This is a genomic window from Hymenobacter ginkgonis (genome assembly GCF_009755225.1).
In the GTDB taxonomy this organism is placed as follows: domain Bacteria; phylum Bacteroidota; class Bacteroidia; order Cytophagales; family Hymenobacteraceae; genus Hymenobacter; species Hymenobacter ginkgonis.
In genome coordinates this window covers 916,433-1,147,118 of sequence record NZ_WQKZ01000002.1, presented here as the reverse complement: position 1 = coordinate 1,147,118, position 230,686 = coordinate 916,433, and the positions used below count along the sequence as shown (strand labels likewise).

The 230,686-nt window shown below is 58.1% G+C and carries 198 protein-coding genes, 4 tRNA genes and 1 riboswitch (2 of these 203 cut by a window edge); of the genes, 76 read left to right on the top strand and 126 right to left on the bottom strand.

The features are described from left to right. From ruvB to GO988_RS10645, 3 genes are all read right to left on the bottom strand, one after another. Positions 1-743, bottom strand: partial view of a Holliday junction branch migration DNA helicase RuvB gene (gene ruvB, locus GO988_RS10655; protein WP_157565014.1) — the 5' portion only. The gene continues 310 nt to the left of window position 1, outside the view; 743 of the gene's 1,053 nt are visible here — the first part of the coding sequence; its start codon is at positions 741-743; its stop codon lies beyond the left edge, outside the window. Between the two features lie 104 nt (positions 744-847). Next, on the bottom strand, positions 848-1,186 hold the full coding sequence (locus GO988_RS10650) for an HIRAN domain-containing protein (protein ID WP_157565013.1): 339 nt from the start codon (positions 1,184-1,186) through the stop codon (positions 848-850). Positions 1,187-1,290: 104 nt separating this feature from the next. Next, positions 1,291-1,632 (bottom strand): hypothetical protein, encoded by a 342-nt coding sequence (locus tag GO988_RS10645; protein ID WP_157565012.1) that lies wholly within the window; start codon positions 1,630-1,632, stop codon positions 1,291-1,293. Between the two features lie 81 nt (positions 1,633-1,713). Here GO988_RS10645 and GO988_RS24750 point away from each other — a divergent pair, with 81 nt between their 5' ends. From GO988_RS24750 to GO988_RS10635, 3 genes are all read left to right on the top strand, one after another. Beyond that, on the top strand, positions 1,714-1,959 hold the full coding sequence (locus GO988_RS24750) for a DUF433 domain-containing protein (protein ID WP_394351223.1): 246 nt from the start codon (positions 1,714-1,716) through the stop codon (positions 1,957-1,959). Continuing rightward, positions 1,943-2,077 carry a hypothetical protein gene (locus GO988_RS24410; RefSeq protein WP_262885664.1) on the top strand — a complete coding sequence of 45 codons (135 nt, stop codon included), beginning with the start codon at positions 1,943-1,945 and terminating at the stop codon, positions 2,075-2,077. The genes GO988_RS24750 and GO988_RS24410 overlap by 17 nt, the downstream gene beginning before the upstream one ends. A gap of 191 nt (positions 2,078-2,268) precedes the next feature. Further along, the gene (locus GO988_RS10635) at positions 2,269-2,640 is read left to right on the top strand and encodes a hypothetical protein (RefSeq protein WP_157565011.1); all 372 of its coding nucleotides are present in this window, start codon (positions 2,269-2,271) and stop codon (positions 2,638-2,640) included. Positions 2,641-2,704: 64 nt separating this feature from the next. Here GO988_RS10635 and GO988_RS10630 read toward each other — a convergent pair whose 3' ends face one another. From GO988_RS10630 to GO988_RS10610, 5 genes are all read right to left on the bottom strand, one after another. Beyond that, a complete protein-coding gene (locus GO988_RS10630; protein WP_157565010.1) occupies positions 2,705-3,940 on the bottom strand; it encodes an acyl-CoA dehydrogenase family protein in 1,236 nt (411 codons plus the stop codon). A gap of 50 nt (positions 3,941-3,990) precedes the next feature. Continuing rightward, positions 3,991-4,836 carry an ATP-binding cassette domain-containing protein gene (locus GO988_RS10625; RefSeq protein WP_317164838.1) on the bottom strand — a complete coding sequence of 282 codons (846 nt, stop codon included), beginning with the start codon at positions 4,834-4,836 and terminating at the stop codon, positions 3,991-3,993. Between the two features lie 6 nt (positions 4,837-4,842). Then, a complete protein-coding gene (modB, locus tag GO988_RS10620; RefSeq protein WP_317164837.1) occupies positions 4,843-5,523 on the bottom strand; it encodes a molybdate ABC transporter permease subunit in 681 nt (226 codons plus the stop codon). Positions 5,524-5,676: 153 nt separating this feature from the next. Continuing rightward, entirely contained in the window at positions 5,677-6,447 is a 771-nt protein-coding gene (gene modA / locus GO988_RS10615; protein WP_157565008.1) for a molybdate ABC transporter substrate-binding protein, read from the bottom strand. Between the two features lie 152 nt (positions 6,448-6,599). Continuing rightward, entirely contained in the window at positions 6,600-9,089 is a 2,490-nt protein-coding gene (locus tag GO988_RS10610; protein WP_157565007.1) for a TonB-dependent receptor, read from the bottom strand. Positions 9,090-9,148: 59 nt separating this feature from the next. Beyond that, positions 9,149-9,255, bottom strand: a riboswitch (TPP riboswitch). A 222-nt stretch (positions 9,256-9,477) separates the two neighbouring features. Between GO988_RS10610 and GO988_RS10605 the strand changes: the two genes are divergently transcribed. Beyond that, a complete protein-coding gene (locus GO988_RS10605) occupies positions 9,478-9,702 on the top strand; it encodes a hypothetical protein (protein WP_157565005.1) in 225 nt (74 codons plus the stop codon). A gap of 165 nt (positions 9,703-9,867) precedes the next feature. On the opposite strand, the gene GO988_RS10600 is transcribed toward GO988_RS10605, so the two are convergent. From GO988_RS10600 to pnuC, 3 genes are read right to left on the bottom strand one after another with little or no spacing between them, the layout of a single operon-like run. Then, the gene (locus tag GO988_RS10600; protein ID WP_157565003.1) at positions 9,868-10,752 is read right to left on the bottom strand and encodes an aldose 1-epimerase family protein; all 885 of its coding nucleotides are present in this window, start codon (positions 10,750-10,752) and stop codon (positions 9,868-9,870) included. Between the two features lie 57 nt (positions 10,753-10,809). Further along, the gene (locus GO988_RS10595; RefSeq protein WP_157565001.1) at positions 10,810-11,343 is read right to left on the bottom strand and encodes an AAA family ATPase; all 534 of its coding nucleotides are present in this window, start codon (positions 11,341-11,343) and stop codon (positions 10,810-10,812) included. Positions 11,344-11,367: 24 nt separating this feature from the next. Further along, positions 11,368-12,027 (bottom strand): nicotinamide riboside transporter PnuC, encoded by a 660-nt coding sequence (gene pnuC, locus GO988_RS10590; protein WP_157564999.1) that lies wholly within the window; start codon positions 12,025-12,027, stop codon positions 11,368-11,370. 51 nt (positions 12,028-12,078) lie between these two features. Here pnuC and GO988_RS10585 point away from each other — a divergent pair, with 51 nt between their 5' ends. The 3 genes from GO988_RS10585 (at position 12,079) to hrpB (ending at position 15,978) form a co-directional block, all read left to right on the top strand. Further along, positions 12,079-12,402: a rhodanese-like domain-containing protein gene (locus GO988_RS10585; protein ID WP_157564997.1), complete on the top strand. Its 324-nt coding sequence runs from the start codon at positions 12,079-12,081 to the stop codon at positions 12,400-12,402. Between the two features lie 141 nt (positions 12,403-12,543). Then, positions 12,544-13,308: a YqjF family protein gene (locus GO988_RS10580; RefSeq protein WP_157564995.1), complete on the top strand. Its 765-nt coding sequence runs from the start codon at positions 12,544-12,546 to the stop codon at positions 13,306-13,308. Between the two features lie 9 nt (positions 13,309-13,317). Beyond that, entirely contained in the window at positions 13,318-15,978 is a 2,661-nt protein-coding gene (hrpB, locus tag GO988_RS10575) for an ATP-dependent helicase HrpB (RefSeq protein ID WP_317164836.1), read from the top strand. 271 nt (positions 15,979-16,249) lie between these two features. On the opposite strand, the gene GO988_RS10570 is transcribed toward hrpB, so the two are convergent. Continuing rightward, on the bottom strand, positions 16,250-17,104 hold the full coding sequence (locus GO988_RS10570) for an FRG domain-containing protein (RefSeq protein ID WP_157564993.1): 855 nt from the start codon (positions 17,102-17,104) through the stop codon (positions 16,250-16,252). A 151-nt stretch (positions 17,105-17,255) separates the two neighbouring features. Further along, positions 17,256-18,089, bottom strand: a complete 834-nt coding sequence (locus tag GO988_RS10565) for an oxidoreductase (RefSeq protein WP_157564990.1) — start codon at positions 18,087-18,089, stop codon at positions 17,256-17,258. A gap of 812 nt (positions 18,090-18,901) precedes the next feature. Between GO988_RS10565 and guaB the strand changes: the two genes are divergently transcribed. The 10 genes from guaB (at position 18,902) to GO988_RS10515 (ending at position 30,328) form a co-directional block, all read left to right on the top strand. Next, a complete protein-coding gene (gene guaB / locus GO988_RS10560; protein ID WP_157564988.1) occupies positions 18,902-20,380 on the top strand; it encodes an IMP dehydrogenase in 1,479 nt (492 codons plus the stop codon). Between the two features lie 146 nt (positions 20,381-20,526). Beyond that, positions 20,527-22,632, top strand: coding sequence for a PP2C family protein-serine/threonine phosphatase (locus GO988_RS10555; protein WP_157564986.1), 2,106 nt, complete (start codon positions 20,527-20,529; stop codon positions 22,630-22,632). Positions 22,633-22,653: 21 nt separating this feature from the next. Continuing rightward, positions 22,654-22,983 (top strand): STAS domain-containing protein, encoded by a 330-nt coding sequence (locus GO988_RS10550; protein ID WP_157564984.1) that lies wholly within the window; start codon positions 22,654-22,656, stop codon positions 22,981-22,983. A gap of 83 nt (positions 22,984-23,066) precedes the next feature. Further along, positions 23,067-23,483, top strand: coding sequence for an ATP-binding protein (locus tag GO988_RS10545; RefSeq protein WP_157564982.1), 417 nt, complete (start codon positions 23,067-23,069; stop codon positions 23,481-23,483). Positions 23,484-23,678: 195 nt separating this feature from the next. Next, positions 23,679-26,063 (top strand): peptidylprolyl isomerase, encoded by a 2,385-nt coding sequence (locus tag GO988_RS10540; protein ID WP_157564980.1) that lies wholly within the window; start codon positions 23,679-23,681, stop codon positions 26,061-26,063. A 100-nt stretch (positions 26,064-26,163) separates the two neighbouring features. Beyond that, positions 26,164-27,558, top strand: coding sequence for a peptidylprolyl isomerase (locus GO988_RS10535; protein WP_157564978.1), 1,395 nt, complete (start codon positions 26,164-26,166; stop codon positions 27,556-27,558). A gap of 142 nt (positions 27,559-27,700) precedes the next feature. Further along, positions 27,701-28,666: an AAA family ATPase gene (locus GO988_RS10530; protein WP_157564976.1), complete on the top strand. Its 966-nt coding sequence runs from the start codon at positions 27,701-27,703 to the stop codon at positions 28,664-28,666. 103 nt (positions 28,667-28,769) lie between these two features. Then, positions 28,770-29,186 (top strand): hypothetical protein, encoded by a 417-nt coding sequence (locus tag GO988_RS10525; protein ID WP_157564974.1) that lies wholly within the window; start codon positions 28,770-28,772, stop codon positions 29,184-29,186. 115 nt (positions 29,187-29,301) lie between these two features. After that, positions 29,302-29,871, top strand: coding sequence for a GNAT family N-acetyltransferase (locus tag GO988_RS10520; RefSeq protein ID WP_157564972.1), 570 nt, complete (start codon positions 29,302-29,304; stop codon positions 29,869-29,871). 85 nt (positions 29,872-29,956) lie between these two features. After that, entirely contained in the window at positions 29,957-30,328 is a 372-nt protein-coding gene (locus GO988_RS10515; protein ID WP_157564969.1) for a DUF6799 domain-containing protein, read from the top strand. A 41-nt stretch (positions 30,329-30,369) separates the two neighbouring features. Here GO988_RS10515 and GO988_RS10510 read toward each other — a convergent pair whose 3' ends face one another. Continuing rightward, a complete protein-coding gene (locus GO988_RS10510) occupies positions 30,370-31,461 on the bottom strand; it encodes a hypothetical protein (RefSeq protein WP_157564966.1) in 1,092 nt (363 codons plus the stop codon). Positions 31,462-31,857: 396 nt separating this feature from the next. On the opposite strand from GO988_RS10510, the gene recA reads away from it, so the two are divergent. From recA to tsf, 10 genes are all read left to right on the top strand, one after another. Beyond that, the gene (gene recA / locus GO988_RS10505; protein ID WP_232341491.1) at positions 31,858-32,868 is read left to right on the top strand and encodes a recombinase RecA; all 1,011 of its coding nucleotides are present in this window, start codon (positions 31,858-31,860) and stop codon (positions 32,866-32,868) included. 194 nt (positions 32,869-33,062) lie between these two features. Then, a complete protein-coding gene (locus GO988_RS10500; RefSeq protein WP_157564961.1) occupies positions 33,063-33,878 on the top strand; it encodes a DUF3108 domain-containing protein in 816 nt (271 codons plus the stop codon). A 94-nt stretch (positions 33,879-33,972) separates the two neighbouring features. Continuing rightward, on the top strand, positions 33,973-34,692 hold the full coding sequence (locus GO988_RS10495; RefSeq protein ID WP_317164835.1) for a response regulator transcription factor: 720 nt from the start codon (positions 33,973-33,975) through the stop codon (positions 34,690-34,692). Positions 34,693-34,815: 123 nt separating this feature from the next. Then, positions 34,816-35,919, top strand: coding sequence for a sensor histidine kinase (locus GO988_RS10490; RefSeq protein ID WP_232341456.1), 1,104 nt, complete (start codon positions 34,816-34,818; stop codon positions 35,917-35,919). Positions 35,920-36,041: 122 nt separating this feature from the next. Beyond that, positions 36,042-36,755: an RluA family pseudouridine synthase gene (locus GO988_RS10485; protein WP_157564957.1), complete on the top strand. Its 714-nt coding sequence runs from the start codon at positions 36,042-36,044 to the stop codon at positions 36,753-36,755. A gap of 28 nt (positions 36,756-36,783) precedes the next feature. Then, on the top strand, positions 36,784-37,353 hold the full coding sequence (locus GO988_RS10480; protein WP_157564955.1) for an SMI1/KNR4 family protein: 570 nt from the start codon (positions 36,784-36,786) through the stop codon (positions 37,351-37,353). 153 nt (positions 37,354-37,506) lie between these two features. Continuing rightward, the gene (rplM, locus tag GO988_RS10475) at positions 37,507-37,959 is read left to right on the top strand and encodes a 50S ribosomal protein L13 (RefSeq protein WP_157564952.1); all 453 of its coding nucleotides are present in this window, start codon (positions 37,507-37,509) and stop codon (positions 37,957-37,959) included. A gap of 44 nt (positions 37,960-38,003) precedes the next feature. Then, positions 38,004-38,390, top strand: a complete 387-nt coding sequence (gene rpsI, locus GO988_RS10470) for a 30S ribosomal protein S9 (RefSeq protein ID WP_157564950.1) — start codon at positions 38,004-38,006, stop codon at positions 38,388-38,390. Positions 38,391-38,408: 18 nt separating this feature from the next. Then, positions 38,409-39,182, top strand: coding sequence for a 30S ribosomal protein S2 (gene rpsB, locus GO988_RS10465; protein WP_157564947.1), 774 nt, complete (start codon positions 38,409-38,411; stop codon positions 39,180-39,182). Positions 39,183-39,347: 165 nt separating this feature from the next. Next, complete coding sequence (gene tsf, locus GO988_RS10460) at positions 39,348-40,184, top strand: translation elongation factor Ts (protein WP_157564945.1); 837 nt, start codon at positions 39,348-39,350, stop codon at positions 40,182-40,184. A gap of 567 nt (positions 40,185-40,751) precedes the next feature. On the opposite strand, the gene GO988_RS10455 is transcribed toward tsf, so the two are convergent. Genes GO988_RS10455 through GO988_RS10445 form a run of 3 tightly spaced genes read right to left on the bottom strand, consistent with a single transcriptional unit; the run spans position 40,752 to position 42,512 of the window. Beyond that, a complete protein-coding gene (locus GO988_RS10455; RefSeq protein WP_157564942.1) occupies positions 40,752-41,474 on the bottom strand; it encodes an SHOCT domain-containing protein in 723 nt (240 codons plus the stop codon). A gap of 13 nt (positions 41,475-41,487) precedes the next feature. Next, a complete protein-coding gene (locus GO988_RS10450) occupies positions 41,488-42,222 on the bottom strand; it encodes a hypothetical protein (protein WP_157564939.1) in 735 nt (244 codons plus the stop codon). A 29-nt stretch (positions 42,223-42,251) separates the two neighbouring features. Further along, positions 42,252-42,512 (bottom strand): hypothetical protein, encoded by a 261-nt coding sequence (locus GO988_RS10445; protein WP_157564937.1) that lies wholly within the window; start codon positions 42,510-42,512, stop codon positions 42,252-42,254. A gap of 159 nt (positions 42,513-42,671) precedes the next feature. Between GO988_RS10445 and GO988_RS10440 the strand changes: the two genes are divergently transcribed. Beyond that, positions 42,672-42,854, top strand: coding sequence for a hypothetical protein (locus GO988_RS10440; RefSeq protein ID WP_157564935.1), 183 nt, complete (start codon positions 42,672-42,674; stop codon positions 42,852-42,854). A gap of 1 nt (position 42,855) precedes the next feature. Here the strand turns inward: GO988_RS10440 and GO988_RS10435 are convergent, their stop codons facing one another. From GO988_RS10435 to uxuA, 20 genes are all read right to left on the bottom strand, one after another. Next, entirely contained in the window at positions 42,856-44,151 is a 1,296-nt protein-coding gene (locus GO988_RS10435; protein WP_317164834.1) for an MFS transporter, read from the bottom strand. A gap of 153 nt (positions 44,152-44,304) precedes the next feature. Further along, positions 44,305-46,494, bottom strand: coding sequence for an FUSC family protein (locus tag GO988_RS10430; RefSeq protein ID WP_157564933.1), 2,190 nt, complete (start codon positions 46,492-46,494; stop codon positions 44,305-44,307). 267 nt (positions 46,495-46,761) lie between these two features. Next, a complete protein-coding gene (locus GO988_RS10425; RefSeq protein WP_157564931.1) occupies positions 46,762-48,339 on the bottom strand; it encodes an FAD-dependent oxidoreductase in 1,578 nt (525 codons plus the stop codon). A 111-nt stretch (positions 48,340-48,450) separates the two neighbouring features. Further along, complete coding sequence (locus tag GO988_RS10420; RefSeq protein ID WP_232341455.1) at positions 48,451-49,140, bottom strand: MlaE family ABC transporter permease; 690 nt, start codon at positions 49,138-49,140, stop codon at positions 48,451-48,453. Between the two features lie 205 nt (positions 49,141-49,345). Continuing rightward, positions 49,346-50,311, bottom strand: coding sequence for a bestrophin family protein (locus GO988_RS10415; protein ID WP_157564925.1), 966 nt, complete (start codon positions 50,309-50,311; stop codon positions 49,346-49,348). Between the two features lie 56 nt (positions 50,312-50,367). Beyond that, the gene (locus GO988_RS10410) at positions 50,368-50,676 is read right to left on the bottom strand and encodes a hypothetical protein (RefSeq protein WP_198172621.1); all 309 of its coding nucleotides are present in this window, start codon (positions 50,674-50,676) and stop codon (positions 50,368-50,370) included. A 173-nt stretch (positions 50,677-50,849) separates the two neighbouring features. Beyond that, positions 50,850-53,450, bottom strand: coding sequence for a glycosyl hydrolase 115 family protein (locus tag GO988_RS10405; protein ID WP_157564919.1), 2,601 nt, complete (start codon positions 53,448-53,450; stop codon positions 50,850-50,852). 182 nt (positions 53,451-53,632) lie between these two features. Then, positions 53,633-54,721 (bottom strand): endo-1,4-beta-xylanase, encoded by a 1,089-nt coding sequence (locus GO988_RS10400; protein ID WP_157564916.1) that lies wholly within the window; start codon positions 54,719-54,721, stop codon positions 53,633-53,635. Between the two features lie 29 nt (positions 54,722-54,750). Further along, on the bottom strand, positions 54,751-54,888 hold the full coding sequence (locus GO988_RS10395) for a hypothetical protein (protein ID WP_157564914.1): 138 nt from the start codon (positions 54,886-54,888) through the stop codon (positions 54,751-54,753). A gap of 178 nt (positions 54,889-55,066) precedes the next feature. Further along, complete coding sequence (gene tkt / locus GO988_RS10390; protein WP_157564912.1) at positions 55,067-57,142, bottom strand: transketolase; 2,076 nt, start codon at positions 57,140-57,142, stop codon at positions 55,067-55,069. Positions 57,143-57,313: 171 nt separating this feature from the next. Next, the gene (xylA, locus tag GO988_RS10385; protein ID WP_157564910.1) at positions 57,314-58,630 is read right to left on the bottom strand and encodes a xylose isomerase; all 1,317 of its coding nucleotides are present in this window, start codon (positions 58,628-58,630) and stop codon (positions 57,314-57,316) included. Between the two features lie 113 nt (positions 58,631-58,743). Next, on the bottom strand, positions 58,744-60,249 hold the full coding sequence (locus GO988_RS10380) for a xylulokinase (protein ID WP_157564908.1): 1,506 nt from the start codon (positions 60,247-60,249) through the stop codon (positions 58,744-58,746). Between the two features lie 9 nt (positions 60,250-60,258). Continuing rightward, positions 60,259-62,457 (bottom strand): glycoside hydrolase family 3 N-terminal domain-containing protein, encoded by a 2,199-nt coding sequence (locus GO988_RS10375; RefSeq protein ID WP_157564906.1) that lies wholly within the window; start codon positions 62,455-62,457, stop codon positions 60,259-60,261. Then, on the bottom strand, positions 62,447-64,402 hold the full coding sequence (locus GO988_RS10370) for a sialate O-acetylesterase (protein ID WP_157564904.1): 1,956 nt from the start codon (positions 64,400-64,402) through the stop codon (positions 62,447-62,449). Before GO988_RS10370 ends, GO988_RS10375 begins: the two co-directional genes overlap by 11 nt. Further along, a complete protein-coding gene (locus GO988_RS10365; protein ID WP_157564902.1) occupies positions 64,380-66,011 on the bottom strand; it encodes a GH35 family beta-galactosidase in 1,632 nt (543 codons plus the stop codon). Before GO988_RS10365 ends, GO988_RS10370 begins: the two co-directional genes overlap by 23 nt. 105 nt (positions 66,012-66,116) lie before the next feature. Continuing rightward, positions 66,117-67,898: a RagB/SusD family nutrient uptake outer membrane protein gene (locus GO988_RS10360; protein ID WP_157564900.1), complete on the bottom strand. Its 1,782-nt coding sequence runs from the start codon at positions 67,896-67,898 to the stop codon at positions 66,117-66,119. Positions 67,899-68,027: 129 nt separating this feature from the next. Beyond that, positions 68,028-71,201, bottom strand: coding sequence for a SusC/RagA family TonB-linked outer membrane protein (locus GO988_RS10355; RefSeq protein WP_157564898.1), 3,174 nt, complete (start codon positions 71,199-71,201; stop codon positions 68,028-68,030). Between the two features lie 53 nt (positions 71,202-71,254). Beyond that, complete coding sequence (locus tag GO988_RS10350) at positions 71,255-72,091, bottom strand: SDR family NAD(P)-dependent oxidoreductase (protein ID WP_157564896.1); 837 nt, start codon at positions 72,089-72,091, stop codon at positions 71,255-71,257. Positions 72,092-72,127: 36 nt separating this feature from the next. After that, entirely contained in the window at positions 72,128-74,251 is a 2,124-nt protein-coding gene (locus tag GO988_RS10345; protein WP_157564894.1) for an alpha-glucuronidase family glycosyl hydrolase, read from the bottom strand. Between the two features lie 65 nt (positions 74,252-74,316). Next, positions 74,317-75,549 (bottom strand): mannonate dehydratase, encoded by a 1,233-nt coding sequence (gene uxuA / locus GO988_RS10340; RefSeq protein ID WP_198172619.1) that lies wholly within the window; start codon positions 75,547-75,549, stop codon positions 74,317-74,319. Between the two features lie 318 nt (positions 75,550-75,867). On the opposite strand from uxuA, the gene GO988_RS10335 reads away from it, so the two are divergent. From GO988_RS10335 to GO988_RS10325, 3 genes are all read left to right on the top strand, one after another. Next, the gene (locus tag GO988_RS10335; protein ID WP_157564892.1) at positions 75,868-77,046 is read left to right on the top strand and encodes a LacI family DNA-binding transcriptional regulator; all 1,179 of its coding nucleotides are present in this window, start codon (positions 75,868-75,870) and stop codon (positions 77,044-77,046) included. A gap of 145 nt (positions 77,047-77,191) precedes the next feature. Further along, positions 77,192-78,040 (top strand): energy transducer TonB, encoded by an 849-nt coding sequence (locus GO988_RS10330; protein WP_157564890.1) that lies wholly within the window; start codon positions 77,192-77,194, stop codon positions 78,038-78,040. A gap of 15 nt (positions 78,041-78,055) precedes the next feature. Further along, positions 78,056-79,588 (top strand): diadenylate cyclase, encoded by a 1,533-nt coding sequence (locus tag GO988_RS10325; protein ID WP_157564888.1) that lies wholly within the window; start codon positions 78,056-78,058, stop codon positions 79,586-79,588. A 109-nt stretch (positions 79,589-79,697) separates the two neighbouring features. Here GO988_RS10325 and GO988_RS10320 read toward each other — a convergent pair whose 3' ends face one another. The 55 genes from GO988_RS10320 to GO988_RS10050 form a co-directional block, all read right to left on the bottom strand. After that, a complete protein-coding gene (locus tag GO988_RS10320; RefSeq protein WP_317164833.1) occupies positions 79,698-80,213 on the bottom strand; it encodes a DUF4442 domain-containing protein in 516 nt (171 codons plus the stop codon). Between the two features lie 48 nt (positions 80,214-80,261). Next, positions 80,262-80,765, bottom strand: a complete 504-nt coding sequence (locus GO988_RS10315) for a PPC domain-containing DNA-binding protein (RefSeq protein WP_317164832.1) — start codon at positions 80,763-80,765, stop codon at positions 80,262-80,264. 50 nt (positions 80,766-80,815) lie between these two features. Further along, the gene (locus GO988_RS10310; RefSeq protein WP_157564885.1) at positions 80,816-82,051 is read right to left on the bottom strand and encodes a hypothetical protein; all 1,236 of its coding nucleotides are present in this window, start codon (positions 82,049-82,051) and stop codon (positions 80,816-80,818) included. Then, a complete protein-coding gene (locus GO988_RS10305; RefSeq protein WP_157564883.1) occupies positions 82,041-82,832 on the bottom strand; it encodes a hypothetical protein in 792 nt (263 codons plus the stop codon). Before GO988_RS10305 ends, GO988_RS10310 begins: the two co-directional genes overlap by 11 nt. Before the next feature lie 135 nt (positions 82,833-82,967). Beyond that, entirely contained in the window at positions 82,968-83,543 is a 576-nt protein-coding gene (locus tag GO988_RS10300; RefSeq protein ID WP_157564881.1) for an RNA polymerase sigma factor, read from the bottom strand. A gap of 119 nt (positions 83,544-83,662) precedes the next feature. Beyond that, positions 83,663-86,290 (bottom strand): MGH1-like glycoside hydrolase domain-containing protein, encoded by a 2,628-nt coding sequence (locus tag GO988_RS10295; protein WP_198172617.1) that lies wholly within the window; start codon positions 86,288-86,290, stop codon positions 83,663-83,665. Positions 86,291-86,545: 255 nt separating this feature from the next. Then, entirely contained in the window at positions 86,546-87,130 is a 585-nt protein-coding gene (gene rplQ / locus GO988_RS10290; RefSeq protein WP_157564877.1) for a 50S ribosomal protein L17, read from the bottom strand. Positions 87,131-87,303: 173 nt separating this feature from the next. Then, positions 87,304-88,293, bottom strand: a complete 990-nt coding sequence (locus tag GO988_RS10285) for a DNA-directed RNA polymerase subunit alpha (protein ID WP_157564875.1) — start codon at positions 88,291-88,293, stop codon at positions 87,304-87,306. Positions 88,294-88,486: 193 nt separating this feature from the next. Then, entirely contained in the window at positions 88,487-89,092 is a 606-nt protein-coding gene (gene rpsD / locus GO988_RS10280; protein WP_157564873.1) for a 30S ribosomal protein S4, read from the bottom strand. Between the two features lie 26 nt (positions 89,093-89,118). Further along, positions 89,119-89,511, bottom strand: a complete 393-nt coding sequence (gene rpsK / locus GO988_RS10275; protein WP_068340513.1) for a 30S ribosomal protein S11 — start codon at positions 89,509-89,511, stop codon at positions 89,119-89,121. Positions 89,512-89,599: 88 nt separating this feature from the next. Further along, complete coding sequence (gene rpsM, locus GO988_RS10270; protein ID WP_157564870.1) at positions 89,600-89,977, bottom strand: 30S ribosomal protein S13; 378 nt, start codon at positions 89,975-89,977, stop codon at positions 89,600-89,602. 113 nt (positions 89,978-90,090) lie between these two features. Next, positions 90,091-90,207, bottom strand: coding sequence for a 50S ribosomal protein L36 (gene rpmJ / locus GO988_RS10265; RefSeq protein ID WP_068340511.1), 117 nt, complete (start codon positions 90,205-90,207; stop codon positions 90,091-90,093). A gap of 23 nt (positions 90,208-90,230) precedes the next feature. Next, on the bottom strand, positions 90,231-90,449 hold the full coding sequence (gene infA, locus GO988_RS10260; RefSeq protein WP_035567874.1) for a translation initiation factor IF-1: 219 nt from the start codon (positions 90,447-90,449) through the stop codon (positions 90,231-90,233). 5 nt (positions 90,450-90,454) lie between these two features. Beyond that, a complete protein-coding gene (map, locus tag GO988_RS10255; protein ID WP_157564867.1) occupies positions 90,455-91,237 on the bottom strand; it encodes a type I methionyl aminopeptidase in 783 nt (260 codons plus the stop codon). A 9-nt stretch (positions 91,238-91,246) separates the two neighbouring features. Then, positions 91,247-92,563 (bottom strand): preprotein translocase subunit SecY, encoded by a 1,317-nt coding sequence (gene secY, locus GO988_RS10250; RefSeq protein WP_157564864.1) that lies wholly within the window; start codon positions 92,561-92,563, stop codon positions 91,247-91,249. A 16-nt stretch (positions 92,564-92,579) separates the two neighbouring features. Beyond that, on the bottom strand, positions 92,580-93,026 hold the full coding sequence (gene rplO, locus GO988_RS10245; RefSeq protein ID WP_157564862.1) for a 50S ribosomal protein L15: 447 nt from the start codon (positions 93,024-93,026) through the stop codon (positions 92,580-92,582). Between the two features lie 15 nt (positions 93,027-93,041). Then, positions 93,042-93,221 carry a 50S ribosomal protein L30 gene (gene rpmD, locus GO988_RS10240; protein WP_157564859.1) on the bottom strand — a complete coding sequence of 60 codons (180 nt, stop codon included), beginning with the start codon at positions 93,219-93,221 and terminating at the stop codon, positions 93,042-93,044. A gap of 7 nt (positions 93,222-93,228) precedes the next feature. After that, positions 93,229-93,843, bottom strand: coding sequence for a 30S ribosomal protein S5 (rpsE, locus tag GO988_RS10235; RefSeq protein ID WP_133656913.1), 615 nt, complete (start codon positions 93,841-93,843; stop codon positions 93,229-93,231). A gap of 6 nt (positions 93,844-93,849) precedes the next feature. Continuing rightward, complete coding sequence (gene rplR, locus GO988_RS10230) at positions 93,850-94,200, bottom strand: 50S ribosomal protein L18 (RefSeq protein ID WP_133656912.1); 351 nt, start codon at positions 94,198-94,200, stop codon at positions 93,850-93,852. Positions 94,201-94,209: 9 nt separating this feature from the next. After that, positions 94,210-94,767 (bottom strand): 50S ribosomal protein L6, encoded by a 558-nt coding sequence (gene rplF, locus GO988_RS10225; RefSeq protein ID WP_157564856.1) that lies wholly within the window; start codon positions 94,765-94,767, stop codon positions 94,210-94,212. A 21-nt stretch (positions 94,768-94,788) separates the two neighbouring features. Next, complete coding sequence (gene rpsH / locus GO988_RS10220) at positions 94,789-95,187, bottom strand: 30S ribosomal protein S8 (protein WP_157564854.1); 399 nt, start codon at positions 95,185-95,187, stop codon at positions 94,789-94,791. 327 nt (positions 95,188-95,514) lie between these two features. After that, positions 95,515-95,784, bottom strand: coding sequence for a 30S ribosomal protein S14 (rpsN, locus tag GO988_RS10215; protein ID WP_157564852.1), 270 nt, complete (start codon positions 95,782-95,784; stop codon positions 95,515-95,517). Further along, complete coding sequence (rplE, locus tag GO988_RS10210; RefSeq protein WP_133656908.1) at positions 95,784-96,341, bottom strand: 50S ribosomal protein L5; 558 nt, start codon at positions 96,339-96,341, stop codon at positions 95,784-95,786. Before rplE ends, rpsN begins: the two co-directional genes overlap by 1 nt. 12 nt (positions 96,342-96,353) lie before the next feature. Next, entirely contained in the window at positions 96,354-96,617 is a 264-nt protein-coding gene (rplX, locus tag GO988_RS10205; protein WP_157564850.1) for a 50S ribosomal protein L24, read from the bottom strand. Positions 96,618-96,620: 3 nt separating this feature from the next. Then, the gene (rplN, locus tag GO988_RS10200) at positions 96,621-96,989 is read right to left on the bottom strand and encodes a 50S ribosomal protein L14 (protein ID WP_068340463.1); all 369 of its coding nucleotides are present in this window, start codon (positions 96,987-96,989) and stop codon (positions 96,621-96,623) included. Positions 96,990-96,998: 9 nt separating this feature from the next. Beyond that, positions 96,999-97,298 (bottom strand): 30S ribosomal protein S17, encoded by a 300-nt coding sequence (gene rpsQ / locus GO988_RS10195; RefSeq protein WP_133656906.1) that lies wholly within the window; start codon positions 97,296-97,298, stop codon positions 96,999-97,001. 2 nt (positions 97,299-97,300) lie between these two features. Then, the gene (gene rpmC / locus GO988_RS10190) at positions 97,301-97,510 is read right to left on the bottom strand and encodes a 50S ribosomal protein L29 (RefSeq protein ID WP_157564848.1); all 210 of its coding nucleotides are present in this window, start codon (positions 97,508-97,510) and stop codon (positions 97,301-97,303) included. 4 nt (positions 97,511-97,514) lie between these two features. After that, positions 97,515-97,943, bottom strand: a complete 429-nt coding sequence (rplP, locus tag GO988_RS10185; protein WP_157564846.1) for a 50S ribosomal protein L16 — start codon at positions 97,941-97,943, stop codon at positions 97,515-97,517. A 91-nt stretch (positions 97,944-98,034) separates the two neighbouring features. Then, complete coding sequence (rpsC, locus tag GO988_RS10180; RefSeq protein WP_157564844.1) at positions 98,035-98,937, bottom strand: 30S ribosomal protein S3; 903 nt, start codon at positions 98,935-98,937, stop codon at positions 98,035-98,037. Positions 98,938-98,943: 6 nt separating this feature from the next. Then, a complete protein-coding gene (rplV, locus tag GO988_RS10175; RefSeq protein WP_157564841.1) occupies positions 98,944-99,369 on the bottom strand; it encodes a 50S ribosomal protein L22 in 426 nt (141 codons plus the stop codon). A gap of 1 nt (position 99,370) precedes the next feature. Then, a complete protein-coding gene (gene rpsS / locus GO988_RS10170) occupies positions 99,371-99,649 on the bottom strand; it encodes a 30S ribosomal protein S19 (RefSeq protein WP_068340444.1) in 279 nt (92 codons plus the stop codon). A 3-nt stretch (positions 99,650-99,652) separates the two neighbouring features. Continuing rightward, on the bottom strand, positions 99,653-100,480 hold the full coding sequence (gene rplB, locus GO988_RS10165) for a 50S ribosomal protein L2 (protein ID WP_133656901.1): 828 nt from the start codon (positions 100,478-100,480) through the stop codon (positions 99,653-99,655). A 33-nt stretch (positions 100,481-100,513) separates the two neighbouring features. Further along, complete coding sequence (rplW, locus tag GO988_RS10160; protein ID WP_157564839.1) at positions 100,514-100,801, bottom strand: 50S ribosomal protein L23; 288 nt, start codon at positions 100,799-100,801, stop codon at positions 100,514-100,516. Next, positions 100,801-101,457, bottom strand: a complete 657-nt coding sequence (gene rplD, locus GO988_RS10155) for a 50S ribosomal protein L4 (protein ID WP_157564837.1) — start codon at positions 101,455-101,457, stop codon at positions 100,801-100,803. The genes rplW and rplD overlap by 1 nt, the downstream gene beginning before the upstream one ends. Before the next feature lie 19 nt (positions 101,458-101,476). Then, complete coding sequence (rplC, locus tag GO988_RS10150) at positions 101,477-102,097, bottom strand: 50S ribosomal protein L3 (protein WP_157564835.1); 621 nt, start codon at positions 102,095-102,097, stop codon at positions 101,477-101,479. Between the two features lie 225 nt (positions 102,098-102,322). Further along, positions 102,323-103,585 (bottom strand): O-antigen ligase family protein, encoded by a 1,263-nt coding sequence (locus tag GO988_RS10145; RefSeq protein ID WP_157564833.1) that lies wholly within the window; start codon positions 103,583-103,585, stop codon positions 102,323-102,325. Positions 103,586-103,786: 201 nt separating this feature from the next. After that, a complete protein-coding gene (gene rpsJ / locus GO988_RS10140) occupies positions 103,787-104,092 on the bottom strand; it encodes a 30S ribosomal protein S10 (RefSeq protein WP_068340426.1) in 306 nt (101 codons plus the stop codon). 48 nt (positions 104,093-104,140) lie between these two features. Continuing rightward, on the bottom strand, positions 104,141-106,279 hold the full coding sequence (gene fusA / locus GO988_RS10135) for an elongation factor G (protein ID WP_157564831.1): 2,139 nt from the start codon (positions 106,277-106,279) through the stop codon (positions 104,141-104,143). 111 nt (positions 106,280-106,390) lie between these two features. Then, on the bottom strand, positions 106,391-106,858 hold the full coding sequence (gene rpsG / locus GO988_RS10130; protein ID WP_157564829.1) for a 30S ribosomal protein S7: 468 nt from the start codon (positions 106,856-106,858) through the stop codon (positions 106,391-106,393). Between the two features lie 99 nt (positions 106,859-106,957). Then, entirely contained in the window at positions 106,958-107,389 is a 432-nt protein-coding gene (gene rpsL / locus GO988_RS10125) for a 30S ribosomal protein S12 (RefSeq protein WP_068340417.1), read from the bottom strand. Between the two features lie 132 nt (positions 107,390-107,521). Next, the gene (locus GO988_RS10120; RefSeq protein ID WP_157564826.1) at positions 107,522-107,848 is read right to left on the bottom strand and encodes a DUF3467 domain-containing protein; all 327 of its coding nucleotides are present in this window, start codon (positions 107,846-107,848) and stop codon (positions 107,522-107,524) included. 132 nt (positions 107,849-107,980) lie between these two features. Continuing rightward, positions 107,981-112,336, bottom strand: a complete 4,356-nt coding sequence (rpoC, locus tag GO988_RS10115) for a DNA-directed RNA polymerase subunit beta' (protein WP_157564824.1) — start codon at positions 112,334-112,336, stop codon at positions 107,981-107,983. A gap of 280 nt (positions 112,337-112,616) precedes the next feature. Beyond that, positions 112,617-116,483 (bottom strand): DNA-directed RNA polymerase subunit beta, encoded by a 3,867-nt coding sequence (gene rpoB, locus GO988_RS10110; protein WP_157565440.1) that lies wholly within the window; start codon positions 116,481-116,483, stop codon positions 112,617-112,619. 424 nt (positions 116,484-116,907) lie between these two features. After that, positions 116,908-117,288, bottom strand: coding sequence for a 50S ribosomal protein L7/L12 (gene rplL / locus GO988_RS10105; RefSeq protein WP_157564822.1), 381 nt, complete (start codon positions 117,286-117,288; stop codon positions 116,908-116,910). A gap of 62 nt (positions 117,289-117,350) precedes the next feature. Continuing rightward, positions 117,351-117,905, bottom strand: coding sequence for a 50S ribosomal protein L10 (gene rplJ, locus GO988_RS10100; protein WP_157564820.1), 555 nt, complete (start codon positions 117,903-117,905; stop codon positions 117,351-117,353). 15 nt (positions 117,906-117,920) lie between these two features. Continuing rightward, positions 117,921-118,619: a 50S ribosomal protein L1 gene (gene rplA, locus GO988_RS10095; protein ID WP_157564818.1), complete on the bottom strand. Its 699-nt coding sequence runs from the start codon at positions 118,617-118,619 to the stop codon at positions 117,921-117,923. 20 nt (positions 118,620-118,639) lie between these two features. Continuing rightward, positions 118,640-119,083 carry a 50S ribosomal protein L11 gene (gene rplK / locus GO988_RS10090; RefSeq protein WP_068340394.1) on the bottom strand — a complete coding sequence of 148 codons (444 nt, stop codon included), beginning with the start codon at positions 119,081-119,083 and terminating at the stop codon, positions 118,640-118,642. 118 nt (positions 119,084-119,201) lie between these two features. Then, positions 119,202-119,759 (bottom strand): transcription termination/antitermination protein NusG, encoded by a 558-nt coding sequence (gene nusG / locus GO988_RS10085; RefSeq protein ID WP_157564816.1) that lies wholly within the window; start codon positions 119,757-119,759, stop codon positions 119,202-119,204. Positions 119,760-119,769: 10 nt separating this feature from the next. Beyond that, entirely contained in the window at positions 119,770-119,967 is a 198-nt protein-coding gene (gene secE, locus GO988_RS10080; RefSeq protein WP_157564814.1) for a preprotein translocase subunit SecE, read from the bottom strand. A gap of 53 nt (positions 119,968-120,020) precedes the next feature. After that, positions 120,021-120,094, bottom strand: a tRNA-Trp gene (locus GO988_RS10075). 126 nt (positions 120,095-120,220) lie between these two features. Then, a complete protein-coding gene (gene tuf / locus GO988_RS10070) occupies positions 120,221-121,408 on the bottom strand; it encodes an elongation factor Tu (RefSeq protein WP_157564811.1) in 1,188 nt (395 codons plus the stop codon). Between the two features lie 176 nt (positions 121,409-121,584). After that, a tRNA-Thr gene (locus tag GO988_RS10065) sits at positions 121,585-121,656 on the bottom strand. A gap of 30 nt (positions 121,657-121,686) precedes the next feature. Beyond that, a tRNA-Gly gene (locus GO988_RS10060) sits at positions 121,687-121,759 on the bottom strand. 25 nt (positions 121,760-121,784) lie between these two features. After that, a tRNA-Tyr gene (locus GO988_RS10055) sits at positions 121,785-121,864 on the bottom strand. A 169-nt stretch (positions 121,865-122,033) separates the two neighbouring features. Beyond that, a complete protein-coding gene (locus GO988_RS10050) occupies positions 122,034-124,598 on the bottom strand; it encodes a M1 family metallopeptidase (RefSeq protein WP_157564809.1) in 2,565 nt (854 codons plus the stop codon). Positions 124,599-124,696: 98 nt separating this feature from the next. Here GO988_RS10050 and GO988_RS10045 point away from each other — a divergent pair, with 98 nt between their 5' ends. From GO988_RS10045 to frr, 3 genes are all read left to right on the top strand, one after another. Beyond that, positions 124,697-125,200 carry an acetyl-CoA carboxylase biotin carboxyl carrier protein subunit gene (locus GO988_RS10045; protein WP_157564807.1) on the top strand — a complete coding sequence of 168 codons (504 nt, stop codon included), beginning with the start codon at positions 124,697-124,699 and terminating at the stop codon, positions 125,198-125,200. Positions 125,201-125,232: 32 nt separating this feature from the next. Next, positions 125,233-126,039 carry a UMP kinase gene (gene pyrH, locus GO988_RS10040; protein ID WP_157564805.1) on the top strand — a complete coding sequence of 269 codons (807 nt, stop codon included), beginning with the start codon at positions 125,233-125,235 and terminating at the stop codon, positions 126,037-126,039. A gap of 105 nt (positions 126,040-126,144) precedes the next feature. Continuing rightward, positions 126,145-126,708: a ribosome recycling factor gene (gene frr, locus GO988_RS10035; RefSeq protein WP_157564802.1), complete on the top strand. Its 564-nt coding sequence runs from the start codon at positions 126,145-126,147 to the stop codon at positions 126,706-126,708. Positions 126,709-126,794: 86 nt separating this feature from the next. Here frr and nadD read toward each other — a convergent pair whose 3' ends face one another. The 6 genes from nadD to GO988_RS10005 form a co-directional block, all read right to left on the bottom strand. Next, positions 126,795-127,424 (bottom strand): nicotinate (nicotinamide) nucleotide adenylyltransferase, encoded by a 630-nt coding sequence (gene nadD / locus GO988_RS10030; RefSeq protein ID WP_157564800.1) that lies wholly within the window; start codon positions 127,422-127,424, stop codon positions 126,795-126,797. After that, entirely contained in the window at positions 127,421-128,005 is a 585-nt protein-coding gene (gene gmk / locus GO988_RS10025) for a guanylate kinase (protein WP_157564798.1), read from the bottom strand. Before gmk ends, nadD begins: the two co-directional genes overlap by 4 nt. 12 nt (positions 128,006-128,017) lie before the next feature. Further along, positions 128,018-128,314 (bottom strand): hypothetical protein, encoded by a 297-nt coding sequence (locus GO988_RS10020; RefSeq protein ID WP_157564796.1) that lies wholly within the window; start codon positions 128,312-128,314, stop codon positions 128,018-128,020. Positions 128,315-128,357: 43 nt separating this feature from the next. After that, positions 128,358-129,008, bottom strand: coding sequence for a sigma-70 family RNA polymerase sigma factor (locus GO988_RS10015; RefSeq protein ID WP_157564794.1), 651 nt, complete (start codon positions 129,006-129,008; stop codon positions 128,358-128,360). Between the two features lie 184 nt (positions 129,009-129,192). Continuing rightward, the gene (locus GO988_RS10010; protein ID WP_157564791.1) at positions 129,193-130,242 is read right to left on the bottom strand and encodes a glycosyltransferase family 9 protein; all 1,050 of its coding nucleotides are present in this window, start codon (positions 130,240-130,242) and stop codon (positions 129,193-129,195) included. Beyond that, positions 130,239-131,009: a glycosyltransferase family 2 protein gene (locus tag GO988_RS10005; protein ID WP_157564788.1), complete on the bottom strand. Its 771-nt coding sequence runs from the start codon at positions 131,007-131,009 to the stop codon at positions 130,239-130,241. The genes GO988_RS10010 and GO988_RS10005 overlap by 4 nt, the downstream gene beginning before the upstream one ends. A gap of 131 nt (positions 131,010-131,140) precedes the next feature. Here GO988_RS10005 and GO988_RS10000 point away from each other — a divergent pair, with 131 nt between their 5' ends. Together GO988_RS10000 and GO988_RS09995 are read left to right on the top strand one after the other, a co-directional pair. Further along, positions 131,141-132,010, top strand: a complete 870-nt coding sequence (locus GO988_RS10000) for an SDR family oxidoreductase (RefSeq protein ID WP_157564785.1) — start codon at positions 131,141-131,143, stop codon at positions 132,008-132,010. Positions 132,011-132,083: 73 nt separating this feature from the next. Then, positions 132,084-133,145 carry an LLM class flavin-dependent oxidoreductase gene (locus GO988_RS09995; RefSeq protein ID WP_157564782.1) on the top strand — a complete coding sequence of 354 codons (1,062 nt, stop codon included), beginning with the start codon at positions 132,084-132,086 and terminating at the stop codon, positions 133,143-133,145. Positions 133,146-133,273: 128 nt separating this feature from the next. Here the strand turns inward: GO988_RS09995 and ahcY are convergent, their stop codons facing one another. Further along, positions 133,274-134,593 (bottom strand): adenosylhomocysteinase, encoded by a 1,320-nt coding sequence (ahcY, locus tag GO988_RS09990; RefSeq protein ID WP_157564780.1) that lies wholly within the window; start codon positions 134,591-134,593, stop codon positions 133,274-133,276. Between the two features lie 84 nt (positions 134,594-134,677). Here ahcY and GO988_RS09985 point away from each other — a divergent pair, with 84 nt between their 5' ends. The 3 genes from GO988_RS09985 to metK all read left to right on the top strand — a co-directional run bounded on the left by GO988_RS09985 (position 134,678) and on the right by metK (position 137,988). Beyond that, positions 134,678-135,307 carry a hypothetical protein gene (locus tag GO988_RS09985; RefSeq protein WP_157564778.1) on the top strand — a complete coding sequence of 210 codons (630 nt, stop codon included), beginning with the start codon at positions 134,678-134,680 and terminating at the stop codon, positions 135,305-135,307. Between the two features lie 47 nt (positions 135,308-135,354). Beyond that, positions 135,355-136,551: a class I SAM-dependent methyltransferase gene (locus GO988_RS09980; protein WP_157564776.1), complete on the top strand. Its 1,197-nt coding sequence runs from the start codon at positions 135,355-135,357 to the stop codon at positions 136,549-136,551. Between the two features lie 174 nt (positions 136,552-136,725). Further along, on the top strand, positions 136,726-137,988 hold the full coding sequence (metK, locus tag GO988_RS09975) for a methionine adenosyltransferase (protein WP_157564774.1): 1,263 nt from the start codon (positions 136,726-136,728) through the stop codon (positions 137,986-137,988). 115 nt (positions 137,989-138,103) lie between these two features. On the opposite strand, the gene hpf is transcribed toward metK, so the two are convergent. The 4 genes from hpf to GO988_RS09955 all read right to left on the bottom strand — a co-directional run bounded on the left by hpf (position 138,104) and on the right by GO988_RS09955 (position 140,974). Then, on the bottom strand, positions 138,104-138,403 hold the full coding sequence (gene hpf, locus GO988_RS09970) for a ribosome hibernation-promoting factor, HPF/YfiA family (protein ID WP_157564772.1): 300 nt from the start codon (positions 138,401-138,403) through the stop codon (positions 138,104-138,106). A gap of 32 nt (positions 138,404-138,435) precedes the next feature. Next, complete coding sequence (locus tag GO988_RS09965; protein ID WP_157564770.1) at positions 138,436-139,320, bottom strand: tyrosine-type recombinase/integrase; 885 nt, start codon at positions 139,318-139,320, stop codon at positions 138,436-138,438. A 155-nt stretch (positions 139,321-139,475) separates the two neighbouring features. After that, on the bottom strand, positions 139,476-139,670 hold the full coding sequence (gene rpsU, locus GO988_RS09960) for a 30S ribosomal protein S21 (protein ID WP_144846743.1): 195 nt from the start codon (positions 139,668-139,670) through the stop codon (positions 139,476-139,478). A gap of 155 nt (positions 139,671-139,825) precedes the next feature. Further along, entirely contained in the window at positions 139,826-140,974 is a 1,149-nt protein-coding gene (locus GO988_RS09955; RefSeq protein ID WP_157564767.1) for an acyl-CoA dehydrogenase family protein, read from the bottom strand. A gap of 232 nt (positions 140,975-141,206) precedes the next feature. Between GO988_RS09955 and GO988_RS09950 the strand changes: the two genes are divergently transcribed. The 6 genes from GO988_RS09950 to GO988_RS09925 all read left to right on the top strand — a co-directional run bounded on the left by GO988_RS09950 (position 141,207) and on the right by GO988_RS09925 (position 149,092). Beyond that, the gene (locus GO988_RS09950) at positions 141,207-142,151 is read left to right on the top strand and encodes a polysaccharide biosynthesis/export family protein (protein ID WP_157564765.1); all 945 of its coding nucleotides are present in this window, start codon (positions 141,207-141,209) and stop codon (positions 142,149-142,151) included. Positions 142,152-142,231: 80 nt separating this feature from the next. Beyond that, positions 142,232-144,751: a GumC family protein gene (locus GO988_RS09945; RefSeq protein ID WP_157564763.1), complete on the top strand. Its 2,520-nt coding sequence runs from the start codon at positions 142,232-142,234 to the stop codon at positions 144,749-144,751. 98 nt (positions 144,752-144,849) lie between these two features. After that, positions 144,850-145,536 (top strand): tyrosine-protein phosphatase, encoded by a 687-nt coding sequence (locus tag GO988_RS09940; RefSeq protein ID WP_232341454.1) that lies wholly within the window; start codon positions 144,850-144,852, stop codon positions 145,534-145,536. 37 nt (positions 145,537-145,573) lie between these two features. After that, complete coding sequence (locus GO988_RS09935) at positions 145,574-146,593, top strand: NAD-dependent epimerase/dehydratase family protein (protein ID WP_157564758.1); 1,020 nt, start codon at positions 145,574-145,576, stop codon at positions 146,591-146,593. Between the two features lie 152 nt (positions 146,594-146,745). Further along, positions 146,746-148,143 (top strand): tetratricopeptide repeat protein, encoded by a 1,398-nt coding sequence (locus tag GO988_RS09930; RefSeq protein WP_157564756.1) that lies wholly within the window; start codon positions 146,746-146,748, stop codon positions 148,141-148,143. A 118-nt stretch (positions 148,144-148,261) separates the two neighbouring features. Next, on the top strand, positions 148,262-149,092 hold the full coding sequence (locus GO988_RS09925; protein ID WP_157564754.1) for a phosphosulfolactate synthase: 831 nt from the start codon (positions 148,262-148,264) through the stop codon (positions 149,090-149,092). Positions 149,093-149,174: 82 nt separating this feature from the next. On the opposite strand, the gene GO988_RS09920 is transcribed toward GO988_RS09925, so the two are convergent. Continuing rightward, complete coding sequence (locus GO988_RS09920) at positions 149,175-151,511, bottom strand: T9SS type A sorting domain-containing protein (protein ID WP_157564752.1); 2,337 nt, start codon at positions 151,509-151,511, stop codon at positions 149,175-149,177. Between the two features lie 1,002 nt (positions 151,512-152,513). Between GO988_RS09920 and GO988_RS09915 the strand changes: the two genes are divergently transcribed. Further along, positions 152,514-153,179 carry a DedA family protein gene (locus tag GO988_RS09915; RefSeq protein ID WP_157564750.1) on the top strand — a complete coding sequence of 222 codons (666 nt, stop codon included), beginning with the start codon at positions 152,514-152,516 and terminating at the stop codon, positions 153,177-153,179. Between the two features lie 57 nt (positions 153,180-153,236). Continuing rightward, the gene (locus GO988_RS09910) at positions 153,237-153,992 is read left to right on the top strand and encodes a shikimate dehydrogenase family protein (protein WP_157564748.1); all 756 of its coding nucleotides are present in this window, start codon (positions 153,237-153,239) and stop codon (positions 153,990-153,992) included. Between the two features lie 96 nt (positions 153,993-154,088). On the opposite strand, the gene wrbA is transcribed toward GO988_RS09910, so the two are convergent. After that, positions 154,089-154,703: an NAD(P)H:quinone oxidoreductase gene (gene wrbA / locus GO988_RS09905; RefSeq protein ID WP_157564746.1), complete on the bottom strand. Its 615-nt coding sequence runs from the start codon at positions 154,701-154,703 to the stop codon at positions 154,089-154,091. Positions 154,704-155,038: 335 nt separating this feature from the next. Here wrbA and GO988_RS09900 point away from each other — a divergent pair, with 335 nt between their 5' ends. The 5 genes from GO988_RS09900 to GO988_RS09880 all read left to right on the top strand — a co-directional run bounded on the left by GO988_RS09900 (position 155,039) and on the right by GO988_RS09880 (position 160,589). Further along, positions 155,039-155,650 (top strand): RNA polymerase sigma factor, encoded by a 612-nt coding sequence (locus GO988_RS09900; RefSeq protein WP_157564744.1) that lies wholly within the window; start codon positions 155,039-155,041, stop codon positions 155,648-155,650. Between the two features lie 35 nt (positions 155,651-155,685). Beyond that, a complete protein-coding gene (locus tag GO988_RS09895; RefSeq protein ID WP_157564742.1) occupies positions 155,686-157,407 on the top strand; it encodes an outer membrane beta-barrel protein in 1,722 nt (573 codons plus the stop codon). A gap of 68 nt (positions 157,408-157,475) precedes the next feature. Beyond that, positions 157,476-157,907, top strand: a complete 432-nt coding sequence (locus GO988_RS09890) for a hypothetical protein (RefSeq protein ID WP_157564740.1) — start codon at positions 157,476-157,478, stop codon at positions 157,905-157,907. Between the two features lie 92 nt (positions 157,908-157,999). After that, positions 158,000-160,045, top strand: coding sequence for an excinuclease ABC subunit UvrB (gene uvrB, locus GO988_RS09885; RefSeq protein WP_157564738.1), 2,046 nt, complete (start codon positions 158,000-158,002; stop codon positions 160,043-160,045). 310 nt (positions 160,046-160,355) lie between these two features. Then, a complete protein-coding gene (locus GO988_RS09880; protein WP_198172615.1) occupies positions 160,356-160,589 on the top strand; it encodes a hypothetical protein in 234 nt (77 codons plus the stop codon). Positions 160,590-160,727: 138 nt separating this feature from the next. On the opposite strand, the gene GO988_RS09875 is transcribed toward GO988_RS09880, so the two are convergent. Together GO988_RS09875 and GO988_RS09870 are read right to left on the bottom strand one after the other, a co-directional pair. Continuing rightward, entirely contained in the window at positions 160,728-161,771 is a 1,044-nt protein-coding gene (locus GO988_RS09875; protein ID WP_157564736.1) for an aldose epimerase family protein, read from the bottom strand. Between the two features lie 78 nt (positions 161,772-161,849). Continuing rightward, entirely contained in the window at positions 161,850-162,335 is a 486-nt protein-coding gene (locus GO988_RS09870) for a hypothetical protein (RefSeq protein ID WP_157564734.1), read from the bottom strand. Between the two features lie 245 nt (positions 162,336-162,580). Here GO988_RS09870 and GO988_RS09865 point away from each other — a divergent pair, with 245 nt between their 5' ends. After that, positions 162,581-164,893 (top strand): patatin-like phospholipase family protein, encoded by a 2,313-nt coding sequence (locus GO988_RS09865; RefSeq protein ID WP_157564732.1) that lies wholly within the window; start codon positions 162,581-162,583, stop codon positions 164,891-164,893. Positions 164,894-165,042: 149 nt separating this feature from the next. Here the strand turns inward: GO988_RS09865 and GO988_RS09860 are convergent, their stop codons facing one another. Together GO988_RS09860 and GO988_RS09855 are read right to left on the bottom strand one after the other, a co-directional pair. Continuing rightward, on the bottom strand, positions 165,043-165,996 hold the full coding sequence (locus tag GO988_RS09860) for a glycoside hydrolase family 43 protein (protein WP_198172614.1): 954 nt from the start codon (positions 165,994-165,996) through the stop codon (positions 165,043-165,045). Between the two features lie 236 nt (positions 165,997-166,232). After that, positions 166,233-166,949: an alpha/beta fold hydrolase gene (locus GO988_RS09855; protein WP_157564728.1), complete on the bottom strand. Its 717-nt coding sequence runs from the start codon at positions 166,947-166,949 to the stop codon at positions 166,233-166,235. 344 nt (positions 166,950-167,293) lie between these two features. On the opposite strand from GO988_RS09855, the gene GO988_RS09850 reads away from it, so the two are divergent. From GO988_RS09850 to nth, 3 genes are all read left to right on the top strand, one after another. Then, positions 167,294-167,929, top strand: a complete 636-nt coding sequence (locus GO988_RS09850; protein ID WP_157564725.1) for an RNA polymerase sigma factor — start codon at positions 167,294-167,296, stop codon at positions 167,927-167,929. Next, the gene (locus tag GO988_RS09845; RefSeq protein ID WP_317164831.1) at positions 167,907-168,092 is read left to right on the top strand and encodes a hypothetical protein; all 186 of its coding nucleotides are present in this window, start codon (positions 167,907-167,909) and stop codon (positions 168,090-168,092) included. Before GO988_RS09850 ends, GO988_RS09845 begins: the two co-directional genes overlap by 23 nt. Positions 168,093-168,271: 179 nt before the next feature. Further along, positions 168,272-168,970: an endonuclease III gene (gene nth / locus GO988_RS09840; RefSeq protein WP_157564721.1), complete on the top strand. Its 699-nt coding sequence runs from the start codon at positions 168,272-168,274 to the stop codon at positions 168,968-168,970. Here nth and GO988_RS09835 read toward each other — a convergent pair. After that, a complete protein-coding gene (locus GO988_RS09835; RefSeq protein ID WP_157564720.1) occupies positions 168,895-170,112 on the bottom strand; it encodes an alpha/beta hydrolase-fold protein in 1,218 nt (405 codons plus the stop codon). The genes nth and GO988_RS09835 overlap by 76 nt on opposite strands. A 262-nt stretch (positions 170,113-170,374) precedes the next feature. Here GO988_RS09835 and GO988_RS09830 point away from each other — a divergent pair, with 262 nt between their 5' ends. The 4 genes from GO988_RS09830 to GO988_RS09815 are packed head-to-tail and all read left to right on the top strand — an operon-like array spanning position 170,375 to position 177,588. Continuing rightward, positions 170,375-171,112: a hypothetical protein gene (locus GO988_RS09830; protein ID WP_157564718.1), complete on the top strand. Its 738-nt coding sequence runs from the start codon at positions 170,375-170,377 to the stop codon at positions 171,110-171,112. 46 nt (positions 171,113-171,158) lie between these two features. Then, positions 171,159-173,912, top strand: coding sequence for a TonB-dependent receptor (locus GO988_RS09825; protein ID WP_157564716.1), 2,754 nt, complete (start codon positions 171,159-171,161; stop codon positions 173,910-173,912). Next, positions 173,913-175,121: a DUF4249 domain-containing protein gene (locus GO988_RS09820; RefSeq protein WP_157564713.1), complete on the top strand. Its 1,209-nt coding sequence runs from the start codon at positions 173,913-173,915 to the stop codon at positions 175,119-175,121. Between the two features lie 58 nt (positions 175,122-175,179). Next, a complete protein-coding gene (locus GO988_RS09815; RefSeq protein ID WP_157564711.1) occupies positions 175,180-177,588 on the top strand; it encodes a hypothetical protein in 2,409 nt (802 codons plus the stop codon). 29 nt (positions 177,589-177,617) lie between these two features. Here the strand turns inward: GO988_RS09815 and GO988_RS09810 are convergent, their stop codons facing one another. Both GO988_RS09810 and glgP read right to left on the bottom strand, forming a co-directional pair. Next, complete coding sequence (locus tag GO988_RS09810; protein ID WP_157564709.1) at positions 177,618-178,280, bottom strand: SOS response-associated peptidase; 663 nt, start codon at positions 178,278-178,280, stop codon at positions 177,618-177,620. Between the two features lie 195 nt (positions 178,281-178,475). After that, positions 178,476-180,122: an alpha-glucan family phosphorylase gene (glgP, locus tag GO988_RS09805; RefSeq protein ID WP_157564707.1), complete on the bottom strand. Its 1,647-nt coding sequence runs from the start codon at positions 180,120-180,122 to the stop codon at positions 178,476-178,478. A 237-nt stretch (positions 180,123-180,359) separates the two neighbouring features. On the opposite strand from glgP, the gene GO988_RS09800 reads away from it, so the two are divergent. The 3 genes from GO988_RS09800 (at position 180,360) to GO988_RS09790 (ending at position 185,735) form a co-directional block, all read left to right on the top strand. Beyond that, positions 180,360-182,222 (top strand): alpha-amylase family glycosyl hydrolase, encoded by a 1,863-nt coding sequence (locus GO988_RS09800; protein WP_157564705.1) that lies wholly within the window; start codon positions 180,360-180,362, stop codon positions 182,220-182,222. Between the two features lie 79 nt (positions 182,223-182,301). Next, entirely contained in the window at positions 182,302-184,098 is a 1,797-nt protein-coding gene (locus GO988_RS09795; protein ID WP_157564703.1) for an alpha-amylase family glycosyl hydrolase, read from the top strand. Between the two features lie 158 nt (positions 184,099-184,256). Next, positions 184,257-185,735 carry an MFS transporter gene (locus GO988_RS09790; protein WP_198172612.1) on the top strand — a complete coding sequence of 493 codons (1,479 nt, stop codon included), beginning with the start codon at positions 184,257-184,259 and terminating at the stop codon, positions 185,733-185,735. 132 nt (positions 185,736-185,867) lie between these two features. Here GO988_RS09790 and GO988_RS09785 read toward each other — a convergent pair whose 3' ends face one another. The 3 genes from GO988_RS09785 to ruvX all read right to left on the bottom strand — a co-directional run bounded on the left by GO988_RS09785 (position 185,868) and on the right by ruvX (position 188,188). Next, positions 185,868-186,860: a zinc dependent phospholipase C family protein gene (locus GO988_RS09785; RefSeq protein ID WP_317164830.1), complete on the bottom strand. Its 993-nt coding sequence runs from the start codon at positions 186,858-186,860 to the stop codon at positions 185,868-185,870. Positions 186,861-187,127: 267 nt separating this feature from the next. After that, a complete protein-coding gene (locus tag GO988_RS09780) occupies positions 187,128-187,757 on the bottom strand; it encodes a peptide deformylase (protein WP_157564701.1) in 630 nt (209 codons plus the stop codon). Continuing rightward, a complete protein-coding gene (gene ruvX, locus GO988_RS09775; protein WP_157564699.1) occupies positions 187,757-188,188 on the bottom strand; it encodes a Holliday junction resolvase RuvX in 432 nt (143 codons plus the stop codon). Before ruvX ends, GO988_RS09780 begins: the two co-directional genes overlap by 1 nt. 316 nt (positions 188,189-188,504) lie before the next feature. On the opposite strand from ruvX, the gene GO988_RS09770 reads away from it, so the two are divergent. After that, positions 188,505-190,196: a S41 family peptidase gene (locus tag GO988_RS09770; RefSeq protein WP_157564697.1), complete on the top strand. Its 1,692-nt coding sequence runs from the start codon at positions 188,505-188,507 to the stop codon at positions 190,194-190,196. On the opposite strand, the gene GO988_RS09765 is transcribed toward GO988_RS09770, so the two are convergent. The 3 genes from GO988_RS09765 to GO988_RS09755 form a co-directional block, all read right to left on the bottom strand. Further along, the gene (locus tag GO988_RS09765) at positions 190,193-190,438 is read right to left on the bottom strand and encodes a helix-turn-helix domain-containing protein (RefSeq protein ID WP_157564695.1); all 246 of its coding nucleotides are present in this window, start codon (positions 190,436-190,438) and stop codon (positions 190,193-190,195) included. The two genes, GO988_RS09770 and GO988_RS09765, sit on opposite strands and share 4 nt — an antisense overlap. Then, positions 190,438-191,163, bottom strand: coding sequence for a DUF2975 domain-containing protein (locus tag GO988_RS09760; RefSeq protein WP_157564693.1), 726 nt, complete (start codon positions 191,161-191,163; stop codon positions 190,438-190,440). The genes GO988_RS09765 and GO988_RS09760 overlap by 1 nt, the downstream gene beginning before the upstream one ends. Before the next feature lie 111 nt (positions 191,164-191,274). Further along, entirely contained in the window at positions 191,275-192,813 is a 1,539-nt protein-coding gene (locus tag GO988_RS09755) for a hydroxymethylglutaryl-CoA reductase (protein ID WP_232341453.1), read from the bottom strand. Between the two features lie 333 nt (positions 192,814-193,146). On the opposite strand from GO988_RS09755, the gene GO988_RS09750 reads away from it, so the two are divergent. The 5 genes from GO988_RS09750 (at position 193,147) to GO988_RS09730 (ending at position 199,351) form a co-directional block, all read left to right on the top strand. Then, entirely contained in the window at positions 193,147-193,962 is an 816-nt protein-coding gene (locus tag GO988_RS09750; protein WP_157564689.1) for a phytanoyl-CoA dioxygenase family protein, read from the top strand. Positions 193,963-194,131: 169 nt separating this feature from the next. Next, on the top strand, positions 194,132-194,917 hold the full coding sequence (locus GO988_RS09745; protein ID WP_157564687.1) for an SDR family NAD(P)-dependent oxidoreductase: 786 nt from the start codon (positions 194,132-194,134) through the stop codon (positions 194,915-194,917). Positions 194,918-195,635: 718 nt separating this feature from the next. After that, on the top strand, positions 195,636-196,169 hold the full coding sequence (locus tag GO988_RS09740; RefSeq protein WP_157564685.1) for a TetR/AcrR family transcriptional regulator: 534 nt from the start codon (positions 195,636-195,638) through the stop codon (positions 196,167-196,169). A gap of 69 nt (positions 196,170-196,238) precedes the next feature. Beyond that, complete coding sequence (purU, locus tag GO988_RS09735; protein ID WP_157564683.1) at positions 196,239-197,081, top strand: formyltetrahydrofolate deformylase; 843 nt, start codon at positions 196,239-196,241, stop codon at positions 197,079-197,081. Positions 197,082-197,173: 92 nt separating this feature from the next. After that, on the top strand, positions 197,174-199,351 hold the full coding sequence (locus tag GO988_RS09730) for a bifunctional alpha,alpha-trehalose-phosphate synthase (UDP-forming)/trehalose-phosphatase (RefSeq protein ID WP_157564681.1): 2,178 nt from the start codon (positions 197,174-197,176) through the stop codon (positions 199,349-199,351). An 8-nt stretch (positions 199,352-199,359) separates the two neighbouring features. Here the strand turns inward: GO988_RS09730 and GO988_RS09725 are convergent, their stop codons facing one another. The 3 genes from GO988_RS09725 to GO988_RS09715 form a co-directional block, all read right to left on the bottom strand. Beyond that, positions 199,360-200,391 (bottom strand): nucleoside hydrolase, encoded by a 1,032-nt coding sequence (locus GO988_RS09725; protein ID WP_157564679.1) that lies wholly within the window; start codon positions 200,389-200,391, stop codon positions 199,360-199,362. Positions 200,392-200,474: 83 nt separating this feature from the next. After that, positions 200,475-202,259, bottom strand: a complete 1,785-nt coding sequence (locus GO988_RS09720; protein ID WP_157564677.1) for a glycoside hydrolase family 15 protein — start codon at positions 202,257-202,259, stop codon at positions 200,475-200,477. Positions 202,260-202,346: 87 nt separating this feature from the next. Next, positions 202,347-202,685 carry a winged helix-turn-helix transcriptional regulator gene (locus tag GO988_RS09715; RefSeq protein WP_157564675.1) on the bottom strand — a complete coding sequence of 113 codons (339 nt, stop codon included), beginning with the start codon at positions 202,683-202,685 and terminating at the stop codon, positions 202,347-202,349. Between the two features lie 147 nt (positions 202,686-202,832). Here GO988_RS09715 and GO988_RS09710 point away from each other — a divergent pair, with 147 nt between their 5' ends. Then, on the top strand, positions 202,833-203,591 hold the full coding sequence (locus tag GO988_RS09710) for a glucose 1-dehydrogenase (protein WP_157564673.1): 759 nt from the start codon (positions 202,833-202,835) through the stop codon (positions 203,589-203,591). Between the two features lie 108 nt (positions 203,592-203,699). On the opposite strand, the gene GO988_RS09705 is transcribed toward GO988_RS09710, so the two are convergent. Then, positions 203,700-204,206 carry a pyridoxamine 5'-phosphate oxidase family protein gene (locus GO988_RS09705; protein WP_157564670.1) on the bottom strand — a complete coding sequence of 169 codons (507 nt, stop codon included), beginning with the start codon at positions 204,204-204,206 and terminating at the stop codon, positions 203,700-203,702. A 218-nt stretch (positions 204,207-204,424) separates the two neighbouring features. On the opposite strand from GO988_RS09705, the gene GO988_RS09700 reads away from it, so the two are divergent. Further along, entirely contained in the window at positions 204,425-205,843 is a 1,419-nt protein-coding gene (locus GO988_RS09700) for an MATE family efflux transporter (protein WP_157564668.1), read from the top strand. A 141-nt stretch (positions 205,844-205,984) separates the two neighbouring features. Here GO988_RS09700 and GO988_RS09695 read toward each other — a convergent pair whose 3' ends face one another. Together GO988_RS09695 and GO988_RS09690 are read right to left on the bottom strand one after the other, a co-directional pair. Further along, positions 205,985-206,323, bottom strand: coding sequence for a hypothetical protein (locus GO988_RS09695; RefSeq protein WP_157564666.1), 339 nt, complete (start codon positions 206,321-206,323; stop codon positions 205,985-205,987). A gap of 720 nt (positions 206,324-207,043) precedes the next feature. Continuing rightward, entirely contained in the window at positions 207,044-207,772 is a 729-nt protein-coding gene (locus GO988_RS09690) for a phosphatase PAP2-related protein (protein ID WP_157564663.1), read from the bottom strand. Between the two features lie 196 nt (positions 207,773-207,968). Between GO988_RS09690 and GO988_RS09685 the strand changes: the two genes are divergently transcribed. Continuing rightward, on the top strand, positions 207,969-209,267 hold the full coding sequence (locus tag GO988_RS09685) for an amidohydrolase (RefSeq protein WP_157564661.1): 1,299 nt from the start codon (positions 207,969-207,971) through the stop codon (positions 209,265-209,267). Positions 209,268-209,389: 122 nt separating this feature from the next. On the opposite strand, the gene GO988_RS09680 is transcribed toward GO988_RS09685, so the two are convergent. Continuing rightward, positions 209,390-210,064 carry a hypothetical protein gene (locus tag GO988_RS09680; RefSeq protein WP_157564658.1) on the bottom strand — a complete coding sequence of 225 codons (675 nt, stop codon included), beginning with the start codon at positions 210,062-210,064 and terminating at the stop codon, positions 209,390-209,392. 211 nt (positions 210,065-210,275) lie between these two features. On the opposite strand from GO988_RS09680, the gene GO988_RS09675 reads away from it, so the two are divergent. Then, the gene (locus tag GO988_RS09675; protein ID WP_157564655.1) at positions 210,276-213,062 is read left to right on the top strand and encodes a 4-alpha-glucanotransferase; all 2,787 of its coding nucleotides are present in this window, start codon (positions 210,276-210,278) and stop codon (positions 213,060-213,062) included. An 83-nt stretch (positions 213,063-213,145) separates the two neighbouring features. Here GO988_RS09675 and GO988_RS09670 read toward each other — a convergent pair whose 3' ends face one another. Then, positions 213,146-213,337 (bottom strand): hypothetical protein, encoded by a 192-nt coding sequence (locus GO988_RS09670; RefSeq protein ID WP_157564653.1) that lies wholly within the window; start codon positions 213,335-213,337, stop codon positions 213,146-213,148. Between the two features lie 765 nt (positions 213,338-214,102). On the opposite strand from GO988_RS09670, the gene GO988_RS09665 reads away from it, so the two are divergent. From GO988_RS09665 to GO988_RS24405, 3 genes are all read left to right on the top strand, one after another. Further along, positions 214,103-222,295: a T9SS type A sorting domain-containing protein gene (locus tag GO988_RS09665; RefSeq protein WP_198172610.1), complete on the top strand. Its 8,193-nt coding sequence runs from the start codon at positions 214,103-214,105 to the stop codon at positions 222,293-222,295. 378 nt (positions 222,296-222,673) lie between these two features. Beyond that, positions 222,674-222,943, top strand: coding sequence for a hypothetical protein (locus tag GO988_RS09660; protein ID WP_157564649.1), 270 nt, complete (start codon positions 222,674-222,676; stop codon positions 222,941-222,943). After that, positions 222,918-230,686: the 5' portion of a DUF11 domain-containing protein gene (locus GO988_RS24405; RefSeq protein WP_157564646.1), read on the top strand. It continues 658 nt past the right edge of the window; 7,769 of the gene's 8,427 nt are visible here — the first part of the coding sequence; the start codon lies at positions 222,918-222,920; its stop codon lies off the right edge, out of view. The genes GO988_RS09660 and GO988_RS24405 overlap by 26 nt, the downstream gene beginning before the upstream one ends.

The window sequence follows — 230,686 nt, the reverse complement described above, 5'->3', positions numbered from 1 at the left end:
GCTATTTCGACTGTGATGGTGCCGTTGCCCTTGATTTGGGCAAAGTCACGGGTGCGGCGCAGCAAGTTGTTGGCGATACGGGGCGTGCCGCGCGAACGGCGGGCAATTTCGTAAGCCGCATCTTCGTGAATGGGCGTTTGCAGAATTTCGGCCGAGCGCTGCACAATGGTTGTCAGCAGCTTAGAGTCGTAATACTCTAGGCGTGCGGCAATACCGAAGCGTGCCCGCAGCGGCGCTGTGAGCATACCCGAGCGCGTAGTAGCCCCGATGAGCGTGAAAGGCGACAGCGAAATCTGCACCGAGCGGGCATTGGGGCCCGAGTCGAGCATGATGTCGATGCGGTAGTCTTCCATCGCCGAGTACAAGTACTCTTCCACCACGGGGTTGAGGCGGTGAATCTCGTCGATGAACAGCACGTCGTGCGGCTCCAGGTTGGTGAGGAGGCCGGCGAGGTCGCTGGGCTTGTCGAGTACCGGGCCGCTGGTCATTTTGATGCCCGCGCCCAGCTCGTTGGCGATGATGTGCGAGAGCGTGGTTTTGCCCAGGCCGGGAGGCCCGTGCAGCAACACGTGGTCGAGGGCGTCGCCGCGCTGCTTGGCGGCGGCCACGAATACCTTGAGGTTTTCCAGGATTTTGTCCTGGCCCGTGAAGTCGCTGAAGCTCAGCGGCCGCAGGGCCTTGTCGATATCCTTATCGGTGGCATCGAAGTGGTCGGTGCCGCCGGTGAGATAGGCTTCGCGCATGGCTGTTAGGTATCAGGTGAGGGGTACCGGCTACCCGTTCGAGGCCGGCTTTTAGCTAACCAATTTAGTTAGCAAAAAGCTCCCGAGCAGCGGCAAAAACAACGCTAATCGCGGGGCAGCAGCACTTCTATTTCGAGGTGCAACCAGTCGTCTTCCCAAGCTTTGTGGGCTAAGCGCGCCGTGAGGGGGTAGCCCGCGTCGAGCAGGCGGGCCACGGTTTCGTTGCGGGTTTCGGGCAGGTAGCCGAGCCAGATACTGGCCTTGTCGTCGGCTGCGCCCGAGTGTACTTTCACCGCCCAGTCGTCGTACTTGCTGTCGGCTTCGCGCTCGAGGCGCAGGGTCTGGCCGATTTTAAGCGACTTTTCTTGCTTGGGTAATTCGGGGCGGTGGGAAGTGCCGGCAACCAGGCATTCCAGCAAAACAAGGGGCGTAGCGGGCTTCATGCGGGCAAATTACGGCGAACGCGGGGAAAGCCCCGAAAACGCCACACTAAAAAAGCCCGACGTGCTGAACACGACGGGCTTTCCGGAATCAATTTTAGCGAAGGCTAGTCTTTCAAATCGCCGCCATCCACGTTGCGTTGGTCGAGGCGGTCGGGGGCTTTGTTGCTGTTTTGCTCGGTGTCGTGGCCGCGCTTGCTGGCGCCCTGGCCACTGCTGCCGATGTGGGCAGCTACGCCATCGCTGGTGCCATCTTCGGCCTGCACGTTGGGGTCGAAATTGCCATCGCCCGAGCGGGTGCGGAGGCGGTGGGCCAGGTCGGGGTCGGGGCCACCCTGGCGCATGTCATCGCCTTGCTCTTGGTAAGCTTCTTTATCGTGTTCGCGGCGCTCTTGGCGGCGGGTTTCGGCGTTTTCGTGGGGCTGGTATTCTTCTGCTGGGGTCGACATAGCTGAGGAGGGGAATTAGTACTGCTAGCTATACGGGGGGTAGGGACTTACCGTTGAGAATGGAGCTTCGTACATCTTGCTATATTACGCACCGACCTCATCATCATCAACCCGGAAATAGCGGACAGCACGCCAGCTTTTACGGGCACGTGGGTGTCTATAAGCCGTTTAGTCAGCTATTTGGGGGCGAGCCACCCGCTGATTGAATTTTTGCTGGATTATCCGACAGTGGAGAAAGGGCAGATTAAGCGCGTGCCTAATGCGGCACCAGCGGCCTTACTACCCATACATCTACGAGTTGAGTTGGCCCATGAAATTGCTGCTTGATGAAGCCCTGTCGCATAAGCTTCGCTACCGACTTCGGCTCGCGCACAAAGCTGTGCCGGCGCAGGGTATGGGTTGGCGTGGCAAGGAAAACGGTGATTTGCTGAAGCTGCTGGCATAATATCAGTTAGCGCTTTTCTCACAATTGTAGAACTTGCGCACAGGCATCTATCCTAATAATCATACTTATGAGGAAATGCGCTACGCGCAGAACTAGCAGTATTAAAATATAACCGCTATTTTTTTCTGATGTGGCAATTGCGCATTAGCTTGCAATCCTATTTTCCCTGCTTTTTTATCTGCACCCTAAAAATGAAAAAATCGCTACTTTTTCTTGGCCTGACCTTGGCCGCCGCCAGTTCCTGGGCTTTTTATCCGAAAGCTGCCGAACCCGCTGGCTATATGATGGTTGTCTGCAATTTTACATTGAACACCTTCTCAGCCGATGCCAACGTAACAACCGTTATGCCTAACGGCCAGCAATCTGAACAAGCAGTTGACGTTAAAATTCGAAGTGCTGAGAAGGTTACGACTGGCTATGTAGAAGTTCAAAAAGTGGCACTAGCCAAAGTAAACGAGCTGACCAAGACTGGCTGGCACGTAGTTAGTACCACACCATCTTCCTTTGCAAAAGGAGGAACAACCTTCGTCAATCAAACGGTATACCTGCTGGAGAAAAATTAAGACGTTGCTACCCAAAAAAGGCCGCTCACAAATTATGAGTGGCCTTTTTTGTGTAGTAATACAACTACTTAAACGCTTGAATACCCGTAATATCGGCGCCCGTAATGAGTAGGTGAATATCGTGCGTGCCCTCGTAAGTAATGACCGATTCGAGGTTCATCATGTGGCGCATAATGGGGTATTCGCCCGTGATGCCCATGCCGCCGTGAATCTGGCGGGCCTCGCGGGCCACGTGCAAAGCCATATCGACGGAGTTGCGCTTGGCCATCGATATTTGGGCGCTGGTGGCCTTGCCTTCGTTTTTGAGCACGCCCAGGCGCCAAGCCATCAGCTGGGCTTTAGTGATTTCGGTAATCATTTCGGCCAGCTTGCGCTGCTGGAGCTGGAAGCCAGCGATAGGCTTGCCGAACTGCTCGCGCTGCAAGCTGTACTTCAGGGCTGATTCGTAGCAGTCGATGGCCGCGCCGATGGCGCCCCACGCAATGCCAAAACGGGCTGAGTCGAGGCAGCTGAGCGGACCTTTCAGGCCCTCGACGTTGGGCAGGATATTCTCTTTCGGAATCTGTACGTTGTCGAACACCAGCTCGCCGGTGGTGCTGGCGCGCAGGCTCCACTTGTTGTGAATTTCGGGGGTAGTAAAGCCGGGCATGCCACGCTCCACGATGACGCCTTTGATGCGGCCCTGCTCGTTTTTGGCCCACACCACGGCTACCTGGCACTCGGGCGAGTTCGATATCCAGAGCTTAGCGCCATTGAGAATATAATGGTCGCCTTCCTCACGGATGTTGGTGGTCATGCCGCCGGGGTTCGAGCCGTGGTCGGGCTCGGTGAGGCCGAAGCAGCCCAGCCACTCGCCGCTGGCCAGCTTGGGCAGGTACTTGCGGCGCTGCTCCTCCGAGCCGTACTGGTAGATGGGAAACATTACGAGCGAGCCCTGCACCGACGCCGTAGAGCGCATGCCCGAGTCGCCGCGCTCAATCTCTTGCATAATAAGGCCGTAGCTGATGTAGTCGAGGCCCCCGCCGCCGTATCCCTGCGGGATAGTGGGGCCAAACGCACCTACCTCGCCAAACTTGCGCACGATTTCTGAGGGGAAATGTGCCTGCTGCGCCCACTTCTCAATGTTGGGCGAAATTTCCTTTTTAACAAAGTCGCGGATGCTCTGGCGGATGAGGATATGCTCCTCCGTAAGCAAGCCGTCGAGGTCAAAATAATCGGTGAAGCCGTTGGCGTTGGTGCTGCCTTTTTGGGCAGTGTGGGCTTTGGCTTCGGGCGAGAGCACGTCGGCAATGGAAGACATGGGCGGGTGGGCAATAAGGTTTCAGACAAATATAACCCAGTGGCTAGCGGCTAATCGCGGCGGGCAGGCACTACGGCCAAGCTCAGGGCTAGCTCGTCGCCGGGGGCGTAGGGTGGGCCCGTAGGCGCCGGCACTTCTACCAGCGTGGCGCTACCCCCCAGCTGCACGCGCAGGTGCCCGCCGGGCAGCACGGCCACTACCCTACCCCCTACCGTAGTGCCCAAGGCAGCCACCGGCACCGGCGGCCCCACGCGCACCACCTGGCCTAGGTCGAGCTCTACCACCCGGGTAGCGAGGCGGGCAATTTCGGCTGGGTCGTGGCTGATGAGCACGGTAGTAAGCTTGAACTCGCGGTGGATGTCGGCCAGGGCCTGCTGCAAACGCAGGCGGGTAGCCAGGTCGAGGGCCGAGAGCGGCTCGTCGAGCAGCAGCAGGCGCGGGCGGCGCGCCAGGGCGCGGGCCAGCGCCACGCGCTGCTGCTGCCCTCCGGAGAGTGCCGCCGGCCGGCGCGGAGCCAGCTCGGTTAGCTCCAGCAGCTCTAGTAGCCCGTCAATAATCTGGCGCGCTTGGGGCTGGCCTTCGGCGGCGAAGGCCAGGTTTTCGCGCACCGTCATGTTCGGAAATAGCGCGTAGTCTTGAAACACGAAGCCCAGCGGGCGGCGCTGCGGGGGCAGCCATTGGCCGCGCTCGTGGCTGTACCACACCTGGCCCTCTACTTGCAGAAACCCGCCATCGGGCCGGCTGAGGCCAGCCAGCAAGCGCAGCAGTGTGGTTTTGCCCGCCCCCGAGGGGCCACTGAGGGCCAGCACCTCACCGGGGGGTAGGGTGAGGCGCACGTCGAGGGTGCGCGGGCCAGCGGCGGTGTGCAGGGCTTTGATCAGGTGGAGGTCAATCACGGGCAGCTACAACAGGCGGCGGGTGGCGTCTTTTTTAGTAAACCAATACAGCCCCACCAAAATCACGAAAGCCAATACCAACAGCGTGAGCGCGTAAGCGTTAGCTTGGTCGTAGTGCAGGCTCTGCACCTCGTCGTAGATGGCGATGGAGGCCACCCGCGTGCGGCCGGGCAGGCTACCCCCTATCATCAGCACCACCCCAAATTCGCCCAGTGTGTGGGCAAACGTGAGCACCGCGCCATTGAGCAGCGCCGGTTTCATATTAGGCAGCAGCACCCGCCACAGCGTAGTGAGGCGCGACTTGCCCAGCGTGTAGGAGGCCTCCGTGAGCGAGCGCGGCACCTGCGCAAAACCTGCCTGCAAAGGCTGCACCATAAACGGCAGGCAGTACACCAGCGACCCTAGCAAGATGCCGGTAAACGTGAAGTTCAGGCTCAGCCCCAACTGATTGCTTAAAAACCGCCCGAGCGCCGTGCTGTCGCTAAAGGCCAGCAGCAGGTAAAACCCTATCACCGTGGGCGGTAGCACCAGCGGCAAGCTCACCACCGCCTCGGCCAGCGGGCGCAGCCGGCTGCGCGTGTGTGCCAGCGCATATGCCACCGGAATGCCCAGCCCCAGCAGCAGCACCGTGGTGCAGGCGGCCAGGGCCAGCGTCAGGCGCAGGGTTTGCCAGTAGTCGGGGGGCACTTTTTTAGGATTACGAATTAGAAATTAGGAATCAAACAGAACGTCCTGCTGCGCTTGTCGAAGCAGCTCGCTCGCATTGTTGAACCGCAAGCCCATCGGCGTGGTAGAACTGCTTCGGCCGGCGCAGCAGGACGTTCCTTTTTTGACCTGCCATCACAGCCCGAACCCATACTTTTTCAGTGCTTGCCGGGCTACCGGGCTCGCCATAAAGGCGGCGAAAGCAGTAGCGGTGGCATTGCCTTGGGCGCGCTTCAGCACCACGTAGCTCTGCTGCAAGGGCGCGTGCACGGTGGCCGGAATAAGGTAGAAGCGGCCAGCCCGGCGCAGCTCGGGGCTGAGCGCCAGCGAGTAAGCCAGCAGGCCCGCGTCGGCGGCGCCGGTGGCGGCGTACTGTGCCGTTTGAGCAATGTTTTCGCCCAGCACCAGCTTCGGTTTTACTTGGTCGTAGAGCTTGTAGTAGCGCAGGGTTTGTTCGGCGCTGCGGCCGTAGGGGGCGTGGGCGGGGTTGGCAATAGCCACGCGCTTCACCTGCGGGTCGAGCAAGGTATTGATGCCCTTGGTGCTGGGATTCAGCTTTTTGCTCCACAGCACCAGCCGCCCCATGGCATAAGGTTGCGGGGCGCTGGCCGTGAGGCCGGCCTGCTGCAAGCGCTTAGGGTACTCGCTGTCAGCCGAAAAAAACATATCGAACGGCGCGCCGTGGCTCAGTTGCTCGTAAAACTTGCCCGACGAGCCATACACCACGCTGGCCTTGGCCTGCGGGTGCTGGCGGTTATAAATCGTGACCAGCGAATCGAGCACATACTTCAGGTCGGCGGCGGCGGCGATGGTAATCGGCGCAGAGCCCGCGACGGGGGTAGGCGCCGCGGCCAGCGGACGCCAGCCAACGAGCACGGCCAGCAGGCAAAAAATGAATCGAGGCATGCGCAGAGTACGGCAACTACGCGCTACCGTTATATACGCAAAGATACTGCCCTAGCTAGCGCCGATGCTTGTGCCTGAATGAGTATCCCACTCCCTACCCCCTCATCACATGATGAGGGGGTAGGGAGTGGGATACTCATAGCTAACCCACCTTAGAACCGCAAGTTCACCGAGCCCAAGTAGTTGCGCGTGGCCTGCGGGTAATACCAGTTGAAGGTTTCTTGCTGGCCGCTCACGCCGATGTAGCCGTAGGTGTAGCCATTGGCCACGTACTCGCGGTTGAGCACGTTGCTGACGAGCAGCGCCAACTCGATTTCCTTCATAAACGACGGGTGCAGGGCGTAGCGCAGGCGCAAATCGAGCACCTGGTAGGGGTTGATGCTGCGGCCCTCGTTGGTCGAGTTGTCGAGGTACTGGCGGCTCACCGTTTTGTAGAGCGCCGCCACGCGTAAGCCCTTGAGCGGCTGGCCTTCGAGGGTATGCGCCGACACCACCGACGGCGAGTAGGAGATGGTAGTAGTACGGCCTTCGGCGGCTACTACGGGCGCGTAGTTAGCGTCATAGGTCACGTCGTGGTAGTCCAGAATGCGGTTGCGGCTGAGGGTGAGCGTGCTGCTGAGGCTGATTTTATCATCGGCCGCTACGAAGCCGGTCAGCTCTACCCCCCGCCGGTAGCTGCGGGCCACGTTGGTGCGCAGGGCGGTGCCCACATCGTTGAGCTGGCCGGTAGCCACGAGCTGGTTGCGATACGTCATGTCGAAGTAGTTGGCCTCGACGCGCACGGCCGTGCGCGGCCCCAGAAAGCCCAAGTCGGCGCGGGTGAAGCGGTAACCCGCCTCGAAGTCATTCAGGCGCTCGGCCTGGGCGGGCGGGTAGCCGGCCTGGCGGTCGGTGAAGTCGGCGCGCACTGGCTCGCGCTGGCCCACGGCAAAGCTGCCGTAAAGCTGCTGCCCGTGGCCGAGCGCAATAGTAGCGCCAGCTTTGGGGTTGAAAAATGTGTAGTTGGCGCGGGTGGTCACGTCGTTTTGCTCGTCCTCTACCCCATCGATTTTGTAGAGGATGCGGCGCACTTGCGCGTCGCCGTACAGGCCCAGCCAGGGTAGCACCTGCCAGGTGGCGCGGGCGTAGGCGTTGAAGTCGGTTTTGCGAGCCGTATTGAAGTAGTAGCGCTGGCCCAGCGTGCTGGTGGAGGCGTACTGCGCCCAAATAATTTCGCCGTAGTGGTCGTTGTCGAAGCGGTTCCAGCCGCCGCCCAGCGTGGCCTGAATCTTATCGTTGTCCTTGGGCTGGTAGTTGAGCGCGAAGGTGCCACCGTAGAAATAGTTATCCAGCCACTTACGGTCCACGAGGTTGGTTTTTGTGAGCGTATCGCCACCCAAAACCACGTTTTGCAAGCCGTAGTCCGCAAATTTGCGGTTAGCACGGTAGCTCTCGTAGTAGCCAAAGCCGCGCGTGAGGTGCAGCGCCGCCCCCAAGTTCCAATCTGAGCCCAGGCCTTGCGAGAGGTGCAGCTGGTAGTGGTTTTGCTGGTAGTTGTCGGTCTGGTTGTCGTAGGTGTAGTAGCTGTAGCGGCGGCCTTCCTGGCGCACGCGGGCCGCGTCGGCGGCGCTCAGCTCGCCGTTGTCAAGGTAGGTCTGAAGCTGGGCCTGGTTACCGGTGAGGGCGGGTTCGGGCACGCCGTTCCAGGCCTGGTAGGTTTTTTCGCGGCCCGAAAAGGTGATGAATTTGAGCAGCGTACTCTTGTTTTGATAGCCCGCGGCGAAATAATACGACTTCAAATCGGAAGCCGCCTTGTTCATATAGCCGTCGCTGGCAATGCGCGACAGGCGCCCGTCAAACGTGAAGTACTTGCCCACCAAGCCGGTACCAAACGACACGTTGTTTTTCCAGGTGTTGAAGGAGCCGTAGCTGTTTTGGGTTTCGGCGTAGGCCTCGCGGCGGTTGTCGAGGGTCGAGATGTTGATGCTGGCCCCGAAGGCAGCGCTGCCGTTCTGGCTAGTGCCTACCCCCCGCTGCACCTGCAAGCTGTTAACGGACGACGCCAAATCGGGCAAATTCACCAGAAACGAGCCGTGCGATTCGGGGTCGTTCAGGGGCACGCCGTTAATGGTGGTATTGATGCCCGTGCTGCTCGTGCCCCGAATGCGGATATCGGTGTACCCTACCCCCGCCCCGGCGTCGGAGGTGACCACGGCCGAGGGCGTTTGGTCGAGCAGATAAGGCAAGTCTTGGCCAAAATTGCGCTTGTTGAGGTCTTGCTTGCTGAGGTTAGTATACACCGTGGCGGTGCGGTCGCTGGCCCGCGAGGCCGTGATGAGCGCCTCGCCCGTGAGCACGCCGCCCGGCAACAATTGCGCATTAAATTGCTGCTCAGCACCTTGGCCGCGCACCTGCCGCACTAGCGGCTCGTAGCCCAGAAACGTGATGCGCAGCTCGTGGCTGCCAGCCGGCACTGCCGACAAATTGAACGCGCCCGCCGCGCTCGTGGTCCCGATGGCGGCGCCATCGAGCAAAATGGTAGCACCCGGCAGCGCCTCGCCCGTGCGGGCATCGGTGATGGTGCCGGACACGGGGCCTTGCGCCCACGCCGGCGCGGTAGCCAGCGCCAGCAGCGCCGCCCCCGCAAAGAGTACAGTTTTCAAAAATGAAAAAGGAATAAGTAGAACGCGCCCCGGCCCCAGGGGTCGGTGCAAGGGCGGAAACGCTCGCGGATTGTTTTTCCCGACGCCGGCATTACCCGGTTCCGGTTCAATGGGTGTAATCTCAGCCAGCGCAGGATAATCTGCGCTAGCACCCCTAAACAGGGTGCAAAGATACACCAAGCAAGCGGGAGCACGGCTTTTTTTACCTTAATGCGTTCCGTTGACCTTTTTCATTTGCTGAGCATCAGTTATCTTAGCACTTGTGCGGGCCGGGGCACAACGCTGGGCCGCCCGTTTACGTTGCCAATGCCGGCTGCTGCTGGCGGGCGGCTTTTTTGATGGCCTCTTCCCCGTTCTTCTGCTAGCTCCTATTCTACCGTCCTGCCTTATGCATCAGCTACTTTTTGCCATGGTTATGCTCGCGGTATTTACGCTTTTTATGGTGATACCGCGGCGGCGCGGCGTGCCGCCTACCCCCCCGCCATCTAGCGACGACGACGGCGGCGGCGAGCCCCACGAGCCCGGCCTGCCCGACCTCGATTTACCCCCCGGCATCTCGCGCCCCATCAACGACTGGGAGCCCGATTACAACCGCCGCCCGGTAGAGGTATAAACAGAAAATCAATTATTTAATACTAAAATATTCAGAAAAAAGGGACGTCATGCTGAGCTTGCCGAAGCATCTCTACTACACCGTTACGGCGTGGTAGAGATGCTTCGGCAAGCTCAGCATGACGTTCTTTAACTATTGTTCTGCTAGTTGCACTAATCCCGATTCTTACCCAATCTCAATCGAGTAGCTCGCCTCAAATTCCTGGCTGGGCGCCAGGGTGAGGATGCCTTCTTTGTCGCGCAGCTCCTGCGGTGGGCCCGCTGGGCTGGCTACCCCCTGCCAGGGCTCGATGCAGGCGAAGGCCGCGCCGGGGCCTTTGGTCCAGAGGCCGAGGTAGGGGAAGCCATCGAACTGCATGCGCACGAAAGGGCCGGTCTTGTCAGCTTTTTGCAGGGTGAGGCGGGTGAAGTCGAAGTGGTCGAATACCAGCGCATCGTCGGCAAATAGCTCGTAGGTGAGGGGTAGGGCCGCTTGCTGAGCGAGCACGGGCGCCGTTTCGCCGCTGCGCAAGCCGCCGCGCAGCAGCTGGCGCGCGAGCGTCACGGGGTGGTCGAAGTGAAAAGCGTAGTCGCTAAATTGCTCGCCTGCCCCGGGCTGCAATGGGCAATTGAAGGCCGGGTGCGCCCCGATGCTGAACAACAAATCGTGGCCCGAAGCCGCCGGGTTGCGCACGTGCCAGCCCACCGTGAGCATGGCGCCGCGCAGTTTGTAGCGCACTCGCAGCTCAAACTCGAACGGGTACACGGCGCGGCTGGCGGCGCTGGCCATCAGCTGAAACGTGAGGCTGGTAGCGTCGTGCTTGATGAGCATAAACTCTTGGTCGCGTGCGAAGCCGTGCTGGGGCAGCTTGTACGGCTGGCCCTCGTGCAGATAGGTGTCGTCGGGCAGGCGCCCCACAATCGGGAACAGCAGCGGCGCGTGGCGCGCCCACTGCGCCGGGTCGGCTTGCCACACGTATTCGAGGCCCGTGGCCAACGATTTGAAGCTGGTGAGCTCGGCCCCGTGGGCCGCTATTTCGACGTGGGCCGTGGCAGAAGTAAGCGTAGGCATATGGCTGATATAAAGTGAATGGTGGCTGGCCGCCGCAAGCACAAAGAGGACCGCGGCCTACCCTACCCCCTCTACGGCGGCGCAGGCTTGGGCAAAGCGTTGGGCCGGCGCCCCGCTGATTTCGGCAAAGGGCCAGCTGCGCCCTACAAGTTCGGCGCGGTACAAGTTGTAGAAATGCTTACGCTGGGCGGGGTCGGGGTGTTCGCGCAGGGGGTCGGGCGCCCAGGGCAGGTCGGAGGCTAGCAGCAGGGTAAGGACGTAGCGGGGCCGCGCCAGCTCGGCCAGTACCCAGGCCGGGCAAGTGCCGAAGGCATTCTCAGCCCAGATTTTAATCACCAGCAAGTCGGTATCGCAAAAGAGCCGGCTGGTAGCGTGGGCGGCAGCCTGGTCTTCGGCGGCCAGCTGGCCGCGGGCAATGGCTTCCAGGTCGGGCAGGGTGTAGGCGGGGCCGTGTGTTTCCAGATAAGCTCGGGCAAACTCGGGCACGAACGTGGTGCCGTAGTGCGCCGCCAACTGCGCGGCCAAGGTAGATTTCCCCGCCGATTCGGGGCCGGTGAGGGAGATGCGCTGAAGGGTTTCTTTTTCTGTCATGGCGAGGCAACACGACAACTGTTTTTAAGCCAAAACTTTCGCTCTTTTTACTTCGCGCAGCCACTCCCAGTAGCCGTAGGCGGCCAGGGCTAAATACACGGCGTAGAGCAGGCTGGTGAGCGCCAGGCCGCGGTGCCAATAAATGCCTACGTACACGACATCGACACTAATCCAGAGCAGCCAGTTTTCGATTTTGCGGCGCGAGAGCTGGTACTGCGCCACCAGGCTGATGGCCGTGGTGGTGCTGTCGTAGTAGGGTAGGGCTGCGTCGGTGTGGCGCGCAAACAAGTAGCCGGCCCCCAGGGCATAGGCGGCGCCTACCCCCACCAGTAGCGCCCAGAGCCCCGCCGATGTGCGCGTGATGGGCAGCGTTACGTCGGTGGACTCGGGGTGCGGGCCGGACGTACTGCTTTGGCGCTGGCGCCGCAGCCAAGCCCACCAGCCATACGCGGCCAACGCAATGAAAGCCAGCTGCAAACCAGCATCGGAGTACAGCCGCGCTCGCACAAACACCAGCAGGTAGAGCCCACAGCTGACGATGGCCACCGGAAAATTCCAGATGTTGCTGCGGGCCGCCAGCCACACGCAAATGATGCCCGTGACTACGCCAGCTACTTCGAGCGAATCGGTGGTGCGCACGGCGGCCAGGATTTCGGCGGGCAGGCTGGCAAGGTCGAGGAGCATAGCAGAAGCGTAAAAGCCGCGCAAGGTAGCCGGCGGGGGTACTTTTGCGCTATGCTGCCCGACCTTACCCCCGCCGCCCTGCACGCTCGCCTCGCCGCTGGCGAAGACATTCAGCTCGTGGATGTGCGCGAAGAAATGGAATTTGACTACTGCCGCATTGCGGGCAGTGTGCTTATTCCGCTGGGCGAAATTCCGCGCCGCGCCGCCGAAATCCGTACCCAGGGGCCAGTGGTGCTTATTTGCCACCACGGCGTGCGCTCGGCGCAGGCGCTGGCTTATTTGCAGCACCGGCTAGGCCACGAAAATTTGCTTAACTTAAGGGGTGGCATCGATGCCTGGAGCCTCAGCGTAGACCCCAACGTGCCGGTGTATTGAGCAAGTAAGATTACTAAAAAGAACGTCCTGCTGCGCCCCGCGCAGCATCTCGCTCACCTCCCTGAACGAGTTAATTATTGCTGCACGCAAGAGGCTGCGCGGGGCGCAGCAGGACGTTCTTTATGTTTTAAAGCCCACCCCATGCCCTCCTCCCCCACCCTAGCCGACCGCCTGGCCATGCGCGAGCGCCCCACCGGCTGGCCCCTCATGCACCAAGAGTGGGGCGACTTGCTTTTTATGCACTGGCCGGTGCCGGCCGAGCTGTTGCAACCCCACTTGCCCGCGCGCCTGCAAATAGACACCCACGATGGCTACGCCTGGCTGGGCGTGGTGCCCTTCCGAATGTGGAATGTACACAGCCGCATTACGCCGCCGGTGCCGGGCGTGCGCGAGTTTTTGGAGCTGAACGTGCGCACCTACGTGCACCTAGATGGCGTGCCGGGCGTGTGGTTTTTTTCGCTCGACGCCACCAACCCGCTGGCGGTATGGGCGGCGCGCACGTTTTTTTACCTGCCCTATTTTCGGGCCCATTTGCACCTCGAGCGGCCCACCGCCGAGCAGCTGCACTACACTGGCCACCGCGTGCACAACGGTGCGCCCGACGCGCACTTTAGCGCCACCTGGGCGCTGGGCGAGCTCCTACCCCCCACCGAACCCGGCTCGCTGGCTTTTTTTCTTACCGAGCGCTACGCCTTGTATGCAGCTAGTGGGCAGGGGGTAGGGCGCGGCGAGAAGCTGTACCGCGGCCGCATTGCGCACCAGCCGTGGCCTTTACGCGAGGCCGAACTCTTGGCCTACGACTCGACGCTGGTTGAAAGCCACGGCCTGCCTACCCCCCTCGGCGCGCCGGTGCTGCACGCGGGCGGCCCGCTGAAGGTGGACCTGTGGCACTTGCAGCGGGTGTAATTTTGGCGGGTGTCCGCTGCTTTCCGCCTTCCGCCCTTCCCCGATTTACCCGTTGTAGCTGCCCTGCCCGAGCTGCTGGCGGCTCTCGAAACCAACGCGCGTGCGGTGCTCGAAGCGCCGCCCGGCGCCGGCAAAACCACCGTGGTGCCGCTGGCCCTGCTGGCCGCCGACTGGCGCGCGCCGGCCCAAAAAATACTGGTCTTGGAACCGCGCCAGCTGGCCGCCCGCGCCGCCGCCGCCCGCCTGGCCCAGCTGCTGGGCGAGCCCGTGGGCCGCACCGTGGGCTACCGCGTGCGCCTCGACAGCAAAGTATCGAAAGACACGCGCATTGAGGTGATTACCGAAGGTATTTTGACCCGGATGCTGCAAGACGACCCCGCACTCGAAGAGGTGGCCTGCGTGGTATTTGACGAGTTTCACGAACGCAGCCTGAACGCCGACCTCGGCCTGGCGCTGGCCTTGGATGCGCAAGCCGTGCTGCGGCCCGAACTGCGCATTGTGCTGATGTCGGCCACCCTGGAGGCGCAGCGGCTGGGGCAGTGGCTACCCGCGCCGGTGGTGTCGTCGGCGGGCTTTTTATTTCCCATCGAAACGCAGTACCTCGACCCGCGCCGCGCCGCCGCGTTGCCCAATAAGCCCAGCGAACGGCTGGCCGAGCTGGTGCCCGCGCAAGTGCGCGAAGCCCTGGCCGCGCACGCCGGCGACGTGCTGGTGTTCTTGCCCGGCGTAGCCGATTTGCAGCGCGTAGGTAGAAAGCTCAGCGATTCCCTACCCCCCACCACCGACCTGCACCTGCTGCACGGCGAGCTGCCGCTCGACGCCCAGGACGCTGCCCTGCGCCCTGCCCCGGCTGGCCGGCGCAAGGTGATTTTGGCCACCAGCATCGCCGAAACCAGCCTCACCATCGAGGGGGTGCGGGTGGTGATTGACGGCGGCTTTGCGCGCGTGCCCCGCTTCGTGCCGCGCACTGGCTTCACCACGTTGGAGACGGTGCCCGTGGCCCGCGCCAGTGCCGACCAGCGCCGGGGCCGCGCCGGCCGCTTGGCGCCCGGCACCTGCTACCGCCTCTGGACGGAGGCCGAGCAGCACCAGCTACCGGCCCACCGCCCGCCCGAAATCCACACTGCCGACCTTAGCGGCCTGGTGCTGGAACTGGCGCTGTGGGGCGCCGCCGACCCCACGAGTTTGCGTTGGCTCGATGTGCCGCCCGCCGCGGCCGTGGCCCAGGCACGCGAGTTGCTGCTGCGACTGGGCGCGCTGAAAAATGAGGAAGCAGGCAGGAGGAATGAAGGAGTAGCGGCCGGCAACAATTTCTCCTTTCTCCTGCCTACTTCCTCCTTAAAACTAACTCCTACCCCCCACGGCCGCCAGCTGGCCAAGCTAGGCCTGCCGCCGCGCCTGGGCCACTTGGTAGTGCGCGGCACCGAGCTGGGCCACGGCCCCGCCGCGGCGGCGCTGGCGGCTTTGCTGGCCGAGCGCGACCTACTGCGCTGGGCCACCCCCAACGACCCGCGCCCCCTACCCCCCGACCTGCGCCTGCGGCTCGAAGCGCTGGCCAGCGGCCGGGCGCCGCTGCCGGGCCTGGCGCTGCACCATGCTACTTTGCAGCGCGTGCGCGACGTGGCCCGCCACCTGCAAAGCCGCCAGGGTTCCAGCAAGGACAACGCGCTAACGCAGTCGCTTGCTGCGGCGCCGGTGGGCTTGCTTACCGCGCTGGCCTACCCCGACCGGCTGGCTCAGCGCGAGGCGCCCGACCGCCTGCGCCTCGTCACGGGGCAGCGCGTGAGCTTGAAAACGGAAGACGTGGACCCGCAGGCAACCTTTTTTGCGGTGGCTTACCTGGCGGGCACCGCCGCCGCGCCCCGCGCCACCCTGGCCGCGCCGCTCGACCGTGAGGAGCTCGAAACGGCCTTTGTTGAGCAAATCCTGACTACCGATGAGGTGCGCTACGACCCCACTACCCAGCGCGTAGCCGGCCGCCGCGTGCGCCGCCTGGGGGCGCTGCTCCTCTCCGAAACAACCATTGGCCAGCCCAATGCGGCGCTGGTGGCCCAGGCCTTGCTGGGCTATTTGCAGGAGGCAGGTCTAAGTAAATTGAACTGGACCGCCGGGGCGCACCAACTGCGGCAGCGCCTAGAATTTTTGCACCAACTGGTGGGCGGCGAGCCGTGGCCTTCGTTTGGTGATGACGCGCTGCTGGCCGACTTGCCGACCTGGCTGGGGCCGCACCTAGCCGGCCTCAAAAGCCTCGACCAGGTGCAGCGCCTCGACCTCGTGGAGCCGCTGCTGGCGCGGCTGCCCGGCGGCTGGGCCCAGCGCCAAGAGCTCGACCGCTTGGCGCCCGCCGCCCTCGAAGTGCCCAGCGGCTCGCACGTCACCCTCGACTATGCCGACCCCACTACCCCCGTGCTGGCCGTGAAGCTGCAAGAACTATTTGGCCTCACTGAAACGCCTACCGTAGCCGCGGGCCGCGTACCGCTACTGCTGCATCTGCTGTCGCCGGGGGGTAGGCCGGCGCAAGTAACGCGCGACTTGCGTTCGTTTTGGGAGAAAGGTTACTTTGAGGTGCGTAAAGACCTGAAAGGCAGATACCCACGCCACCCGTGGCCCGATAAGCCGATGGAACACATACCAACCAAACTCACCAAAAAGCGCCTCGGAACGTCCTAGAACTTGGTGAGTCAGTACAAGAAGTTCATACGGTAGCACAAAAAAAGTTGTGCCGGTACAAAGCTTATCATTGTGTGTTGCTTTGACAATCAAGCTGTTGTTATTTAAAACAGCAGAAAAAGGAAGCCGATAGAGATTTGAAAAAATATTATCTGCGCGCAGCCGAAGCATCTCTCGCTTGCATCAAGAGGGCCGTTCAACTATGCAGGCTGCGCGCAGTCGAAGCATGACGTTCTGAAGAGGTGTGCCTACTTTTCCCTACCCCCTAACATCAGCCGGGCAGTTCGCTGCCTTCACCAGTAGCCGAGCGGCCACGGGCTGGCGAGTAGTGCCGGTGCAGCCAGCGGCTGAGGCCGCCAAGACCGGGCATCAGCACGCGCTCGGTGATGTTGGCTTGGTCGAGCTTATCGCGAATTTCCCACTTGAGGCGGGCCGGAATACGGATGCGGAAATACAGCTCGGGGCGCGCGGCCAGCCAGGTATGCAACATGGCCTGCGAGGTGCTCATGAGCGAAAACAGCGCGTACTGGTGCACAATGCGCGCATCGAGCGAAGGCGGCTCCAAAAACAGCACGAAGGGCTCGGGCTGCAAATCTTCGAGGGCCCGCAGGCTTGGCACGGCCGGCGCCAGCAGCTCTGAGGTGAACACATTGGAGCCCTCGCTGGCGAGCGCGCCGCGCAGGGCGGGCGGCAGGTGCTCGGCGGCTTTCACGTAGTTGAGCGCCCAAATAATACCGTCTTGGTGGTAAGCGTGCAGGTCGTCGGTGACGAAGTGCAGCGCCACGTAGGGCGAGTACGTCCAGTCGAGCAGGCGGGTGGGCAGGCCGTGGTGCTGGGCCAGGGCCAGCCAGTCCCATACCGTGGCACTGGGGGGGGTAGTCGTATCGCGGGCGTACTTGCGGAAATTGCGCAGCAAGTGGTGTTCCAGGTGCTGGTATTCGCCGCTCAAGCGCTGCAAACTGGTGCTGAGCTTATAGCCGAAGCTGCGCATGCCGCGGTACACAAACGGCGAGCGGTAGCGCCCCAGGCGGGCATCCCAGGTATCGTGAAACAACAGGTCTTGCAGGTGCTGCCAGCTCTGGGCTTCGAAGTCGGTGGAGGGGGTAGGCGGCTTGGCGTGGGACATACCACAAAGTACGCGCGACTGCGATAAAAGCGGTTTTACTCGCCAGCCAACCCACAGGCTAATTGGGGCAAAAAAACGGTTGTCACTGCTTCGCTAGGCGCGCAATGACAACCGTTTGCTGCTGTTTTGCTGCGTTATGCAGGCTTCGCTGCTAGCTCGGAAAATCGGCCCCGTTGCCAATGTGGGCGTACTGCTCCACTTCTTTGGTGATGGTAGCAAATTTATCGAGGGCACCCTTCACGGCTGCTTTGCCCAGGGGCAGGTGCAGGGGCGGGTTGTCCATGCGCACGAGGTCGAACATGGCCTGGGCGGCGCGCACTGGGTCGCCGGGCTGCTGGCCGCTGTAGCCCTGAATATCGGCCATGTTCTTGCCGGCCGTGGCGCGGTAGTCTTCAATAGCGGGCTCGGTGAAGGTAGCCGAGCGGCCCGCCCAGTCGGTGCGGAAGCCGCTGGGCTCGATGTTGGTGACGTGAATCCCGAGGGGTGCCACCTGCACGGCCAAGCTTTCACCAATGCCTTCGAGGGCGAATTTCGAGCCGTTGTAAATCCCTACCCCCGGAAAAGCCCGCAGGCCCCCGATGCTGGTAATGTTGAGGATGTGGCCGCTTTTGCGCGCCCGCAAGTGGGGCAGCACCGCCCGGATAACGCGCAGCGGGCCAAACACATTGATGTCGAACTGGCGCTGCACCTCGGCATCGTCAATCTCCTCAATGGGGCCCATCGAGCCGTAGCCGGCATTGTTCACGACCACGTCGAGGTGGCCGAGGGCGGCGATGGCGTCGGCCACGGCTTTTTTCACGGCGGCTTCGTCGGCCACATCGGCCACTAGGCCTTTGCCGTTGGCGCCCACTTTTTGGCTGAATTCGTCGGCTTGCGCCTGCTGGCGGAAAGTGGCGGCTACTTTGTCGCCCTTTTCGAGCACTAAATCGGCCAGCGCGGCCCCGAAACCGGTGCTGGCGCCGGTAATAAACCAGGTCTTAGACATAAAGGAAAAGGTTCTTGAATTTGAACGCGGGTAAGACGATGGCCACCCCGCAATTGTTTAGCAGCAATGCCCTAAGCGGCCATTTTTAACCGCTAAGCTGACCCGCCTGCCGACCAAACGCCTCGGTTCGTCGGCTAGAATGCTGACGCAAGCGGCTGGCCTGCGTATTTTTGCCTTACTTATCAGCGCTACCGTGCAGTTATTCTACGCCCGAAAAGCGGCGTAGCTAACTACAAGGCGAGTTATTTGTTAGTCAATAAATTATTTATTGCTGCGGCTAAGCCTACCCTTGGCCCGGCACTTGGCAAGGTAAAATCTTAAGGGAATCTCAATTGGAAAAGGAAACCCTGTTGAAAGGCCTGTCCCGCTTGGGACAGGTCTTTTTTTTGTACCTAGGCCAGCTGCCAACGGAGGGGGCAGGGAAATTATCAACACAAAAAAAGACGCCTTGGCAGGCGTCTTTTTGCAGGCAATAAAGCGGTTGGCTTAGAAGCGGCTAGGGCCTGGACCCGGGCCGGGGCGACCGCGGCCATGGCCGTGCCGCTCGCGAGGTGGGCCGCCTCTTTCGTGCACCACGCAAGAGCTAAGGGCGAGGCTGCCCAACACAAGCAGGGGCAGCACGCGGCGAAAAATGACAGTTACCATAATCGAATAGTTTTAAGGTGGCAGGAAGGCGTACGGCGTGTACAGGTTAGTTTAACGGGAGACTAGGTAAGGGGTTCAGATGCTCGTCGGCAGTTTGGGGGTGTTGGTCGGGCTTCGCCGCCGTATATTTGCCTGGCAATAGGCTTTTTTCAAAAACCCTCTTGCTCATGGCTGACTCTGCCGCCCCCAAAATCGCCTTCGAGGCTCTGACCTACGACGACGTTCTGCTGCTACCCGCCTACTCGGAGGTGCTTCCCCGCGACTGCGACCCCGGTACCCAGCTTACCCCCCGCATCCGGCTGCAAGTACCGCTGATATCGGCCGCCATGGACACCGTGACGGAGGCTGATATGGCCATTGCCCTTGCCCAGGAGGGCGGCCTCGGCATCATTCATAAAAACATGAGCATCGGCAAGCAGGCCGAGCAAGTGCGCCGCGTGAAGCGCTCGGAGTCGGCCCTCATCCAGGACCCCTTCACCCTACCCCCCACCGCCACGCTGGCCGACGCCCGCCACCTCATGCGCAAGCACGAAATTGGCGGTATTCCAATCGTGGACGCCGACCACCGCCTGCACGGCATCCTCACGAGCCGCGACTTGCGCTTCGAGCGCGACCTTACGCCGAGCGTAACCACCGTGATGGTGCCGCTGAGCCGCCTCGTAACCGCGCCCGCCGGCATTGCCCAGGCCGATGCCGAGGAACTGCTGCAAGACAGCAAGGTGGACAAGCTGCCCCTCGTGGACGGCGACGGCCGCCTCACCGGCCTCATGACGTATAAAGATATTCGCAAGCGCCGCCGCTCGCCCAATGCCAGCAAAGACCCGCAGGGCCGCCTGCGTGTGGGCGCCGCCGTGGGCGTAACGCCCGACCTGATGCAGCGCGTGGCGGCCCTGGCCGAAGCCGGCGTCGATATTATCAGCATCGATACGGCCCACGGCCACAGCCGCGGCGTGCTCGACGCGGTGCGCGGCATCAAGCAAGCCTACCCCGACCTCGACCTGATGGCCGGCAACGTGGCCACCGCTGCCGGCGCCCGCGCCCTGGCCGACGCCGGCGCCGACGTGGTGAAAGTGGGGGTAGGGCCGGGCTCTATCTGCACCACCCGCATTATTGCCGGCATTGGCGTGCCACAGCTCTCGGCGGTGCTCGAAGCGGCCAAGGGCCTCGAAGGCACCGGCGCCACGCTGGTGGCCGACGGCGGCATCAAGTACAGCGGCGATATTGTGAAGGCCCTGGCCGGCGGCGCCGCCGCCGTAATGGTGGGCTCGTTGCTGGCCGGCACCGAAGAAGCCCCCGGCGACCTCATTATTTACGAAGGCCGCCAGTTTAAAAGCTACCGCGGCATGGGCTCGGTCGAGGCCATGGAGGGCGGCTCGAAAGACCGTTACTTCCAAGACGCCGAAGACGATGTAAAGAAGCTCGTGCCCGAGGGCATCGTGGGCCGCGTACCCTTTAAGGGCAGCGTGGCCGATGTGCTGTACCAACTGGCCGGGGGCCTGCGCGCGGGCATGGGCTACGTGGGCGCCCCCGACCTGGCCGCCCTGCAAGCGGCCCAGTTTGTGCGCATCACCGGGGCCGGCCTGCGCGAAAGCCATCCGCACGACGTGCAGATTACCCGCGAGGCGCCTAACTATTCGAGCCGCTAAGCATTCACGCTTTTTTAGGGGGGTAGGGCGGTGGCCCTACCCCCCGCCAGGCGCTTCACTTTGGCGGGCCGTTGTATTTTTGTTTTTCAACGGCTGAGTGGCGATAGGTAAATGGGAATGCCAGCAGTTGTTTTTACCCTTTGCTCATGCCCACTATTTCCCGCTCTGCCTGGCTTTTGGTAGCTGCTGCTGCCTGCTGGGTAGTTCTGCTGCTGGGTACACTTAGCCAAAGCCATGCGCTGGCCAACCAAGCCGACGTGTGGCCGCGCTGGGTGCTACTACTGGCGCAGGCAGGCTTTGCAGCCTTCGTTTTTATGTATGCCCGCCTGCAGCCCGAAGGCCTGCGCGGGCACAATTTTGTGCCGCTACTGCGGCAGGTATTCTGGCGGAGCTTGCTCGCCACGGGCGGGCTAGTAGCGGCTATGCTCGTCGAGCGCCTCACGGCGGCCCATACCCTACCCCTGCCCGGCAACGTTACCTCGGCCGTGAGCTACACGGTAGTACTGGCGCTCTTTATTTTACTGCTGTCGCAAACGCTTTACACCTGGCGCTCGCTCGTGGGGTTTCGGGGTGGCCGCAAGCTGCGGCGCGAGTGGGTAGTTTTTGAGCTTACGCTGGGGATAGCCCTGCTCTTGCAGCTTTTTATTTGGAATGTGCCCTACACGCTGCGGGTCGTGCTCATTACCGGGCTAGCCCTGTTTGGGGTGTACCTCAGTGGGCACCAGCGCTGGGTAGCCTACCTCAGCCAAGGCCAGAAGGTGCAGGCCATTTTGCTGCAAATAGGCGTTTTGACGTGTTTGCTGCTGTTTTTGCGCTACCTCACGCAGGCCCAAACCGACCCGGCGCTGCTGGCGCCCGCTAGCCAGCAGGCCTTTCTGGTGTTGACATCCTTCTTCGCCGTTTTTTATGCCATAGCGGGGCTGTTAGTATCGTTTTTTAACTTGCCTACGGCCGACGTTTTTGAGCAGCGCCGCAACGAGATTCTGAGTTTGCAACAGCTTACCCAGATTATTCAGCGTGGCCAAACGGCTCCAGAAATCTACCAAGCGCTCTTCGACTCAGCCGTTAAAACGGTGCAGGCTGACGCCGCTTGGTTCGATACCCGCCCCCAGCCCACCGACCCGACCGGCAGCCAAATGATGCCCCTGCTCCACCACCTTACCCCGGCAGATGTAGACAAGCTGCGGGCCAACTTGGCGGGCTTGCTCATTGACGAGCGCCTGGAGGTAATTGACAACGACCTGGGCCGGTCGCAGCGCCTGGCGGGCCTTGGGTATCATTTCTGCTCGGTAGTGGTGCTTACGCTGCGCAGCCCCAGCTACGACTACGGCGTGATGGTCCTTTTTAAGGAGGAGCTTGAGGGCTTCGACCGCGAAGACAGCAGTATTCTAAATACCTTCACTAGCCAAACCGTTCTCAGCCTCGAAAACCTGCAGCTGGCCCACGAGGCGCGCGTAAACCAGCGGACCCAGGACGAGCTGCGCATTGCGGCCCTAGTGCAGGAGCGTCTCATTCCGAAGAAGCTGCCGACCGACGACTGGTTTGAAATCAGTACTTACGCCCAAGCAGCGAAGGAAGTAGGCGGTGACTTCTACGACTTCTTGCACCTGCCCGGCCAGAAGCTGGCTGTGCTCATCGGCGACGTATCGGGCAAGGGCGTAACGGCGGCCTTCCACACCGCGCAGATGAAGGGCATCTTCCACGCCCTGATGCAGGCCAACCCCCTGGCCAAGAATGAGCGCAACCGCTACCCCGACCCGCACCGCTTTATGGTGCAGGCCAACGAGGCCCTCACCCACTGCCTAGAGCGCTCGTCGTTTATCACAGCGGCTTTCTACTTGATTGATTACCAGGCTGGTGGTTTCAGCTTTGCGCGGGCCGGGCACTGCCACACGCTTTACTACCACTCCATTAAGGAGGAGGTGAGCTACTTCCGCACCGAAGGGCTGGGGCTAGGCATCATCCGCGATGCCAGCTACGAAAAGTACGTCAAGACCCAGTTTTGGGATTATAACCCCGGCGACGTCATGGTTATTTACACCGACGGCATTGTGGAGGCCCGCGATGGCGAAGGCAACGAATACGGCGAGGAGCGCCTGCGCGAAATGCTGAGCGCCTGCTTTTACCAGTCGGCCGAGGAAATAAACACCCATATCCGGCAAGATGTGCAGCAGTTTAGCCAGGGCCTACCCCTGCACGACGACCAAACACTGCTCGTCATCAAATTCAAATCGGCCCAACCCCAGGCCTAACCCCCGCGTATGGGGCCTATTATGAAAGTAACTGCTCAACCCGCCGCCGACACGCTCACTCTCGTCCTCGATGGCGAATTAGACGCGTCTTCAGCGGTCGTACTCGATACCGAGCTTAACAAGCCCGACCTCCTCACTTACCGCAAAGTTCTTATCGACTGCCAAAAGCTGAGCTACATTTCCTCGGCTGGCCTGGGCGTTTTTATCTCCCATTTGCAGCGCCTGCAGGACTCCGACGTGAAATTGGTTTTCTACAACATGCAGGAGAAGGTGTTCAACGTATTTGAGATTCTAGGCCTCGATTCGCTTATGAACATTGTGCCCACTGTCGAAGAAGCTCAGACCGTTTAACCACATGAAGAAGGAAAAGGGAAGAGTGAAGAATTATTGCCCCTGATTCTTTACTCCTCCTTTCTCCTTCTCCATTCCCTACCATGCAGGACCGTATCCGCATTAGTTGTTCGCGCCAGAACCTGCAACAGGTGCGCGACTTCGTGCGCGATTTTCTACTGGCCGGCAAACGTAGCGAAGTAATTGTTAACCAAGTAGTTTTGGCAGTTGATGAAGTCGTGGCCAACTTTATCATTCACGCCAACGAGGAAGATTCGAGCCAATTCTTAGACTTGATATTGGTTCTTGTTAACCACCGCCTCGAAATCGAGATTGAAGATCACGGCAGCAACCTGTTTCTGCCCCGCGGCGCTACCCCTACCCCCGACCTGCGCGAGTACATTCGGCAAGGCCGCAGGGGTGGCATGGGCATGGCGCTGGTTTCGCGCATCATGGACCGCGTCGAGTTTTTTGAGCGCAACTCGCACACCATCTGCCACCTCACCAAGGAATTGGCCTAAGTATAAACGGCCCCAGGCGCACTATGGCAGCTTTAGCTAGCTATAGTGCTAGTTTTAAGCCACGGCCCCTACCCTCCTGATTTCCGGATTTTGCCGCCCCCCGCGATTTTCTTCGTAAAATTGCACCAGCATTGTGCCTGATGCGGTGGGATTTGCTTCCCAAGGCTGCTTAGGCCGGTTCGCTTAATTCTCTCTATGCACTCACGCCTCCCGTTGGCCGGCGCTGCTGCCGCGGCCACCTTGTTGCAGCTGGCCGCCTGCCAGACTAGCAAGCCCACTACTACCACTACGTCGGCGAGTTCGGCCCTGGCTGCCGGGGCTACCCCAGTTGCCAGCGGCCCCGCCCTCGAAACGCTGGGCACTTACCAAGTGCCGGCCAGTGAGTTTGCCTACGTGTACCGGAAAAATAACGCCACGGCCGCCGACTACGGCACCCGCGCCGGTGTGAACGAGTACCTCACGCTCTATACCAACTTCCGCCTCAAGGTGCTCGATGCCGAGAAGCATGGCCTCGATACTACCCAGGCGTTTCGGCGCGAGCTCGACGGCTATAAGCAGCAGCTGGCCCAGCCCTATCTCACCGAGAAGGGCGTGACCGACCAACTGGTGCGCGAAGCTTACGCGCGCATGGGCCAGGAGGTAAACGCCTCGCACATCTTGGTGCGCGTAGCGCCCGATGCCAGCCCGGCCGACACGCTAGCCGCATACCAGAAAGTACAGGCCCTGCGCCAGCGCGTAACGGGCGGCGAGGATTTTGGCACCGTGGCCCGCACCACCAGCGAAGACCCCTCGGCCCAAGAAAATGGGGGTAAGCTCGGCTATTTCACGGCTATGCAGATGGTGTATCCGTTCGAAACGGCCGCTTACCTCACGCCCGTTGGCCAAGTGAGCCAGCCTATTCGCACGCGCTTCGGCTACCACCTCATCAAGGTGAATGACCGCCGCGCGGCCCAGGGCGAAATCAAAGTAGCTCACCTCATGGTGCGCGTGACGCCCCAGGCGCCCCGCGCCGACTCGGTGGCGGCTCACAAGAAAATTGCGGAGCTGTACGCCCGCTTGCGTAAGGGCGAAAGCTGGAACAAGCTAGTAGCTCAGTTTTCGGAAGATGCTGGCTCGGCCCCCAACGGCGGCGAGCTGCCGCCCTTCAGCACCGGCCGCATGATTCCGTCGTTCGAGGAAGTGGCCTTCAAGCTGCAAAAGCCCGGCGACATTTCGGCCCCGGTGCAAACGCCCTATGGCTGGCACATCATCAAGCTGATTGAGAAGCAGCCCCTACCCCCCTTCGCTACGCTAGAGCCCACGCTGAAAAGCAAGGTGGCCAAAGACTCGCGCTCGGAGCTGAACCGGGCCGCGTTCCTGAAGCGTATTCGTCAGGAAGACCAGTTTGTGGAGATTCCGGCCGCCAAGGCACTGGCATTTGCCCAGGCCGATACGGCGTTGGTGAAGGGCCGCTACAAGTTCAACCCCGCTACCATGACGGCTAGCGGCGCTAAGGCGTCGAAGAATACCAAGAAAATGGGCGGTGACAAGCTGCCGCTTTTCACCATTAAAGGCCAGCCCTACCCCGTTAGCAGCTTCCTGACCTACGTGCAGCAAAACCAGCGCCCGCGCCCCACGGCCGAGCCGGCATTTGCCATGCAGCAGCTCTACGACCAGTACGTGGACCAAAGCCTGACCGATTTTGAGAAGGCCAGCTTGCCCACCAAGTACGAAGACTACCGCATGCTCGTACAAGAATACCGCGACGGCATCCTGCTCTTCCAACTGATGGACGAGAAAGTATGGAGCAAGGCCATTGAGGATACGACGGGGCTACGTAAGTTTTTCATGGCCAACCAGGCCAACTACCAGTTTGGGCAGCGGGCCCGGGGCACTGTTATCTCGGCGGCTACCCCCCAATTATTGGCTCGGGCGCAGCGCGAGCTGGCTGCTGGCCGCTACGCCGTAGCGGGCAAGGCGGGCTCGGCCTTGGTGCATTTCAAAGCAGGCACCGCTACGCCGGCTAATGCTGGTGGCTCGGCCGTGCTCGACGATGCCGCCCGCCGCCTGGCGCAGGACACGGCCCTGGCCGTGACGGTAGCCGGCCACATTCGCAAGGGCGAGAGCCCAGCACTAGCTCGGCAGCGCGCCACGGCAGCTATCGACTATTTGGCTAAGGCTGGCAAAATTGAGCGCCGCCGCTTGACGCTAGCGCCGGCTTCGGCCGCTACTACGGCTACTGGCGATACGCGCTTGGCGTTCTTTAGCAACTCGCCGGCGGCCCTCGAAGCCATACTGAACCAGCAAAACCCCTTGGCGGTACAAATCCAGCAGCGCACTTTCCAGAAGGGCGATAACAAGGTGATGGACGACTACCTGACCCGGCCAGCCGGCACCTACACCACCCAGCGCGACGGCCGCTACTACGCCGTAGTGGTGAAGCAAAACTTGCCCGCCGGTCCTAAAATGCTGACCGACGCCCGCGGCCAAGCCACCAGCGACTACCAGAACTACCTCGAAAAACAGTGGATTGAGCAGCTGCGCCAGCAATACCCGGTGCAGGTGAACGACGCCGAAGTAAGCAAGCTCATTACAAAATAAGCGCGCGGTTTTGGCCGTTAGCACCGAATTTTCTGCCTCTCTTTTTGCGTTATCGCCCCGTGGGCGGCAACCCTTGGCCTTCTCCGCGACTCCCTATCCTATGCAGTTTATACCTCAGCGCTTGTCGGCGCTCCTCCTATTCGCCTTAGGCACGGCCCTGGCCCTGCCGCATACCAGCCAGGCCCAGTTGGGCATCACGCGTCCTCGTGGGCAGCAGTTGCTCGATGGTATTGCCGTGAAAGTAGACAACCAGATTGTGCTACGCTCGGAGATTGAGGGCATTGTGGCGCAGGAAGAAGCCCGTGCCCAAGGCAAGGGCCTACCCCCCGACCTGCGCTGTAAGATAGTGCAGAGCCTGGTGCTTAATAAGCTGATGCTGGCCCGCGCCGAAGTTGACTCTGTAACCGTGACCGATGCCCGCGTAAACAGCGAGCTCGACCGCCGCATGAACTACTTCGTGCAGCAGGTGGGCTCGGAAAAAAAGCTGGAGGAGATGTACAACAAGCCGCTGCGGGTACTCAAGGAAGACTTGCGCTCGCAGGTTCGCGACCAGTTGGTGCAGCAGGAAATGCAGGATAAAATCTCGGGCAAGGTGACCGTGACGCCCCGCGAGGTAAAAGAGTATTTCGACAAAGTGCCCAAGGACAGCATCCCGTATTTCTCGACGGAAGTAGAAATTGGGCAGATTGTCATTCCGGCGCAAGTGAATGACAAGGCCAAGCAGGCCGCCATCGCGCAGCTCAACGACTTGCGGGCACGCGTCTTGGCCGGTGAAAGCTTTGAAACCCTGGCCAAGCAGTATTCGCAAGACCCCGGCTCGGCGGTGCAGGGCGGCTACCTCGGCTTCTTCAAAAAGGGTGAGTTGGTGCCCGAATACGAAGCTGCCTCGCGCAAGCTAGAGCCCGGCCAAATGTCGCCGGTAGTGGAATCGCAGTTCGGCTTTCACCTGATTCAATTCATTGAGCGCAAGGGCGATTCGTATTCTACCCGCCACATTCTGCTGAAGCCCGCTACCGGCGCTGCCGATGCCAACGGCGCCGCCATCAAGCTGGCGCGCATTCGCACGCAGATTCTGAAAGACAGTATTTCCTTCGCGAAAGCCGCCAAGGATTTCAGCACCGATAAAGCTAGCAGCGGCAACGGTGGCCTGCTTGCCAACCGCCAAGATGGCGGCTCGCGCATGCCACTCGATAAGCTCGACCCGGCCATCTTCTTCACCATCGACACCATGAAGGTGGGCCACATTACCCCGCCCCTACCCTACCGCACCGACGATGGCAAGGACGCCATGCGCATCCTATACCTCAAGAGCAATACGCCGCCTCACCAGGCCAACCTGCTCGACGACTACCAGAAAATATCGCAGGCCGCACTGACGCAAAAGAAAAGCCGTGCCCTAGACGAGTGGTACGAGCAGAACCGCACCAGCGTCTACCTCGAAGTGGCCCCCGAATATGCCCAGTGCAAGATATTGACGGCAAGCACCGACCAATAAAATTGCTTTCTTAAAAACCCCAGAACGTCATGCTAAGCTTGCGAAGCATCTTGCTCGCATCGTTGGGCTTCAACCCAGCGACCCCGAGTAAGATGCTTCGCAAGCTTAGCATGACGTTCTTTGTTCGTATTCCTTTATTCTGATGGCTCCCTTTCAAAACGATAAAGAAGCGGCCGATTCGCTGACCCGTGCTTACCAGCAGCTGCGCCAGGAAATTGGCAAAGTCATTGTGGGCCAAGAGGATGTAGTGCGCTTGGTACTAACTGCCGTATTTGCGCAAGGCCACTGCCTACTGGTAGGCGTACCGGGCCTGGCTAAAACACTGCTCGTGCAAACCATCGCCGATTCGCTCGATTTGTCTTTCAACCGCATTCAGTTCACGCCCGACCTGATGCCATCCGACATTGTGGGCTCGGAGACGCTGACGCAGCAACGCGAGTTTCAGTTTGTGAAGGGGCCGATTTTCGCCAACATTATCCTGGCTGACGAAATCAACCGGACGCCGCCCAAAACCCAAGCTGCCCTGCTCGAAAGTATGCAGGAATACGCCGTGACGGTGGCCGGCCAGCGCTACCCCCTCGCGCGGCCGTTTTTTGTGCTGGCCACCCAAAACCCCATCGAGCAGGAAGGCACCTACCCCCTGCCCGAGGCGCAGCTCGACCGCTTCATGTTCAACATTGAGCTGGGCTACCCCAGCTACGAAGAAGAACTAAACATTGTCAAAAATACTACTTCCGATCGCCGTGCGGTGGCCGGCAAAGTACTCAGTGCCGCCGAGATACAGGCCTACCAAGCCTTGGTGCGCCGCGTACCGGTGGCCGATAATGTGGTAGAATACGCCGTGAGCCTCGTGCACAAAACCCGTCCCAATATGGGCCGCACGGCGCCCCGCGCCCAGCAGCTATTGGAGTGGGGCGCCGGGCCCCGGGCCAGCCAATACCTCATTGTGGCGGCCAAGTGCAACGCCCTGCTCACGGGCAAGTACTCGCCCGATATTGAAGACGTGCGCGCCGTAGCTTTGCCCATTCTGCGCCACCGCATTGTGCGCAACTTCAAAGCGGAGGCCGAAGGCGTGAGCGTGGAGCAGATTATCAAAGAACTCCTTTAATCCTACCTGAACGTCAGGCTGAGTTAAGCGAAGCCACTTTACTGCACACTAACCGTATTAGTAGGTACTCTGCTCAGCCTGCTATTCTTTTCGCATTTTATAGATGGAAGCCCAAGCTTACTACCAGCAATTTGAGCGCAACGTGCGCATTATTCTCGACGCGCTGGCCGCCGGCCTCGACTTGCGCACTACCTCTCTCGAAACCAGCCTGCCGCTCGAAGTGTACGTGCTGTGCGAGGTACTGAACCAAGGCGCTGGCGAGCACTTTCAGCTCACGGCGACGGGCGTGGCGCGGCTGGCCGAATTTCAGCAGCAATTTATGAAGCACGAAGACCAGACACTCGCCGCCATGCAGCGCGTGCTGGCCGACAAGCAGTCCATCATGCGCACGCCCGAAGGCCGCGTATTCACCAAGGAAATGTTGATTCGCCGCCTAGAGTTTTTCAACGAAGCGGCCCGGCAAGTGAACGTTATGCGCACGCAGCAAGCGCTGGGCAGCCCGCGCCAGTACGCGGTATAGCACGTTCTTACGTATGGGAGAGGCAGCAGACTTAACCAGACAGGTTGGGCTTGCTGCCTTCTTGTTTTTCTGACTACTTGGGCCTTGATTGCCCAGGCTTCCGCTTTGCGCTGCTATGCTGCCGCCTACCCCCCTGCTCACCAATCGCCTGCTGCTGCGCCCCTATGAGGCGGCCGATGCACCCGCTTTTTTTGCCGTGCTCGACCAAAACCGGGCGCGCCTCCAAGAGTCTTTCCCCGACCGCTTGCAGGCGGTGCCGACCCTAGCGGCGGCGGCCAGCCAGCTAGCAGCTTTCGCCGATGACTGGCGCACGGGGCGCTTCTACGTGCTAGGCATCTGGCTGCGCGAAACCCTAGCTTACTTAGGCGACATCTGCCTAATGCCGCAGCTTGATGGCCAAGCCGAAATTGGCTACTACCTCACGGCCGCCGCCGAGGGCCAGGGCTACGCCCGCGAGGCCTTGGCAGCCGTGTGCTCGTTCGGTTTTGAGGGGGTAGGGGCACGGCGGCTGCTCATCCGCTGCTTTGCCAGCAATACGCGCGGGCAAGCGGTGGCGCAGGCCCTGGGCTTTGCCCAAGAGTTGCCGGAGCCGGCACCCGCTAGTGTACCCTGGCTCCGGCGCAGCTTTTGGGCGCGTGAATTTCGGCAGCCCGATATTTTATACTTTATCCGCCAGCTTGCCTAGGGCTAACGGGCGCGCTAACAACTACTTCGGGGGCGGCTGCGTTGTAAAACCAGCCGCCAAGTCGTCGGCTTTCTATTCCCGCCCTATGAAAGTCTTCGCTACAATGCTACCCGCCCTAGTGCTGGCCGGCAGCTTTTCGCTTGCCCAAGCCCAGCAAGCTATGACCTTGGAAGGCGGCCGCCCGCCCAGAGCCGACCGGCCACCCAGCAGCCGGCGCTTTGAAAGCGGCGTGCTCATGAAGGAAGGCAAAATGCTAACCATGCAAAATGGCACCCTGCTGCCCATGACTCAAACCATGACCATGAGCGACGGCACCCAGGTGATGACCGATGGCAGCGTAAAAACGGCCGACGGCAAGAGTATGATGCTGCACAACGGCCAAATTGTGTTGCCCGATGGCCGCGTGCTCGACCGCAGCCAGCTTAAAGGCAACGGCAAGCTGAAGCGTAGCCTATAATGGCCATCAGGTGCTTCCTCATTTAAGCGGGGGGTAGGGCCCTATTGCCCTACCCGCACGCGCCGAGCTACGTTGCCCAGCAGCCACTCTTGCCGGAAGTTGAGGTACACGCCGAACGAGAAATCTAGCAGTTTGGCGCTGACATCGTACACCGGCTCGACGCGTACCGTAATGGCGGCCGCATCGGCGATGCGGAAGTCGCGCAGCAAGCGCGCCATTACTAGCTGGCGGCGGTCTTGCTTGTAGTCGGGCGTGCCGTAGCGCGAGGCCACCGATTGGTAGTAGGGCCCGCCCAGCGGGGAGTAGTACCCGTAGCCGTTCCAGTAGCTCAGCATGAGGTCGGCGTAGCGGGTTTCGAGGGTGGCGTTGGTGTAGAAGGCCGTGCCCATTTTGTAGGGTAGGCGGTATTGAAACGAGTTGTCGTTGTAGAGCAGGCCGTAGGTATTGAAGCGCACGGCGTGCAGCACCGCGCCGTGCAGCGGCAGCCGCGCCACTACCCCCGTCGCGCTGTTGAGCAGCGTTTGGATGGGCGCGTGCAGCGTGTCAATCTGCCCGCCCTCGTGCCGGGCCGTGAACTGAAACGGAATCGAGACAGCTATCCGGCTGTTGTCACCCGTCACCTGAAAGCTGCTGCTGATGCCGCCGGCAATTTGCTCCTGGTAGGCCACGCCAGGGTATTCCTGCTTCAGCCAATCGACCCATACGTCGAGCGATACGCGATTGGTATTCAGCCGGTACTGCAGGCCTTCCTCCAATGGCTTTAGTATTACGCGCTCAAAGTCGAATAGCGGCTCGATATAGCCGTGGTTGAGGTTGGCCTTGATGTTACCAAAAATAAACTGGCTGTGGCCGTGCGTCCAGGTGGCCCGAAAGGTGGGGCGCACCTGCCGCAGCGTAGGGTTGCCAAAATCTTTCCAGAGAAAAACGCCCGCTTCAAGTCGCAGCTCTTTAAGGGGGTAGTAAACCAACTGTGGGTTTAGCTGCGTGCCAAACAGCGTGTAGCCCTGCACGATGTCGTTGAAGTACTCGTTGTCTTTGAAGAAAGTGAAGGAGTTGAGCGCGATGCGCAGGTCGCCTTGCGAGGGGGCTACGGGAACGTCAGTACCTTCAGGATCTTCTGTAACTGGTAACACTTCAGCGCTCGTGCGGGCTTTACCCGGTTCTGGCGACGTAAATGCCCTATTATCCAGCTGCGCCCAGGCCGGCACGGCCGTAAATAACACAGCCCCAACGCTAACTAAAATTCTTAGAAATTTCCCCATTTATTTTGCTTACAACCGGCACAAAACCGGGGACCTTTGTGTTAGAAATAGCCGCCGAAAAACAGAACGGTAGCCGAGCTTACTCTCTGCTACGCTGCTTGAGTGCGGTAACCCAAAATAGCGTAGTTTTACAACCCTAAGTTTTTATCAACCCTACCCCCAATGGCCTTAGCAACTTCAAAAGCCGAAAAACCAGAAAAAGCTGAAAAAGAGCGCGGCTCCTCGTCTGACTCGGCCTCCGAGAAAGCAAAAGCCCTCGCGCTGACGATGGAGAAGCTCGACAAGGCTTTCGGCAAAGGTACCGTGATGAAGCTCTCGGACCAGAAAGCAGTCGATGTGGCCTCCATCAGCACGGGTTCGCTCTCGTTGGATATCGCCCTCGGCATCGGTGGGCTGCCCCGCGGCCGCGTCATTGAAATCTACGGCCCCGAATCGAGCGGTAAGACTACCCTGACGTTGCACGCCATTGCCGAAGCGCAAAAGGCGGGTGGCATGGCGGCTTTCATCGACGCCGAGCACGCCTTCGACCCCATCTATGCCCAGAAACTGGGTATCGACACTGCTAACCTCCTCATTGCCCAGCCCGACAACGGCGAGCAAGCCCTCGAAATCGCCGACCAGCTCATTAGCTCCGGTGCTATCGACATCATCGTAATTGACTCGGTGGCTGCCCTCGTGCCTAAGAGCGAATTGGAAGGCGACATGGGCGACTCGAAAGTCGGCCTGCACGCCCGCCTCATGAGCCAAGCCCTGCGTAAGCTTACGGGTACGATTAACAAGACCAACTGCTTGTGCATCTTCATTAACCAGCTGCGCGAGAAAATCGGTGTGATGTTCGGTACGCCCGAAACCACCACCGGTGGTAACGCCTTGAAATTCTACGCTTCGGTGCGCCTTGACATCCGTCGTATCGGCCAAATCAAGGAAGACAAGGACAACGTGACCGGTAACCGCACCAAGGTGAAAGTGGTGAAAAACAAGGTGGCGCCTCCCTTCAAAGTAGTTGAGTTCGATATCATCTACGGCCAAGGCATCTCTAAAGTAGGTGAGATTGTGGACCTGGGCGTTGACATGGGCATTATTGCCAAGTCGGGTTCGTGGTTTAGCTATGGCAGCAACAAAATTGGCCAAGGCCGCGAGGCGGTGAAGACTTTGCTCCTCGATAACCCCGAGCTGGCCGATGAAATCGAAGCTAAAATTCGGACCATGGCCAAGGGCGATACCGACATTATCCCCGTGGATATGAGCGGCCCCGACGACGGCGAAGACACGCTCTAAGCCCGTTGGCAGCAGCCAATGATAAGATACTGCAAGCCGGCCGGCATTTTTAGGCCCATGGTTTGCTTTTAGGAAAAGGCGCCTCACTTGTGGGGCGCCTTTTCTTTTGCCTTCATTTTCTCGGCCGTCGCGCTTATTTTCGGGTTGTGCCGGTAAGATGTGCGAAATTTGTGCCGCCTGCTACCCCCGCGATTATGCTGCGCCTTCGGCTATTGCTACCCCTACTGTTTTTCTTCTGTACCGCTTCGACGCAGTCGCTCGGCGTGGCCGAGCCGGTGCGGCTGTGGGCCAACCCCAGCTTTAAGGCTGGCGAAACTATTCGCTACAAGGTTCACTATGGGGTTATTAACGCGGCGGAGGCCGTCGTCGAAACCTCGGGCAGCCTGGAGCGCGTAGCCGACCGCCCCTGCTACAAAGCCACCGTGAGCGGCCACACTACGGGCTCGTTTGACTTCTTTTTGCACGTGCGCGACCAGTGGCGCGCCTACATCGACACGGCCAGCATCCTTCCCCTACGCTCGACCCGCGACATTGAGGAAGGCAGCTACCGCAAGAAAGAGGTAGTAGAATTTGACCAAGCGCACGACATTGTGAATGTGCTGCAAACCCAACACAAAGAGCCCATTCACTACACATTTAAGGTGCCCAACAACGTGCAGGAGCTGGTGAGCGGCTTCTACTACCTGCGCACGCTCAACTACGAGCACATGAAGCCGGGCGACATCATTCGGGTGGGCGGCTTTTTCGACGAATCGTCTTTCAACATGGACGTTATCTTCAAAGGACGCGAAGTAGTTCAGACCAAAGCCGGTGTTATTCATGTGCTGAAGCTGGTACCCAAAATGCCGACTAACAAGATTTTTCGGGGCGAAGAATCCATTAAGGTTTACCTCTCCGACGACCGCAATAAGATTCCGGTTTTATTTCAGGCCGAGATGTTTGTGGGCGCCATCAAAATCGACATGTACAAGTACGACGGTCTAAAAAGCCGCCTCAACATGGCGCAATGAGCCGGTAGGACGTCACACAAACGTAACATGCCCGCCAAGCCGAGCACTGGTACTTTTGCACCGCGAAAGTTCTTCCCCCTTTCGCATCGTTGCCGTGGCTACTTCTGCCAATCAAAGGTCGGCGTCGGCGAAAGCTGCCGTGTATAAGATTCTCGTCGTAGACGATGACCCCGATATTGTCGAGCTGCTCGAGTTCAACCTCAAAAAGGAGGGCTACCTCACTGCCTCGGCCGGCGACGGCCGCCAGGCCCTGGCTACGGCCGCCGAGTTCAGCCCCGATATTATCCTGCTTGATGTAATGATGCCCCACCTCGATGGCATCGCTACCTGCCGCTTGCTGCGCGAGCAACCCAAGTTTAAGGATACCTACATTCTGTTTCTCACGGCCCGCGCCGAAGAGTTTTCGGAGGTAGCTGCTTTCGAGGCAGGTGCCGACGACTTTCTGGCCAAGCCCATTAAGCCGCGGGCGCTGCTTAGCCGCTTGGCGGCCATCGTGCGCCGCGACCAAGACCCCCACGCCGGCGTCGAAGCCATCGATATCAACGGCCTGCGCATCGACCGCACGGGCTTTGCGGTGTACCAGGAGGGTAAGAAAATTACGCTGCCAAAAAAAGAATTTGAACTGCTGGCGTTTCTGGCCGCCGCGCCCCACAAGGTGTTCAGCCGCGACGAATTACTGCAAAACATCTGGGGCAACGACGTTTTTGTGCTGGCTCGCACCGTGGATGTGCACGTGCGCAAAGTGCGCGAAAAAGTAGGCGACCACCACATCCAGACCATTAAGGGGGTAGGGTACAAGTTTAACGCCGACTAAAACGCAGCTAAAAAATACAGAACGTCCTGCTGAGCTGGCCGAAGCATCTCGCTCGCCTCGTTGGATTTGCAATCCGATGAAGCGAGCGAGATGCTTCGGCCAGCTCAGCAGGACGTTCTATTTTTGCGCTACCCCTCTATTATTCGCCCAGTGTTTCGGAATTTTTCCTCGCGTACCGTTGCCGTAGTTATTGCGCTGCTGGTGGCGGGAGTGCTCACCACCTTCGCCTACTTGGCCCCTACCCTGCCCACCGACCAGGCCTTTTTGGCAGCGGGCATTACGGTAGCGGCGTGTTTTCTGCTGGTGTATTTGTCGTTTGAAGCCCTGATTTTTCGGGAGATTAACGGCATTTACTCGCGGCTGGAGCACATCAAGCGTAAGGAGTTTAAGAAACTGAGCAACAAGTTCTTGTTTCGCCCCGAACCTTTGCAGCGCATCGGTGACGAGATAGTGGAGATGGCCGAGCGCCGCCAGCAGGAGCTCGACGAGCTGAAGCGCCTGCAAGCCCTACGGCGCGAATTTCTGGCCGACGTATCGCACGAGCTGAAAACGCCGCTTTTTGCCGCCCAGGGCTTCGTGCACACCATTTTGGATGAGGAGGAAGATGCGCCCGAGCAGGGCATGGACCCCGCCACGCGCCGTAAGTTTTTGCAGCGGGCCGCCGCCAGCCTCGATGCGCTCGACACTTTGGTGCAAGATTTAGTCACGATTTCGCAGCTCGAGAAAGGCGTCATCCGCATGCGTCGTCAGCGCTTCGACCTAGTGGCCCTGGTGCACGAATTGTTTGAGTTGCTAGAACAGCAGGCAGCGCGGCGCGGCACTACCCTCGAAGTTTTCCCGCCCCACTTAGCTACGCAGGAGTTACTGGTTATTGCCGACCGCAACCGCATCCGCCAAGTACTTATCAACTTGATTGACAATGCCATTAAGTACGGGCGTGAACAAAATGGCCACGTGGTAGTGGCCCTCACGCCGGGCCGCAACGGGGTGCGCGTAGCCGTGCGCGACAACGGCGCCGGCATCGCCCCCGAGCACCAGGCGCGCATTTTTGAGCGCTTCTATCGCGTCGACAAAAGCCGCTCGCGCTCGGCGGGTGGCTCGGGGCTGGGGCTAGCCATCAGCAAGCACATTGTGGAAGGGCACAAGTCTACCATCCACATTAAAAGCGTGGTGGGCGAGGGCACCACTATGGAGTTTCGCCTACCCCGGCCCAAAGAGGTGAAGTAACTCCCTTGAAGGTTCGGCAAGGGGTAGGGCGCTGAAGAATTAGTGCTAATTCAAGGCCCTACCCCCTCCTTTGGGGCTAAGAGCTACTTGCCCAGGCCCCTCGCCGTACCTTTGTGGTACGCATGAAGCCACCCAAGTTCCAAGACCTTATCCTGTTTGAGAACGACGATTATATCGTCGTCAACAAGCCCCCGTTCCTCTCTACCCTCGACGAGCGCATCGGCGTGGCCGCCAGCTTGCTGCGCCTGGCCCGCGAGTACACCGACGATGCCCAGGTAGGCCACCGCCTCGACCGCGACACCAGCGGCGCGCTGGTGATTGCCAAGCACCCCGAGGCCTACCGCAGCATCTCGATGCAGTTTGAGAACCGCGAGGTGAATAAAATTTACCACGCCGTTACCTGGGGTGCCCCGCCCCTCGAACAGTTTGTGGTAGAGCGCAATATCGAAACTACTAAGAGCGGCAAGGCGCGCTTGGCCTTCAAGGGCAAGCCCGCCGAAACGCGCTTTACTACCCTCGAAACCTACGCCCGCCACGCCCTGGTGCAGTGCGAACCCGTGACGGGCCGCATGCACCAGATTCGCCTGCACCTGGCGTATGTGCAGACGCCCATCGTTGGCGACCACCTCTACGGCGGCGAGGATTTCTTTCTGTCGTCGCTCAAAAAGAAATTTAACCTTAAAGAAGGCGAAACCGAGCAGCCCTTCATCAAGCGCTTTGCCCTGCACGCCAAGGAGCTGGGCTTTACGGGCCTGGATGGGCAGCCTATCAAGGTGGACGCGCCCTACCCCAAGGATTTTCGAGTACTCGTTGAAACGCTAGCGCAGTACCGTTAAGCCTATTTTTATCTCGGCCCCCTGCCTGATGCAAAGTATTTGGGAACGCTTGGAAGCTTGGCTGCATGCTTACGCGCCGCAGCTTACAACTGAATTAAACCCAGGGGCCACGGACGCCGAATTGCAGCAGCTCGCCGCCACCATTGGCACCGAGCTACCGGCTGATTTTTTGGCGTTTTATTGCATTCACAACGGGCAGCGGAATGACGCCGGTGGCCTGCTCAATGGGGAGGAGTTGCTATCCGTGCCGCGCATGCTGACCGAGTGGACTATTTGGAATGACTTGCTTAAGGGAGGCGATTTTGAAGGCGCCACTTCAACTCCCGCCCCCGGCGTACGCACCGAATGGTGGCACCCCCACTGGCTGCCCCTTACTTACGATGGCGCGGGCAATCACTGCTGCCTCGACCTGTCGCCCGCGCCGGGTGGCACGCGCGGCCAAATAATTCGGATGTGGCACGACGATGCTGAGCGCACGTTGCTCGCGCCCTCCTTTGCCGACTGGATTACGCAGTATGTAGCGGCCCTAGAGGCCGGAGAATATGTGTTTAGCGCGGACTATGGCGGCCTTGTCTCAGTTGATGAAGTAGACGAGTAATTGCCCGCGCCGCCAGTTGATTCACTAGAAATCAGTCGGTCTCATTTGGTACTGTGGCAAAAAAAGAGTACCTTTGTGTCCGTTTTTCCCCAGCCCCGTCCGGGTTGGGGGTTATTGTCAATTGTTTAGCCGGTAATTTTCTTTACCATCCCCATGGACCACCTGAGCTTCAAGACGACCCACGTCAACAAGGCCAACGCCCAGAAAAACTGGGTTATCGTAGACGCCAGCGTCGCCCCCTTGGGCCGCGTTGCCAGCCAGATTGCCAATCTGCTGCGCGGTAAGCACAAGCCTTCGTTCACCCCCAACTCCGACTGCGGTGATAACGTTATCGTTATTAATGCCGACAAGCTGCGCGTGACGGGCAAGAAAATGGACGAGAAACTTTACATCTCGCACTCGGGCTACCCCGGCGGCCAGAAGCAGCGCACCCTGCGCGAGCAGATGAACCGTGACTCGCGCAAAGCCATTGAGCACGCTGTGAAAGGCATGCTGCAAGGCAACCGTCTGGGCGCTGCCCAGTACCGCAACATGTACGTATACGCTGGCACCGAGCACCCGCACGAAGCTCAGCAGCCCCAGCCATACGAGCTGAAGAATCTGTAAATCATCGCTTTACGGCCAACTTTGGCCGCATATTTTCCCACTAAATGGCAGCTACTAACACCTCTGGTAGAAGAAAAACCTCGGTGGCCCGCATTTACATGCAGGCCGGGCAAGGGAATATCACTATCAACAACCGGGACATGAAGTCCTACTTCGCCAACGAACTGTTGGAGAACATCGTAAACCAGCCCCTCGCTACGGTTGAGCAGGTTGGCCAGTACGACATCAAAGTGAACGTGAGCGGCGGCGGCATCGCCGGCCAGGCTGAGGCTATTCGCCTCGCCATCACCAAAGCTTTGGTTAGCGACAACGAGGAAGTACGGTCGGCTTTGAAGAAAGAAGGCTTTATGACCCGCGACCCCCGCATGGTTGAACGCAAGAAGTTCGGCAAGCGCAAGGCCCGTCGCTCGTTCCAGTTCTCTAAACGCTAATATTCGAAGCAGACTATCATGGCTCAGTCCACCACCTATAAAGAACTGCTTGACGCGGGTGCCCACTTTGGTCATCTTACGCGCAAGTGGGACCCGAAAATGGCGCCGTATATCTTCATGGAGAAGAACGGCATCCATATCATTGACCTGAACAAGACGCTGGCTTCGCTGGATTACGCTGCCTCGGCTATTCGCAACATTGCGAAAAGCGGCCGCAAAATCATGTTCGTTGCCACCAAAAAGCAGGCCCAGGAGATTGTGCAGACGGAGGCTCAGCGCCTCAAGATGCCTTTCGTGACGGACCGCTGGCTGGGCGGGATGCTGACGAACTTCGCCACCATCCGCAAGAGCTTGAAGAAAATGAGTTCCATCGATAAGATGGTAAAAGAAAACACGGCTTACGCTGCTCTTGCTAAGCGCGAGAAACTCATGATGAATCGTGAGCGCGAGAAGCTGGAGCGTGTAATGGGCGGCATTGCCGACCTGAGCCGCCTGCCCGCTGCCCTGTTTGTGGTAGACGTGAAGCGCGAGCACATTGCTGTGAAAGAAGCCCAGAAATTGGGCATCCCGGTATTCGCTATCTGCGATACCAACTCGAACCCTGACTTGGTGCAATTTCCAATTCCGGCTAACGACGACGCCTCGAAATCTATTCAACTCATCGTGAGCGTGATGGGCAAGGCTATCGAAGATGGCCTGTCGGAGCGCAAGGTTGACAAAGAAGATGCTGACCGCAAAGAAGCCGATGAGGCTGCTATTGCCGAGAAGACGGAAGCTGATAACGAAGGCTAAGCCACTCGTTTTCAACGCCTGATGAAGAAGGGAACGGTCGAGGCACATGCTTGGCAGTTCCCTTTTTCAATTTTCGCACAGCGCAGATTCTATAATCCGTGTTTGCGTATTTCAAGATTCAATTCACCCACCAACTCGCGGACTCTCAGAATCCGCGCTACTACTATGGCCGCTATCACCGCCGCAGACGTAAATAAGCTCCGCACCATGACTGGCGCGGGCATGATGGATTGCAAAAAAGCCCTGACCGAAGCCGATGGCGACTTCGAAGCTGCTCGCGACATTCTGCGTAAGCAGGGCCAGAAAATCGCCGACAAGCGCGCCGACAATGCTACGTCGGAAGGCTTGGTACTGGTGAACGTGAGCGCCGATGGCACTACCGGCAAACTGGTAGCCTTGGCTTGCGAAACCGAATCGGTAGCTAAAGTAGCTGACTTCCGCACGCTGGTGCAGCAAATCCTCGATACGGCTATCAAAACCAACGTGGGCACCAAGGAAGACCTGCTGGCTGCTACGGAGGCCGACGGCCGCACTGTACAGGAGCACATCACCGAGCTAACCGGCAAAATCGGTGAGAAGCTCGACCTGACTTATGCTACGCTGACCGCTGAAAAAGTAGCTTCGTACATCCACTCGGATAACAAGAAGGGCGTACTCGTAGGCCTGAAGAATGTAGGCGGCGCCGACACCAACGAAGTTGGCCGCGACGTAGCGATGCAAATCGTAGCTATGAAGCCCGTTGCCGTTGACAAAGACGGGGTGGACTCGGCTACGGTAGAACGCGAAATCGAAATCGGCAAAGAGCAGGCGCGTGCTGAAGGCAAGCCCGAGGCTATGCTGGAGAAAATCGCCCAAGGCAAGCTCAACAAATTCTACAAAGACAACACCCTGCTCAACCAGGAGTTTGTAAAGGATAACTCGCTGACCATCGCTCAATTGCTCGACAAAACGTCGAAAGGCATGACGGTTGAGTCGTTCAAGCGCGTAGCAATCGGCGCTTAGTTTCTAACCCGAAAATGCTTTAAAATAAAACCCCGCTGGCAATACGCCAGTGGGGTTTTTATTTGTGGTATGGATGCTCCTTCTAGCCCGCTACTACGAGTTGCGCATGTGTTAGCCATAACAATTGGCACCTTCTTATTAGATGGGTTAATAACAGCATATCTATGGGCTCAAGGAGTTAATCTTGCTACTATGGACAGAGTAGAGCCCGGAGAGTCCGGCTTTCTTATAGAACCGCTTCCTAGCAGCTTTAGATGGTTGCTATGCACATTGTTCCTTATGAATGCTTGGCTGTTGCTGTACTTACTAAAGAAAAGGCAGCAACGGTATGCGTTGGGCTTTGCGGTAGGAGCAGTAGTACCGATGGGATTTTCAATCGCCATCCTAACATCAGCGTGAGCGATATGGGGCCATGCGCACCCCTAGCTCACGCATTTTTGCGCAGATTGAGATAAAAGAAGTTATTATCGATAAGGTAGCAGGAAGTGCTTCAGTTCTTTTCGCCAGAGAAGAACTGAAGCACTTCCACCTCAGACTACGGAAGCTACCGAGCAAGCTACCCTAAAGTCATAGCTTGCTAGCTGCTGCCGAATCAGCCGCCACAGGTGGGGCAACAGGCGTAACCTTCACTGGTGCAGGCGGCGCAGAGATAGGTGCGGCTACCGAGTCGGCGCGAAACTTAGTAGCCGCTGCAGGAGCGATTGGCGGCGTAGCGGGCGCCACCCGAATAGTCTCGGGCGCGGTAGTCGGGGGTAGGGTTATCTGCTCAGCCTGAGGGCCTACCTCGGGGGCTACAGCGGTAGAGTCGGCAGCGGTTTGGCTGGCACTGGTCAAGTGCTCGCTATCGGGCTGATTTCCGAGGGCTAAGTACAGCACGATAGCGAGCAATACCAGCGCGCCGCCTACAGCAAATACCCATGTGAGTGGGTTGCGGCGCTCGGCTTCTGGGTCGCTGGGGGTTTCTGCAGAAAGCAGCATGGGCGCTGGGGCCGCTAGCCAGTCGGCCGCCGCAGGGGGGGTAGGCGTAGGCAGAAGCGTTTCGGCAGGAGGTGGCTCAGGGGCTGGCTCTAAAAAATCGGTGGGCGAAAGCAGGTCGGCTGCAGGCGCTGCCGCGGCGGGCACCAAGGGCATAGGCGGCACCGGCGTTTCAACCGGCCCTGTCCCCTCTTTACCAAAAATCAATTGTTGCTTGAGTGCCTCAAACTCGGCAGGCGTGAGGGTACCTGCATCAAGCATTTCCTTGAGCTGCCGCAGCGTATTGATGGGCGAGTGGGCATCGGAAGGATTCATGGGGGTAGGCGGACTATTTTTTAGGAGCTACGGAATTGAGACGGTCGCGGCGGCGCTCTAAGTTGAGGCGGGCAGCTTCGCGCAGTTGGGCATTCGAAATCAGCTGCACGCTGTCTTGGCGTATTTGCAGCACGTTGGCTTGGTTCTGGCGCAATAGCTCGTCGATGCGCTTGAGGTTGGAGGCAGTGTTGCTTTGGGCTGACTGCGTACTGCGTTCCAGCTTGGTTTTCTGCTTTTCGACGGCATCTACGCTGTTTTCAGCATCGGCTACTTGTTGGCGATAAGCGTTTACACGCGCCGCGGTGCTGTATTTGGCAAGAATATTACGTAGGCCTTTGATTTCGGGCACCGTGCGACCAGGTTCGAAGAAAGTTTTATCGCCAAAAGCTCCGAACAGTGCTACTTCGGTAGTCGAGTCGCTGGGGGCGCTCAGCGCGGCGTAGAGGTCTACGGCGCGGCTCGACACGCCAATGCCTGATACCTGCTGCGCCGAGAGCTCGTCTTTTTTGCCTACCCCCAGGCTGGCGAGTGCCCCACTTTTGAGGCGCACGTTGTAGGTATCCTTCATGAAATCCTGCAAAAAGCTACGGGTGTTAGCCACCGTGCCATCTACCTGCACCTTCACGGCAAATACCTCGCGGCGGTCGTGGGTAATGGTGCCATCTTGGATTTCGTAGAGCTGCGCCTGGGCGGGGGTAGCAACCAAAGCCAACGCACTAGCCAACAACGCAATGCAAATTTTAATCATGTCAAAAAGTAAGGGATAAACACGTAAACTTAGCGCAGCTCGTGGCGGGCAAAGGCGGCGCGCAGGTCTTGCTGCATGGCCTGGAAACGCGCTACGGCGGCGGTGAGAAACTCGTCGTCGAGAATTTGGCGGATTTCTACGTCGGGCGGCACCACCCCGTTCATGTCCAGTTCGGCCACCTTATACGTTTGTTCCAGCGGGCCCTGCTCCAATTTGAGCAGGTATTTGCCATTCCAGGCCAAAAGCGTGATTTTAACTTGGGGATACGGGATAATAGCAACCTGGCGCATGGGGTAGGGTAACGAGCTTGAACAGGCGAAGATAGGCGGCCCAGCCGTGGCGACGCTCCGATAAACTGAGCCTTAACCACCCAACGCTGGGCCGCGTAAACTAGTGTAGTCGGCTAACCTAACTCAGCCGTCATTTTTTCACTACTTATCCTTACTACTATGCCACAAGGAGATAAGTCGAAATACACCGACAAGCAGCAGCGCCAAGCCGAGCACATCGAGGAAAGCTACGAGAAAAAGGGGGTGCCCGCCGACGAGGCCGAAGCCCGCGCCTGGGCTACCGTGAATAAGCAGGACGGCGGCGGCAAAAAGCCTGGCGGCTCGGGCCGCAAGAAATCGTAAGTTAGCCGGCAGTTACCAGCTGGGGCGCGAGGCGGGAGCGGTACAGCGCCACCACGAGCCCCAGCAATAGCCCACCGCAGCACAAGCCGATGATGGGCGCGGTCGTGATTTCGAGCAGCCAGCCATTGAGGTAGCTGGCTGTGACGGTGCACAGGTTGACCAAGGCCATGTACGTTGTGAACTGCGAGCCCTCGATTTTGGGGCGGCAATAGGCCATCAGCAAGGGCATAGCGGCGATACTGAGCAATGGGTCAGCAATATTGACCATTACTAAACCGCTAAAACTGACTACTTTATTTATCCAAAAGGGTGACAGGCAATTAAATAGCAGCAGAAAACCGGCCATACCTACCAGGCCCCAGCGCTGGAGCCGCCCGGCCCCTAGCCGGTCAACCAGCACGCCGCCACCCATGAGCACGGCAAATGACAGTAGGCTGCCCCAAGTACCTTGCAGGATGGATACCTCGGCGTCGGGCCAGCGCAGGGTATGAATGAGGTGGAAGGCGTAGGCATTGCCAAAGAGCGACGCCGCTAGGTAGCTCAAAATGATGATGAGAAAGGCACGCAGGCTGTGCTTTTCGACCATGCTATGCCACAGCTCGCGAAAAAGCCAGCCTAGCGCGGGGTTTTCTTCGTCGGGATGGGTGCCGAGGGGCACCGGACGGCGGCCCTGGCCAATACGCGGCAGCAGTTGGTCGGTGCGCTCAAGCTTGATGAAAAACGTGAGGATAGTAAACACTAGCAAGGCCAGTGACTGCGCCAGCGCCGCTCGCCCAAAGCCGCCGTGGTGCAGCAGATACGCCAGCACGGCGCCGCCCATGGCCCAGCCCAGCAGCGAGCCTGCCCGCATAAAGGCATTGACGCGCCCCCGCTCGGCCACGGGCACTACCGAGATGGCGATGGCATCGACGCTGGCATCTTGGATGGAGGCGAACACGCTATGCACAAAAAACACCAGCCCCAACAGCGAAATCTGCCGTACTGGGTCGTGCACTAGCAGCAGCGACAACGACGCCAGCATGGCCACCAGTTGCGTAAGCACTACCCACTGCTTGCGGTGCCCGATGATGGAGTACTGGTACTTGTCGATGAGCGGCCCCCACACAAATTGGAACGTCCAGGGCAACCCTACAATGGCGGCAAACGACCCCACCGACTTCGCCGACAAGCCCTGCCCAATGAGGTAATTATACACCGCCGTGAGCGCAAACCCCGAGGGAATGCCCTGCATCACATACAGGTAAAAAAATGTGAAATAGCGCAGCCGGGCGCTATCGCGGAGGACGAGGTGTTTCACTAGCAGCTATTTGCGGTCCTAACGTTGGCGCACGGGTAGAGGTTAGCTAGTAACCAGCCCTATGTCGATGGCCTACGCGTATCTGACTAGTTATCTGCCTGGTTAGGTTTGTGCGGTCGAGTTTTGGTATAGTGCCGCTGGCCCCCTACCCTCCTACTTCAGCAGCAGGTCGGTTACTTTGCCCAGGTCGGCACTTACTTTTTGGAGGAAGGCTAGTTGCTCGGGCAGGGTGCGGTCGGTGGCCGTGGCGGTGGCGCTGTCGGCGCGCACCTCAGCAGCCAGGGCGGGGGTAGGGTCGTCGGCTGGCAGGGGGGTAGGCGTAGCAGCTAGCCGGGCCAGGCTTTTGCTGAGGGCTGCCTGGGCACTCACGAGTGCGCGGCGGCCCTCGGGCGGTACGGTGGGGGTAGCATCGGTGGCCTCTTGCCAGGTGGCGGTAAGGGCCGAAATATTGGACGATAAAATGTGGTTCAAGACCACAAACTGGTGAATTTCGGTGGGGTGGCGGCGGGTGCGGCGGGGCTCGGACAGCATCCGCTGGAAGGCCGCTGCCAGGTTAGCCGAGGCCACGTACACGTCTTTGCGCAGCAGGCGGTAGGTAGTAGCAGGCACCTCGCGGCCGGCCAAGCGGTCGGCTAGCTGGCGCAAGTAGGCCAAGTTGGCACGCAGTGTGGCGGTCAGCAAATCGGGCAGCTGGTCGCTTTCCCACCGCGGAAATAGCAGATAAGCCGTGCCGAACGCGATGGCGCAGCCAATAACCGTATCCGCAATACGCTCCTTGATGATACCTAGGTAGGCCTGCCCTAAAAAGGTAAACATGATGAGCAGATACGCCGTGAGGAAAATAACCGTCACCAAGTATTGGGTGCGTTGAAATGTATAGGCCACTACCATAAACACCAGCAGGAAGCCAAAACGCACGTCGCCATCGGGCACAGCCCACAGAATAAAGGCTCCCAGCACACCCCCCACCAGCGTACCGATAATACGCTGAATATTACGCTCGCGCGTGAGGCTAAAGCCAGGCTTGAGCATGATGGTGACCGTCATTAATATCCAGTAGTTGTGCTGGCCGTGCCAGAGCAGTTCGGCCAGCACAAACGCCACTACGCAGGCCACGCTCATGCGCACGGCGTGCCGAAACACCGAGGAGCTTAACGTTAGGTTTTGGCCGAAGGCGCTGAACTCCAGCTCCTGGTGCGACACGAAGCGGCCGTGGTTGGCCACGCGGCCAGGGTCGGGGCTGGTGGTCGCCAAGCTTTCGCTGAAATAGCGCTGAATGTTGCTCACCCGCCGGGCCAGGTCGCGCAGGTTCACCAATATTTTCTTGAGCACCAGCGTGCTGAGGCCGGTGTCGGCATCGGGGGGGGGTAGGGCGGCAATGCGGGTTTGCAAGCGGGCGAGCTCGGGGGTGCGGTCAGGCGGCGGGGTGCCGTAGGCGCGGTTGACCAGGATGGCGCTGCCCAGGTAGTCGAGGTCGGTGGCGAGGCGACTGAGCAGCGCTTCAATTTCGCTGAGAATACCGCTCGCCCCAAACGCCCGGCGCAGCACTGCGTAGTCGTAGTAGCTGGCCGTAATGTGGTCGTAGAGGTCCACGGCCTCGGTAAAGGTGAGCACCAGGCGGCGACCAGCGCTGGTGCTTTCGCTCACTATTTGGCGCGAGCGAAAAATTTGGTCGCGCACGGCCTCCTGCTTTTCATTCACCACCACTTGCTGGGCCACGAGGCGGCGGTAGTCGTCGTCGAGGTCGGTGGCACTGTTATAAAACGTCGCTTTTAGCTTGAGGAAGCCCGCCATGGCGTGCAGGCACTCGCCGAGCGCCTGCTGAGCGCCGCGATAGGGCAGCGCTTGCTGCTGCAACAGCGCCAGCAGCATATACCACAGCCCCCCCAGCAGTAGCAGGCCTACGTGGGGCAGTAGGTCGGGCAGGCTGGGCGGGTGGGCCAGCGTGAGGGCCATGGCCAGCAGCGCCGCCGAACCCACGGCGCCCGCCCGCGCGCCCCAGACCAGCAGCATCGTGAGCCCGAAGCTGAGCCCCGCAATGAGGGCACCCATCAGCACGGGGTGGCCTTCGACCAGCCCCATTAGCACGACTACCACGGCTACGGCCCCCAGCGCAGCCAAGTGGCCGTTGCGGCGATGGTTGGGCGGGCCTGGCGTGTCGGTTACGCTCAGGCACACCGCCCCGGTCGAGATGGTGATGCCCGCCGCAAACTGCCCCCATTGCGCCCCCAGCAACGCCGGCAACAAAATGGCCAGCGTCGTGCGCAGCCCATCGGAGAAGTGCTGGCTGAAGAAAAAATAAGACAAGTCGCGACGCGACAATCGGGGCAGAGAAAACGACATGAGTGCCCGAAAATACGCGGCTAGGCCCTGAATGATACAGCGCACCAGCTGCTGCACTTGCAACAATGGCCGCGAGTATCGCTAGTACAGCTGTTTTTGTCTTACGCGCATCTGATTGCCAAAAAGAACGTCCTGCGGAGCTTGTCGAAGCCGCTCGCTCGCGCCGTTAAGGAATAATCCAACGGCGCGAGCGAGCGGCTTCGACAAGCTCCGCAGGACGTTCTTATTAAACAGTTTCCTAAATGGTAATAGGGCAAGGCTCATTACCTACCCCTCCACTTTGGGCAAGTCCGAGTTGGCCGGGCCGGCCAGCAGCTCGCCCAGCGCCGTGAAGCGCGAGCCGTGGCAAGGGCAGTCCCAGCTGGTTTCGAGGGGGTTCCAGTGCACCACGCAGCCCAGGTGCGGGCAGATGGCCGAGCACTCGTGCAGCTGGCCAGCGGGGTCGCGGTAGGCGGCCACCTTGGTAAGGCCGCGGCGCAGCACCGCGCCCTGGCCGGCCGCGATTTCGTCGGCCGACGCCACATCGCCGCCCGTAAGCAAGTCGGTGTACTCGAAGGCCACGTTGAGGTTTTCGAGGGCAAACTCCTTCGCCGATTCGGCCTTGGCCGTAATGCGGCCGGGGTCGTAGAGGTTGGCCCAGGGATTGGGGCGGCCCTGCACCAGGTCGGTGATGAGCAAGGCGCCCAGCGTGGCGTGCGTCATGCCGTGGCCCGAGTCGCCGGTGATGATGAACACGTTGTCGCGGTCGAGCGGGTTGCGGCCGGCATAGCCCAGCGAGTCATTAGGCTCTAGCACCTGCCCACTCCAGCGGTAGTCTATCTGCTGCACTTTAGCGGCAAACTTCTCGCGCACCCAGTCTTCGAGGCAACGCAGGTGGCTTTCGGGGTCGGCTTCCTGGCCGGTTTTGTGGTCCTCGCCGCCTACCAGCAGCAAGTCGTAGTCAGCGCCTTCCACCGCTTGCAGCCGGATGTAGTGGTAGGGGTCGGCGGTATCCCAGAATAGCGCTGGGGCCACGCTGCCTTTGGGCACCCGCGCTGCCAGGGCGTAGGTGCGGTAGGAGCCCTGCTTGGTGTGCATTACTACTCGGTCGTTGAAGGGCGAATTAGTGGCTACTACAATGGCTTGGCGCACGGCGAGGGTGTGGCCGCTAGTCGTGCGCACTTCGGCAGCGCTACCCCCCTTCACTTCGTCGGCGCGGGTATGGCAGTAGATGCGCCCGCCCTGCCGGATGATAGCTTCGGCTAGCCCCGCTAAATACTTCAAAATATGAAATTGCCCCTGGCCCGGAAAGTGCAGGCACTCGCCCGTTTCGAAGCCTACGCTGCCGGGTCTGGGCAGCCACTCCACGTCGGTGAGGCCGGCGCGGTGGGCGGCTTCCAGCTCATCCATCAGCTCTTGGTGGGTGCCGCTGGCGGGCAGGAAAAGGTAGCCGGGCAGGCGCGCGAAGTCGCAGTCGATGTGTTCTTCCTGCACCAGCTGCTCGATGCGGGCAATGGCGGCGCGGTGGCTTTCGGCGGCCAGGCGGCTACCATCCAGACCAAACAGGTTTTCAAGGGTCGTAAACCGGTCATCGAGGGCGTAGGAAAGGTGCGCCGTGGTGCGGCCCGACTCGCCCGATGCCAGGGCGCCGTCTTCGAGCAGTACCACGGCGCGGCCTTCCTTGCTTAGCAGGTAAGCCGTGGTGAGGCCCGCGATGCCGCCGCCAATAACCACGACATCGGCGGTGGCGTCTTCGGCCAGGGCGGGGTAGTCGGGCAGCGCCGGGGCGGTGCCAAACCACGACGAGAGCGTAGTGCCAGACGTGTCCTCGGGGGGCAGCGGGTGGGAAGCGGGGGTAGCAGCCATGGGCGAAAGCAAGGAGCGCGAAAAGGTTAATTTCCCGAGCTTACGCCTTCCCCCGACCACTGGTTAAGGTCGAGTATTGATTAGCAGCGGCACCAGCTAGGCCACTGGCGCTTAAAGCAGCACGCTAGCCAGCACGTAGTCGGCTAGCAGGATGGAGATAATGGAGTTGGTGACGGCTGCGGTGCTGGCCTTACCTACTTCGAGGGCGCCGCCGCGCAGCGTGTAGCCTTTGTAGGCCGAAATAGCCGACACCAGAAACGCGAACACAATGGACTTGATGATGGCGAACAGCACCGTGTAGGGCTTGAACGCGTAGCGAATGCCCTCGATATAGTCGGCGCCCGGCATGGTACCCGACAGCTGGGTGGCCACGTAGCCGCCCAATATGCTCAGGTTCATGGCCAATATAACCAGCAGCGGAAACACAAAAAGCGCGGCCAGCACCCGCGGCAGCACCAGGTACGAGGCCGAGTTGATACCCATCGCGTCGATGGCCGAAATCTGCTCCGTAATGCGCATCGTGCCCAGCGAGCCGGCAATGGCCGAACCCACTTTGCCGGCCAGCACCACCGAAATGATGGTGGGCGCCAACTCTAGGATGGTCATTTCGCGCACCATGAAGCCCACCGTGCTCATCGGAATGAGCGGATTTATCATATTGTAGGCAATCTGCACGCAGGTAACGGCGCCGATAAACGTCGATACCAGCCCCACAATGAACACCGAGTCGGTGCCGATTTCTACGGCTTCTTCGAGCGTGCGCTGCCACAATACTTGCCGCCGCTCGGGTCGGGTCACCATGGCCTGCATCAACAGTACGAACCGGCCGAAAGCAGTTATCGGCCGGGGATAATTATATTTCACTCCACTTAGCATAACAAGGCAAAGGTACTGTCCACGGCCAGCAAGACGCGGCCAGTATCCTTTTGCTTTAAACAACCAAGTGGTGTGCTTTGCTTTTTGCCGCACGCCGCTCGGTTGCTTCTCTCCTACCTACCCCCCGCTTTTAGTACAGCACATCCTCAACGGGCTGCAAGGGTTTGGGCAGGTCGGTTTCGCCAAGCAGCTCGCGCAGGTCGATTTCGATGGAGCGGCAGATGGTGGTCATCGGCACGTCGTTCACTTCGTTGTCAAAGGGGTTTTCACTGTTGTGGCCCACTTTCTCGATGGTGTGAAATACCCAGCTGACCAAGGTCGCAAATGGCACCATCAGCCACACGTGGTAAGGCCCGAGGGCCAGCCGGCTGTCAAATTCCTCGACTAGGCCCAGCGGCAGCACCGCCGCAAATAGCCACACAAACACGAAACTGAAGTAAGCATACTGCCGCGGAAACGGCGTGTTCTTGATGCGCTCGCAGGCGCCCTGGGCGTTGAATAAATCCTGAATCGTGTCCATCATCGCCACGTGGCGATACTCGGTGAGCAAGCCGCGCTGGTGCAGCTCCAGCACCTCGCGGCTCTGGTGGCGCAGCAGGTGGGTAGGCGGGTTGGCGGTGCGGCTGAGGGCACGGTCGGCGGGGTCGGTGAGGTAGGGCGCCACTTCGGCATCCCAGCGCTCGGCGGTTTGGCGGCGCAGGTGCAGGCGCAGGGCGTTGCACCAGGCCAACTGGCGGTAGAGAAGGCGGCGGTGCAGCTCGTGCAGTTCTTGGCTGTCGGGTATGCGCTCGTTGGGGGTAGCCTGCACAAAGTCAAACACCCGCAAGGCCCACGTACGCGAGGTGTTCACGATAGAGCCCCAGAGCTGCCTACCCTCCCAAAAACGGGCGTAGGAGCCGTTGCTCTTAAAGCCGATGTAGAAGGCTACGGCCGTACCCAGCATGGCTACTGGCGCCCACGGAATGTCGAGCCAGTGCACGTTGAGCGGCCCGTAGAGAAGGCCCACTAGGGCATCGTAGGTAGCGAAGACAAGCAGCGGCCGCCAACCATAGTTTCGCCAAACGAAAAGCGGACGCAGACTTTTGCGGGTGTACATGTAGTGTTAATGAAGCTGAAAGGGCGTGTAAAGAAACGCCAGCCAGCCCCACCTAGTTAGCGTTGCCGGCGCGGGCGCAGAAGCACTACGTCGTTTTGGCGTAATACGAGGAGGCAGAAAAGCCGGCCATCGGCGCTAACGCGTAGCGCTTGCGCGGGCGCCGCAGCCGGCTGGGTGGCGGCCCACAATTGCGCTTCCTGCGCACGCCTGAGCTGGGCCGGGCGGCCCGCTTTTAAGTAAGCGGAGTAGGCATCGTAGCGCTCGTAGCCGGTGCGCTCTTGCGTGAGCGTAATAGGTGCCGGGCGGCAAGTGGCGCAGGACCAGGCGCACCGCACCAGCCGTGGCTGCGGGCTGCGGCCGCCCAAAATATTACTAGTCGGCCTCGGCGCCCTGGGCAGGGGTAGTAAAATTCCAGCGCAGCACCTGCACATTGCCCGCCGCGTCGGTGGTTACTTAGGCCTTACGCACAGCTACGTCGATAACGCGGGCAGCGGGGGTAGCAACCCAGAAACAAAACGCATACGCATTAGCCTGAGAACTATCGGCTTCCCAAGCTACCCAGCACAGCTTCGCCCTTGCCTTTGCCAGCGCCGTTTTCGGGTGGGCCCAGGTAGCTGGGGGGTAGGGCGCCGGGGCTAACCACTAGCTTTTCGAGCACCACGCCGGGGTCAACGCGCCAGAATTTGAGCGTGTGTGGGCCGGCGGCCGCCACGTGGTGCTGCGAGGTTTTGATGATGATGTTGTCGGCCACGGCCTGCTCCCAAGGGCGATTTCCATTGTCGGGGTTGAGGCCGGTGTGCAGGTTGATAATTTGCGGCGCTTCGTCGTCGAGCGACACGGCGTAGCGCAGGCCAGAAGTATTGGTGAAGTCCAGCGTCGGCGCGAGGTAGGCGCTCACCGCCACGGGGCCGGCCTGGGCTAGCGTGAAGCGGTAGTCGAGGTGTGGGCTGCTACCCCCCGGCGCGGCGGTAGGCGCGGCCGTAGCCGGAAAAGTGGTGACGGCGCCCAGCGTGCGGCCCAAATCGGGCAGGCGCTGCCAGGTGGTGGCTCCGGCATTTACAGCTTGGGTATAGTGCTCAGCCTCAAAGGACACGTAATCGGAGCGGGCGGGCGCGGCGGGGGTGGCGGGCGTCGGCGCGGCACCGGGGGGTAGGGTTAGCACCTCCGGCATTTTGTCCACGGGGGGCTGCTGCCAGTAGGTGTAGCCAATGTGGGTCTGGTCCATCATATGGTTCCACTTGCCCCCGGCCAGCGCGTGGTAGCGATTTTTAATCTCGGCGTCCTTCTCGAATAGCGCTTTCGCCTTAGCGGCTAGCTCGTTGGTGTTGGTCTGGCCGGTTTTAGCGGCCTCGCGGTTGAGGGCCACGGTGTAGTACAGCTCGTTGAGGTTGGCACAGGCCTGCACCGGGTGCAGCACCAGCTCGTAGTAGGCGTCGCGACCGGTAGCGGGCAGCTTTTGGTTGATGGCCTCAGCGCGCGCTAGCAGAGTGTTGTAGTCGGCTACCACGGTTTCGGCTTCGCGAAAATTACTGAGGCTGTACGTAGTAGCGTCGAGCAGCTCAGGCTTGCGCCGGGCGTTATACTTAGCATATCTGGCCAGGATGTCGGCGATGTCGGCCGCGTATTTAGGACCAAACTGCTGCGCCGCCCAGCGCTGGGTGTAGGCCCCTACCCCATCGGCGGGGATGGCGTCGGGGTTCCAAGCATAGTCGAGAAAGAACGAGATGGGGAGTTCCATCGGCTTCAAGTCGCCGACGTTCACAATCCAGACGCGGTCGGCGCCGTACGCGTGGGCCAGGTGCATCTGCTCCCAAACCCGGGGTAGCGGATTGGTGTTTAGCCATTTGTAGTTGCGCGGGCCACCCACGTAGTCGAAGTGGTAATAGATGCCGTAGCCGCCGCGCCGGGGCTTGTCGCCGAGTTTGGGCAGCTTGCGCAGGTTGCCCCAGTTATCGTCGCAAAGTAGCAGCGTCACATCGTCGGGCACGCGCATGCCCTTGTCGTAGTAATCCTGCACCTCCTTGTAGAGGGCCCACATTTGTGGGGTTTGGTCGGCTGGCTTATGCGTTTCTTCGGCCAAAATGCTGCGCTGGTCAGCCACTATTTTTTCGAGCAGGGCAATGTTGCTCCCCTCGCTCATGGGCTCGTCCCCGTCGCCGCGCATACCGATGGTCACGATGCTTTCGTGGGTGCCCATATTCTTGATGCCCTGGCGCCAGAATTCTTGCAGCACCGGCGCATTGGTCTGGTAGTTCCAGGCGCCTTTGCCGTAGCGCTTCCACTCCTGCTGGGCACGCAGCATGGGTTCGTGGTGCGAGGTGCCCATCACAATGCCGTAGGTATCGGCCAGCGCGGGGTCGGTTTTGTCGTCGTCATTAAAGGCATTGCCCCACATGGCGGGCCACAGGTAATTGCCTTTCAGCCGGAGAATTAGCTCGAACATGTGCTCGTATGCCTGGTGGTTGACGCCGCCAAATTTCTCCTTGGCCCAGCCCGCAAAAGCCGGCGCTTCATCGTTGATGAAAATGCCGCGGTACTTCACCTTGGGCTCGCCCAGCGTGTGGCGGCCGGCGGCCACGTAGAGGCTTTTTTGCGGCACTACGGGCACGTCGGCCCACCAGTACCAGGGCGACACGCCCATCTGCTGCGACAAGTCGTAGAGGCCGTAGATGGTGCCGCGCTTGTCGCTGCCCGCCACTACCAAGGCGCTAACCACGCCCGGCAAGGGGTTATCAACCGCCTGCACCACAAAGGTTTCCCAGCGGCCGGCCAGGTTGGCCACGTCGAGCTTACCGCTTTGCACCAACCCGTCAATCAGCGGGCTGTGGCCCACCGTGCCGATGAGCACCACTGGCTGCTTGCCCTTGGGCTGGTCGGTGAGGAAGGTGGGCTCGTGGCCCGTCACGCGGTTGATGTCGGCCTGCACATCGCGCACGGTGCGTAGCACGCCCGGCCAGTCGTTTTCGCTGGCGTAGAGCGTAGCGGCCCTACCCCCCGCTACCAGCGGGAAGCTGCCCGCGCTTTTTTTGGCCGAGATATAGTGGTCGGCCAGCGGCGGCAAGGCCGGTTGGGCAATGCCTAGCGCGGGAGCTAGCAAGAGCAACAGTGCAACGCGGCTGAAGTGGGAAAGGAAGGGCATGGAATAAGAAGAATGAGTAACAAAAAGCAGCACGGGCAGGTCAACCGGCGTTCAGCCCCCTACCCCCTCGCTTGATGCGCGATATCCTGTAAGCGAGGAGAGCCTAACGATTGCAAATCGCGCCGTCGTGGCTCCCCTCTCCCCAAGGAGAGGGGTAGGGGGTGAGGTCGAACGCCAGGCCGCTAGAATTTTACCACTTCGTAATAAGCCGGCTTTGGCTTAAAATTCTCGTCAAACAGCAAGGGGTGGTTTTTGCGGCCGGCTACGGGATAAGTATCGAGCCAGGAGTAGTGGTCGGAGATGTTCCAGAACGTGATGCCCGTCATGTATTTGGCTTCGTCGCGGAAGACCTTGAAAAACAGCTTATACTGCGCCGTTTGCTTCTGCTGCATCTCGGGCGTGTAGGCGTCCGACTCGTCGGGGCGCCTGGCGCGGCGGTCCTTCTCCCAGGGGTACACCGACACGTCGAGCTCGGTTACCTGCACCTTCAGGCCCAGCGAACCAAAGCGCTCAATGGTGGTGCGCAGTTCCTGCTCAGTAGGCTCTACCAGCGACCAATGTCCTTGCAAGCCCACGGCGTCGATGGGCACATGGGCATCCTTCAATTTCTTGAGCAGCTTGTAGATGCGCTCCATCTTCTCGGGTCGCTCGGTGTTGTAGTCGTTGTAGAATAGCACCGCCTGGGGGTCGGCGGCGTGGGCGTAGCGGAAGGCTTCGGCAATGAAATCCTCGCCGCAGATTTTATACCAGTCCGAATTGCGTAGAAACTCGTTTGGGTTGTCGGCAATGGCCTCGTTCACCACGTCCCAGGCGTAGATTTTGCCTTTGTAGCGCTTCACCACGGCGTCGATGTGGTCGTGCAAGCGCTTCAGCAATACCTCTTTACTAACCTGGCTGCCGTCAGCATTTTTAAACAGCCACTTGGGCGTTTGCTCATGCCAGCAGAGGTTATGGCCACGCACCCGCAACTTATGCCCCTGCGCAAAATCCACGATGGCATCGGCGGGGCCCCAGTTGTAGCGGTTTTCCTCGGGGTGAATCGGCCCCATCTTCATGTCGTTCTCCGGCGTCAGGCTATTGAACTGCTGTAAAATGAGGGCGGTTTCGGCCGGGTTTTTCAAGGCTTGCGTCGACACAGCTACCCCGATGGGGAAGTATTGCTGGTAGTAATCCTTGAGGCCTTTGTCGGCGGCGGGGCGCTGGGCAGTGAGGCCCGCCACCCCAATTAGCAGCAGGCCGGCCAGGCCAAAGTGGTGGAAATTTACTTTCATAGGGAGGAGGTTAGGTGTTTAGTAGCTTGTCATTTATCCTCGGCTTTGCCGGGGGGTAGGGCCTGCACTCGGCCGCGTGGCCCTACCCCAGCCCCCAGCAAAATGCCCGCCCCACTGCTCGCCAGCCGGCTCCGGGTAGAGCCAGTGGCGAGTAGCAGGGCGGGCAATTGGGGCTAAGGCTGGTCGTAGCGCAGGCAAGGGCCAGCCAATGGCGGCGGCCAGCTGGCCGCCGAGAAGGGGGGTAGTAAGCACGGGCTAAAGTGGTTGCGGGTGGTCAGTTATCGAAATGCAGGCTGCATCAGCGAGGCGCCCGGCAGCCGATAGTGGCCACCCGCAACGCGCCGCCTAGTTGCCTTTGGCTACTACTTGCTTCTTCTCTTCTTCCTGGCCTTCGTCTTCGGGCTGGCCGGCTAGCACGCCTTTGGCGCGCTTCACTACGTTGTCCACCGTGAAGCCAAATTTTTCGAACAGCAACTCGGCTGGGGCCGAAGCGCCGAAGCGGTTCATGGCAATAATGCCGCCTTCGTCGGTCGTGTATTTGTGCCAGCCAATGGGCGAGCCGGCCTCAATAGCCAGGCGCTTGCGCACCGTGGGCGGGAATACCGTTTCGCGGTATGCTTTATCCTGGTGCTCAAACAGTTCCCAGCTCGGCATACTCACTACGCGCGTGGGCGTGCCATCCTGCTCCAGTACTTTTTGGGCTTCCATAGCCAGGGCTACTTCAGAGCCGGTGGCAATGAGGATAAACTGCGGCTCGCCCCCCTGGGCTTCGCTCAGAATGTAAGCGCCCTTGGCCACACCTTCGCGCGCCGAACCCAATTTGGTTTGGTCGAGAATTGGCAATTTCTGGCGCGAGAAAATGAGCACAACCGGCGACTTAGGCGTGGTCATGGCGATGCGCCAGGCCTCGGTGCTTTCGTTGGCGTCGGCGGGGCGCAGCACCACAATGTTGGGGATGGTACGCAGAGCCAGCACCTGCTCGACTGGCTGGTGGGTAGGGCCATCTTCGCCCAGCCCGATGCTGTCGTGGGTGAATACGAACGTGGCCGTACTCTCGGCAAGCGCCGTGAGGCGAATAGCCGCCCGCATGTAGTCGCTGAACGTGAGGAAGGTACCGCCGTAGGTACGCAGGCCGCCGTGGTGGGCGATGCCGTTCATGGCCGCGCCCATGGCGTGCTCGCGCACACCCCACCACACGTTGCGGTTGGCCGGGTGCGCCGGCTGGAAGCTGTCGCTGCCCGCCTTGTCCATCTCGTTAGACGAGGCCAAATCGGCCGAGCCGCCAAACATGAATGGCACTGCTTTTTTGATGGCGTCCAGGGCTTTGCCCGAGGCTTGGCGGGTAGCCAGCTCGCCATCGGCGGGCGTGTACACGGGCAGGTTGGCATCCCAGCCTTCGGGCAATTCGCCTTTGAAGGAGAGTTGGAACATGTTGGCCTCGTCCTTGAAGGACTCGGCGTATTTGGCAAAATCAGCGTCCCACTGCTTTTGCAGTTCGGCGCCCTTTTGGCCGGGCTGCTTGAGGTGCTCGTACACTTCGGCGGGCACCTGGAACGACTGCTCAGGGTCGAAGCCGTAGAACTTCTTGGTGGCCTTCACGTTGTCAGCCCCCAGCGGCGAGCCGTGCGACTTGTTGGTGCCGGCCAGCGGCGAGCCGAAACCAATAATGGTTTTCACGGCGATAATCGAGGGCCGGTCCGTTACCGACTGCGCTACTTTGATAGCGTTCTCGATGGCGTCGAGGTCGTTGCCGTCCGTCACGTGCTGCGTATGCCAGTAGTAGGCATCGAAGCGCTTCATTGGGTTCTCAGTGTAGGTCAGGTTGGTAGGGCCGTCGAGCGAGATGTTGTTATCATCATAGAGATAAATCATCTTGTTCAGCTGCAAGTGGCCCGCCAGCGAGGCTGCCTCCGAGGCAATGCCTTCCATCAGGTCGCCGTCGCTCACCAGCACGTAGGTGTAGTGGTCCTGCACCGGCGCATGGCCCTCTTTGTTGTAGATGGCGGCGAGGTGTGCTTCGCTCATGGCCATACCCAGGCCGTTGGCAAAACCCTGACCCAAGGGCCCCGTGGTCACCTCAATACCGGGCGTGATGTGCGACTCGGGGTGGCCCGGCGTGCGCGAATCCAGCTGGCGGAAGTTTTTCAAATCCTCCAGGCTCAAATCGTAGCCATAGAGGTGCAATAGGCTGTACAGCAACGCCGAGCCGTGGCCGGCCGACAGGATAAACCGGTCACGGTTCGGCCACTTCGGGTCTTGCGGGTTGAAGCGCAGGAAACGCGACCACAGCACGTAGGCCATGGGAGCGGCGCCCAGTGGCAGGCCGGGGTGGCCCGAGTTGGCCTTCTGCACCATATCTACCGACAGCAGACGGATAGTATTGACGCTCAGCTCGTCAATTGAAACTTGGGGATTGCTCATATTTTTTTCAGGCGAAAGAATGACGCCGTAAAGGAAAGCAACGCGGAACGCCCGCGCCGTGTATTCCTTACGGATTTTTCGCAGCAACAGTAGCGCGAATGCTGGAAGCTAGCGCGTGGAACGCTGTACAAACGCCCCACGCGCCAACTCTCAGCGCCTAGGCTACTCTGGTTAGATGTACTGGTTGATGAGGCTCTCCAACCACTCCTGCTTGCCGCTGCGGGGGGTAGGCTCGCCGTGCTCATGCGCGATTTTGCGCAGGTCTTCCAGCGTGAGGCCGCCTTTGGCAAACTCAGCACCCTGGCCCGAGTCGAACGACGCGTAGCGCTCGGTGCGGAATTTCTTGTACGCCGACTTCGTCAGGATGGCATCAGCCGTCACCAAGGCGCGGGCAAACGTGTCCATGCCCGAGATGTGCGCCACGAAAATATCCTCCAAGTCGGTCGAGTTGCGGCGCGTTTTAGCGTCGAAGTTGATGCCGCCCTGCGTGATGCCGCCGTGCTCCAAGATGATGAGCATCGACTCGGTTAGCTCGTTCAAGTTGTTGGGGAACTGGTCGGTATCCCAGCCGTTCTGGTAGTCGCCGCGGTTGGCGTCCATGCTGCCCAGCATGCCGGCGTCGGCGGCCACTTGCAGCTCGTGCTGGAACGTGTGGCCGGCCAGCGTGGCGTGGTTCACTTCCAAGTTCAGCTGGAAATCCTGGTCTAGGCCGTGCTCTTTCAGGAAGCCGATTACTGTGGCCGCGTCGAAGTCGTACTGGTGCTTGGTAGGCTCGGCCGGCTTGGGCTCGATGAAGAACTTACCCGTGAAGCCCTGCTTGCGGGCGTAGTCGCGGGCGATGGTCAGGAACTGCGCCATGTTGGCCAGCTCGCGCTTCATATCGGTGTTGAGCAGGGTCATGTAACCTTCGCGGCCGCCCCAGAACACGTAGTTTTCGCCGCCCAGCGCGATGGTCGCGTCGATGGCGTTTTTCACTTGCGTGCCGGCGTGGGCCACCACCGCAAAGTCGGGGTTAGTGCTCGCGCCGTTCATGTAGCGCGGGTTCGAAAACACGTTGGCCGTGCCCCACAGCAGCTTCACGCCGCTCTCGGCCTGGTGCTGCTTCACGTAGTCCACGATGGTGCTCAAGTTGCTTTCGTACTCGCTCAGCGAGCTGCCCTCGTCCACTAGGTCAATGTCGTGGAAACAGTAGTACGGCGTACCGAGCTTGGTAAAAAACTCAAACGCCGCATCGGCCTTGTCCTTGGCGCGGCCCACGATGTCGCCCTTGGCATCCCAGCCAAACTTCTTGGTGCCGGGGCCAAATGGGTCGCCGCCGGTGCCCACGAAGGTGTGCCAGTAAGCCGTGGCAAAGCGCAGGTGGTCCTTCATGGTCTTGCCGGCTACCACGCGGTTTTCGTCGTACCACTTAAAGGCCAAATGATTGTCCGACTCGCGGCCCTCGTATTTAATCTTGTCGATGCCTTTGAAAAATTCCTGGTTAGCCATGAGCTGGGGAGGTTGAGGTAATTAAAGTAGAGGTTAGTTTAAAACGTCCTGCTTCAGTGCATTCAGCAAGACGTTCGAGGTTATTGTGGGGCTTTGGTTTCGGTGGCTTGGCTTTACGCCAGCAGCAATTCTGCCGGCTTGGTTTCGCGGGCTAGCAGTGTTTGCCAATCGCTATAGGCTTCCTGGTACTGCGCCTGTAGCGAGGGGGTAGGCTCGACGGTGCTGATGCGCGCTAAGCCCGTAAAAGCCTCGGTGGGGCTGGCGTACACGCCGGCGCCAATGCCGGCGCCGCGCGCCGCGCCCTGGGCCGCATCGGTGTCGTAGAGCTCAAGCGTCACGTTGCCACAATTCACAAATGCCTCGCGGAATACGGGGCTCAGAAACATATTGGCGTGGCCGGCGCGCACGTTGCGCACCTGCACGCCCGAGGCGCGCATGATGTCCATGCCGTAATTCAGCGCATACACAATGCCCTCTTGCGCCGCGCGAATGAGGTGCGGCTGGCTGTGGATATTGAACTGCAACCCGTGCAGCACCGCGGCCGACGGCCGGTTTTCGAGGATGCGCTCGGCGCCATTGCCGAAAGGCAGAAACCGCAAGCCCTCAGCGCCTACCGGGGCCTGGGCAGCCAGCGTATTCATCTGGTCGTAGGGCAGGTTGCCCACCATTTTGCGCAGCCAGCTATTGAGTATACCGGTGCCGTTGAGGCACATAAGCACGCCGTTTTTAGGCTGCTCGCGGGTGCTGTTTACGTGCACAAACGAGTTGACGCGGGAGCGGGCATCGGCCGTGGTGGTTTCGTTGATGCCGTAGACCACGCCGCTCGTGCCGCCGGTGGCGGCTACTTCGCCCGCGTTCAGCACGTTGAGCGAGAACGCGTTGTTGGGCTGGTCGCCGGCGCGGTAACTGATGGGCGTACCGGCCACCAGGCCCAGCGTTTGGGCGGCTTCGGCCGTGAGGCGCCCCTGGATGGCAAAAGTATCTACTACTTCGGGCAGCAAGTCGGCGCTGATACCGTAGTAGTCAAGCAGTTCCTGGGCGATGGCCTGGGTTTTGAAATTCCAAAACACGCCCTCCGACAAACCCGATACGGTAGTTTGCATCTGGCCCGTGAGCTGGTAGGCGAGGTAGTCGCCGGGTAGCTGAATCTTATGGATTTGGGCGTAAATCTCCGGCTCGTTTTCGCGCACCCACTTCAGCTTCGAAGCGGTAAAATTACCAGGCGAGTTCAGGAAATTTTGCAGGCAAAACTCCTCGCCTAAGTCAGCAAAAGCCTGGTTGCCGATTTCTACGGCGCGGCTATCGCACCAAATAATGGCGGGGCGCAGCACGTGGCCGTCCTTATCGAGCAGCACGAGGCCGTGCATTTGGTACGTGATGCCAATGCCCGCCAGCAACGACGCGTCGAAGCCGTACTCGGCCTTGAGCTGGTGGGTAGCGTTGATGACTTCCTGCCACCAGCGCTCGGGGCGCTGCTCGGCCCAGCCGGGTTGGGGCACGGCCATTTCCATCTCGGTTTTGGGCGAGGTAACGGCCGCCACGCACCGGCCCGTGGCGATGTCGAGCAAAGAAGCTTTAATGGAAGAGCTACCGATGTCGTAGCCGAGGAGGTATTTCATGCGGGAAAATTACTTAATCGTGAGCAGCGCCGAGGCGGGCTTGGCCGCGCCCAGCGCCAGGCTGCGGGCCGAGGGCAGCGAGCCCCCTACCCACACCGTAATGGGGCCACTGGGCGTGAAGGCGTTACCCCCCTTGTCGATGAGCGCCAGCTGCGCAGGCGTGAGCGTGAACTTAACAGTAGTGCTACCCCCCGGCTGGAGCGTGATGCGGTGGAAGCTTTTGAGGGCGAACAGCGGCGTTTGGGTGCCGGCCTTAGGCGGGTGCGTGAGGTAGAGCTGCACCACTTCATCGGCGGCTACGGGGCCGGTGTTGGTGACGGTAGCCGTGACGTCGGCCGATTCGTTTTTGCCGATTTTGGCCTTGGCAAATTTCAGGTTGCCGTAGGTGAATTTGCCGTAGCTCAGGCCGTAGCCGAAGGGGTACATGGGCTCGGCGGCGAGGTAGCGGTAGGTGCGGCCGGCCATATGGTAGTCCTCATACGCCGGCAGCTGGGCCAGCGACTTGGGAAAGGTGATGGGCAGCTTGCCCGAGGGCGACACCTTGCCAAATACCACGTCGGCCACGGCGTTGCCGCCTTCTTCGCCGGGGTACCAAGCCAGCACCACGGCATCGGCCAACTCGTGCACTTCGGCCAGGTTCATGGGGCTACCCCCCGTAATGATGGCGACGATGGGTTTGGTGTTTTTTTCGCGCAGCTTGCGCAGAAAGTCAATTTGGTTTTGAGGAATGTTGTAGTCGAGGCGGTCGCCGAAGCTGGGCGACGAAATCGACTCGCCCTCCTCCCCTTCTAGCAAACCGTTGATACCGAGCACCACAAACGTGGCATCGACGCCGCGGGCGGTGCTGCTTACCCAATCGATGCCGTTCTGGTTGGGGCGGTCGAGCAGCGCGCCGGGGCGGTACTGCACCTGGCTGGCCGGGCTGACGCCGCCCACCAGGCCTTCGAGAATGGTTTTCATCTCGGGGTTCACGCCGTAGTAGTTGCCAAAAAGCGCGTCGAGGTTAGCGGCGTTGGGGCCGGTCACGAAGTACTTGGCCAGGTCGTTGCGAAGGGGTAGCACGCCGTTGTTTTTGAGCAAAACAATCGACTTCTGGGCGGCTTCGCGGGCCAGTGCCCGGTGCGCGGGACTGTTAATGACCTCCGGCCCAAGCTTATCATACGGGCTGCTGCCCTGCGGGTCGAGCAGGCCGAGCTTAAACTTGGTGCGCAGCAGAATGGCGAGCGAGCTGTCGATGGCCGCCTCGGTGGTAAGGCCTTTTTTCACTGCCTCAGGCAGGTAGGGGTACACGCTGCCGCAATTCAAATTCACGCCGCGCTGGAGGGCTAGCGCGGCAGCTTCGGCCGGCGTTTTTACCACTTTGTGGCCTTCGTAAAAATCGACCAGCGCCCAACAGTCGCTCACGATGTGGCCTTTAAAGCCCCACTGCTGGCGCAGCACATCATGGAGCAGGTATTGGTTGCCGCAGCAGGGCTCGCCATTGGTGCTGTTGTAGGCGCACATTACGGCCTCTACCTTGGCATTAACCAACTGATGGAAAGCGGGCAGGTACGTCTCCTGCAAATCTTGGGGGGTAGCCTCGGCGTTGAAAACGTGGCGCAGCTTTTCGGGGCCGCTGTGCACGGCAAAGTGCTTGGCGCAGGCCGCCACTTTGAGGTGCTGCGGGTCGGGGCCCTGCAAGCCCTGCACGAAGGCCACGCCCATGCGCCCGGTCAGGGTAGGGTCTTCGCCGTAGGTTTCCTGGCCCCGGCCCCAGCGCGGGTCGCGGAAGATGTTGATGTTGGGCGTCCAGAACGTGAGGCCGCTGTACTGCTGGCGGTAGCCCTTGGCCACGGCGGCGTTGTACATGGCCCGCGCCTCGTCGCTGATGGCCGTGGATACGCGCAGGGCCAGCTCATCGTCAAACGTGGCGCCCAGCCCAATGGCCTGCGGAAATACCGTGGCTGCCCCGGCCCGGCCCACGCCGTGCAGCGCCTCGTTCCACCAGTTGTAGGCCGGAATACCCAGCCGGTCAATGGCCTTGCTGTTGTACATCATCTGGTCGGCCTTTTCTTCCAGCGTCAGCTTCGAGATAAGGTCGTTGACGCGCACACTCACCGGCTGCTTCGGGTCGCGAAAAACAGGGGTATTCTGTGCTTGGGCAACTGCAGCCAAGCTCAGGACTACCACGGTGAAGCAAGTGCGCAAGCGGGTCAGGTTAGAAGTCATCGGTGCGGAAAGTAGAGGCCGGCAAACCTTCTTTATTGTACAAATTGGCCCCTTCGGGGTTATCAGCCCAGGCGTAGCGCACGGCCACGGGCGCGACCACTTGGTCGCTCCACACCACTACCCTACCCCCCTCAATACGCGCCTGAGCGGCCACGAACTTATGGTCGGCCCCAGCCACGGTGAAGCCGGTCAGCGGGCCGCCGCCCTTCGCTACTAGCCCGGAGCCTACCCCCCCAAAAGTCAGTAAGGCCTGATTTCCGGTAGTTTTCACAGCTTGGTAAAGCGGGCCACTGGCAACTACTTTGGCGTCGCCGTAAGCCACTTTTTCGGCGGCCAGCGCCAAGCGGTGGCCCACCGTTGCTTTGTCTAGGGGGTGAATGTCGTTCCACTCGCCCACGTCCGTAATCACGGCCATGCCGGTGTGGGGCAGCGCCAGCAGGCGGCGCTGCGCGTCGCGCACCAGAGCTTGGTTGCTCTCGCCAGGTTCCTTTTTGGCGGCGTTTAGGTTAGCCAGCTGCACGTAGAGAAACGGCAAATTGGGCTGTTCAAAATGCTTGCGCCAATCAGCTACCAAGCTGGAGGTTAGAGCATAATAGTCAGCTGGCCGGCCCACGTTGCTCTCTCCCTGGTACCACAGCACACCTTTAATGGCGTAGGGCAGCGCCGGTGCCACGAGGCCATTGTACAGCCCGCCCGGCTGGTACTGAAACGTGGTGGTGCCCGGCGTGGGGGGTAGGGTAGCGCCCAGCTTGTATTGCCAAGGCCCGCGCAAGTCGAGGGTTTGGCCACCGGCCGTGAGCTGGTATTTCTTATCCGGCGTGAAGCCGCCGCGCCCACCGTTGCTGATGAGGCGCACCGTTACCACGTTCTTGCCTGCCTTCAGCACGCCGGGGCCAAAGTCGTATTTGCGCGGCGGATAGCGGTAGCCGGTGGTGCCCACCAACTGGCCGTTGATATAGGTCGAGTCAGCATCTACCAGCGTGCCCAGTTCTAGGCGGGCCGGCTGGCCGACCATCGCGGCGGGCACCTCCACTTCTTTGCGAAACCAGAGAACGCCGTTCACAGGGCCGAGCGGGGTTTGGTCGGCCCACTCGCCAGGCACCTGCATGGTGGCCCAGTTGCTGGCGTCGTAGCTGGGGGCCGACCACTTAGGCTGGCTGGGGGCCTCGCCTTGGTCGGCTTGGTGCAATTGCTTATACCAAGCTCCTACAGCCGCATTTTCTCGTTGCTTGGTGTTAGCTACCAAGGCACTGTCTTTGTACGGCACACTCTGTGCTTCGTATTTCGGAAACTGCTTGAGCGCGTCGGCGCTCAGCCAAGCTTCGGCCGGCGAGCCGCCCACGGCTACTTTAATCAGGCCAACGGGTACCTGGTATTTGGCGTTGATTTCCTTGGCAAAGAAGTAACCGACGGCCGTGAAGCCGAGCACCGTTTCGGGCGTAGCTGCTACCCAACTGCCGCCCGTCACGTCGGCCTTGGGGCCCCGAAAGTCGTAGCGCATCGGCACATCAAACTGCCGAATGCGGGGGTTAGTGGCGTTGGCTACTTCGGTGGGGTATTTGTCGCGCACGCGGCGCATAGGCAGCTCCATATTCGACTGCCCCGCGCAAAACCACACATCGCCCACCAAGATATCTTTCAAGCTCAGTTCATTGCTGGCCTTAATGTCTAAGGTGTAGGGGCCGCCCGCTTTCAGGGGGGGTAGGGTTACGCGCCACTGGCCGTCGGAGCCGGTGGTGGCGCGGTAGGCTTTGCCTTGGAAAGTCACCGCCACGGCTTCGCCGGCCTTGGCCCAGCCCCAAATGCGCACCGGCTGCTCGCGCTGGAGCACCATGCCGCTGCTCACTAAGCGCGGCAGGCGCACCTGCGCTTGGGCGGCGGGGATAGCCGCCAGCAGCAGCGCACCGGCAGCCAGCCCGCACCTAATACGTGTAGAGTTTAACATGCTGAATGTCATATTCCCCAAGCTCAATGCGGATGTGCCGGCCCTGGTGGTCCTGGTCGCCGTTGAGGCGGCGGCCGGGCGTCCAGACGCCGTTGATAAAGTGGCCTTCGTCGATGCGCAGGTAGCCAGCTTTTTTGCCGGCCGCCGTGGGCTCGCAGGTGATGACCAGGCCAGTGCCCACCACGTAAAACTCGTCGGGCGCGACGCCAATGATAAGACCACCCGTCTGGGGCCAGTCGGCTTTTTTCGAGGCGGCCGTCCAGCCCAGGGTATTGTCGTGCTTCACCGTGAGGCGGTAGTCGCCGAGCACGGTGTGGCCGGCAGCCGAATCTTTAGCTAGCAAAAAGCCACGTACCGAGCCCGTGGGCTGGTATTTGGTGAGCAGCGGCGTCACCTGCTGAAGCAGGTCGTAGGCTCGGCCGATGGGCTCCTGGGCAGGCTTGTCAGTCGATTCGATGGAGAAAGGCGAAAACGACAGGCAGTTGTAGTGGCCAAAGGCAAACAAGGCCTTGGCGTCGTCGCCGGGCTCAAAAGCGATTTCGGGGGTGAAGAGCGGCCGATTATTACGCGTGTATAGGTCTGACCAGTAGCGAAAATTGGGGTTGTAGTAATCGGGAGCCAAGATGTCGATGGCTGGGGCGCCAGCCTCCCACACGTCCAGCAGGTGGGGTAGCGGCCCAGCGCTGGGGTACTGGCCGGGCAGGCGGTCGGGCCGGTGGTTGAGGGCCGCGTTCACGTACATGGGCAGGGGGTAGGCGGCTTTGCCAGCCGCGGCCACTGCGTTGGTATACGTAGCGTAGTGCCAGGCCTGGAAGACCTCGTCGGTAGTGATGCCGGGGCCGAATACTTCCGTCCAGGTACCGTGGGCTTTGGAACCGTTGCGCTGCCATTGAGCAGCTAGCTCGGGCGTAAGGGTCGCGCTATGGCGCTGTAGGTGGGCGAGTAGCTGCTCGGGCACCGGCTGGCGAAAGGCGGCCTGAGCCAGCTCGTCGTAGCTGCGGGCCTCGGGCAGCATCGCAATTTCATTTTCTACCTGCACCAGCAGCACGGTATGGTTGCGGCTGTCGGTTTGTTTGAGGTGCGCCATCAGTTGCACAAAGGCGCGCTTATCAGCCTCTAAATTGGCAGGGCTGAACGGAGTCATGATTTCCTGCGGCCGGCCCTGCGCATCGGTGGCGCGCGGAAAGCGGGTAGGGTTGGTTTTTACCCACTCGGGGGCGTAGCACGACATGCTGTTTTTCCAGGCGCCGAACCACAGCAATACTACTTTGAGTTGGTTTTTGCGGGCGTCGCGCAGCAAATCATCTACTAGGGTAAAGTTGAACTTGCCTTCCTGGGGCTCCAGCAATTCCCAATAGACGGGCGCAATCACCGTGTTCAGGTGCATGGCCCGCAGTTTGGGCCAGATGGATTGCATGTAGGCCGTGTTCGAGCTGCTGGAGTTGCCTAGTTCGCCGCCCAGTATCAGGTAGGGTTTGCCCTCTACCAGTAGCTGCGTACTCGCGCCTACTTTTACTAACTGGGGTAGGCTACTGGCGGCCGGCTGCTGGGCCTGGGCTACGGCCACACCCAACGAGAACAGGAATAGCAGCAGGAACTTGATTTTCATTACTATCGCTAAAAAGGCTAGCAGCCGATGGCACCGCCGCCGGCTGGGTAGCCACTGAAGGGAGCGGCCAGCAATGCTGGCCGCTCCCGTAGGCAACTGGCAGGCTTAGTAGCCAGGGTTCTGGGTGATTTTACCGCTAGTGCGGTCAATCTCCGTCTGCGGAATAGGGCGCAGCACGTGGTAGTCTTTGATGTTGAGAGCCGCGTTGGAGCCGTACGTGCCAGCGAGGTTCTTGAAATAAATCGCTTCACTGGCCGCGATGACCACGGGCGTCAGCGGGGGCGAAATGTTGGGGTTCCGCACCCGTACCAGCAACTGGCCGGTACGCTTCAAGTCATACCAACGCGTCATTTCTCCTACCAGCTCGCGCATACGCTCGTCCAAGATAAAGTCGAGGGTTACCTGGCTCGACGTAATATCCATCTGGGCTTTTTTGCCCGTGGCACCGGCGCGCTCGCGCACCACATTGATGTAGGTAGCGGCCTGGGTCGAATTGCCGAGGTAGAAGTAGGCCTCCGCCGCTATCAGGTAAGTTTCGGCCAGGCGATAAACGATGTTCGGGCGCGTCGAGAAACCGTTGACCGACGTGCGATTGCGCGAGTCAAACTTGTTGAGCGTGGGAAAAAATTGCGTCGAGTACTTGCTGGGTGGAATAACCTGGTAGCCGACCGGCTTGCGGGCCGCAATTTGGGCTAGTTTCGCGGTGGGCAGCTCTCGGCCTGGGTACCAGGCGGCCGTATCGCCGATTACTGCCGCGCTGCTGCCGCTGTTGCCACCGGGTGAATTCACTAGGTATACCGTGGTAAACCACTTGCCGTAGCGCGTATCGGTAGTGCGCAGCTGCGCGCCCGTTTCCAGCGCTTTGCCGCTGGCATCGCGCAGAATGTAGGAGTCTTCTAGGTAGTGCGTGGGGCAGTGCCGGGCAAAGGGGCGCCCGTAGTTGATGTCGCGTGCCATATTGGGCAGCAAATCGTAGCGGCTGCGGAAGTTGAAGCCTGCCACGTTTTCCCCGCCAAAGGTGAAGCCGTCAATCCGGTTGAACGTTGCGTCACCGCTGAACTGCGCGTTGAAGATTACTTCTTTACCATTCTCGTTGCCTTCAACGAATACCGTAGCGGGGTCAGTTTCGAGGCCCAGACCGTAGCGGCCCTGGTTGTCAATCAGCTCCTTTGCATACTTGGCGGCGTTGGCGTAGTCGTCGGCCTGCTTGGCCGAGGAGGTAGCCCTGGTCAGATATACCTTAGCCAATAGGTGCAGCGCCGTGGCGCGGGTTACGCGGCCGGGCTGGGCGGGCTTGTCGGCTACAGTACCGAGCGCATCGGTCAGGTCCTTGATAATCTGCGTGTACACATCCGCCAGCGGCGCCCGCGTGATGTCTTTGGTCGGCGCGTCCACGAAATTCAGCATCAGTGGCACATCGCCAAAATCCTGCACGAGCACAAAGTAATATTGGGCTCGCAGCAGCTTGGTCTCAGCTACCAACTGCGCTACGCGGGCAGGCGTCAGGCCTTGCACATTGGTCGAGTACTGCAACACGCCATTGGCGGTGTTGATGGAGGAATAGCATACCGTCCAGATGAAGGAGTGCGAACCATCATTGACTGGGGTTAGGTCGTTGGGATTGTAGTCGCTGAGGCCGCTACTGGCCGAGATGCCGTTCGTGAACTGGTCGGTACCTGCTTCGGTAGTGAAGAATCCCGAGTCGTTGCCATACAGCTGGCGCAGGCCCGAGTACACGCCCGTTACCCCAGCCTCTACGCCCTGGGGCGTGCTCAGAAAACTGGGCGTTAGAATGGATTGCGGATTTTCATCCAGGATGTCCTTTTTGCAGCTGGCCGTGGCTAGCAGCAAGGACGCTCCAAAGGTGACTAATACTATCTTTTTCATATAAGATGGCGCGGGGCGCCGAAAAATTCTGAAGATTGACGAAATAGCTAAGCAAGTGGAAAGCTGCGGGTTGGCAACCTAGTAGGTAAAGCCGTTTGGCTGACCCGCAGCTTTTCCGGTTTGCTGCGATTAAAAACCCAGGTTGACGCCCACAATGAAGGCCCGCGTTACGGGGTAGTTCGTACCAGTGCCGGCCAGGCCAGCCGAGCCACTGTTGGGGTTGCCACCCGTGAACTCGATGCCACCGGGGTTGCCCGCATTCAGACGAGTGGAGTACGACAAGGCATCGGGGTCAATGGCTTTGTTATCCTTAAAGAAGGGGTCTTTGGCCCAGATGAGCGGGTTTTGCACCTGGATATAGATGCGCGTCGAGCTCATGAAGGCAGCTTTGGCCCAGGCAGCTGGCAACGTGTAACCCAAGTCAATGCTGCGGATTTTGATGAACGTACCGTTGCGGTAGCCCAGCGTTTGGCCGTAGGTGGGCCACTCGGTAGCGCGCACCGTCTGGTCGGGCTCGGGGTAGGTGTTACTAGGGTTGGTAGGCGTCCAGTAGTCGAGGTTCACCTGGTTGCGGCGGCCGGTATTGGTCGTGAAGTACGTCGGCCCAAACAGGGTCGGGTCAACTACCGTGGCGCCTACGCGGGTGAGGGCAACCGCCGTGAGGTCGAAGCCTTTGAAGCGGAAGCGGTTGGTGATACCCGCCTCAAACTTAGGTTGGCGCGAACCGATAACCTGGCGGTCGTTGGCGTTGATAACGCCGTTGCCATCGGTGTCTTCTACTTTAATCTGGCCGGGCTTCGAGTTGTACTTCTTGGCCTGGTCGGCCTCAGACGTCTGCCAGATACCAATGTTCTTGTAGTCGTAAATGACGTAGAGCGGTTGGCCAATAAAGCGCTGGTTGCCTACATCATTGAGTTTGTTGCCGTTGGCGTCGCTTAAACCCAAATCGAGCACTTTCTCCCGGTTCACGGTGAAGTTCCAGTCGGTACTCCATTCGAAGCCGTCCGGGTTTTTGGGCCGCACGTTCACCGTGGTCAGCGAAAGCTCAATACCGCGGTTCTGGGTCTGGCCCGCGTTGCGAACGAAGGAGCCGTAGCCGCTGGCCGTGGGTAGGGCATCGGGCAGCAGCAGGTCGCTGGTGCGTTGCTGGTACACCTCTACGCTACCCGTGATGCGGTTTTGGAGAATGCCAAAATCGAGGCCGAAGTTGGTGGTCGTCGTGTATTCCCAGCCCAGATTCGGGTTCGGGATGCTGGACGGCACTACCCCAATGGCCCCGGTCGAGCCGTAGTTGTAGTAACCCGCGCCGATACCGGCCGACAGGGCACCCAGTGTCTGGTAGGGATTGACGGCGGTGCTGCCCACACGGCCTAGGCTGGCGCGCAGCTTCAGGGTGTTGAGCCAGTCCTTACCCTGCATAAAGCTCTCGTTGGCAATGTTCCAGGCCACGGCGGCCGAGGGGAAGGCTTTGTACTTGTTGCCCGGTGCTAGGCGCGACGAGCCGTCGGAGCGGACAGTCACGGTAGCCGAGTAGCGGTTGTCGTAGGAGTAGTTTACGCGGGCCATGTAGGAAATAATATCCCACTGCTGCGAGGTGCTGGCCGCCGAGCTGGGCGTGCCCGACCCCAGGCTGTTGTCGAGCTGGTAGTTGGTGGGCAAGTTGCGTACGCCGGTGCTAAAGCCGTCGTAGTTGTACTGCTGGGCGCTATAGAGGCCCGTAAAGCCTACCGTATGCTTGCCAAAGGTGTTGTTGTAGAGCAGCAGGTTTTCGGCCAGCAGGTTGAAGGCCACGTTGGTCGAGCGCGAGGCCGTGCTCTGGCCGCCGCCGTTTTGGGGCGTGTTGGAGGCGTAGAACTGGCCGTTGTTTTCGGAGCGCGCATCCAGCCCGAGGTTCAGGCGGTAGTCCAGCCCCTTCAGGATGTTTACCTGGCCGTAGAGGCTGTTGAAGGTGCGCAAGCGGCGGTTCTGGTCCTTGTGCGCATCTTGGGTATACAGCGTCAGTGGGTTAGAGCCGGCCGTGTCCGTGTTCGGAAACAGCACGGGTAGGCCGTTGGCGTCGTAGGCCGAAGCTAGCGGGCTGGTGGTCAGAATCTGATACAGGATGTTGATATCCGGGTCGTCGGCCACCGTATAGGTATTAAGCGTGTTCACGCCCACCTTGATGCGCTTGCCAATCTGCTGGTCGAGGGTAGCGCGCAGCGAGTAGCGCTGAAAGCGCTGTACCGGCACGATGCCCGTCTCATCATAATAGCCCAGCGAGGCCGAGTACTGCGTCTGGTCAGTGCCGCCGCTCACGCCTAGCACGTGGTTTTGGGTGTGGCCGTGTTGGAAAAGCAGGCTCTGGTAATCGGTCGTTTTGCCGGCCGCGTAGTTGGCCCGCTCATCGGCCGTCAGGAAGGTAGGGGTAGCCGGGTCGTAGTTAGCGTTCTGGGCCCGGTAAGCCTCCAGCTTGTAGTTGTAGTACTGCTGGCCATCTTGCAGGTTGTAGCGACCATAAATTCGCTTCTGGCCCGCGTAGCCGCTGTACGTGGCGCGGGGCGCGCCGCTCTTGCCGTGGCGCGTGGTAATGAGGATAACGCCGTTGGCCCCCCGAGCGCCATAAATGGCCGTTGAGCTGGCATCCTTCAGCACTTCCAGCGAGGTAATATCGTCGGGGTTCAAGTCGTTGAGGCTACCGTCATACGGCACGCCGTCCACTACCAGCAGCGGGTCGTTGCTGCCCGAGATAGAGCGGTTGCCCCGGATGCGGATAACCGGCGCCTGGCCGGGGGTAGTGCTGGAGCTCGACACCGTGATGCCGGCGGCGCGGCCTTGCAGCGCCTGGCCCACGTTGGCCACCGGCACGTCGCGCAGTTGCTCGTCGCTTACCGTCGAGATGGCGCCCGTTACCTGGCTTTTCTTCTGGGTGCCGTAGCCTACCACCTGCACCTCGTTGAGGGCTTGGGTTTCGGGGGCTAGCGTCGGGCTCAGGCTGGTGCGCTTGCCCACCGCAATTTCTTGCTTGGCAAAGCCTACCGAACTGAATACCAAGATGCTGCTATCATCCGGCACGCTCACGGTGTAGTTGCCGTTTACGTCGGTGGTAGCACCCACGGTGGTGCCTTTCACTACGACCGTCACGCCAGGAATGCCCTCGCCGTTGTCGGAAGTTATTTTGCCCGTCACGGTGTGGGCGCCGGCCACTTGGGCATAAGCGGCTTGCGGCACCATAGGGGCTAGGCCGCCGCTGAGTAGAAGTAGCGGCACCAGCCGCGACCATTTCCAGCCCCGTAGTGGGCGGGAGGAGGGTATGCGTGTGTTCATGGGGTGGGAAACTTGAAAAGTGAAAAAGCTGAAGCATAAGTAGGCCGCAAAGCCTAGAAGCCAATAGAATTGCCGCCATCCACGGGCAGCGAAACGCCCGTGATGTAGCGGGCCCCGTCGGAGGCCAAAAACACGGCGGCGTGGCCGATATCCTCGGGCCGGCCGAAGGTGCCCATGGGCGTGCGGCGCATGGCGCGGTCGCGGCGGTCGGGGTCCGAGTTCATGGCCGTGCGGCTCATCTCGGTTTCGATAAAGCCGGGGGCAATGGCGTTTACGCGCACGCCGTGGGCCGAAAACTCGGAGGCCAGCACCTTCACCATGCCCTCGACCGCCGACTTGGAGGCCGCGTAGGCCACCACGCGGTCGATGCCGTAGTAGGCGGCCATCGACGAAATCATGAGAATCGTGCCGCTGCGGCGGGCCACCATGCGCTTGGCGGCGGCGCGCGTGAGCGAAAACACGGCGTTCAGATTAGTGTGAATGATGCGGTTAAAATCTTCATCGGTTACTTCCAGCGCTGGCTTCTTCATGTTGATGCCGGCGTTGTTCACCAAAATGTCGAGCGGGCCGTGCGTGGCCTCCAGTTCCTCCACTAGGCCATCGAGCGAAGCCAAGTCGCACACGTCGTTGACGAGGTAATGCCCCCCTACCCCTAGCTCGGCCGTCGAGGCTTTCAGCACCTCTTCGCGCCGGCCCGTGATGACCACCGTAGCCCCGGCTTGCACCATGCAACGGGCTATTTCGAAGCCAATGCCGGTGCCTCCCCCCGTAATGAGCGCCACCCGCCCAGCCAGCGAAAACACATTTGGCTGCGCGGCCGGCGTGGGGGTAGGGTTGCTAGTAGCCGGCGCGGGGTGGTGGCCGTTGGGCGCGAGTAGGGTAGGTGTCATAGTTGGCAGCAATAGAGGCGAGCGGGCTAACCCGAATTATTTGAGTTGATAGAGTTGAACCAGGTTTTTGACGTCGGCCAGCGACCGGGCAGGCGGCACGAGCGGCGCCGGAATGGGCTGGCGCGCCAAGGTTTGGAAGTAGAGCACGCAGGCATCGCGCCACCACAGGGCTTCCTTGCGCTGGGTTTGGAGGCGGGCCGCCACGTCGGCGTACAGGGCGGGGTCGAGGGCGGGCTTGGCAGCGGCCCACTGCTGCTGCATCCACAGCACCGAGTCGGCGCCTGTGTAGTAGCGCGTGCACAGCTCGTTCCAGAGGGTGCGGCCCGTGGGCAACGGCTGCCGCCAGCCCACGTGGTGAAACCACAGCAGGTAGTTCAACGGGCAGGTTTGGGCGTTGCCCCACTGCTTTTGCACCTCGGGTTTGTAGAGGGCCAGCGCGTTGCTACCCCCCGCCGTGCGGTCGAAGCCCAGACCAACAGAATCGGCCTTGTGGTAGTACACGGCCGTCCAATCGGGCCGGCCGGCCTTGGCTAGCCAGGGCTGCGGGCCGTAGTGAATGCTCTCGCCCATGATGTGGTGCAAGCCCAGCGGCGTGGTGTAGCGCACGTAAATGCTGCGCGACTGCTCCAGCAGATTGGTGAGCGTGCGCACGGCGGCCGGCTCGGTGGTCAAGGTCATTTTGGTCCACTCGGCCGCGATGGTTTCGGGGCTAAGCATATGGTCCCAGGCCAGGCGGCCAAAGGCGTACCAGTTGGCTTGGCCCACCGGGTGGCCAGTCCAGTTGCGGTCGGCGCCGATGTTGGCTACCCCCGCAATGCCGCTCAGCTCGTGGTGGTCCACGGTGCCATCCACCACTTTGGCCACCGTCGAGCCGGGGCCTTTGGCGTAGGTATCGGCTTCGAGGCACTCCTTGATGAGCGGCGCTAGGTACACGAGGTGAGTCGCAAAACCCAGGTATTCTTGTGTCAGCTGCACTTCCAGCAGCAGCGGCGTTTTGGGCATAGCCCCAAACAGCGGGTGAAACGGCTCACGGGCCTGAAAGTCAATCGGACCGTTTTTAACCTGCACCAGCACCTTGGGGTCGAATTTGCCGTCGAGCGGCTGAAACTCCTCGTAGGCCTCCTTGAAGCGGTCGCCGTTGCTGTTGGCTTTGTACACGAAGGCGCGCCACATCACTACCCCGTCGTGGCGGCCCAAGCTCTGGGCCAGCATGTTGGCACCGTCGGCGTGGTTGCGGCCGTAATCTTGCGGGCCGGGCTCGCCTTCAGAATTGGCTTTCACGAGGAAGCCGCCAAAGTCGGGGATGGCTTTGTAAATCTCGTCGCTCTTGGCGGCCCACCATTGCTTCACGGCCGGGTCGAGCGGGTCAGCCGTGTTCAGCCCGCCAATAACTTTGGGCGCGGCCCACATCACCGATAAATACACCCGGATGCCGTAGGGCCGCATGACGCCCGCCAGGGCCGCCACTTTGGCCAAGTACTCGGCCGACAGGTAGCGGGCGCTGGCATTTACATTGTTGATTACTACCCCATTGATACCAATTGAAGCATTGGCGCGGGCATAGTCGGTGTAGCGCGGGTCGAGGCGCTCGGGTAGCTCGTACCACTGCCAAATGCTGGACCCGGCGTAGCCCCGCTCCACCGTGCCGTTTGGGTTGTCCCAGTGGTTGAGCAGGCGGAAATTGATGCGCGGATTACTCGTTACGTTCAGGCCGGCCAGCGGCTGGCGCGTTTGCACCTGCCGCAGCAGCGCAAAAGCGCCGTAGAGCACTGCCCGGTCGGTGCGGCCCGTGATAACGAGGTTATTTTTCTCCGAAAAAATATGGTAGCCTTCGGGCTTGAGTGCCTGGCCGCCAGCGCTAGCCTGGGCATCGACGCGCAGCACAATACCGCCTGTGCGGCTGCCGGCTGCCGCCACTACCGGCACCGCCTGGCCCAGCAGCCCACTGAGGCCGCGCTGCAATTCGGCGGCAGCCGTACGCACGCCGGGCGTGGTGCCACTGCTGGCAATAAACTGCGCGGCCCGCTGGTACTGCTGGCGCGGCGCGGCGTCGGCTATGCGGTCGTATTTCAGCCACAGCCGATAGCCGTCGTCGGCTCGGCTGCTAGAAGCAGCGGCCACAACCAGCAGCAGAAGCAAAAACACATTGCGTAGCAACATGAGGGAGTGGGTGGGAATGGGATAATAAAAAAGAAAGCAACTGGCGCAACCGGGGCCGGAGAGCCCTAGCGGGCGTAGGCGACCTCGGCGGGCTGTGGTACCTCGGCTAGCGCGCGGCGTATGCCATACTCTAGGCCGCGCAACTCGGCCAAGCCACGGAGGCGGCCAATGGCCGAGTAGCCAGGGTAAGTCTTTTTGTGCAGGTCGTCGAGCATTTGGTGGCCATGGTCGGGGCGCAGGGGTAGGGCGGTGGTTGCCTCGCCAGCCGCCTCGCGGCGCAGCTCTTCCTGCACCAGTGCCTGCACCACGGCGTACATATCCACGTCGCCCGCCAGGTGGTCGGCTTCGTGGAAGTTGCGCGGGTTTGCTTCGCGCTTGGTAGCGCGCAGGTGCACAAAGTGGATGCGCGCACCGAAGCGGCGCACCATGGCCGGCAGGTCATTATCGGTGCGCACGCCTAGCGAGCCGGTGCAGAACGTGAGGCCATTGGCCGGCACGTCGCAGGCAGCTAGCAAGCCCGCCAGGTCGGCCTCGGTGCTCACTACCCTTGGTAGGCCCAGCAGGGGGTAGGGCGGGTCGTCGGGGTGAATGCACAGGCCAATCCCCAAGTCCTCGGCTACCGGAGCCACGGCCCGCAAAAAGTAGTACAGGTTTTCGCGCAGGGCCGCGGCGTCAATGGTTTTATACTCATCAAGCAGGCTCTGAAAACCAGCCAGCTCAAAGGCTTCTTCTGAGCCCGGCAAGCCCAGCAACACCACGTTACTTAGCTGAGCTACTGCCTCGGCGCTCATGGTGGCAAACTGCTGGCGGGCGGCGGCGGCCACTTCGGGCTCGTAGTCGGCTTCGGCACCGGGCCGCCGCAAGATGCAGAGGTCGAAGAGCGCAAAATCCTGCCACACAAAGCGCAGCGCCCGCGAACCGTCGGGCATCTCGTAGCTCAGGTTGGTGCGCGACCAATCCAGTACGGGCATAAAGTTGTAGCACACGGTGCGCACGCCGCAGGCGGCCAGGTGGCGCAACGACTGCTGGTAGTTGGCGATGTACTGGTCGCGGCTGGCTCGCCCCTTCTTAATGTCTTCGTGCACCGGCAGGCTCTCCACAACGGCCCAGTGCAGCGGCGAATGGGTCGCGTTATCGGCCTCAATAAGCTGCTGACGGGTCCGGATGTCGGCCTCCGTCCACACGGCCCCAACGGGCAACTGGTGCAGCGCCGTTACGACCCCGGCGCAGCCAGCCTGGCGAATGTCAAACAAGGAAACTGGGTCGTTAGGCCCAAACCAGCGCATCGTATGCAGCATGAGAGCTACTTGTTATAGTGCAATTATTTTTGAACCTTTCTCAGTACACCCTACTAAGCAGATTGGGCAGTTACTGAGTGAGTGGTTCCTCATCTCTTACCCAAATGTAAGAGCCGAAACATGCGTGTCAAGAGGCTAAAAACCTCTATCTCAATTAAATTTCGCAACAAACCTATCGGCAACGATTGCGGAATCGCTGCCGATAGCTATTTTCACCAAAAAATTATCGACATTTTTTTTAGCTAGCTCTTTGGCTTCGCAAAAAAGTCTTGCCGAAACATACCTTTACATTATCCATCTTTTCCCACCCTTGCTCTTATGGTTGAATGCGTTAAATGCCGAATGGCCGATGGTGTGATGAAAGCTGGCTTTGTGCGGGGCCGCCAGCGCTTCTTTTGCAAAAGCTGCGAGTACCATTTCACGGAGGCCAAGCCCACGGGCACTACCGAGCGCCGCCGCCACCAAGCCACGCTTAGCGACGTGGCGCGGGCGGTGGGGGTAGCCCCCTCCACGGTATCGCGGGCCATTAATGGGCATTCCGACATCAGCCCCGCCACCCGCCAGGCCATTCTGGAGGCGGCGCGGCAGCTTAGCTACCAACCCAATTTTTTGGCCCAAAGCCTCAAGAACCAGGCAACTTTCACCATTGGCGTAGTGATACCCGACATTGAGCGGCCGTTTTTCGCCACCGCCGTAAGCGGCATTCAGCAGGTGGCAGCTGAGGCGGGCTACCGCGTCATGATTTGCCAGTCGAAGGAGTCGTACCGCACCGAGGTAAGCAACGTGCAGGCGCTGGTAGCCAGCCAAGTAGATGGCCTACTCATTTGTCACTCGCGCGAAACCGAGAACTTCGACCACATGAGCCCAACGGCTTGCCGGGGCATTCCTATTGTGCACTTTGACCGGGTATATAACCAGGAAAATGTGTCGCGGGTGATGATTGACGACTGGAGCGGCGCCTTCGCCGTGACCGAGCATTTGGTGCTGGAGGGTTGCCGCCGCATTGCTATTTTAGCCGGGCCCGAATCGTTGCTCATCAGCCGGCAGCGGCAGGCGGGCTACCAGAGCGCGCTGCGCAAGCACGGCCTACCCGTCCTCGAAGAGCTGAGCGCCCACATCGACTTCAAATCGGCGGCGGCGGTGGCCTGCCTCGATGATTGGCTGGCCTTGCCCGAGCCGCCGGACGCCATTTTCGCCATCAATTACACCAACGCGTTTGACTTGATACTGGCCCTAAAAAAGCGCGGGCTGCGCGTGCCCGAAGACATGGCCATTGTGGGATTCGGCGACGAATTTCTGGCTAGTTTGATTGAGCCGGGCCTCACGACCGTTGACCTGCACCCCTACCGCATTGGGCAGCAGGCAGCTATTTTGTTCTTGGAGCAAATGGCGCAGAAAGAGCAGTTTCGGCCGCGTACCACTGTTATCTCCGGCGACCTTATCATCCGGCAATCGTCGTTGCGCGGCGAGGGCGAGTCGTTTAGATTGGGGATTTAACGGCGACGCTAGGCAGTGGTAACTAGCAAAAAGGCAGCCCAAATAGTAGCTTCGTAGCTGGCTGGACTGGGGCAGGCGCGAGTGCGCCGGTTCCTACCAGCGTCATTTCGGGAACTGGCGTCCGCCGCTTGCCCTTTGCTTTTATATGAAGCCCTACTTTCTGCTACCCCTGCTGCTGGCCGCCACCGCACCAGCTTTGGCCCAAAAGCCCGCCAAGCTCAAGTACACCGCCGACGACCCCAAGCACATTTACGATGCCGTGGAGCAGCCCGCCGTGCCCAAAGGCGGCCCCGCTGGCTACGCCGACTACTTAGCTACGCACCAGAAGTACCCCACCGCCGCCATGAAGGCCAACCAGGAAGGCACCGTGCTGGTAACCTTTGTGGTGGAGCGCAGCGGCAGCATTGGTGAGGTGGAAGTGCAGAAACCGGTGGCCCCGCTGCTCGACGCCGAGGCTATCCGCGTGATTAAATCGGCTCCGAAATGGACGCCCGCCCACAACCACGGCCAAACCGTGCGCCAACGCGTAACGGTGCCCGTGAGCTTCGTGCTGGCTGAAGGTTCGGGCGAAGTGGTGGAGGTGCCCGCCGCCGGCAGCACCGTAGCGGCCAAGCCCCTACCCCCTGGCGCCGTGGCCGCCGCGCCCGGCACCACGTCGGTTATTGGCACCACGGCCAGCGGCACCAACATCATACGGCCCGAGAAATCGGCCCAGCCGGTGGGTGGCAACGCCGCGTTTTTTAGCTGGATTGCGGCCAACCAGAAGTACCCCGACTTGGCTCGCAAGCGCCACATTCAGGGCAAAGTGCCGGTAGAATTTACGGTGCAGCCCGACGGCTCGCTCGCCGATGTGCGTGTGGTGCAGAAGCACGGCTCGGGGCTCGATGAGGAAGCCGTGCGCCTCATTAAAGCGGCGCCCAAGTGGGAGCCCGCCCTGTATCAAGGCAAACCAATAAAGCAAAAGATGACCTTGCCGGTTCTATTCCAGCTCTAGGTTACATTCTGGCTTATGTCTGTCTTATTCACTTCTACTCCTCCCAACCCACCACTTGCTGTTTGGCGACACCAAACGCGCTATCGCATAGCTGCTCAGCAAACTGCTCAGGCGCTATTCGATGCCCTCGACGATGACCTCCGGCCGCTGGTACTGGTGCTGGGCCTGCCCGCCGACCCCGCTGCCGACCTGCCCATTGTGGTAGAGCCCGCCGAGGCGGGCCTAGCACCCGAGCTGTTTGCCGAAGCCGTGGCGCACGGACGCCTTAAGGAACTGCGCGGCGGCCCGGCTTACAATGCCAGCATGGAAGACGGCATGAGCCCCGAAATACTGAAGCTACGCTTCGAGACGCGGGGCGTGCGCGCTGCTGTGCAGTACACGCTGGAGCAGTTTGATAAGGATAGCCCACACCTGCACTTTTCGTCGTGGCCGGTGCGGCTGGGCGACTACTACGTCATCACCATCTTGCAGATGGAGCGCAAGCCGCTGAAAGCCTACCCCTCGCTGCGGCCCGACCGCTACTACACCAACGGCCGGCCGCTGGCATCGTCGTTGGTGGAGGGCGCGCTGTTTCGTTTCAACGAGGAGTGCGTGAAGTCGCTGAACGAGCCCGAGCCCGGCGCGGGCCTGCTTTTCCGCCCCCGCGAAACCGACGAGCTGCTGCGCGCCGCCGGCAAAAGCCTGCTCGACACGCCCGCTCAAGCCCTGGGCGCCGACCCCACAGTGGCCGTGCTTTTTTACACCCTCAATACCATCTCTAGCCTGCGCTACGAGGGCGGGGCAGGGGTAGGGAGCCTGCTGCTGGCCCGGCGCGGCCACCCCAACATTGAGGAGGTATTTGCTCTCACCTGCCCTACCGAAATGAGCGACTACCGCGCCGTGCGCAAGCTGCTCGAAATGGCCAACGCCGATGTGCACCTGCTGGCTGATGGCGAGAAAGTGTATGCGCTGGGCCGCCAGGTGGGCAGCTACGATGCCAGCCGCGAAGATTTATTCGACATCAACTTCGTGACGCACTATACCTGGGAGCTAGCCCACGCCGGCCAGGTGCTAATGCGCGCCCGCTACGGCCTGCCCACCCTGCCGCGCCCACGCCTCAACCGTGCCCACTTCAAGCGCGACCTCAAGCGCACTTTCGGCATGAACAACCCCGAAAAAGGCAAGCGCCTGTGGGAGGTAGTGCTCGAAGCTAGCCGCCAGGCCAAGGGTACATTGCTGGTCATCACCACCGAAGCCCTGGCAGAGGCCGACCGCCTAAAGCTTCAGTGCACGCTCATCGAGCCGGTGCCGCTTACGCCCCTCATCACGCAGCTCGTGACGGCCATCGACGGCGCGGTGCTGCTCGACCCCGAGGGCTACTGCTATTCCATTGGGGTTATTTTGGATGGCAAGGCCAGCGGCCACGGCACTAGCACCCGCGGTGCCCGCTACAACTCGGCCGTGCGCTACGTCGAAAGCTCGCCCTACCCCTGCCTGGTAGTCGTAGTGAGCGAAGACGGCATGGTGGACGTGCTCACCAAAGAAAGCCTGGCCGAAGAGCGCGAGTAAGGTCGATAGTTATTATAAGCCTTACGCAGGTGTGGTACACCGGATTATCCGGAGGGCTTTGTAGTACCACACCTGCGTAAGCACGTAGGCTTTAAAGTAACTAAGCTCCTTATTTTCTGGCTCGAAACGACCACGTGATTTTAAACACCGCCACCACGTCGCCGGCCTCGTCGCGGCCGGTGCTGGTGCACACCACGGTGCGGCCCTCGCCAGTGGCCCGGCTTTCGGCCACGGCCTGGGCAATGGCTGCTCCGTCGGGGCACGTGAAAGCAATAGTACCCACGGCTTTCTTACTAAACTCGGCCGTGAGGCCTACTACGAGCATCGATACTGGCCCGCCACTTTGCACCTGCATCATGGCCTGAATACCGGATGCCAGCTCGGCTGCCATGCTTAGGCAAGCGAAATAAATGCTTCGGAAAGGATTTTGCGTCAAGTACTTGTAGGGTATCGTGACGGTGGCCTCTTCTGGCGTGAGGGCACGCAGGCGCAAGCCAGCCAGCGCCGCCATCGGCAGCTTGCGCAGCATAAATAACCGCAGCTTGAGGGGGCTCAGCACTTGGCGGCGAAAGGCGGCCGCCTGCGGTGTATCGCGGGGGGTAGGGGTAGCGGCGGCACTGGGCACGGCAAAGAAAGCCCGCCGGAAAGTAGCCGCCGTGGCCGGGCGAAGCTACTACTTTTTGGCTTTGCTTGGCTTACCCGCGGCGGGCGTGGCCGCGCGTATCACCAGTTCTTTGTAGCCAAACGTGGGGTCGGTTTCGCGGGTAAAAACCAGCTTGGGCAACGCGCCTAACACGATTTCGGCGGTGGTGTACACCCGGTTGCCATCCAGCAAATGCCCGCCGATGGTGCGGCCGGTGCTATCGCTCACGCTCAAGTGCAGGTGCGCGCCGCCCGACTTCGATACGGTACCCACGAGCGACACTATCTCGAAATGCCCGTGGTAGTGCGTTGCATTTTCCTGGTTGGCTAGCCGCAAGCTCACATCGGTGAGGCTGCCCACGCAAGTAATCAGCGTCCCAGCTTCGATGTGCTGCGCCACTACGAAAGCCAGAAGCTGCTGGCGCAAGTCGGCGCCGGGGGCCAGGCGCAGCGCGTAGGCGTTGAGGCTAGAAGCAGGGGTAGGCGACACAGGCAAGGCAGTTTGGGCCCGCGCGGAGCTGGCCAATAGAGTCAAGGCTAAAAACAGGGGTAGGGAGCGCAGCACGGCGCAAAGCTACCAGCCGCCTACTTGCTGAAGCGCACAGTGCCGTAGCGCACCTTGATGTTGACATTGCCGGCGCCGCGGGCGGGCACCCGGCCCCCGTACACGCCTAGCACGTCGGCAATGCCCTGGCTGCTTTCACCGGAGGACAGCACGCGCACCAGTTTTTTATCTACTAGCAGCTGGCCTTGCTCGGTGCTCACATCAAACTGAAAGCTGGGGGTAGCCTCCGCAAAACCCAGCCGGATGGTGCTGTGGCCACCATCCAGGTTTATCTGCCGGAAGTTGGCGCCCATATCGCGTACTTCAAAATCGGGGCAGTAGCGCACGGCCATATCGAGGCCTTCGCTGAGTTTATCCACACTAAAGCGTGAATAACCCGACGAGCCGCGCAGGTTGCGCACCGTGCCCAGGGCCACATCGCCGTACTTGCTGTGCACGGTTAGGTCCTGCACCGTGCCCATGTCCACGTCTGAGTAATTGGTGCGCAGCTCAATTTTATCGCCTACGTCGAGGCGCAGGCGGGCATAGTCGGCTTCGAGGCTGGCCTGCTTCACGTAGGGCAGGGTCGCATCGCCGTTGGCAATATGCACCACGTTTTGGGTGCCATTGAGGCGGGCGGTGTGCAGCGCGCCGTAGTTGACGGTAAGTTGGGCGGAGCCCTGCCAGTCGCCGGCCAGCGTCACATCCGCAAAGGAAGTAGTGAGGTGCAACGCTGTGGTAGCGGGCAACCACACGGTATAATTGACCTCGTAGCGGCAGCCAGCGCCGCTGCATTTGCCTTTCAGCCCCGGCCCAAACTGCGAGCTAACGGCCACGCCGCCTGTGCGGGCATCGTAGTCGAGCCACTGCACGCTCAGGCCATCTAGTAGCTGGGTGGCGCCAGCCGGCGTTTCGGCGCGGGCTATGAGCTCAGCTTCGACCTTCATTTCGGTCTTATTCCAAGTGTTTATTCGCACGCGGCCGTAGCGCGTGTCCAAGGAGAACGGCTGGCCGGTCTTTGCTACCTGAAAGCGACGGCTGTAGCGACGGCGCTGCTCAATGGGCGGCACGGTTTGCTCCTGGCTCGGCTGTGCAGCCGGCGCCTCTTGCAGTGCTGGCACTTGCGGAGCTTGCCCGCTACTAGTGCTTGGCGCTACGTAATAATTCAGTTGCCCCCGCTCGTCCTTGGTATCGGGCACAGCCTGTGCCTCTGCCAGGCGGCCAGTCAGGGCCATCCCTACCCCCAGCACGAACGTCAGGCAGGGCTTAGCGGTCATTGCGATGCACCATAATGTTGTCGGCTAAGACGCGGCTATCGGCCAGGACGTATTCGCCAGCATTGCCCGCCTCCGCTAGCGCCGATTGGTCGGCGCCGTGTAGCTCCAATTGCCGGTCCAAAATATCGAGTCTGATTTGCAGATTACGGTTCATGGCCGTCAGCACTACTTCGGGCTGCGGGTGGCGGGGCAGTTCACGCTTTAATTGCTGGTAACTCGAGTCGAGGCCCACCAGCTCGCGCGCCCATTCGGCCGTAGCCGCCGGAGCTAACTGGCCCAGCTGCGCCTTGCGGTCCGTGAGCTGGGCGATGTAGTAGCGTTCCATGCCATGCACTGCCGTGTCGAGGCGCGCATCCACGCCGGGGCCGCCTTGGCTAGCGGCCAGCACCGTAGCATCGGGGCCGAGGTACAGCGCCGCATCGGTGGCAGCACTGGGCTGCGCTGGCGTAGCCTGGTCGGCCACTACCAAAGCGTGCTTCGACTTCCACACCTCCCCTACCCCTGCCGCTACTACTAGCAGGGCCAGCGCCAGCGCGGCGCCGTAGCGTTGCCACCGGGCACCGCTGGTACGCTGCGCCCGCAGCACAGGGCGCGGCTTATCGCCTACCCCCGCTTCGGGGGCAGAGATGCTCATTACTGGCGTTTCTGCCTGGGTGGGCGTTTCGCCGTGCAATTGCTTTTCGAGCGCCGCCCACAACTCGGGACGCGGCTCGTGCAGGTCGAAGTCGGCTCGGTGCCGCTCCGCGTATTTTTCTAGCGAATAAGGATTGATAGGTTCCATAAATAAATAGCACCCCGTTGCTGCCCAGATTACTGCGAGGGCTGGGCTAATACGGTTACCCGGCTGCAAAAGCCGGCAGAAAAGGGTGGGGAAGGATGAGAAGATGAATGAGATATCACTAAGCCAGCTCGTTAGCTAGCTTAAGCCGCGCTGCAAAGCCAGTTCGCGCAGGCGGGTGCGAGCCCGGCTGTACTGCGACTTTGAGGTTGACTCCGTAATGCCGAGAATTCCGGCGATTTCGAGGTGGTCGTAGCCCTCTAGCAAATACAGTGACAATACCACGCGGTAGCCATCGGGCAGCTCCTGAATGCAGCGCCGCAGCACATCGGCGCGGTACTGTTGCTCGTCGGCCTCCTCGCCAGCGTGGGGGGTAGGGCCGTCGGCGGGGGTGTCTTCGTGGTGAAAATCTTCGAGCGGTACTAGCTGCAAGCGGCGCTGCCGCAGGCAATTGATGCTTTTATTAACAACTATCCGCTTGAGCCAGGCCCCAAACGACGAATCGCCCTTGTACCCGTTTAGCTCGCGAAAGGCACTCAGAAACGACTCTTGCAACACATCCTCCGCCTCGGCATAGTCGCCCGTGATGCGCAGTGCGGCATTGAACATGGCTTTCGAGTAGCGCCGGTACAGCTCGGCTTGCGCCTGGCGGTCATTTACGCGGCACCGCTCGACCAGCGGGGCATTGATATCGATATACGCAACGGCTTCCATAGGCAACTCTTAGCTGGGGATAGGCGTAAAGGTCGGGTACTTGCTGAATACTAGCTAACAGACAACAGCTTTCGGCGTGAGGTTGCACTTGCGGCCCCGAATGCATGATAGCCAAGCCGCTACATACTAGTTCGCTGCTGCAGTAGCCGCACGATGAGGCCCGTCCAGCCGGTTTGGTGGCTGGCACCCAGGCCGCGCCCACTATCTCCGTCAAAGTATTCGTGAAAGAGCAGGTAGTCCCGGAAGTGCGGGTCGTTTTGCAATGGCCCGGCGGGCCCAAAAGCTGGCCGGTGGCCATCGGCATTCTTAAGCAGCAACTTGGCCAAGCGCTCCGACAGCGCCGTGGCAATTTCGGCCAGCGTGTGCAGGTTGCCCGAGCCCGTGGGGTATTCTACCTTAAAACCGTCGCCGTAGTGCGAATGAAAGCGCTGCAACGATTCAATAATCAAGTAATTCACGGGAAACCAGACCGGACCGCGCCAATTAGAGTTGCCTCCAAACATATCAGAATCTGACTCGCCCGCCACGTAGGCCACTTCGAACCTATCTTCTTCGGTTTCGAATTCATACGGGTGGTCGAGGTGGTAGCGCGACAGCGACCGAATGCCGTGTTCGGAGAGAAATTCAGTTTCGTCTAGCATCCGGGTGAGCACGCTCTTAAGGCGGCTGCGGCGCATTAAGCCCAGCAAATGGCTGGTGCTTTTGCCCGGCTCCTGCCAGCGGCTCACTAGCTGGGCCAAATGGGGCCGGTGCTGCACCAGCCACTGCGCCCGCGCCGCAAACTGTGGCAAGGCTTCCAGCAGCTCATCATCCACTACCTCCACGGCAAACAATGGAATCAGCCCCACCATCGACCGGATGCGCATGTGCGTGCGCGAGTCATCGGGCGCGTGCAGCACATCGTAGTAGAACTGGTCCTGGTCATCCCAAAGGTTAAACCTGCCGCCGCCACTGCGCGTCATGGCGTAGGCAATGTACAGGAAGTGTTCGAAGAACTTGGTGGCCATTTCCTGGTACACCGGGTTGGTCTTGGCCAACTCCATTGCTATGCGCATTAAGTTGAGGGCAAACATGGCCATCCAACTAGTGCCGTCGCTCTGCTCAATTTTGCCACCCGTGGGCAGCGGTGCCGAGCGGTCAAAAACGCCAATATTGTCCATGCCCAAAAAGCCGCCCTCAAAAATGTTGCGCTCGTCGCGGTCCTTGCGGTTCACCCACCACGTAAACGTCATCACAAGCTTCTGAAAAACGGCCTCCAGGAATGCATTGTCGCCGTAGCCGCCGTTGAGCTTGCGGTCCATCTGGTACACGCGCCAAGTGGCCCAGGCGTGCACTGGCGCGTTCACATCTTCAAACTTCCATTCGTAGGCCGGCATTTGGCCATTAGGGTGCAAGTAGCCGTCCTGGCACAACAGGCGTAACTGCTGCTTAGCAAAATCGGCGTCTATCATCGCCAGCGGCAAGCAGTGAAACGCCAGGTCCCAAGCGGCATACCACGGGTACTCCCACTTATCGGGCATCGAGATGATGTCGGCGTTGTGCAAGTGCCGCCACGTCGAGTTGCGGCCATGCAGGCGCTCTGCCGGGGGGGTAGGGCGAGCCGGGTCGCCATCGAGCCACTGGCTGACATCGTAGTAATAATACTGCTTGCTCCACAGCATGCCCGCGAATGCCTGCCGCTGTACCAGGCGCGCGTCTGGCTCCGTCACAGCTTCCTGCACGCAGTCGTAAAACACCTCGGCTTCGTCCCGGCGGTCAGCAAATACTTGGTCAAAATCCGCAAAGGGCGCTTCGTGCACAGGCTGGCTCAAACGTACCCGCACTACTTGCGCCTGGCCGGGTGCTACTACCAGGGTATAGTGTGCCGCCGCCTTTGTACCCTCCTGGGCTGGGTTAATAGCCGCTTTGTCGCCCGCTATCACATAGTCGTTTATCCCGTCTTTGAAGTATTTGCCCTTTGCGGTCTCCTCCCCTAGCAAAACCGGATTCGTCTCGTTCTCGCAAAAAAGCAGGTCTGGGCGCTGGTCACAATAAAACTGATACTGCCCAAGGGCTTGGTGGCTGGCCACTATTGCATCAGTTGAAGCGCTGCATAGCTTGGGCTTGTGGTCGTCGTAGCCCAGTGTCCAAGTATTGCGAAACCATAGCTGGGGTAGCACATGCAGGGTAGCAACTTCCGCACCTCGGTTGTGCACTGAGATTTGGATGAGAATATCTTCCGGCCCAGCTTTCGCATATTCAATAAAGACATCGAAATACCGGTTTTCGGCAAAAATCCCCGTATCCAGCAGTTCATACTCAGGCTCTGACTTAGTACGCTTGGCGTTTTCTTCTAGTAGCTCCTCATATGGAAAAGCCTGCTGCGGGTACTTATACAGCATTTTCATATAAGAATGGGTCGGCGTACTGTCGAGGTAATAGTACAGCTCTTTCACGTCCTCACCGTGGTTGCCTTGCCCATTGGTAAGGCCAAATAGACGTTCTTTCAACTGGCCATCTACCCCATTCCAAAGCCCGACCCCAAAGCATAGCTGCTGTTGGTCGTCGCTGAGACCACCAATGCCTTCTTCTCCCCAGCGGTAGGCGTAGGCACGCGCCATATCATGCGCGATATATTCCCAGGCATTACCATCAGCACTATAATCTTCGCGCACGGTCCCCCACTGGCGCTCGGTGAGGTAGGGACCAAATTTTTTCCAAGCTACCAAGGAGTTATTGGCAGCGGCCAAGCGTCGTTGTTCTTCCATAAGGGGGTACATAGGGCTAGCGTTGCGCTAGCAGCTAGTAGAATTGGGTACTACATACTGCCTGCCCATGCACACAGTTGCTCTAGCAGCACCTCTAGCCCCGAAACAGGAGATTGTTCGGCTTGGGTAATAGACCCTCAGCGGTGTTAACTATCAATCGTTTCCCACCTCTATTAAGGAGCAGTTAGGAAAGTCCTAAAAACAAAGAAGGGACGCGCCTTGCGGCACGTCCCTTCTTTAAAACCTAATTTAAAACTACTCGGCCTTCTCAGCTTCCTCACGGGTTTCACCGTTAGTTAGCGTGTCGGTAGCCGTATCAGCCGGAGCCTCTTGGGTAGTAGCAGCTGGAGCATCGGTTACTACAGCGGCCGATGTGCCAGCTTCGTTGCCAGCCGCTTCAGCCTTACCACCACGACGGCGCGAACGGCGCGTAGTGGTCGATTTGGCTTCGGTAGCGTTTTTAGCTTCGAGCAGCGTCTCGTTGAAGTCGACCAGCTCGATGATGCACATATCAGCGTTGTCACCTTGGCGGGTAGCACTTAGCTTCAGGATGCGGGTATAGCCACCGGGACGGTTCGCGATTTTCTCAGCTACCGAACCGAACAGCTCTTTCAGCGTCTCTTTGCTTTGTAGGGTAGCAAACACGGTCCGGCGCGAGTGCGTCGTGTCGTCTTTTGCCTTAGTTAGTAGGGGCTCAATGTACTGGCGTAGAGCCTTAGCTTTAGCCACCGTAGTGGTTACGCGCTTGTGCATAATCAGCGCCGAAGCCATGTTCGACAACATCGCGTGGCGGTGGGCGGTAGTACGGCCCAAGTGGTTGATTTTTTTACCGTGTCTCATCGGACAAAATGGTTAAATGCTACGCTTGCGGAAAAGGACCACGGCGGGTGGCTAGAACCTCATTAGAACCCCAATCCCTAGGGCGCAGCGGGTAAATAAAAAATGGATATAAAAAATTGCTGGCTGCTAATCTCCTCACCCGAGGCAATCAGCAGCCAGCAATTCAGGCAATTCTAGTCTTCGTCGAGGCGATATTTGCCGAGGTCCATACCAAAGTGCAGACCTTTCTCCTCTACGAGGTTCTCTAATTCAGTTAAACTCTTCTTACCGAAGTTGCGGAACTTCATCATGTCAGCCATATCGAGCTGTACCAATTCGCCCAGCGTTTTGATATCAGCGGCTTTCAGGCAGTTGTAAGCGCGCACCGACAGGTCCATCTCGCCAAGCGAGGTTTTTAGCACCTTGCGCATCGCGAGGGTTTCCTCATCAATCGGCTCGGCAGCTGCCGGACGGTTGCCGCTCAGCTGAATCGTGCTGTCCGAGAACAACATGAAGTGTTGAATCAGGATATTAGCTGCACCTTTCAGCGCCTCCTCCGGATGAATCGAACCGTCAGTCTGGATTTCAATCAGCAAACGCTCGTAGTCAGTTTTCTGCTCTACACGCGTGTTTTCAATGCTGTATTTCACGTTCTTAATAGGCGTGTAAATAGCATCAATCGCAATCTGACCGAAAACCTGGTCGGCAGGCTTGTTTTCATCAGCCGGTACGTAGCCACGGCCACGCGCAATGGTCAACTCAAACTCTAACTCTTTAGCGGGGTCTAGGTTGCAGATAACCAGCTTTGGGTTCAGAATTTGGAAGCCCACAGCAAACTTGCCGATGTCGCCAGCGGTAAACGTATCCTGACCGCTCACGCGCACCGTAATCTTGTCCTCAATGGCGTCGCTGATTTTCTTGAAGCGCACCTGCTTGAGGTTCAAAATGATTTCGGACATGTCCTCAATCACTCCTTCAATCGTCGAAAACTCGTGCAGCACCGAAGTCGTACGCACCGACGTAATGGCGAAGCCCTCTAGCGACGACAGCAGAATGCGACGCAGCGCATTCCCAATCGTAACGCCGTAGCCCTTCTCCAGAGGCTTGAATTCAAACGAACCAGTGAAGTCGTCGGATTTCTCCATCACCACTTTCTCCGGCATCTGAAAAGCTAAGATTGACATATGTGGGGCAGTTAATTATGTAACAGGAAAAGCAAGCCTTGAGCTTGCCTTAGTACTTGGTAGCCAGCCATAACCGTAATCGGGTCATTTTGGTGCCGCCACAATTCAAATTCAACTTGGATTGTTAAGCGCAGCCCCAGCTTAGCACAAGTGCGGCCCGAACCAAGTCCGGGCCGCACCACTGTGCCAAATATTACTTCGAATACAGTTCGACGATGAGCTGCTCCGAGATTTTCTCGGGGATAAGCTCACGCGACGGCATGTTGGTGAATTTGCCCACCATCTCTTTGCCGTCCCACTCCAGCCACGAGAACTGACGCGAGTTGCGCACCGTCAGGCTAGTAGTGATAGCTTCAAGCGACTTCGATTTCTCGCGAACCCCAACTTGGTCGCCAGGACGCAGCTTGTACGAAGGAATGTTTACTACTTCACCATTTACCGTGATGTGCTTGTGCGACACCAATTGGCGAGCTGCACGGCGGGTGCTAGCGATGCCAAAACGATAAACCACGTTGTCCAAACGCGACTCCAACAAGCCAAGCAGGTTGTCGCCGGTAATGCCGGGCAGTACCGCTGCTTTGTGAAACAGGTTCTCGAAGTACTTCTCAAGTACGCCGTATAGGTATTTAACCTTTTGCTTCTCCATCAACTGGACAGCATATTCCGACTGCTTCTTGCGGCGGCCACGACCATGCTGGCCGGGGGGATAGTTCTTTTTGTTGAGCGCTTTGCTCGGACCGAAAATCGGCTCCGAAAAGCGACGGGCGATTTTGGCGGTAGGGCCAGTATAACGTGCCATGTGGTATTACTAACAGAAATGAAAAATCAAACGCGGCGACGCTTAGGCGGGCGGCAGCCGTTGTGCGGCAGCGGCGTCACGTCGCGGATGGTCGTCACTTCAATGCCCACGTTACCTAGTGCGCGGATAGCCGACTCACGGCCAGCACCCGGGCCTTTCACGAAGATTTCGGCTTTGCGCATACCTAAGTCATGGGCTACTTTGCCGCAATCCGTAGCTGCCATTTGAGCAGCATAGGGAGTGTTTTTCTTCGAGCCCCGGAAGCCCATTTTACCGGCCGAAGCCCAGGAAATAACCTGGCCATTCGAATTGGTAACCGAGATGATAATATTGTTAAAGGAGGCGCGGATGTGGACTTGGCCCACCTGCTCCACCACGACAAGCCGCTTTTTGGCTTTGTCTTTTCTTTTTTGTGCCATTTGGTTATCGCTAAAACACGGCAGGTGTTGTTCTCCCTACCCCTTTGCCCATAAGTAAGGGGGTAGGAAGGACGATTGCCGCTATGAATTATTTCGTTGCTTTCTTCTTACCAGCAACAGTCTTGCGCTTGCCCTTACGGGTACGCGAGTTGTTTTTGGTGTGCTGGCCACGAACTGGCAAGCCTTTGCGGTGACGCAGGCCGCGGTAGCAGCCGATATCCATCAGGCGCTTAATGTTGAGCTGAATTTCTGAGCGCAGAACGCCTTCGGTCTTATGCTCAGCCGCGATGATGGCGCGAACCTCGCCAGCTTCAGCCTCTGTCCAATCTTTCACTTTCTTGTTGGTGTCGATACCAGCTTTAGTTAGGATTTTAACCGAGTTGCTCCGGCCAATGCCGAAAATGTAAGTCAGGGCGATTTCGCCGCGCTTGTTGTCCGGGATGTCTACCCCTGCGATACGAGCCATAGTGGTTGTGAGATGTTTGCGGACCAGAAAGCCCGGCAGCGGCTTGGAAGGCGACCCAGCGATAAAAAGTTCACTGAGTCAGTACCCAAGGCTCCGGGTTTCTGAAAATTGATTTAGCCCTGACGCTGCTTAAAGCGAGGGTTCTTCTTGTTGATAACGTAGAGCTTGCCGTTGCGACGGATGATTTTGCAATCAACGCTACGTTTCTTCACCGAGGTTTTTACTTTCATGACCTTGAAAAGAACGAAAAAAATTACTTGTAACGATACTTAATGCGGCCTTTCGACAAGTCGTAAGGCGACATTTCGAGCTTTACCTTGTCGCCGGGCAGAATCTTGATGTAGTGCATCCGCATCTTGCCCGATATATGGGCAATCAGCTGGTGGCCATTTTCCAATTCCACGCGAAACATGGCGTTAGAAAGGGCTTCGAGGATGGTACCGTCCTGCTCGATGGAGGCTTGTTTTGCCATAAGGGCTATTGCAGTGCTTTTTCTATGTATTCAAACGAGGTCAGAATTTCTGCCTTGTCTTTCCTAACAACAACCGTGTGCTCAAAGTGCGCAGCTGGCTTTTTATCACGCGTCCGGATAGTCCAACCATCCTTCTCTTGCACCACGTCCTTCTTACCAAGTGTTACCATCGGTTCGATGGCGAGGGTCATGCCAGTTTGTAGAAGTGGTCCTGAGCCCCGCTTGCCATAGTTTGGCACCTCAGGCTTTTCGTGAAGCTTAGCCCCAACTCCATGTCCTACCAATTCGCGTACTACACCGTAGCCCTTGGTAGACACATAGTTTTGAATGGCATAGCTAATATCCCCAACACGGTTGCCAACCACAGCCTGCTCGATACCTTTATACAACGATGCTTCAGTTTCCTTTAGCAACTGTCGTACTTCCGGTGACACCTCCCCAATTGGATAAGTGTAGGCACTATCTGCGTGATAGCCATTGAGGAATACCCCGCAGTCTACCGTCAGGATGTCCCCGCTTTTCAGCGGTTCATCGGTAGCAAACCCGTGCACTACTACCGAGTTCGGGCTCAGGCAGCAGCTATATGGAAAACCATATAATCCTTTGAACGAAGGGGTAGCTCCGTGGTCGCGAATGAACTCTTCGGCACGGCGGTCTAACTGCCGCGTCGTGACTCCTTCGCGCACCAGCGTAGCTACCTCGCCGTGGGTACGCGCCAGTAGTTGCCCAGCAGCACGCATTAAGTCTATTTCTTCTTCAGTCTTAAACAGAATAACACCAGTTGCCATTTTGCTATCTTACGAGGCAATAGCTATCGGTTGCGAAGGCCGACCACGCAATTTGCCCGATTTCATCATGCCATCGTAGTGACGCATCAGCAGATAGCTTTCTACTTGGTTGAGCGTATCAAGTACCACGCCTACCATAATGATAAGCGAAGTCCCTCCGTAAAACAATGAAAGCGGACGCGTAACCCCTAATAGTAGGGCTAGAGTAGGAAAAATGGCAATGAGAGCCAGCGCCACGGCGCCCGGTAATGTCACCCGCGTCAGAATTTCGTCAATAAACTCCGATGTGTCGCGGCCCGGTTTTACGCCCGGCACGAAACCACCACTCCGCTTTAGGTCGTCCGCAATCTGATTTGGGTTAACGCTAATAGCAGTATAGAAGTAAGTGAAGATGACAATTAACAGCGCGAATACCGTATTGTACACCCAATGTTCAGGCGAGAAATACGCAGCAATTGTTGCAGCCAAGTCACTATTCTTATCCCAAGCCGAAGCAGCAATACTCGGCACGAACATCAGCGACTGAGCGAATATGATAGGCATAACGCCAGCGGCATTAACCTTTAACGGAATGAACTGACGTTGCGCGTCGAGTTGCGTAGCACCACCTACCTGCTTAGCATATTGCACTGGAATGCGGCGAACAGCTTGCGTCAGCACGATTACGGCCATTACTACTAAGAACAGAACCACTAGTTCTAGCAGGAAAATCAACGACTTATTGACGCCTTTAGCAGCAGCCTCGCCGATGAGAGCGCCGGGGAGGCGCGACACGATACCAATCATGATAATCATGGAAATACCGTTGCCGATGCCTTTATCGGTGATTTTCTCACCCAGCCACATGCAAAACAGCGTGCCCGCCGTGATGATGAGCATGGTCGAGATGGTGAAGAAGGTACCGGGAGTAATAATGGCCTCGGCATTAATCGTCGCCAAGAAACCCACAGACTGTGCCATCACAATCGGGATGGTAAGCACTCGGGTGTATTGGTTGATTTTTTTCCGGCCTGACTCGCCTTCTTTCTGAAGCTTTTGGAAATAAGGTACAGCTATTGTGAGCAACTGCAACACAATAGAAGCCGAGATATAAGGCATAATACCCAGCGCGAAAATCGACGCGTGGCTAAATGCTCCACCAAGCAGAGTATCCAGAATACCGAATACACCGCCTGTGCCTTGCTTCAAACGCGTAGGGTCCACGCCGGGCAATACTACGTAGCAGCCCAGCCGGTAGATAGCAATGAAAAACAGCGTATTGAGGATTCGCGTACGCAAATCCTCAATCGCAAAAATATTCTTTATCGTGTTGATAAACTTATTCATTGCTCGTGTTTAGCAGTTACAGCGTAACAACTTTGCCACCAGCCTTTTCGATAGCCTCAACGGCCGATTTCGAGAAAGCGTGAGCGTGTACTTCCAAAGCAGTGGTGAGTTCACCACGGCCGAGGATTTTGATTTTGGCGTTCTTCGACACCAGACCAGCGCCTACGAAGTAAGCTTGGTCCATCGAAGTTACGGCACCACCTTCGAGCAGACTCTGAAGCACGTCCAGGTTGATGCCTTTAAACTCCACGCGGTTGATGTTCGTGAAACCGAACTTCGGCACACGGCGCTGCAAAGGCATTTGACCGCCTTCAAAGCCCGACTTGCGCGAGTAGCCCGAGCGCGACTTGGCACCCTTGTGACCACGGGTAGCGGTACCGCCGCCGCCCGAGCCTTCACCACGACCGAGACGCTTGTTGTTGCGCGTTGCGCCAGCGGCGGGTTTTAGATTGGAAAGATTCATGACTGGGATAAACGCTTACAGTTCGGTTACTTCCAGCAGGTGCTGAATCGACTTTACCATGCCCAGGATGCTGGGATTGGCTTCGTGCGTAGCAGTGCTGTTCATTTTATTGAGGCCGAGGGCCTCCACGGTACGCTTCTGACGCTCGGGGCGGTCAATAGCGCTGCGCACGAGCTTTACTTGAATCTGTGGCATGGTCATACTAACCGTTAAATACGCGAGCGAGTGAAATACCACGAGCCTGAGCAATTTGCATTGGGTCGCGCATTTTAGCAAGAGCAGCAAAGGTAGCCTTTACCACGTTGTGGGGGTTCGACGAGCCTTTCGACTTAGCCAGTACGTCTTTGATACCAGCCGATTCGAATACGGCGCGCATGGCACCGCCAGCAATTACGCCCGTACCAGCCGCAGCGGGCTGCACGAGTACGAAACCTCCACCATAGCGGCCTTCCATTACGTGAGGAACGGTGTGCTTGTATAGCGGCACTTTCACCACGTTTTTGCGAGCGTCGTCAATGCCTTTGGCAATGGCGTCGGTTACCTCGTTGGCTTTGCCCAGGCCGTAGCCTACGTTGCCTTTGCCGTCGCCTACCACTACGATAGCCGAGAAGCTGAAGCGACGACCACCTTTCACCACTTTGGCTACACGGTTGATGGCTACTACTTTCTCTTTGAAATCCGAATCGCCCTGTACCGAGCTATCGTTGCCGCGGCCACCGCGGTCGTTGCCGCGACGGTCGTTGCCGCCCCGGTTGTTGCCACCGCGGTCGTTTCCACCAGGAGCGCCACCACGGTTGTTGTTGTTATACTCTGCCATGATGCCTTAGAAATTGAGGCCGCCTTCGCGGGCTCCTTCAGCTAGTGATTTAATACGACCGTGATACAGGTAGCCCGAGCGGTCGAACACCACTTTCGTGATGCCAGCCTCTTGCGCCTTGGCGGCGATTTCGCGGCCTACGGCGGCGGCCAGAGCCACTCCGTTACCACCTTCGGCGGTTACCTTTTTCGACGAAGCGGCAGCCAGCGTGCGGCCAGCCGTGTCGTCAATAATCTGGGCATAGATGCCCGTGTTGGAGCGGAACACCGACAGGCGCGGGCGCTCCGACGTACCGGACACTTTCGTGCGGATGATGCGCTGAATGCGCTTCCGGCGGGATGCTTTATCGAAAGCCATGATACTAGATTACTTTTTAGCGGCAGTCTTGCCGGCTTTACGACGAACAATCTCACCCACAAAGCGCACGCCTTTGCCTTTGTAAGGCTCTACTTTCCGCAACGAGCGGATTTTGGCGGCTACCTGACCGATAAGCTGCTTATCAATGCTATTCAGGGTAACAATGGGGTTTTTACCTTTTTCAGTAACGGCGGTAGCTGATACTTCAGGAGGCATAGCCAGATACACGTTGTGCGAGTAGCCAAGCGACAATTCCAATGATTTACCAGCGATGGTGGCTTTATAGCCTACACCTACCAACTCAAGCTTGTGCTCGTAGCCGGTGTTAACGCCAGTAATCATGTTGTTGATGAGCGAGCGGTACAGGCCATGCATAGCTTTGTGGCGCTTTTGCTCCGTAGGGCGGGTCACCACTACGTTACCATCTTCCATAGCTACCGCGATGTCGCGGTCTACAGCCTGGGTCAAGGTGCCTTTCGGGCCTTTCACCGTTACGGTGTTCTCGTTGTCGACCGATACCTGCACGCCAGCGGGCAGTGCAATCGGCAGTTTACCAATGCGGGACATATAGATACTAGGGCTTAGCGGTTAGTACACGTAGCACAGCACCTCGCCGCCCACGTTCTCGTTTTTAGCCTCCTTCTCGGTCATTACCCCTTTCGAGGTCGATAGGATGGCGATGCCCAAACCACTCAATACGCGGGGCAGGTTGTCGGCCGCGCGGTATTGGCGCAGGCCGGGCGTGCTCACGCGGTCCAGCTTAGTGATAGCGGGAGCCTTCGTAGTGGGGTTGTACTTCAGGGCGATTTTAATCACACCTTGGGCCGAAGTATCATCAAAACGGTAGCTCTGAATGTAGCCCTTGTGATAGAGCACTTTCGTGATTTCCTTTTTAATGTTGCTGGCCGGGATTTCCACTACCCGGTGGTTCGCCTTAAGGGCGTTACGCAACCGGGTGAGGTAATCGGCAATCGGGTCAGTATTCATTTAGTTTAAATAGGCCCTGGTTATGGGACCGCAAAGATAAGAAAATTTCGACGCACTAGCTACTGCCGTACAACGAAATTTCAGTTAAGACTACTGGGCTCGGCTGTCGGGGCCGGCCCATGGTTTCTTTCGGCAACCTGCCAAATGAGTGGGTGAACCCACGGTGTACCTTAAGCTTTTTCGGGGTGCAAAGGTAGCAGGAAGTCTGGCACTTATGCAAGGAGCTAGGCAAATTTTATTCCTTATCCCTCTCCTAGCCCAAAGAAAATTCCCAAGCCAAGGTCCAAAAACCTCAACTTGGGAATCAATTCTTAGCAGCTTACTAGACTACCAGCTCGACTTGGTCACGCCGGGAATCTTACCAGCCAGCGCCATTTCGCGGAAGCGAACGCGGCTGATGCCAAACTTACGCATGTAGCCACGGGGGCGGCCATCAATCATGTCGCGGTTGTGCAGACGTACGGGCGACGCGTTGCGGGGCAGCTTGTCGAGGCCAGCGTAGTCGCCGGCAGCTTTCAGTGCCTTACGCTTATCAGCGTAGCGGGCTACCAGGGCAACGCGCTTGCGGGCCCGGGCTTTGATGGATTCTTTAGCCATTATTCAGCTTCCTTTTTAGCGTTGGCGAAGGGCATACCGAAAGCACGGAGCAGCTCATAGCTCTGCTCGTCGTTTTCGGCCGTCGTTACGAAGGTGATATCCATACCAGAGATGCCTTTGATTTTATCAATCGAAATCTCGGGGAAGATAATCTGCTCCTTCACGCCAAGGGTATAGTTACCCCGGCCGTCGAAGCCCTTGTCGTTGATGCCTTTGAAGTCCCGTACACGGGGCAAGGCAACCGTCAAGAGACGGTCCAGGAATTCGTACATCCGCTCGCCGCGCAGCGTAACGCGCGCACCGATGGGCATACCTTCCCGGAGTTTGAAGTTCGAAACTGAGCGCTTAGCAATGGTTGGAACAGCTTTCTGACCAGTAATGGTCGTCAGCTCCTCTACCCCGTTGTCAACCAATTTCTTGTCAGCAACAGCGGCACCGATGCCCCGGTTGATGCAGATTTTGGTGATGCGCGGTACCTGCATGATGCTCTTGAACTGGAATTTCTCCTGGAGCGCGGGTACTACTTCTTTCTGATATTTATCTTTTAGTCGAGCCATTATCGTAACGAATTAAGCGTTGGCCGAATCAACCTTCTTCACGTTCGACACGTGCATGGGGCTCTCGATTTTGGTAATGCCACCCTGGGGGTTCTTGGCACTCGGCTTGTTGTGCTTCGTTACCAGGTTCAGGCCTTCTACGATAACGCGCTGCGTAGAGCGGTTTACCGATTTGATGGTGCCGGTTTTGCCGCGCTCGTCGCCGGCAATAACCTTCACGAGGTCGCCGGATTTCACGTGCAGTTGCACGACCGGGGCTTTTGCTTTGGTTGCCATTGGTTAGATTACTTCGGGGGCCAGCGATACGATTTTCATGAACTGCTTCTCGCGCAATTCGCGGGCTACTGGCCCGAAGATGCGCGTGCCGCGGGGCTCGTCGTTGTTGTTGAGCAGTACGGCCGCATTGTCATCGAAGCGGATGTAAGAACCATCTTTACGACGGATTTCTTTCTTCACGCGCACGATAACAGCCTTGCTAACAGTACCTTTCTTGGCATTGCCCGAAGGAATAGCCGACTTGATAGCTACCACGATTTTATCACCAACCGTAGCGTACTTCTTGCCCGTGCCACCCAGTACGCGGATGCAGAGCACTTCCTTGGCACCGCTATTGTCGGCTACCGTGAGGCGGGATTCTTGCTGTATCATCGTTCAGGATTATTTAGCACGTTCAACAATTTCAACCAAGCGCCAGCGCTTGGTCTTGCTCAGGGGGCGGGTGCTCATGATACGCACCAGGTCACCTTCGCCACACTCGTTTTTCTCGTCGTGGGCGTGGAACTTGGTGGTCTTGCTCACGAACTTGCCGTAAATCGGGTGCTGGTGTTTTGCAACTACCGCAACCGTGATGGACTTATCCATCTTGCTGCTGGTCACCTTGCCCACAATCTCCTTGCGCATGTTGCGGTCCGAAGCGTTGTCGTGAGCCGGCAACAGGTTTTCTTGAGTCGGTTCCATTACTAAGCTTTGTTAGAAGCCTGCTCATTGTTCCGACGCGAAACTTCCGTTTGCAGGCGAGCAACGGTTTTGCGGTTGGCCTTCAAGCGGCCGGGGTTTTCGAGCGGGCTGATAGCGTGCGCAAAGCGCATCTGCTGGCCGTTGGTTTGCTCGGTTTTTAGCTGAGTGCGCAGGTCTTCTACCGACAGGGCGCGGATTTCTTCGTTTTTCATCGGATTAAGCAACGTTCTCTACGTAGTCGCGACGAACTACAAATGAGGTACGAACCGGCAGCTTTTGAGCAGCCAGACGCAGCGACTCTTTTGCGGTTTCGAGGCTAACGCCGTCCGATTCAAACATGATTTGGCCAGGCTTCACGCAGGCTACCCAATACTCAGGCGAACCTTTACCCTTACCCATCCGCACTTCAGCAGGCTTTTTGGTAATTGGCTTATCTGGGAAAATGCGAATCCATACTTGCCCTTCGCGTTTCATGGCACGGGTCATGGCAATACGAGCAGCCTCAATCTGGCGAGCCGTAATCCAAGAGATTTCCAGTGACTTAAGCGCGAACGAACCGAAGTCTATGGAGCTGCCGCGGTAGGCTAGGCCTGTTACGCGACCCTTTTGCATCTTGCGATACTTGGTCCTTTTCGGTTGTAACATTTGAGTAAAAAAAGAAAACTTGAAAAATATTAGCAGTGAACCGTACCCTGAACGAAAAGATTCAGGATACGGCTCAGACTAGTTTAATTGCTTAGCGACGAGGACCGCCACCTTGGCCGCCGCGGTTGCCACCGCCAGCGGGGCCACCACCTTGACCACCACGGTTGCCACCGCCACCTTGGCCGCCTTGACCACCACGGGGGCCGCCAGCTGCGCCATCACGGCGCGGGCCACGGTCACCACCACGGTCGCCATCACGACGAGGGCCACGGTCGCGGTCACCATCGCGGCGCGGGCCACGGTCGTTGCCGCGTCCACCTTCGCCACCTTGCTGACCAGCAGGCACTTGGTTGGGCGAGAGGTCGGGCTTGCCGAATACTTCACCGCGCATTACCCACACCTTGATGCCGATTTTGCCGTACACCGTCTGGGCTTCCGACAGAGCATAGTCGATGTCGGCGCGCAACGTGTGCAGCGGGGTACGACCTTCTTTGTATTGCTCCGAGCGCGCAATCTCGGCACCACCTAAGCGGCCACCGCACTGAATTTTGATGCCTTCAGCACCAGCCCGCATAGCAGCCTGAATAGACATCTTCATGGCGCGACGGAACGAGATACGAGCAGCCAACTGCTGAGCGATGCTCTCACCTACTAGGCGAGCGTCCAGCTCAGGGCGCTTAATCTCGAAGATGTTGATTTGAACGTCCTTCTTGGTGATTTCCTTGAGTTCGTCCTTAATCTTATCAACCTCCTGGCCGCCTTTACCGATTACCACACCCGGACGAGCCGTGTTGATGGTGATGGTAATCCGCTTCAGGGTACGCTCGATAACGATGCGCGAGATACCGCCCTTTTGGATACGGGCGTTGATGTACTTGCGAATTTTCTCGTCTTCAACGAGTTTGTCGGCAAAATCCTTGCCGCCGTACCAGTTTGAGTCCCAGCCTTTAATAACGCCGAGTCGGAAACCAACGGGATTTACTTTCTGTCCCATGATAAATTAAGCGTTGGCGGGGGTTTCAGTGGGGGTAGCAGCTGCGAGGCGCGTCAGAGCATTCAGCTCTTTCTTCGACATCTGCGACTCACGCTGCGGACCAACCGTCAGCGTGATGTGGTTCGAGCGTTTGCGGATGCGATGACCACGGCCCTGGGGGGCGGGGCGCAGACGCTTCAACTGACGTCCTTCATCTACCGAAATCTCGGTTACACAAAGGTTGGCGTCTTCGATGCGCTCCTCGGGGTTCTTCTGCTGCCAGTTGGCCAAGGCCGACAAAAGCAACTTCTCAACCTTCTCGGCACCCGAGTTGGCTTCAAAGCGAAGCAGACCGAGGGCCTGGGTTACGCGCTTGCCGCGAACCAGATTGGCTACCAGGCGCATCTTGCGCGGCGAGGTAGGCACGTTACGGAGTTTGGCTACTGCTTCCATCTTAACGCTTGCCTTTATCTTTTTTGGCGACGTGACCACGGAAGTTGCGCGTGGGCGCAAACTCGCCGAGCTTGTGGCCGACCATGTTTTCAGTTACATAGACCGGGATGAACTTGTTCCCGTTGTGGACTGCGAAGGTGTGACCCACGAAGTCAGGCGAAATCATCGAGCGGCGCGACCAAGTCTTTACCACCGATTTTTTGCCAGCGCTTTCCAGCGCTTCTACCTTTTTCTCGAGCCGGAAGTCAATGTACGGCCCTTTTTTGAGTGAACGTGCCATATATTACTTCTTGCCTTTGCGGCTGACAATCAGGTTCTCAGAATACTTGTTCTTGTTGCGGGTCTTCTGACCCTTAGCGAAGATACCGTTACGGCTACGTGGGTGACCACCCGACGATTTACCTTCACCACCACCCATTGGGTGGTCAACAGGGTTCATGGCTACACCACGAACGCGGGGACGACGACCAGCCCAACGGTTGCGACCGGCTTTGCCCATCACCACGTTCATATGGTCACCGTTCGATACCGTACCAACCGTGGCGGTGCAGGTAACAAGTACCATGCGCATCTCGCCGGAAGGCAGCTTAAGGGTAGCGTAACGCTCCTCACGAGCTACGAGCTGGGCGTAGGTGCCAGCCGAGCGAGCGATAGCGGCACCCTGACCGGGCTGCAACTCGATGTTGTGGACGATAGTACCGAGGGGCATCTCGCGGAGCGGCAAAGCATTGCCAACTTCGGGAGCTACACCAGGGCCCGATACGATAACGGTGTCTACATTCAGGCCAGCGGGGGCGATGATGTAGCGCTTCTCGCCGTCGGCGTAGTGCAGCAAGGCAATACGAGCGGTACGGTTGGGGTCGTACTCGATGGTCTTAACCGTGGCCGGAACACCGGCTTTGTCACGCTTGAAGTCCACGATACGATACTGGGTCTTGTGTCCACCGCCGATGTAGCGGTTTGACATTTTACCCGAAGAGTTACGACCACCGCTCTTTTTGAGCGAGGTCAGCAACGACTTCTCCGGCGTCGACGTCGTTAGCTCGTCGAAGGCCGGGGCCACGCGGAAGCGTTGGCCTGGCGTGGTTGGTCTAAGTTTTTTAAGTGCCATTACTAGCTAATTGGGCTTTTGCGGCGAAGGCAATTAGATATTGCCGTAGAAATCGATGATGTCACCGTCCTTCAGGGTCACAACGGCTTTTTTGCCGTGGGCGCGACGACCCGAAACCTGGCCACCTTTGGTAGCCTTCGACTTGATTTTGCCAATCGTGCGCATCGTGTTGATGCTAATCACGCTGACGCCATAAAGCTGCTCGATGTCTTTTTTAATCTGCACCTTGTTAGCCGTGCGTTCCACTTCGAATACGTAGCGGCCGCTTTCGGTGAGGCTAGTAGCCTTCTCGGTGATAATGGGGCGTTTCAGCGTGCTCATTATTCGGCGGAGTTATTAGCGGTCTCGGTATACAGTTGCTCCAGCGAACGCAGGCCATCCTCGCTCAAGAGCAGGGTGTCGGTGTTCAGCAGGTCGTGGGTATTGAGGCCCACGGCGGTCGAAATCTTCACCTTCTGCACGTTGCGGGCGCTGAGGAGCAGGTTTTTGTCGGCAGCTTCGCCAGCCACGTACAAGGTCTTGCGACCGTTGTTGAGCTTCAGGCCATCCAAAACGGCCACGAAGTCCTTCGTGCGGGGCGCACTGAACGCTAGGTTCTCAACCAAAGCTACTTTGCCTTCGCGAGCCAGCACCGAAAGGGCCGACAGACGTGCAACACGCTTGGTCTTCTTGTTCAGTTTGAAGCTGTAGTCACGCGGACGTGGACCGAACATGCGGCCACCACCTACGAACACACCCGACTTCATCGAACCAGCACGGGCACCACCGGTGCCTTTCTGCTTCTTCAGTTTCTTGGTGGTGCGGGCGATTTCGGCGCGCTCCTTCGATTTGTGCGTACCCTGGCGCTGGTTGGCCAGGTACTGCTTCACGTCGAGGTACATGACGTGCTCGTTCGGCTCGTGGCCGAACACGGCGTCGGACAGCGTAACCTTGCGGCCGGTGTCTTCGCCTTTGCTATTGAATACGGACAGTTCCATCTCTAGTAAGCTTAGCAGGTTATTTCTCCAGGTACACGTAGCCATTCTTGGCACCGGGCACCGAGCCGCTCACCAGAATCAGGTTCTTGTCAGCTACAATACGCATCACTTTCAGGTTCTGAATCTTGACGCGGTCGGTGCCCATGCGGCCACCCATGCGCATTCCTTTGAATACGCGCGAAGGCCACGAGCACGCACCGATAGAACCGGGGTGACGCAGACGGTTGTGCTGACCGTGGGTTTGACCACCCACGCCTTGGAAGTTATAGCGTTTTACAACACCCTGGAAACCTTTACCTTTCGAGGTACCTACTACGTCAACAAACTCACCTTCTTCGAACAGCGAGGTTTCAACCGTGCTGCCTAGCGTGAAGGTGGCGATGTCGTCGGTGCGAAACTCAACGAGGCGTTTCTTGGGTGTGGTGCTGGCTTTGGTGAAGTGGCCAGCCAAGGCCTTAGTGGTACGTTTAGCCTTCTTCTCGCCATAAGCGAGCTGAACAGCGTTATAGCCGTCGTTTTCGACAGTTTTAACCTGCGTCACTACGCACGGACCCGCTTCGATGAGCGTGCAGGGAATGTTCTTCCCATCCGGAGTGAAGAGGCTTGTCATACCGATTTTTTTACCGATGATGCCAGGCATTCTAGTGGATATTAAATGACACAAAAAGAAAAGGCCTGAGTGGCCTTTTCGCTAAGGGAGTGCAAAGGTAAGAGTTTTTGTTGGAAAAACCCAAACTGTAGGAGAAATAATTTTCAGCCAAGCTGTTAGCCTTGTTTCGTTTATTAAATACGTAATTATTTATATGTTTAATAAGCAAAATTCTTAACCTCAATACCAACCTTATCGAACTTTTGTTCACTCAAATCAAACGCGATATTTTGTACTATCCCCCTCTTCGGGAGCTAATGAAAGAAGAGCGAAAAAGATACTAATCAAGAGGCCAATGTGACTCTCAAGCGTGTACTCAACTAAAAATGACAAGCTAACAATCAGGTAGATAAGCAAGAATAAAATCTTACCCCGACGCAATGCATACAAAACTGGATAATAAAAACTTATCAGAAAAATTATCAATCCGATTATCCCATAAGCAGCTAAGTTATAAATAAATTGATTATGAGGCAAAACGTAACGGTCAGATTCGATTTCAGGAAACATATAACTGTATTCAATCGCCATTTTATTTGCTAAGCCAATTTTTCCTACCCCTAGCCAAGGATGTTGTCTAATTATTACACTAGCTACCTCATATGAATAGACTCTGGCTGTTACAGAATAGTTATTAGCTGATTGAACTATTGCTATCTGCTCAGTATCTGAGCGCGTATTAATAATTTTATTCTGCAGAGTAGGGAAGAATAAGAGACTAATTCCTGCCAATAAAAAAGCTGAAGTTAATATGGTAAGAACAGCTTTCCAATATCGCATCTGAATTCCAAGCCATCCTATCCAAGCCATTCCTGCTACATACATGCTCACTAAACCACTTCGAACTGCCAGCAGATGTTGAAATAGAAAAAGCAGAATTATTGCAATAGGAATTAATACTCTTTTTAAAAAACTCAGGCTATCACCTTCTCTAATCAGCATTACTAAGCCGACTATCACAGCAATACTAATTAATAGACTAAATCGAATATGGTCAGGCTCAGTCGGCATCACTTTTGATTGCAAATAAATCTTTTCTATTTGTTGAGAATGTAGCAAATAATTAATAGTAGCTCCTAAAGCAGAAAATAAACAACATCCTATCAGTAATAACCAGAGGCATTGTTTATATCGTATTAGCCAATTAGGCAATAAAGAGAAAGCTATTGGCAATAGTAAAAATGGCGACTGAAGAACTAAGTCTTGCCGAACTAGACTATCAGAAAGACTACCCCTAGCAAGAGCACTAAAAATATGCAAGCCGAATACACCAGTTAAACTTAAATAAGGTAGGTATTGACGGTTACGTACTGCATCTGGATGTTTATAAGCATATATGGTACTGGTCAAAAAAAGGCCTGCCACCCCAACACTCGGCAATATCCTTACCCATTCGGCTACAAATAGTCCAATAATCAGCAGAACACACCAAAATGCGCTTACGCGTTGGAAGCTTGCTTCTGAAAAATATTCCTGCATTCAGAAAACACTACTAATTGTTCATTGCGGCACACTTAGTACCATATCCTTTCGCAAAGGTAACCATTATACAATCCCTACCCTTGGCTTAAAATAAGTAACTATTCTATTACTTTATAAGAAGCACTATAGCTTTTGGTTCTCTGCAAATAAAAAAGCCCCATCAGCAAGGGCTAATGGGGCTTTTATTAAGAACTAAGCTCAGACTTTGATTTCAACATCCACACCACTGGGCAATTCCAGTTTCATGAGCGCGTCCACTGTTTTGCTGCTGGTCGAGAAGATGTCAACCAAACGCTTATATGTGCAAAGCTGGAATTGCTCCCGGCTTTTCTTGTTCACGTGGGGCGAACGCAATACGGTATACTTCTCTTTCTCCGTAGGTAACGGAATAGGACCGCTTACAATAGCACCGGTTGCTTTAACCGCTTTTACGATTTTCTCAGCCGATTTATCAACTAAGTTGTGGTCGTAGCTTTTCAGCTTGATTCTGATTTTTTGGTTCATGGTTTTTAGAGGCCGATTGCCTCAGAAGTGTGACAAGCTGAAAGGAAATTATTTACCGCCTTTTATCTTGGCGATGATGGCATCTGCCATGTTTTGCGGCACTGTCTCGTAATGCGAGAAGGTAAGCGAAGCCGAGGCACGGCCCGACGAAAGTGTGCGCAGGTCGGTTACGTAGCCGAACAACTCTGACAAGGGTACATCAGCTTTAATAATCTGAGCACCACCTTTGGTGTCCATGCCTTTCATCAACCCACGACGGCGGTTCAGGTCACCTGTTACCGGACCAGTATACTCATCGGGGCAAACTACCTCTACGTTCATGATAGGCTCCAGCAATTTCGGACCAGCCTTACGAGCTGCCTCACGGAAACCACCGCGGGCGGCGAGCTCGAACGACAAGGCGTCTGAGTCAACGTCGTGGAACGAACCATGGTACAGACGCACCTTCATGCCCTCAATGGGGAAGCCAGCCAGGGGACCCTGACGCATAGCCTCTTCGAAGCCCTTTTGGATGGGCTGGATGAATTCGCGGGGGATGACACCACCTACAATGGCATTATCAAACTCGAAGCCAGGCTTTTCTGGCTCGGTCTCTTTAGGACCAAGTTCAAACACGATGTCGCCGAATTTACCACGGCCACCAGTCTGTTTCTTGTACGTCTCGCGGTGGTCAACTTTCTTGGTCAAAATCTCCTTGTAAGCTACCTGTGGGGCGCCCTGGTTGATTTCAACTTTGAATTCACGACGCATCCGGTCGATGATGATTTCCAAGTGGAGCTCACCCATACCGCGCAATACGGTCTGGCCAGTCTCTTCGTCGGTGTTCACACGTAGGGTCGGGTCTTCCTCAATGAGCTTGGCGATAGCCATACCCATCTTGTCAACGTCAGCCTGTGTCTTAGGCTCGATAGCATAGCCGATTACCGGCTCAGGGAACGACATCGACTCGAGAACGACAGGGTTCTTCTCATCGGTAAGCGTATCACCCGTTTTAATATCCTTGAAGCCTACCCCGGCTGCGATATCACCTGCTTGGATGCTGTCGATTTGGTTCTGCTTGTTAGAGTGCATCTGCATAAGGCGCGAAATACGCTCCTTCTTACCAGTGCGGTTGTTCAGCACGTACGAACCACCATTCAGTACACCCGAGTAGCAACGGAAGAAACACAGACGACCTACGTAAGGGTCAGTAGCAATTTTGAACGCCAAGGCGGTGAACGGCTCCGAGTTGTCGGGGTGACGCTCTACCTCAGCACCAGTATCGGGGTTGGTACCGATGATGGCGGGCATATCGAGGGGCGACGGCAGGTAAGCCATTACGGCATCCAGCATCGTCTGTACACCCTTGTTTTTGAAAGCTGAGCCACACAACACTGGCGAGAACTTCATGTCGATTACCGCTTTGCGGATAACGACCATCATTTCTTCGCGGGTAATGCTTTCTGGGTCCTCGAAGAATTTCTCCATCAAGGTGTCATCGTAGTCGGCTACGCTCTCTATGAGCTTTTCGCGCCACTCAGCTACTGTGTCCACGAGGTCTTCGGGAACCGGAACTTCGTTGTACGATTTGCCTTCGGTAGCGTCGTCCCACACAATGGCTTTGCCAGTGAGCAGGTCAACTACACCTTTGAAAGTATCTTCAGCACCAATCGGAATTTGCAGCGGCACGGGGTTAGCGCCAAGCTTGTCCTTGATTTCAGCTACAGCCTTAAAGAAGTCGGCGCCAGCACGGTCCATCTTGTTGACGAAGCAAATGCGCGGAACACTATACTTATCAGCCTGACGCCATACGGTTTCCGATTGCGGCTCTACGCCCGAAACGGCGCAGAAAAGAGCCACAGCACCATCGAGTACGCGCAACGAACGCTCTACCTCCACCGTAAAGTCAACGTGACCAGGGGTATCAATGAGGTTGATTTTATACTGGTGCGTATCCGGAATCGTGTTGCCCTGAGCATCAGTCGGGTAGTTCCAGAAGGTAGTAGTAGCAGCCGATGTGATGGTGATACCACGCTCCTGCTCTTGCTCCATCCAGTCCATCGTAGCGGCACCATCGTGCACTTCTCCGATTTTGTGGGTTTTGCCGGTGTAATACAGAATGCGCTCCGAAGTCGTCGTCTTGCCCGCGTCAATGTGGGCCATGATGCCGATGTTGCGCAGGTATTGGAGTTCTTTATTGACTGCCATTACGGATAGGTTAATTAGCGCGTTAGCGGGTTGTTGAGTTCAGAGGAGAAGACAACCAGAACTGGTTAAACATTCAATCTAAACTCAACAACCCGCTAAACGCCCGATAGATTAGAAACGGAAGTGCGAGAAAGCTTTGTTGGCTTCGGCCATTCGATGGGTGTCGTCCTTTTTCTTAACGGCAGCACCTTCACCTTTGGCAGCAGCAATGATTTCGCCAGCCAGCTTATCTTTCATGGTTTTCTCACCACGGCGACGAGCATACTGAATCAGCCACTTCGAACCAACTGCAATGCGGCGGTCGGCGCGCACTTCAATCGGCACTTGGAACGTAGCACCACCTACGCGGCGGCTTTTTACCTCTACGGTCGGCATTACGTTGTTCAACGCTTTGCGCCACAGCTCGAGGCCGTTCTCTTTGGTACGGGTTTCCACCTGCTCTACGGCATCGTAGAAAATGGTGTACGCCAGGTTTTTCTTCCCGTCATACATCATGTAATTGACGAAGCGGGTTACGAGCGTCTCCTTGAACTTCGGGTCCGGCAGGAGGATACGCTTTTTGGGTTTTGACTTACGCATGGTTTATATAGTTGTCAGTTGTTAGCTGCTAGCTAAGAGGGGGGTAGGGCTGTTTGGCATCCCTACCCCCTTCTCACCTAGCAACTGACAACTAATAAATTACTTCTTCTTAGCGGGTGCGCCTTTGCCACCTTTGCCTGCCGCTGCTGCGGGCTGACCGGGCTTCGGACGCTTGGCACCGTACTTAGAACGACGCTGCAAACGACCGCTTACGCCGGCAGTGTCGAGTGCACCACGGATGATATGGTAACGAACACCTGGCAGGTCTTTTACCCGGCCTCCACGAATAAGCACAATGCTGTGCTCCTGGAGGTTGTGGCCTTCACCGGGAATGTATGCATTTACTTCCTTACCGTTGGTAAGGCGCACACGGGCCACTTTGCGCATAGCCGAGTTCGGCTTCTTAGGCGTGGTGGTATACACGCGAGTGCATACGCCCCGACGCTGCGGGCACGAATCAAGAGCGGGCGACTTCGACTTGGTAGTCAAAGCCTCACGGCCTTTCCGTACTAGTTGGTTGATGGTTGGCATTTAGCGATTAGTTGAACGGAAGCCGTTTGCTCCCAAATTTTCAGGCCTGCAAAGGTAAGAAAATAGTTTGGCAATAGCAAACTCGCTGAAAAAGTTAATTTTCCATTTCTTTGCAGTAAGAGAAATGATAATCTACGCCTCTCCCACGGCACCCCCAAAATTCATCGGATAGCTCGGCATTTCTTGGTGTAGCTTGATTGGACCGTAGCTCTGTTCGAAGCGCTGAATGTTTTCCTCCAGAGCTGAAAGCAAACGCTTGGCGTGCTCGGGCGTGAGGATAATGCGCGACTTCACCTTTGCTTTGGGTATGCCTGGCATCATGCGGATAAAGTCTACCACAAACTCGCTCGTGCTATGCGCGATGAGGGCAAGGTTGGCGTATTCACCTTCGGCAATTTCCTCGCTTAGCTCAATGTTGAGCGCGTTGGGATCAGGGTTTTGGGGTTGGGACGGTTGCATAAAGACAATATATTAATGTCATGTACTGTGTCTCTCGGACTAGCATAGCGAAGCACAAACAACGGCATTTAAAACGAAAAAGCCGACCAGCTCTCACTGGTCGGCTTTTCATTTACAAACCTACGTCAATCGTTAGTCTTGAACGGTAGTCTCGCGTTTGGCGCGCGACGGACGCTTAGCGGGAATGCTAGCCTGCTCAGCAGCTTGGTTGGCCAGTTTAGTGGCTTGCTCTTCTTTCGAAGACACCTCAATACCCTGGTACTCGCGCAAGCCAGTACCGGCGGGGATAAGGTGACCGACAATTACGTTCTCTTTCAAGCCCAGCAGTTCGTCGGCCTTGCCACGGATAGCAGCTTCGCTCAGCACCTTGGTCGTCTCCTGGAAGGAAGCAGCCGAGATGAACGAGGCAGTACCCAGCGAGGCCTGCGTGATACCTTGCAGTGTGGGCCGCGAAACGGCAGGCTGCGCATCGCGCACTTCGGCAAGCTTGAGGTCGCGGCGGCGGAGCGACGAGTTTTCATCGCGCAGTTTGCGGGAAGAGATAATCTGACCAGGACGAAACTCCGAAGAATCGCCGGCATCGGTCACGACTTTCATATCGATAACGATGTCGTTCTCTTCCATCAGCGAGCCTTTGTCCACGAGTTGATTCTCGAGGAAGCTGGTATCGCCGGCGTCCATTACAAGCACTTTCTGCATCATCTGGCGGACGATAACTTCAATGTGTTTGTCGTTGATTTTCACACCCTGCAAACGGTATACTTCCTGAATCTCATTCACGAGGTATTCTTGCACCGCGCCCGGACCCTGAATATTCAGAATGTCGTTCGGGGTGATGGCACCATCGGAGAGAGGAGCGCCAGCGCGTACGAAGTCGTTGTCCTGCACGAGGATAAACTTCGACAGCGGCACCATGTACTTCCGCTTCACACCGTCTTTCGACTCCACGTAGATTTCGCGGTTACCACGCTTCACCGTACCGTAGGTTACTACGCCATCGATTTCCGACACAACGGCCGGGTTCGAGGGGTTACGCGCTTCGAACAGCTCCACTACACGGGGTAGGCCACCGGTGATATCACGGGTTTTGCCTACGGCACGTGGAATTTTTGCCAAGATGTGACCAGCTTTCACTTTAGTGCCGTTTTCGACGTTCAAGTGAGCGCCTACCGGCATGTTGTAAGCCCGAGCGGTATCAGCATCAGCGCCTTTAGCTGGGTTCAACAGTACCGAGGGGTTCTGGGCTTTGTCCTTCGATTCAACAATTACCTTCTCGCGGAAGCCCGTCTGTTCGTCGGTCTCCTCACGGTAAGTAACGCCTTCGGTTAAGGCATCATATTGGATGATACCATCGAACTCGGCCAAAATAACGGCATTGTACGGGTCCCAGTTAACGAGCTCCTGGCCTTTCTCTACTTCCTGGCCTTCTTTAGCCAAGAGGAACGAGCCGTACGGAACGTGATTCGAAATGAACACCTTACCAGTGCCTTTCTCCACAATCCGCACTTCGCCTGAACGACCCATCACTACGTTGGTTTCAGCGCCTTCCGAATTTACACCGGCTACGGTGCGAATATCTTCGAACTCCACAATACCAGCAAACTTAGCGCGGATGTTAGCCTCTACTGCAATGTTAGAAGCCGTACCACCTACGTGGAACGTGCGGAGCGTCAACTGCGTGCCGGGCTCACCAATCGACTGGGCAGCGATAACGCCAACGGCCTCACCTTTCTGCACCATACGGCCGGTAGCCAAGTTGCGGCCGTAGCACTTGCCACAAATACCACGCTTGCTTTCGCAAGTCAGTACCGAGCGAATCTCCACCGACTCAATGCTAGTAGCATCAATGCGGCGGGTGATTTCCTCCGTGATTTGCTCACCGGCGGCCAAAATCAGCTCGTCGGTCAGCGGGTCAATGATATCATGTACAGCCGTACGGCCGAGGATACGTTCGGACAGCGGCTCTACGATATCCTCGTTGTCTTTCAGCGCGAAGGTTTCGGTACCGCGTAGCGTGCCGCAATCGGGCTCGTTCACGATAACGTCCTGCGAAACGTCTACCAGACGACGGGTTAGGTAGCCAGCGTCTGCCGTCTTCATAGCTGTGTCAGCCAAACCTTTACGCGCACCGTGGGTCGAGATAAAGTACTCGATTACGTCTAGACCTTCTTTGAAGTTAGACAGAATCGGGTTTTCAATAATCTCGCCTACCGAGCCCTGCATCGACTTCTGGGGCTTGGCCATCAGGCCACGCATGCCGCCGAGCTGACGAATCTGCTCACGTGAACCGCGGGCCCCGGAGTGCATCATCATGTAGATGGAGTTGAAGCCTTGGTTCTCCTTTTCGAGGCGGCCCATCAGCGTCTCCGTAATCTGCGAGTTGATACGCGTCCAGATGTCAATTACCTGGTTGTAACGCTCGTTGTTGGTAATCAGACCCATCTGGTAGTTCTGCATTACGGCAGCTACGTCAGCTTGGGCCTGCTTTACAAGGATGTCTTTCTCTTTCGGAATCTGGATATCGCCCAGACCCATGCTCAAGCCGCCTTTGTAGGCCGACTGGAACCCAAGAGTCTTAATGTCATCTAGGAACTGAGCGGTGCGAGCCATGCCCGTACGCTTGAACACCATCGAAATGATTTGCTGCAACTTCTTCTTAGTCAGCAGTTCATCTACAAAACCTACTTCGGCTGGCACGAGTTGGTTGAATAGCACGCGGCCGGCTACGGTTTCGATGGTTTTTTGAACGAGGTTGTCATTCTCATCGCGAACCATCGTGCGCACCTTGATATAGGCGTGCTTCGACAGCTGCTTTTCGTTGATGGCGATAACAACTTCTTCGTCCGAATAGAAAGCGCGGCCTTCGCCCTGAATGGTTTCACCTTCAGTTGAGCGCTTGCCTTTGGTTACGTAGTACAGACCTAGAACCATGTCCTGCGACGGTACCGCGATGGGCGCGCCGTTGGCAGGGTTCAAGATGTTGTGCGACGCCAACATGAGCATAGAGGCTTCCAAGATAGCGGCCGGTCCGAGGGGCACGTGCACAGCCATCTGGTCACCGTCAAAGTCAGCATTAAATGCCGTACAAACGAGTGGGTGCAACTGGATAGCCTTACCCTCAATGAGGCGCGGTTGGAACGCCTGGATACCCAAGCGGTGAAGCGTTGGAGCCCGGTTTAGCAATACTGGGTGGCCTTTCAGCACGTTCTCCAGAATATCCCAAACTACAGCATCCTTGCGGTCCACAATTTTCTTGGCCGACTTCACCGTTTTCACAATACCGCGCTCGATGAGCTTACGGATAATGAACGGCTTAAACAGCTCAGCCGCCATGTTCTTGGGTAGGCCGCACTCGTGCAGCTTCAACTCAGGACCCACAACGATTACAGAACGACCCGAGTAGTCAACGCGCTTACCGAGCAGATTCTGACGAAAACGGCCCTGCTTGCCTTTTAGCATATCGGACAGCGACTTCAACGCACGGTTGCCTTCGGCACGCACAGCATTCACCTTACGCGAGTTGTCGAAGAGCGAATCAACTGCCTCTTGCAGCATACGCTTCTCGTTCCGCAGAATCACTTCAGGAGCCTTAATTTCAATCAGGCGCTTGAGGCGGTTGTTACGGATGATAACACGACGGTACAAGTCGTTCAAGTCGGAAGTCGCGAAGCGACCACCATCCAGCGGCACCAGCGGGCGCAGTTCCGGCGGGATAACTGGCACCATGCGGATTACCATCCACTCGGGGCGGTTCTCCACACGGGTAGCGGCATCACGGAAAGCCTCCACTACGCGTAGACGCTTCAAAGCCTCAGCCTTACGCTGCTGCGAAGTTTCGTGCGCCGCCGAGTCGCGGAGCGAATAGCTCAACTCATCAAGGTTGATACGTTCGAGCAGCATCTGCAGCGCGTCGGCACCCATCTTAGCGATGAATTTCTGAGGGTCTTCGTTCGGCAGCAATTGATTTTCGCGGGGTAGCTTGTCGATGATGTCCAAGTACTCGTCCTCCGTAAGGAAGTCTAGTTGCTGTACACCTTCTTCGGCTTGCACACCGGGCTGCACTACTACGTAGCGCTCGTAGTAAATAATCTGGTCGAGCTTTTTGGTGGGCAAGCCCAGCAGGTAGCCGATTTTGTTCGGCAGGCTCTTGAAATACCAGATGTGGGCTACGGGCACTACCAGCTCAATGTGACCCATGCGCTCACGACGCACTTTCTTCTCGGTCACCTCCACACCGCAACGGTCGCAGATAATGCCCTTGTAGCGAATGCGCTTGTATTTGCCACAGTGACATTCCCAGTCTTTTACCGGACCGAAAATCCGCTCGCAGAACAAGCCACCCATTTCGGGCTTGTACGTACGGTAGTTAATCGTTTCAGGCTTAACTACTTCGCCCGTGCTACGCTCTAGAATTCCTTCCGGCGAAGCTAGCGAAATAGTAACCTTGGAGAAGTCTTGAACTAACTTCTTATTTTTTGCGAAAGCCATTAGGTATGTGTTAAGCTTTTAGCTGTTTGGCTTTGAACTGCCAGAGTCTTCTCTAACAGTTTGACGCTACGAAAAGTGCTCTACGGGTCAGACAGGTACGCCGCGTAGTAGATTCTCGTCAGGTCTTATCTATTCATCTATAAACTATAAGTGGCTGGTTCCTTCACTACCCTGACCTGTCTCGGGACAGCTGTTTCGTACCAACCCCTTTTCAACTAAACTTTATAAAACTTGCTAAGAGTCGGCCGCATTAGCGACCAACTCTTAGCAAGCATATTTACTACTCTAGCGTGATTTCCAGCGCCAGACCGCGTAGCTCGTGAATCAACACGTTGAATGACTCGGGGATATTCGGCTTGGGCAATACATCACCTTTTACAATAGCTTCGTACGCTTTGGCACGGCCTACTACATCATCCGACTTCACAGTCAGGATTTCCTGGAGCACGTTGGAAGCACCAAAAGCCTCTAGCGCCCATACTTCCATCTCGCCAAAGCGCTGGCCACCGAACTGGGCCTTACCACCCAGCGGTTGCTGCGTGATGAGCGAATACGGTCCGATGGAACGAGCGTGCATTTTGTCGTCAACCAAGTGACCCAGTTTGAGCATGTAAATCACGCCTACGGTCACTGGCTGGTCGAAACGGTCGCCGCTCAAACCGTCGTAGAGATAAGCCCTACCCCAGTCTGGCAGGCCAGCCTCGGTTAGCTCATGAGCCACTTCGTCCTCAGTAGCACCGTCGAAAATCGGCGTCGCGTAAGTACGACCCATTTTCAGACCAGCCCATCCAAGTACAGTTTCATAAATCTGACCAATGTTCATTCGGCTTGGTACACCGAGCGGGTTTAGTACGATGTCCATTGGCGTACCATCGGGTAAGAAAGGCATATCCTCATCGCGCACGATGCGAGCTACTACCCCCTTGTTACCGTGGCGACCAGCCATTTTATCACCTACTTTCAGCTTACGCTTTTTAGCGATATAGACTTTGGCTAGCTGCACAATGCCGGCGGGCAATTCATCTCCTACTTCCAGTGTGAAGCGTTCACGTTTAAAGCGAGCCGTGATAGTGTTACGGCGCTTAGCATAGTTTTTCACTAAGCGCAGCAATAACTCATTCACGCGGGCATCGGCTGTCCAATGGTCCAGCTGCAAGTCCTTGAAGAGGTTAACCTCTTCTGGCACTGCATAGTTACTTTCGTCACGGTAGGCGTTCTTGTCGGGAAACAGCGCTTCGCTGATGTTCTTCCGGTTGAACTTCACACCTTTTGTTAGCACGTCGTCGCCAAAGCGGTGCTTAATACCCTGGCTCGTCTTGCCTTCTAGCAAGCCCACCAGTTTATCAATCATAATTGCTTTCACGCCACGCAATTCACGCGCGTAGCCTTCTTTCAGGTCTTCCACTTCTTTCTTCGACTTAGCGCGAAGATTCTTATCCTTTTTAGGACGCGAAAAAAGTTTGGTACCGATAACTACTCCGTTTAAAGAGGGCGGCGCCTTGAGCGAGGCATCCTTCACGTCGCCGGCTTTGTCACCAAAGATGGCGCGAAGTAATTTCTCCTCGGGAGTAGGGTCAGTTTCGCCCTTCGGCGTAATCTTACCGATAAGGATATCACCTTCCTTCACCTCCGCGCCGAGACGGATGATACCATTGTCGTCGAGGTTACGCACGGCTTCTTCACTCACGTTCGGAATCTCCGAGGTAAGCTCTTCTTCGCCACGCTTAGTCTCGCGTACTTCCAACTCAAACTCTTCGATGTGAATTGAAGTGAAGATGTCCTCGCGCACCACGCGCTCCGAGATGACAATGGCATCCTCGAAATTATAACCCTGCCAAGGCATAAAGGCTACCTGCATGTTGCGGCCCAAGGCTAATTCACCTTTGTTCGTGCCGTAGCCTTCACAAAGCACTTGACCTTTAGTCACCCGCTCTCCGTTTTTCACCAGCGGCGTGAGGTTGAGGCAAGTATCTTGGTTGGTACGACGAAACTTAATGAGGCTGTACGATTTACGCTCAGCGTCGAAGCTCACGGCTACGTCGTCTTCGCTCAAGTCATACTTGATAATGATGCGGTTAGCATCTACCGAGTCAACTATACCTTCGCCTTCAGCGATGATGAGCGAACGCGAGTCGATAGCCGTGCGGCCTTCTAGACCCGTACCTACAATTGGAGCTTCAGGACGGAGCAGCGGCACTGCTTGACGTTGCATGTTCGAGCCCATGAGCGCACGGTTGGCGTCATCATGCTCCAAGAACGGAATCAGTGAAGCAGCTACCGATACAATTTGGTTCGGAGCTACGTCCATGTACGTATACTCGCCCGGCTCAACAACAGGGAAGTCGCCTTCAAAGCGACCCTTCACCAGTGTCTGCGTCATTTGGCCGTCGTTGTTGAGCAACGAGTTAGCCTGCGCGATGTGGTGCGTATCTTCTTCCTCAGCAGTCAGAAACTTCACGTTAGAAGTCATATCTACTGTACCTGCTTTCACGTGGCGGTAGGGCGTCTCGATGAATCCCATCGAGTTCACACGAGCGTGTACGCAAAGCGACGAAATCAGACCAATGTTCGGACCTTCCGGCGTTTCAATGGTGCAAAGACGACCGTAATGCGTGTAGTGAACGTCACGTACTTCGAAACCAGCGCGCTCACGCGACAGACCTCCTGGCCCGAGTGCCGATACGCGACGCTTGTGCGTCACTTCGGCCAGCGGGTTAGTCTGGTCCATGAACTGCGACAGCTGGTTGGTACCGAAGAATGAGTTAATCACACTCGAAAGTGTGCGGGCGTTAATCAGGTCAACTGGCTTAAAGTCCTCGTTGTCGCGCACGTTCATACGCTCCTTGATGGTACGCGCCATGCGGGCCAGACCTACGCCGAACTGGGCGTAAAGCTGCTCGCCCACAGTGCGGACGCGGCGATTGCTCAAGTGGTCAATGTCATCGACAATGGCCTTTGAGTTAATCAAGCCAATCAGGTATTTCACAATCAGCACGATATCCTGATTTGTCAGTACCCGTGACTGCTGCTCCATACCAATCTGAAGCTTCTTGTTAATCCGGTAGCGGCCTACTTCACCAAGGTCATAGCGCTTGTCCGAGAAGAACAGCTTCTGGATAATATCGCGAGCAGTCTCTTCGTCAGGAGCTTCCGTGTTACGGAGTTGACGGTAAATCTGCTCAACGGCTTCTTTCTCCGAATTAGAATTGTCCTTCTGCAAGGTGTTGTAAATGATTGCGAAATCCGCAATGTTTACATTCTCCTTGTGCAGAATAACCGACTTGGCACCAGCTTCTACGATGGTGTCAATATCTTCCTCGTTGATTGTCGAGTCACGCTCCAAGAGTACTTCGTTCCGGTCGATGGAAACTACCTCACCGGTGTCCTCGTCCACGAAGTCTTCCGTCCAAGTGCGGAGCACCCGAGCGGCCAGCTTGCGGCCAACGGCCTTCTTGAGGCTCTTCTTGTCAGCCTTCACCTCTTCGCTCAGACCAAACAAGTCCAAGATGTCCTTGTCAGTGCCATAACCGATGGCGCGGAGCAGCGTAGTAACCGGGAATTTCTTCTTCCGGTCGATATAGGCGTACATTACGTTGTTCACGTCCGTGGCGAACTCAATCCACGAACCTTTGAACGGGATGATACGGGCTGAATACAGCTTCGTACCGTTGGTGTGCTTGCTCTGGGCAAAGAAAACGCCCGGCGAGCGGTGCAGTTGCGATACGATAACACGCTCGGCACCGTTGATAACGAAAGAGCCCTTTTCCGTCATGTACGGAATGTTGCCCAAGAAAACTTCCTGCTCAATAGTCTGGAAGTCCTCATTATCCTTATCGTTGCAAATGAGCTGCAACTTCGCTTTTAGCGGCACTGCGTAGGTCAGACCGCGATCGATGCACTCATCCACCGTGTATTTCGGTGGGTCAACGTGATAGTCAATGAAGTTCAGCACGAAGTTTTCGCGCGAGTCCGATATCGGAAAGTTCTCGGCAAACACCTTGAACAAACCTTCGTTCGTGCGGCTCGCAGCGGCAGTTTCGAGCTGAAAGAACTCCTGGAACGACTGCACTTGCACGTCCAGAAAGTCCGGATACTCAATAACTTTCTTAATCTTGGCGAAATTGATTCGCTCACTGGCGCCGGTCAAGTGCTTGACTTCGGCGGCCTCTAGTGCTTTCGGTGTAGCCAATTGAAAAGATTTTTAAAAATGTACACGTAAGCTACTCTAGTTACGCGAGTTAACTCCTTGCTATCTGGTCGAGTCTGGAAATTTGCTTTCACACCTGCACCTACGGTAAAAGCCTTCAGACAAACGCAACATCATGAGCGCAGGAAAGGACCTTACCACGTTGCTTGTCAAATGAGTCCGAAACTCTGGCGACTTCTAACGTGATAAGGTCCTTCATTTTACTTCGCTCCATTCAGGGGTGACAGAAGAAGAAAACTTCTAGCGCAAGACAACCAAAAGCAACGGCTTTCAGTTGCAAAACTCAACTTATTATCTACAAACAGGAAAAGACCTGGCTAAGTGCCAGGCCTAATCCGATGCGGGAACAAGCCCGTAGGCGAACCTACTTAACTTCTACTTCAGCACCAGCTTCTTCGAGCTGCTTCTTCAGGCCTTCGGCCTCATCTTTGGTAACGCCTTCTTTCAGGGGCTTGGGAGCACCGTCAACCAGTTCTTTAGCCTCTTTCAGGCCCAGACCGGTCAGGTCTTTTACCAGTTTAACTACTGCCAGCTTCTGGCCACCAGCAGCTTTGAGGATTACGTCGAACGAAGTCTTCTCTTCGGGAGCTTCAGCAGCAGCACCACCACCAGCAGCGGGACCAGCTACAACAGCAGCAGCAGCGGGCTCGATGCCGTACTCATCCTTCAGGATGCCTGCGAGTTCATTTACTTCTTTAACGGTGAGGCTAACAAGCTGCTCAGCGAAGGCTTTCAAATCTGCCATTTCTGTAGATTATTAAAAAAAGGTTGTGTTGAAAATTGAAAGTTGAAAAGGACGAGCAGCGGTTAGCCAGCAGCTTCTTCTTTTTCGGAAAGCGTTTTGAGGATGCCAGCCAGTTTGCTGCCGCCGCTCGACAGAGCAGAGATAACGTTTTTGGCGGGCGATTGCAGCAGGCCGATGAGTTCACCGAGCAGTTCCTGCTTGCCTTTGATGGTGGTGAGACCTTCTAGCTGGTCAGCACCGATGTAGATGCTGGAGTCAATGAAGGCACCTTTCAGCGCGGGCTTCGGCGTCACGCCACGGCCGTAGGCCTGCGCTTTGTAGAAGTCCTTGAGCAACTTAGCGGGAGCGTTGCCACTCTCTTTCGAGAATAGTACACCCGACTGACCTTTCAGCGCTGCGTCCATTTCCGTGGTGTCACCGCCGAGGGTATCGAGGGCTTTGCGGATGAACGAGTTTTTATACACCTTGAATTCCATGCCGCGGTTGAAGCAGAGGCGACGGAAGTCATTAATTTTCGCTACCGACATGCCCGAGGCATCGGCAATATAGAATGCGTTGTGCGACTGGAACTTCTCGCTCAACTCATCCACGAGGGCTTGTTTTTCTTCCCGATTCATGGTTGGTTGATATTATTAGTTAGCGGAAGAAACCGTGCTGTCAACCGGCACTGCCGGCGACATGGTGCTGCTGAGCGTAATGCTACGGATGTAGGTGCCTTTCGACGAAGAAGGCTTCAAACGACCAAGCGTCTGAATTACTTCCAGTGCGTTCTCAGCCAACTTGTTGGGGTCGAACGACACTTTACCTACCGAACAGTGAATGATACCGGTTTTGTCAACTTTGAAGTCGATTTTACCAGCTTTCACTTCCTGCACTGCCTTCGCAACGTCGGTCGTTACCGTACCCGATTTCGGGTTAGGCATCAGACCACGCGGGCCGAGTACACGACCCAGACGACCAACTTTGGCCATTACCGAAGGCATAGTGATGATAACGTCGATGTCAGTCCAACCTTTCTCGATTTTCGAGATATAGTCGTCTAGACCAACGAAGTCAGCACCGGCTGCCAAAGCTTCAGCTTCCTTATCAGGAGTAACCAGAGCCAGCACGCGAACGGTTTTGCCAGTGCCATGAGGCAAGGTGGCTACACCGCGTACCATTTGGTCGGCTTTGCGGGGGTCTACACCGAGGCGGACGTCGATATCAACCGAGGCGTCGAACTTGGTGTAAGTGATATCTTTCACCACTTGCGCGGCTTCGAGCAGGCTGCGTACCTGCGTCAGGTCGTGTTTGGCAAGGGCTTCCTTGCGCTTTTTGCTGATTGCTGCCATTGTGTATATCCTCCGGTTAGTTATTCAGCAAAAGGCGAATCGCCTTTCACGGTGATACCCATGCTGCGAGCCGTGCCGGCTACTTGCTTCATGGCCGACTCCACTTTGAAAGCATTCAAGTCGGGCATTTTGGTTTCGGCGATGGTACGAACCTGGTCCCACGTTACCGAACCTACTTTATTACGGTTAGGCTCTTTCGAACCGTTCTGCAACTTGGCGGCATCCATAAGGAGAACTGGTACCGGAGGAGTCTTAATGACAAAGTCAAAAGACTTATCGGTGTACATCGTAATCAGGACGGGGCAGATTTGGCCAGCTTTATCTTGGGTGCGCGCATTAAACTGCTTGCAGAATTCCATGATATTCAAACCTTTACTACCAAGCGCAGGTCCAATCGGCGGCGCAGGGTTTGCGGAGCCTCCCTTTACCTGAAGTTTCAGGTAACCTCTAATTTCTTTGGCCATTTGGTTGATAAAGCTGCGGTTGGCGTGACGTAACTCGCGCAAACCTCAGTTCAAGTAATACTCCTAAAGTGGAAGCCCCGCCTGATCGGAGTGGATATCAGACGACGTATATTATTAGCTATTCTTTTTCTACCTGCGTGTAGCTCAGTTCAACTGGCTGAGCACGGCCGAAAATCTTCACGATAACGTTGAGCTTCTTGCGCTCTTCAAATACTTCGTTGACATTACCGCTGAAACCGTTGAACGGACCATCGATAACCTTTACCAACTCGCCCACTGTGAAAGGAGTCTCGATTTCGGCCGATTTTTCCTCAGCTTCATCTACTACCCCAAGCAAGCGATTCACTTCATTAAGTGAAAGCGGAACTGGCTTAGCGTTAGTTGTTTTAGTTTCCTTGTCACCCAAGAAACCAATTACGCCTGGTGTGGAAGTAATGATATTCTGTACCTCACCGTGCGTCAAATCTGAATGGATAATGATGTAGCCCGGATACAGATTGCGCTCCCGAACACGCTTCTTACCATTACGCATTTCGAAGACCTTCTCAATCGGAATCAAAACTTGCGGAAGAAGTTCCTGCAAGTTGTGCCGACCGATTTCGGTCTCCATATATGTTTTGGCTTTCTTTTCTTGGCCGCTTACCGAGCGTACCACATACCATTTCAACTCACCCATTTTCTAAAACCTAGCGGGCGAAAGATTGATAAAAAGCTTGGAGAGCAGTATTAAAGCTCACATCCATCAAACCTACTACAGCGGCAAAAACTAGGGAACCTAGCAATACCAGACCGGCGCTCTTTTGCAGCTCGGTGGTCGAGGGCCACGTTACGTTGTAACGCATTTCCTCGATGGTATCGCGGAAATAGTTGTTCAGCTTAGCCATGGTTGCAAAAAGCCAGTGAGGACGTAAAATACAGCCGCCTTAGCGGCTAAAAGTGGCACGAGTGGAGAGATTCGAACTCCCATCAAAGGTTTTGGAGACCTCTATTCTACCCTTGAACTACACTCGTGTGTAACAAACCCGTCAGCACTATTTGTTTACGGGAGTGCAAAGGTACGAAAGATTCTATACAAAACAAATCCGCCCCCGAAAAATCGAGGACGGATTGTTTCAATTTTAAGCCGTTAGGCTAAAATTAGTCGAGAATTTCAGTTACCTGACCGGCACCTACCGTACGGCCACCTTCACGGATAGCAAAGCGGAGGCCTTTCTCCATTGCCACCTTGTTGATGAGCTCAACTGTGATGGTGATGTTGTCGCCGGGCATTACCATTTCAACACCCTCAGGGAGGGTAATGATGCCGGTAACGTCGGTGGTACGCAGGTAGAACTGCGGACGATAGTTGTTGAAGAATGGGGTGTGGCGGCCGCCTTCTTCTTTCGAGAGTACGTACACCTCAGCCTTAAACTTCTGGTGGGGCTTTACCGAGCCGGGCTTGCAGATAACCATGCCGCGACGGATGGCTTCTTTTTCAATACCACGGAGCAGCAGACCTACGTTGTCACCAGCCTCGCCACGGTCCAGAATTTTGCGGAACATTTCCACACCCGTTACCGTTGACTTCAGGCCTTCGGCACCCATACCGAGGATGTCAACTTGCTCACCCGAGTTGATGATACCGCGCTCGATACGACCGGTGGCAACAGTACCACGACCCGTAATCGAGAACACATCCTCAACAGGCATTAGGAAGGGCAGGTCGGTTAGACGAGCAGGAATCGGAATGAACGAGTCAACCGCGTCCATCAACTCATTAATTTTAGGAACCCAGTTGGCATCGCCATTCAGGCCGCCCAGAGCCGAACCCTGGATAACCGGAATGTTGTCGCCGTCAAAGTTGTAGAACGAGAGGAGTTCGCGGATTTCCATTTCCACAAGCTCAAGCAGCTCGGGGTCATCCACCATATCCACTTTGTTCATGAACACTACCAGCTGAGGAACACCTACCTGACGGGCAAGCAGGATGTGCTCACGGGTCTGGGGCATTGGGCCGTCGGTAGCAGCTACCACTAGGATAGCACCGTCCATTTGGGCGGCACCCGTTACCATGTTCTTCACATAGTCGGCGTGGCCGGGGCAGTCAACGTGTGCGTAGTGACGGTTAACCGTCGAGTACTCTACGTGGGCGGTGTTGATGGTGATACCACGCTCTTTTTCCTCGGGGGCGTTGTCAATCGAGGAGAAGTCGCGCTTTTCAGCCAGACCCTGGTTTGCCAATACCATCGTGATGGCAGCGGTCAGGGTCGTCTTGCCGTGGTCAACGTGACCGATGGTGCCGATGTTTACGTGCGGCTTCGACCGGTCGAAATTTTCTTTAGCCATTGTAAAGAGTTGAGAAAAAAGAGGGAATTAAAAACTAAAAAAGCAACTAGGATGGCCTTATCGCAAGAAAAGCGAAACCCAGCTTGGGCCAATTCAGGCTTGAGTGCTGCGTATCGCTTTTGATTTGCTGACCCGGCCCTAACCTAATGTAAAGATAGGTAGTTCCGTAACTGCTGAGCCATTTATGGGATTTGAACCCATGACCTCTTCCTTACCAAGGAAGTGCTCTACCACTGAGCTAAAACGGCTTAAAAAGTATTGTTAAAGTATTGACCGAGAGCGGGAGACGAGGTTCGAACCCGCGACCTGCAGCTTGGAAGGCTGCCGCTCTACCAGCTGAGCTACTCCCGCAGTTAGTCTAAAACTTTATCAAATGTGGGGGTAACAGGACTCGAACCTATGAACCCGAAGGAGGTGAGTTACAGTCACCCGCAATTGCCGCTATGCGATACCCCCATTTGTTTTAATTCTGGTCGTTTACCGGAATTGAGACGCAAAAGTACAGGTTTTTTAGAGGAATGCAAGGGTTAAAGCAGAAAAACTTAATTAAAATTCTTTTCGTCGAATTTCTTGCTATGCAGGAGATGTGTGCTAAAGAATCCTATTATGCCTATTTGCAATTGATTTACATCAAGTTATAAAAGGCTTTTAAGCGCTCATCCGTTTCCTTACTTTTTATATCAAGCAGCATGGTTTTCAATTCCGGCTGGCTAGGTACTAAGGCTAATAGTCCACGATAAGCACCTAAGCGCACCACGTACTGCGTGTGGGTGCGCGCTATTGTTTCAAGTGCTTTCACACCTTTGTCGCGCTCAATGACTGGCATTTGCACCATAAAAGTCCCAAATGCTTGCAGATAAGTATATAAGTCAGCCTCAGTAAGGTCGGGTAGGCGGCGCAAGAACCACGCATACTGCTCCATACTACCCCGTTGCGAATAATAGTTTGCAATAGCTACGAGCAAGGTCGAATTAGGCGTGTTTTCTAACTGAGCTATTTGAGTTCGGGCACTGGTGCTGGGCGCCTTAGCTAAGGCATCGATGGCTGCTGCTTCGACTAGGTAAGAACTGTCGCGCAAGGCAGATTGGTAAGTCGTTATGTAGCTCTCATTGGGAAATGCTGCCAGCGTAATTAGCGCTTGGGCTCGTACAGCGCTGCTAGGGTCGCTGCTCGCTAAGCGCTGAACCTCGGCGTGCACAGCATTGGCATTGGGACCACGATAGCCTCGCAAGTGGTCAAGGGCAGTGCGCCGAATAGCGTAAAAATTATCTGTTAAGGCATTGCGGAGTAAACTACTCACCGCAAAATCAGCCGTTTTGTTCTGCAGCAAGTCTAATACCTCGTATTTCTGGAGATAATTACGGGCATGGTAGAACTGAAAGATTAACTCGTCCTGCGTACGCTCTTCCTCAAGTTGAGCTAGGAGTTGTCCCTCGCTGTCGAATTTTACCATCGTTGGCTTATCGGCAGCCAGAAAGGAAAAAGTTTGGTCAGCCTTGGTAATGGTAATGCGGTGGTCGGTTGATTTTTCCTTTTGCCAAACCGTGACAGTAACAGGTAGGCGAAACACTGGCTGAAACAACGTATCCTGCACTTGCTGTACATGCAGCAATACTTGCCCATTAACATAAGAGTGCGATATTTTTAATTCGGGGTGGCCGCGCTGGAGGAACCATTGGTCAAAAAACCACATGAGGTCTTCACCCGTTGTTTGCTCGAAAGCGGTGCGCAACTTACTGATTTCAACTGCTGAATACTTGTTTTTGGTCAGGTAATAATTAAGCGCGGTAAAAAACGCGTCGTCGCCCACATATTTGCGCAACATGTGCAAAACCCTACCCCCCTTCTGATACGAATGGCGGTCGAACATATCCTCCCGGTTTTGATAATGGTAGCGGATAAGAGGTTCGCGCTTCGACTCGGCTTCCTCGAGGTAATAGCCCAACTCTTGCTGCTGCACTAGCGCGGCTGCATCGGCGCCATACTTATACTCAGCCCATAAGAACTGTGAATAATCGGCAAAACTCTCGTTGAGTGGCAAGTTGCTCCACGACTCGCAAGTGACATAATCGCCGAACCAATGGTGAAAAAGCTCGTGGGCGATAACCGACTCGGATGTCTCGTAATTGTTATCCAGCAGCTCGCGGCGGGTAGCTTGGATGCTTGCCCCGTGCACAGTTGCCGTAGTATTTTCCATAGCGCCGCTCACGTAATCGCGCACCGCAATCTGGGAATACTTTTCCCAGGGAAATTCTACCCCTAATTTTTTGGAGTAGAAGTCTAGCATCTCGGGGGTGCGGCCAAACACAGCCTTAGCGGTGCTCTTATACTTCGGCTCCACGTAATAATCTACCGCTTTACCATGCCAAGTATCAGATACGACGGCAAAGTCGCCGACGGCCATCATGGTTAGATATGGTGCGGCGGGCAGACTTTGGCGCCACGTATCGGTGCGGCTGCCATCGGTGTTCTTCCGGGAAGCTACCAGCAGGCCGTTGGAAAGCGTCTTGAACTGGTCCTCCACCGTCATGGTAATCTCCTGGGTCATCCGCTGGTTGGGATGGTCGATTGTTGGAAACCAGCATGAGCTACTTTCCGTCTCGCCCTGCGTCCAAATTTGGCGAGGTTTATTCGGCTCCTTCCCAAGGGGATTAATAAAGTACAAGCCTTTGGCCGCCGTAATGGCCTCGCTGCCCCCAGCAGGCAACTCATTAGGCTTGGCCACATAAGTGATACGCACTTGGTAGGATTGCTCGCGGGGGTAGGGCCGGTCGAGGTTAATGGCCAGTTGGCGCCCATCGTATTTGTATGTAAGCGTTTTGTCGGCCTTACCCCCCCCTACCAGCTGCACCGATTTAACGGTGAAGCCTTTGGCATCGAGCACCGCTGTAGCTTGCGGATAGAAATGCGCGTGGAGCGTAAGTACCGCCGTACCCAGCAAATATTGATGCTGGTAGTCGAAGCGTACATCGAGCTTAGTATCCGTTACATCAGTTAGTTGGGTGACGCTGGGCTGGTAGGGAGCCGCCGGAGGCAGCCACGAAGGCACCACAATACCGGCCGGCGCGGCTGCCGGTTCGTCAACCGGCTTTTTGTGCGCAGTTTTCTCGCGGCCACCAGTAGACTGACCGAATGCCGTGATGCCAGCGAGGAAAACTAAAATAAAACTACCGGAAATCGAATATTTCATGCGAGAGGCAGACCCAAGGAAAGGTCAGCAAGTTCCGAACGAAATTAAGATTCATCTTACCTTTAACCCCATTTCGGTCAGGTAACGCCGGCTTCTCTATGCTCAATATCAGCGCTGGCCCAGCTCACAACTGGGAGGTGGATTTCAGAAACACTTCTACTATCAGTATTAATAATCAGCCCTTTGCATGGGATATCGTGCAAATTGGGGAAGGCCGCTACCACGTACTGCACAACGAGCAGTCGTACACGGCCGAACTGGTGGATGCTGACTATACTACGAAGGTTTTCGTCTTAAAAATCAATGGCCAACGCATTGAGCTGCAGGCTAAAGACCGGTTCGACCAACTGCTTGAACGCATGGGACTAAGCAACGCAACGGCTACTAAAATTAACGAGTTGAAAGCGCCCATGCCGGGTCTTATCGTAGATATTCGGGTGCAGCCCGGCCAAACCGTGCAAAAAGGCGACCCCCTGTTAGTGTTGGAGGCTATGAAGATGGAAAATATCTTGAAAGCCCCCACTGATGGCATCATTGACAGCATTAAAGTGGTACTGCGCGCTAACGTAACCAAAGGGCAGGTGCTGGTTCAATTTACATAATTCTCTCCTACCGGATTTTAGCTTTTTCAACTTTGACTTACCACCGAATCCTTCTCAAGCTCAGCGGCGAGGCGCTGATGGGCCAGCAACAATACGGCATTGATGCCGACCGGCTGATGCAGTATGCCAGCGAAATTAAGGCAGTCGCCACGCAGGGCATTCAGGTAGCTGTGGTAATTGGCGGCGGCAATATTTTCCGCGGGGTGCAGGCCGAGCATTTTGGCCTTGACCGCGTGCAGGGCGATTATATGGGCATGCTGGCGACGGTCATTAACTCGATGGCTCTGCAAAGCGCCCTCGAAAAGATGGATGTGCCCACGCGCTTGCTTTCGGGCCTTACCATCCAGCGGGTGTGCGAGCCCTACATCCGGCGGCGCGCTATGCGCCATCTCGAAAAAGGGAGGGTAGTAATTTTTGGCGCTGGTATTGGGTCGCCTTATTTCACCACCGATTCGGCCGCGTCTCTGCGGGCCATCGAGATAGAAGCCGATGTAGTGCTGAAAGGCACCCGTGTTGACGGTATTTATTCGGCCGACCCCGAGAAAGACCCCACTGCGGTGCGCTACCCCCGCATCTCGTTTGATGAGGTGATGGAAAAAAACCTGAACGTGATGGATATGACGGCCTTTACGCTGTGTAAGGAGAACAACCTGCCCATCATCGTATTCGACATGAATACCCCTGGCAATCTAGAGCGTCTAATTGCTGGCGAAAACTTAGGTACGCTCGTGACAATGAGTGGCAATGAAGTGAGCGACGCCGCTAAAGCCGCTACCCTCCTCGACCCCAAGCACAGTAGCCTGCAACCACTCGTAGGCAATCAGCCTGAGCAAGCCTAACGTATTGTTTATTGCATAGCCGCGTTAGCAGTTATTGTTTTCTCTTGCTAAACTTTGCTGGCGAAAAGTCTACTGCTGATAACGACTACTTGACACTCTTTTAAAATGGACGAAGAAATTCAATTTTACCTCGGCGACGCTGAGGAATCGATGAGTAAGGCCATTGCCCACGTGGGCGTAGAAATGGGCCGCATTCGAGCAGGCAAGGCATCACCGGCGATGCTTGATGGCTTGCGCGTGGATTACTACGGTAACCCTACCCCCGTGTCGCAGATTGCCAATATCTCGGCACCCGACCCTCGCTCGCTGCTCATCAAGCCTTGGGAAAAAAATATGGTGAGCGAGGTAGCTAAGGCCATTAAAAACAGTGACCTGGGCCTGAACCCCATCGCTGATGCCGATGGCGTGCGGCTTAATATTCCGCCCATGACGGAGGAACGCCGCCGCGACCTAGTGAAACAAGCCAAAAACGAGGCCGAAGCCGGGAAAGTCCGGGTACGCGGCATTCGCAAGGATGTAAACGAGGCGCTGCGCAAATTGCAAAAAGATGGCGCGCCTGAAGATGCCATCAAAGATGCCGAGGCCAAAGTACAGAAATACACCGATGCGCATATCAACGAGGTAGATAAATTGTTCACCAAGAAGGAATCGGAGATAATGACTATTTGAGGTCGCGAAATCACCTTCTCACGTAAAAGGCCGGTTCTGCTAAGCAGAGCCGGCCTTTTGCGTGAGAAGTGTTTATATTTCGTCGCTTAGCGGTAATAATCCTGCGCAGCTATCTCGTCCTCTACCGCACTGGGCACCAAGTAGCGAATACTTTTCCTATCCCGAACACTTTGGCGAATGTAGGTACCGGATATGTCAAGCATAGGGGCTGAAACCAGACGAGCCCGCGGAAAATCGGTTAATTTAGGCACAAACGCACCGGGGCGGGGGTAGGCATAGAGGTCAAACTCCTGAATCAGGCGGTCTGCGGCCCGCCAGCGAGGTATTCCTGCCAAGTTATCGGCTCCCATTAGTAGTACGAAGCTATGACGGGGGTAGCGCTTACCTAACGCATCGAGGGTGGCAATGGTATAGCTAGGGCGGGTTAGGCTCAACTCAATATCCTCGGCTCGCAACAAAGGGTTTTCTGCAATTGCCAGCTTTAACAGCGCTAAACGCGCAGTATCCGGCAACAAGTCGTCATCAACCTTGAAGGGGCTTTGAGGCGATAGCACCAGCCAAACAGCATCTAAATCGGTGCGGGTGGCAAAATACTCGGCTAGAATGAGGTGGCCATGGTGCACGGGGTTGAACGAACCAAATAGCAAACCGATGCGCTGGGCAGGTTTGATGGAACTATCAGCTTCCTCCGCAACCGATGTCACGTCAGCACTCATACCGCTTCGGACTCAGCACTGATAAAGTCGCGCACTAATTGCTCGGCGTGGGCTACCGCTTCTTCCAAGTTATCGTTGACAACAGTTACGTCGAACTTATCCTCAAAAGCCAACTCAAAAGTGGCTTTGTAAACCCGTGAAGAAATACTAGAGGTTGAATCTGTGGCCCGCGCTTCTAAGCGCTGGGCCAACGCTTCGATGGAGGGCGGGCGCACAAAGATGGCCAAAGCGCGGTCCTTGTAGAACTCTTTGATGCTAAGCCCGCCTTTCACATCCACATCGAGGATAGCGTGCTGGCCATTGGCCCAGATGCGCTCAATCTCCGATTTGAGCGTGCCGTAAAACGCGCCTTCGTACACTTCTTCCCACTCCACAAACTCGTCGTGACGAATTTTTTCCTGGAATTCGTCTACTGACATGAAGTGGTAGTCTTTGCCATTTACCTCGGCGCGACCGCGGCGGTCGCGGGTACAAGCCGAGATGGAAAAACTAAGCTCGGGGAGTAAACCCATGAGCCGGTGGACGATAGTCGTTTTGCCGGCCCCCGAAGGGGCGGAGAACACAATGATTTTGCCCTGCATAGGGCTACAAAGCTAGGCCATTTCGGCTTGCAAGCGCGCCATAATGGTCTGCGGCAAGGCGGAAGGTGCCGGGCGGCGGCCTACTTTCTGGTTCAGAAAGCCTACAAAAACCTGCTGCTTCTTGATGTCGTCGAAGCACGGCGAGCAATCATCAGCATGGTCGATGAGGTAATCTTCTTCTTCTTCTGTGAGCCTCCGGCCCTCCAAAAGTTGGTCAAGTACAATGTTCACGCGGTCGCAGTCGGCGCCGTTGTCGGGAGTAGCGGCAAGGGGAGCCAACAGATTGGTTTTAGTAGCGGTAGCTTCCATGGATTGGGAAGGGGTTAGGGGGGTGAAAAAAATGGGCGAAGCGTTACTCATCGTCTTCGTCCTTATCGGCGGCATCAACGGCCGAATTTAGGTCATCGTTCCCGTAGCCCATAGAAGAGGCATACTTTTCTAGCTTATCCTTGAGGAAATTCCGGGCTCGGTGCAGGCGCGAGCGCACCGTACCGATAGGAATATCGAGCACTTTGGCCATCTCCTCGTAGGTGAAACCCTCGAGGTCACACAAAATGATAACTGTCCGAAAATCAACGGGTAGCGAATTTAATGCACTGGCTACTTCGTCCCCAATCAGGTCGCGGGTCGACTGTTGGCGCAGGTCGGAAGAGGAGGCGCCAGTATCGGCATCACCTTCTACTTCATCTGGATTATAATATCCTTCAACTTCGCTGTAATCAACTTTAGCTGGCTGCTTGCTTTTCTTTCGAAAATCGTTGATGAACGAGTTTTTCAGGATGCGGAAAAGCCAAGCTTTAGCGTTGGTACCGGGCTCGAAATACTCAAAAAAGCGGTAAGCTTTGAGGTAGGTTTCCTGCACCAGGTCGTTGGCGTCGTCTTCGTCGAGCGTGAGGCGGTAGGCGAAGTTGTAGAGCGGGTCGAGCACCGGCATCAGTTCGGCCTGAAAACGCCGGTCTTTTTCCTCTTTGCTCAGCTTCACCCGTTCGGGAGAGTCACTCATAGTTGGTAATTAAGGCAAGTAATAGAGCTGATGCACGGCAGAAAGTGAGCAAGCAACAGGACAAAAGTATGACCGAACAGTAAGGGTTTAGCTAGCCGCCTCAATATACAGCGAGCGAGCGGACGCCACCTACTCAGCGGCACGAAAAAGTAGTGAGCCGCGGTAGGTACGGATTTGGCACAAGCTAGTTTGCCTCTAAGGGAAGCCACCGCTCAATTTGGGCCGCTACGGTGGCAACTTCGATAGCTTTAATACACGTGCAAGCTGCCGGATTCGCCCGGCAATCTTGGCAATCGGGGCGGTCAAAAACCAAGAATTCGGCGTGCGGCCCCAGCGGCCCCCAGCGGCCCGGATGCATGGGCCGGATGGGCGGATACAGCCCCAGCGCGTGGCGGCCCAGTGCAGCAGCCAGGTGCAGCGGCCCAGTGCTACCCGCCACTAGCCCATCAGCGGCAGCAATGAAGGCAATAAACTCGGGCAAAGCCAGCTGGCCCGTGAGGTCGGCGGCGAGATACGCGGCGTGCTCGCGCAGCCAGTCGGCTAGCTCGGCGCCTTCGGCAGCTGTGCCGCTGATAAATACACGGTGCCCCGCTGCATGAAGCACGCGCGCCAACTGGCCAAAGTGAAGAAGACCCCACTCGCGGGCGCTACCCCGGCTGCGTGGGTGCAGGATAACGTTGAGCTGGCCTGGTTGCCGCTGCGCTAGTAGCTGCTGAAAACGAGGGGGTAGGGAAGCTACTGGCGCTAGGCGAACTAGCTCGGCCACGGCGGGTAGGGTAAGCGCGCCAGCATAGCCAAGCGGCCGCAACAGCAGCAAGTTTAGTTGGGCCTCGTGCAGAGGCGAATGGCGGCGGCTCAGGGCCACCAGCCGGTTGCAGGTGAGCCAGTGAAAAAGACGATTGCGCGTGCCAATGCGCACCGGAATTTGGGCCTGCTGCGCCAGCCGAGCCAGCGCCTTATTAGGAAAAACGTGCACGATGGCGGCGGCCGCATAGCTCCGCAGCTGGCTTAGCTGCGCAGCGGGGGGTAGGGCCAGCAGGTCGTCGAGGCTCAAAAAATCATCTATCCACGGACAGGCAGCGGCCACAGCGGCGGTATAGCTGCGGCCGATGAAGACAACTCGGCAGCTTGGAAACAACTGCTTGAGTTGCCCGCCCACGGGGAGCGTGAGCACAACATCGCCGATGGCATCGGTGCGCGAAACGAGGAATGTTTGCGGCGTTTCAGGGCTCATGCGGGGGCGTTTTGGGTGCCAGTTTTCAGCTTAGCAAATTTCAGGAAAACGCCCGCTGCCGAAATAGCGGCGATGCTCAGGCCCGCAAAGCCATCCAGAAAGCCGAGCCGAAATACATAGCCGTGCACAAACTTCCAGAGCGGCTTGAGCAGCAGATGAAACAGCGTTACCCGCGTTTTGCCCTTCAGCGCCAACTCTTGCGCCGTAATGCTGGTGAATTTGTTGAGCTGCCGTACATGCTGCGCAATAGACGTGTAGGAGTAGTGCAGCGCATCGCCGGCGAGTTGCCCCGTGGTATGGCCCGCGTGCACCTCGTAGTGCTCGTGCAGCAGCAGGCCTTGCCAGCGCCCCAGACGGCGGTCGTAGAGGCGCAGCTTACGGTCGGGGTACCAGCCGCCGTGGCGCACCCAGGTACCGCAGTAGTTGGTGAGGCGCGCCAGCGAGTAAGCGGCGTGCTGCCAATTGCTTTTCACTGCCCAGATGCTCTGGCGCAGCTCATCGGTGAGTACTTCGTCGGCATCGAGCTGCAATACGTGGTCAAACTTGGCTTGGTCGGTGGCCACGTTTTTTTGCTCGACGTAGCCAGCAAACGCGTGCTGCACCACGCGGGCACCGTGCTGCCGGCAGATTTCCACCGTACGGTCAGTTGAAAAAGAATCGATTACCAGCACCTCCTCCCCTACCCCCCCCAACGCCTGCAAGCAACGGGCAATAGTGGCTTCTTCATTGAAGGTGATGATGACGACGGAGAGTGGCACGGTGGGCATTGGGGCAAATATCTAGGGTTTTGGGGTACTGCGGCTATTAACCGGCACCCCTACCCCCACAAAACATTCGCAGGGCAACTCCGTCCTGTGGAGCGGAGTAAAGCTTCTTACTCTCCTTTAATTCGTTAAAAATGCCAGCTTTATCAGACAAAATAATTCTCGTCACGGGCGCTACCTCCGGCATTGGGGAGGTAACTGCGCGCGAATTGGCCCGCCAGGGTGCCCACGTTATTTTGCTAGCGCGCAGCCGCGAAAAAGCCGCTAAGACCCAGCAAGACATTATTGCGGCTACTGGCAACCAGCAGGTAGACGTGGTGCTGGCCGACTTGTCGGTGCTTCAGCAGGTGCGCGATGTGGCAGCCGATATTCACACGAAATATCCGCGCCTTGATGTACTAGTGAACAACGCAGGCTTGATGTTTGGCGCCGAGCGCGAAGTTTCGGCCGACGGCAACGAAATGACATTGGCCACCAACCACTTGGGGCCGTTTTTGCTCACCAGCCTGCTACTCGATTTACTACAGAAAAGTCCGGCGGCCCGCATCGTCAACGTGGCGTCGATGGCCTACCGCTTCTCTAAACCCACGCTCGACGATTGGCAGTCGGAGCGCTACTACAACCCGATGTGGGAGTACGGCAACACAAAGCTGTTCAACATCATGTTCACACAAGAGTTGGCGCAGCGGCTGCGGGCACACGGCATTACCAACGTCACGACCAATTCACTGCATCCGGGGGCCGTGGCTACCGGCTACGGCAAGCAATCGGGCGGCTGGCTATCGGCGGTGCTGGCGTTGGGTCGGCCTTTCATGCTATCGCCCGAGAAGGGCGCCGAAACAAGTATTTTCCTGGCCTCCGACCCCAGCGTGGCCACTATTAGTGGCGGCTATTACAGTAAAAAGAAACCTGAGCCAGTGAATAGCCGCTTCAATACGCCCGAGCACAACCGCAGACTATGGGAAATGAGCGAGCAGCAAACGGGCACCAAGTTTCTAAGCTAAGCCGCTGAGCTAGGGCAAACTTTCGACCTAGCTAACGCTTTATTCGTTGTTTATTCTCAGCTTAGCTTGACTTATGGAATTAGGAATCAGCACTTTTGGTGAAGTAGCACCTGCCCACGTAGCGGGCAGCGACCACGCAGCCGCCCAGCGTATGCAGGAGCTGCTAGCCGAGGCCCACCTAGCCGATACCGTGGGTCTAGATGTATTTGCCGTGGGCGAACACCACCGGCCCGACTTCATCATCTCGGCGCCCGAAGTGATTTTGGGGGCGGTAGCGGCCACCACCAAGCGTATTCGCCTGTCAAGTGCCGTCACGGTTCTTAGTTCGGCTGACCCAGTGCGCACATTCCAGAATTTCGCAACTGTCGACCTGATTTCGGGGGGTAGGGCGGAGATTATAGCGGGCCGGGGCTCCTTCATTGAGTCGTTTCCGCTCTTCGGCTACAACTTGCAGGACTACGATACGCTCTTCGTAGAAAAGCTGGAGCTGCTGCTCAAAATCAACGGTAGTGAAGTTGTTTCGTGGCAAGGCAAGCACCGTGCGGCCATTCAAAAGCTGGGCGTGTATCCGCGGCCGGCGCAGGGGCGCTTGCCCATTTGGATAGGGGTAGGCGGCACACCGGCGTCGGTGGTGCGTGCCGGAAAGCTCGGGCTGCCGCTCACCATTGCCATTTTGGGGGGCGAGCCGGCTCGCTACGTGCCATTCGCCGAGCTATACCGCGAGTCGGCGCAACAGGCGGGGCACAATGCGGCCAGCCTGCCACTGGCCCTTAACTGCCACTTTCACCTAGCCGAAACGTCTCAGCAAGCTTCCGACGAGTATTTCCCAGCCTATTCGGCCTTGATGAACCGCATTGGCCGCGAGCGGGGCTGGCCGCCCATGTCGCGGGCACAGTTCGAACTGCTACGCGGGCCCGAAGGGCCATTGTTTGTTGGCAGTGTGCAGGAAGTCACGGACAAGCTTCTGTACCTCGACCGCCTGTTTGGCAACACCCGCTTTCTGGCCCAGCTTATTCTGGAAGGCATTCCACACCAGCGGGTGATGCGCTCTATCGAGCTGTTTGGCACCCAAGTGGCGCCCGCCGTACGGACGGCACTTATCCAGACCGCAGGTTTAGCGAATTCGTCTAGTTAACCGGATTTACAAACGATTGCTAGCTAGCCGGCACAAAAAAGACCGCTCCTAAGAGCGGCCTTTTTACGTCCGAAGGATAACGTCCACAAAATCCGTGGAATCCGCTAAAACCTTCGCTAATCCGTCATCTAGTAGCGATACAGGTCCGACTTGAAGGGGCCTTCAACGGGCACCTTGATGTAGTCGGCTTGCTTCGGCGTCAGCTCGTCTAACTCTACTCCAATTTTGGCGAGGTGCAGGCGAGCTACTTTCTCGTCGAGGTGCTTAGGCAAAGTGTACACTTGGTTTTCGTACTTGTCAGCCGACTGCCACAGCTCCAATTGAGCCAGAGTTTGGTTGGTGAATGAGTTCGACATCACAAACGATGGGTGGCCAGTAGCGCAACCCAGGTTCACCAAGCGGCCTTCGGCCAAGATGATAACCTCTTTGCCATCAATGTTGTAGATGTCTACCTGGGGCTTCACCGTGTCTTTGGTGTGGCCGTAGTTCTTGTTCAGCCAAGCCATGTCGATTTCATCGTCGAAGTGGCCGATGTTGCAGACAATTGCCTTGTCTTTAAGGGCACGGAAATGCTCCTCACGGATGATATCGCAGTTGCCAGTAGTCGTGATAACGATGTCGGCGCGCGGAATGGCGTTTTCCATCTTCTTCACTTCGTAGCTATCCATAGCCGCTTGCAGGGCGCAAATCGGGTCGATTTCCGTCACGATAACGCGGGCGCCGGCGCCGCGCAGCGAGGCTGCGGTGCCTTTTCCTACGTCGCCGTAGCCAGCTACTACCGCTACTTTACCAGCCATCATCACGTCGGTAGCCCGGCGAATGGCGTCTACTGCCGACTCTTTGCAGCCGTACTTGTTGTCAAACTTCGACTTCGTTACCGAGTCGTTCACGTTGAACGCGGGGAAGGGCAGCGAACCGTTCTTTACGCGCTCGATGAGGCGCAGCACGCCCGTCGTGGTTTCTTCCGAAACACCTTTGATACCAGTAGCCAATTCCGGAAACTGGTTGAGCACCATATTGGTAAGGTCACCACCGTCATCGAGAATCATGTTCAACGGTTGGCGCTCTTCCCCAAAAAACAGCGTTTGCTCAATGCACCAGTTAAACTCCTCCTCCGTCATGCCTTTCCAAGCATACACGGCGGTGCCAGCGGCGGCAATAGCCGCAGCAGCGTGGTCCTGAGTCGAGAAGATATTGCACGACGACCACGTTACCTCGGCGCCCAGCGCCTGCAGGGTTTCGATGAGAACGGCAGTTTGGATGGTCATATGCAGGCAGCCGGCGATGCGGGCCCCTTTGAAGGGCTGGCTCGGGCCAAACTCAGCACGCAGCGACATCAGGCCGGGCATTTCGGCTTCGGCCAGGCGAATTTCTTTGCGGCCCCACTCGGCCAGGCTCATGTCTTTTACTTTGTAGGGAGCGTATGTCGTGGGCTTCGTTTCCACCATGATAACGGGTAAATTAGGGGTAGGGCTTTCTAACCACAAAGATAGGGTTTTGTTGCCAGAGTATGCGTTCTATCTTTGCGCGTTATGAACCTAAGCAGCCTTTCCTGGAAACGCACAACTCGTTGGCTTACAATTGTACTGGCGATAATTACCGGCATTAACCTTACGACATTGCCGGGGCGTGCCCAGCAGGCGCCTACCCCCGCCACCATCCGCCTCTCGCCCGACGACCTAGAGCGCGGCCAATATGGCAACCAACAGAATTTCTTTTTCCTACCCCCCGGCAAAACGGGCGAGGACTATCAGAGCGCCGGTTTCTTTGGCCAAAAGCTGCGGCCCTACTTGAGCAGCAGCTCCCAAGCGGTGCAGGAACTCGACCACTACCGCCGCCAGAAAACACTGTTTTTAGTAGATAAAGCTTTACTCGTGGGCTCAGTGGCGCTATATGGCTCGCAGGTTTTTGCACACGGCGACCCAGTTTATTTCAATAGTACCCAGCAGGTTGCAGCCGGGGTAGCGGTGGTTAGCTTACTGGCTACGCTCTTTATCAACCACCACACCAACGAGTACCTGAAGCAGGCCGTTGACAATTACAACAATGACCTGCCAGGCCAACGGCGCGGTATGCTGTGGCACCAGCTGCGGCCCTCCGGCTTGGGCGTAGCCCCTACCCCCCACGGGCAGCCAGTGCTAGCCCTGCGCTGGCAGCTCTAGGCGGCGGTTTGCACTACTAGGCTATTTTTTCCGTTAGTAAGGGCACAATGGAGTTTCCTTTACCTGAGGCGGCCCGGCGCTACGTGGCTGCCCACCTGCACGACGACCCGGCGCACTTGGCTTTGCAAGCCCGCCGCCACCCCAATTTGCCAGTGCCCGAGCTGGTCCGCCAGATTCAGGCGCGCCAGAAAGCCCGCGTGAAGCTGCCCACTTGGGCCGACAACCAAGACCTGATTTTTCCGCCCGCGCTATCGGTCGAGCAGGCTTCGTCTGAGCGCACTGCCACCTACAAGGCAGCACTTGTGGCGGGTGCCGACCGGCTGGCCGACCTCACGGGTGGCTTTGGGGCCGATGCAGCGCACTTCGCGGCGGTAGTTGGGCACGTCGATTACGTAGAGCGCGATGCGCGCCTAGCCCAAGTGGTTGCCTATAATCTGGCTCAGCTTCAGATTGAAAACGTAACTGTGCATGCCGCAGATGCCGCCGCGTTTCTGAAGAACAGCGGCCAAACGTTTGACTGGCTTTTCCTCGACCCAGCGCGGCGCGACCAGCGCGGCGGCAAAATATTTCGGCTAGCCGACTGCGAGCCCGATGTGCCGCGGCTCCTACCCCTGCTGCTGCGGCATGCCCCTCGCATTTTGCTCAAAACATCGCCGATGCTTGATATCGAGCTGGCCATTCAAGAGCTTAAGCACGTGCGGCGGCTCTGGGTAATTGCCGTCGATAACGAAGTAAAAGAAGTACTGTATGAGTTGGGCGAAGAACCCGCCGTTGACCCCGAGCGCCTAGCTGTAAACCTGCGTCGCGACGGTAGCCAGCAGGAGTTTCGCCTCAACCGTGCCCGCGAGGCGCGCGCCGTGCCCCGCTACGCCGAGGCCCAGCAGTACCTCTACGAGCCCAATGCGGCCATTCTCAAGGCGGGTGCCTTCAAAAGCGTTGGCTCGGCCTTTGAGCTAATTAAGCTGCACCAACACAGCCATTTATACACTAGTGCCGAACTGCGAGCCGATTTTCCGGGCCGCATTTTTCGCATCTTGGCCACGGAAAAAGCCGATGGCCCTACCCTCAAAAACCACCTGGGGCCGGAGGGCCGAGCCCACGTCACGACTCGCAACTTTCCCGAGTCGGTGGCTGACTTTCGGCGGCGCACGGGCATCCGGGAGGGCGGCGATATTTATCTTTTCGCAACCACTGACCTACGGGGCCGTTTGGTAGTCTTGGTATGCGAAAAAGCTAGCTCCTGACGCCTGGCGCCGTAGCTGTCCCCTACCCCCTCCTTCTGCAGTGGGCTATGCCAGCCGGCTCGATTTTGTAAGATGCGCGCGATTCATTTCAATTTTGATTAGCTTTGTTGCCCGCCCGCCCGCGCCTAGTCTGGCCCGGCGGGCGGCCTTTTTTTGATTGCTTAACCCTTTGCCATGCCCTATCTGTTCACTTCCGAATCGGTTTCGGAAGGCCATCCCGATAAAGTTGCCGACCAGATTTCCGACGCTATCCTCGACGACTTTCTGCGCCAGGACCCCGCCGCCAAAGTAGCCTGCGAAACGATGGTAACCACGGGCCTCGTGGTCATTGCGGGCGAAGTAAAATCGTCAGCCTACGTCGATGTGCAAACCGTAGCCCGCGACGTTATCCGCCGCATCGGCTACACCAAAGCCGAGTATAAATTCGAAGCGGAAAGCTGCGGCATCCTGTCGGCGCTGCACGAGCAGTCGCCCGACATCAACCAGGGGGTAGTGCGCCAATCACCTGAGGAGCAAGGCGCTGGCGACCAGGGCATGATGTTTGGCTACGCCACCAACGAGACGGCTAACTACATGCCGCTCGCCCTCGACCTCTCGCACAGCCTGCTGCAAGAGTTGGCCGCCATCCGCAAGGGGGGTAAGGAAATGACTTACTTGCGCCCCGACGCCAAGAGCCAGGTTACGATTCGCTATTCCGACGACCACCGTCCGGAGGCCATCGATACGATTGTTATTAGCACCCAGCACGACGACTTCGATGCGTCGGAGGAGGTGATGTTGACCCGCATTAAGGAGGATATTATTAACATCCTTATTCCACGAGTGAAGGCCAACCTGAGTGCCGATATGCAGGCGCTGTTCACGGCCGATATCACGCATCACATCAACCCAACTGGCAAGTTTGTTATTGGTGGGCCGCACGGCGACTCGGGCCTCACCGGCCGCAAGATTATCGTCGATACCTACGGCGGTAAAGGTGCCCACGGTGGCGGCGCTTTCTCGGGCAAAGATTCGAGTAAGGTGGACCGTTCGGCTGCTTATGCCGCCCGCCACATCGCCAAAAACCTGGTGGCCGCCGGCGTAGCCGCTCAAGTACTTGTGCAAGTAGCCTACGCCATTGGTGTGGCCAAGCCCGTAGGCCTCTACGTTACTACCTACGGCACGGCCAAAGCCACTGGCGCTTCGGGCCAGCCCCTCACCGACGGCGAAGTGGCCGATAAAGTAAACGAGCTATTCGACCTACGCCCCTACGCCATTGTAGAGCGCTTCGGACTGCGCAATCCCATTTTTGGCCAAACCGCAGCGTATGGCCACATGGGCCGCCAGCCGGGCACCGTCACGGTGAAAATGAAGGATGGCGAAGAAAAAACTTTCGAAACTTTCACTTGGGAAAAGCTCGATTACGTTGACCGTATTAAAACGGCATTCGGCCTCTAAGCTGATTTCTGGTTTACTCAAAAAGCCCCGACTGCTTAGTGCAGCCGGGGCTTTTTGGTGGGCTCGGCAAAAACTAGGGGGTAAAGACGCCCACTAGTTAAGCCATTTTTATCAGCTAGTGAGTCAGATTTTTTTCTTTATACTTCGTAATCTGCCGCTTCAGCGCTTCTACGGCAGCGTCGGTGGCAGCTTCAAACGAGGGCGCATCCTCTTGGCTGAAGAGCGTACTACCCGGCACCATCAATTTAATTTCCACAGTTTTATTCGCTACCCCGTCTTTGTTGTTAAGGCGCAGAATCACTTCGCCGTCGGTTACGCGGTCGTAGAAGTGTTCGAGTTTGTTGAGTCGTTGCTGAATAAAGTCAAGCAGGGTTTTATCGGCATCGAAATGAACCGATTGCATTTGCACTTTCATGGGCAAGATGGTTGAGTGGGAAACGGGAATCCTTACGCTCTAGGATGAGCTTGTTCAAATACGGATTTTAGACGGTCGACGGACAAGTGCGTGTACACTTGGGTGGCCGCCAAGCTAGCGTGGCCCAGTAATTCTTTGATGGCATTGAGGTCGGCGCCCTTGCCCAGCAAGTGGGTAGCAAAGGCATGGCGCAACGCGTGCGGGTGCTGGTGCGCCATTGAAGTTGACACCTGACTGAGGTAACGCTTCACAGTGCGGTATACGTGCTTTTCGTAAAGTGGCTCGCCTTTGTCGGTGCGCAATATCGGGCTACCCCCCCCACTAGGCCCGAACTCGGCGAGGCGCGCGGCGCGGTATTTTTCTAGCACCAGCAGCAGCGACGGGTTGAGCGGTACAATCCGCTGCTTGTTGCCCTTGCCGGTTACGCGCACCAGGCGCGCGCCGGCGTCCACGTCATTATCAGTAATACCTAGCAATTCGGAGAGCCGAATGCCGGTGCCATATAGCGTTTCAAGCACCAGTTGGTCGCGCACGCCCGCAAAGCTGGCTTCAAACTCGAAGGAGTTGAGCAAGCGGTTCAACGATTCTTCAGGCACAAATTCCGGCAATTTTTTGGCCATCTTGGGGGCCTTAACGCGTAGCATCGGGTTGGCTTCGATGCGGTGGGTGCGCAGCAAAAACTTGTAGTAAGAGCGCAGGCAGGCCACCTTGCGGTTCACGGTGCGCGGGTCTAAGTCCTGCCCCATTAGGCTCACTACCCACCCCCGAATAAGCGGATGCGTAGCCTGGGCTGGTTCAGCCAGTTCATATTCAGCCTGTACGTAGGCGGCAAATTGGGTCAAATCAGTCTGATAAGCCGATACCGTATGCGAGCTAAAGCGCTTTTCGTAGCGCAAAAAATCTAAAAATTCCTCCATAATTCCAGTAACGAAAAAGCCCGACTGGCGGGTCGGGCACAAGGTAGCAAGCAATTGTATGGTATTGGGCAAACCCCAACGCGAAAAGCCCGCCCAATTGCTAGCTAGCAATTGGGCGGGCTTTTCAAAGCCACTAAAAACGGGTAGCCGAGAGGCTATTCGTTTTCGGTACCGTAGGTAGCAAGCTTATAAACAGCCTTCTGCTTCAGCTTACGCTTAGTGATGCTGGGCTTTTGGAAGAACGTGCGGCGACGCAATTCTTTCAAAACGCCAGTGCGCTCGAATTTCTTCTTGAAGCGCTTCAGCGCACGGTCAACGGTTTCGTTGTCTTTGATTTGAACGATAATCATATCGAGGAGTGATGAGTCTTTTCAGGGCAAACGGGCCGCAAAGATACTCATAGTTAGGAAGGATTCAAACGGATTGTTTAGATTTTGTAGTCGATTCATTTATAAGGGCCTACCCCCCACTTATGAGCCAACCTCAAAACCGTAGTTTTCGCCGCTTACTTCAGCAAAGCACGGGCAATTACTAGTTTCTGGATTTCGCTGGTGCCTTCTCCAATAGTGCACAGCTTCGCATCGCGGTAATATTTTTCGGCAGGGTAGTCTTTGGTATAGCCATAGCCGCCAAAAATCTGCACGCCTTCATTGGCCGTGCGCACGGCTACCTCGGAAGCATAGAGCTTAGCCATGGCTGATTCCAGGTTCACGTTTTGGCCGCGGTCTTTCATTTCGGCGGCGCGGTAGGTAAGCAAGCTGGCGGCTTCTATCTCGGTCACCATATCGGCCAACTTGAAAGCAATGCCTTGGAAGTTGCTAATAGGCTGGTTGAACTGGTGCCGTTCCTTTGAGTATTGCAGCGCCGCCTCATACGCGCCTTGGGCAATACCCAAGCTGAGCGCCGCAATGCTGATACGCCCACCGTCAAGCACTTTCAACGACTGCACAAAGCCATCGCCGACCTTGCCAATCACGTTTTCGACTGGTACGTGGCAGTCAGTGAAAATCATTTCGGTGGTTTCGGAAGCGCGCATGCCCATTTTGTCTTCCTTGCGCCCACCCGCAAAGCCGGGAGTCCCGCGCTCTACAATGAAGGCCGTCATACCGTGCGAATCGCCGACTTCACCCGTGCGGGCGATAACAACGGCCACGTCGCCGCTTTTACCGTGCGTAATGAAATTCTTAGCGCCATTCAGCACATAGTACTCGCCGCTGGCATCAAGTATAGCAGTGGTGCGCATATTGCCGGCATCAGAGCCCGTGTTGGGTTCAGTAAGGCCCCACGCCCCCAACCACTCACCCGAAGCCAGTCGGGGCAGATACTTGTGTTTTTGCACTTCTGAGGCGTGCTGCAAGATATGGCCCGTGCAAAGGGAGTTGTGGGCGGCCATGCTCAGGCCAATGCTGCCATCAATTTTGGCTAGCTCGGCAATTGCTGTTACGTATTCTTGGTAACCAAAACCCGAGCCGCCGTACTCCTGCGGCACCAGCACGCCCATCAGCCCAAGCTCGCCAAGCTGGTGAAAGGTATCGCGGGGAAATTCCTGGGTTTCATCCCAGCGCATCATGTGAGGCTTGATATGCTGGAGGCCAAAATCGCGCACCATTTGCGCAATCATCGCTTGGTTTTCGGTCGCTACAGTAGCTTCCATATGGGTGGGTAGGGGTAGGTGAGAAGAGTGCGAAACCAGCCCGCGGGGCTGGCTATGAAGCAGTAAAAGTACGCTATCTGAACTGGTTAAATTATAAGGTGCTGTTGAGGTTAGCTGGTCTAATTTTTGAATGCCTACTAGAAATAGGTTACTTTTGAGGCATTTTCTACTTTTCGCGGCCGCCCCCGCTAGCCCGTAGATTTTTCTTTCGCTGCCGAATTTGCCCTCTCTTTTGACTCTATCTCCTCGCTTTTCGTTCCTGCGGCTGCCGCAACTGCTGCTTTTGGCCTTGTTGGTACCGTGTTTGCTGTCGTCGTGCGCAACGGGCCGTTACTACAGGCAGCGCACGATGTTTCAGCTTACCAAAGGCGCTGATGGAGTGGTGGATACCGCCAGGCTGCGGCGGGCCGTCAATCGCACAGCTCGCAACTACTTGATTAAGCCGAACGACTACCTCAACGTGCAGGTTTACACCAACAAAGGCGAGCGCCTGATAGACCCTAACGGAGAGTTGAAATTTGGGACGCCTAGCGTAGGCAATCCAACCGGTACGACTCCACGGGCTTCTTCTTCTTCGCCGGCGAGTGGTGGCCAGCGCAACGTGGGTCAAAATGCTGGCGCATCCGCAGCTGCTACCGAGTACTTAGTGCAGGCTGATGGCACCGTGCGCCTACCCCTTCTCGACCGGGTATCGGTGCAGGGCTTAAGCTTAATTCAGGCAGACAGCGTTTTACAGCGCCGCTACAACGAATATTATAAGGAATCTTTCGTTAAGACATCTGTTAGCAATAACCGGGTTATTGTATTGGGGTCGCCGGGTGGACAAGTAGTTACGCTTACTAATGATAACATGAACCTGCTGGAAGTACTGGCACTGGCAGGGGGCGTTGATGGGGTAGGTGGCGGAGGGGGCACTACTGGCTTCACCCGCTTTGGTGGCCGGGTTAACAATATTCGCATCATTCGCGGTGATTTGAAAAACCCTCAGGTGCAATTTGTGGACCTTAGCACGATTGAAGGAATGCGCCGGGGAAATTTACAGATAGAACCTAACGACATCATTTATATCCAGCCCGTACGCAGGCCCTTCTTGGAGGCTCTGACCGACGCTACCCCTGTTATTACGCTTTTCTTTTCCGTAATAACTACCATAAGTCTTATATCACTCTATAGATAGAATAATCACCAGTAGCTGCATCAGTGTACTGGCTTGGTTCTTAACTATAAAGCTAGCCTTCGAGCTGAGCAAATCAATATATGGCATCTAATGAAAACGCCGAACTGGAAGAGCTCATTCGCCGGGCTACCAGCGGGCAGGAAGGCCCGCCTGCTGCTGGAGGGCCAATAGCTTCTGATGCTGGTGAAAGCGAGCCAGGTGAGGGCTTGGACATTCCTACCCTAGTGCTGGTAGCTAAGCGCAGCTTGCCTTGGGTATTGCTGCTGCTCATAATTGGCCTGACTGCTTCCTGGCTTTATTTACGTTATACCAAACCAATTTATAAAGCTTCTTCCATCTTGAAGATTGACGAGCGCAGCGATGTCAATACCATTGGACTAGGCGCAGCGCTGGGGGCAGCCGCCCCGGATAATAACCGCAGCATCACGCAGCTTGCTGGTGAAGTAGAGCTCATCAAATCAAACCTGACTTACACGCGGTTAAAAAAGATAATCCCGCTCAATATTTCTTACTACACCCAGGGCACGGTACTCGAAGCAGAGCTATTCGGCACCTCCCCGTTTCGGGTTGAATATACTATTAGTGACCCGGCTTACTATAATCGTAAGTTCAATGTGGAGTACGTCGATGCCACACATTATCAATTAAACGCAGTACTGGGGGAGCAAAAAATTGAAGGAACTCATGCACTGGGCCAACTGGTAAAGCTGCCGGGCATGCAGCTACGCTTGCTGGCTAATGAGGAAAGCCCGACCAACACGCCGGATGCCAAATTCCACTTTACTATCCAAGACGATAATACGATTGAAAGGTATTTAAATCTTAATCTGACTGTGGAGGTAGTGAACCCCAATGCTAATACTATTCAGATTTCATTCACGGATAATAACCGGCTGAAAGCTAAGCGCATAGTTGATGTATTAGATTCTGTATATCTAGATGCTAAGCTAGCGCGCAAACAGGAGTCAACGGATAAAGCCTTGGCTTACCTAGATGAGCAGCTTGACGAGAATGGTCTTCGCCTAGAGAAAGCGGAAGACAACCTCAAAGGCTTCGTACTCAAAAACGGCACCTACGACGCGAAAGGCGAGTTAGGCAATATCACTTCCAAGATGGAAGAATTGGCGGCCGACCGTTTAAAGCTGGAGCAGAAAGGCGCTTTATTGGCCGAAGTAGGCCGGCTAGCGACTCAGGAACGCATCACAGCTAGCGAAGACCAAACTGTAGAACAAACGCTGCCAGGCCTAGGAGACTTGGAAGACCCGGTCTTAACAGAGTTACTCAACGAATTGAATACTACGCAGCAAAACCTGCGCCGCCTCACGCGTTCGTATAACGAAACTACAGAAGCCGTGAAGCAGCAGCGCTCGGTACTGGCATATGCCCGCATTGCGCTGCAACGCCAACTGCGCCAAGACCAAAAGCTCCTCAGCAACGAGTTGGCGCTGCTCGACCAGCAGCGCAACCTCCTGAGCGACAACCTACGCTCGCTGCCGGGCAAGGAAACTGAGCTAGCCCGCCTAAAACGGCCGCTCGAGTTGTATGGTGGCACGCAGCAAATGCTGATGGAGAAGAAGGTGGAGTATAATATTAAGAACGCAGGTACTACCCCTGACTTTCAAATTTTATCTCCTGCTTCGGCCCCCGATGCGCCTATCTCTCCTATTAAGTTATTGGTGTACGCTATTGGGCTGGCAGGCGGGTTGATTACCGGGTTAGGGTTGATTGCTACCCGTTACTTTATGCACAATACCATTACGGGAGTGCAGGAGTTGGAGCGCAATACCAAGGCCTCCGTGCTGGGTGTAATCCCAACCTATGAGAAAGAAAAGCTGGAGGTATCACGGCTGGTCGTGGACAAGAACCCGAAGTCGTCGGTGTCAGAAGCTATTCGCTCTATCCGCACGAACCTCGATTTTATTAGTCCATCTACTAAGCGGCGGTTAATTTCGGTTACCTCTACCATCTCGGGCGAAGGCAAGACGTTTGTGACGGTTAACCTAGGAGGCATTATTGCCTTGTCGGGGCAGCGTGTTATCATCCTAGACTTAGACATGCGCAAACCCAAAGTGAACCTAGCCTTTGGGGCTGAAAACGTACGCGGCATTAGTACCATTCTCATCGACCGTCATTCGGTGGCCGAGTGCGTTCAGCATAGCACTATCGAATCGCTCGACTTTATTTCGGCGGGCCCTACCCCCCCTAATCCCTCGGAGCTCATCCTGAGCCCGCGCTTCGACCAAATGTTGGAGGAGTTGTACCGCAACTATGATGTTATCCTCATTGATACCCCCCCAGTTGGGCTCGTCACGGATGGCATTCTTATCATGCGCAAGGCGGATGTGCCTATCTATATTGTACGGGCCAACTACTCGCGCAAAGCCTTCCTGAAAAACCTGAATCGCCTCATGCGTAATAACCAGTTTAACCGCATGTGCACCATTCTGAATGACGCCCAGGCGCAGGGGGCGCACGGCTATGGCTACGGCTACGGGTACGGGTATGGCTATGGGTATGGTAGCTACGGCATGGGCTACTACGAAGAGCCAACTGCACCCAAAAAGACCTTCACCGAACGCCTGAAGGGGCTCTTTAGCTAAGCGAGCAACAGATGGCTGGCTTTTGGCAACGCATATTTGGGGGCTCGGCAACCGCTACTACTCTGGCAAGCAGCCCCCTGGCTATATTGGGGGCTGACATGCATTCGCATTTGCTACCAGGCCTCGACGACGGGGCCGAAACTGTGGCCCACAGCCTTGAGCTGCTACGCGAGCTGCGAGAACTTGGCTTTCGCAAGCTGATAATGACGCCCCACGTCATGGGCGACTTCTATAAGAACACACCCGACGGTATCCGGGCAGCCTTGTTAGAGCTGCAAACCGCCGCCGTTGCGGCCGGGCTTAGCGATGTAGCACTGGAGTGTGCCGCCGAGTACTACCTCGACGAATGGCTAGGCCGCAAGCTAGCCGACGGTACCGAGCTGCTGAGCTTTGGTGGCGAGCAGCGCTACTTGCTTTTTGAGACCTCTTACTTAAATGAGCCTTTCAACCTGCTTTCCACCATTTTTGAGTTGAAAGCAGCTGGGTACCAGCCTGTACTAGCGCACCCCGAGCGCTATGTGTATTTCTACGGCCGCTTTGCCGAAATTGAAAAGCTGCGTAAAGAATACGGGGTGCTGCTTCAACTCAACCTCAACTCGCTGGCGGGCTACTACTCGCCGGCGGCTCAGCGAGCCGCCGAAAAGCTAATTGATGCTGGTCTTATCGACTTTGTGGGTACGGATACGCACCACCTGCGCCACACGGCTACCTTAGGCACCAAAACAATTAGCTCAGCTTATTTTCGCAAGCTGTTGGCCCTACCCCTGCTGAATAGCAGCTTATAGCGGCCTTAGGCACTGGCTTTTCTGCCATTTACTTCTCATGATTTTTGTTACTGGCGGCACTGGCCTCATTGGCTCCTTCTTGCTACGCGAGCTGCAGGCCCGCGGCCTTGCCGTGCGGGCGCTGCACCGGGGCCCTACCCCCCCCGCGGCGCCGGGGGTAGAGTGGGTACAAGGCGACTTGCTCGATGCGACCCTACTGGCTTCGTTGCTCACGGCTGACGTGACACACGTTTTTCATTGTGCGGGCCTGGTTTCTTATGCGCCGCAGGATGAAGATGCCCTATTGCAAATAAATGTGGAGGGTACTGCCACGGTGGTAGATGCGTGCTTGGCGCGGCCCGGCATTCGGTTGGGCTACGTGTCATCGGTGGCGGCATTGGGTAGCCCTACCCCCCCTCCTGCTGCACAGGCTGTTGACGCTACCCGCATACTGGATGAAACTGCCACCTGGGACTTAGGCGCCAGCCACCCAGCCTACGCTACCAGCAAATACCTAGCGGAGTTGGAAGTGTGGCGGGGGGTAGCCGAAGGACTGTCAGCCGCCATCGTCAACCCTTCTATTGTGCTAGGGCCCGGCGATTGGCACCGCAGCAGTACCCGCCTGCTTCGCTACGCCCACGAAGAACACCGCTTTTACACCCATGGCCTGGTCAACTTTGTGGATGTACGCGATGTGGTGGCCCACTTCTTGCGCTTAGTACTAGAGTTGCCCGCCTTGCCTGCTGCCCGCTATATTTTAAGCGAAGGTGCCTATGAGTTGGGCGATTTTTTGCGGCAAGTAGCCGCGGCTTTTGGCCGCCGCCCGCCTACTATGGCAGTCCCCACTTGGGCAGCCGAGGTTATTTGGCGCTGGGAGCACGTGCGCTCCCTGCTTACGGGGGCACGGCCGCTTATTACCCGCGATACGGCCCGGGCGGGCCGCCACTCAGTAGTATACTCAGGCCAAAAGGCTACAGCTGCTACCGGGCTGGGCTTCCGTCCGCTGGCCGAAACCATCGCGTGGGCTACCCAAGCCCTCAAAACGAACCGGACGGCACAGCCATCGGTTGTATCCTAATTAAGACCTAAATGGGGCGTTTTTTTTGAATGTTAAGAATGTGGCACAGCCTATGCACTCGGTTCGGCATAGCGGCGGCTACCATCGGGTAGGAAAGCCTGATAACTTCGAATACATTCGCCCTATTCGGGAAAATTCGTGATTTTATGCGCATGAACGAACCATTTGATGACCCACGGGCTGCCCAAGACACGGTGCGCCGCTACGAGCGAATGCTGGCTCAAAATGAGGCGACATTCTTTGACTTGGAAGAGTTTGAAATTATTATCGACCACTACGTTACTTCGGCTGCGTTCGACAAAGCCCAGCAAGCCTGTGAAGCTGCCTTAAGCCAGTATCCTTTTTCGACTGAATTGCTTATCGACCGTGCGCAGATATCGGCGATGCGGGGCGACTATGCTGAGGCTGAGCGCCAGATTTCGAGCGTGGCCAGCCTCGACCCCGATAATGCAGACGTGGCTGTAACGCGCGGCATCATTGCCACGCAACGTGGTGATTTTGACGAGGCTGTGCGCTTTTTTCAAGCTGCTTTGGCCCAGAACCCTGACCGCGAAGACATTCACTTCAACTTGGGCCTAGCTTACCAAAGCTGGCAGAAATATAAGAGTGCCGCTCGCCACTACAAGCACAGCCTGCGCCTGCATCCCGACAATGAAACCACGGTGCAGGAGTTGCTTAACTGCTTGGAGACCAGTGACCGCTTGGTTGAGCATGAGGAGTTTTTCCAGCGCTTCACGGATGATGACCCTTACTCGGCAGTGGCTTGGTACAACTTGGGCCAGTATTACTACCGGCTAGAAAAGTATGACCAAGCAGCAGCGGCTTTCGACTACGCCATCGTTATCGAAGCAGACTTTTACGATGCGCACCACTGGCTAGCTGATACGTTTGTGTGCCAGCAGCAATACCAGCGCGCCATCACGGAGTTTGAACTAAGCTACCCACCCAACGAGCCTACTGATGAAGCCTTGTGCAACATTGGCGAGTGCTACGAAAAGCTGCGCGACTGGGAGCAAGCCCGCCAGTACTATCGTAAGGCGCTGGACATTAACCCGGCTATGGATGAAGCTTGGTTTGGCCAAGGAGTGCTGCTGCAAGAGCAGGAAAGGCCTTACGAGGCCCTGCATTTCTTCCGCAAAGCAGTGGAGCTGTATGGCGATAGTGGAGAATACTGGGCCGCGCTCGGTGCCGCCGAAAACCAGGTGGGTAACATCGTAAGTGCTTTGGAAGCCTACGAAAAAGCGACTGAAGTTGCCCCTGAAGATGCTACCGGGTGGGTAAGCTGGAGCGCTATCCTCTACGAGCAAGGCCACTACGACGAGTCCATCGACCTGCTACAGCATGCAGTGGAACTGCACCCGCACGAGGCACATTTTCACTACATGCTGTGCGCCTACTTGCTGGCAGCGGGCCGTTTGCGCGAAGCTTACCAAGAGCTGGAAACAGCCCTTACCCTCAATTATGAGCAGCACTCGCTGCTATTCGATTACTTCCCAGAATTAGAGAAGCAACCGGCTTTGCAGCGCCTTATCGACCAGTTTCGGAAGTAGCCAACCGCCGAACGGCAGTTTTTGAGTTAATTTTGTGCCTGCCCGCCTCACCCGCGGGCAGGCTTTTTTTATACTTGGTTATTCTTTCACTGGCAAGCTGCAGCTTGCTCCTTTGTGCATGAACTATTCCCTTTCGCAACTCCCCGAACGCACTCAAAAACCTCGCGAGCAAGGCTTTACCATGATGATGGATAAGGGCCTGAGCATTCGGGAAGTGGAAGATTTTCTGGAAGTGGGCGCGCCCTATGCCGACATTGTGAAGCTGGGCTGGGCCACTTCCTACGTGGTGCCCAACCTCAAGCGCAAAATCGATGCGTATCAGTCGGCTGGCTTGCCGGTATATCTGGGAGGCACGCTGTTTGAGGCCTTTATTATTCGGAATCAGTTTGAAGACTATCGCCGCCTACTTGACAATTTTGGTTTGGAGTACGCAGAGGTATCGGATGGCAGCATCGACCTAAACCACGACCGGAAGTGCGAATTTATTCGGGAGCTAAGCAAATCGGTGAAGGTGCTAAGCGAAGTAGGCTCGAAGGATGCCGAAAAAATTATCCCCCCTTACAAGTGGATTTCGCAGATGCAATCCGAACTAGATGCGGGCGCCGTTAAGGTAATCGGCGAAGCGCGAGAGGGTGGCAATGTAGGCCTGTTCCGAAGCACTGGTGAGGTACGCTCGGGCTTGGTAGAAGAGATTTTGACCAAGATTCCGTCAGAGCGCATCATTTGGGAAGCACCACAGAAAGCCCAGCAGGTTTGGTTTATTAAGCTGCTAGGGGCTAACGTTAACCTAGGTAATATTGCCCCGAATGAAATTGTAAGCCTCGAAACTATTCGGCTAGGGCTGCGGGGCGATACGTTCTCGCACTTCCTGAATATGGATGAGGTAGACCCAATGTTTCAGCCTGAAGCTAAGACGGGTAAGCCTGGCACCTCTATGCCGCGTGGCTAAGGCCTGCTTTATTTTTCAGTATATACAAAAAGAGCGGGCTCCCTAGTGGGGAGCCCGCTCTTTTTGTTTGTGCCATTAATGGCTATTGCTTTTGGATGCGCACCGTTTGTGTGCTGCCATTGGCCAACGTCACTTTAGCGATATACACACCACTACGTAGGTTATCAAGGCCGTCAAGAGTCAGGCTGGCGTTAGCTACCGATAGATTTTGCTCACGGACCGTGCGACCGGCCATATCCATTACCTGTACGTGGGCTACCCCACTACCCACCGTCGTAGCATCGAGGTTGAAGTCGATTTTGTTGCTGAAGGGGTTAGGGTAAGCAGATAATGTAGCCGAGGCCACGGCAGCACCGTCGAAGCTTAGGGCCCGCACTGGGGAATAAGAATCCTCACCATCAGTATCTACTTGACGCAGACGGTAGTAGCGAATTCCCAATTTATTGGTTTCGGTGTCCGTGTAGCTGTAGTTGATAGTTTGGCTGCTATTAGGCGACTTGCTAGTTACAAAAGTCAGCTTACGGAAAGCCGTGCCATCATTAGATACTTGTACTTCGAAACCGGCGTTATTCAACTCAGAGGCAGTAGTCCAAGCCAACACAGCATTTTGGTTGCTGCGGGTAGCCGTGAAGGCCGTGAGGCTAACTGGCAGTGGATTTGTTTTGTCACCCAGGGTAATGTAAGAAGTAGTCAAGCTAGGCAGCGCCAGCCGAGTAACCGTATTGTTCGTTTGGTTCAGGCTACCCGCTACTGGCTGATACGGCGCGCCGTTAACCTTCGAGCGGAACATCGTCAGGTTCTCTTCCTTGATGGTGTTCAATTCATCAGCCGAATCCAAGTAGTGGAAAATGACGTCGATGTTGGAAGTAGCAGTGACAGCAGACTCGCTGTTGTCATCACCCACAATCTTGAACTGTCGCTTAACGGGAACTGCGTTAGTAGCTACCGGACCGGTGAGCGCATCACCTACTACTCGATACACAAAGATGTTACCTGGCGTGTGGTTAGCTGTTATATCAAGGCCGATGTTACCAAACGTATTCTGTACGCCAGCTACTAGATTGCGGTCGGCCCGGGTCACCCCTTTTATATAAGAAGTATTAGTTTCTGCCTCACCCGCCTTCAAGCTAATAACAGAACTAGATACTAACTGAATATACGAGTTGCCTGTAGTGTCAAATACAGTATTAACTGTTCCAGAGCTCAAATCTTGTGCCGCCGATTGAATGACAACGCCAGCCGTTACGGAAGCTGGTTGAAATGCAATGATGTTAGACGGTATCATTACGTTGATAACCGATTTAATACCTGACCCTGCAATGATGATATCAGATACCAGCAATTGACCAGTGATAACTTGGTCAGCACCAGCGAAAACGAGGGTTGAGTTGGTTTGCGAATTGGTTACCCCAGTACTTAGGGGGCCATTGCCCGTTATGTTGCCCGAGAGGCCACCACCTGGCTGCAACAAGTTGCCATAAACTCGCAGGGTAGCTACGTTGATAACTAGCTGGGCCGCTGATGAGCCGCTGTTGCCTTGCATTGTCAGGTTATTAACCTCGTAGGTAGCGCTTGGGTCGTTTAGGATGGGATAAACTACTGCTGAGCTAGTTTTAGCGGGAATAACTGCGTTTGATAGCCGGGTAGGCACACCGTTACTCCAGTTAGCCTTGTTATTCCAATCTGTGTCGCTAGGAAGTGTAACTGGACCGTTTGCATCCATACCACGGGAAATACCTTGCCACGTGGTAGTACCACCTGCTGGCGTCACTGCCGGGGGGGTAATAGAAAAGGATAGGTTATAAGAGCCGGAAGGGTCAGTAATAGGTGAACCATCAGCTGCTGACAATTCAAATTGTATATCTATCGTATAAGTCCCTCCACTCGTTAGGCCAGCCAATAAATCTACCGGAGGAGTACCCGAAGGCAGTTTATAAACAACACCGAAAGCATCGGTCCCATTTTCCTGCAGCGTCAAGCGCGATAAGTTTGGCAACTGGCCAATAGGCGTACCCGTCAGATAAACGCGATAAAGCAGTGTGGCCCCGGTTACTGCATTAAACGGGCTGGTCCCTACAGTTATGATGCCATCAGATATAGTGAGCGTACTATTACCATTCAGGTCATAAGTACCTAAGCCGGGAGTGGCTACTATTGGAGTAGCGTTAGGATTCCCTAGTCGAGTGTAAGTGTTGTAAGGTGCATATGCCCTTCTGCCCGCATAGGGGATTGCTTGAGCACTGCCACCTGCTGGAAGGGTAGGCCTCTGCGTTATAGTAACTGCATTGTTATATTGGGTTTGCGCCAATGCATCGCTTGGGCTCCACAAGCTAGCTACTATAGCTAAAATCGGCAGGATTATCCGCCACGGAAGCCAATTTAAACTTACCTTTCGAAAAAGAGTAGGGGTGTTTTGCATGATAAAAAAGGTGGCGTTTTGAACTGAATATCGCGCTTGACCGCGGGTAGTTGCGGCCTTGTACGCAGGTACTAAAGTTCAGTTAAGGGTTTAGAAGTTTTTTTTGCAATTTGGCAAGTCAATAATTGCACATCAAATAGTGCAATTAAATAAGCCGAAGTCGCTGTACGAAAATCATGCCTAAAAAAGATACTACACTGGGCGTGTAATCGTGCTCTTCAAGCATCATGACACAACAAAGTTCAGCTTTAAATTATAATTATCCTACTATGATTTGTTAATTCCCCAATAAAAATGATAAATTCTCGCATATGGGCTAGTCAGCGTATCTCTCTCAGCCTGACTAGCTACGCTTTTCAGTTTTGGACACTGCTTAGTGAGCCGCTGGTTGCAACTGTTGACCGTGTCAGCTTTTATTAAATTGCTAACAGAATGCTAGTTTTTAAGCAGTTGAGATAGGTAATGCTACAGCATGAATCAGCTGGCGCAGTTGTAACGGCGCTGCTTATAAGGGTACTTATCCATCCTGCTCAAGAGGTAGCCGGCAATAGCAATGGTTGCATGCTGGTTAGTAAAGCGGCGCTAGTAGTCAGGCTGGCGAAGGCTTGTCGAATACCAGCACATTTTTGGTAGTTAGTGCTACGGCCATTTTGCTGCCCAACGAGCCCTAAATAGCCTATTCTTACTCGCTGCAGTGTGGCCCCCTACTCGGTCGATGCTAGTTGGCCGAGGTGAGCGCACCCCTTACAGCGGGAACTACCAGGAGCAGGTTCGGGGCTTCGAATCCCTTGACAAACTCAACATGGCAACAGCGGCGTTTTTTGTAATTCCAAAACCTGCTCTGAGTAGAGCTAGCTAGGTAGAGGAAGGAGTACCTTAAAACGCTGCTTATACTAGGTGCTTCAGGGTACGCAATTGCTTCATCCGGGCATATTCTCACTCCCTACCCCGCTTTCCTACTACTGCCCTCGCTTTCTTTGCAAGCTCAACCCTTTTCGCTTTATGGAGCTACTCAAACATTTTCTGGACCTGGTGCTGCACCTCGACAAGACGCTGGTGAACGTGGTGCACGACTACGGCAACCTCACATATATCATTCTGTTTCTGATAATCTTCACTGAAACTGGGGTTATTGTCTTTCCTTTTTTGCCCGGCGATTCCTTGCTTTTTGTAGCTGGCACTTTGGCCGCGCAGCCTAACCCCGAAACCGGCCACCCGCTGCTTAACATCTTATATCTGATTCCACTGCTAATGGCGGCCGCGTTCATTGGTGATAACCTCAACTATGCTGTTGGCGACTACATAGGGCCCAGAGTATTCCGTGAAGATTTCCGCTTTTTGCGGCGCAAGTACTTAGAGCAAACGCAGGCGTTTTACGCCAAGCATGGGGGTAAGACGATTATTATGGCGCGCTTCGTGCCGATTGTGCGCACATTCGCTCCCTTTGTGGCGGGCGTTGGCACCATGACCTATCGGCATTTTGCCTCATATAGTATTGCGGGAGCAGCTTTGTGGGTAGTATCACTCACCCTGGCTGGCTACTTATTTGGCAATATTCCGGCAGTAAAGAACAACTTTACGTTTGTCATTTACGGCATTATTCTGCTATCGGTGCTGCCGCCGCTGTGGCAGTTTGTGCGTGGCAAGCTGCGCGGCGCGGCGGCGTAGCTTGCTGGGGCAACTGCGCTAGGCGCTGCTCATTTAATTCGTATTTCTCAGCACTCTATGCGCACCTTCGGGCTTATCGGCCGCTCGCTTTCGCACTCTTTCTCACAGACGTATTTCACGCAGAAATTCGACCGACTTGGGCTGGATGATTGCCACTACGAGCTATTTGAACTGGCTAATCCTAATGAGTTGCCCCAGCTATTAGCCCGCCACCCCGATTTAGCCGGGCTGAACGTCACGATTCCATATAAGGAGAAAATCTGGCCCTACCTTACCAGCGTTGCTTCGTCGGCCGCCCTTGTAGGCGCCGTCAATGTGATTGAGATTCAGCTGAATGGTGGCTTGGTAGGCCACAATACCGACTACCTGGGCTTTCGCAACTCACTGCGTCGCTTTTACCCCGGCCGGGGTCCCGCCAACCGGGCGCTGGTGCTGGGCACGGGCGGCGCGGCTAAGGCCGTAAGCATGGCCCTGCGCGAACTGGATATTCCGCACTGGCTGGTTTCACGCGACCCGCTTAGCGCGCACCTCACGTATTCGGAGCTCACGCCGGAAGTGATGGCCGGCCATTCGCTTATCATTAATACAACGCCGCTCGGTACTTACCCCAACGTGACTGAGTGCCCCGCCATTCCGTACGCGGCGCTCACGCCGGCTCACTACTTGTTCGACCTGATATACAATCCGCGCGAAACCCGCTTTTTGGAGTTGGGCCGCGCGGCTGGCGCACAAACCTGCAACGGTTTTGAGATGCTGGAGCTCCAGGCTGAGGCTGCCTGGGCCATCTGGAATGGGCAGGCCTTGCCGAAGTAAGCCAGTGTGAGGCTTAACCAACAAGAGGGGGGTAGCAACTGCTTAGTTGCTACCCCCCTCTTGTTAATTGACGCTGCTAACGCAGCTTTAGGCTTATTACTTGGCGGCTACTTTCTGGGCTATTTCGGCCGTGTGGCGGCCCTGGAACCGCGCTCCTTCCAACTCGTTTTTGCTGGGCTGGCGCTCACCCTGGCCGCCGGCTACGGTGCTGGCGCCGTAAGGCGTGCCACCGGTTACTTCCTCGTGGCCCATTTGGCCCTGCCAGGCGTAGGGCAGGCCCACGATAATAAAGCCGTGGTGCAATAGCTCGGTATGAAAAGCGCGCAAGGTTTCTTCTTGGCCGCCGTGCTGCGTGGCGGTGCTCACGAAGGCCCCGCCTACTTTACCCACCAAAGCCCCCGTGGCCCATAAGCCGCCAGTGCTGTCCATAAACGACTGCATCTGCCCGCAAAGGTTGCCGTAGCGGGTGGGCGTACCGAAGATGATGGCATCGTACTCTACCAATTCGGCCGGGGTAACTACGGGTACGTGGGCAAAAGCCTGCTGCGCGCCGGTAGCGCCCGTTTTATCTAGTACCTCTTTGGGGAGCGTTTCGGGCACGCGCTTAACGATTACATCATTGCCAGGTACTTGGCGGGCACCTTCAGCAATGGCCTCGGCCAATTTCCACACGTGGCCATACGTAGAATAAAACAACACAAGAGTCTTCATGGGCAAAAGAGAAAGTGGAGGAAAAATTGGGTGTAGTAGTCGCGCTAAGTACGCAGCAGGTTCATAAAAGTAGCAATTTGTTTCATGTACATACATTTAATGTCTGCACATTATTGCAGAATTTTACCGCTCGCATTATAACACGCTGTCTTTCAGAGTCCTATTTTCAACTAGCTTACACACTAAGGTGCATATGCAACGTTTAGAGGGCGCTAGGCTTCTTACCGGAGCCAGCGCGTTTAGTTTGGCTAACTCTTCGTACGCACTTCGTTTCCTTTGCATTCTGCCTTGCCTATGTTGAACGGATTTTACCCCGGCCCACACCGGGCCCGCGCATGAGCGCCGTTTGGCCCGCCCTGGCCATGGGGGCGAGTGACCCGGCCAGCAAAGGCCTCACTGCTAGCCGCCCTACCCCCCCCGCCGTGCCCACCGAAGAGGAGCTAATCGACGGCTGCCTGCAAGGGCGGCAGCTGGCCCAAAAGCAGCTCTACGATAAGTACGCTGCCCGCATGATGGCCGTGTGCCTGCGCTACGCCCAAACCACCTTCGAGGCCGAAGATGTACTGCAAGAAGGTTTTCTAACCGTGTTTCGGACGCTAGGCAGCTTCCGGCGCGAGTGCCCGCTAGAGTTTTGGATTCGGCGCATTATGATAAATGCGGCCCTGCGCCAGCACCGCCGCAACGCCCCGCTCGTGGCCGTGAGCGACGGCGACTACCCCGATACGCTGGCCAGTGAAGAATTTACGTTCAGTAATTATGCCTACGCCGAGCTGCTGGCCATTGTGCAGGAGCTAGCACCGCGCTACCGCTTGGTTTTCAACTTATACGCTATCGAAGGCTACACCCATAAGGAGATTGGCGAACTGCTCAACATTTCGGAAGGCACTAGCAAATCTCAGTATTCACGCGCCCGCGTGGTGCTTCAACAAAAATTAGCTCGCCGGTAACCCTCGGCCCGGCACCCAGTCTACTACTAGCTATTATGAGTTCTCCTACCCCCCCCAAAGGCAGCCTGGAAGACCTGTTTCGCCACCACCTGCTGGAAAGCGAAGCGGCCGCCGTGCCGCCGCGCCCCCACGTGTGGGAGCAGCTGGACAACAGCTTACTCCTAGCCCAGAATGAGAAATACCGCCGCCGCCTGCTCGTGCACCGCTGGGCTGTGGCAGCCAGCTTGCTGCTGGCTACGCTGGCCGGCGGCGGCTGGTGGCACAGCCAGCAGCAGGCCCCTACCCCCCTCGCCCAGGCCACCCCAACCGGCCCCGGCGCGCTGGGGGCAGCCGGGCGCGTAGCGCTGCGCCCTAGCCGCCTGCCGGCAGGGGCTTCGGCAAGCACTGGCCAAGCGGCAAGTGCTGCGCCAGCGGTGGCTTCCGCAGCGCCCTTAGCGGGCGCAGCTAGTTCTGTTTCTTCCACTCCTAACGCACTTACTATCGCCCAACCCGCTACACCTTCTCCTAAGCGTTATTATTCGGCTAGTGCGGCGAACAGCGGCCGGCCGGAGTCTAGCAATACACTTTCTTATGGAGCGGATGCCAGCTATGCTAATGCTGACCTAGCTCAGCGGAAACGTGGTGCTCATCGCCCAGCGGCTGCTAACCCACTTACCCCCTCAGAGCTGGCAAGTGTGGTAGCTGGCCGCGATGCGGCGGCTACCACACTTGCGGCCGGCCAGCCCTACCCTAGCTCAGTGGCAGCTGCTAGCAGCGCCACAGGGCAGCCAAGCACCATGCTTGCCGCAGCTACGCGCTCAACTAAGCCGGCTGTTGAGCCGCTGGCTGGAGCCAACGCGGGCTTTGAAGTGGCGGCCCCTACTGCGGCCCAGCCGCTTGAAGTAGCGGCCGCAGCCGACGCATTAGCCACCCGACCGGCCCAACTGGCACTGGCCGACGCTGCTGGCTTGCCTAGCAGCCTAGGGGCCCTACCCCTGCCCGAGCAGCCGAGCCCCACTATGGCGCGGCGCTGGCAATATGGCCTGGGCTATGCCACCAGTGCGTACCAGCCCAACATTGACTTCACCAGAGAAGCCACTACCTATAGCAATGCACTGGGCAGCTTTTCGGCTGATGTGACGCGCAGCGCGGCCGCCGAGTACCGCCGCAACCTGCGCCCCGGCCTGGGCCAGCGCCTGAGTTTGTGGGCTACGCGCCGCCTCGGCAACGGGCGGTTTGGCTTGCGCACCGGCCTCGAACTGGCGCAGAACACAGCGAGCTCGGCTACTACCATGGACTTTGTGGGCGAGCAAGTGGCCGACCTTAGCCTCAACTACACCGTGGCGCCGGCGCGCCTGCACAACACGTCGTTTCGCTACCGCTCGGCCAGCGTGCCGGTGGAGGTGCACTATAGCAACCCGGCCAAAACCGGCTTCTCGTTTTATGGCCGGGTAGGTGGCCTCATTACAGCGCTGCTCAACGTGCGCAGCGAGGTAGAAGGCAACGCCGAAGCTACCCGCACCTACACCTTGATGTCGGCCAGCTCGCCGTACCGGCACCTGTCGGGCAGCGTGCGGGGTGGCGCGGGCGTGCAGTACCGGCCCACCGGCCACCAGTGGGCCCTCAGCCTGGGGCCAGTGGCTGAGGCTGGCATTTTGAGTCTGAATGCCGACCCGGTGCAGGGTTTCTTGAGCCAAAAACGGCCCTACAGCTTCGGCCTCGAAGCAGGGGTAGAGCTGGGCCGGACGCCGCACATGCTGCGGCCAAAAGCCGAATAAAAAGTAGTCAGCTGGTGTTTAGGCTTTAAGCAACCAGAAATGCGCTGTTTGCTTTCCCAACCTTTGCTATGAAAAAGACCTTCTTCGCGCTGCTAACCGGCTGCACCCTGCTGGCCTGCAAAAAAGACCAGCCGGGGCCTGCCCTAAACCAAACGTTCGAGCTACCTCTTAACCAAACTACTACACTGGCCACCGGGAGCAGCCCGATAAGCATTAGCCTAACCGACGTGCAGGATTCGCGCTGCCCCATCAACGCCTACTGCATTTGGGCGGGCTACGCAGCCGTGACGCTGAAGCTGAGCGACGCCTCGGTCGTGGCCCAAACGGCGCGGCTGAGCCTGCTCAACAAGCCCTCGCCCGACTACACCCGCGACTCCATTGCCGTTACCCTCAACCAGCAAGACTACTGGCTGCGCTTGCTCAACGTCACTCCCTACCCCTCTACTACGGGCGGCACCGGCCAGGCCAAAACGGCTGTTCTACGCCTGCGGCCACGCTAAGCCCATTTAGGAAGCGGGTATTTTGGAAGTGCAGAAACCCAAGCGCCCTATTTAGGGTTAGCTAGGTTGGCCTTTTTTCCGGCTGCTTTTGCATGTCCACGTACCAGCTTACTTCTGAATTTCAGCCCACCGGCGACCAGCCGCGCGCTATTGCCGAGCTCGTGAAGGGCGTGAACGGCGGCGAGCCGGCCCAGGTGCTGCTCGGCGCCACGGGCACGGGCAAAACTTTCACCATGGCCAACGTGATTGCCGAAACCGGCAAACCGGCCCTGGTGCTGTGCCACAACAAGACGCTGGCCGCCCAGCTCTACGGCGAGTTCAAGGCATTTTTTCCGCAAAATGCCGTTGAGTACTACATCAGTTACTACGACTACTACCAGCCGGAGGCCTATATTGCCAGCTCCGACGTCTTCATTGAGAAGGACTTAGCCATCAACGAAGAAATTGAGAAGCTGCGGCTGCATTGCACCTCTACCCTACTCAGCGGGCGGCGCGATGTGGTGGTGGTGGCCTCGGTATCGTGCATTTACGGCATCGGCAACCCCGAGGAGTTTAGCAAAAACGTCATTTTTCTGGCCCCCGGCCACCGCTATTCGCGCAATAACCTACTCTACCAGTTCGTGCAAATTCTGTACTCGCGCACCGAGGTGGAGTTTACGCGTGGTTCGTTTCGGGTGAAGGGCGACACCGTGGACGTGTTTCCGGCCTACGCCGATTATGCCTACCGCATTTTCTTCTTCGGCGACGAGATTGAGGCCATTCAGAAAATCGACCCCGCGAGCGGCCGCAAAATCTCGGACGAGAAAAACATGACGCTCTATCCCGCCAACTTGTTTGTGACGGGTAAGGAAACGCTGCAAACCGCCATCCACGAAATTCAGGATGATATGGTGTTGCAGCACAAGTACTTCGAGAAGGAAGGCCGCGACGTGGAAGCGCGCCGCATTCAGGAGCGCACCGAGTTCGACCTCGAAATGATACGCGAGCTGGGTTATTGCTCGGGCATCGAAAACTATTCGCGTTACTTCGACCGGCGCGAGCCGGGCTCGCGGCCGTTCTGTTTGCTCGACTACTTCCCCCAGGATTATTTGCTGGTTGTGGATGAAAGCCACGCCACCATCCCGCAGATTCGGGCCATGTGGGGCGGCGACCGCTCGCGCAAGACGGCGCTCATTGAATACGGTTTCCGCCTACCCTCTGCTTTTGACAACAGGCCGCTGACTTTCAACGAGTTTGAGGGCATGTACCGGCAGGCTGTGTACGTATCGGCTACGCCCGCCGATTATGAATTAACCCAAGCCAACGGGGTGGTGGTCGAGCAAATCATTCGCCCTACCGGCCTGCTCGACCCTGAAATTGACCTGCGCCCCAGCATCAACCAGATTGACGACCTGCTCGACGAAGTAGACGAGCGCGTGAAAGCTGGCGACCGGGTACTCGTGACGACGCTAACCAAGCGCATGGCCGAGGAGCTGAGCAAATACATGGAGCGCCTAGGCATCAAGGTCGAATACATTCACTCGGATGTGAAGACGCTCGACCGTGTGGAGATTTTGCGCCGCTTGCGGCTGGGCGAAGTAGATGTGCTCATCGGTGTAAACCTACTGCGCGAAGGCCTCGACTTGCCAGAAGTAAGCTTGGTGGCCATTTTGGATGCGGATAAGGAGGGTTTCCTGCGCGACCAGCGCTCCTTAATTCAGACCATGGGTAGGGCGGCCCGAAACGAGAATGGCAAGGTTATTCTGTACGCCGACCGCATGACGGGTTCTATGCAGCGCGCCATTGATGAGACTAACCGGCGCCGCGCCACTCAACAAGCTTACAACGAGGAGCACGGCATCACGCCACGCACCGTGCGCAAGTCGCACGCCCAGATTATGGGCCAAACCGACCTGGCCGACTACCGCATTGTGGAGGCACAGGCCCCGGCCGGCGCCTACGCCGAAGGGGGTGCTGCCCTGGCTATGGCCGCCGAGCCCGTGGTAGCCATGATGAACCGCGCCGAGCTGGAAAAGCTCATCAAAACTACCGAAAAGCAGATGGAAGCCGCGGCCAAAGAACTCGATTTCTTGCAGGCTGCCAAGCTCCGCGACGAGCTGGGCGCCCTCAAGCAACTGCTGAAAAGTAAGCGCGATTAGGAGAATACGTGTGCCGAAGCGCTACGAAAATGGGGGTAAGGCTGGTAATTTGCCTTAGTATTTACCTCAACAGTAGCTGACCCGCTATTAGTAGCCTAGCATTTCAAACAAGCGTTTTTTGCCGGCTTTGCTGGCTGGTTGAAGAGTGAGGAATGTATAAGCGCCAGCAAAAAATAACTGGCGCTTATACAACATAATTGATAATGTGCTCGTTAGCGTTACTTCATTTACTTTTCCCCCTTCTCAGCCTATGAAACGCAACCGGCTTTCACTGTTAATGGGCACTGCCCTCTGCGCTTCGCTTGCGCTTATGAGTGCCTGCGCCACCACCGGCACCGATGGTGCGTCGGGTAGTACCTCTGGCACTACGTCCGGCACTTCAGGCACTACTACTACGGGCTCCACTTCGGGCTCTACCACTACGGGCACTACTTCGGGTACCACCTCAGGCACTACTACTGGGACTACCTCGGGTACGACTACCACCGGCACAACTACCGGCACCACCACCGGTACCACCACCACCGGCACGACTACTTCCTAACTTCTCAGCGTCTGCTTAAGCAGGCACGAAAGAAGGCCGGCCTTTCCTCTTTACCAGAGAAAAGGCCGGCCTTCTTTCGTTGGGGCGCCGTAGCCGAGAAAGAACCGTTCAGCCCCTACCCCCTACTAACGCCGAATGCTATTCGCGCACGCCGAAGTGGTATTCAGTAGTCGACTCGAAGGTTTCGCCAGGCCGCAGCACGGTAGTCGGGAAGCTGGGCTGGTTGGGCGAATCGGGGAAGTGTTGCGTTTCGAGGGCAAAGCCGTAGTTCGGGCCGTAGGCGATGCCGCCGTGGCCTTGCAAGCTACCATCGAGGAAGTTGCCGGCGTAGAACTGCACGCCCGGCTGGTCGGTGTGTACTTGCATAGTGCGGCCCGACAGCGGAGCGTACACCTCGGCGGCCAGCGCCGAGTGGGGCCGCAGGTAGTCGTGCAGCACCCAGTTGTGGTCGTAGCCGCCGGGCACCTGGGCCATGCGCTCGCCTATGCGGTGCGCAGCCCGAAAGTCGAAGGGCGAGCTCCCTACCCCCCGTAATTCGCCGGTCGGGATGGCCGTATTGTCTACCACCGTATAGCGGTCGGCGAGCAGCCGCAGCTCATGGTCCAGAATATTTGAACTCAGGCCGTAGTCGAGGTTGAAGTAACTGTGGTTGGTGAGGTTGAGCACCGTAGGCTGGTCGGTAGTAGCCGAGTAGCTGATGCGCAGCACATTGGCCTCAGTTAGGGTATATACCGCCGTTACGGACAAGGTACCGGGGTAGCCTTCCTCGCCAGCCGGGCTTTGGTAGTGCAGCACCAGGGTAGGCCCGTCGGCTGAGGTGCCAGGCTGGGCCGCCCATTGCTGCTTATCGAAGCCTTGCGGGCCACCGTGCAGCGAATTAGGCCCGTTGTTGATGGGTAAGGAATAGGTTTGCTCATCCAGCGTAAACTGGCCGTGCCGGATGCGGTTGGCGTAGCGCCCAATGAGCGCACCAAAGTAGATATTCTTGCTTTCGTAGGCTTCGCTAGCATACGTGGCCGGGTCGTCGAACCCTAACACCACATTGCCCAGCACGCCGCTTTTATCGGGCACCAGCAGCTTTGTGAGCGTGCCGCCGCGCGCACTAATGGTGGCCTGCATACCGCGGCCATTTTGCAAGGTAAATAGGGAGGGGGTAGGGTAACCAGCAGAGGGCGTAGGCATGGGCAAAAAACAAAGCGAAGCCGACGGCATGTGCCATCGGCTTCGCGAAAGTAGGGTAGCCGCAGGCTTTGCCGCGGGCTATTTGAGCGGGAGCTGGGAGCGCTTGGTGGCAGCCGTGTTGGCTACCACGTGCTCGCCGGCGCGGGAGCCGGCTTTTTTCTTCGCGTTGGTAGCCTTTTTTTCAGCAGACGTTAGCGATTCCCATTCCTTTTTGGGCAGGTAGCGCGTGGTACCAGTGGCGCGGCGAGCGGGCTGCTGGTCAGACGTTTGCCAGTCTTGCTTGGTCCATTCCTTCAACTCTTTCTGTTTGGAGTTGGGGTGTTGCTGCAAGTAGCCGCCACCCTGCTTTTGATAAGCCAGAGTGAGCAGCTGCGACTTGCGGGCACTCCAAGTGCCCGGGTCGCCGCCCTTGGCCGCAGCGCGAATCTCTTCTTTTAGGCGCTCGCGCAGGGCGGGGTCGGAGTACGTGTTTTCGATAGTGCGGCGGCGAGCCGCGGGCCGGGTCTTGGTGCGTTTGCGAACCGGTTTACTACTGGCGTCTTCAGCGGGGGCGGGGGTCTTCATCGGGTTGCCATTTAGTGTAGACTTTAAACTAACGCAAAATTCATCGACTGGTTAGCTTTTTTTTCACAAAATTCAGCGTGTTGAACACTAACTATCAATTTGTTAAACAAAGGACCAGGTTTCTACTCTCTTTCCAATATTGCACAGCATTTTGGCAATTTTAGGTGGGCTATACTGCTTAGTCAATTATTGCTACGAGACGAGCTTAAAACGAGGGCCAAGCCCCTACCCCCTTATTTTACTGCATGATTAAAATTTTACTGCGCACGCTGGTTGTTTGGCTGCTGGTCCTCACGTGGGTATTGCCAGCGCCGGCTCAAAAAGTAGGGCTGGTGCTGAGCGGCGGCGGGGCCAAAGGACTGGCTCACATTGGAGTACTCAAGCAGTTGGAAGCCAATGGTATTCCGGTCGATTACATTATTGGCACCAGCATGGGCGCCGTCATTGGGGCCATGTATGCGGCGGGCTACTCGCCCCGCGAAATTGAGCAGATTGTGCTAACGCCCGAATTTCAATATTGGGTTTCGGGTAAGCAGTTGCAAGACAAGACGTTTAATTTTCTCACGGCCGAGCCCGACCCCTCGGCCCTGCGGCTGGGGGTAGCCATCGACTCCACGTTTCATACCCGCATCAGCCCCAATCTGGTCAACGACCTTAATTTGAACTTTGCACTGGCCCGGCTGCTGGCGCCGGCCGCTGCCCAAGCCAACTACGACTTCGATAAGCTCTTTGTGCCCTACCGCTGCCTAGCGGCCGAAATTTTTACCCGTAAGGAAGTGGTGCAGAAGTCGGGCCTGCTCGCCGATGCCGTGCGCAACTCGATGGCCGTGCCGCTGGCGTTTCGGCCTATCCGCAACCCCGATGGGCGCTACCTCTTCGACGGCGGTATTTATGACAACTTCCCGACCAATGTGATGCGCCAAGAGTTCCAGCCCGACGTCATTATCGGGGTGAACGTAGGCGACGTGGCGTACCGGAAATATCCGTTCAAAGACGACGACAAACTACTGGCCACCACGTTGGTATTCCTGGGTGCCAACGTAGCCGATACTAGCAGCGTAGGCAAAAACGGCATTTTTATTCAGCCCAACCTCGAAACGTTTGGCGGCACCGATTTCGACAAGGTGCGCGGCCTCATCGCCAAGGGTGACACGGCTACCCAGCGCAAGCTGGAGGAGATTCGGCGCAAAATTGGCCGCCGCGTCGATACCCTCGACTTGCAGCGCCGGCGCCGGGCGTTTCAGAATGCGGCCCCTACCCCCCGCTTTGTGCAGGTGCAGGTGCAGGGCCTGCGCCCCGACCAAAACGCCTACGCCAGCAAGTTTTTTCGGCGCAACGGCTCTACCTATAATCTCGACGACCTAGAGGAAGGTTATTACCGTTTGGCGTCGGACGATTATTTCCGCGACATCTACCCGCGTATCCGCTACGACCCCGCGCAGAAGGGCTACGTATTCAGCGTCGATGCCCAGAAAAACAATAACGTGTCGGCCGAAGTGGGCTTTGTGCTCAGCACGCGGCCCATTGATAATCTATACTTTGGCATTGAATTTAAGTACTTACGCAGCTTGCTGTACTCCACAGCGGCCAACGTAAGTCTGGGCCGCTTCTACAACGGGGCACAGGGCACATTTCGCATTAATGCGCCGGGCCGCCTGCCGTTTTTTCTTCAGCCCCAAATCACGTATAATCAGTGGGACTACCAGAACACCGGCGGCGTGCTGGGGCGCGATGTACTGAGCACCCAAGTACGGCAGCAAGACACCAAAGTGGGGGGCCAAATTGGCTTGTCGCCGCGCTACCGCTCGCGCGTGGTGCTCGACATTGGCGCGTTTTACAACATTGACAATTACGCCAATACGGCCGATATTCAATCGAGCGACGTGCTCGACCGTACCTCCTTTAAAGGAGCCACGGCGGCGCTGCGCTTTACGCGCAATTCGCTCAACCGCAAGCAGTACGCCACGGCCGGGCGGCGCTACGTGGTGACGCTGCGGGGCGTCACGGGTGGCGAAGTATTTACGCCGGGCACTACCTCTATCTTCACCGACGAGGCCCGGCGCCACCACGACTGGCTGCAATTTCGGGCCACCTACGAGCGCTACAAACCGCTGGGCCAGGACAAGGCTTCGTGGGGCTATTTTGGCGAGCTTGTGGTGAGCGGGCAGGGTAGGTTTTTGAACTACCGCTCGTCGCTGACGTCGGCCCCGGTTTTTGCGCCGCTCGTCGATTCGCGCACCTTGTTTCTGGATAATTACCGCTCGCCGCGCTACGTGGCAGCCGGCCTGCGCTACACGCGGCCGGTGCTGGGTAGCCTCGAGTGGCGCTCGGAGCTTTATGTGCACGCCAACTTCGAACAATTACAGGACAACAACCAGTTGGCTGACCGCACCAGCGGCGTTAGCCGGCCCTACCTCACGGGTTCGACTGGCGTCATCTTTACTACCCCCGTTGGTCCGCTGGCCGTGCACGCCGTGTACTACGACGACCCCAACCACCGCTTTGGCCTGTACGGCCACCTCGGCTACATTCTATTCCGCGGGCGCTCACTGGAGTAAAGTGAATGTATTTACAGAAACAAAGAAGAACGTCCTGCTTCGGCAAGCTCAGCAGGACGTTCTTCTTTGTTTCTGTAAATACTCTTTTCATAGTTGAGGTAAGTCGTTCTGGTGCCAGACCTATCTAGTAACTAACAAGGCATTCTCTTTTAAACAGCCGGGCCGGGCTGCGGGCCATTGTTGGGGCTGCCTACCTGGGGCCAGCCGTCGGCGTCGTAGCGCACTTTATCCATCATCATTACGCGGCGCGAAAAACCCTGCTCGTCGTTGATGGCATCGAAGGTGGGCTGCTGGCGGTCGATGGCGTGGTAGATGAGCCAGTCCTGACCATCGTCGTCGGTCACGAGCGTGTTATGGCCGGGTGCCTGCCAGCGCTCATTTCCAGTAAGAATGGTGCCCGCCGTGCCCGTGGCTTGCGCCAGTGTTTGGTAGGGGCCGGTGGGGTGGCGCGAGCGAGCCACCAGCACGCCGTAGCGCGCATCGGGCCCGCAACAGTTGTCGCCCGAGTAAAACAAGTAGTACCAACCCTGCCGGAAATGCACCCAGCTTCCTTCTATGAGGCGGCCGTAGGTGGTAGTATCGGTGCGGGGCTGCACAATCTGGCGGGTTTCGCTGCCGGGCAAAAAGCTAAGGCCGTCGGCTGTCAGTTCGCGCACACGCAGCGGCCCAAAGCCCGAACCCCAGTACAGCAGCTGCCGCCCGGTATCTTCCACAAAGCGCATAGGGTCAATATCCTCAAAGCCCTTACCCCCCGCTAGCAGCGGCTGGCCACTGTCGCGAAATGGCCCTTCGGGGCGCTCGGCCACGGCCACACCCAGGCACAGGCCCGCTGTGGGGTCGTTGGGTTGCGCCGAGAAATACATAAGGTAGCGGCCATCCGCGTGCTGGCTCACGTCGGGGGCCCAAAAGCGCTGGGTTTCGGCCGCCCACGTAGGCTTGTGCGGCATCGACTCGCCCAGGTATTCCCAGTCCACGAGGTTATTGGAGCGGGCCACCTGAAAATTGATTACCTGCCCTGCCCGCTTGGTTTGGGTAGCATAGGCATAGTAGTAGCCATCGGCCGCCAACAGCACGCTCGGGTCTGGAAAATCAGCGTCGAGCACGGGGTTTTGGTAAAAATCTGCAGCCGAGCTCTTGGGCTTATTGGGTATCATACGCTATCCGGTTCTCTGCTTTCGGAGGGGATGTGCAACACGTAAGAAACTGGCAATGCGAATGATGGGCAGCGGCTAACCCGCTAACGCCTGCTGTAAGCTGAACAATTGGCCGAGCACCAGTTTTGTGAAATCAACTTGATTTTTCACTGCCCTACCCCCTTGTTTTGGCGCGCCCACCGGCGCTAGCCCTCGCCGCCTTGCCCCTGAAACAGGGCTTCGGGTGCCTCTAGCGGCAGCAGGTGGCCGGCGCCCGGCACGGCTACCAAGGCAGTGCCTTGGGGCAGCAAGGGCAGCGTTTGGCGGCGTTGCGCTTCGAGCGGAATGGCGCGGTCGTTTTCGCCCACCAGCAGGCGGCACGGCACGTTGATATGCGGCATCAGGGCCGAAATATCCTCGCGGGAGCCGGCCTGCAACCAAGCATCCCAAGCAGCCTGGCTGGTGCGCAGGTTGTCGGCTACTACTTGCTCGTGCCACGCAGCAGGCAGCGGGATATTGGTAATTTTGGAAAACGTGTGCTCGGCCTCGGCGGGCTGGCCGTAGGCCGCAAGGCTGGCCGCCCGGTCAGGCTCGCTGATGGGCTCGGGGGTAGGCGGCGAGGGCGAGAGGAGCAGCAGGCTGCGCAGGCCGGCTGGCCGCCGGGCGGCCAAGGCCAGCGCAAACTTGCCGCCCATGCTATGTCCAATTACGACATAGTCGGTTAGCTGCTGACTAGTACTGTATTCCTCTACCCAATCGGTGTAACTTTTAACGGAGTAATCGAAGCCAGCGGGGGCAGCCTGGGCGCCAAACCCCGGCAAGTCGGGGGCCAGCAGGCGCGCACCAGGGGGTAGCAACGGGCGCAAATTCTCAAATTCGCGGCCCGAGCCTGCCCAATAGTGCAGGGCGAGGTAAGTCAACATACTAAAATAATAAAGAGCGGAGGCGAGCGGTAGGCTTAATCGAAGAGCAGGTAGCAAATATCCGGGCTTGTACGCTGTGCTTCCTAGCGAGTTATTAAAAACTAAGCGCTGAAATGCAACGATTATCGACCGAGAGTTCTCATCCGTCGACCAGAACCACTACTTGCGCTAGGTATCCGTCTTTATTTTTCATCGCTACCCGCGGCGGCTTGCATAACTTGCACCGTCCCTGTTACATTTGGCCCGATTATAGCGGCTTCATTCGCTACTCATTCCATCTTTTTCTTAACCTCTGCATACTATCGACCAGAAGCTCTACGTTCCCCTATAACCCGTAGTTCTTTATGGAACCCATGCAGCCGAGCGACTCCGCGCTCATCGACCTCTACCTGGCCGGCCGCGAAGCGGCATTTGCCCAGCTGCTCCAGCGCCACCAGGCGCGGGTGTTCACCACTATTCATTTGGTGGTGCGCGATGAGGATATGGCCGAGGACCTGACGCAGGACACCTTTATCAAGGCCATTCATACCCTCAAAAGCGGGCGCTACCAAGACGAAGGCAAGTTTGGCTCCTGGCTGTGCCGCATTGCGCACAACCTGGCCATCGATGCCTTCCGCCGGGCGAAGCGCGCCCCCCAAACCAGCCTTGACGACAACGCGGGCCTGGCAAATTCGTTACACCTAGCAGAAGAGTCGACCGATGATATTTTGGGCCGCGAAGAAAGCCATGCTCATCTGCGTCAGCTCATTCAAGAACTACCCGCTGCCCAGAAAGAAGTGCTGCTGATGCGCCACTACGGCGACATGAGCTTTCAGGAAATTGCCGACGCAACTGGCGTTAGCATCAATACCGCGCTGGGCCGCATGCGTTACGCATTAATTAACCTGCGGAAGAAAATGGCCGCCCATTCGCTCCTTTATGATACAAACCTTACCCCACCCAACGTTGCTTCGCTACGTGTACAACGAATTGCCGGCTGATGAACAGCACGAAATAGAGGAGGCCCTGTTGCACGACCCCGAGCTGGCGATGGCTTGCGCCGACCTGCTCCTGGCCCAGCGCGCGCTCGACCACCTGGCGCGGGCACCGCGCCCGGCGTGCACGGCGGCTATTTTGCAGTATTCGCGCACTTTTATGCGCTAGGTTTTTCCCGGGGAGGGAACGAGCTTTAGAAGAACGTCATGCTGAGCCTGTCGAAGCATCTCGCTCGCGCCGTTAGGAGTAGTAACCTAGTGGCGCGGGTAAGATGCTTTGACGAGCTCAGCATGACGTTCTTTTTGGGTTAAATTTGCGGAAAGCCTGCTTGGGCTGATTTCTTCTGCATGACTCGCCCCGAACGGTTTCGCCGCTTTATTGACTACTTCACCACCAATTTTCCGGAGCCCAAAACTGAGCTAGCCTACCGCAATCCCTACGAGCTGATAGTGGCCGTGGTGCTGAGCGCCCAGTGCACCGATAAGCGCGTAAACCAGGTGATGCCCGCGCTGCTGGAGCAGTTCCCTACCCCCACCGAGCTGGCGGCGGCTTCGGCAGAGGATATTTTCCCGTTTATCCGTAGCGTGTCGTACCCGAATAATAAGGCCAAGCACCTAGCGGGGCTGGGCCGGCTGCTGGCCGGCGAGTTTGGAGGCGAAGTGCCCAGCACCATCGAAGAATTGCAGCGCCTACCCGGCGTGGGCCGCAAAACGGCCAACGTGGTCGTATCGGTCATCTACAACCAGCCGGCGATGGCGGTGGATACGCACGTGTTTCGAGTATCGCACCGGCTGGGGCTGGTGCCCCGCACGGCTACTACTCCCCTGGCGGTGGAGCGGGCACTCATCAAATACATCCCGCAGGAAGTGGTACCAAAGTCGCACCACTGGCTCATTTTGCACGGGCGCTACATCTGCGTAGCCCGCTCGCCGAAGTGCAGCATCTGCCCGCTCACCGATTTCTGCGCCTACTACGCCAAGGTGGTGGCGCCCGGCGTACTGGCGGGTGGCGGCTCGGGAACAGCCTCAGCAAAAAGCCAGCTGTAGGCAGCTGCAAATTCGCGCCGCCAAAACCACTCTGCATGCTGGCCATCGGCTAAAGTATTGAAATGCAAATCACTATCCGGCACGCCGCTGGTGTGCAGCGCATCGCGCAAGGCGGCCATCAGCGGCACCATAGTGGGGCCTTCCTTGGTGCCACACAAAAAATAGAAGCGCGTATCGGGCAGGGGTGGATGCTGCATCACATAAGCTAGCAACGACTGCCCGGCAAACCAATAGGCGGGCGAAAACACCCCTACCCGCCCAAAAACCGCCGGGTAGCGCAGCGCGGCATAGGTCGCAATAAGCCCGCCCATGCTGGACCCGCCCACGCCGGTGTGCGCCCGGTCGGGCAGGGTACGGTAGTGGTAGTCGATGTAGGGCTTGAGGGTATTGGCCAGAAAATCAACGTACTGCTCGCCCTCGCCGCCGCGCCGGTTGCGGGCGTTGCGCCAGGGCGAGTACTCATCGAGGCGCAGCGGGCCACCGTTGTCAACGGCTACCACCAAGCAGCCGCCCAAGTCCTGGCCAGTAGCGGCCAGGTGGTCCAGGGTTTCGTCGACGCCCCACTCGCCGGCAAACGACGTAAACTCGTCAAACACATTTTGGCCGTCTTGTAGGTACAGCACGGGGTAGCGCTTGGCGCCGCTGCCGTAGTCGGGCGGCAAGTACACCCACACGCGCCGGGTGCGCCGCAGCTGCGGCAGGGCAAACGCGGCCGACAAAATATGCACATTGGGCGAGGCCGAGTGCGCCCGCGGCGGAATTATGCCACCTTGGTCCTCCCAGTTCAGCACCTGCTGCGGCACCGTGCGTGCGCCCCGGCCGAAGAGGTAGCGCCGGTTGGGCAGGGCCCGGTTGTCGGCGTCGGTTTCGATGGTGGCCCAGCTGCCGCGGCAAAACTTGTAGTCGAGGGTGCCGCGCCGGCCGGGGGGTAGGGTGAGCACGTAGCTGCCATCGGCCGGGTCGAAGGCTAAGGCAAAAGCGGGGTCGTCGGTCGTCCAGCCGTTGCAATTGCCGGTGAGGTAAATAGTGGCCCCCACCGGCGTGTTGGCCGGCACGCTGGTCACGCGAAACGTGACCAGGCCGGTATCGGCTCTTCGCACCCTACCAAGCCGGGTAAGTAAGCGCGAGAAGAGTTTTTTCATGAGAAAAAGGGTGGCTGCGGCACCCGGCGCGCCCTGCTAAGGGAGCAACGGGCAGGCCGCGCGCACTAGGCAAGAGCCCTGGCCGACGGGCATGAATGCGGCGTGAATATATTGCGAAGCTAATCCGGGGGCAAACCGGCCCACTTGTTCGTTGACTAACAGCCGGCTATAGGCAAACGATTCAGGAGGGGGGTAGGGCTAGCGCAGCCAGCGGCTAGCCGCCCGGCCAGTCTTCATACGTTGCGTTTTACCGATAGGCTTGATGAAGTTTTATTTTTTACTCCTGAGCGGCCTACTTAGCGGGTTGGCCAGTGCGCCGGCCCACGGCCAGGCTACGGCCCGGCCTGACTCCAGCCTCGTGGCGGCCAGCGGCCAGCTGCGAGCGCGGTACACGGCCGCTACGCAGGGCGAGTCGCGGCTGCTAAATGGCATGGCCTACGTTGACCTCACGCCGGCGTACATCGTGGGCAAGCCGTTTTTCAAAACCGACCGGCCCCAGCGCGGGGCCATTGCCTACGACGGCAGCTACTTCGAGCGGGTACCGCTGCTCTACGAGATGAGCCAAGACCAAGTGCTGCTCTTCGATTCGGTGCAGGCCGCTACTATTCAGCTTATTAAAGAAAGGGTTGATTTTTTTGACCTCGACGGCCACCACTTTGTGCGGCTGCGGGCCGACTCGGCCCAGACCATCGTGGCGGGCTTCTACGACCTGCTGCTGGCGGGCCCGGTGCAGCTGCTGGCCCGGCGCACCAAAACAGCCACCAAGGGCACGGCGGCCCGCGGCATCGGCGGCAGCTTTGTGGAAGACACCCGCCTGCTGGTGCAGGAGCACGGCCGCTACCACAAGGTGAGCAAGTTGGGGCAGGTGCTTAAGCTTTTTCCTGATAAGAAAGCTGATTTACAGAAGTTTGCTCGCAGCAACCGCTTGTTGTTTGGGGCCGACAACCGCGAGGCTTCACTGGTGGCGGTGCTGCGCTACTACACCTCTTTGCTGCGCTAGGCTCGCCCCACATCGCCCATTTCTCTGCAACTGGCTTAGGCTATATATGGCTAATTTTTACCGAATTATTCTTTTACTGGGGTTGCTGGGGGGTAGGCTGGTGAGCCATGGGCAGCAGGGGCCGCCGGCTACCATCAGCGGCAATTTTCAGCAGCTGCCGTTTGCCGAGTTTGCCCGGCAGGTGGCGGCCACTACGCCCTACCGCTTCTACTTCAACCCCACCGAAGTGGATAGCGTGCGGGTAACGCTGCAAGCCACCGCGCAGCCGCTAAACGTGGTGCTGCGCCAGGTTTTGCAGGCTACCCCCCTCCAGTTTGCCATCGATGCAGAGCACCACGTGTACATCACCACCGGGGTGCCCATCGACACCCAGCTGCCAGCTGATTTCTTTCAGGTGCCCGCCGCCGAGGCGCCTACCCCCCCTTCGCCAGCGCTAGCCCGCCGGGCGGGGGTAGGCAGCCCGGCCGCCAGCAAGGTGTACGAGATTGGGCAGGCCCAGCCCAGCAGCAGCGGCAAGGCCACCCTCAGCGGGCGCGTGCGCGATGCCAAGAGCGGCGAGCCCGTGGTGGGCGCTTCGGTGTACATCGAATCGCCCAACATTGGGGCTTCTACCGACCAGTTTGGCTCCTATACGCTCACGCTGCCGGTGGGCCGGCACCAGCTGTTTGTGCGCGGCCTGGGCCTCAAGAATACGACCCGGCTGCTGGCGGTGCAGGGCAACGGCAAGCTCGATTTGGACGTGGAGGAAGACATTACTCCGCTGAAGGAAGTGGTGATAGAAGCCGAGAAAGACCGCAACGTGACCAGCCTGCAAATGGGTGTGCAGAAGCTGGATATTAAGACGATAAAGCAGGTGCCCACGGTATTTGGCGAGGCGGATATTCTGCGGGTTATCCTGACGCTGCCAGGCGTAAAATCGGTGGGCGAGGGCAACACCGGCATGAGCGTGCGCGGCGGCGGCACCGACCAAAACCTGGTGCTTTTCAACGACGCCACCATCTACAATCCGGCGCACTTGTTCGGGTTCTTTTCGGCCTTTAACCCCGACATGCTCAAGTCGGTAGAGCTGTACAAGAGCACGGTGCCGGCCCGGTACGGCGGGCGCCTGTCGTCGGTGCTCGACATTGCTACCCGCGAGGGCAACCGCAAGCAGCTCTCGGCTTCGGGCGGCATTGGGCTGCTCACCAGCCGCCTCACCCTGGAGGGGCCACTAGCCAAGGGCAAGGGCTCGTTTTTGGTGGGCGGGCGCACCTCGTATTCCGACTGGCTGCTCAAGCAGCTGCCGAGCAAAAGCCTGAGTTCGAGCGCAGCGTCGTTTTATGATTTGAGCGCCCATATCTCGTATGATTTCAGCGACCGCAACAGCCTGTATGCCACCGGCTACTACAGCCGTGACCGGTTTCGGCTGGCCACCGATACCGTGTATGCATACAGCAACGTGGCGGGCAGCTTGAAGTGGAAGCACGTTATTACCAACAAGTTGTATGGGGTGCTGACGGGCACTTTCAGCCGCTACCAGTATAGCCTGGCCAGCGAGCGCAACCCTACCACGGCTTCACAACTTGGCTACAACCTGAACCAGGGCGGCTTGCAGGCCGATTTCACGTATTTTCTCAACTCCAAGCATACCATCGACTTTGGCGTGAGCTCGCTGCTGTACCAGATTGCGCCGGGCCGCCTCACGCCGCTGGGCGAAAACTCTTTGGTGGTGCCCGATGCGCTAAGCACCGAGCGCGCCCTGGAAAGCGCCTTGTACGTGGCCGACCGCTTCGATATTTCGCCGCGCTTTTCGGTGGCGGCCGGGCTGCGCTACTCGCTCTATAATGCGTTGGGGCCGCGCGACGTGCTAACTTACCAGCCCGGCGTGTCGCGCAGCGAGGGCACCGTTACGGGCAGCACCAGCTACGGCAGCGGCCAAGTGATGGCCACCTACCAGGGCCCCGAGTACCGGCTATCGGGCAAGTACGCGGTGTCGGATAACTCGTCGGTGAAGCTGAGCTTCAACCGGATGCGGCAGTACATCCACCAGCTCACGAATACCACCGTGGTGTCGCCAACCGATAGCTGGAAGCTGAGCGACACCTACATCCGGCCGCAGGTGGGCGACCAGGTATCGCTGGGCTACTACCGCAATTTCAAGGCAAATACCATTGAAACATCGGTCGAGGGCTACTACAAAGTCATGCATGACTTTCTCGACTACAAGGGCGGTGCTACCCTGCTGCTCAACCACCACCTCGAAACCGACGTGGTAAATGCCCAGGGCAAAGCCTACGGCGTGGAGCTGTTGGTGCGCAAATCGACGGGCAAGCTCAACGGCTGGCTGAGCTACACCTACTCGCGCTCCTTGGTGCAGGTGAGTACCGGCACCGACGTCATCAACAACGGCGCTTACTACCCCAGCAACTTCGACAAACCCCACGACGTGACACTGGTGAGCAACTACCGTTTTAGCCGGCGCTTTAGCGTGTCGGCCAACTTCAACTACAGCACCGGGCGGCCCATTACCTTGCCCCTCGCCAAGTACACCCTCAACAACGCCGTGCGCGTGTACTACTCGGACCGCAACGCCTACCGCGTGCCCGACTACTACCGCATGGACCTGGCCTTCAACATCGAAGGCAACCACAAGGTGCAAAAGCTGGCCCACAGCTCCTGGACGGTAGCCGTGTACAACCTCACGGGCCGCCACAATCCCTATTCAGTTTATTTCCAGTCGCAAAACGGCCAGATTAAGGGCTACCAACTGTCCATTTTCGCCCAGCCCATTCCGACGGTTACCTACAATTTTCGCTTCTAGATGAACTGGTTTTCTATTCGTTATCTCCTGCTGGGAAGCGCCCTGGGGCTTGGGGGCTGCGTCGAGTCGTACACGCCCGACGTGCCGGCAGCCACCCAGAACTACCTGGTAGTCGATGGCTTCATCAACAGCCAGGGCAGCACCGTGGTCAAGCTGTCGCGCACGCTGGGGCTGGCCGCCACGGGCAGCGCGCCGGCCGAGGCCAAAGCTACCGTCTATATCCAGGACAATGCCGGCACGCACTACCCCCTCACCGAGAGCCCGGCCGGCACGTACGCGTCGGCGGTGCAAACGCTGCCCCCTACCCGCCAGTACCAGCTGCACATCATCACCAGCAAGGGCAAGGAGTACCTCTCGGACCTAGTGGCGGTGAAGACTACCCCCCCCATCGACAACATAGAGTGGCGACTTGAGCAGGATGGGGTTCAGCTTTATGTCGATGCCCACGACGCTAGCAATAATACGCGCTACTACCGCTGGGACTATACCGAAACGTGGGAGTTCACTTCCGCCTACAATTCGTCGGTAGAATTCAAGAATATAGCCGGCGGGCCGCCCGCCCCGGCGGGCGCGAAATACATCGTGCCCCGCACCGAAAACATCTATAACTGCTGGCGCACGGAGATTTCGACCGCCATCAAGCAGACCAGCACCACCAAGCTCGCCCAGGATGTGGTCACTGATTTTCCGCTGCTTTTCCTACCTCTGCCCAATGAACGGCTAGGCTCTAAGTACAGCATTTTGGTGCGGCAGAATGCCCAGTCGCAGGCCGAGTATGACTATTGGGAAGCGCTGCGCAAAAACACAGAGAATATCGGCACCATCAACGACCCGCTGCCGTCTCAACTGACGGGCAACGTGCACAGCCTCAGCGATGCTACCGAGCCGGTGCTAGGCTACGTGAGCGCTCATTCGGTAGTAGAAAAGCGCATTTTTATCGACCGCGGCGAGTTTCCGCAGGGCCGGCTAGTCTACTCTGATGCCTTGAATAATGCCTGCCAGCTGATTGAAGTCCCGAAGGACCTCTCCATCCCCGAGGTTCCTACCATCATCATAGACAATGCTTTAAACGTTTTTCGACAGCCCAATATCCTTCCCATCGCCATCACTTTTGGGTCGGGAAATTCGGTTATTTACACCGCCAGCACGCCCGAGTGCGTTGATTGCCGCCTGCGCGGCACCAACGTGAAGCCCAGCTTCTGGCCGTAGCGCCGATTGGCCAGCACGGCGCGGCGACTTTTTTGCAACCTGGTTTTAGGCTTTGATAATGAGGATTTTTGACGCGTTTTTTCGGCGGGGGTGGGGGCTAGGTTTGGCGGTGCTGGTATGGACCCTACCCCCCCGTCTGGCGCAGGCCCAGGCGCCCGATTCGCTGGCGGCCACCATTGGCCGGCAGCTGGCGCACTACGGCCAGCAGGTGCTCGTAGAAAAGCTGTACGGGCACCTCGACCGGCCCACCTACACGGCCCGCGAAACGATGTGGCTGAAGCTTTATGCCGTCGATGGCACCTACCACAAGCCTTTAGCTCTGAGCAAGGTAGCTTACGTCGAAATTCTCAATCAGGCGCAGCAGCCCGTGGTGCAAACCAGCATTGCCCTGCGTGACGCTACCGGCCAGGGCTCGCTTAACTTGCCCGCTTCGCTGCCCTCGGGGCGCTACGTGGTGCGGGCCTACACCAGTTGGATGAAGAACTTCGGGCCGGAATTTTACTTCCAAATCCCTGTTACTATTATCAATACTTTCGCCGCCTCGGGGCCAGCCCCGGCGCCGGCCGCGCTGGCACCCGACGTGCAGTTTTTCCCCGAAGGCGGCGCGCTGGTGCAAGGGTTGGCCAGTAAGGTAGCGTTTCGCATTGCCGATAAGGCGGGCCACGGTTTGGCTGCTACCGGCACCGTGCGCGACACCCGCGGCGCGGTAGTGGCCACCTTTCGTACCCTCAAATTTGGCCTGGGCAGCTTCTCCCTCCCCCCCGTCGAAGCGGGCGCTGCCTACGTGGCCGACCTGCGGCTTGCCAATGGCACCAGCCTCACAGCTAAGCTGCCCGCCGTAGCGGCCCAAGGCTACGCGCTGCAGCTCGAAGACGCTAGCGCTACGCAGCTGCGCATCAGCGTGGCGGCGCGGGTGGCGGGTGCCACCAGCTTGGCGCTGGTGGCGCACTCGGGGCAGCACGTGGCTACGGCGCAAGTTGTCCGGCTCGATGCGCAGGGCCAGGCCGTGTTTGTGGTTGATAAGCGCGAGTTGCTGGATGGCGTTTCACATTTCACCCTTTTTAATAGCCGCCGCGAGCCGGTGTGCGAGCGGCTGTATTTTCAGCGTCCCCGGCACCCACTCGCCATTAGCGCCGCGGCTGCCAAAGGGCAGTACGGGCCCCGCGAACGGGTAGCCTTGCACCTTGCTACGCCACAGGCAGCCAATTTATCGCTAGCCGTGTACCAGCTCGATTCGCTGACCGCTGGCGCCGCCCCGGTTGATATCAGCAGCTTTTTAAGCCTGACCAGCGACCTCAAAGGCACCGTCGAAAACCCGGTGTATTACCTGCGCGATTCTAGCCAGGTGGGCCGCGCAGCCACCGACAACCTCATGCTAACGCACGGCTGGAGCCGCTTTAGCTGGCGCGACGTGCTGGCCCCGCGCCCGCCCGCCTTGCCTTACCCCCCTGAATTGAACGGCCCCCTGGTGCAGGGCCGCGTGCGCACAGCAGCTGGCGCGCCGGCGCCCGGCATCGTAGCCTACCTGGCCACGCCCAGCCGCACGGTGCGTTTTTACAGCTCGCGCAGCCGCCCCGATGGGCTGGTGCAGTTCGAGCTAAAGGACCTTTACGGCCCACACCAGCTGATAGTGCAAACCAACTGGCGGCGCGACAGCACCTATCAGCTCGAACTGTTGTCGCCTTACTCGACGCGCTACGCGGCCAGTACGCCGAGCAGTTTTGCCCTAGCGCCGGCGCTTACGGCGGCACTCACCCAGCGCCATATCCAGACGCAGGTGCAGCGCGCATACTTCGGCACGCACGCCCAGTATGCCCTACCCCCGCGCGATACGCTGGGCTTCTTTGGTACGCCGGCCGAGCAGTACCGGCTCGACGATTTTACCCGTTTTAAAGTAATGGAAGAGGTGATGCGCGAGTACGTAATGGGCGTGCGCGTGCGGCTGCACAAAGATGGCTTCCACTTTTTGGTGGCCGATAAGCAGCACCAAGTCATGTTTCACGAAGACCCGCTGGTGCTGCTAGATGGCGTGCCGGTGTTCAACGTCAACAAGCTCATGGCCTTCGACCCGCTGCGCATTCGGCAGGTGGCGGTCGTCACCAACCGCTATTACTACGGCCCCGAGGTGTACGAGGGGGTAGTCAGCTACCGCACATACAAGAGCGATTTGGCCGGTTTTCCGCTCGACCCGCGGGCGCTGCTGGCCGACTACGAAGGCGTGCAGGGCCAGCGCGAGTTTTTTGCTCCGCGCTACGAAACCGCTCAGCAGCAGCAAAGTACGCTGGCCGATTTTCGCAACTTACTCCACTGGCAGCCCGAAATTAAAACCAGCGCTGGTCGCGCGCAAGAACTGACGTTCTATACCTCCGACCAAGTGGGCCGCTACCTGGTGGTGGTGCAGGGCCTAGCGGCTAATGGCCAGGCAGGTAGCACCAGCTTCACGCTGGAAGTGAAGCCCACTTTGTAACCGCCTACCCCCTGCGCCAGCCGGCAGGCTTAGGCGGCGGCCAGCACATCGGGGTCGTTGTGGGCGGGCGAGTTGACGCGCGTGGTGATGACGTATTCCTTCATCAGGTGGGTATCGTAGGGCACGAGCAGTTGCTGGTGGGCAGCGGGCCCGAGGTCGTCAGCGAGCCAGGCTTGCTCGGCTTCGGGGCCGGGCAGAATGACGGGCATGCGGTTGTGCAGCTTAGCCATCAGTTCATTGGGCTCGGTGGTGACGATGGTAAATGTGGGGTGCAGCTCGCCCGTGCCGCGGTCAAGCCACTCATCCCAGAGCCCAGCAAAGGCAAAAGGCTCCTCACTTTTCAGCAAAATGCGGTGCGGAATCTTGCCGCGCTCGGTGGCTTGCCACTCGTAGAACGAGTCGGCTAGCACCAAGCATCGCCGCCGCGCCAGCAGCTGCCGGAAGCTCGGTTTTTCGGCCAGCGTCTCGGCGCGGGCGTTGATGGGTTTGGGGCCGCTGGCCGGGTCGCGGCTCCAACTCGGCACCAAGCCCCAGTTCACCAACTGAATTTGGCCGGGCACCGCGTTGGTGATGATGGGCAGTGCTTGCGAGGGCGCCGCGTTGTAAGTCGGGGCGGGGGTAGCAGCTTCTTTAGCCTGGAAGCGCTTGGCCAAAGCCGGCGCCGGAGAAATAACGGTGTAACGGCCACACATAAGACTACGGATTAAGGAAGATTTTAGCGGATTCACGGATTTTGTGGACGATTGACAAATCAATCCTTAAGGTCTTATCCGCGTTGCCCCCTGCATTTTTCTTACGAAAAAAGCCACCCAATGGGTGGCTTTTATACTCGTTTCAGCGTCCACAAAATCCGTGAAATCCGCTAAAATCTTCCTTAATCTGTGGTTCTACTTGTATAGTTGCTCGTAGTATTCTTTAGCCATGCGGCCACTCTCAAACTCGGGTTCGACGTCCTTCATGGCGGCCTTCACTACTTTCAAGAACTGCTTGGGCTGGTCGTAGTACATCGGTACTACCTTGGTTTCGAGCACCGTGAGCAGCGTATCGGCTTCCAGGTTATCCTTCTCGCCGTCGGGCAGCGTCACGTCGGCGTGGTTGATAAGGAAGCAATTTTCACCGTCTTTGGCAAATTCCGGAATCCAACCGTCGGCGATGCTCACGCTCACGCTGGCGTTCATGGCAGCCGTCATGCCGCTGGTGCCGCTGGCCTCGCGGGGGTAGCGCGGAGTGTTCAGCCAGAGGTCGGAACCCTTCTTCATTTCGGCCGACAAGCCCAGCTCGTAGCCCGTAAGCACGGCGCAACGCTTCAGGTCCTGGGTGTGCTTGATGATGCTGTTGAAAATATCAATTGCCCCCTGGTCTTTGGGGTAGGGCTTACCCGCCCAAATCACCTGCACCGGGCGCGAGTCATCGCTTACCAACTTCTTAAAGCGCTCAAAATCACGCAAAATAAGGTCAGCGCGCTTGTAGGCGGCAAAGCGGCGGGCCCACACAATGGTCAGCGCGTCGGGGTCGAGCAGCGTGCCGGTTTGGTCGGCCACAATTTTGAAAAACGCCTTTTTCATTTCCCGCTTGCGGGCCAGCAGAGCGGTATCGTCCTTGGCCTTGTTGGCGGCGGCCAACTGCGGGTCGCGCCAGTAGGTGCCGTTCTGGGCGTTGGTAATGGAGATGATGGGACAAATGCCCGCGTAGTGGCCCCACATTTCGTTGGCTACTTCGCCGTGCACTTTGCTCACGGCATTGGCCTTGCGGGCAAAGCGCAGCGCGGTGAGGGTGTAGTTGAGGGAGTTGTTTTCGACGCGCGCTACGCGGCGAATTTCCTCCTCGGGGACGCCGCAGAAGAAGCTCATGTCCTGGAGCAACTGCATGGGGTGCTCCTCGTTGCCGGCCAGCTCGGGCGTGTGAGTGGTGAAAACCAAGCGCTTCTGCACCTCGGCCAGGTCGCGGCCGTGCTTTTCGTAGAGGTAAAAAGCGAGGGGTAGGCCGTGGCCTTCGTTGAGGTGGTAGATGTCGGTTTGGCGGCCGAGCACATCGAGCAGCTTGCCGCCGCCGATGCCCAGCACCATGCTTTGGGCTACGCGGGCGGCCGTATCTGGGTCGTAGAGGTGGTGGGTGATGGTGCGCGAGAGGTAGTCGTTCTCAGCAATATCGGTGGTGAGGAAAAACATCGGCGCGGTGCCAAACGTCTCGGGCGCCAGGTAGAGCGCCTTCACGTGCACCTCGGCATCGTGGATGGTAATGGGGAAAATGAGGCCCGTATCTTCTAAAAACGAGTACTGCTTGTGCAAAAACTCCGCCTTCATAGACTGGTCGGGGTTGCGCACCTGGTCGTAGTAGCCGTACGTCCAGAGCAGGCCAATGCCGATGAGGTTTTGCTTAAGCTCGTAGGCCGAGCGCATGTGCGAGCCTGCCAGGAAGCCCAAGCCGCCCGAATAGATTTTCAAGCTCTGGTCGAGGGCAAACTCCATCGAGAAGTAGGCCGCGGCGGTCTTGTATTTAGCGGCCGGAGCCGGTGCTTTAAAGGTAAAAGCCATGAAAAAAAAGTCAGTAGGTGGTTGTTACTAAGTGGGTTTGGTGGCGCAAAGGAAACGCCCACGGCCCAAAGCTAGCGGGCCGGCGTGGCAAGTCGCTGTATTTTGCCTAACGGTTTACCGAGTGAGTTCCGCAATGGTTTGCAGGCCGTTTTTGGCCTTTCACCTCGCCGGAAGCCTCGTTTTTCGCTCCCAGTTCACCCGGCACTTTTCTCACCTTTCCCACTCATTATCTGACTTATGCGCTTTTTTCGCTCCTTTCTAACTGCGGTAGCGGCCACCTGGCTGCTGGCTGTGGCGCCGGCCCTAGCAGCTCCGGCAGCTCCTACCCCCTCTACCCGCATCGACCCTACCTACTGGTTTGTGGGCATGAAAAACCCCAAACTGCAACTCCTGGTGAATGCGCCCGGCATTGCCAGCAGCCAAGTTAGCCTAGCCACCTACCCCGGCGTGACGCTCGACGGCTTCCAGAAGCTGGAAAGCCCTAACTACCTGATTGTGAACCTTACGGTGACCCCGCAAGCCCAGCCTGGCAAGCTCAAGCTGCAGTTTAAAGGCGCTAAAAGCCTTACCTACAGCTACGAGCTGCGCCCGCGCAACCAGGACCCGGCGCGCACGCAGGGCCTCACGCAGGCCGATTTTATTTACTTCCTGATGCCCGACCGCTTCTCGAACGGCGACCTCAAGAACGACGTGGTGAAAAGTACCCGCGTCAATCACATTGCCCGCGACTCGATGTATGCCCGCCACGGCGGCGACCTCAAGGGCATCGAAAATCACTTCGCCTACATCAAGCAGCTGGGCGCCACGGCCATCTGGCCTACTCCCATCGTGGAGAACGATATGCCTAAGGCCAGCTACCACGGCTACGCTGTGACGGACTGCTACAAAATCGACCCGCGCTACGGCACCAACCAGGAATACGTGCAGTTTGTGAAAAATGCACACGGCCAGGGGCTTAAGGTGATTCAGGACATCGTACTGAACCACTGGGGCAGCTACCACCACTTATTCTTGGACAAGCCGGCGGCCGACTGGTTTCACGCTTTCCCGACTTTCACGCGCAGCAACTACAACGCTTTCGCCCTCAACGACCCCTACGCCTCGAAGCGCGACTACCAGTTGTTCAACGATGGCTGGTTTGACACGAGCATGCCCGACGTGAACCAGGGTAACCCTTTGGTGGCCACTTATTTGATTCAGAATTTCTTGTGGTGGGTAGAATCGACGGGCCTCGACGGCTACCGCATCGACACGTACCCGTACTCGGAGCCGAAGTTCCTCATGGCCTGGGGCAAAGCTATTGCCGACGAGTACCCCAAGCTGGCCATGTTTGGCGAAGCCTGGGAAGGCACCGAGGCCGAGCAGGCCTTCTTCGCCCAGAACATCCTACCCCCCGTCAACGGCTTCAAGTCGAACCTGCCGGGCGTGCTCGATTTTCAGATTTGCTTCGGCATCAGCGATGCGCTGAAGGGCGACAACGGCGACCTGAGCAAGCTTTACCACGCCTTGCAAGGCGACTGGCTCTACACCGATGCCACGCGCAACGTGCCCTTCCTCGATAACCACGACATGAGCCGCTTCTACTCGGTTATTGGCGAAGATTTTGCCAAGTACAAGATGGGAATTGCCTGGCTGCTGACGCTGCGCGGCACGCCGCAACTCTACTACGGCACCGAAGTGCTAATGAAGAACTTTTCGGACCCCGACGGCAAGGTGCGCGAGGACTTCCCCGGCGGCTGGGCCGGCGACAAAACCAACTACTTTGCTACGCGCCCCGGCCAGGCCGGCGAGGCATTTGACTACGTGAGCAAGCTGGCCAACTACCGGAAGTCGCACCCGGTTTTGAGCTCGGGCAAGCTGATGCAGTTTATCCCGCAGGATGGCGTGTACACGTATTTCCGGTATAACGAAGGCGGTGAGTGCGTGATGATTATCGCCAACAACACCAAGGAGGTGAAGAAGGTAGACGGCACGCGCTACGCCGAGCGGACCGACGGTTTTTCGTCGGGGGTAGAGGTAGTTAGCGGCGCCGCCATTGCCAATTTGAAGACCTTGACGGTGCCCGCGCATACGGCCTGGGTGGTAGAGCTACGCAAGTAGTTTTACAGAACTCGTTGGGTGAGCCTGCTTGCGCAACGAGTTCCCTACCCCACCCAAACTGCCTACCTTTCCGGCACTTATGAAAAACCTGATGCTGGCGGCCGGCCTGCTGGCTCTAGCCGCCTTTACTTTGCCCGTGGCCAACGACCCCAATACGACGTCCGAAATACCCCAGGATAACAAGCTCGTTATCTACCAGTTGCTACCCCGCCTCTTTGGCAACAAGGTGGCCCTGAATAAGCCCTACGGCACTATTCTGGAGAATGGCAGCGGCAAGTTTAACGACATCAACGACCTGGCCCTGACCAAAATTAAGGAAATGGGCGTGTCGCACGTGTGGTACACCGGCGTGATTGAGCACGCCACCATGACCAGCTACCCCGCCGCGGGCCTGCCCGCCGACGATGCCGACGTGGTGAAGGGCCGCGCGGGCTCGCCCTACGCCATTCGCGACTACTACAGCGTGGACCCCGACCTGGCCGTGAACGTCAAAAACCGGCTGGCTGAGTACGAGGCCTTGGTGCAGCGCACCCACGCCCACGGCCTGAAGGTGCTCATGGATTTCATCCCCAACCACGTGGCGCGCTCGTACCGCTCCTCGGCCAAGCCGACGGGGGTAGTAGACCTGGGTGCGCAGGACGACAAGACCAAGGCCTTTGCGCCGAATAACAACTTCTATTACCTACCCGGCCAGCACTTTACGGTGCCCGCCGGCTACAACCCGCTGGGCCCGCTCACGGCCCCGCAGGAGGATAAGAAGTACACCGAGTTTCCGGCCAAGGCCACTGGCAACGACGTATTTTCGGCGGCGCCGAGCGTGGATGACTGGTTTGAAACTGTGAAGCTCAACTACGGCGTCGATTACCAAAACGGCCGCAAAACCTATTTCGAGCCCATTCCAGACACCTGGAAGAAGATGCGCGATATCTTGCTCTACTGGGCGCAGAAGGACGTGGACGGCTTCCGCTGCGACATGGCCGAGATGGTGCCCGTCGAGTTTTGGGCCTGGGTAATTCCAGAGGTGAAGAAGGTGAAACCGGGTATTATTTTCATCGGTGAGGCCTACAATCCCAAGGAATACAACACCTACCTCACCAAGGGCCACTTCGATTTTCTCTACGACAAAGTGGGTCTCTACGACGGCCTGCGCCGCCTCATGCGCCAGGAAGGCACCACCGACGACATCACCCACGTGTGGAAAGAGGAAAGCAATGGCTTCGGCTCGCACATGCTGCGCTTTCTGGAAAACCATGACGAGCAGCGCATTGCCTCTAAGGACTTTGCCACCGACCCGCGACGCGCCATTCCGGCCATGACGGTATCCGCCACCCTGGGCAGCGGGCCCATCATGCTCTACATGGGTCAGGAAGTGGGCGAGCAGGCGCTGGGCAGCGAAGGCTTTTCGGGCGAAGACGGCCGCACCACGCTCTTCGACTACTGGGGCGTGCCCGCGCACCAAAAATGGATGAACCAGGGCCGCTTCGACGGCGCCAAGCTGAGCCCCGAGCAGAAGCAGCTGCGCGATTTTTACGTGCGCCTGCTTGCGCTGGCCGGCAGCAGCGAGGCCATCCGCAAGGGCCAGTTTTACGAGCTGCAAGACGCTAATAACTTGGGCAAGGAGTACGACCAGCACAAGCTCTACGCATTTTTGCGCTACACCAAGGGCCAGCAGGTGCTGGTGGTGGTCAACTTCAGCGACGCCAAAACCTACCGCCCTACCCTCCTCATTCCGGCCGAGGTGATGCAGCGCATGGGCCTCAACCCGCAGCGCACCCACACCTACCGCGACCTGTTGAACGGCGGCGAGGCCAAGCCCAACCTCACCCTGAGCCTACCCCCCCTTAGTGCGCTGGTGCTCGAAATAAAGCCGCAGTAGCCTGAAGCAGCACGCGCCGATTGCGGCCGAAAAAAGCTCGTTTTAGGCGGGCTTTTTTCAAATAAAATCTTGCTAAAGTTATCGGTAAGCAAAGGCAAATCGCGGCTGCTGCTTAACTTTCAAACCTCCTTCACTCCCACCTCTTACGCTTCGCTGCTATGGCCGGTACTGCCATTATCGACAACCCCGCTATGCGGGCCAAGCCCCGCCTCAGCTTCTGGCAAATCTGGAACATGAGCTTCGGCTTTTTGGGCATCCAGTTTGGCTTTGCCCTCCAGAATGGCAACATGAGCCGCATCTTCGAAACGATGGGTGCCAAGGAAGACGAACTGGCCTTCTTGTGGCTGGCGGCGCCGGCTACGGGCCTGTTGGTGCAGCCCATTATCGGCTACCTCTCCGACCGCACCTGGAGCCCGCGCTGGGGCCGGCGGCGGCCGTTTTTCTTGGTGGGGGCCATTTGCGCTTCGCTGGCGCTGCTGGTAATGCCCCACGTGTCGGCGCTCTGGATGGCGGCTGGCATGCTCTGGGTGATGGATTCGAGCATTAACATCTCGATGGAGCCGTTTCGGGCGCTGGTTGGCGACTTGCTGCCCAGCAACCAGCGCACGGCGGGCTTCGGCGCCCAAACCTTTTTTATCGGTATTGGGGCCGTGGTGGGGTCGCTGCTACCCTACATCTACACCAAGTGGCTGCACTTTTCCAACGTAGCGCCGGCCCACGAAATTTCGCCTTCCCTGAAATACGCTTTCTACACGGGCGGCACTATTTATTTCCTGGCGGTGCTCTGGACGGTAGTTACGACCAAAGAATACCCGCCCTACGACTTGGCCGCATTTGAGGAAGAAAAGCGGCGCACCTCGGGTTTCTGGCACGGTGTGCGCGAAGCCTTTGCCGGTGTGGCCGACATGCCGCGCACCATGCGCCAATTGGCGATAGTGCAGTTCTTCAGTTGGTTGGCTTTGTTTTCGATGTGGATTTATGCTACGCCGGCCATCACCAGCCACATTTACCACACCAGCGACACCACCTCGGCGCTCTACAACGAAGGCGCCGACTGGGTTAATGTGTGCTTCTCGGTCTACAACGGCGTGTCGGCACTGGCGGCGCTGGCCCTACCCCTCGTGGCGCGGGCTACCAGCCGGCGCTTCACGCACATGCTGTGCCTGGCGCTGGGCGGCCTGGGGCTCATCTCTATCTACTTTATCGGCAATATTCCCATTGAGCAAACCACTACCTTTCAGTTCTTTGGGGCGCACACCTTCCGGGTAGCCGAGCTGGCGCTGCTGGTGCCCATGATTGGTATTGGGGTAGCGTGGTCATCCATCTTGTCGATTCCCTATGCCATGCTGGCCGGGGCGCTGCCCACCAACCGCATGGGCTACTACATGGGCGTGTTCAACTTCTTCATCGTGCTGCCCCAGATGGTGGCCGGCGTCACGCTGGGCTTCTTTACCAAGCACGTTTTCAACAATAACTCGGCCCTCACGCTGGTGCTCGGTGGCGTGTCGATGATAATGTCGGGCCTGCTCACGCTGCGCGTGCACGACGCCGACGACATCCGCTTGCCCAACAACATGTCGCCGGCCGAAAACCTGACCTACGAGGCCTCATTAGCTGATGCCAACCCCGATATGTAACGGACCCACCCCCTCGCAGCGCGGGAAAAGAGTTTATATAGCTAAATACCAAACGTCGTGCTGACGTTCGGAAAACTTTTTTATTCTATCCTGAAAGCGCCGGCTCCCCAGCCGGCGCTTTTTTTTTGGCCTTTATTCTTCGTGGCCGGGTATAGATTTCACTGGCGCGCTGGCGGCTTCTTTGCGCTCGCGGGCCAGCTCTAGCTGCTCGGCGGTAGAGGGTTGCTGCTCCATTTCGGTGAGGTCGGGCTGGCCAGCATCAACCCAGCAGGTGTACCAGAAAGCACCGATGAGGCTGGCTGCGTAGCGCATCTGGCGCTCGACCTGGCCATTGAGCCGCCGGTGGTAAGCTTGGCTGAACTCGCGCGAATACGTGCGAATAGTCTGGTTGCCGCGCTGCTCATAGCCGTATTTTCTATCTTCTGATAGCTCGGCCGACACCTGTTTTTCAAACGTGAAAACCGAGTCGAGCGCCGTGTGGGCGCGAGCCACGGCACCCCAAGCCGCCTCAGTGGGCTGCTCGAGGTAGCGCGCCTGGCCGGTTAGCAGGTCGTAGTCGGCAGCTAGCAGCTCGGGCAGGCGCGACTCCCAGAGCGCGTGGATGCCGCGCTGGTTGGTGAGTTGGCCGTTGTAGTTGCGGGTGGTGTGCAGCGGCACGCAAGCATCGGCCACGTAGTGCCCCATATCGGCGGCAAGGCGCAAAATCTTGTCCGTATCCTGGTCGCGGAAAGCTGCCGTGAGCTGGCTTTTCATGTTCACTATTTGCCAAGGCACAATGCCGTGGTGCAGCAGCGAATCCTCGCCGCCCATCTGGGCCACGGCGTCGGCGTAGCGGCGGGGCAGGCCGCGGCCGTGGCTGGTAAGGGCGCTATCGCCGTAGGCATCCACGTCCAGGAAGTGACGCGGCGCCTCGGTAGGCACCACTGTACGCCGCGAGTCGGGCCGCGTAGCATTGGTAGTAAGGTAGTCGATGTTGGCCTTGAAAAACGGCAACATCTCGGGCGGCAACGTGTACACCGCCAGCCGGTTGAGCAGCCGGTGCCCAAAAAAGCCCCATGCGTGGACCGGCGCGGGCAATACCAGCAGCAACCCGAATACCAGCAGCCAGAAGCAATGTTTTTTCACGCAAATAAGTCCTGCCGCTCGCTTACCCTCGCGCTGGCTTGTGGTAGTAAACAGTTGTTTTTGATGCGCGCTTTAGTTAGCCAACTAAGTATAAAGGTGTAAACATACTTGCTTTTTAGCAAATGCCTACCCCCTTACTTTTTGGCTTGCTGCCCTGGTTTAATTCCAGAATTTATAAAGCACAAAAAAGGCGGCTTGCCCTATCGGGCAAGCCGCCTTTTGGTAGCCGAGCAGGCGTTGGCCAAAAAGCGAGGGGTAGGTATTTGCCTACCGCCGCCCGCTGGCGCTGGCCGAAAATTTCATGCGGTAGTCGTGCTTCACGTCGCCCTTGCTGATGCGCGAGAGTTTGCCCTTGAGCAGCTGCTTTTTAAAAGCTGATAGCTTATCAGTGAATAAGATACCTTCTAGATGGTCGTACTCGTGCTGGATGATGCGGGCGGCCATACCGCTAAATGCTTCCTCGTGCACCTGGCGGTTCTCGTCTTCGTAGCGCAGCACAATATTGGGGCAGCGCTGCACCAATTCGCGGATGCCCGGGATGCTGAGGCAACCTTCTTCAAAGCCCCATTGCTCGCCGGTTTCGCTCAGCATTTGGGGGTTGATGAACGCGCGCTTAACGGGCAGTTCGGCCGGCGCCATGGCCGTGGAGGCGTCGAGGGGCTCGGTGGTAGGCTCGTCGTCCTCGTCGGGCTCCACCATCGGGCCCGAATCCATGACGAACAGGCGCACGCCGCGCCCAATTTGGGGGGCGGCTAGGCCCACGCCGTGGGCCGAATACATGGTTTCGAACATGTCTTCCACCAGCTTTTGCAATTCGGCGGCGGGGTAGTCGGCGGGCAGGTCTTTGGCGAGAGTCTTGAGAACGGGGTCGCCGATGGCAACAATCGGGAGAATCATTATCTGAGGGGGGATTCTAAAAATGACTGAAGAATAAGCGTGGCACTCACCTTATCGACGGTGGCTTTGTCTTGGCGGGCTTTGCGGCCCAGGCCGCCGGCCAGCATGGCCTGCTTGGCTAGCCGCGAAGTAAAGCGCTCGTCGATTTCATGGATGGCCAGCTCGGGCAGTTCGCGGCGTAGGCGACGCAGCAGGCCCACCACAGCGCTGGTCGAGTCGGTGGGCTCGTTGAGCAGCGTGCGGGGCATACCAACCACCAAAGCAGCCAGTTTTTCGCGCTGGTGGTACTCAAGCACAAATTTTACTAAGCCTTGGCTATGAATAGTATCCAGGGGCGAAGCGATGAGCTGCAAAGGGTCTGTCACGGCCAGGCCCACCCGCTTGTGGCCATAGTCAATGGCAAGAATGCGGCCGGTAGGAGGAATGGACATGAACAAGAAAGCGAGAGCCGCAAAGATACGACTCGTAGGCAGGGGCTTAACCAAAGCCAGCTACTTAAGCCAACGTGGCGCGGCCGAGCGACCTAGAGAACAAAAACCTCCCTACCCCCACCCAAACCGCGCACTAAAGCTCAACGGTAGGTAACACTTATTATTGAACTTTACCAGCAAAATGTATATCCTTCCTTCGAAAATGGCCAAGCAGACGTAATCACCTTGCTGCTCCCATTTAAAATGCAATAAATTTGGGCATTAACTGTGCCTTCTCTTCTTTGATTTAAATTTTAATCTTCCTGCGGATTTCCGTATGCCCGCTCCGCTTTTGCCACCTGCTAGCGCTCCTTTATCTGTTCCGGCTGGCACTGCTAGCTTGCCAGGCGCTGTGCGCCACCGGCGCTGGCGGGCCGTGCTGCTACCCACACTGGCGCTGGGGATTGGCATTATTTTAGGAACCAACCCCTTTCGGCCCCACACCGAAAACCCCGATGCTACGGCGCGGGGCTACCTGCGCTACAAGGAAATTCTGAGCTACGTGGACCGCAACTACGTCGATTCGGTAGATGCTGATGGCCTTACCGACTACGCCGTAGGGCAGCTATTGGGCAAGCTTGACCCGCATTCAGTTTACATCCCGGCCCGCGACCGCGAGCAGACCGACGCGTTTTTGCAAAGCTCGTTTGACGGGGTAGGGTTTGATTTCAACTTGTTTCGCGATACCGCCACGGTGGTTACGACCCTGCCCAGCGGACCAGCCCAAACGGCTGGCATCCAGCCCGGCGACAAGCTCCTGCGCATTGGCGAGGTAGTGGTGGCGGGCAGCCACCTGCGCACGGCGCAGCTCACGCAGCTGCTGCGCGGGGCGCGGGGTAGCAGCGTGAACTTGCTGGTGGCGCGGCCGCGCCAGCCCGAGCCACTGAGCTTCCGGTTTGTGCGCGGGCGCCTGCCCAATGCGTCCGTCGAGCCAGGCATGATGCTGGAAGACGGGCAAACGGGCTACATCAAAGTGTCGCGCTTCGCCACGAATACTTACGAAGAGTTTAAGGCCGAACTGGCCAATTTGCAGCACCAGGGCTTGCAGCGACTGGTGCTCGACCTGCGCGGCAACCCCGGTGGCTACCTCGACCGCGCCACCCGCCTGGCCGACGAGTTTATTGCGGGCTCGCGCAAGCTGGTGTACACGGCGGGCAAAGACGAGCAGTACGCCACGCAGACCTACGCCCACGTGGCCGGCGAGTGGGAACAGCACCCGCTGGTAGTATTGGTGGATGAGAACAGCGCCTCGGCCGCCGAAGTACTGGCCGGCGCCCTGCAAGACCACGACCGCGCGCTGCTGGTGGGCCGCCGCACGTTCGGCAAAGGCTTGGTGCAGCAGCCCATTGCGCTGCAAGAGGGCGGCGAGCTGCGCCTCACGGTGGCGCGCTACTACACGCCCAGCGGCCGCTGCATTCAGAAGCCCTACGGCCCCGATAAGGCCACCTACAACCGCGAACTAGCCGAACGCCAGCTTACCGGGGCCGATAGTACGCTGGGCACAACGGGCGAGCGCTTCCACACCGACCACGGCCGGGCGGTGTACGGCGGCGGCGGCATTTCGCCCGATGTATTTGTAGCCCGCGATACGCTGCTACAATCGGCCTACTTTACCAAACTGCGCACTATAGGCGCGCTACGTGCCTACGCGCTGGCCTTTTATGAGCAGCACAAAACCGAACTAACCGGCCTCCGTTTCGCGCAGTACCAAGCCGTGTTCCGCGTCACCGACACCGAACTGGACGCCCTCACCCGGCTGGCGGCGCGGGCGGGCCTACCCCCCAACCCCAGCGCCATGCGCCGCTGCGCGCCGCTGGTGCGCAATAGCCTCAAAGCGCACATCGCCCGCAGCGCCTACGGTCCCGAAGCCGCCCGCGCCGTGCTCATGGCCGAAGACGCGGAGTTGCAGCAAGCGCTGCACGTGGTGCAAGACAGTACTGCGCAGCTAGCCCTGTTGGGTGGGCGCTAGGCCAAGCCACTAGTATCAGGCTTGCTAAGGTCGGCCGGGTCGGGGCGGTGCTCCAGCAAGTCGGCGGGCTGGCAGTCCAGCGCTTGGCAAATAGCAGCCAATGTGCTGAAACGCACTGCTTTGGCTTTGCCGCTTTTAAGGATAGACAAGTTGGCCAAAGTAATGCCAATAGTTTCGGCTAGCGTGCTCAGCGACATCTTACGCCGGGCCAGCATCACATCGAGGTTCACGATAATGGGCATCAGATAACGAGTTCGGCTTCCTGGCTTAGCGCAACGCCCTGCTGGTACACGGCCGCAATGATGAGCAGGATAAAACCCACTTCAAAGCCCGGCACCAGCTCGTCGGTGTTGAGGCGGACGTAGTGGCTAAGGGGCTGGGCCAACTCGGCCACGTGGTAAGCGGGCACCAGCGCCCACACCAAAATGTAGGCCACGTAGTGCCACAGGTTTAGCCCAAATAAAAGGAGCGCCAGCCGAAGGAGCCGCCGGCCATTGGCCGCCGTGAAGGGCCGGCCCGAAGCCACCTCGCGCAGCAGCCCCAGCAGCAGCCAGCTGCTACCCGCCAAAAATACTAGCCCTGCCACCGACAGGCTATCGTCGAGGGCGCCTAGGGCCAGCAGCCCAGCACGCTTGCCAGCACTGGGCTCGCGGTAGCGCAGCAGCGGCGCGTGGGGGTCGGCGGCTAGCTCGAAGCCCGCAGTGGGGGGTAGGGCCGGTAGGGGGCCGCGCTGCGTGCGCGCCCTACCCTGTTGGCCATCCTCAAACCCTGCCTGCGTATCGTGCCAAACGCGAAATAAATTGGGCCGGAAGGTATCCAGCCGCAGCCGCACCTCCGCCTCTTGAGCGTTAGCTACGTCATAGGTTCGCCCGGCTAACTCCAGCGTCAGCACGCCCGCCGAAAGTAGGGCTAGCCACATGAGCGCTTGGGCAATGCGCAGCGTATATAAGAGGAAAGGGCGGGCCATGGGGTGCAGCGTTTGGGTTTAGTACGCCACAAAGAAAGAAGTTTTATTATTGATAAACAATAAATATGTATCGAAAAACAGAAAATATTTAGTAGCGCCCGCTGAAAGTATTTACCGATTGCGGCCATACTGCTCGTGGCTGCTTACCCAGTCGCTGCTCGAAATGGCGGCGCCTAAGCTAAGCTCGCCGGCTAGCACCACGCCCGCCACTATTTCGGCAAACTTGTATATCGTGCCTCGGCCTACGCAGCCGAGCATGCGCAGGCATTCGTTTTGGGTAGCCAGGCCGGTGCCGCCGCCGTGCGTAGCCACGATGAGCGACGGAATAGTGATGTTGATATACAAGTCGCCCTCCTTGGTTACCTCCGAGTAGAGCACGCCCGCCGATGATTCGCTTACGTTGGCCACATCTTGGCCGGTAGCAATGAAAAGCGCCGTAATGCCATTGGCCGAGTGCGCCCCGTTGTTGTTAGCCCCTGACAGAAAAGCACCTACGTTGCTCACCTGCCCGTGATAGGCGAGCTGCTCGGGCGTCACGCGCATGCGTTGTTGTAGCACGTCACGCTTCACCACGGCTTCGGCCACCACGCGTTTGCCGCGGGTGCGCATCACGTTTATTTGCGAGGCTTTTTTATCAGTCGCGAAGTTTGACTCTAAATAAAAGTGCCTAATGGGCGCGCCCTTGTAGTGCTCCAGTATCCAGGAGCAAGCGGCGAAAGTGGCCCTACCCACCATATTTTGGCCCGCTGCATCGCCCGTCGAAAAGTTGAAACGCAGGTAAGCAAACTTGTTACTCAGGTAGGTATCAATATACTGTAGCTTGGCTACTCGCGACGTGCTTTCGGCCTCGGGCCTGATTTGCTCCAGGCTGTCGGCCACCCAGCGGCCAAAGTCGCGCGCCCCACGGGCATCGTCAAACACAAAAACCGGCGCTCGCTGCATAGCGTCGCCAATCACCGTGCATTTGACGCCCCCGCATAGGTTAAGCACCTGAATACCGCGGTTGTAGCTCGCTACCAGCGTACCCTCGGTGGTAGCCAGCGGAATAAGAAAATCGCCCTGCGCGTGCTCGCCATTCACAGTAAGCGGGCCGGCCAGGCCCACCGGCACCTGCGCTACCCCCACAAAACTTTCGCAGTTGCCTTGCAGCTGGTGCGCATCAAACGAATACTGCTTTAAATGCTTAAACTCCTGCTGCGTAAACTGCTCGGCAAACTGCTGGCGCGCCTGGATGGCCGCATCGGCGTAGTCGTCGTCCTCCGAGCGCGGGATGCGCACCCGGCTATCTTGGCTCACAATGGCATCTTCCACTTCCACGTGTAGCTCCCCAAACGCATCAGTACTGAAGCGCACACCCAGCTGGTGCATCCCTTCGGGCAGCGAGGCTGTATCGAGCACGAAGCTTACTACTTGACCCACTGCCAGTTCCAGCGCCTGGCCAGCGGCACCCAAGCTGGTAGCCAAACGCCGCTCGCCCCCTCCCAAATCGAGCTGAATATGCTCGGGCGGCACCACTACCCCCCCTATTGCCACGTGCCCTACGCCAGTGAGGTGCACCGTATCGAGGCGGTTTTTGATGCTGAATGCTACGCCCTGTCCATCGGGCAGGTTGTGCAGGCTACCCCGGTTATAGAGCAGCTTCAAAAGCATAGGGCTAGGAGTGAAAACCATGAGGACGGTGGGTGGAAGAGCGAAAAGAACAGTGAATTACTTTCTAGCGGTGTAGCAATGCAAGTTTATGGAATGCTGCCACGTAAACTCGCAGGTTTGTGGCTGCTTTACCTAAATAATCTCGCAAAAGATGACTTAAACCAGCCTAAACAAGTGTGCTGGCTCAAACCTGCCCGCCCCTAACTTGGTTATAGGCCACATGCGCATTCGAAAATAGGTTAATTCATCTCTACCCACTCTTTGGCGCTGTATCTTTGCCCTTTCAACTAAATTTAGGGCGGCCGGAAGCTAGTTCCGCCAGATTTCCCCTCTATGGCATCTTTATCCGATTATCCCCGCTTCACTCTCGGTGACGAACTAACGGCCGAACAGCGGGCGTTTTTTGCGAAGTATGGCTTTCTGCATTTTCGGCCTTTTGCCTCCCCCGAGCAGGTGCAGGCCTACCTTAAGGCCACCCAGGATGTACAACATAACTGGCTGACTAACAAAGTAGAGAAGGTAAACGGCGTTCCCATCAAGTATGGCAAGGATGTCGATGGCAGCCCCATCGTGCAGCGCTTTGCATTTGCCTCACAGCATAGTCCGGTTTTGCACGAGCTTTTACAGGACCCACGCTTCAAAGCCTTGTTTCCGCTGCTGGAGACGGGCGACGGCCGGGTAGGCGAAAACGAGCGCGATGGCTTGGTAGTGAACCACTACGTGAACGTTGAAGGGTCAGAATTTAGCCAAATGGGCTGGCACACCGACTCGCTGCGCGATGTTTTTTATGGCAAACGCATTCGGCCCATGCTCAATGTAGGCCTGCACCTCGACGGTACCAAAGCCACCAACGGCGGCCTGCGCGTGATACCCGGTACCCACCGCCAGGGCCTCGGCAAAATGCTTTTTCGTAAGAAGTATTACAAGGACGTGTACTACGACCCCAATGAGGTGGCCGTTGAGACCGAACCCGGCGACCTCACCGTGCACGACGGCCGCATGTGGCACCGCGTGGCGCAGTCGCCACTTATTGGTGCCGAGTCGCGCCGCCGCGTGATGTACGTACCCATTATTGGGGGTAAGTACCAGCCTAAAAGCAACGAAAGCCCTACCCCCTTCTATTTGCGGTTTTTGCATTTAGTCAAGTAGTTAGCGCGCATTTAAAGCAGTCGCCATTGCGAGCAAAGCGAAGCAATCGCACTAGAACGATTATACCCATGCCAGTTTAGCGGGGTCGTTCTAGTGCGATTGCTTCGCTTTGCTCGCAATGGCGACTGCCTTACCGTTACCTACTCAGCCCATTTTTTAATACGTACTTATGCCTACTGCTCTCATCACGGGCGCGTCGCGCGGTATTGGCCGGGCACTGGCGCTGGGCCTTGCTCAACGCGGCTATGACCTTTTACTCGTAGCCCGGTCGGCCGACCAGTTGCAGGCAGTGGCCCAGGAAGTGCAGGTGCAGCACCAACGCACTGCGCACCTACTGGCTCTCGACCTTACCCAGCCCGACGCGGCGGCTGAAGTAGCCACTTGGGCGGCCCGCCAGGCACCCGCCGGCCTCACCGTGCTCGTCAACAATGCGGGCTATGGCCTGTGGGGGCGCTTCGAGCAGTTAAATTTAGAGGAGCAGCTCAACATGCTGCAACTCAACCTCAACCTGCCGGTACAGCTCACTTACGCGCTCTTGCCCCAGTTGCGCCAGGCCAGCCAGGGCTATATCCTGAACGTGGCTAGCACCGCCGCCTACCAAGCCGTGCCCTCGCTCACGGTGTATGCCGCCAGCAAGGCGTTTCTGCTGAGCTTTAGCCGTGGGCTGCGCTATGAATTGAAGCCGAGCAATATATCGGTTACCTGCCTGAGCCCCGGCGCTACTACCACCAACTTTGGCGACCGCGCCGGCATGGGCGCCGAGCTGCAAAAAGTAGCCAATAAAGTGTCGATGACGCCCGAGGCCGTAGCCAACGCTGGCTTGCAAGCCCTGTTTGCTGGCAAAGCCGAATTTATCCCAGGCTTGCTCAACAAGGTTTCAGCGGGCCTCACCAGCGTAGTTCCCAAAAAGCTAGTGGAGAAAATTGCGGCAGGCATTTACGAAAAATACTTATAGACCTGTTTTTCGCAGCTTCGTATACATAGCCCCGTTTAAGCAGCCTTGCCAGCTTAAACGGGGTTTTCTGTGCTTTTCTAGCTAAACCCGCGAGTTGTGCTCAAAAAAGACAAAATTTTATACGAAAATTATACTGCTGCAAATCAGCAACTTGTGAAATATTTTACAAGTAAGTGCGTACTTACCCGCAAATGGTGAGCTAACACTTACCTCAATTTCAAATTATGTCGTAATATTGTCACGTTATCAGCTAGCGAGTCCCACCCGGTTAGCTAATGACCCACTCCACTCTGATTGCCCGGCCGTCGTCCCACCCCGGCTGGTAATACCTCCTCACTCTAATTGCCCGGCCGTCGTCCCACCCCGGCTGGTAGTATCCCACCCATTCTTAGTACCCAGCCGTTGTCCCACCCCAGCTGGTCCCGTTCACTCTTCATCCTAACTACCCAGCCGTCGTCCCACCCCAGCTGGTTTCGCTCTTCTGTCCCGCCTAGACCCGGCAGAATCTGAATGTTTTTCAACCGGCCGACTTGGTGTATTCCAAGCCGGCCGGTTTCTTTTTGGCCTAATTACCTGGTAATCAATATTTCACTCACTCTTATTGTGCCAGGTAAGCGGCTATCCCGGCATTGTGCCCGAACTTGCGGCTTCTTTGCCAGTTACTACTGCTTACGCTGCCGCTAGCAACTGCTACCGCTCCTCTACCCTACCTGCCCCCATGATTACCCGCCGCCAACATATTGCCGACGTGGCCCTCCAACTATTTGGAGAGAAGGGGTTTGAGAACACCTCTACCCAACAGATTGCCAAAGCTGCCGGCGTATCAGAAGCCCTGATTTTTAAGCATTTTGGCTCGAAAGACCAGTTACTCGATTTTGTTATTAAGAGTGGCTACCAGCGCATTATCGAGCACAACCGCGGCGGCCTGACCGAAACGGACCCGCTTACGTTCATTCACAGCGTGATTGATTTGCCCTATAAGTTGGTGCTCGAAGAACCCGCTTTCTGGAAGCTGCAATACCGCCTCGCCGACCACGACACGGCCAAGCAGCAGCACGAGCGCTTTATGCGCCCGGTGCCAGCGCGCCTGCAAGAAGCTTTCGAGCGCCTGGGCTACCCCGAGCCCGACAAGGAAACCCGCTTACTGCTGCTGCTCATTGAAGCACTCTGGAAGATTGAGGCCAACAAAACCGACGAGCACGTGCGCGAAATGCTTGATTTCATCAAGCGTAAGTACGAGGTGCAGCGTTGAGGCAGGGGTAGGCGGCTGCATATTGCCGCTTCATTTAGCTAGCGACCTGGCCACCGGGTAGCTTTTGTAATGCTGCACCTGCTCCTGATTCAGTGCCCCGATGAGCGCGGGCTGGTTTATAAGGTTACGGGCGTGCTCTACGGGCTGGGCCTCAACATTGTGCGCAACAGTGAGTTTGTGGAGCGCGACGACCACGTGTTTTTTATGCGCACGGAGTTTGAGTGCGCGGAGGCTGTAGTGCCGGCCGCATTGCTGCCCGAGCTGCACGCAGCCCTACCCCCCTCGGCCACCATTAGCCTTGGCAACCTGCACCGGCCCAAGGAGGTGGTGCTGCTCGTGACCAAAGAGCACCACTGCCTGAGCGAGCTACTGGTGCGCCACGCCTTTGGCGAGCTGAACGCGACTATCCGGGCCGTCATCAGCAACCACGAAGTGCTGCGCGAGTTGACCGAGAAATTCAACATTCCGTTTCATTACCTGCCCCACGCTGGCCGCAGCCGCGAAGCCCACGAGGCCGAGGTGCTGGCGCTGCTGGCCAGTTACCAACCCGAATTGGTGGTACTGGCCAAGTATATGCGCATTTTGTCGCCCGAGTTTGTAGCGCCTTATGCCAACCGGCTCATCAATATTCACCACTCATTTCTGCCGGCGTTTGTGGGGGCCAGCCCTTATGCGCAGGCCTACGCGCGGGGCGTTAAAATCATTGGGGCCACGGCACACTTTGTGAACGAGCAACTCGACCAGGGGCCGATTATCGCCCAGAGCGTTATCCCGATTGACCACACCCAAAGTGCCCACGAAATGGCTCAGGCCGGCCGCGATGTAGAGAAAATAGTGCTGGCCCGCGCCCTTAAACTAGTGCTGGACGAGCAGGTGTTTGTGCACCGCAACAAGACAATTATTTTCGACTAACGGCCGACTTGGGGGGTAGGGAATTCGGGTTTAACGTGGCTTTTTGGTGAAAAATCCCGTATCTCTAAGGGTCCACTATCCTAGTCAGGCTTATGTCTCGCACACTAATTGTCTCTAACCGCCTCCCTACCAAAGTCCTGCGTACCGATGAAGGCCTTACGTTTCAGCCCAGCGAAGGCGGGCTAGCCACTGGCCTTGGCTCCATCTATCGCCGGGGCGACAATTTGTGGATAGGCTGGCCAGGACTTTTCGTGCAGGACGAAGCCGAGGAAGCACACATCAGCCAAGAGTTGCGGGCCGACAACATGGCCCCGGTTTTTCTGACGGAGAGTGAAATTCATGATTTTTACGAAGGTTTCAGCAACGGTACCCTGTGGCCTACCTTTCATTATTTCAGTGATTTAGCTACTTACGAGCAGTCGCACTGGGAAGCCTATGTGGCCGTGAACCAGAAATTTTGCGAGGCCGTGCTGGCCCAGGCTGGGCCCGACGACACCATTTGGGTGCACGACTACCAGTTGCTGTTGCTGCCCGAAATGCTGCGCCGGGCCCGCCCCGAGGCGGCCATTGGCTTCTTCCTGCACATCCCCTTTCCCTCGCAGGAGTTGATTCGGGTGCTGCCCTGGCGCACCGAGTTGCTAGAGGGCATGCTGGGGGCCGACCTCATTGGTTTCCACACCTTTGGGTACTTGCGCCACTTCCTCAGTGCGGTGTCGCACCTGTTGGGCTGGCCGGCCCAAAATGGCCAGATTGAAACGCCTACCCGCACCATTCGCGTTGATGCCTTCCCGATGGGCATTGACTACGAGCGCTACGCCAAGGCGGCGACTTCGGAGGCTGCCCTGGCGCACATGGCCGAGTACCGCGAGGCCCTGCGCGATACCCGCGTTATCCTGTCCATCGACCGGCTCGACTACACCAAGGGTATTGCCCAGCGCTTGCGGGCCTTCGACTTGCTGCTGCAACGCTACCCCGAGTGGCGTGGGCAAGTAAGCCTAATCATGCTAGTGGTGCCCTCGCGCGACCAGGTGGCCCAGTACGCGTCGCTGAAAGAAGAGATTGACGAACTAGTAGGGCGCATCAATGCGCAGTACCGCACCATCAGCTGGAATCCGATTCTGTATTTCTACCGCTCGCTGCCGCTCGAGGAGTTGGTGTCGCTGTATAGCCTGGCCGAAGTGGCGCTGGTAACGCCCATGCGCGATGGCATGAACCTAGTAGCCAAAGAGTTCGTGGCTAGTAAAGTTGATAAGAAGGGCGTACTTATCTTGAGTGAGCGCGCCGGCGCGGCCCGCGAGCTATCCGACGCCATCATCATCAACCCTACCGATATGGGGCAATTGGCCGAGTCGATGCACGAGGCCCTGGTGATGCCCGAGGAGGAGCAAATTACCCGCATGACGGCCATGCAGGCGCTGGTGCGGCGCTACAACGTCTTTTCGTGGTCTCGGCTGTTTATTAATCAGTTGGCCTACACCAAGATGAAGCAGCACACCCTGGCCACCGAAATGCTTAGCAACGAGGCTACTACCCAGCTGCTAACCGACTTCAAAGCGTCGCAGCAGCGCTTGATACTACTCGACTACGACGGTACGCTGGTACCCTTTCACCCCAACCCTCAGCGGGCCGAGCCGGGCCAGGAGCTGCGCCTACTGCTGCGCGCGCTAGCCGAGTTGCCCAGTACGCGGGTGGTCATTATTAGCGGGCGCGACCGGGCTACGCTAGCCAATTGGCTGGGCGACCTACCCCTCGATTTTATTGCCGAGCATGGTGTGTGGCTGCGCACTGCCGGCGAAGACTGGCAGTTGTTTCAGCCGCTGCGCGCCGACTGGAAACGCGACCTGCGCCCGGTGCTGGAGCTGTACGTAGCCCGCACGGCGGGCTCGTTTATCGAGGAGAAGGACTTTTCGCTGGTGTGGCACTACCGCCGCGCCGACACCGACCTGGGTATCGAGCGGGCCCGCGAAATGCTTAGCCACCTCTCCTTCATGACGGCCAATACCGACCTGCAAGTATTGGAAGGCAATAAAGTGATTGAAATCAAGAACGCGGGCATCAACAAAGGCTCGGCCGCCGCGCGCTGGGTCGAGCGCTACGCGCCCGATTTCACGCTGGCCCTCGGCGACGACCGCACCGACGAAGATACCTTCCGGGCGCTGCCCTCCGAGGCGTACACAGTGCGCGTGGGCTCTGGGGCCCGCTCGTTGGCGCGCTTCCACCTGGCCTCCCCCATTGATGTGCGCCGGCTGCTGCGCAAATTGCTGGGGTAGGGCCAGCGCTATTTTTTGGTGGTGAATAGCATGAGCTTGGCGAAAAAATCGTTGAATAACAGCGGCGTATCTAGCCGGGTATAAATGCGGATGGGGCGCCCAGTACTGGCAAAGGCATAGGTGCCCTGCTCCGTCAGGCGCGGTGCCTGCCGGATAATGTATTCGCTAGAAGAAGGGTCAGCCTCAAACGACGACTGCAAAGCCGTGAGCAACACCAGCGGACTATCGCCCAAAATGTACGTTTCGCCGATATTGAGGTGGTACTGGGGCAAGCGAGCCATCAGGTTTTCGATGGTGCTGCTGAGGTAGCGACCTACCTGACCGCGGGGTTTTACTTGCGTAACTAGCACGGAGTAGGGTAGCAATACTTGCCGGTAGGCGTTGCGCGGCACCTGCCACAGCGGCAAGCGCGTGCGGTTAAACAGCGCCCGGGCAGCCGCCAGGTCAATGTTGCTGTTATACTCGGGGTTGGTGTAGTGCGGAGGGGGTAGGGCCAGGTCGGGGTATTCGGGCCCTCCTATCCAAACCAGCGTCAGCTTGTCGGCGATGCGCGGCTCGGTAAGGGCGGCCGAAACAACTTCGGTGAGGCCCGCGCCGCAGAGCACGAAAAGCGGCAGTTGGGTATCGGTGCGCAGCGCTTCCTGGATGATAAAGTTTACGGCGTCGTTCCGCACGGGGGTACTGTCTGTGGACATGGCCACGTTGGAGCCCGCCAAAATGGGCACGCGGCCCGCTAGCTGCATGACTTGCAGCAATTCGGCAGCTTTTTTGGCGGCGTTGTCGGCTTGGTGGGTCGAGCTATCAAACCCATCGCCTACCCGTAGGTGCGAGCCAATAATAGCCCGGATTTCTACCGACGGCGACAGCAGTAAGTGCGCCAGTTGAAAGAGCCCATCGGGGTCGCCGCTGAAATCGTTGTCCACAATCACGCGCAGGCGCGGCGCTATCAGCGGCGGCGCGCCTGGCCGCTGCGCGAGCACCTGGCCAGACCACGCCAACAGCCCAACCAGCAGGCAAACCAACCTAAAACGATTAGTCATAAAGCGCCGCAAATCAATCGTTGGCAGCCGCTTAAGCCGGGCTGCCCGCCCGAAGGTAGGGGCAGCCCGGCACAAGGCAAGCCCTACCCCACGAAGTTAGGCTTATCGAGCTTTTTGGCGATGCGGTAGGCGGCATTTACCAACCCCACGTGGCTGTAGGCTTGCGGGAAATTGCCCCACTGCGAGCCAGTTTTGGCATCTACGTCTTCGCTCAGCAGGCCCAGATGGTTGGTGTAGGTAATAAGCTGCTCGAACTCGGCCACGGCCTCGTCGAGGCGGCCGACGCAAGCCAGCGCCTCCACGTACCAGAAAGAGCAAATGAGGAACGTAGTTTCGGGCGTGCCGAAATCGTCGGGGTGGCGGTAGCGGTAGAAAAGGCCCTCGGGCGTTTTTAGCTCCTTTTCCAGCTCAGCCAAGTGGTGTTTGGTGCGCTCCGAGTTGGGGTCGAGGTAGCCCATGGTGATGAGCTGAATGGTGCTGGCATCGAGGTTTTCGGAGCCGATGGCATTGGTATAAGCGCCGCGCTCGGCGTCGAAGCACGCCTCGATATGCTCCTGCGATACTTTTAGCAAGCGCCGGGCTTTGGCTTCGAGCTCGGCATTGCCCACGCTGCGAGCCACTTGCAGGGCGGCGTGGCTGCCAGCCCAATGAAAAAGGTAGGTGTAGCAGTGCTTCTGGGCAATGTGCCGAAACTCCCAGAGACCGGCGTCGGGCTGGTCCATGGTGGCCTCGATGAGGCGCAGCGACTCCTCCACCAGCGCGAGGGGGGTAGGACGGCCGGGGTCTTGGAAGCGGCAATCGACGTAGAGCGGCAGCAGCGCCACCAGCACCTGGCCATACACGTCGTTCTGAATGTGGGTATAAGCATCGTTGCCGATGCGCACGGGCTGGTTGCCGAGGTAGCCGGCCAGCGGCAACTCTTTCTCTACCAGTTTCGACTGCCCGCCGATGCCGTAGAGCGGCTGGTATTTATCCTCAACCTTAGTCGAGATGTTGGCGATGAAGTGGAAATAGCGTTCCAGCTCCTCCGAGTGGCCAATGTTGTTGAAAGCCGTGAGGATATAATATGTGTCGCGCATCCAGCAGAAGCGGTAGTCCCAGTTGCGGGTGCTGCCGGGCGCCTCGGGCAGGCTGGTGGTGCTGGCCGCAATGATGGCGCCGGTGTCTTCGTACTGGTGAATCTTGAGGGCCAGCGCCGAGCGAATTACCACCGTTTGGTGGAAGTTGCTGATGCTGGTGCTCTTCACCCACTGCCGCCAGTAGGCCACGGTGCTAACGAGAAAGCGCTCGGCGGTGCTTTCGAGCGGCGCTTCCAGCGGCGCGCCGTAGGTGAGCACGAGGTACTTGGTTTCGTTCAGCACGAAATCCTCCTCGTCGAGCACGTAGGTAAGCGGAATATTGGTGGTGAGGCGAATTTCCTCCTCCATGCCCAAAAACGCAATGTGGTTGGAGCTGCGGCGGCGCGTCAACTCTTGCTCGCCGTACTCGCCCACCGGGCGGCAAGCCACCCGCACGCGGGGCGTGCCTTCGAGCGGCTCAATCTTCCGAATAAACATCAGCGGCTTGTAGTAGCGCTCGTATTGCAGGAAGCGCGGGGCAAAGTCCGTGACGCGGTAGCTGCCATCGGCCGTCGTAATCTCGGTACAGAGTACGTTGGTGTTCTGCACATAGTACTGCTTCGAGCTAAAATCAGCCGCCACCGGGCGCACGCTGTACTCGCCGCCCTTTCGCTCGTCGAGCAAGCTGCCAAAAACGAAGCTGCTATCAAAGCGCGGCCAGCAAAGCCAGCGCACGGCCGTGTCGGTGCCAATGAGGGCGAGGAAGGCGCAATTGCCGACCACGCCCATGTCGTAGGTGTGTTTGGTCATGAGGATGGGAGCCGGCTAGCGCCGGGCTGGTACTAGCAGGTGTACCCCATTCGGGCGGCGGAGGTTATACCCACGGCCGCCCTACCTCTAAGCGGCAGCTACCTCAGCAGTCGCGGCCGAGCAGTGCCAACTGCGCAGCTGCGCCAGAATAGGCAGCAGCGCCAGCCCGTGCGCCGTGAGCGAATACTCGACGCGGGGCGGCAGCTCGGCAAAGGCCTCCCGCCGCACAATGCCGTCGTCTTCCAGCTCCTTAAGCTGCTCGGTGAGCACCTTGCGCGAGATGAGCGACACCCGCTGGGCCAGTTGGCCAAAACGCACCCGGCGCTCGCCGAGGTGGTCGATAAGGATGAGCTTCCACTTGCCGCCTAGCACGCTCATGGTGCGGGTCATCGGGCAGGACGAGGTGCAGAAAGCAGCGTCTTTCATGGTAAAGGCAAGTGGAAAAAAGGAGCTAAAACGGCAATGGTTACGCGAAGGTAACTAGTTTATGTAAGTATTCGCGGGCTTATTAGTAACCACAAGTGACTATCGTAGGTTCCTTTCCGAAACCAACCCGAATTCTTTACATCCTACATGGAAAACTCTCAGAAACTCGCCGGTAAAATAGCCCTTGTTACGGGCGGCAATTCCGGTATAGGCCTGGCTACAGCCCAGCGTTTTGTGGCCGAAGGCGCGTTCGTATTCATCACCGGGCGGCGGCAGGCTGAGCTGGATGCTGCCGTGCAATCGCTTGGCAACCAAGCATTCGGCATACAGGGCGACGTGAGCAAACTAGCCGACCTCGACCGGGCCATTGCCGTTATTAAGGAGCAAAAAGGCCGCCTCGACGTGCTGTTTGCCAACGCGGGCATTGCCGAGTTTGCGCCCCTCGACGCCGTGACGGAGGCCCAGTACGACCGGCAATTCGATATCAATGTGAAGGGCCTGTTCTTCACGGTGCAGAAGGCGCTGCCACTGCTGCCCGATGGGGCGGCCATTATCCTCATGGCGTCCATTGTGGGCATAAAGGGCTTTGAAGCCAACAGCGTATATAGCGCTACCAAGGCTGCCATTCGCTCGTTCGCCCGCACGCTGACTTCCGACCTCAAGGCGCGTCGCATTCGGGTGAATGCCATTAGCCCCGGCCCCATCGAAACGCCCGGCCTCAACGGCATACTCGACACGCCCGAGCAGGTAGCGCAGTTCAAGGCACAGATGGTGAGCGCGGTGCCGCTGGGCCGCGTAGGCGACGCCGACGAGATTGCCAAAGCTGTAGTCTTCTTGGCTTCCGACGATAGCAGCTTCGTAACCGGAGCCGAGCTGTTTGTGGATGGCGGCATGGCGCAGGTCTAGCAGCTGCGCATCCATTTGCCAGCCGGCGCAAGGGCAGGATAAGCCTGTAAAAAGCCGCCGCTCCTAATGTGGGGCGGCGGCTTTTTACGGGCTTATCCTGCCCTACCCCTACGCTTGCACCTTGGCCTGCTCGTCGGGGGTAGGGTGGTGCTTTTCGCCGGTCGTGATGGCCTTAGCGTAGGCGAAGGCGCGCACGAAGAGGTTGCTGGGCTCGTCCCAATACTCGCCGTTTTCAATCTCTACTTTGATGAGCGTCAGGTTGGGGTCGTCGGCGCCTTTGGGGAAGAAGCCGCGAAAATCTTCGCGCCACAAATCTTTGATTTTCTGCTTGTCATCGCTCACGGTCGCGGTGCCGGCCACCGTCACGTAGGTGGCATTGCTGGGGTCGGAGTAGCCGAGGCCCACCTGTGAGTTGGCCTTAATCTCGCTGATTTTCTGGGCATCTTTTTCCGAGAAAAACCAGAGTGCGCCGTCGTTGCCAGGCTCGCAGGTGTACATGGGCCGGCCGTGCAGGCGGTGCTGCGCGTCGAGGGTAGTGAGGGTAGCGTATTTTACTTCCTTTATTTTGTCCAGAAGCTTGCTTATATCTTGGGTTACTGCAACTTGCTCAGCCATGATAAGAGGGGGTAGGAGGGTGGAAAACTACTTGCCATTACGGACCAGTGCCCCTAGGCAGTTGCGTTTTCCTCCCTATAAAATCCTGGCATTTCTTCAAAAAATAATAAGCTGAACCGTATACTCGGGCCAACTAGTAGGATAGGGCGGCGAGCCAGCCGGAGATTGGTGGTGCTTCATTGGCCATTCGGGCAAGTTGTTCGTATTTGGGAGCGCTTATGAACCCAACCGCTGCCCGCCCCAACCTCACCGAAGGCTCCATTCTAAAATCGCTGCTCACGCTGGCGCTGCCCATCGTATTCGGCAACTTGCTGCAAACCGGCTACCAGCTGGTCGATGCTTTTTGGGTGGGGCGGCTGGGCGCCAATGCGGTAGCGGCCGTGGCGGTGTGCTTTCCCATCAACTTTCTGCTGGTAGCGCTGGGGTCGGGCTTCTCGGTGGCCGGCTCGGTGCTGGTAGCCCAGAACTACGGCGCCCGCAACCTAAAGATGGTCAACCACATTGCGGCGCAATCGCTGGTGCTCGAAACGGCATTGGCGCTGGTGCTCACGGTGGTGGCCTACGCAGCCTCGCCGCTCATTTTGCACCTGTTTGGGGTAGGGCCCGATATTTTCAACCTGGCCAATTCCTTCCAACGGGTGCTGATGCTGGGGCTGGTGTTCAACTTCGGCTTTCTGATGTTCCAGGCCCTCATGCGGGGGGTAGGCGAGGTGCGGATTCCGCTTTACATCAACATCGGCACGCTGCTGCTCAATTTTGCGCTCGACCCGCTTTTTATTTATGGCTGGGGCCCGGTGCCGGCGTTTGGCGTGGCTGGTGCGGCCGTGGCCACGCTGGGCACGCAGGTGCTGTCGGTGGCCATCGGCATGGCGGTGCTGCTGCGCGGCAAGTCAGGCATTCAGCTTAGCTACAAAGGCTTTCAGCCCGACTTCCCCCTGATGCGCCGCTCGGTGAAGTTGGGCCTACCCTCGTCTGTAGACTTATCTGCGCGGGCCCTGGGGCTGTCGATGCTCACGGGGCTGGCGGCGGCTTTTGGCACCACCGTGCTGGCCACGTATGGCATTGGCTCGCGCATTTTGGCGCTGGGTATCATTCCGGCGCTGGGCATTTCGCTGGCCTGCTCCACGCTGGTAGCCCAAAACATTGGGGCTAAAAACCTGCCGCGCGCCCGCCAAACGGCCAATTACGCCATCGGCATCAGCTTTGTGGGACTGCTACTAGTAGGAGTGGCTGGTTGGCTGGCGGCCGAGCCGCTGGTGCGCTTCTTTTTGAAAGGCGACGAGGCCGTGACGCGCGACGCGGTGGAGTTTGTGCGTATTGCGGTGGGCAGCTTGTGCTTTACGGGGGTGCAGCAATGCATTTCGGGGGCGCTGCGCGGGGCTGGCAACACCTTAGGAGCTATGGTATTAACCATTATTGGGGTGTGGGGCTTGCAGTTTCCGGTGGCTTGGTACCTGTCGCGGCACACGGCCCTGGGCTTTCACGGGCTGTGGTGGTCGTTTGTGGTGGCCAATGTGCTCTCGGCGATGCTCGCTGGCGCGTGGTACTTGCGCGGCAACTGGCTTGCTCGGGCCTTGGTAGCCGCCCCGGCCGGCCCCCAGCTAGCACCAACGCCCGCTACTCCCGAGCCAGCCTAGCCATTGGCCTAAGCCCTGCCTACCCCCATGGCTACGCAACTCCAAATGAAACGGGCCCGCCGCATTCCCTGGGGAATGCGACGGGCCCGTTTCGCTGGTGAGGCTCAGGCTATTCTGCCAACTAAAGCTTGGTGGGCGCCTCTAGGCAGCCTGGTGCTCTAGCTCCTGGCTCAGGGCCAGGCCGGTCGAGAGTAGCGCTGCCTCGTCATCCGAGTACTGGGCGTTGGCCATCGAAGCCACGGCGGCTAGGGCTTGGTTGAGGGTGCTGCGCAGTTGAGCCAGCTCAGCCGTTTGGGTGAGGGTAGGGTATTGAATAGCCGCCGCCGCCTGGTAAGGCGTGAGGGCCGCCAGCAGCGCCGCGGCCGGAAGCTTGGCATCGGGGTAGCGGGGATTGGCGGCTAGGTTGGCTAGGCAGTTCTGAGCCAACGGCCCAATATCCATCTCAGATACGTTGTCGAAATTAGTAATCAGCTTGCGCATAGGTAGAATAAAAGGGGATATAAAGTGGGGAAACGAATGGTACTTACTTAAATAGGGCGGGCCACCGCTCGGCCATGCGGCGAGGATAGTAGTCGGGGCACGCCTTAGCCCACTAGCAAACGAAATTGGCTGGTGAACACTCGAGCTATAGCTGCTATTTCTAACGCTTAGAAAGCCGTTTTCTAGCCAACAGAAACCGCAACCTTTGTCTTAGAAATATCCTATAAATTCTTGGGTATCATTGAGGATGAGCTAACCAAGCGCTACCTGAACAACCGGAACTTGAAAGCCAAAGTAATTGGCTTCCTGCCCCTTTGCGCAGGCAACGAACCAAATATAAAAGCAGCCAAAGTATTTAAAATACTCAGGCCGTCATTTCCACTTTTTATATAATTCAAAGCTCGAGAAGTACCCAGTTTAAGAGTTTATTTCTCTGCAAGGGAGTACGCGGGCCCGCCCGCCGTCAGTAATCTTGTTTACCTCTGCGTGTTGGCGGGGGGCCACCAGCCGTGCTTCTCACCTTGCTGGCCAAAACCCGTATTTAACCGTAGGCTATCGCTCACCCCACCAGCGGCAAAATCTTGCTCAACAACCTTCAAGCCCGCGCCCAAACAACAACCCCCGCACCCACAAGCGCAGGCTGAGCTGCGGCTTGTAAGTGCGGGGGTTGTTACTCGATGGTTGGCCGGGGCGCGGGGGTAGGCGTGAGGCCAGTACGGGCTAAGCGGCCGTGGTCGAATTAGCCAACCCTGTAGCACGCTGCGTGAGGCGCCCTGCCACCCAGTAGGCCAGCCAGGCAAACAGCGGCGCGGCCAGCACATCATAGGTATAGTGCACGCGCTGCACCAGCACCAGCAGGCCTACTACTACCATAGCGGCGGCCAGGCCACCGCGCCACCAGCGGCCGCGCACGGCCAGCGCTAGCACGGCCACCGTGGAGGTGTGGCCCGAGAAAAATAAGTCCTTTGTAATGGCTTCGCTGGCGGCGGTGTGGAATATCTGGGCCAGAAAGGGGTCGGGCAGCGGCAGAATGAGCACCGGCGGCGACAGCGGCAGCAGCCAAATGCACACCATGCGCAGAGCCAGGGTAATAAGGTAGGCCCACAGCCCACGTAAAAACAGCTGCGGCTGGCGCGTGAGCCAGCCCACAGCTGCTACCACGCTGCCATACATCAGGGCGAAAACAGGCACCGCTACGTCGTAGCGCGGCAGCAGCGCCAGCAGCGGGTCGGCCAGTACAGGCCCCGGCCGCTGCTGGATGTAGCGAAAGAAAATGGGCACCACCGGCACTACTACCCCAAACAGCAGCACCACCAGCAGCAGCCAGCTGGCCCGAAAGGCGGGCCGGGCCAGCGCCAGCGCCCAGGCGCGGCGCCCCGCCGCGTCGGCCGTCGTAACGGGTGGTTCAGAAAGCAAAGTAGGGGTAGCCGCAGAAGCAGAAACACGCATGGCGCTAAGAAGCAAGAAAAAGCAAAACTCCGGGTAAGCTCACAAAAATAAGCCCAACCACGTGGCTGGCCGAGCCGCTGACGCTAACAGGCCGACGTGTGCCTGGTGTTCCCGGCCGGTTGTGTTTCCGTTATTTTTAGCCTGATAGCCCCGAATAGGCCCTTGGGCGAGCGCGGCCGGCAGTACCTTGGCCTACATGAAAATCGCTACCCCCCTCTTGGCGGCCGGCCTTGCCCTAGCGGCTGCCCACGCCCAAAACGCGGCCCTCGACGCCCGCATTGCCAAGCTGGCCGCCACCGAGCAGGCCAAAGTAGTGGCCTGGTGCCGCGACCTGCACGAGCACCCCGAGCTCGGCAATGAAGAAACCCGTACTGCCGCCCTCATCGCCGCCCAGCTCAAAAGCCTGGGGCTCGAAGTGCACACCGGCGTGGCCCGCACTGGCGTAGTCGGCATTCTGAAGGGGGGTAGGCCCGGCCCCGTGGTGGCCCTGCGCGCCGATATGGACGGCCTACCCATCACCGAAACCACCGGCCTGGCTTTCGCCAGCACCGCCAAAAGCACCTACCTCGGCCAGCCCGTGGGCGTGATGCATGCCTGCGGCCACGACACCCACGTGGCTATGCTGCTAGGCGCCGCCGAGGTCTTGAGCCAAGTAAAAAACGACCTGCCCGGCACTGTTAAATTCATTTTTCAGCCCGCCGAGGAAGGCTCGCTGCCCGGCACGGTGGGCGGCGCCAAGCTTATGGTGCAGGAAGGTGTGCTGGAAAACCCCAAGGTAGACGCCATTTTTGGGCTGCACATCTGGGCCTCGGCGCCGGTGGGCCAGTTGCAATACCGGCCCCGCGGTGAAATGGCCAGCTCCGACCGCTTCACTATTAAGGTAGTGGGCAAAGGCGCGCACGGCGCCAAACCCTGGAGCAGCATCGACCCGGTGGTGACGGCCGCCGAAATTATCACGGCCCTGCAAACCATCGTGAGCCGCCAGGTTGACCTCACCCAGGATGCCGCCGTAGTGACGGTGGGCACCGTGCAGGCCGGCGTGCGCTATAATATTATTCCGCCCGATGCCACGCTCAGCGGCACTATCCGGGCCTTTAGCCCCGATACGCAGCAGCGCATTTGGGCGGCCATCAAGCGCACGGCCACCGGCATTGCGGCAGCCAATGGCGCCACGGCCGAGGTCGGCATCGAGCCCTACGTGCCCGTTACCTTCAACGACCCCGCCCTGACGGCGCGCATGCTGCCCACGCTCCAGCGCACGGCCGGCACTGCCAATGTGGTCGAAATCAAAGCTGTAACCGGCGCCGAGGATTTTGCCTGCTACCAAGAAAAAATCCCCGGCTTGTTCATCTTTTTGGGCGGCACCACACCGGGCACCGACTTTTCTACGGTGGCCGACCACCACACTGCGGGCTTTAAGGTTGATGAAAGCGCCTTCCCACTGGGTGTGAAAACGCTGGCCACGCTGGCCGCCGATTATTTGAGCAAGAAATAGCGGATGCAGCCGTGTCCTTGGACCCCTGATTCCTACCCTCTCTTTTCTGGAAAGGGGGTGGGAATCAGGGGCCTAAGGACAAGCGTAGTATGCCATGTTCGCCAAGAACAACAGGCGACTACTTAGTCGTTGTGCACCAAGGACTTGCCGTGCTTCTTATAGAAGGCGTACTCTATCTTCAGCGCCACGGTGGCAAAGTCGTCGTTCGACTTAGGGTTGCCGCGCTGGCTGATGTCGTCGAGCAAGTCGGTGCTAGTGAAGTAATAAAGGCCTTCGAGGGTGAAGTGCAGCGAGCGGCTGGCGCGCAGCGTAACGCCGCCACCCACGGGCAGCACGGCGGCCAGGGTAGGGTAACCGCCAATGCGCTCGGGCGCCAGCGCGATGACGCCATCTGCGGTCTGCTGCGACGCCGTGGGGTTGTTGAGCAGCGCTCCTACCCCTGCCTGCAAGAACGCCAGCACGGGTGTGGGCCGGTTGTTGAGGCCAAAGTACATGCTCTTGTCCGCGTTCAAGTTGTAGCGCAAGAAGGTAGTTAGCAGGCCATTGGTGCTGGCAAAGCTGTAGCCCCGGCCCGGCGCCTGGTCGGTGGCCTTCAGCTTAATGTAGCTCAGTTCGAGCCCGTAGGTAAGGTGCGGGCTAAGCGACTGCGTGAGGCCCAGGCCGAGGCCCATACGCAGCGTATTATTTTTCAGTTTATCGGCAATATCCCCGTTATAATAAGCCAGGTTGGGGCCAAAAGTGAGGCGCACTGGCAGCCGGTGGTAAGGCTGTTGGCTGGGCGTGTAGTAGTGGCGCAAGGGGCGGTAGCCGGGCGGGGCAGCCTGGGAAGTACCCGGGAGGGCCGTTAAAAGGCTTGCACCAAGCAGAGCAGTAAGGAAAAGACGCATAGTACTGAAAAGAGCTTACCGAACAACCGCCGGCCAGAATTGCCCCATACGGCGGCCAGGCCCATGCAGTTCGCCGCCGCGCCGTGGCAGTATCTTGCGTTCCTCAATTCGGTTTGCAACGATGACTGTTCACTTCTCCCTTCCCTACCGCACCACCTTCGGCCAGCGCCTGGTGCTCTGCGGCTCGCTTCCCGCGCTGGGTCACTGGCAGTTAGCCCAGGCCCTACCCCTGCACTATGACGAAGCCACCACCCGCTGGAGCGCCGAAGTAGCGGTGCCCGCCGAGGCCGCTACCGCGCCCATCAGCTATAAATATGTACTGCTGTTTGAGAGCGGCGGCGTGGTGTGGGAGTGGGGCGCCAACCGCACCCTGGCCCTGCCCACCAATGAATTTGAGCGGCTGGAAGTGCGCGACTTCTGGCGCGCGCCGGCCCAGGACGAGAACGAACTGTTTACGGCGGCCTTCACCGAGGCCTTGTTTCGGCGCCCTACCCCCTCCCCCGCCGCCAAGGCCACGGCCAAGGTGGCCAAAGGCAAAAAAGGCAAGGCCGATGCCCCCGAGCTGCCCGCGGCGCCCACCGCCAATGTTCGGTTTCGGCTCGAAGCCCCGCGTGTAGCCTCGCTGCACCAAGTATGCGTGCTGGGCTCCGATGCCGCGCTCGGCGCCTGGGACCAAGGCCCGCCGCTGGTGCTTTCGGATGCGGCCTACCCCGCCTGGCAGGCCGACGTGGCGCTGGCAACCCCCGAAGCCGAGCTGCGCTACAAGTACGGCATCTGGGACCCGGCCGCGCAGGCCGTGGTGCAGCTCGAAACCGGCGACGACCGGGTGCTGCCCGCTAGCCAGGCTACCCCCGGTACCCTGCGCGTGCTCGACGATGAGGCTTTTCAGTATGCCGCTGGGCTGTGGCGCGGGGCCGGTGTGGCGCTGCCCGTGTTTTCGTTGCGCAGCGAAAAAGGCCTGGGCGTGGGCGAATTTCCTGACCTGAAGTTGCTGATAGATTGGGCCGCTAAAACGGACCTGAACCTGGTGCAGATTCTGCCCATCAACGACACCACGGCTACGCATACCTGGGTCGACTCCTACCCCTACGCCGCCATCTCGGTGTTCGCGCTGCACCCGCAGTACCTGAACCTGGATGCCATTGCCAAGCTCAAGGATAAAAACGCGGCCGCCGAACTGGCCCAGCTGCGCGAGGAGTTCAACGCCAAGGACTTCGTAGACTACGAGCCGGTAATGAACGCCAAGTGGAAGTTTCTCAAGCTGCTGTATAAGCAGGAGAAAGCTAAGTTTTTGGCCGACCCCGAGTTCCACAAGTTTAAGGTGGAGCAGGGCAATTGGCTGGTGCCGTACGCGGCATTTTCGGGGCTGCGCGAGCGCTTCGGCACGGCCGATTTCCAAGAGTGGCCGCGGGAGTTTCGGGCGCCGCTCGCACTGCCCGAACTGGTGGACGAGCACGGCCCCGACTTCGACGAGTTTGGCCTGCATTTCTTCACGCAGTTTCACCTCGATAAGCAGCTGCGCGACGCCGTGAGCTATGGCCGCACCAAGGGGGTAGTGCTGAAAGGCGATTTGCCCATCGGCATCTACCGCCACTCGGTGGACGCTTGGACGCAGCCCGAACTCTACCACATGGACCAGCAGGCGGGCGCTCCGCCGGACGATTTTTCGACTACCGGCCAGAACTGGCGCTTCCCCACCTACAACTGGGAGCGCATGGCCCAAGATAATTACGCTTGGTGGAAGCAGCGCCTGGGCCACCTGGCCCGCTACTTCGACGCGCTGCGCATCGACCACATTCTGGGCTTTTTCCGCATCTGGGAAATGCCCGCCAACTCGGTACAGGGCCTGTTGGGGCACTTTTCGCCCGCCCTACCCCTGCACCGCGACGAGATACAGCGCCGCCTGGGCTGGTTTGATTACGGCCGCTTGTGCGAGCCCTACATCCGTTGGCACTTGGTGGAGCGCACCTTCGGTGGCGAGGCGCAGGCTGTGTTCGACGAATTTATGGTGGCCGGCGACTACGGCACCATTCAGCTGAAGCCCGCGGTGGCCAGCCAGCGCCAGATAGAGGCGTACATCAACGAGCAACTAGCGGCGCACCCCGAGCGCGCGGAGTTCTTGCTGCGTGTGCAGCCGGGGCTGTATCACTTTGTAAATGAGGTGCTGTTCTTGCCCGCGGGCAATGATTTCTATCACCCGCGCATCACGCTCAACAAGTCGAGCAGCTTTGCCGAGCTAGATGGCGAGGAAACCAAGCGCCGCCTCTACGACGACATTTATGTCGACTTTTTCTTCCGCCGCCACGAAGAGTTTTGGCGCGAGCAAGGTTTGGTGAAATTGCCGCCCGTGCGCTACGCCACCAATATGCTTATCGCGGGCGAAGACCTGGGCATGGTCCCCGCCTCGGTGCCGGGTGTAATGAAGCAGCTTGGCATGTTGGGCCTCAACATCCAGCGCATGCCTTCGAACCCCAACGTGGAGTTTGGCCACCCCGCCGACGCACCCTACCTCTCGGTAGTGAGCCCCGGCAGCCACGACATGAGCACTCTGCGTGGCTGGTGGGAAGAGGACCGCGTGCGTACCCAGCGCTTCTTCGAAACCACCCTGGGCCACTGGCGCCAGCTGGCGCCCTATTACGCCGAGCCCTGGGTGATTCGCGAAATGGTGGTGCAGCACCTGGCGTCGCCGGCGATGTGGGCCATTTTTCCGCTGCAAGATTTGCTGGCCATGGACACCCACCTGCGCCGCGCCAACCCGCACGACGAGCAAATTAATGTGCCCAGCAACCCGCAGCACTTCTGGAAATACCGCCTGCACCTGCCCCTGGAAGAACTCAACGAGGCCGTAGGCCTCAACGAGCCCCTGCGGGCGCTGGTGGAGGCGAGCGGCCGGGGCAAAACCTACTAAACTCCGCGCTCCCTATCCCCACCTACACGCAAAAGGCCGCTCGAAAGAGCGGCCTTTTTTGGGTTTGTACCCCAGCGTATTCGTTAGTTGGCGAGAGCCATCTGGCGCAAGTACTCCTGCATTTTGGGGGTAGTTTCCAATTCGCGAAACTGCCGCAATTGCCCCGGCGATAAGAGATTGTTGGCGACACGCTGCAACTGCTCGCGTTCGGTAGGCACCAAGGCCGCTACCTCGGCTGGCGAGTGGTTGGCGGCTTGCACGGCCATAAAGTCCATTTCTTGCTCTAAGTAGGTCCGCAAGCTCAATCGCTGTGCTTCGGTAAGTGCCAGTTTACTAGTGCACAACTTTATAAATCGGTCGGCCGCTACAGGCGCTTTAGCAGCTGCGGCGCTGCTATGTGCCAGCGCCGCTGAACTAACTAAAGCCAGGCTGGCAACCCCCGTTGCGACCCGAAAAAACAGGCGAATTGACATAGCTGAGGAGAATTAGCGTGAATATTTTCCAATAAACGCTACCAGCTTAAATAAGTGCCAATTTTTAGCGGTTAAGTAATTTTTCAACTTGTTAAACTCTATATAACAACTGCTTGATTGTCAAGACCGAATAAAGTTAAGTAAAATATTTAATAAATTAAATATAAACCAGTAATGTTTTATACTTTATTACGTTGAAAAGAAAAGCTAATAATTTATAAAGTGCAATTTTTTGTAATCGCCTTAGGCCTTAATTTACTTCTCTATTTGTGCTTAAAAAACTCAGTGCTAATTTTAACTTACTAACAGCTAGTCTAATGTTTTTATAAAAATTGTATTAATTCGCTAAGAATTTTAAATTACTATACTTAGCGCCCCAATTTTAATCTAATTAAATTTCTACTTCTCTTCTCTCCCACTTTTATGATGAAAGAACTACAATACTGGCGCCGAAGAGCCGGGTTTGCTACTAATGAAACCCGTGAGCCAATATGCGGAGTCCTACGCAGTTGGCTACCCCAGGGTGACCGCACAACTGCGGCATTAAGCGTGCTGTTGCTAGCACTGGTGAACCTGCTACCAGCGAGTGCCTGGGCGCAGGCCTGCACCACTACCAGCACGCTGAACAACACGAATAATGCTACCGGCAACCGCAAGACGTCGACGGAAACGGTGGGGGGCACCTCCTTCGCCTACGCCGGCTACACGAGTAGCGTACCGGGTACTCAAACCAACACGTTTTCGGTAGGCACCAATGGGGCACTTAGTGGGCAAACGCTGGTGTGGCAGCTCGACAACACGGGCAACGCGGGGCCCAACAGCTCTTATGTAACGCTGGTGTTTACCCGACCGGTCAACAACCTGACGCTGCAGTTTCAGGACCTAGACTCTGATACCAACTTTCAGGATGACTTGGTATTTGAGCCCTACCTCAACGGTAGCTCGACCCCTACTACCCTCACCAGCGCCAACTTCACCACCGGCGCCAACAACGCCTACGTAACCGGGGGCGAAGTGCAGGGCACCAACCCTAGCGCCGCCGGAGAAGCCAGCGGCAACCTGACGGCGACGATGCCCGCCGGCGTCACGTCGCTAACTATCCGCTACAACAACACCCGGGCGTTTACCACCGGCGCCAACCGTACCCAAACGCTGGGCCTTAACACCATTAGCTGGTGCGCGCAGGCCGATGTGTATGCCCGCTATACAGCGGGGCCTACCACGGCCACGGCGGGCCAAAATGCCTCGTACACCGTGCAGTTTGGCAATAACGGCCCCGACGCAGCAGCGAGCGGCGTGAGCCGGCAAGTAACCCTGCCCGCCGGGGCTGTGGTGACTAGCAACACGGGCGGAACCTACTCGGCCGCCAACAACACGATTACCTACCCCACGCTCGCTACCCTAGCCTCGGGTGCTAGCAACTCGTTTACCTATAGCTACACGGCACCGCTAGCGGCCAACTCGTACGATAACGTGGCCACGATTGGGGCCACTACGGCCAGCAGCAACCCCACAGACAACGATTCGCAGAACCGCACGCTGCTCGTGACTGCAGCATCGGACCCCTGCACCACGGCGGCCATTTCGCTGAACTACGCTACCCGGCCAGCCACGGATGGCAGCTGGAAAAACCGGGGCCCGGAAAACGCGCCCACGGCTACTTCGACTACCAACGTCACCACCACGTACGCTTCGGGCGATGCCAATAGCATATTCTCAGTGGCCCAAGTGAATGGGGTGCAAACGTTGGGCTGGTCGGCCGATTATACGGCGGCCAATGGTACCTCCACGGTAACCTACAAGTTTAGCCGGGCTGTATCGAACCTGAGTGTGCAGGTGCAGGACATCGACGGGTCTTTTACCGCAGCCGGCGTTTTAGGTGCTTTAACGCCCAGCAGTGGCTACACCGATGAGGTGCGGTTTACGGGTGTTGGCAGCGACGGTGCCACCGCTGTAACGCCTACCCTTACCAAGGTGAACACAGCCTCAACTTTCTTTACTATTAATGCCAATACTGCTACTGCCAACCCAGCTGTAGGAGGCAGCAGCAGCCCCACGGATGCATCAGTAATTGCCACGTTTGCCAGCCCGGTTACGTCGCTCACTATTCGGTACCGCAACGTTACGACGGCCACTACTGTCAATAACCAGGTATTGGGCATCGACCGCCTTACTTGGTGCCGCTTGGCGCCCGTGGCCAACGACATCACCAACGCCAGCCGCCCCAGCGGCCAGGACGCAGCCAGCATCAACAGCCTGAGCGCTACGGCCGAAGGCACGATAACTTCGTACACCATCACGGCCCTACCCCCCGCTACGCAGGGCACTTACTACGTAAACGGCGTGGCCCTGACCACGGCCGCCTTCCCGGGCCTGGTACTGACGCCGACCCAGGCGACGCAGCTGTCGTTTGCGCCGGCGGCCTCGTTTAGCGGCACGGCCGGCTTCACGTATATCGCCACCGATGACGCGGGCATTGCCAGCCCCACTGCCACCTACGCCATTCCGGTAACCAACACCGGCGCGGCCGGCACGCCCGCCGCCTGCGCCACAGCGGGCAAAGACGGCGCCAAAACGCTCGACGCTAACCCCGACACCTACTACCCCGGTACCCAATCGGCCGCGGTGAATGCCACGAGCATCACCGTGGGCGCCGCTACCATTGGCAGCACCACTACGGGTACGCCTACTACTATTTCGAAGGGCGACCTGCTGCTGGTTGTGCAGATGCAGGGGGCTGATATCAACTACACGAATACCGATGCCTACGGCGACGGCGTGGCTGGTGGCGGCGCCAGCGGCAACCTGAACACCAACTTCACGGCCGGCACCTACGAGTATGTAGTGGCCAACAACACTGCCCCCATCACGGCGGGCACGGGCGGCATTATCGCCCTGGTTTCGGGCCTCAAGAACAGCTACATCAACGCGAACGCGACCACTACCACCGGGCAGCAGCGCTTCCAGGTGATACGCGTGCCCCAGTACACAACCCTGACCCTGAGCGGCACCATTGTGCCTACCCCCTGGAACGGCACTACCGGCGGCATTCTGGCCCTCGACGTGGCCGGGCAAACGACCTTCGGCACCAATGCGGTGATTGACGCTTCGGCTCGCGGCTTCCGCGGCGGTGGCGGCCGCACGCAGGCTACGGCCGCGGGCAACCAGGCCGACTACGTGAACACGACAGCTGCCGATGCCAACGCCCAGAAAGGCGAAGGCACAGCCGGCACGCCGCACTACGTAAACGCGCCGACTACCCCCACCGATGCAACCACCAACACGACCCTGACCCTCACAACCGACGGCTACCCCGGCGGCACCAGCGGCCGCGGCGCCCCTGGCAACGCCGGCGGCGGCGGCGGCAACAACATTGACAACAGCGGCGGCGGCGGCGGCGCCAACGGCGGCGTAGGCGGCCGCGGCGGCAACAAGTTTGCCGGCACCAACGAAGCCGTGGGCGGTGAGCCCGGTGCTTACTTTGGCGTCGTGACCAGCAGCCGCCTTGTACTAGGTGGCGGCGGCGGCGCCGGCACCACCAACAACGCCACCGGCACCCCCGGCGGCGGCGCGGCTAGCAGCGGCGCTCCGGGCGGCGGCATTGTGCTGCTGCGCACGGGCAGCGTAAGCGGCACGGGCAGCATACTGGCCAACGGCGGCAGCGCCAACACCAGCCTAGCCGACGACGGCAGCGGCGGCGGCGGGGCCGGCGGCACCATCTTGGTAACGGCTACCAACCCCGCGGGCCTGGCCAACATCGTGCTGACCGCTAATGGCGGCACGGGTGGCAGCAACACGGGCAACAACACGGCGAACGGCGCCCACGGCCCCGGCGGCGGCGGCGGTGGCGGCGTCATCTTCGCCAACAGCGCGGTAGCTACGGCTTCTTCGGCCACCGGCGGCGCTAACGGCACCACCAAAGGCGGCGTCGCCTTCGGGTCGGCCGCCGGCTCGGGCGGGGTTAGCAACACCCAAATCAGCAACAGCATCGCCAACAGCGTAGCGGGCTCGAGCTGCATTGCCGACGTAGCCACCACGGTTACGGCTCCTACTAACCCGGTAGCAGCTGGCCAAACGGCTACGCTCAACGTGGCATTCGTCAACAACGGCGCCCTTACTGCCACGGCCGTTACGCGGCAAGTGCAGCTGGTAGCTGGCCTGGCCAACGTGGTTATCAAGGATGCGCTGGGTGCCGTTATCACCGGCGCGGCCTACAACTCGACCAGCGGCTTGGTTACCTACCCCAACGTAGCGAGCCTAGCCAACGGCGGCGACGCCAGCTCGGTTATCACGTTCACGGCGCCGGCCGCCGGGCCGGTAGCCGTTACCTCGACCATCGGTACGGCCACGGCCGACCCGGTTACGGAAAACAACACCAGCTCGCTTTCTTTGGGCGTGACGCTGGTGGCCGATGTGAGCACGACGCTGGCGGGCCCGCTGGCCCTGAATGCCGGCCAGCCCTCGGGCACCTTCACGGCTACGTATACCAACTACGGTCCTTCGGCGGCTAGCTCCGTGTTGCAGACCGTGACCCTGCCCGCCGGGGCCACCAACGTGCTGGTCGGCGGCTTGCCCTACTCGCCCGTCGGCAACGTTATTACCTTCGGCACGGCGGCTACTTTGGCCAGCGGCGCCACCAACACGTTCACGTACAGCTTTACGGCGCCCAACACTACGGGCTCGTTTGCCCAGACTAGCAACGTAACGACGACCACCGCTGAAACCAGCGCCACAAACAACGCGGCTACGTTTACTTCCACCATTGGCGCGATTGCGGATGTGGCGGCGACTGTTTCGGCGGCCAACGCTGCGGTAGCTACCGGCCAGACCGGCACCTTCAATGTGAAGTTCACCAACGGCGGCCCCAACCCGGCGGCCACCCCCACGCTGCAAGTGCAGCTGCCCGCCAACCTGGCTGGTATTTCGATTTCGGTGGATGCCGGCACTACGGCGAGCTACAACCCCACGACGGGGGTAGTAACCTACACCTATGGCACGAGCGGCACGGCTATTCCGAGCGGCACGACCATCAACTCGGCCATCTCCTTCACGGTGCCCTCTACCGGCACAGTCACGGCCACGGCAGCCAGCGGCACCACTACCAACGAAATGGGCCGCACGGCCAACAACGCGCAGTCGGCTACTGTGTCGGCCACGCCGGGCACCAACCTCGCCACCGTCCTCTCGGGCCCGGCCTCGACGGTAGCCGGCACCCTGACCACCTACAGCTTGGTAACGACCAACAACGGCCCCTCGGCGGCCGCCGCCGTAGCCCAATCGGTAGAGATACCCAAGGGCCTCACCCCGGTTTACATCTCGAACGGTGGCACCTACGACGGCACGTCGGGGGTAGTAACCTTCCCGAGCCTGGGCACGCTGGCCAGCGGCAGCCTGGTGAACAACACCATCAGCTTTGTAGCCCCGGGCTCGGCCATCACGGCCAAAGCTACCGTTAGCACCACCACGGCCGAAACCGTGCTGAGCGACAACACCTCGACGGTTACAACCAGCGTATCGACGGCTTCGACCACCGATGCCAACATCTATACGACCATCAGCACCACCAGCGCCAATGTGGCGCCCGGCGCAGCCGTAACTTTCCGAGTGCGGGCCGGCAACCGCGGGCCCAATGCGGCTACCAGCGTAGTTGAGAGCGTATTGCTGCCGACTGGCCTAACGGGCGGCGTCACCATCACCGACTCGACGGGCGTAGCCATCACCGGTGCTAGCTACAACACCACGACGGGAGTAGTAACCCTACCCACCATCGGCATGCTGTCCAGCTCGGTGAAGAACCTGTACCTCATCACGGTGAATGCGCCGGCCTCGGGCTTGCTCACGGCCAGCGCCAGCATTGCCGCTACCACCAACGACGTGATGATGGCCGACAACTTGGCCACCGCCGACGTAACGGTGAGCAGCCCCGGCGACGTAGCCACCACCCTCACCGGCCCCACCCAAGTAGGCGCCGGCCAGGCCGTGACCTACACCGTGACGACGACCAACAACGGCCTCGCGCCGGCCGCCAACGTGGCACAAACCGTAAACATCCCCGCTGGCCTGGCCAGCGTAACGCTCTCGGGCTCGGGCACCTACGACACTACTACGGGGGTAGTAACTTTCCCCAACATCACTAGCCAAGCCAGCGGCAACTCGGTGCTCAATACCATCACGTACGTGGCCCCGGCCACTACCTCGCTGGTGAACGTAGCCCTGGTTTCTTCGGCCTCGCCCGATAACGTGCGCACCAACAACCGGTCGGCAGTAACGACGGCTGTGGAAGCTATTTCGGATATCGCGGTGTCCATCACGGGCCCCATGAGCATTGTGCAGGGCAACCAGGTAGACTACGCCATCGTGACCACCAACAACGGCCCTTCGTCGGCGGCCAATGTGGCCACGCGGGTGCAGCTGCCGCCCGGCCTGGGCACGGTGGTGGTTTCAAACGCGGCCGCAGGTGCTAAGTATGATAATGCTACGGGCATTGTCACTTTCCCCACTATTGCCAACCAGGCACCGGGCGCGGAAGGCACTGTGACCAACATCATCCGCTTCAACGCGCCAAGCAACCTCAGCCAGCTGAATGCTACGGCCACCGTAAGCGTGCCCGGCACGGTTGAAGAGTCGAACTACCTCAACAATACCGCCAGCATCATCACCACGGAAACGGCTCCGACAGCGGTGCTCACCAACCTGATGACGGAAATCTCTGCCTTGCCCACCACGCCGGTGGCCGGGCAGTCAATAAGCCTGACGGTAACGACTACCAACGTGAAATCGACCACCGCGGCCCCCACCGGCAATGCCACCGGCGTGGTGCAGCGCGTGGCCCTAGAGGCTGGTCTCACCATCATTGGTACCATCACCAACGGCGGCACTTACGATCCAACAACGGGCATCGTCACCTTCCCGGCTATCGCGCTGACCAACGGCACGGCCGTGACCAACACTATTGTGTTGTCCACGCCCAGCTCGCCCACGCTGCAAGCTCGTGCCCTGGTAACGGGCGACCAGTCGGACCCGGTAGCGGCCAACAACACCGATTTCCTGAACCTGACGGTTTCGCCGCGGGCCGACATTGCCACGACCGTAAGCGGCCCCACGGTGGTAGCCACCGGCGATGCCGTCACCTACTCGGTGGTAACGCTCAACAACGGGCCTTCGCCCGCTGCTACCGTGAAGCAGACGGTTACCATCCCGAGTGGGCTGGCAGCCGCAAGCGTTACAATTTCGGGGGGCGGCACCTACAACTCCGGCTCGGGGGTAGTAACCTTCCCGGATATTGACAGCCAGGAGCCGGGCGCCGGTGGGCAGGTGATGAACACCATTAGCTTCGTAGCCCCGAGCACCAGCTTCACGGTAGTGGGCAACGTATCGACCACTACGGTAGAGCCAACTGCCCCGGGCACGCTCAACAACAGCTCGACCGTGACGGTAGCGCCCGGCAACACGGCCCCCGTGGCCAATGCCGTGGTGAATGCGCTGCAAACCCCCGAGGGCAATACCGCGGGCCCGCTGCTCATCTCGCCGCTCAGCGCTACCGATGCCAATGGCGCCGGCACCATCGCTTCGTATCGCATCACCTCGATTCCGGATGCGGATATCCAGGGCGTTCTCACCCTGAACGGCAGCCCGCTGGCAGTAGGGTCGGTGGTTACGGCGGCCAATGCAGCCAGCCTCCGGTTTGACCCAGTAACCGGCTTCATCGGCAATGCTTTCTTCGGCTACACCGCCACCGACGACCAGGGAGTAGTATCAGCGGCTTCGGCCCTGTACACCATCCCGGTGGGCCTCGACCTGGCCTCGACCTACGCCACCTACAATGCCGGCAAGGGCCGCGCCAACCCCTACGTAACCGGCGACGTGCTGGCCCAGGCCACTGACCGCAACGCCGCTACCTACACCACCACTGGCATCATCTACGATGCGACGACTGGGGTGAAGCAGACCACGGCCGGCAACGGGATTGGCGACGCTTCGCTGGCTGGGGCAGGCCCCACCAGCAACCCGACCAACACCCTGCCTTCGGGTGTGAGCCTCGACGCCGCCACCGGCCGCATCTACGTGAGCAATGCCAGCTTGCTGGTGAACAACCTCACGGCGAAAACCTACTCGGTGAACGTGACGACGACTGACCTGTTCGGGGGCATCACCACAGTACCGGTGACGTTCACTATCGGCGCCGTTCCGCTGCCCGTGTCGCTGACGGCCTTCACGGCCCAGGCCGTGCAGAACCGCGATGCCCTGCTCAATTGGAGCACCGCTTCCGAGCTCAACAACGCCTACTTCGACGTCGAGCGTAGCCTCGATGGCACGACGTTCGTGAAGGTAGGCCAAGTGGCTGGCCAAGGCACCAAGAGCACTGGCACTAGCTACACGTTCACGGATGCTGGCATCGGCACTCGCACTTCGGCTCCTGTCTACTACCGCCTCCAGCAAGTAGACCTCGACGGCACGGCCACTTACTCGCCAGTGCGCACCGTCAGCTTCACCCAGGCTGCCGTGGCCTTGAGCTTGTACCCTAACCCAGCCCAGCGCACCACCCAGCTCGACCTGAGCCAGCTGCCCACCACCGGTTCGTACCACGTGACGCTGCTCGACGCTACGGGCCGCACAGTACTAAGCACGACGATGGGCGGAGGCCTACCCCAGCCGCTGGACCTGAACGGCCTGGCCACTGGCACCTACAACGTGCTCGTGACCGGAACCTCAGCCACTGGCACACCGCTCCGCCAGGTACTACGCCTCACCAAGGAATAGCACTTGCCGGGTAACAACCCACTGAAAAAGCCCCCTTGCCAAATTGGCAAGGGGGCTTTTTTGATGCCGGTTGATTCGGCTAGCACAAGGGGGGTAGGGCTGCTAGGTACGGCAACTGCTTAGCCGAGCGCAGCTTAATCAAAATACCTCCCACGCATATGATAAGCTCATTTTATCTATTGCATTAAAAACACAATTCTTATTCCTTTTAAAAGTGAGCTATTTAATCCATTGCCTTTTCTCTTAGAGAAGAGGCTTAGCATTGATTTTTTTATCGAAAAATCACGGAAAAAAGCGAAATATAAAGAAATAAAGCGGTTTCATTTTTTCGTCATAAAATAAATTTCCAAAGTGCTACTTATAGCACTTTTTTTATTTATGAGTAAAATCCGTTCAGCATTTAAAAGCCGTAGCTCGGACCGTTTAATCGCTCGTTTGCCGAATACAGACCAGCTTGGCTCAGATAACCCTTTTATTTTTGCCATCGCTTTTACTGGACTATTTCTCTCACAACGCTTTCTATTAGTTGTTTTTTTACCTTTTTTCTATGACAACAGCACTACGTCGCTGGCCTCTTGCTGTCTGGCTGCTCGCCGCCGGATTAGCCAGACCCGCAACCAGTTTGGCCCAGCAATATATCGGGGCTAATCTGGTTACAAATGGTACTTTTGGCACCCAGCCTACGGGCACTAATATCGCCGCAGGCACCGACCTGAACGGGTGGTACAGTGCCCGCAGCTACACGGGTTCCAACGTTGATGCAGCTGAGGGCCAAGTGGCCGACCAGACTGGTACGGCAACTTATCGCACGGGCAGTGCCATTCGGCAAGTACCATTCCCCGGCGACGCTAGCAATGGAGTCACTGCTATTAATACCTGGCTGCTCTACAACGGTAACCTGGGGGTAGCCGGTAATCAAACTACCTTAAACACCGCGTTCTATTGGAACCAGAATATTACGGTGGTCACTGGGGGTAACTACGTGTTCTCGTTCTATGTTTCGAATGCCGAAAACCCAACCTTATCGGGTAAGGCACTCCCATCCATCGGACTACGCATCCGCAAAACCGATAATACAGGTATTGCTAATTTTGGCGCGGCTACGATAGCCGAAGAAGCCACTGCCAACAATGGCCAGGATATTTGGACTCGGTTTCAAATTGCTATTCCGGCCGAAAATATGGCCAGCTACATTGCGACGGCGGGGTCTAACACCCTCCGTTTTATCTTGTATGACGGGAGTACTACGGCGGCGGCTAACGGCGGCGACCTGGCGCTCACGGCTATTTCACTGCGACGCGTAAACCAATTGCCGCGCGGCCAGCAAACGGCCCCCACAGTTTTTGGCCGCCAGGGAGCGGTGGCCATTCCTACGCTGCGTGCCGATGACCCCGACCCCGATGGCTCGGTGGTAGGCTACAAAATAACAGCCCTACCACCTGCTGCACAAGGCACGCTTTACCTTAACGGCTCGGCTGTGCGCACAAACCAGTCGCTCACGACGACGGAGGCAGCCATGCTGACCTTTGACCCGAACACTGGCTTTTCGGGCAACGCCCTCTTTACCTACACGGCCACTGACAACTTGGGTGACGAAAGCCTGCCCTTGAACTACGGTATTCCCGTGAATGACAACGCCTGCAACACGCAGTCGCTGTTCAGCTTCGGAGACCGGACGCTAACTGAAAACTGGCAGAACTCACAGACGGCCACTGTGGATGGGGTAGTGATTACGAGCACCTACACGCCTGCCACAACTGCGACCGATGCCATGTCACTGCTTATCGACGACCAAACTGGCTTGGACCCAAGTGGAGCTCAGCCTGGCAAAGGCTTAGTGTGGACGGCCAACTATGGCACCGGCAGCCGCCAATCGAGCCTGAAGTTCACGTTTACGGATGCGAATACCAACGCTGCCAAACTGCTCCAGAACTTTACAATGGTGGTAGGCGACATCGACCGTGCTTCGGCGCTGGGCGTTTCGCCCGCCGTTGGCTTCGTCGACCAAGTGGTGTTTTCGGGTACCGATGCCAATGGCAACACCGTGACGCTCTCGGCTGCCGACGTGGCCCTGGCGCCCACCAACACGCTTAGCGCAACCAACACCGTTACGGGCATTGGCCCGTCGGGCAGCCCATCGGGCAATATTGTACTGGCTTTTCCGGTACCGGTGCGCGACGTAACCGTCACCTACGCCTCGGCCGATGCAGCCGCTAACCCGGCTAACCAAGCCATCACGTTGCTCTTCTTATCGTGGTGCGGCGAGGCTGACCTAGCTACTACCCTCAGCGGGCCGGCCACGGCCGCGGCGGGCCAAACGGTGTACTACTACGCTACTACCACTAACAACGGCCCGCGCCCCACGACCAGCGCCGTTACCACTATTACCCTACCCGGCAAGCCGGCCGCCAGCACCGTCAACGTACCCAACGGCACCTACGATGCCACCACCGGCATCGTCACCTTCAACCCTTCGGCCCTGGCCGTGGGCGCGCAGGTAGTTAACTATGTGAGCTTTGTGATGCCTACTGGCGTTACCTCGTTCACCGGCCAGGCCAAAAGCTCGGCTTTGGAAGTGGATAACACAGCGGCCAACAACAACGGCTCGGCCACCACGGCCAACGTAACCACCACCGTCGGCGCTACGGGCGCCAGCGGTCCCGTTGTAAGCTGCCCCCCTACCCCCGGTAAAAACGGTACCCCAGCGCCCATTACGGCGGCACCGAACGCCTACTTCTTGCCCAGCGCCAGCGCAGCGGCAAACCAGAAAACTATTGGCATCAGCGCTACCACGCTGAACGGCGCGGGTTCGACTCTAGCCCCCGGCGACCTGGTGCTCATCATTCAAATGCAGGGCGCCGCCATTACTTCGGCCAACGACGACACGTATGGCGATGGTGTGGTAGGCCCTTCGGCCAACGGCAACACGGCTACCGGCTTCACGGCGGGCCGCTATGAGTACGGCATTGTAGCGACTACCAGCGCTACCATCACGCCGGGCACGGCCGGCACGCTTACCCTGCGCGATAACCTCACTTATGCTTACACGCAGGCCGCAGCTACCACTACCCAGGGCCAGCAGACGTACCAAGTTATCCGCATTCCGCAGTACGCGGCCCTTACGTTGGGTGGCAACATTGCGCCCCCAGCCTGGAACGGCGCCCTCGGCGGCGTACTGGCCCTCGATGTAGCAGGCCCCCTCAATTTTGCAACCTTCTCGCTCGATGCTTCGGGCAAAGGCTTCCGCGGCGGCGCGGGCCGGGCACTGGGTGGCACAGCTGGCTTCACGGCTACCGACTACCGCACGGCCAACTCCTCCAACGGCAGCAAGGGGGAAGGCACGGCCGGCACGCCCCAGTACGTGGCTACCTACACTGCTAGCGGCACAGTGGCCACTCTCGTAAATACTGGCGCTACTAATACCTACCCCGGCGGCGACGCCGGCCGCGGTGCCCCCGGCAATGCCGGCGGTGGTGGCACCGATGGCAACCCCGCGGTTAATGACCAAAACTCGGGTGGCGGCGGCGGCGCCAACGGCGGCCGTGGCGGCCGCGGCGGCAATTCCTGGGCAAGTGCTCTAGCCGTTGGCGGCGAGCCGGGCGCAGCATTTCCTCTAGCTAGCAGCTCGCGCTTGGTATTAGGCGGCGGCGGCGGCGCGGGTAGCACTAACAATGGCACTGGCACCGATGGCACAGGTGGCGCCTACGATGGCCTGGCCAGCAGCGGTGCCCCCGGTGGCGGCTTGGTGCTGGTGCGCACGGGCTCAGTACTGGGTTCGGGCAGCATTATCGCCAACGGCTTTAACTCGGACAACAGCGTGCAGAACGACGGCGCGGGCGGCGGCGGCGCCGGTGGCTCCATTCTGCTGACTTCGCAGCAAACCTCGACGCTCGGCAACGTGAAGCTTATTGCTAACGGCGGCACGGGCGGCACCAACAACCCGGGCGGTGCTCCCCACGGCCCCGGCGGCGGAGGCGGCGCAGGCATTATCGTTACCAACGGTGCGGTAGCCAGCACGGCAGCCCTACCCGGCGCCAACGGCCTGACCATCAACAACGCTACCCCTGGCATTGCCTTCGGCGCCGAAGCCGGCACGGTAGGCATTACGAACACGGCCATCAGCAACAGCATTGCCGGCTCGGCCGCCGATGCTAGCTGCGTAGCCGACCTGGCTACGGCTATCACTGGGCCAAGCACGGCAGCAGCCGGCACCACTGTGAACCTCGCCGTTAGCTTCAGCAATAATGGCGCGCTAAACGGTGCCAACGTAACACGCACAGTAACCCTACCCGGTACGGTAGCTGCTACCACCGCAGGCATCACGGCCCCGGGTGGTAGTGTTTCAGGTTCTGCAGCAGCGGGATACACTGTTACCTATCCTACTCTGGCTACCCTGGCGGCTAATGCCAGCAACACCTTTACTATATCCTACGTGGCGCCGACCAACGGCAGCGTAGCAGCTACCGCCAACATTGGCCCAGCCGCGGCCCAGCCCGATGTGTACACGGTGAACAACACCAGCACGGTGACCACGACGGTTGGCGCTTACGCCGACGTAACGACGACCATCACGGGCCCTGCTTCGGTAAACCCAGGCTTGGCCACCGGCAACTTCACGGCTAACTTCACCAACAACGGCCCAGTAGGAGCTGCCAACGTGACGCAGTCAGTAACGCTACCAGTTGGGTCTAGCATTTCGGCGGCGCAGCTTGCTTCGTTGAGAAGTTCCTACGGAGCTACTACCGCCTACGACGCCACTTCACGAGTGCTCACCTTCCCAGCCGCGCTTACCCTGGCATCGGGCGCTACGAATACGTTTAGCTTCCCCATCACGGCTTCGGCCACGCCGGGCGCCGCTACGATTCAGAGCAACGTAAACACGAGCACAACCAACCAGACTACCATTGCCGGCAACCTACCCGACGTCGCTACCTTCGGCTTCGCGATAGCGCCGCTGGCCGATGTAGCTACTACCATCACCAACAACGGTGTGGCTACGGTAGCGACTGGTGGCACGGGTACCTTCATCGCCATCTTCACCAACAACGGCCCGAGCGTTGCTACTAACGTGGTGCCGAGCGTGCAGCTGCCTACCGGCCTGGCCAACGTAACGACGACCCTCGGCGGCGTGTACGACGCTACTACGGGCTTGATTACCTACCCCGCTACTGCCTCGTTGGCTTCGGGTTCTTCGGTAACATCGACCATCAACTTCACGATGCCCAGCGGCACGGTGGCTGCTTCATCGACGGTAAATACGGACACGAACGAAGGGGCAAACACGGCTAACAACACGGCTACTGTCGCCATCAATGCCAGCTCAAACTTCGACGTGACGACACGCATCACCGGCCCAACTACGGCCGCGCCCGGTACGTCGGTCACGCTGAGCGTGGTAACGCTGAATGCTGGCCCCGGCACGGCCCCGAGTACGACCCAGACGGTAGTAATCCCTGGCGTATTCACGAACCTGTACGTGAGCAACGGGGGTACTTACAGCAACAACGGCACGAACACGACGGTAACCTTCCCGGCCGCCATCGGCCTGGCTAGCGGCGCCAACGTGAACAACAGCATTACCCTGACGATGCCGGCCACGGCCCTGACTAACATCACGGCTACCGTAGCCGCCGCCGGCGAAACCAACAGCCTCACCAACACGGCCACGGCCACGGTAGGCACGGCCACGGCCAACGCGGGCACGGTAAACCTGTACACGACCATCTCGGCCGCTACGGCCGCTGCGCCGACTACCCCCCTCACCGGCCCGGTAGCACCCAACACGACCTTGCAGCTCAACATTACCTCGGGCAACTACGGCCCCAGCGCAGCTACCAACGCCGTAACGCGGGTGGCTTTGCCCGCCGGCCTGGCCGGGGTAGTCCCCAGCAACGAAGGCACGTACGACGCCACTACGGGCATCGTCACGTTCCCGGCTGCTTCAAACCTGGCGCAGGGCGCTACGGTGGCCTACACGATTCAGCTCCCGGCGCCTGCCACGGGGCCGCTCGTTCCGGTGGCCAGCATTACGTCGGCCACGCCCGAAACGGTACTGGCTGACAACGTGGCTTCGACTAAGGTAGATGTTACGCTGCTGGCCGACGTTACGACGGCCATTGTAGGGCCTATGGCTCCTACTGCCGGCCAGAATGCGACTTACGCTATCACGACGACCAACAATGGCCCGGCTACGGCTACTGGCGTGGTGCAAACGGTGCTGCTGCCCTTAGGCCTCAGCTCCGTCACCCTAACCAACGCAGCAGGTACTGCCATTACGGGGGGCACCTACAACGCAGCTACGGGCTTATTTACCCTGCCCACGGCAGCGGTAGCGGCTACGCAGTTGGCGGGCGCTTCGGTACTGAACTACGTTTCGTTTGCTACCCCCTCGGCCACCAGCTACCCAGTAACGGCCGGCGTAGCAACGACGACGCCCGAATCGAACTCGACCAACAATTCGGCTACGGTAGTGACTACTCCTACCCCCCAGGCCGACATCAGCGTAGCCCTCAGCGGCCCCACGACCACGCTGCAAGGCAACTCGGTAACCTATACCGTGGCCACGACCAACATTGGTGCTTCCGTAAACCCGAGCTCGACTACGACGGTGCAGCTGCCTACTGGCCTGGCCAACGTGCAGGTGAGCGGCGGCGGCTCATACAATACGAGCACGGGCGTGGTTACTTTCCCAGCTAGCAGCAACCAAGCGGTTGGCGCAGCCGGGGCGGTAAACAATACCATCACCTTCGTGGCCCCTACGGCTACGCCCATCACGGTAACGGCCCAGGTGGCCGTGACGCCGGCCGGCAACGACCCGAACCTGAACAACAACTCGGCTACCTTGAACACCGACGTGACGCCTTCGAGCACGACGCTGGTTGACGAGTCGACGACTATTGTGGCTACGGTGGGCGGCACGGCCGCCAGCGATACCAACCCGGCCATTGCCGGCAGCGCCGTCCGGTTTGTGGTTACTTCGGTGAACAACACCGCGGGCACCTCGGCCACTGGCGTTATCCAGCGCGTGCAGCTACCCGCCGGCCTCAACCCCGCCGACGTTACCTACCCCACCGGCACGGCTGGCACGTACGATGCTAACACTGGCGTCGTCACGTTCCCAACCGTAACCAGCCAGGCCAGCACCGCTACTGCTACCTACACCATAAACGTGGCCGTGGCCCCAGGGGGTAGCACTGCCCTCACGGCTACTGCTTATGTAAGCACGACCAGCAGCGACTCGAACCCCACCAACAACGCGATTTCGGTGACGGTACCCGTATCGCCCCGCGCCGACGTGACGACGACCATTGCTGGCCCAGCTAAGGTGGTGCCGGGCTCGGTAGCTACCTACCTCGTGACGACCCGCAACGTAGGTCCGTCGGCCGCCGCCTCGGTGAACACCACCGTGCAGTTGCCCGCTGGCCTCTCGAACGTAGTAGTGAGCAGCGGCGGGGTTTACGATGTCAACTCGGGCCTCGTAACCTTCCCCACTGTGAACAGCTTACCCGGCTACTCGGGCACGGCCGCTGCCAACCAGGCGGCACCGCAGCTGGAGTACACCATCTCGCTGCTGGCGCCGAGCACCATCACCTCGACGGCCGGCTACACGCTCACGAGCACGGTAGCTACGGCCACCACGGAGCCGACTACTAACGCCACCAACACGGCGGCTATCACGACGACGGCAGCCAACCAGCCGCCAGTAGCCAGCAACGTCGTGAATTCACTGCAAGCACCCGAAGCCAATACGGCGCTGCAACTGCCTATTTCGCCTCTGGCCGCTACCGACCCCGATGGCAGCGTGAGCACCTTCACGCTCACGAGCCTGCCCACCAGTGGCACCTTGTTCTACAACAGCAGTGGCACTACCTACACGGCCATTACGGCGGCCAACCTGCTGGGTGGCGGTAGCCAGCTCAACCTGACGCCTACCCAGGCCCAGACGCTGCGCTACACGCCGGCCGCTGGCTTCGCTGGCAATGCCTTCTTCAACTACCTGGCTACCGACAACGGCAGCCCGGCACTCAGCAGCCTGCCGGCCCTCTACACCATTCCGGTGGGTGTCGATACCAACTCGCAGTACGCCAACACGCCGACCAAAGGAGGCAATAACCCCTACACCACCGGTTACATCATTGCCTATGTGACGGATACCAACGGGGCGCAGTACAACACGAGCGGCGCCATCTACAACCCCACCACGGGGGCCCTGGCCGATGCCACGGTAGCCAACGGCTTGTCGACGGTAGCCGGCTCTACCAATGCCTTCTTGGCGGCCACCGGCCCTGCCGGCAACACGGCCAACACGCTGCCCGCCGGCGTAAGCCTGAACCCGGTAACCGGCCAGCTCTTCGTGAGCGATGCCACCAAGCTGGTGAACGTAACCACTGC

What these genes read in the sequence shown, in the direction of transcription:
- GO988_RS09815 (WP_157564711.1), top strand. Translation starts at nt 175,180, where the DNA reads ATGAGGATTTTTGACGCGTTTTTTCGGCGGGGGTGGGGGCTAGGTTTG.
- GO988_RS09955 (WP_157564767.1), bottom strand. Translation starts at nt 140,974, where the DNA reads ATGGAAGCTACTGTAGCGACCGAAAACCAAGCGATGATTGCGCAAATG.
- GO988_RS10555 (WP_157564986.1), top strand. Translation starts at nt 20,527, where the DNA reads ATGCCCACTATTTCCCGCTCTGCCTGGCTTTTGGTAGCTGCTGCTGCC.
- GO988_RS09705 (WP_157564670.1), bottom strand. Translation starts at nt 204,206, where the DNA reads ATGGCTGAGCAAGTTGCAGTAACCCAAGATATAAGCAAGCTTCTGGAC.
- GO988_RS10010 (WP_157564791.1), bottom strand. Translation starts at nt 130,242, where the DNA reads ATGAGCCCTGAAACGCCGCAAACATTCCTCGTTTCGCGCACCGATGCC.
- GO988_RS10375 (WP_157564906.1), bottom strand. Translation starts at nt 62,457, where the DNA reads ATGACTTCTAACCTGACCCGCTTGCGCACTTGCTTCACCGTGGTAGTC.
- GO988_RS09835 (WP_157564720.1), bottom strand. Translation starts at nt 170,112, where the DNA reads ATGAAAAAACTCTTCTCGCGCTTACTTACCCGGCTTGGTAGGGTGCGA.
- GO988_RS09770 (WP_157564697.1), top strand. Translation starts at nt 188,505, where the DNA reads ATGCCCGCTCCGCTTTTGCCACCTGCTAGCGCTCCTTTATCTGTTCCG.
- GO988_RS09900 (WP_157564744.1), top strand. Translation starts at nt 155,039, where the DNA reads ATGAGCGCCGTTTGGCCCGCCCTGGCCATGGGGGCGAGTGACCCGGCC.
- GO988_RS10565 (WP_157564990.1), bottom strand. Translation starts at nt 18,089, where the DNA reads ATGTCTAAGACCTGGTTTATTACCGGCGCCAGCACCGGTTTCGGGGCC.
- GO988_RS10350 (WP_157564896.1), bottom strand. Translation starts at nt 72,091, where the DNA reads ATGACACCTACCCTACTCGCGCCCAACGGCCACCACCCCGCGCCGGCT.
- GO988_RS09790 (WP_198172612.1), top strand. Translation starts at nt 184,257, where the DNA reads ATGGCCGGTACTGCCATTATCGACAACCCCGCTATGCGGGCCAAGCCC.
- GO988_RS10535 (WP_157564978.1), top strand. Translation starts at nt 26,164, where the DNA reads ATGCAGTTTATACCTCAGCGCTTGTCGGCGCTCCTCCTATTCGCCTTA.
- GO988_RS10380 (WP_157564908.1), bottom strand. Translation starts at nt 60,249, where the DNA reads ATGAAATACCTCCTCGGCTACGACATCGGTAGCTCTTCCATTAAAGCT.
- frr (WP_157564802.1), top strand. Translation starts at nt 126,145, where the DNA reads ATGGACGAAGAAATTCAATTTTACCTCGGCGACGCTGAGGAATCGATG.
- GO988_RS10370 (WP_157564904.1), bottom strand. Translation starts at nt 64,402, where the DNA reads ATGTTAAACTCTACACGTATTAGGTGCGGGCTGGCTGCCGGTGCGCTG.
- GO988_RS10405 (WP_157564919.1), bottom strand. Translation starts at nt 53,450, where the DNA reads ATGCCCTTCCTTTCCCACTTCAGCCGCGTTGCACTGTTGCTCTTGCTA.
- GO988_RS09875 (WP_157564736.1), bottom strand. Translation starts at nt 161,771, where the DNA reads ATGCCTACGCCCTCTGCTGGTTACCCTACCCCCTCCCTATTTACCTTG.
- GO988_RS09895 (WP_157564742.1), top strand. Translation starts at nt 155,686, where the DNA reads ATGAGTTCTCCTACCCCCCCCAAAGGCAGCCTGGAAGACCTGTTTCGC.
- rplK (WP_068340394.1), bottom strand. Translation starts at nt 119,083, where the DNA reads ATGGCCAAAGAAATTAGAGGTTACCTGAAACTTCAGGTAAAGGGAGGC.
- GO988_RS10355 (WP_157564898.1), bottom strand. Translation starts at nt 71,201, where the DNA reads ATGAACACACGCATACCCTCCTCCCGCCCACTACGGGGCTGGAAATGG.
- GO988_RS09925 (WP_157564754.1), top strand. Translation starts at nt 148,262, where the DNA reads ATGAACTATTCCCTTTCGCAACTCCCCGAACGCACTCAAAAACCTCGC.
- rplQ (WP_157564877.1), bottom strand. Translation starts at nt 87,130, where the DNA reads ATGAGACACGGTAAAAAAATCAACCACTTGGGCCGTACTACCGCCCAC.
- GO988_RS10005 (WP_157564788.1), bottom strand. Translation starts at nt 131,009, where the DNA reads ATGCCCACCGTGCCACTCTCCGTCGTCATCATCACCTTCAATGAAGAA.
- tuf (WP_157564811.1), bottom strand. Translation starts at nt 121,408, where the DNA reads ATGGCTAAAGAAAATTTCGACCGGTCGAAGCCGCACGTAAACATCGGC.
- GO988_RS09675 (WP_157564655.1), top strand. Translation starts at nt 210,276, where the DNA reads ATGACTGTTCACTTCTCCCTTCCCTACCGCACCACCTTCGGCCAGCGC.
- GO988_RS09730 (WP_157564681.1), top strand. Translation starts at nt 197,174, where the DNA reads ATGTCTCGCACACTAATTGTCTCTAACCGCCTCCCTACCAAAGTCCTG.
- map (WP_157564867.1), bottom strand. Translation starts at nt 91,237, where the DNA reads ATGGCAACTGGTGTTATTCTGTTTAAGACTGAAGAAGAAATAGACTTA.
- GO988_RS09940 (WP_232341454.1), top strand. Translation starts at nt 144,850, where the DNA reads ATGCATTCGCATTTGCTACCAGGCCTCGACGACGGGGCCGAAACTGTG.
- GO988_RS09850 (WP_157564725.1), top strand. Translation starts at nt 167,294, where the DNA reads ATGGAACCCATGCAGCCGAGCGACTCCGCGCTCATCGACCTCTACCTG.
- glgP (WP_157564707.1), bottom strand. Translation starts at nt 180,122, where the DNA reads ATGGCTTTTACCTTTAAAGCACCGGCTCCGGCCGCTAAATACAAGACC.
- GO988_RS10400 (WP_157564916.1), bottom strand. Translation starts at nt 54,721, where the DNA reads ATGAAAGTAAATTTCCACCACTTTGGCCTGGCCGGCCTGCTGCTAATT.
- recA (WP_232341491.1), top strand. Translation starts at nt 31,858, where the DNA reads ATGGAGAAGCTCGACAAGGCTTTCGGCAAAGGTACCGTGATGAAGCTC.
- rplL (WP_157564822.1), bottom strand. Translation starts at nt 117,288, where the DNA reads ATGGCAGATTTGAAAGCCTTCGCTGAGCAGCTTGTTAGCCTCACCGTT.
- rpsM (WP_157564870.1), bottom strand. Translation starts at nt 89,977, where the DNA reads ATGGCTCGTATCGCAGGGGTAGACATCCCGGACAACAAGCGCGGCGAA.
- GO988_RS10345 (WP_157564894.1), bottom strand. Translation starts at nt 74,251, where the DNA reads ATGTTGCTACGCAATGTGTTTTTGCTTCTGCTGCTGGTTGTGGCCGCT.
- GO988_RS10425 (WP_157564931.1), bottom strand. Translation starts at nt 48,339, where the DNA reads ATGGCTGCTACCCCCGCTTCCCACCCGCTGCCCCCCGAGGACACGTCT.
- GO988_RS10480 (WP_157564955.1), top strand. Translation starts at nt 36,784, where the DNA reads ATGCAAAGTATTTGGGAACGCTTGGAAGCTTGGCTGCATGCTTACGCG.
- rplX (WP_157564850.1), bottom strand. Translation starts at nt 96,617, where the DNA reads ATGGCAACCAAAGCAAAAGCCCCGGTCGTGCAACTGCACGTGAAATCC.
- GO988_RS09725 (WP_157564679.1), bottom strand. Translation starts at nt 200,391, where the DNA reads ATGACTAATCGTTTTAGGTTGGTTTGCCTGCTGGTTGGGCTGTTGGCG.
- GO988_RS09985 (WP_157564778.1), top strand. Translation starts at nt 134,678, where the DNA reads ATGAACCTAAGCAGCCTTTCCTGGAAACGCACAACTCGTTGGCTTACA.
- GO988_RS10520 (WP_157564972.1), top strand. Translation starts at nt 29,302, where the DNA reads ATGCTGCCGCCTACCCCCCTGCTCACCAATCGCCTGCTGCTGCGCCCC.
- GO988_RS10365 (WP_157564902.1), bottom strand. Translation starts at nt 66,011, where the DNA reads ATGAAAATCAAGTTCCTGCTGCTATTCCTGTTCTCGTTGGGTGTGGCC.
- GO988_RS09910 (WP_157564748.1), top strand. Translation starts at nt 153,237, where the DNA reads ATGCGCACCTTCGGGCTTATCGGCCGCTCGCTTTCGCACTCTTTCTCA.
- GO988_RS10050 (WP_157564809.1), bottom strand. Translation starts at nt 124,598, where the DNA reads ATGAAATATTCGATTTCCGGTAGTTTTATTTTAGTTTTCCTCGCTGGC.
- rpsC (WP_157564844.1), bottom strand. Translation starts at nt 98,937, where the DNA reads ATGGGACAGAAAGTAAATCCCGTTGGTTTCCGACTCGGCGTTATTAAA.
- rplC (WP_157564835.1), bottom strand. Translation starts at nt 102,097, where the DNA reads ATGCCTGGCATCATCGGTAAAAAAATCGGTATGACAAGCCTCTTCACT.
- modA (WP_157565008.1), bottom strand. Translation starts at nt 6,447, where the DNA reads ATGCCTCGATTCATTTTTTGCCTGCTGGCCGTGCTCGTTGGCTGGCGT.
- GO988_RS09870 (WP_157564734.1), bottom strand. Translation starts at nt 162,335, where the DNA reads ATGAAGACCCCCGCCCCCGCTGAAGACGCCAGTAGTAAACCGGTTCGC.
- rplB (WP_133656901.1), bottom strand. Translation starts at nt 100,480, where the DNA reads ATGGCACTTAAAAAACTTAGACCAACCACGCCAGGCCAACGCTTCCGC.
- fusA (WP_157564831.1), bottom strand. Translation starts at nt 106,279, where the DNA reads ATGGCAGTCAATAAAGAACTCCAATACCTGCGCAACATCGGCATCATG.
- rpmJ (WP_068340511.1), bottom strand. Translation starts at nt 90,207, where the DNA reads ATGAAAGTAAAAACCTCGGTGAAGAAACGTAGCGTTGATTGCAAAATC.
- GO988_RS09715 (WP_157564675.1), bottom strand. Translation starts at nt 202,685, where the DNA reads ATGAAAGACGCTGCTTTCTGCACCTCGTCCTGCCCGATGACCCGCACC.
- rpmC (WP_157564848.1), bottom strand. Translation starts at nt 97,510, where the DNA reads ATGAAAAACGAAGAAATCCGCGCCCTGTCGGTAGAAGACCTGCGCACT.
- pnuC (WP_157564999.1), bottom strand. Translation starts at nt 12,027, where the DNA reads ATGCTCCTCGACCTTGCCAGCCTGCCCGCCGAAATCCTGGCCGCCGTG.
- rplM (WP_157564952.1), top strand. Translation starts at nt 37,507, where the DNA reads ATGGACCACCTGAGCTTCAAGACGACCCACGTCAACAAGGCCAACGCC.
- GO988_RS10550 (WP_157564984.1), top strand. Translation starts at nt 22,654, where the DNA reads ATGAAAGTAACTGCTCAACCCGCCGCCGACACGCTCACTCTCGTCCTC.
- GO988_RS09830 (WP_157564718.1), top strand. Translation starts at nt 170,375, where the DNA reads ATGAAGTTTTATTTTTTACTCCTGAGCGGCCTACTTAGCGGGTTGGCC.
- GO988_RS24410 (WP_262885664.1), top strand. Translation starts at nt 1,943, where the DNA reads ATGAAATTGCTGCTTGATGAAGCCCTGTCGCATAAGCTTCGCTACCGA.
- GO988_RS10305 (WP_157564883.1), bottom strand. Translation starts at nt 82,832, where the DNA reads ATGGAACCTATCAATCCTTATTCGCTAGAAAAATACGCGGAGCGGCAC.
- GO988_RS10455 (WP_157564942.1), bottom strand. Translation starts at nt 41,474, where the DNA reads ATGAATCCTTCCGATGCCCACTCGCCCATCAATACGCTGCGGCAGCTC.
- GO988_RS09800 (WP_157564705.1), top strand. Translation starts at nt 180,360, where the DNA reads ATGCGCTTTTTTCGCTCCTTTCTAACTGCGGTAGCGGCCACCTGGCTG.
- GO988_RS09755 (WP_232341453.1), bottom strand. Translation starts at nt 192,813, where the DNA reads ATGCTTTTGAAGCTGCTCTATAACCGGGGTAGCCTGCACAACCTGCCC.
- rpsB (WP_157564947.1), top strand. Translation starts at nt 38,409, where the DNA reads ATGGCTCAGTCCACCACCTATAAAGAACTGCTTGACGCGGGTGCCCAC.
- GO988_RS09855 (WP_157564728.1), bottom strand. Translation starts at nt 166,949, where the DNA reads ATGTTGACTTACCTCGCCCTGCACTATTGGGCAGGCTCGGGCCGCGAA.
- rplO (WP_157564862.1), bottom strand. Translation starts at nt 93,026, where the DNA reads ATGAATCTTTCCAATCTAAAACCCGCCGCTGGCGCAACGCGCAACAAC.
- GO988_RS09980 (WP_157564776.1), top strand. Translation starts at nt 135,355, where the DNA reads ATGGAGTTTCCTTTACCTGAGGCGGCCCGGCGCTACGTGGCTGCCCAC.
- rpsL (WP_068340417.1), bottom strand. Translation starts at nt 107,389, where the DNA reads ATGCCAACCATCAACCAACTAGTACGGAAAGGCCGTGAGGCTTTGACT.
- GO988_RS09750 (WP_157564689.1), top strand. Translation starts at nt 193,147, where the DNA reads ATGGCATCTTTATCCGATTATCCCCGCTTCACTCTCGGTGACGAACTA.
- nadD (WP_157564800.1), bottom strand. Translation starts at nt 127,424, where the DNA reads ATGAGTGCTGACGTGACATCGGTTGCGGAGGAAGCTGATAGTTCCATC.
- GO988_RS09695 (WP_157564666.1), bottom strand. Translation starts at nt 206,323, where the DNA reads ATGCGCAAGCTGATTACTAATTTCGACAACGTATCTGAGATGGATATT.
- GO988_RS09825 (WP_157564716.1), top strand. Translation starts at nt 171,159, where the DNA reads ATGGCTAATTTTTACCGAATTATTCTTTTACTGGGGTTGCTGGGGGGT.
- GO988_RS10000 (WP_157564785.1), top strand. Translation starts at nt 131,141, where the DNA reads ATGCCAGCTTTATCAGACAAAATAATTCTCGTCACGGGCGCTACCTCC.
- GO988_RS10595 (WP_157565001.1), bottom strand. Translation starts at nt 11,343, where the DNA reads ATGACAGAAAAAGAAACCCTTCAGCGCATCTCCCTCACCGGCCCCGAA.
- GO988_RS10325 (WP_157564888.1), top strand. Translation starts at nt 78,056, where the DNA reads ATGTCTGTCTTATTCACTTCTACTCCTCCCAACCCACCACTTGCTGTT.
- GO988_RS10540 (WP_157564980.1), top strand. Translation starts at nt 23,679, where the DNA reads ATGCACTCACGCCTCCCGTTGGCCGGCGCTGCTGCCGCGGCCACCTTG.
- GO988_RS10645 (WP_157565012.1), bottom strand. Translation starts at nt 1,632, where the DNA reads ATGTCGACCCCAGCAGAAGAATACCAGCCCCACGAAAACGCCGAAACC.
- GO988_RS10120 (WP_157564826.1), bottom strand. Translation starts at nt 107,848, where the DNA reads ATGCAACCGTCCCAACCCCAAAACCCTGATCCCAACGCGCTCAACATT.
- rplF (WP_157564856.1), bottom strand. Translation starts at nt 94,767, where the DNA reads ATGTCCCGCATTGGTAAACTGCCGATTGCACTGCCCGCTGGCGTGCAG.
- GO988_RS09670 (WP_157564653.1), bottom strand. Translation starts at nt 213,337, where the DNA reads ATGGACTTTATGGCCGTGCAAGCCGCCAACCACTCGCCAGCCGAGGTA.
- GO988_RS09740 (WP_157564685.1), top strand. Translation starts at nt 195,636, where the DNA reads ATGATTACCCGCCGCCAACATATTGCCGACGTGGCCCTCCAACTATTT.
- rplW (WP_157564839.1), bottom strand. Translation starts at nt 100,801, where the DNA reads ATGAGCACGCTGAAACGCCCCATTATCACCGAGAAGGCTACTAGCCTC.
- gmk (WP_157564798.1), bottom strand. Translation starts at nt 128,005, where the DNA reads ATGCAGGGCAAAATCATTGTGTTCTCCGCCCCTTCGGGGGCCGGCAAA.
- GO988_RS09720 (WP_157564677.1), bottom strand. Translation starts at nt 202,259, where the DNA reads ATGACCAAACACACCTACGACATGGGCGTGGTCGGCAATTGCGCCTTC.
- rplJ (WP_157564820.1), bottom strand. Translation starts at nt 117,905, where the DNA reads ATGAATCGGGAAGAAAAACAAGCCCTCGTGGATGAGTTGAGCGAGAAG.
- tsf (WP_157564945.1), top strand. Translation starts at nt 39,348, where the DNA reads ATGGCCGCTATCACCGCCGCAGACGTAAATAAGCTCCGCACCATGACT.
- rpsS (WP_068340444.1), bottom strand. Translation starts at nt 99,649, where the DNA reads ATGGCACGTTCACTCAAAAAAGGGCCGTACATTGACTTCCGGCTCGAG.
- wrbA (WP_157564746.1), bottom strand. Translation starts at nt 154,703, where the DNA reads ATGAAGACTCTTGTGTTGTTTTATTCTACGTATGGCCACGTGTGGAAA.
- GO988_RS09780 (WP_157564701.1), bottom strand. Translation starts at nt 187,757, where the DNA reads ATGATTCTCCCGATTGTTGCCATCGGCGACCCCGTTCTCAAGACTCTC.
- rpsK (WP_068340513.1), bottom strand. Translation starts at nt 89,511, where the DNA reads ATGGCACAAAAAAGAAAAGACAAAGCCAAAAAGCGGCTTGTCGTGGTG.
- GO988_RS10580 (WP_157564995.1), top strand. Translation starts at nt 12,544, where the DNA reads ATGCCCTCCTCCCCCACCCTAGCCGACCGCCTGGCCATGCGCGAGCGC.
- GO988_RS10500 (WP_157564961.1), top strand. Translation starts at nt 33,063, where the DNA reads ATGCTGCGCCTTCGGCTATTGCTACCCCTACTGTTTTTCTTCTGTACC.
- infA (WP_035567874.1), bottom strand. Translation starts at nt 90,449, where the DNA reads ATGGCAAAACAAGCCTCCATCGAGCAGGACGGTACCATCCTCGAAGCC.
- rplA (WP_157564818.1), bottom strand. Translation starts at nt 118,619, where the DNA reads ATGGCAGCAATCAGCAAAAAGCGCAAGGAAGCCCTTGCCAAACACGAC.
- uvrB (WP_157564738.1), top strand. Translation starts at nt 158,000, where the DNA reads ATGTCCACGTACCAGCTTACTTCTGAATTTCAGCCCACCGGCGACCAG.
- GO988_RS09810 (WP_157564709.1), bottom strand. Translation starts at nt 178,280, where the DNA reads ATGTGTGGCCGTTACACCGTTATTTCTCCGGCGCCGGCTTTGGCCAAG.
- GO988_RS10450 (WP_157564939.1), bottom strand. Translation starts at nt 42,222, where the DNA reads ATGATTAAAATTTGCATTGCGTTGTTGGCTAGTGCGTTGGCTTTGGTT.
- metK (WP_157564774.1), top strand. Translation starts at nt 136,726, where the DNA reads ATGCCCTATCTGTTCACTTCCGAATCGGTTTCGGAAGGCCATCCCGAT.
- GO988_RS10570 (WP_157564993.1), bottom strand. Translation starts at nt 17,104, where the DNA reads ATGTCCCACGCCAAGCCGCCTACCCCCTCCACCGACTTCGAAGCCCAG.
- GO988_RS10330 (WP_157564890.1), top strand. Translation starts at nt 77,192, where the DNA reads ATGAAGCCCTACTTTCTGCTACCCCTGCTGCTGGCCGCCACCGCACCA.
- rplD (WP_157564837.1), bottom strand. Translation starts at nt 101,457, where the DNA reads ATGGAACTGTCCGTATTCAATAGCAAAGGCGAAGACACCGGCCGCAAG.
- GO988_RS09995 (WP_157564782.1), top strand. Translation starts at nt 132,084, where the DNA reads ATGGAATTAGGAATCAGCACTTTTGGTGAAGTAGCACCTGCCCACGTA.
- ahcY (WP_157564780.1), bottom strand. Translation starts at nt 134,593, where the DNA reads ATGGTGGAAACGAAGCCCACGACATACGCTCCCTACAAAGTAAAAGAC.
- GO988_RS10295 (WP_198172617.1), bottom strand. Translation starts at nt 86,290, where the DNA reads ATGGAAGAACAACGACGCTTGGCCGCTGCCAATAACTCCTTGGTAGCT.
- rpsG (WP_157564829.1), bottom strand. Translation starts at nt 106,858, where the DNA reads ATGCGTAAGTCAAAACCCAAAAAGCGTATCCTCCTGCCGGACCCGAAG.
- GO988_RS09760 (WP_157564693.1), bottom strand. Translation starts at nt 191,163, where the DNA reads ATGGCCCGCCCTTTCCTCTTATATACGCTGCGCATTGCCCAAGCGCTC.
- rpmD (WP_157564859.1), bottom strand. Translation starts at nt 93,221, where the DNA reads ATGCCACAGATTCAAGTAAAGCTCGTGCGCAGCGCTATTGACCGCCCC.
- rplV (WP_157564841.1), bottom strand. Translation starts at nt 99,369, where the DNA reads ATGGAAGCAGTAGCCAAACTCCGTAACGTGCCTACCTCGCCGCGCAAG.
- GO988_RS09945 (WP_157564763.1), top strand. Translation starts at nt 142,232, where the DNA reads ATGGCATCTAATGAAAACGCCGAACTGGAAGAGCTCATTCGCCGGGCT.
- GO988_RS10020 (WP_157564796.1), bottom strand. Translation starts at nt 128,314, where the DNA reads ATGGAAGCTACCGCTACTAAAACCAATCTGTTGGCTCCCCTTGCCGCT.
- GO988_RS09915 (WP_157564750.1), top strand. Translation starts at nt 152,514, where the DNA reads ATGGAGCTACTCAAACATTTTCTGGACCTGGTGCTGCACCTCGACAAG.
- GO988_RS09930 (WP_157564756.1), top strand. Translation starts at nt 146,746, where the DNA reads ATGAACGAACCATTTGATGACCCACGGGCTGCCCAAGACACGGTGCGC.
- uxuA (WP_198172619.1), bottom strand. Translation starts at nt 75,549, where the DNA reads ATGCTGCATACGATGCGCTGGTTTGGGCCTAACGACCCAGTTTCCTTG.
- GO988_RS09710 (WP_157564673.1), top strand. Translation starts at nt 202,833, where the DNA reads ATGGAAAACTCTCAGAAACTCGCCGGTAAAATAGCCCTTGTTACGGGC.
- GO988_RS10015 (WP_157564794.1), bottom strand. Translation starts at nt 129,008, where the DNA reads ATGAGTGACTCTCCCGAACGGGTGAAGCTGAGCAAAGAGGAAAAAGAC.
- GO988_RS10635 (WP_157565011.1), top strand. Translation starts at nt 2,269, where the DNA reads ATGAAAAAATCGCTACTTTTTCTTGGCCTGACCTTGGCCGCCGCCAGT.
- GO988_RS10545 (WP_157564982.1), top strand. Translation starts at nt 23,067, where the DNA reads ATGCAGGACCGTATCCGCATTAGTTGTTCGCGCCAGAACCTGCAACAG.
- GO988_RS10420 (WP_232341455.1), bottom strand. Translation starts at nt 49,140, where the DNA reads ATGGTGACCCGACCCGAGCGGCGGCAAGTATTGTGGCAGCGCACGCTC.
- rplN (WP_068340463.1), bottom strand. Translation starts at nt 96,989, where the DNA reads ATGATACAGCAAGAATCCCGCCTCACGGTAGCCGACAATAGCGGTGCC.
- rpoC (WP_157564824.1), bottom strand. Translation starts at nt 112,336, where the DNA reads ATGGCTTTCGCAAAAAATAAGAAGTTAGTTCAAGACTTCTCCAAGGTT.
- GO988_RS09920 (WP_157564752.1), bottom strand. Translation starts at nt 151,511, where the DNA reads ATGCAAAACACCCCTACTCTTTTTCGAAAGGTAAGTTTAAATTGGCTT.
- GO988_RS10430 (WP_157564933.1), bottom strand. Translation starts at nt 46,494, where the DNA reads ATGTCGTTTTCTCTGCCCCGATTGTCGCGTCGCGACTTGTCTTATTTT.
- GO988_RS10630 (WP_157565010.1), bottom strand. Translation starts at nt 3,940, where the DNA reads ATGTCTTCCATTGCCGACGTGCTCTCGCCCGAAGCCAAAGCCCACACT.
- secE (WP_157564814.1), bottom strand. Translation starts at nt 119,967, where the DNA reads ATGGCTAAGCTGAACAACTATTTCCGCGATACCATCGAGGAAATGCGT.
- GO988_RS10585 (WP_157564997.1), top strand. Translation starts at nt 12,079, where the DNA reads ATGCTGCCCGACCTTACCCCCGCCGCCCTGCACGCTCGCCTCGCCGCT.
- GO988_RS09890 (WP_157564740.1), top strand. Translation starts at nt 157,476, where the DNA reads ATGAAAAAGACCTTCTTCGCGCTGCTAACCGGCTGCACCCTGCTGGCC.
- GO988_RS09660 (WP_157564649.1), top strand. Translation starts at nt 222,674, where the DNA reads ATGAGTAAAATCCGTTCAGCATTTAAAAGCCGTAGCTCGGACCGTTTA.
- GO988_RS10445 (WP_157564937.1), bottom strand. Translation starts at nt 42,512, where the DNA reads ATGCGCCAGGTTGCTATTATCCCGTATCCCCAAGTTAAAATCACGCTT.
- hpf (WP_157564772.1), bottom strand. Translation starts at nt 138,403, where the DNA reads ATGAAAGTGCAAATGCAATCGGTTCATTTCGATGCCGATAAAACCCTG.
- GO988_RS10485 (WP_157564957.1), top strand. Translation starts at nt 36,042, where the DNA reads ATGAAGCCACCCAAGTTCCAAGACCTTATCCTGTTTGAGAACGACGAT.
- GO988_RS09765 (WP_157564695.1), bottom strand. Translation starts at nt 190,438, where the DNA reads ATGCCCATTATCGTGAACCTCGATGTGATGCTGGCCCGGCGTAAGATG.
- secY (WP_157564864.1), bottom strand. Translation starts at nt 92,563, where the DNA reads ATGAATAAGTTTATCAACACGATAAAGAATATTTTTGCGATTGAGGAT.
- GO988_RS09685 (WP_157564661.1), top strand. Translation starts at nt 207,969, where the DNA reads ATGAAAATCGCTACCCCCCTCTTGGCGGCCGGCCTTGCCCTAGCGGCT.
- GO988_RS09745 (WP_157564687.1), top strand. Translation starts at nt 194,132, where the DNA reads ATGCCTACTGCTCTCATCACGGGCGCGTCGCGCGGTATTGGCCGGGCA.
- rpsE (WP_133656913.1), bottom strand. Translation starts at nt 93,843, where the DNA reads ATGGCAGAGTATAACAACAACAACCGTGGTGGCGCTCCTGGTGGAAAC.
- GO988_RS09700 (WP_157564668.1), top strand. Translation starts at nt 204,425, where the DNA reads ATGAACCCAACCGCTGCCCGCCCCAACCTCACCGAAGGCTCCATTCTA.
- GO988_RS10310 (WP_157564885.1), bottom strand. Translation starts at nt 82,051, where the DNA reads ATGACCGCTAAGCCCTGCCTGACGTTCGTGCTGGGGGTAGGGATGGCC.
- GO988_RS10415 (WP_157564925.1), bottom strand. Translation starts at nt 50,311, where the DNA reads ATGTACACCCGCAAAAGTCTGCGTCCGCTTTTCGTTTGGCGAAACTAT.
- GO988_RS10145 (WP_157564833.1), bottom strand. Translation starts at nt 103,585, where the DNA reads ATGCAGGAATATTTTTCAGAAGCAAGCTTCCAACGCGTAAGCGCATTT.
- GO988_RS09880 (WP_198172615.1), top strand. Translation starts at nt 160,356, where the DNA reads ATGAGTGCCTGCGCCACCACCGGCACCGATGGTGCGTCGGGTAGTACC.
- rplR (WP_133656912.1), bottom strand. Translation starts at nt 94,200, where the DNA reads ATGGCTTTCGATAAAGCATCCCGCCGGAAGCGCATTCAGCGCATCATC.
- guaB (WP_157564988.1), top strand. Translation starts at nt 18,902, where the DNA reads ATGGCTGACTCTGCCGCCCCCAAAATCGCCTTCGAGGCTCTGACCTAC.
- GO988_RS10515 (WP_157564969.1), top strand. Translation starts at nt 29,957, where the DNA reads ATGAAAGTCTTCGCTACAATGCTACCCGCCCTAGTGCTGGCCGGCAGC.
- GO988_RS09795 (WP_157564703.1), top strand. Translation starts at nt 182,302, where the DNA reads ATGAAAAACCTGATGCTGGCGGCCGGCCTGCTGGCTCTAGCCGCCTTT.
- GO988_RS10600 (WP_157565003.1), bottom strand. Translation starts at nt 10,752, where the DNA reads ATGCCTACGCTTACTTCTGCCACGGCCCACGTCGAAATAGCGGCCCAC.
- rplE (WP_133656908.1), bottom strand. Translation starts at nt 96,341, where the DNA reads ATGGCTCGACTAAAAGATAAATATCAGAAAGAAGTAGTACCCGCGCTC.
- GO988_RS09865 (WP_157564732.1), top strand. Translation starts at nt 162,581, where the DNA reads ATGATTAAAATTTTACTGCGCACGCTGGTTGTTTGGCTGCTGGTCCTC.
- xylA (WP_157564910.1), bottom strand. Translation starts at nt 58,630, where the DNA reads ATGGCTAACCAGGAATTTTTCAAAGGCATCGACAAGATTAAATACGAG.
- nth (WP_157564721.1), top strand. Translation starts at nt 168,272, where the DNA reads ATGACTCGCCCCGAACGGTTTCGCCGCTTTATTGACTACTTCACCACC.
- GO988_RS10335 (WP_157564892.1), top strand. Translation starts at nt 75,868, where the DNA reads ATGGTTGAATGCGTTAAATGCCGAATGGCCGATGGTGTGATGAAAGCT.
- GO988_RS09935 (WP_157564758.1), top strand. Translation starts at nt 145,574, where the DNA reads ATGATTTTTGTTACTGGCGGCACTGGCCTCATTGGCTCCTTCTTGCTA.
- tkt (WP_157564912.1), bottom strand. Translation starts at nt 57,142, where the DNA reads ATGAGCAATCCCCAAGTTTCAATTGACGAGCTGAGCGTCAATACTATC.
- GO988_RS10650 (WP_157565013.1), bottom strand. Translation starts at nt 1,186, where the DNA reads ATGAAGCCCGCTACGCCCCTTGTTTTGCTGGAATGCCTGGTTGCCGGC.
- rpsU (WP_144846743.1), bottom strand. Translation starts at nt 139,670, where the DNA reads ATGATTATCGTTCAAATCAAAGACAACGAAACCGTTGACCGTGCGCTG.
- GO988_RS10440 (WP_157564935.1), top strand. Translation starts at nt 42,672, where the DNA reads ATGCCACAAGGAGATAAGTCGAAATACACCGACAAGCAGCAGCGCCAA.
- GO988_RS09965 (WP_157564770.1), bottom strand. Translation starts at nt 139,320, where the DNA reads ATGGAGGAATTTTTAGATTTTTTGCGCTACGAAAAGCGCTTTAGCTCG.
- GO988_RS10285 (WP_157564875.1), bottom strand. Translation starts at nt 88,293, where the DNA reads ATGTCAATCTTAGCTTTTCAGATGCCGGAGAAAGTGGTGATGGAGAAA.
- GO988_RS10605 (WP_157565005.1), top strand. Translation starts at nt 9,478, where the DNA reads ATGCATCAGCTACTTTTTGCCATGGTTATGCTCGCGGTATTTACGCTT.
- rpsH (WP_157564854.1), bottom strand. Translation starts at nt 95,187, where the DNA reads ATGAATACTGACCCGATTGCCGATTACCTCACCCGGTTGCGTAACGCC.
- GO988_RS09690 (WP_157564663.1), bottom strand. Translation starts at nt 207,772, where the DNA reads ATGCGTGTTTCTGCTTCTGCGGCTACCCCTACTTTGCTTTCTGAACCA.
- rpsD (WP_157564873.1), bottom strand. Translation starts at nt 89,092, where the DNA reads ATGGCACGTTATACTGGCCCTACCGCCAAAATCGCCCGTCGCTTTTCG.
- purU (WP_157564683.1), top strand. Translation starts at nt 196,239, where the DNA reads ATGCTGCACCTGCTCCTGATTCAGTGCCCCGATGAGCGCGGGCTGGTT.
- GO988_RS10360 (WP_157564900.1), bottom strand. Translation starts at nt 67,898, where the DNA reads ATGAAAAAGATAGTATTAGTCACCTTTGGAGCGTCCTTGCTGCTAGCC.
- GO988_RS10045 (WP_157564807.1), top strand. Translation starts at nt 124,697, where the DNA reads ATGCTCAATATCAGCGCTGGCCCAGCTCACAACTGGGAGGTGGATTTC.
- nusG (WP_157564816.1), bottom strand. Translation starts at nt 119,759, where the DNA reads ATGGGTGAGTTGAAATGGTATGTGGTACGCTCGGTAAGCGGCCAAGAA.
- rpsQ (WP_133656906.1), bottom strand. Translation starts at nt 97,298, where the DNA reads ATGGAACCGACTCAAGAAAACCTGTTGCCGGCTCACGACAACGCTTCG.
- GO988_RS10530 (WP_157564976.1), top strand. Translation starts at nt 27,701, where the DNA reads ATGGCTCCCTTTCAAAACGATAAAGAAGCGGCCGATTCGCTGACCCGT.
- GO988_RS10300 (WP_157564881.1), bottom strand. Translation starts at nt 83,543, where the DNA reads ATGGAAGCCGTTGCGTATATCGATATCAATGCCCCGCTGGTCGAGCGG.
- GO988_RS10525 (WP_157564974.1), top strand. Translation starts at nt 28,770, where the DNA reads ATGGAAGCCCAAGCTTACTACCAGCAATTTGAGCGCAACGTGCGCATT.
- ruvX (WP_157564699.1), bottom strand. Translation starts at nt 188,188, where the DNA reads ATGTCCATTCCTCCTACCGGCCGCATTCTTGCCATTGACTATGGCCAC.
- rpsJ (WP_068340426.1), bottom strand. Translation starts at nt 104,092, where the DNA reads ATGAACCAAAAAATCAGAATCAAGCTGAAAAGCTACGACCACAACTTA.
- GO988_RS09820 (WP_157564713.1), top strand. Translation starts at nt 173,913, where the DNA reads ATGAACTGGTTTTCTATTCGTTATCTCCTGCTGGGAAGCGCCCTGGGG.
- rplP (WP_157564846.1), bottom strand. Translation starts at nt 97,943, where the DNA reads ATGTTACAACCGAAAAGGACCAAGTATCGCAAGATGCAAAAGGGTCGC.
- rpsN (WP_157564852.1), bottom strand. Translation starts at nt 95,784, where the DNA reads ATGGCTAAAGAATCCATCAAAGCCCGGGCCCGCAAGCGCGTTGCCCTG.
- rpsI (WP_157564950.1), top strand. Translation starts at nt 38,004, where the DNA reads ATGGCAGCTACTAACACCTCTGGTAGAAGAAAAACCTCGGTGGCCCGC.